At 62.4% G+C, this 230,686-nt stretch carries 195 protein-coding genes, 3 tRNA genes, 1 pseudogene and 1 riboswitch (1 of these 200 running past the window's edge); of the genes and pseudogenes, 139 read left to right on the top strand and 60 right to left on the bottom strand.

From position 1 onward, the window contains the following. On the bottom strand, positions 1 to 194 hold the beginning of the coding sequence (locus tag GMST_RS02190; protein ID WP_183352962.1) for a hypothetical protein. 448 nt of this gene lie to the left of the window's left edge; only the first 194 of its 642 coding nucleotides appear in the window; the start codon lies at positions 192 to 194; its stop codon lies off the left edge, out of view. A gap of 177 nt (positions 195 to 371) precedes the next feature. Next, on the bottom strand, positions 372 to 1,712 hold the full coding sequence (locus GMST_RS02185) for an integron integrase (protein ID WP_183352961.1): 1,341 nt from the start codon (positions 1,710 to 1,712) through the stop codon (positions 372 to 374). Positions 1,713 to 1,796: 84 nt separating this feature from the next. Here GMST_RS02185 and GMST_RS02180 point away from each other — a divergent pair, with 84 nt between their 5' ends. From GMST_RS02180 to GMST_RS02165, 4 genes are all read left to right on the top strand, one after another. After that, complete coding sequence (locus GMST_RS02180) at positions 1,797 to 2,171, top strand: hypothetical protein (RefSeq protein ID WP_183352960.1); 375 nt, start codon at positions 1,797 to 1,799, stop codon at positions 2,169 to 2,171. A gap of 993 nt (positions 2,172 to 3,164) precedes the next feature. Further along, positions 3,165 to 3,602: a DUF4826 family protein gene (locus tag GMST_RS02175; RefSeq protein ID WP_183352959.1), complete on the top strand. Its 438-nt coding sequence runs from the start codon at positions 3,165 to 3,167 to the stop codon at positions 3,600 to 3,602. A gap of 96 nt (positions 3,603 to 3,698) precedes the next feature. After that, positions 3,699 to 4,301, top strand: a complete 603-nt coding sequence (locus GMST_RS02170; protein ID WP_183352958.1) for a DUF4304 domain-containing protein — start codon at positions 3,699 to 3,701, stop codon at positions 4,299 to 4,301. A gap of 317 nt (positions 4,302 to 4,618) precedes the next feature. After that, a complete protein-coding gene (locus GMST_RS02165) occupies positions 4,619 to 5,311 on the top strand; it encodes a VIT1/CCC1 transporter family protein (protein ID WP_183352957.1) in 693 nt (230 codons plus the stop codon). 608 nt (positions 5,312 to 5,919) lie between these two features. Here the strand turns inward: GMST_RS02165 and GMST_RS02160 are convergent. Continuing rightward, entirely contained in the window at positions 5,920 to 6,126 is a 207-nt protein-coding gene (locus GMST_RS02160) for a response regulator (protein WP_183352956.1), read from the bottom strand. 343 nt (positions 6,127 to 6,469) lie between these two features. Here GMST_RS02160 and GMST_RS02155 point away from each other — a divergent pair, with 343 nt between their 5' ends. Next, positions 6,470 to 7,858 (top strand): phospholipase D-like domain-containing protein, encoded by a 1,389-nt coding sequence (locus GMST_RS02155; RefSeq protein ID WP_183352955.1) that lies wholly within the window; start codon positions 6,470 to 6,472, stop codon positions 7,856 to 7,858. A gap of 71 nt (positions 7,859 to 7,929) precedes the next feature. Here GMST_RS02155 and GMST_RS02150 read toward each other — a convergent pair. Next, positions 7,930 to 8,027: transfer RNA gene (locus GMST_RS02150), tRNA-Sec, on the bottom strand. Positions 8,028 to 8,424: 397 nt separating this feature from the next. On the opposite strand from GMST_RS02150, the gene GMST_RS02145 reads away from it, so the two are divergent. The 6 genes from GMST_RS02145 (at position 8,425) to galU (ending at position 11,293) form a co-directional block, all read left to right on the top strand. Further along, positions 8,425 to 8,754, top strand: a complete 330-nt coding sequence (locus tag GMST_RS02145; RefSeq protein WP_183352954.1) for a YggT family protein — start codon at positions 8,425 to 8,427, stop codon at positions 8,752 to 8,754. Continuing rightward, on the top strand, positions 8,751 to 9,200 hold the full coding sequence (locus tag GMST_RS02140; protein ID WP_183352953.1) for a DivIVA domain-containing protein: 450 nt from the start codon (positions 8,751 to 8,753) through the stop codon (positions 9,198 to 9,200). The genes GMST_RS02145 and GMST_RS02140 overlap by 4 nt, the downstream gene beginning before the upstream one ends. Further along, complete coding sequence (locus tag GMST_RS02135; protein WP_183352952.1) at positions 9,193 to 9,504, top strand: DUF167 domain-containing protein; 312 nt, start codon at positions 9,193 to 9,195, stop codon at positions 9,502 to 9,504. Before GMST_RS02140 ends, GMST_RS02135 begins: the two co-directional genes overlap by 8 nt. After that, positions 9,504 to 9,965, top strand: a complete 462-nt coding sequence (locus GMST_RS02130; RefSeq protein ID WP_183352951.1) for a CBS domain-containing protein — start codon at positions 9,504 to 9,506, stop codon at positions 9,963 to 9,965. Before GMST_RS02135 ends, GMST_RS02130 begins: the two co-directional genes overlap by 1 nt. Positions 9,966 to 10,047: 82 nt before the next feature. Beyond that, positions 10,048 to 10,296, top strand: a complete 249-nt coding sequence (locus GMST_RS02125; protein ID WP_183352950.1) for an FmdB family zinc ribbon protein — start codon at positions 10,048 to 10,050, stop codon at positions 10,294 to 10,296. 130 nt (positions 10,297 to 10,426) lie between these two features. After that, positions 10,427 to 11,293, top strand: coding sequence for a UTP--glucose-1-phosphate uridylyltransferase GalU (gene galU, locus GMST_RS02120; protein WP_183352949.1), 867 nt, complete (start codon positions 10,427 to 10,429; stop codon positions 11,291 to 11,293). A gap of 122 nt (positions 11,294 to 11,415) precedes the next feature. On the opposite strand, the gene GMST_RS02115 is transcribed toward galU, so the two are convergent. Then, positions 11,416 to 12,321 carry an energy transducer TonB family protein gene (locus GMST_RS02115; RefSeq protein WP_183352948.1) on the bottom strand — a complete coding sequence of 302 codons (906 nt, stop codon included), beginning with the start codon at positions 12,319 to 12,321 and terminating at the stop codon, positions 11,416 to 11,418. 274 nt (positions 12,322 to 12,595) lie between these two features. Here GMST_RS02115 and GMST_RS02110 point away from each other — a divergent pair, with 274 nt between their 5' ends. The 11 genes from GMST_RS02110 to GMST_RS02060 all read left to right on the top strand — a co-directional run bounded on the left by GMST_RS02110 (position 12,596) and on the right by GMST_RS02060 (position 27,650). Beyond that, positions 12,596 to 13,408, top strand: coding sequence for an electron transfer flavoprotein subunit beta/FixA family protein (locus GMST_RS02110; RefSeq protein WP_183352947.1), 813 nt, complete (start codon positions 12,596 to 12,598; stop codon positions 13,406 to 13,408). Positions 13,409 to 13,587: 179 nt separating this feature from the next. Next, the gene (locus GMST_RS02105) at positions 13,588 to 14,931 is read left to right on the top strand and encodes an electron transfer flavoprotein subunit alpha (protein ID WP_183352946.1); all 1,344 of its coding nucleotides are present in this window, start codon (positions 13,588 to 13,590) and stop codon (positions 14,929 to 14,931) included. A 168-nt stretch (positions 14,932 to 15,099) separates the two neighbouring features. Further along, positions 15,100 to 17,088 carry a (Fe-S)-binding protein gene (locus GMST_RS02100; protein ID WP_183352945.1) on the top strand — a complete coding sequence of 663 codons (1,989 nt, stop codon included), beginning with the start codon at positions 15,100 to 15,102 and terminating at the stop codon, positions 17,086 to 17,088. A 180-nt stretch (positions 17,089 to 17,268) separates the two neighbouring features. Further along, entirely contained in the window at positions 17,269 to 18,378 is a 1,110-nt protein-coding gene (locus tag GMST_RS02095; protein ID WP_246399164.1) for a CapA family protein, read from the top strand. An 11-nt stretch (positions 18,379 to 18,389) separates the two neighbouring features. After that, complete coding sequence (locus GMST_RS02090) at positions 18,390 to 19,076, top strand: type 1 glutamine amidotransferase (protein ID WP_183352944.1); 687 nt, start codon at positions 18,390 to 18,392, stop codon at positions 19,074 to 19,076. 110 nt (positions 19,077 to 19,186) lie between these two features. Continuing rightward, the gene (locus GMST_RS02085) at positions 19,187 to 21,664 is read left to right on the top strand and encodes a response regulator (protein WP_183352943.1); all 2,478 of its coding nucleotides are present in this window, start codon (positions 19,187 to 19,189) and stop codon (positions 21,662 to 21,664) included. Continuing rightward, a complete protein-coding gene (locus GMST_RS02080) occupies positions 21,658 to 23,790 on the top strand; it encodes a putative bifunctional diguanylate cyclase/phosphodiesterase (RefSeq protein ID WP_183352942.1) in 2,133 nt (710 codons plus the stop codon). Before GMST_RS02085 ends, GMST_RS02080 begins: the two co-directional genes overlap by 7 nt. Positions 23,791 to 24,046: 256 nt before the next feature. Then, positions 24,047 to 24,385, top strand: coding sequence for a P-II family nitrogen regulator (locus GMST_RS02075; RefSeq protein ID WP_183352941.1), 339 nt, complete (start codon positions 24,047 to 24,049; stop codon positions 24,383 to 24,385). Positions 24,386 to 24,505: 120 nt separating this feature from the next. After that, complete coding sequence (locus GMST_RS02070; protein WP_183352940.1) at positions 24,506 to 26,011, top strand: ammonium transporter; 1,506 nt, start codon at positions 24,506 to 24,508, stop codon at positions 26,009 to 26,011. 347 nt (positions 26,012 to 26,358) lie between these two features. Further along, positions 26,359 to 26,829 carry a ferritin family protein gene (locus tag GMST_RS02065; protein ID WP_183352939.1) on the top strand — a complete coding sequence of 157 codons (471 nt, stop codon included), beginning with the start codon at positions 26,359 to 26,361 and terminating at the stop codon, positions 26,827 to 26,829. A gap of 11 nt (positions 26,830 to 26,840) precedes the next feature. After that, positions 26,841 to 27,650 (top strand): inositol monophosphatase family protein, encoded by an 810-nt coding sequence (locus tag GMST_RS02060; protein WP_183352938.1) that lies wholly within the window; start codon positions 26,841 to 26,843, stop codon positions 27,648 to 27,650. Between the two features lie 205 nt (positions 27,651 to 27,855). Here the strand turns inward: GMST_RS02060 and ald are convergent, their stop codons facing one another. Together ald and GMST_RS02050 are read right to left on the bottom strand one after the other, a co-directional pair. Next, entirely contained in the window at positions 27,856 to 28,980 is a 1,125-nt protein-coding gene (gene ald / locus GMST_RS02055) for an alanine dehydrogenase (RefSeq protein WP_183352937.1), read from the bottom strand. A 314-nt stretch (positions 28,981 to 29,294) separates the two neighbouring features. Next, positions 29,295 to 30,878, bottom strand: a complete 1,584-nt coding sequence (locus tag GMST_RS02050) for a sigma-54 interaction domain-containing protein (RefSeq protein WP_183352936.1) — start codon at positions 30,876 to 30,878, stop codon at positions 29,295 to 29,297. A 322-nt stretch (positions 30,879 to 31,200) separates the two neighbouring features. On the opposite strand from GMST_RS02050, the gene GMST_RS02045 reads away from it, so the two are divergent. The 4 genes from GMST_RS02045 to GMST_RS02030 all read left to right on the top strand — a co-directional run bounded on the left by GMST_RS02045 (position 31,201) and on the right by GMST_RS02030 (position 34,746). After that, positions 31,201 to 32,652, top strand: a complete 1,452-nt coding sequence (locus GMST_RS02045) for a PAS domain-containing sensor histidine kinase (RefSeq protein WP_183352935.1) — start codon at positions 31,201 to 31,203, stop codon at positions 32,650 to 32,652. Continuing rightward, on the top strand, positions 32,653 to 33,291 hold the full coding sequence (locus GMST_RS02040) for a response regulator (protein WP_183352934.1): 639 nt from the start codon (positions 32,653 to 32,655) through the stop codon (positions 33,289 to 33,291). 170 nt (positions 33,292 to 33,461) lie between these two features. Further along, positions 33,462 to 34,100 (top strand): response regulator, encoded by a 639-nt coding sequence (locus tag GMST_RS02035; protein WP_183352933.1) that lies wholly within the window; start codon positions 33,462 to 33,464, stop codon positions 34,098 to 34,100. Between the two features lie 190 nt (positions 34,101 to 34,290). Beyond that, positions 34,291 to 34,746 carry a universal stress protein gene (locus GMST_RS02030; RefSeq protein WP_183352932.1) on the top strand — a complete coding sequence of 152 codons (456 nt, stop codon included), beginning with the start codon at positions 34,291 to 34,293 and terminating at the stop codon, positions 34,744 to 34,746. On the opposite strand, the gene GMST_RS02025 is transcribed toward GMST_RS02030, so the two are convergent. The 12 genes from GMST_RS02025 to GMST_RS01970 form a co-directional block, all read right to left on the bottom strand. Continuing rightward, entirely contained in the window at positions 34,736 to 35,533 is a 798-nt protein-coding gene (locus tag GMST_RS02025) for a sugar phosphate isomerase/epimerase family protein (RefSeq protein ID WP_183352931.1), read from the bottom strand. The genes GMST_RS02030 and GMST_RS02025 overlap by 11 nt on opposite strands. Before the next feature lie 11 nt (positions 35,534 to 35,544). Continuing rightward, the gene (locus GMST_RS02020; RefSeq protein WP_183352930.1) at positions 35,545 to 36,810 is read right to left on the bottom strand and encodes a putative nucleotidyltransferase substrate binding domain-containing protein; all 1,266 of its coding nucleotides are present in this window, start codon (positions 36,808 to 36,810) and stop codon (positions 35,545 to 35,547) included. 216 nt (positions 36,811 to 37,026) lie between these two features. Further along, positions 37,027 to 38,547 carry a VC_2705 family sodium/solute symporter gene (locus GMST_RS02015; protein WP_183352929.1) on the bottom strand — a complete coding sequence of 507 codons (1,521 nt, stop codon included), beginning with the start codon at positions 38,545 to 38,547 and terminating at the stop codon, positions 37,027 to 37,029. Beyond that, positions 38,540 to 38,863 (bottom strand): DUF4212 domain-containing protein, encoded by a 324-nt coding sequence (locus GMST_RS02010; RefSeq protein WP_183352928.1) that lies wholly within the window; start codon positions 38,861 to 38,863, stop codon positions 38,540 to 38,542. Before GMST_RS02010 ends, GMST_RS02015 begins: the two co-directional genes overlap by 8 nt. 108 nt (positions 38,864 to 38,971) lie before the next feature. Next, positions 38,972 to 40,189 carry a putative nucleotidyltransferase substrate binding domain-containing protein gene (locus tag GMST_RS02005; protein WP_183352927.1) on the bottom strand — a complete coding sequence of 406 codons (1,218 nt, stop codon included), beginning with the start codon at positions 40,187 to 40,189 and terminating at the stop codon, positions 38,972 to 38,974. Positions 40,190 to 40,254: 65 nt separating this feature from the next. Then, positions 40,255 to 42,243 carry a solute symporter family protein gene (locus GMST_RS02000; protein ID WP_183353259.1) on the bottom strand — a complete coding sequence of 663 codons (1,989 nt, stop codon included), beginning with the start codon at positions 42,241 to 42,243 and terminating at the stop codon, positions 40,255 to 40,257. Positions 42,244 to 42,268: 25 nt separating this feature from the next. Then, positions 42,269 to 42,580, bottom strand: coding sequence for a DUF485 domain-containing protein (locus tag GMST_RS01995; RefSeq protein WP_183352926.1), 312 nt, complete (start codon positions 42,578 to 42,580; stop codon positions 42,269 to 42,271). Positions 42,581 to 43,534: 954 nt separating this feature from the next. After that, positions 43,535 to 44,584 carry a hypothetical protein gene (locus tag GMST_RS01990; RefSeq protein ID WP_183352925.1) on the bottom strand — a complete coding sequence of 350 codons (1,050 nt, stop codon included), beginning with the start codon at positions 44,582 to 44,584 and terminating at the stop codon, positions 43,535 to 43,537. A 78-nt stretch (positions 44,585 to 44,662) separates the two neighbouring features. Continuing rightward, complete coding sequence (locus tag GMST_RS01985; RefSeq protein ID WP_183352924.1) at positions 44,663 to 44,914, bottom strand: hypothetical protein; 252 nt, start codon at positions 44,912 to 44,914, stop codon at positions 44,663 to 44,665. A gap of 94 nt (positions 44,915 to 45,008) precedes the next feature. Next, positions 45,009 to 45,206: a hypothetical protein gene (locus GMST_RS01980; protein WP_183352923.1), complete on the bottom strand. Its 198-nt coding sequence runs from the start codon at positions 45,204 to 45,206 to the stop codon at positions 45,009 to 45,011. A gap of 435 nt (positions 45,207 to 45,641) precedes the next feature. Beyond that, positions 45,642 to 47,036 (bottom strand): sigma-54-dependent transcriptional regulator, encoded by a 1,395-nt coding sequence (locus GMST_RS01975; protein WP_183352922.1) that lies wholly within the window; start codon positions 47,034 to 47,036, stop codon positions 45,642 to 45,644. Positions 47,037 to 47,112: 76 nt separating this feature from the next. Continuing rightward, on the bottom strand, positions 47,113 to 49,077 hold the full coding sequence (locus tag GMST_RS01970) for a cache domain-containing protein (protein WP_183352921.1): 1,965 nt from the start codon (positions 49,075 to 49,077) through the stop codon (positions 47,113 to 47,115). 365 nt (positions 49,078 to 49,442) lie between these two features. On the opposite strand from GMST_RS01970, the gene GMST_RS01965 reads away from it, so the two are divergent. Beyond that, positions 49,443 to 50,327, top strand: a complete 885-nt coding sequence (locus tag GMST_RS01965; RefSeq protein ID WP_183352920.1) for a DUF2156 domain-containing protein — start codon at positions 49,443 to 49,445, stop codon at positions 50,325 to 50,327. Positions 50,328 to 50,458: 131 nt separating this feature from the next. Here the strand turns inward: GMST_RS01965 and mnmH are convergent, their stop codons facing one another. Beyond that, positions 50,459 to 51,496 (bottom strand): tRNA 2-selenouridine(34) synthase MnmH, encoded by a 1,038-nt coding sequence (gene mnmH / locus GMST_RS01960; protein ID WP_246399163.1) that lies wholly within the window; start codon positions 51,494 to 51,496, stop codon positions 50,459 to 50,461. Between the two features lie 209 nt (positions 51,497 to 51,705). Here mnmH and secA point away from each other — a divergent pair, with 209 nt between their 5' ends. The 44 genes and pseudogenes from secA to GMST_RS01745 all read left to right on the top strand — a co-directional run bounded on the left by secA (position 51,706) and on the right by GMST_RS01745 (position 105,536). Further along, positions 51,706 to 54,597, top strand: a complete 2,892-nt coding sequence (gene secA, locus GMST_RS01955) for a preprotein translocase subunit SecA (RefSeq protein ID WP_183352918.1) — start codon at positions 51,706 to 51,708, stop codon at positions 54,595 to 54,597. A gap of 96 nt (positions 54,598 to 54,693) precedes the next feature. Continuing rightward, entirely contained in the window at positions 54,694 to 55,875 is a 1,182-nt protein-coding gene (argJ, locus tag GMST_RS01950) for a bifunctional glutamate N-acetyltransferase/amino-acid acetyltransferase ArgJ (RefSeq protein WP_183352917.1), read from the top strand. 158 nt (positions 55,876 to 56,033) lie between these two features. After that, positions 56,034 to 56,342 (top strand): DUF2914 domain-containing protein, encoded by a 309-nt coding sequence (locus tag GMST_RS01945; RefSeq protein WP_371873100.1) that lies wholly within the window; start codon positions 56,034 to 56,036, stop codon positions 56,340 to 56,342. A 123-nt stretch (positions 56,343 to 56,465) separates the two neighbouring features. Further along, positions 56,466 to 57,611: a serine hydrolase domain-containing protein gene (locus GMST_RS01940; protein WP_183352915.1), complete on the top strand. Its 1,146-nt coding sequence runs from the start codon at positions 56,466 to 56,468 to the stop codon at positions 57,609 to 57,611. A gap of 109 nt (positions 57,612 to 57,720) precedes the next feature. Then, positions 57,721 to 59,019: a response regulator transcription factor gene (locus GMST_RS01935; RefSeq protein WP_183352914.1), complete on the top strand. Its 1,299-nt coding sequence runs from the start codon at positions 57,721 to 57,723 to the stop codon at positions 59,017 to 59,019. Between the two features lie 307 nt (positions 59,020 to 59,326). Then, positions 59,327 to 61,993 (top strand): valine--tRNA ligase, encoded by a 2,667-nt coding sequence (locus tag GMST_RS01930; protein WP_183352913.1) that lies wholly within the window; start codon positions 59,327 to 59,329, stop codon positions 61,991 to 61,993. A gap of 262 nt (positions 61,994 to 62,255) precedes the next feature. Further along, complete coding sequence (locus GMST_RS01925) at positions 62,256 to 63,029, top strand: prepilin peptidase (RefSeq protein ID WP_246399162.1); 774 nt, start codon at positions 62,256 to 62,258, stop codon at positions 63,027 to 63,029. Then, positions 63,026 to 64,540 (top strand): sensor histidine kinase, encoded by a 1,515-nt coding sequence (locus GMST_RS01920; RefSeq protein ID WP_183352911.1) that lies wholly within the window; start codon positions 63,026 to 63,028, stop codon positions 64,538 to 64,540. The genes GMST_RS01925 and GMST_RS01920 overlap by 4 nt, the downstream gene beginning before the upstream one ends. Positions 64,541 to 64,542: 2 nt before the next feature. Continuing rightward, positions 64,543 to 65,925 (top strand): sigma-54-dependent transcriptional regulator, encoded by a 1,383-nt coding sequence (locus GMST_RS01915; protein WP_183352910.1) that lies wholly within the window; start codon positions 64,543 to 64,545, stop codon positions 65,923 to 65,925. A gap of 395 nt (positions 65,926 to 66,320) precedes the next feature. Continuing rightward, positions 66,321 to 71,801, top strand: coding sequence for a pilus assembly protein (locus GMST_RS01910; RefSeq protein WP_183352909.1), 5,481 nt, complete (start codon positions 66,321 to 66,323; stop codon positions 71,799 to 71,801). Between the two features lies 1 nt (position 71,802). Beyond that, on the top strand, positions 71,803 to 72,306 hold the full coding sequence (locus tag GMST_RS01905; protein ID WP_183352908.1) for a pilus assembly FimT family protein: 504 nt from the start codon (positions 71,803 to 71,805) through the stop codon (positions 72,304 to 72,306). Further along, positions 72,278 to 72,679: a type IV pilus modification PilV family protein gene (locus GMST_RS01900; protein WP_183352907.1), complete on the top strand. Its 402-nt coding sequence runs from the start codon at positions 72,278 to 72,280 to the stop codon at positions 72,677 to 72,679. The genes GMST_RS01905 and GMST_RS01900 overlap by 29 nt, the downstream gene beginning before the upstream one ends. A 61-nt stretch (positions 72,680 to 72,740) precedes the next feature. Then, complete coding sequence (locus GMST_RS01895; protein ID WP_183352906.1) at positions 72,741 to 73,937, top strand: PilW family protein; 1,197 nt, start codon at positions 72,741 to 72,743, stop codon at positions 73,935 to 73,937. A gap of 18 nt (positions 73,938 to 73,955) precedes the next feature. Then, complete coding sequence (locus GMST_RS01890) at positions 73,956 to 74,585, top strand: pilus assembly protein PilX (RefSeq protein ID WP_183352905.1); 630 nt, start codon at positions 73,956 to 73,958, stop codon at positions 74,583 to 74,585. 572 nt (positions 74,586 to 75,157) lie between these two features. After that, entirely contained in the window at positions 75,158 to 75,982 is an 825-nt protein-coding gene (locus GMST_RS01885; protein ID WP_183352904.1) for a DsbC family protein, read from the top strand. A gap of 45 nt (positions 75,983 to 76,027) precedes the next feature. Further along, positions 76,028 to 80,950 carry a hypothetical protein gene (locus GMST_RS01880; RefSeq protein WP_183352903.1) on the top strand — a complete coding sequence of 1,641 codons (4,923 nt, stop codon included), beginning with the start codon at positions 76,028 to 76,030 and terminating at the stop codon, positions 80,948 to 80,950. A 1-nt stretch (position 80,951) separates the two neighbouring features. Beyond that, positions 80,952 to 81,473 carry a pilus assembly FimT family protein gene (locus GMST_RS01875; protein WP_183352902.1) on the top strand — a complete coding sequence of 174 codons (522 nt, stop codon included), beginning with the start codon at positions 80,952 to 80,954 and terminating at the stop codon, positions 81,471 to 81,473. Then, positions 81,448 to 81,861 carry a type IV pilus modification PilV family protein gene (locus GMST_RS01870; protein WP_183352901.1) on the top strand — a complete coding sequence of 138 codons (414 nt, stop codon included), beginning with the start codon at positions 81,448 to 81,450 and terminating at the stop codon, positions 81,859 to 81,861. Before GMST_RS01875 ends, GMST_RS01870 begins: the two co-directional genes overlap by 26 nt. A 10-nt stretch (positions 81,862 to 81,871) precedes the next feature. Then, on the top strand, positions 81,872 to 83,053 hold the full coding sequence (locus GMST_RS01865; RefSeq protein WP_183352900.1) for a PilW family protein: 1,182 nt from the start codon (positions 81,872 to 81,874) through the stop codon (positions 83,051 to 83,053). 16 nt (positions 83,054 to 83,069) lie between these two features. Continuing rightward, the gene (locus GMST_RS01860; RefSeq protein ID WP_183352899.1) at positions 83,070 to 83,678 is read left to right on the top strand and encodes a hypothetical protein; all 609 of its coding nucleotides are present in this window, start codon (positions 83,070 to 83,072) and stop codon (positions 83,676 to 83,678) included. Positions 83,679 to 83,774: 96 nt separating this feature from the next. Next, positions 83,775 to 84,344 carry a hypothetical protein gene (locus GMST_RS01855; protein WP_183352898.1) on the top strand — a complete coding sequence of 190 codons (570 nt, stop codon included), beginning with the start codon at positions 83,775 to 83,777 and terminating at the stop codon, positions 84,342 to 84,344. A 233-nt stretch (positions 84,345 to 84,577) separates the two neighbouring features. After that, the gene (locus tag GMST_RS01850; RefSeq protein WP_183352897.1) at positions 84,578 to 85,048 is read left to right on the top strand and encodes a pilus assembly FimT family protein; all 471 of its coding nucleotides are present in this window, start codon (positions 84,578 to 84,580) and stop codon (positions 85,046 to 85,048) included. Then, positions 85,014 to 85,412: a type IV pilus modification PilV family protein gene (locus GMST_RS01845; RefSeq protein ID WP_183352896.1), complete on the top strand. Its 399-nt coding sequence runs from the start codon at positions 85,014 to 85,016 to the stop codon at positions 85,410 to 85,412. The genes GMST_RS01850 and GMST_RS01845 overlap by 35 nt, the downstream gene beginning before the upstream one ends. Positions 85,413 to 85,423: 11 nt before the next feature. Beyond that, positions 85,424 to 86,596: a type II secretion system protein gene (locus GMST_RS01840; RefSeq protein WP_183352895.1), complete on the top strand. Its 1,173-nt coding sequence runs from the start codon at positions 85,424 to 85,426 to the stop codon at positions 86,594 to 86,596. Positions 86,597 to 86,606: 10 nt separating this feature from the next. Next, complete coding sequence (locus GMST_RS01835) at positions 86,607 to 87,221, top strand: pilus assembly protein PilX (protein WP_183352894.1); 615 nt, start codon at positions 86,607 to 86,609, stop codon at positions 87,219 to 87,221. Between the two features lie 322 nt (positions 87,222 to 87,543). Next, the gene (locus GMST_RS01830) at positions 87,544 to 87,750 is read left to right on the top strand and encodes a helix-turn-helix transcriptional regulator (protein ID WP_183352893.1); all 207 of its coding nucleotides are present in this window, start codon (positions 87,544 to 87,546) and stop codon (positions 87,748 to 87,750) included. A gap of 16 nt (positions 87,751 to 87,766) precedes the next feature. Further along, positions 87,767 to 88,816, top strand: coding sequence for a type IV pilus biogenesis protein PilM (gene pilM, locus GMST_RS01825; RefSeq protein WP_183352892.1), 1,050 nt, complete (start codon positions 87,767 to 87,769; stop codon positions 88,814 to 88,816). Continuing rightward, complete coding sequence (locus GMST_RS01820; protein ID WP_183352891.1) at positions 88,813 to 89,355, top strand: PilN domain-containing protein; 543 nt, start codon at positions 88,813 to 88,815, stop codon at positions 89,353 to 89,355. Before pilM ends, GMST_RS01820 begins: the two co-directional genes overlap by 4 nt. Before the next feature lie 69 nt (positions 89,356 to 89,424). Then, positions 89,425 to 90,024: a type IV pilus inner membrane component PilO gene (locus tag GMST_RS01815; RefSeq protein WP_183352890.1), complete on the top strand. Its 600-nt coding sequence runs from the start codon at positions 89,425 to 89,427 to the stop codon at positions 90,022 to 90,024. Continuing rightward, positions 90,005 to 90,565, top strand: coding sequence for a pilus assembly protein PilP (locus GMST_RS01810; RefSeq protein ID WP_183352889.1), 561 nt, complete (start codon positions 90,005 to 90,007; stop codon positions 90,563 to 90,565). Before GMST_RS01815 ends, GMST_RS01810 begins: the two co-directional genes overlap by 20 nt. Positions 90,566 to 90,577: 12 nt before the next feature. Continuing rightward, the gene (locus tag GMST_RS01805; protein WP_183352888.1) at positions 90,578 to 93,484 is read left to right on the top strand and encodes a type IV pilus secretin PilQ; all 2,907 of its coding nucleotides are present in this window, start codon (positions 90,578 to 90,580) and stop codon (positions 93,482 to 93,484) included. A gap of 66 nt (positions 93,485 to 93,550) precedes the next feature. Next, positions 93,551 to 94,282, top strand: coding sequence for a hypothetical protein (locus GMST_RS01800; protein ID WP_183352887.1), 732 nt, complete (start codon positions 93,551 to 93,553; stop codon positions 94,280 to 94,282). Between the two features lie 146 nt (positions 94,283 to 94,428). Then, entirely contained in the window at positions 94,429 to 95,610 is a 1,182-nt protein-coding gene (gene aroC, locus GMST_RS01795; RefSeq protein ID WP_183352886.1) for a chorismate synthase, read from the top strand. Between the two features lie 107 nt (positions 95,611 to 95,717). Continuing rightward, positions 95,718 to 96,173: pseudogene (locus GMST_RS22045) on the top strand (shikimate kinase); the annotation flags it as partial. 30 nt (positions 96,174 to 96,203) lie between these two features. Continuing rightward, positions 96,204 to 97,286: a 3-dehydroquinate synthase gene (gene aroB, locus GMST_RS01790; protein WP_371873099.1), complete on the top strand. Its 1,083-nt coding sequence runs from the start codon at positions 96,204 to 96,206 to the stop codon at positions 97,284 to 97,286. A gap of 1 nt (position 97,287) precedes the next feature. Further along, complete coding sequence (locus GMST_RS01785) at positions 97,288 to 98,544, top strand: tetratricopeptide repeat protein (protein ID WP_183352884.1); 1,257 nt, start codon at positions 97,288 to 97,290, stop codon at positions 98,542 to 98,544. Further along, positions 98,534 to 98,896, top strand: a complete 363-nt coding sequence (locus tag GMST_RS01780; protein ID WP_183352883.1) for a roadblock/LC7 domain-containing protein — start codon at positions 98,534 to 98,536, stop codon at positions 98,894 to 98,896. Before GMST_RS01785 ends, GMST_RS01780 begins: the two co-directional genes overlap by 11 nt. After that, a complete protein-coding gene (gene aroQ / locus GMST_RS01775; protein WP_183352882.1) occupies positions 98,893 to 99,351 on the top strand; it encodes a type II 3-dehydroquinate dehydratase in 459 nt (152 codons plus the stop codon). The genes GMST_RS01780 and aroQ overlap by 4 nt, the downstream gene beginning before the upstream one ends. A 21-nt stretch (positions 99,352 to 99,372) precedes the next feature. Beyond that, on the top strand, positions 99,373 to 100,440 hold the full coding sequence (locus GMST_RS01770; RefSeq protein WP_183352881.1) for an aminopeptidase P family protein: 1,068 nt from the start codon (positions 99,373 to 99,375) through the stop codon (positions 100,438 to 100,440). Positions 100,441 to 100,464: 24 nt separating this feature from the next. Then, positions 100,465 to 100,935 (top strand): acetyl-CoA carboxylase biotin carboxyl carrier protein, encoded by a 471-nt coding sequence (gene accB / locus GMST_RS01765; RefSeq protein ID WP_183352880.1) that lies wholly within the window; start codon positions 100,465 to 100,467, stop codon positions 100,933 to 100,935. 216 nt (positions 100,936 to 101,151) lie between these two features. Beyond that, positions 101,152 to 102,492 (top strand): acetyl-CoA carboxylase biotin carboxylase subunit, encoded by a 1,341-nt coding sequence (accC, locus tag GMST_RS01760; RefSeq protein ID WP_183352879.1) that lies wholly within the window; start codon positions 101,152 to 101,154, stop codon positions 102,490 to 102,492. 3 nt (positions 102,493 to 102,495) lie between these two features. Next, positions 102,496 to 102,882 (top strand): glycine cleavage system protein GcvH, encoded by a 387-nt coding sequence (gene gcvH, locus GMST_RS01755; protein ID WP_183352878.1) that lies wholly within the window; start codon positions 102,496 to 102,498, stop codon positions 102,880 to 102,882. A gap of 233 nt (positions 102,883 to 103,115) precedes the next feature. Then, positions 103,116 to 103,949, top strand: a complete 834-nt coding sequence (locus GMST_RS01750; RefSeq protein WP_183352877.1) for a menaquinone biosynthetic enzyme MqnA/MqnD family protein — start codon at positions 103,116 to 103,118, stop codon at positions 103,947 to 103,949. A 15-nt stretch (positions 103,950 to 103,964) separates the two neighbouring features. Continuing rightward, complete coding sequence (locus tag GMST_RS01745) at positions 103,965 to 105,536, top strand: sensor domain-containing diguanylate cyclase (RefSeq protein WP_183352876.1); 1,572 nt, start codon at positions 103,965 to 103,967, stop codon at positions 105,534 to 105,536. A gap of 41 nt (positions 105,537 to 105,577) precedes the next feature. Here GMST_RS01745 and GMST_RS01740 read toward each other — a convergent pair whose 3' ends face one another. Together GMST_RS01740 and GMST_RS01735 are read right to left on the bottom strand one after the other, a co-directional pair. Further along, on the bottom strand, positions 105,578 to 106,030 hold the full coding sequence (locus tag GMST_RS01740; protein WP_183352875.1) for an NUDIX domain-containing protein: 453 nt from the start codon (positions 106,028 to 106,030) through the stop codon (positions 105,578 to 105,580). Between the two features lie 310 nt (positions 106,031 to 106,340). Continuing rightward, positions 106,341 to 106,634, bottom strand: coding sequence for a PxxKW family cysteine-rich protein (locus GMST_RS01735; RefSeq protein WP_183352874.1), 294 nt, complete (start codon positions 106,632 to 106,634; stop codon positions 106,341 to 106,343). Between the two features lie 240 nt (positions 106,635 to 106,874). Between GMST_RS01735 and GMST_RS01730 the strand changes: the two genes are divergently transcribed. The 6 genes from GMST_RS01730 to GMST_RS01705 all read left to right on the top strand — a co-directional run bounded on the left by GMST_RS01730 (position 106,875) and on the right by GMST_RS01705 (position 112,840). Beyond that, entirely contained in the window at positions 106,875 to 108,293 is a 1,419-nt protein-coding gene (locus tag GMST_RS01730) for a phosphoglucomutase/phosphomannomutase family protein (protein ID WP_183352873.1), read from the top strand. Positions 108,294 to 108,622: 329 nt separating this feature from the next. Next, positions 108,623 to 109,489 carry a Fe-S cluster assembly protein NifU gene (gene nifU, locus GMST_RS01725; RefSeq protein ID WP_183352872.1) on the top strand — a complete coding sequence of 289 codons (867 nt, stop codon included), beginning with the start codon at positions 108,623 to 108,625 and terminating at the stop codon, positions 109,487 to 109,489. Then, a complete protein-coding gene (nifS, locus tag GMST_RS01720; protein WP_183352871.1) occupies positions 109,486 to 110,658 on the top strand; it encodes a cysteine desulfurase NifS in 1,173 nt (390 codons plus the stop codon). The genes nifU and nifS overlap by 4 nt, the downstream gene beginning before the upstream one ends. Positions 110,659 to 110,924: 266 nt before the next feature. Then, positions 110,925 to 111,371: a hypothetical protein gene (locus GMST_RS01715; protein ID WP_183352870.1), complete on the top strand. Its 447-nt coding sequence runs from the start codon at positions 110,925 to 110,927 to the stop codon at positions 111,369 to 111,371. A 10-nt stretch (positions 111,372 to 111,381) separates the two neighbouring features. Beyond that, positions 111,382 to 112,056: an ABC transporter ATP-binding protein gene (locus tag GMST_RS01710; protein ID WP_183352869.1), complete on the top strand. Its 675-nt coding sequence runs from the start codon at positions 111,382 to 111,384 to the stop codon at positions 112,054 to 112,056. Further along, on the top strand, positions 112,049 to 112,840 hold the full coding sequence (locus tag GMST_RS01705; RefSeq protein ID WP_183352868.1) for an ABC transporter permease: 792 nt from the start codon (positions 112,049 to 112,051) through the stop codon (positions 112,838 to 112,840). The genes GMST_RS01710 and GMST_RS01705 overlap by 8 nt, the downstream gene beginning before the upstream one ends. Positions 112,841 to 112,854: 14 nt before the next feature. Here the strand turns inward: GMST_RS01705 and GMST_RS22520 are convergent, their stop codons facing one another. From GMST_RS22520 to GMST_RS01690, 3 genes are all read right to left on the bottom strand, one after another. Next, positions 112,855 to 113,145 (bottom strand): type II toxin-antitoxin system RelE/ParE family toxin, encoded by a 291-nt coding sequence (locus GMST_RS22520; RefSeq protein ID WP_183352867.1) that lies wholly within the window; start codon positions 113,143 to 113,145, stop codon positions 112,855 to 112,857. Beyond that, positions 113,142 to 113,366 carry an addiction module protein gene (locus GMST_RS01695; protein ID WP_183352866.1) on the bottom strand — a complete coding sequence of 75 codons (225 nt, stop codon included), beginning with the start codon at positions 113,364 to 113,366 and terminating at the stop codon, positions 113,142 to 113,144. The genes GMST_RS22520 and GMST_RS01695 overlap by 4 nt, the downstream gene beginning before the upstream one ends. A 61-nt stretch (positions 113,367 to 113,427) precedes the next feature. Continuing rightward, positions 113,428 to 117,885: a DEAD/DEAH box helicase gene (locus tag GMST_RS01690; protein ID WP_183352865.1), complete on the bottom strand. Its 4,458-nt coding sequence runs from the start codon at positions 117,883 to 117,885 to the stop codon at positions 113,428 to 113,430. Positions 117,886 to 118,257: 372 nt separating this feature from the next. Between GMST_RS01690 and GMST_RS01685 the strand changes: the two genes are divergently transcribed. Beyond that, the gene (locus GMST_RS01685; protein ID WP_183352864.1) at positions 118,258 to 120,015 is read left to right on the top strand and encodes a sensor histidine kinase; all 1,758 of its coding nucleotides are present in this window, start codon (positions 118,258 to 118,260) and stop codon (positions 120,013 to 120,015) included. Here GMST_RS01685 and GMST_RS01680 read toward each other — a convergent pair. The 15 genes from GMST_RS01680 to GMST_RS01615 all read right to left on the bottom strand — a co-directional run bounded on the left by GMST_RS01680 (position 120,000) and on the right by GMST_RS01615 (position 138,915). Beyond that, positions 120,000 to 121,361, bottom strand: coding sequence for an HD-GYP domain-containing protein (locus GMST_RS01680; RefSeq protein WP_183352863.1), 1,362 nt, complete (start codon positions 121,359 to 121,361; stop codon positions 120,000 to 120,002). The genes GMST_RS01685 and GMST_RS01680 overlap by 16 nt on opposite strands. Next, positions 121,358 to 122,965, bottom strand: coding sequence for a HEAT repeat domain-containing protein (locus GMST_RS01675; protein WP_183352862.1), 1,608 nt, complete (start codon positions 122,963 to 122,965; stop codon positions 121,358 to 121,360). Before GMST_RS01675 ends, GMST_RS01680 begins: the two co-directional genes overlap by 4 nt. 308 nt (positions 122,966 to 123,273) lie before the next feature. Next, positions 123,274 to 124,425, bottom strand: a complete 1,152-nt coding sequence (locus GMST_RS01670; protein ID WP_183352861.1) for an SDR family oxidoreductase — start codon at positions 124,423 to 124,425, stop codon at positions 123,274 to 123,276. Then, entirely contained in the window at positions 124,425 to 125,774 is a 1,350-nt protein-coding gene (locus tag GMST_RS01665) for an FAD-binding oxidoreductase (RefSeq protein ID WP_246399160.1), read from the bottom strand. Before GMST_RS01665 ends, GMST_RS01670 begins: the two co-directional genes overlap by 1 nt. Then, the gene (locus tag GMST_RS22130; RefSeq protein ID WP_246399159.1) at positions 125,675 to 126,337 is read right to left on the bottom strand and encodes a hypothetical protein; all 663 of its coding nucleotides are present in this window, start codon (positions 126,335 to 126,337) and stop codon (positions 125,675 to 125,677) included. The genes GMST_RS01665 and GMST_RS22130 overlap by 100 nt, the downstream gene beginning before the upstream one ends. A gap of 49 nt (positions 126,338 to 126,386) precedes the next feature. Then, on the bottom strand, positions 126,387 to 127,193 hold the full coding sequence (gene ubiG / locus GMST_RS01660) for a bifunctional 2-polyprenyl-6-hydroxyphenol methylase/3-demethylubiquinol 3-O-methyltransferase UbiG (protein WP_183352859.1): 807 nt from the start codon (positions 127,191 to 127,193) through the stop codon (positions 126,387 to 126,389). A 222-nt stretch (positions 127,194 to 127,415) separates the two neighbouring features. Further along, a complete protein-coding gene (nhaA, locus tag GMST_RS01655; RefSeq protein WP_246399158.1) occupies positions 127,416 to 128,612 on the bottom strand; it encodes a Na+/H+ antiporter NhaA in 1,197 nt (398 codons plus the stop codon). 44 nt (positions 128,613 to 128,656) lie between these two features. Further along, the gene (nhaD, locus tag GMST_RS01650; RefSeq protein WP_183352858.1) at positions 128,657 to 129,940 is read right to left on the bottom strand and encodes a sodium:proton antiporter NhaD; all 1,284 of its coding nucleotides are present in this window, start codon (positions 129,938 to 129,940) and stop codon (positions 128,657 to 128,659) included. A 482-nt stretch (positions 129,941 to 130,422) separates the two neighbouring features. Further along, positions 130,423 to 130,752 carry a hypothetical protein gene (locus GMST_RS01645; RefSeq protein WP_183352857.1) on the bottom strand — a complete coding sequence of 110 codons (330 nt, stop codon included), beginning with the start codon at positions 130,750 to 130,752 and terminating at the stop codon, positions 130,423 to 130,425. A gap of 13 nt (positions 130,753 to 130,765) precedes the next feature. Beyond that, on the bottom strand, positions 130,766 to 132,154 hold the full coding sequence (locus GMST_RS01640; RefSeq protein ID WP_183352856.1) for a TRAP transporter large permease: 1,389 nt from the start codon (positions 132,152 to 132,154) through the stop codon (positions 130,766 to 130,768). Beyond that, positions 132,151 to 132,813 (bottom strand): TRAP transporter small permease, encoded by a 663-nt coding sequence (locus GMST_RS01635; protein WP_183352855.1) that lies wholly within the window; start codon positions 132,811 to 132,813, stop codon positions 132,151 to 132,153. Before GMST_RS01635 ends, GMST_RS01640 begins: the two co-directional genes overlap by 4 nt. 75 nt (positions 132,814 to 132,888) lie before the next feature. Continuing rightward, on the bottom strand, positions 132,889 to 133,896 hold the full coding sequence (locus GMST_RS01630; RefSeq protein WP_183352854.1) for a TRAP transporter substrate-binding protein: 1,008 nt from the start codon (positions 133,894 to 133,896) through the stop codon (positions 132,889 to 132,891). A 577-nt stretch (positions 133,897 to 134,473) separates the two neighbouring features. Further along, on the bottom strand, positions 134,474 to 135,853 hold the full coding sequence (locus tag GMST_RS01625; RefSeq protein ID WP_183352853.1) for a sigma-54-dependent transcriptional regulator: 1,380 nt from the start codon (positions 135,851 to 135,853) through the stop codon (positions 134,474 to 134,476). 98 nt (positions 135,854 to 135,951) lie between these two features. Then, positions 135,952 to 136,224, bottom strand: coding sequence for a hypothetical protein (locus GMST_RS01620; protein WP_183352852.1), 273 nt, complete (start codon positions 136,222 to 136,224; stop codon positions 135,952 to 135,954). Between the two features lie 153 nt (positions 136,225 to 136,377). Continuing rightward, positions 136,378 to 138,915, bottom strand: coding sequence for a PAS domain-containing sensor histidine kinase (locus GMST_RS01615; protein WP_183352851.1), 2,538 nt, complete (start codon positions 138,913 to 138,915; stop codon positions 136,378 to 136,380). Between the two features lie 360 nt (positions 138,916 to 139,275). On the opposite strand from GMST_RS01615, the gene GMST_RS01610 reads away from it, so the two are divergent. The 5 genes from GMST_RS01610 (at position 139,276) to lgt (ending at position 143,955) form a co-directional block, all read left to right on the top strand. Continuing rightward, positions 139,276 to 141,117: a UbiD family decarboxylase gene (locus tag GMST_RS01610; RefSeq protein ID WP_183352850.1), complete on the top strand. Its 1,842-nt coding sequence runs from the start codon at positions 139,276 to 139,278 to the stop codon at positions 141,115 to 141,117. 11 nt (positions 141,118 to 141,128) lie between these two features. After that, entirely contained in the window at positions 141,129 to 141,890 is a 762-nt protein-coding gene (locus tag GMST_RS01605; protein ID WP_183352849.1) for a TlyA family RNA methyltransferase, read from the top strand. A gap of 242 nt (positions 141,891 to 142,132) precedes the next feature. Beyond that, on the top strand, positions 142,133 to 142,477 hold the full coding sequence (locus tag GMST_RS01600; protein ID WP_183352848.1) for a histidine triad nucleotide-binding protein: 345 nt from the start codon (positions 142,133 to 142,135) through the stop codon (positions 142,475 to 142,477). A 40-nt stretch (positions 142,478 to 142,517) separates the two neighbouring features. Next, complete coding sequence (locus tag GMST_RS01595) at positions 142,518 to 143,027, top strand: DUF4124 domain-containing protein (protein ID WP_183352847.1); 510 nt, start codon at positions 142,518 to 142,520, stop codon at positions 143,025 to 143,027. A 154-nt stretch (positions 143,028 to 143,181) separates the two neighbouring features. Beyond that, positions 143,182 to 143,955, top strand: coding sequence for a prolipoprotein diacylglyceryl transferase (gene lgt / locus GMST_RS01590; RefSeq protein WP_183352846.1), 774 nt, complete (start codon positions 143,182 to 143,184; stop codon positions 143,953 to 143,955). Between the two features lie 9 nt (positions 143,956 to 143,964). Here lgt and GMST_RS01585 read toward each other — a convergent pair whose 3' ends face one another. From GMST_RS01585 to GMST_RS01565, 5 genes are all read right to left on the bottom strand, one after another. Beyond that, entirely contained in the window at positions 143,965 to 144,390 is a 426-nt protein-coding gene (locus tag GMST_RS01585) for an ATP-binding protein (RefSeq protein WP_183352845.1), read from the bottom strand. Positions 144,391 to 144,404: 14 nt separating this feature from the next. Continuing rightward, positions 144,405 to 144,743, bottom strand: coding sequence for an STAS domain-containing protein (locus GMST_RS01580; RefSeq protein ID WP_183352844.1), 339 nt, complete (start codon positions 144,741 to 144,743; stop codon positions 144,405 to 144,407). Between the two features lie 84 nt (positions 144,744 to 144,827). Further along, the gene (locus GMST_RS01575) at positions 144,828 to 148,064 is read right to left on the bottom strand and encodes a sodium:solute symporter family transporter (RefSeq protein ID WP_183352843.1); all 3,237 of its coding nucleotides are present in this window, start codon (positions 148,062 to 148,064) and stop codon (positions 144,828 to 144,830) included. Further along, positions 148,064 to 148,309, bottom strand: coding sequence for a hypothetical protein (locus tag GMST_RS01570; protein WP_183352842.1), 246 nt, complete (start codon positions 148,307 to 148,309; stop codon positions 148,064 to 148,066). The genes GMST_RS01575 and GMST_RS01570 overlap by 1 nt, the downstream gene beginning before the upstream one ends. Then, on the bottom strand, positions 148,306 to 149,739 hold the full coding sequence (locus tag GMST_RS01565; RefSeq protein WP_246399157.1) for a bifunctional aminoglycoside phosphotransferase/ATP-binding protein: 1,434 nt from the start codon (positions 149,737 to 149,739) through the stop codon (positions 148,306 to 148,308). The genes GMST_RS01570 and GMST_RS01565 overlap by 4 nt, the downstream gene beginning before the upstream one ends. A 336-nt stretch (positions 149,740 to 150,075) precedes the next feature. On the opposite strand from GMST_RS01565, the gene GMST_RS01560 reads away from it, so the two are divergent. The 14 genes from GMST_RS01560 (at position 150,076) to GMST_RS01495 (ending at position 164,596) form a co-directional block, all read left to right on the top strand. Further along, positions 150,076 to 151,776 (top strand): tetratricopeptide repeat protein, encoded by a 1,701-nt coding sequence (locus tag GMST_RS01560; RefSeq protein WP_183352840.1) that lies wholly within the window; start codon positions 150,076 to 150,078, stop codon positions 151,774 to 151,776. Then, entirely contained in the window at positions 151,773 to 153,392 is a 1,620-nt protein-coding gene (locus tag GMST_RS01555; protein WP_183352839.1) for a peptide-binding protein, read from the top strand. Before GMST_RS01560 ends, GMST_RS01555 begins: the two co-directional genes overlap by 4 nt. Positions 153,393 to 153,614: 222 nt before the next feature. Beyond that, the gene (locus tag GMST_RS01550; protein ID WP_183352838.1) at positions 153,615 to 154,595 is read left to right on the top strand and encodes an ABC transporter permease; all 981 of its coding nucleotides are present in this window, start codon (positions 153,615 to 153,617) and stop codon (positions 154,593 to 154,595) included. 1 nt (position 154,596) lies between these two features. Beyond that, on the top strand, positions 154,597 to 155,451 hold the full coding sequence (opp4C, locus tag GMST_RS01545; RefSeq protein ID WP_183352837.1) for an oligopeptide ABC transporter permease: 855 nt from the start codon (positions 154,597 to 154,599) through the stop codon (positions 155,449 to 155,451). A 166-nt stretch (positions 155,452 to 155,617) separates the two neighbouring features. Next, on the top strand, positions 155,618 to 156,133 hold the full coding sequence (locus GMST_RS01540) for a hypothetical protein (protein ID WP_183352836.1): 516 nt from the start codon (positions 155,618 to 155,620) through the stop codon (positions 156,131 to 156,133). Between the two features lie 66 nt (positions 156,134 to 156,199). After that, positions 156,200 to 157,570, top strand: a complete 1,371-nt coding sequence (gene tilS, locus GMST_RS01535; protein ID WP_183352835.1) for a tRNA lysidine(34) synthetase TilS — start codon at positions 156,200 to 156,202, stop codon at positions 157,568 to 157,570. Positions 157,571 to 157,741: 171 nt separating this feature from the next. Further along, positions 157,742 to 159,574, top strand: a complete 1,833-nt coding sequence (gene ftsH / locus GMST_RS01530) for an ATP-dependent zinc metalloprotease FtsH (protein WP_183352834.1) — start codon at positions 157,742 to 157,744, stop codon at positions 159,572 to 159,574. A gap of 1 nt (position 159,575) precedes the next feature. Beyond that, on the top strand, positions 159,576 to 160,412 hold the full coding sequence (folP, locus tag GMST_RS01525; protein ID WP_183352833.1) for a dihydropteroate synthase: 837 nt from the start codon (positions 159,576 to 159,578) through the stop codon (positions 160,410 to 160,412). Positions 160,413 to 160,443: 31 nt separating this feature from the next. Further along, complete coding sequence (cdaA, locus tag GMST_RS01520; RefSeq protein WP_183352832.1) at positions 160,444 to 161,202, top strand: diadenylate cyclase CdaA; 759 nt, start codon at positions 160,444 to 160,446, stop codon at positions 161,200 to 161,202. Next, entirely contained in the window at positions 161,199 to 161,588 is a 390-nt protein-coding gene (locus tag GMST_RS01515) for a YbbR-like domain-containing protein (RefSeq protein ID WP_183352831.1), read from the top strand. The genes cdaA and GMST_RS01515 overlap by 4 nt, the downstream gene beginning before the upstream one ends. Before the next feature lie 291 nt (positions 161,589 to 161,879). Next, positions 161,880 to 163,244 (top strand): phosphoglucosamine mutase, encoded by a 1,365-nt coding sequence (glmM, locus tag GMST_RS01510; RefSeq protein WP_183352830.1) that lies wholly within the window; start codon positions 161,880 to 161,882, stop codon positions 163,242 to 163,244. Further along, positions 163,237 to 163,956, top strand: a complete 720-nt coding sequence (locus GMST_RS01505; protein WP_183352829.1) for a pyridoxine 5'-phosphate synthase — start codon at positions 163,237 to 163,239, stop codon at positions 163,954 to 163,956. The genes glmM and GMST_RS01505 overlap by 8 nt, the downstream gene beginning before the upstream one ends. A gap of 48 nt (positions 163,957 to 164,004) precedes the next feature. Next, complete coding sequence (locus GMST_RS01500; RefSeq protein WP_183352828.1) at positions 164,005 to 164,286, top strand: peptidylprolyl isomerase; 282 nt, start codon at positions 164,005 to 164,007, stop codon at positions 164,284 to 164,286. Between the two features lie 16 nt (positions 164,287 to 164,302). Further along, positions 164,303 to 164,596 carry a hypothetical protein gene (locus GMST_RS01495; RefSeq protein ID WP_183352827.1) on the top strand — a complete coding sequence of 98 codons (294 nt, stop codon included), beginning with the start codon at positions 164,303 to 164,305 and terminating at the stop codon, positions 164,594 to 164,596. An 88-nt stretch (positions 164,597 to 164,684) separates the two neighbouring features. Here GMST_RS01495 and GMST_RS01490 read toward each other — a convergent pair whose 3' ends face one another. The 5 genes from GMST_RS01490 to GMST_RS01470 all read right to left on the bottom strand — a co-directional run bounded on the left by GMST_RS01490 (position 164,685) and on the right by GMST_RS01470 (position 170,478). Continuing rightward, the gene (locus tag GMST_RS01490) at positions 164,685 to 166,232 is read right to left on the bottom strand and encodes a DHA2 family efflux MFS transporter permease subunit (RefSeq protein WP_183352826.1); all 1,548 of its coding nucleotides are present in this window, start codon (positions 166,230 to 166,232) and stop codon (positions 164,685 to 164,687) included. Positions 166,233 to 166,320: 88 nt separating this feature from the next. After that, on the bottom strand, positions 166,321 to 167,406 hold the full coding sequence (locus GMST_RS01485; protein ID WP_183352825.1) for an HlyD family secretion protein: 1,086 nt from the start codon (positions 167,404 to 167,406) through the stop codon (positions 166,321 to 166,323). Positions 167,407 to 167,454: 48 nt separating this feature from the next. Beyond that, entirely contained in the window at positions 167,455 to 168,717 is a 1,263-nt protein-coding gene (locus tag GMST_RS01480) for a TolC family protein (protein WP_183352824.1), read from the bottom strand. Positions 168,718 to 168,731: 14 nt separating this feature from the next. Then, positions 168,732 to 169,172 carry a MarR family winged helix-turn-helix transcriptional regulator gene (locus GMST_RS01475; protein ID WP_183352823.1) on the bottom strand — a complete coding sequence of 147 codons (441 nt, stop codon included), beginning with the start codon at positions 169,170 to 169,172 and terminating at the stop codon, positions 168,732 to 168,734. Positions 169,173 to 169,506: 334 nt separating this feature from the next. Then, on the bottom strand, positions 169,507 to 170,478 hold the full coding sequence (locus GMST_RS01470) for a sulfurtransferase (protein WP_246399156.1): 972 nt from the start codon (positions 170,476 to 170,478) through the stop codon (positions 169,507 to 169,509). Between the two features lie 383 nt (positions 170,479 to 170,861). On the opposite strand from GMST_RS01470, the gene GMST_RS01465 reads away from it, so the two are divergent. After that, on the top strand, positions 170,862 to 171,857 hold the full coding sequence (locus GMST_RS01465; RefSeq protein WP_183352822.1) for a sugar nucleotidyltransferase: 996 nt from the start codon (positions 170,862 to 170,864) through the stop codon (positions 171,855 to 171,857). A gap of 138 nt (positions 171,858 to 171,995) precedes the next feature. Here GMST_RS01465 and GMST_RS01460 read toward each other — a convergent pair whose 3' ends face one another. Continuing rightward, positions 171,996 to 174,062: a lytic transglycosylase domain-containing protein gene (locus GMST_RS01460; protein ID WP_183352821.1), complete on the bottom strand. Its 2,067-nt coding sequence runs from the start codon at positions 174,060 to 174,062 to the stop codon at positions 171,996 to 171,998. 248 nt (positions 174,063 to 174,310) lie between these two features. Here GMST_RS01460 and rnr point away from each other — a divergent pair, with 248 nt between their 5' ends. The 28 genes from rnr (at position 174,311) to GMST_RS01320 (ending at position 206,907) form a co-directional block, all read left to right on the top strand. Then, the gene (gene rnr, locus GMST_RS01455; protein WP_183352820.1) at positions 174,311 to 176,515 is read left to right on the top strand and encodes a ribonuclease R; all 2,205 of its coding nucleotides are present in this window, start codon (positions 174,311 to 174,313) and stop codon (positions 176,513 to 176,515) included. Positions 176,516 to 176,594: 79 nt separating this feature from the next. Further along, positions 176,595 to 177,452, top strand: coding sequence for a twin-arginine translocase subunit TatC (tatC, locus tag GMST_RS01450; protein ID WP_183352819.1), 858 nt, complete (start codon positions 176,595 to 176,597; stop codon positions 177,450 to 177,452). A 270-nt stretch (positions 177,453 to 177,722) separates the two neighbouring features. Next, positions 177,723 to 178,676: a bifunctional riboflavin kinase/FAD synthetase gene (locus tag GMST_RS01445; RefSeq protein ID WP_183352818.1), complete on the top strand. Its 954-nt coding sequence runs from the start codon at positions 177,723 to 177,725 to the stop codon at positions 178,674 to 178,676. Between the two features lie 69 nt (positions 178,677 to 178,745). Next, positions 178,746 to 179,771 (top strand): lysylphosphatidylglycerol synthase transmembrane domain-containing protein, encoded by a 1,026-nt coding sequence (locus GMST_RS01440; RefSeq protein WP_183352817.1) that lies wholly within the window; start codon positions 178,746 to 178,748, stop codon positions 179,769 to 179,771. After that, positions 179,768 to 181,624 (top strand): glycosyltransferase family 117 protein, encoded by a 1,857-nt coding sequence (locus tag GMST_RS01435; RefSeq protein WP_183352816.1) that lies wholly within the window; start codon positions 179,768 to 179,770, stop codon positions 181,622 to 181,624. The genes GMST_RS01440 and GMST_RS01435 overlap by 4 nt, the downstream gene beginning before the upstream one ends. Further along, positions 181,624 to 182,496, top strand: a complete 873-nt coding sequence (gene aroE / locus GMST_RS01430) for a shikimate dehydrogenase (protein ID WP_183352815.1) — start codon at positions 181,624 to 181,626, stop codon at positions 182,494 to 182,496. Before GMST_RS01435 ends, aroE begins: the two co-directional genes overlap by 1 nt. A gap of 60 nt (positions 182,497 to 182,556) precedes the next feature. Beyond that, positions 182,557 to 184,266 (top strand): type IV-A pilus assembly ATPase PilB, encoded by a 1,710-nt coding sequence (pilB, locus tag GMST_RS01425; RefSeq protein WP_183352814.1) that lies wholly within the window; start codon positions 182,557 to 182,559, stop codon positions 184,264 to 184,266. Between the two features lie 15 nt (positions 184,267 to 184,281). Then, positions 184,282 to 185,385, top strand: coding sequence for a type IV pilus twitching motility protein PilT (locus tag GMST_RS01420; protein WP_183352813.1), 1,104 nt, complete (start codon positions 184,282 to 184,284; stop codon positions 185,383 to 185,385). A gap of 37 nt (positions 185,386 to 185,422) precedes the next feature. Further along, entirely contained in the window at positions 185,423 to 186,643 is a 1,221-nt protein-coding gene (locus GMST_RS01415; protein WP_183352812.1) for a type II secretion system F family protein, read from the top strand. A 3-nt stretch (positions 186,644 to 186,646) separates the two neighbouring features. Then, positions 186,647 to 188,263 carry a two-component system sensor histidine kinase NtrB gene (locus GMST_RS01410; RefSeq protein WP_183352811.1) on the top strand — a complete coding sequence of 539 codons (1,617 nt, stop codon included), beginning with the start codon at positions 186,647 to 186,649 and terminating at the stop codon, positions 188,261 to 188,263. 50 nt (positions 188,264 to 188,313) lie between these two features. After that, positions 188,314 to 189,687 (top strand): sigma-54-dependent transcriptional regulator, encoded by a 1,374-nt coding sequence (locus GMST_RS01405; RefSeq protein ID WP_183352810.1) that lies wholly within the window; start codon positions 188,314 to 188,316, stop codon positions 189,685 to 189,687. 224 nt (positions 189,688 to 189,911) lie between these two features. Further along, a complete protein-coding gene (locus GMST_RS22370) occupies positions 189,912 to 190,142 on the top strand; it encodes a type IV pilin protein (RefSeq protein WP_183352809.1) in 231 nt (76 codons plus the stop codon). 28 nt (positions 190,143 to 190,170) lie between these two features. Next, the gene (locus GMST_RS01395) at positions 190,171 to 190,515 is read left to right on the top strand and encodes a hypothetical protein (protein ID WP_183352808.1); all 345 of its coding nucleotides are present in this window, start codon (positions 190,171 to 190,173) and stop codon (positions 190,513 to 190,515) included. A 213-nt stretch (positions 190,516 to 190,728) separates the two neighbouring features. Next, positions 190,729 to 191,406 (top strand): ABC transporter permease, encoded by a 678-nt coding sequence (locus GMST_RS01390; protein ID WP_246399155.1) that lies wholly within the window; start codon positions 190,729 to 190,731, stop codon positions 191,404 to 191,406. After that, positions 191,403 to 192,242 carry a hypothetical protein gene (locus tag GMST_RS01385; protein ID WP_246399154.1) on the top strand — a complete coding sequence of 280 codons (840 nt, stop codon included), beginning with the start codon at positions 191,403 to 191,405 and terminating at the stop codon, positions 192,240 to 192,242. The genes GMST_RS01390 and GMST_RS01385 overlap by 4 nt, the downstream gene beginning before the upstream one ends. 21 nt (positions 192,243 to 192,263) lie before the next feature. Then, positions 192,264 to 193,175 carry an ABC transporter ATP-binding protein gene (locus GMST_RS01380; protein ID WP_183352806.1) on the top strand — a complete coding sequence of 304 codons (912 nt, stop codon included), beginning with the start codon at positions 192,264 to 192,266 and terminating at the stop codon, positions 193,173 to 193,175. Continuing rightward, positions 193,176 to 194,915, top strand: coding sequence for a glycosyltransferase family 39 protein (locus GMST_RS01375; protein WP_183352805.1), 1,740 nt, complete (start codon positions 193,176 to 193,178; stop codon positions 194,913 to 194,915). It abuts the gene before it with no gap. Further along, the gene (locus GMST_RS01370) at positions 194,912 to 195,751 is read left to right on the top strand and encodes a decaprenyl-phosphate phosphoribosyltransferase (protein WP_183352804.1); all 840 of its coding nucleotides are present in this window, start codon (positions 194,912 to 194,914) and stop codon (positions 195,749 to 195,751) included. The genes GMST_RS01375 and GMST_RS01370 overlap by 4 nt, the downstream gene beginning before the upstream one ends. A 103-nt stretch (positions 195,752 to 195,854) precedes the next feature. Further along, positions 195,855 to 196,691 carry a glycosyltransferase family 2 protein gene (locus GMST_RS01365; RefSeq protein WP_246399153.1) on the top strand — a complete coding sequence of 279 codons (837 nt, stop codon included), beginning with the start codon at positions 195,855 to 195,857 and terminating at the stop codon, positions 196,689 to 196,691. Between the two features lies 1 nt (position 196,692). Beyond that, complete coding sequence (locus tag GMST_RS01360) at positions 196,693 to 197,520, top strand: ABC transporter permease (RefSeq protein WP_183352802.1); 828 nt, start codon at positions 196,693 to 196,695, stop codon at positions 197,518 to 197,520. 2 nt (positions 197,521 to 197,522) lie between these two features. Beyond that, positions 197,523 to 198,833 (top strand): ABC transporter ATP-binding protein, encoded by a 1,311-nt coding sequence (locus GMST_RS01355; protein WP_183353255.1) that lies wholly within the window; start codon positions 197,523 to 197,525, stop codon positions 198,831 to 198,833. Further along, entirely contained in the window at positions 198,830 to 199,843 is a 1,014-nt protein-coding gene (locus GMST_RS01350) for a glycosyltransferase (RefSeq protein WP_183352801.1), read from the top strand. The genes GMST_RS01355 and GMST_RS01350 overlap by 4 nt, the downstream gene beginning before the upstream one ends. 41 nt (positions 199,844 to 199,884) lie before the next feature. Next, on the top strand, positions 199,885 to 200,808 hold the full coding sequence (locus GMST_RS01345; RefSeq protein ID WP_198424526.1) for a glycosyltransferase family 2 protein: 924 nt from the start codon (positions 199,885 to 199,887) through the stop codon (positions 200,806 to 200,808). Continuing rightward, on the top strand, positions 200,805 to 202,226 hold the full coding sequence (locus GMST_RS01340; RefSeq protein ID WP_183352799.1) for a glycosyltransferase: 1,422 nt from the start codon (positions 200,805 to 200,807) through the stop codon (positions 202,224 to 202,226). Before GMST_RS01345 ends, GMST_RS01340 begins: the two co-directional genes overlap by 4 nt. Next, positions 202,210 to 203,667, top strand: coding sequence for a glycosyltransferase family 2 protein (locus tag GMST_RS01335; protein WP_183352798.1), 1,458 nt, complete (start codon positions 202,210 to 202,212; stop codon positions 203,665 to 203,667). The genes GMST_RS01340 and GMST_RS01335 overlap by 17 nt, the downstream gene beginning before the upstream one ends. A 66-nt stretch (positions 203,668 to 203,733) precedes the next feature. Beyond that, positions 203,734 to 205,083 carry a protoporphyrinogen/coproporphyrinogen oxidase gene (locus GMST_RS01330; RefSeq protein WP_183352797.1) on the top strand — a complete coding sequence of 450 codons (1,350 nt, stop codon included), beginning with the start codon at positions 203,734 to 203,736 and terminating at the stop codon, positions 205,081 to 205,083. 3 nt (positions 205,084 to 205,086) lie between these two features. Further along, positions 205,087 to 205,776, top strand: a complete 690-nt coding sequence (locus GMST_RS01325) for a class I SAM-dependent methyltransferase (RefSeq protein WP_183352796.1) — start codon at positions 205,087 to 205,089, stop codon at positions 205,774 to 205,776. Positions 205,777 to 205,836: 60 nt separating this feature from the next. Then, complete coding sequence (locus GMST_RS01320) at positions 205,837 to 206,907, top strand: glycosyltransferase family 9 protein (protein WP_183352795.1); 1,071 nt, start codon at positions 205,837 to 205,839, stop codon at positions 206,905 to 206,907. A 585-nt stretch (positions 206,908 to 207,492) separates the two neighbouring features. Here the strand turns inward: GMST_RS01320 and GMST_RS01315 are convergent. The 5 genes from GMST_RS01315 to GMST_RS01295 all read right to left on the bottom strand — a co-directional run bounded on the left by GMST_RS01315 (position 207,493) and on the right by GMST_RS01295 (position 213,468). Next, positions 207,493 to 208,857 (bottom strand): DUF4403 family protein, encoded by a 1,365-nt coding sequence (locus GMST_RS01315; RefSeq protein ID WP_183352794.1) that lies wholly within the window; start codon positions 208,855 to 208,857, stop codon positions 207,493 to 207,495. Between the two features lie 96 nt (positions 208,858 to 208,953). Continuing rightward, positions 208,954 to 209,394 carry a hypothetical protein gene (locus GMST_RS01310; protein ID WP_183352793.1) on the bottom strand — a complete coding sequence of 147 codons (441 nt, stop codon included), beginning with the start codon at positions 209,392 to 209,394 and terminating at the stop codon, positions 208,954 to 208,956. A gap of 154 nt (positions 209,395 to 209,548) precedes the next feature. Further along, complete coding sequence (locus tag GMST_RS01305; protein WP_183352792.1) at positions 209,549 to 210,397, bottom strand: zinc-ribbon domain-containing protein; 849 nt, start codon at positions 210,395 to 210,397, stop codon at positions 209,549 to 209,551. 263 nt (positions 210,398 to 210,660) lie between these two features. Further along, entirely contained in the window at positions 210,661 to 212,220 is a 1,560-nt protein-coding gene (locus tag GMST_RS01300) for a T6SS phospholipase effector Tle1-like catalytic domain-containing protein (protein WP_183352791.1), read from the bottom strand. Positions 212,221 to 212,259: 39 nt separating this feature from the next. Then, the gene (locus GMST_RS01295; protein WP_183352790.1) at positions 212,260 to 213,468 is read right to left on the bottom strand and encodes a T6SS phospholipase effector Tle1-like catalytic domain-containing protein; all 1,209 of its coding nucleotides are present in this window, start codon (positions 213,466 to 213,468) and stop codon (positions 212,260 to 212,262) included. Positions 213,469 to 213,828: 360 nt separating this feature from the next. Here GMST_RS01295 and GMST_RS01290 point away from each other — a divergent pair. The 13 genes from GMST_RS01290 (at position 213,829) to GMST_RS01230 (ending at position 226,862) form a co-directional block, all read left to right on the top strand. Next, positions 213,829 to 213,903: transfer RNA gene (locus GMST_RS01290), tRNA-Val, on the top strand. Between the two features lie 80 nt (positions 213,904 to 213,983). Then, a complete protein-coding gene (gene thrS, locus GMST_RS01285; protein WP_183352789.1) occupies positions 213,984 to 215,894 on the top strand; it encodes a threonine--tRNA ligase in 1,911 nt (636 codons plus the stop codon). 24 nt (positions 215,895 to 215,918) lie between these two features. Beyond that, positions 215,919 to 216,437, top strand: coding sequence for a translation initiation factor IF-3 (infC, locus tag GMST_RS01280; RefSeq protein ID WP_183353254.1), 519 nt, complete (start codon positions 215,919 to 215,921; stop codon positions 216,435 to 216,437). 27 nt (positions 216,438 to 216,464) lie between these two features. Beyond that, on the top strand, positions 216,465 to 216,662 hold the full coding sequence (rpmI, locus tag GMST_RS01275) for a 50S ribosomal protein L35 (RefSeq protein ID WP_183352788.1): 198 nt from the start codon (positions 216,465 to 216,467) through the stop codon (positions 216,660 to 216,662). A 211-nt stretch (positions 216,663 to 216,873) separates the two neighbouring features. Then, the gene (gene rplT / locus GMST_RS01270) at positions 216,874 to 217,227 is read left to right on the top strand and encodes a 50S ribosomal protein L20 (protein WP_183352787.1); all 354 of its coding nucleotides are present in this window, start codon (positions 216,874 to 216,876) and stop codon (positions 217,225 to 217,227) included. Between the two features lie 216 nt (positions 217,228 to 217,443). Continuing rightward, the gene (gene pheS / locus GMST_RS01265) at positions 217,444 to 218,460 is read left to right on the top strand and encodes a phenylalanine--tRNA ligase subunit alpha (RefSeq protein WP_183352786.1); all 1,017 of its coding nucleotides are present in this window, start codon (positions 217,444 to 217,446) and stop codon (positions 218,458 to 218,460) included. 192 nt (positions 218,461 to 218,652) lie between these two features. Further along, the gene (gene pheT, locus GMST_RS01260) at positions 218,653 to 221,070 is read left to right on the top strand and encodes a phenylalanine--tRNA ligase subunit beta (RefSeq protein WP_183352785.1); all 2,418 of its coding nucleotides are present in this window, start codon (positions 218,653 to 218,655) and stop codon (positions 221,068 to 221,070) included. Between the two features lie 96 nt (positions 221,071 to 221,166). Next, the gene (locus GMST_RS01255) at positions 221,167 to 221,448 is read left to right on the top strand and encodes an integration host factor subunit alpha (protein ID WP_183352784.1); all 282 of its coding nucleotides are present in this window, start codon (positions 221,167 to 221,169) and stop codon (positions 221,446 to 221,448) included. Then, a complete protein-coding gene (locus tag GMST_RS01250; RefSeq protein WP_183352783.1) occupies positions 221,448 to 221,789 on the top strand; it encodes a MerR family transcriptional regulator in 342 nt (113 codons plus the stop codon). The genes GMST_RS01255 and GMST_RS01250 overlap by 1 nt, the downstream gene beginning before the upstream one ends. A 10-nt stretch (positions 221,790 to 221,799) precedes the next feature. Beyond that, positions 221,800 to 221,876, top strand: a tRNA-Pro gene (locus GMST_RS01245). Positions 221,877 to 222,371: 495 nt separating this feature from the next. Next, positions 222,372 to 223,520, top strand: coding sequence for an iron-containing alcohol dehydrogenase (locus GMST_RS01240; RefSeq protein WP_183352782.1), 1,149 nt, complete (start codon positions 222,372 to 222,374; stop codon positions 223,518 to 223,520). A 125-nt stretch (positions 223,521 to 223,645) separates the two neighbouring features. After that, positions 223,646 to 225,313 (top strand): GAF domain-containing sensor histidine kinase, encoded by a 1,668-nt coding sequence (locus GMST_RS01235; protein ID WP_183352781.1) that lies wholly within the window; start codon positions 223,646 to 223,648, stop codon positions 225,311 to 225,313. A 16-nt stretch (positions 225,314 to 225,329) separates the two neighbouring features. Continuing rightward, entirely contained in the window at positions 225,330 to 226,862 is a 1,533-nt protein-coding gene (locus GMST_RS01230; RefSeq protein WP_183352780.1) for a sigma-54-dependent transcriptional regulator, read from the top strand. 82 nt (positions 226,863 to 226,944) lie between these two features. Here the strand turns inward: GMST_RS01230 and GMST_RS01225 are convergent, their stop codons facing one another. The 4 genes from GMST_RS01225 to GMST_RS01210 all read right to left on the bottom strand — a co-directional run bounded on the left by GMST_RS01225 (position 226,945) and on the right by GMST_RS01210 (position 230,402). Further along, positions 226,945 to 227,169 (bottom strand): hypothetical protein, encoded by a 225-nt coding sequence (locus tag GMST_RS01225; RefSeq protein WP_183352779.1) that lies wholly within the window; start codon positions 227,167 to 227,169, stop codon positions 226,945 to 226,947. Between the two features lie 362 nt (positions 227,170 to 227,531). Further along, a complete protein-coding gene (locus GMST_RS01220) occupies positions 227,532 to 228,380 on the bottom strand; it encodes a HesA/MoeB/ThiF family protein (RefSeq protein WP_183352778.1) in 849 nt (282 codons plus the stop codon). A gap of 1 nt (position 228,381) precedes the next feature. Further along, positions 228,382 to 228,606, bottom strand: a complete 225-nt coding sequence (locus GMST_RS01215; RefSeq protein WP_183352777.1) for a MoaD/ThiS family protein — start codon at positions 228,604 to 228,606, stop codon at positions 228,382 to 228,384. A 65-nt stretch (positions 228,607 to 228,671) separates the two neighbouring features. Continuing rightward, positions 228,672 to 230,402, bottom strand: coding sequence for an aldehyde ferredoxin oxidoreductase family protein (locus GMST_RS01210; RefSeq protein WP_183352776.1), 1,731 nt, complete (start codon positions 230,400 to 230,402; stop codon positions 228,672 to 228,674). Between the two features lie 39 nt (positions 230,403 to 230,441). Then, positions 230,442 to 230,558: riboswitch (molybdenum cofactor riboswitch) on the bottom strand. Positions 230,559 to 230,686 lie beyond the last annotated feature (128 nt).

Genomic DNA, 230,686 nt, shown 5'->3' with positions numbered 1-230,686 from the left:
CGGTCGAAATGGTAGGCGGCCTCGAAGGTGGACCGATAGTAGTCGATTTGCGTCTTGAAGATCTCGTTATCGTCCACCGTAGAGGGCCAGTTTCTCTGGAAGGATGCCGATTCCTTGATGATCTTGTAAGCGATGTCGAGCTTGGCCAGGCGGTCTGTGTCCTTGCCATAAAAGGGTACGGTAGGTACTGACATGGGTCCTCCTTTTTTTGAGTTGGTCGTTTGTGAGCGCTAGTTAATAAAACAAGGATTGAAGAAGAGTAAAGGGGATGACGGGAATTGCAAGTGGCCGTTAGAAAAATTTTAAAAAAAACCGGCGCAGCGAACAGTCGTGGAAGGGAGGCGCTAGCGGTGAGCGGGGCAGGGGAGTTTTCACAGATCCAGCGGACTCATCGGCTCCTTTTTGCTCAGGCTCGGCACGCAGTGCGTGTAGATCATGGTCGTCTCCAGCCTCACGTGTCCGAGAAACTGCTGGATGGTCCTGATGTCGAGGTTCGCCAGCAGGAGGTGGGTGGCAAACGAGTGGCGAAAGGCATGTGCAGAGACACGCTTGGGTATTTTTGCCTTGCGTGCCGCTGCACCGATTGCTTGTTCGAGGTGCGTCTCATGCAGGTGATAGCGGCGCCTTTCGCCGGTTTCCGGGATCACGGTAAGGGAGCGTTGCGGGAAGAACCACTGTTGGCAAAAGTCCTTTGCGGCCTTGGGGAACTTCTTTTCTACGTGTTCCTCCAGAAAAGAACCGTCGTACCCCGCGGCGAGATCCTTTTCGTGCAGTTGCGCGAGAAACGACATCTGGGCTTGCAGCTCCCCCAGGATCGACTTCGGCAGGGGAACCGGGCGGTCTTTCCTTCCCTTGCCGTGGACCGTGAGAAGACCGGTATCGAAGTTGAAATCCCCGACGCGCAGGCAGAGCGCCTCAAACTTCCGGAGCCCGCAGCCGAACAAGAGTTCGACGACCAGTCGAAACGGGTGGGACAGATGCAGGAGGATCCTGTCGATCTCATCCCGGGACAGCACCGTTGGGAGATACGACGTCATTTTGGCCCGAGGCACCTCACGAAGTTCGCCGAACTCCTTTTTTAGTGCATGCCGGTAGAAAAAGAGCTGCGCATTGAAAGCCTGGTTCTGGGTAGTGGCCGCCACCTGGCACTTGACCGCGAGAAAGGAGAGATAGGCCTTGACGTCCTCCGTACAAAGGTCTTGTGGTGCCTTGTTTTTAAGGAACTTCTGGAAGTTTCGCGTCCAGTTTGCGTAGGTTTTGAGCGTCCTGCGGGAGTAGTGGCGCAGCTTTATCTCGTCGGCCAAGGTGGCGAGCACGGCATCCCACTCCGGCGAAGCCGAGGTGACGGCATAGCCCGCTTCACAGTATCGGGAGGTAGGATACGCAGTCTTCGGTGTTTCTGAGGGCGTTGTCGGTGCAGTTGGCCCCATGAGAATTCCTACCGTATTTCTTCCCGATGTGATCATATCCTGGTAGAGAGACACCGCGTAAACTGCTTGCTGTCGCTGGGAGTCCGTCTGATGTTTCTCCTTCAATTTCAGCAGAAAGAGGCGTGTCTGCTCCGAAAACGAGCCACTGACCTGGTACTTGTGACAGAAATCGAGAAAGAACCGCAACCACTGCTCCAATTGGGAGGTGATGTGGGGAGCAATGCCACGCTCGGCGAGATGGTGTCGGTACCTTTCCAAGACATTCTGAGGAACGTGTTCCATGAGCGTACCCTTCGTGGTTTTTAATTTACAGGTTGTAAATATTAACATATAGTCGGCACGCCAAGCTGGCGCCTAGGGGGGCATATGACGACTCGCCTAAAACTGAAGCCGGGCCAGAAGGGAACCAGGAAGTTGCAGGCGCTGTACGGTGAGGATCTCGTGTGTGTGCGCTACCGGTATGATGCAGAGACCGGTCTGCGCATAAAGACGGCAGAGATAATCGTTGAGCGCAAGCCGTGGACACCGCCAGCGTTGCATTTCACGGCACAGCAGATAGTCCCGGTGCGGATTGGTTTAGAGGATAAGGCCTTTCAAGCGATGGCCAAGGCGGCCAGTGGGAAATGGGATGCCAAGGCGAAAGTGTGGCGCATCCCGTACGGCAAGATCAAGGGGAGCGACCTTGAAAAGCATATAGTATTAGATGCCTTCCGCGCGGAGAAGCCGAACAAAAGCATATAATACTAGATGCCTCAAAAGCATCTAATACTATAAACAAGCATCTAATATTAGATGCCGGCATATAACATTAGATGCTTGTTGCTTCTGCATAATTACATGTTGGCGTGGGGCAATACTTGGGACCCCAAAATCTTTGAACCGCGGAGACGCAGAGGCCGCAGAGAAAACCATACAATGGGCAGTAATAAGCACAGCAAACCAGACAAAAATTCTACATTTATCGGAATCTCTTGCCTAATAGGTGGGATCATTATGATCTTCCAGGGTTACAGTGCATATCGTTCTGGCGCAATAATCCCTCGGGCTGGAAAGCATGGCCCTATGTCCGGCCCTGAATTCATGATTGCCGGAGGAATGTTTTCACTTTTAGGCTTAGGCCTTCTGGCCAACGAGTTCGTGAAAGCACGAAGAGTCATGACCTGGCAGGACTTCAAAGAGACCACCTGGATATTCGCAATTGTGTCAATTATAAAAATGGTTCTTATAACATCCGCTATAATTTCCATTCCTTTTTTAATACTGTATTTTTTCTCGTGATTCAACTGATTCAGAAAGCCGCCGGCTGAACTTTCACAATGAAATGCAATAGCGCGATAATTACCGGCTGCATCACCGAAGGAGTTTCCTGAGTATGATCGGATGCTGGTGACAGTCGATGGAAGTTTCCTGAGCAGGAGTAAGCTGGTGACCGCAACGATTTCCAGCCGGGATAGTTCGGAGAGGCTGTGGAAAATCATTATAACCATGACGACCCAATTTGGCTAAAGGCGTCTGCTGATTAAGCTTGCTAAGCAGATGGAAGTACGTGAGGGTCTGTGAGAGTCTGGTAAGCGGATGGAAGTTGGATCATAGGCTGAGACCAGCCAAAACCAGTCGGGAAAAAAGGCCGCCAACCACAGCCAGGAGCGGACGCCGCGGCTTATGAGAGTTAAAAAGAGCCGAGAATAGCAAGGCGCTCTGCCGCTCAGGCAGGCGTTGGCGAGAAGGAAAATCATGACTGAGGATTTCAAAAAACCAGAGGTCGAGGAACGGTGGTGTGCTGAGCAGCGTGTTCAAGTCGAGGAGTACCTGAAAGAGCAAAATGTTGACCACGGAGAGATTGGGGAGTGGCCAGCATGGCATGTTCCGCCATACGTTGCGATCTGGGCAATAGAGAGCAAGAAAAGCCCAGGCTGGATTGGGTGGTGGGCCATTTCCGGAGACTTGCCGACAGACTATATTTCAGCGGCGACGGTTAAGCATCCAAGAGAAGCAATGCGAATGTTTGCCGAAGTATGGGGAGAGGTCTCAGGACTCATGCTGCGAGGCGAATCACATCCGACGATCAAGCTCGGAATAAAAGAGGATTGGTCAGTGCTTGGCGACCTTCTCAAAAGACGTACTGAACTTTTGAGACAGTTTGTAGAGGATGACACGGTGTGGGGAGAGTAGCCTAAGCCGAAAGATGTTGGAAAAGCAGTGGATAAGAGCCGACGAACGCCAAGCGCTCAGCCGCTCACCTAGCCGTTGGCGAGAAAAGAGAAAATGGTGAAAAAGTCTCCAGCATCTCAAGCTATTGACAGTATTATCCAAGAAAGTGTTTCACCACTTCTCAAAGTGGAAGGCTTTCATAAGACAGCCCGCTCATTTTGCCGACCGCAAGACGATTTCATACAAGTGATCAATTTCCAGTCAAGTGTGTGGAACACGCCGAGCAGCGGTCAATTCACCGTGAATTTAAACATTGTATTCCCCTTCTATCATCAGATGCTTACCAATACGCCTTATCCTAAAAACCCAGGGAGTGCTGCACCGATATTTTCTCGCCGCATTGGGCTCCTTATGAACGAAAGGAAAGATCACTGGTGGGTTGTGACGACGGACTCAGATTTGTCGCTGATCGGTCGAGAGGTAGCAGAAACCATGAGTACTATCGGGGTTCCTTTTCTAAATGAAGCATCGAGTATGGACTTTCTCCTAACTAACTTAAAAATGAAAAATCCCCCTGAAGGTCTTGCAAAAGCGATCCTGCTCTGCTACTTCGACCGGAAAAAGGAAGCAGAGGCAATTTTTCGCGAATTAGAAACAAAGTGTACTATGACAGGTTTTAAAAGTACTATAAGCAAAATCAAGAGCAACCTTGGATTGTGATGGAAGGACCATGAGTGACCAACAGCTCGCGTGTCAGCTGCTTTAATCCCGAAATTGTAATCGTTTGCTCAAAGGCTCGCCGAACCAGGCAGGCTAAGCCTAGTATATGTAAATGAAAGCGTGTGAGAGCCGATCATGTTGATGGACGTGGATGGAAGGACGAGATAGCCAAAAAAAGATGCAAACCAATGGCGACCATCTCACCGACTCCTGATTGGCTAACTGCTCATAGAAATCTTATGTTCTTATACGCGTCCCTCTCTGTCTCCATGCGGATTTAAACGACGGCGCCAATAACAAAACCACAGGTGGGGAGAATGCCTAAACATCTGGAGCAGCACTATGCAACCAGAATCGGTTGGCTGCGGGCGGCGGTGCTGGGCGCAAACGATGGAATCCTTTCGACTGCAAGCCTCGTTGTGGGGGTCGCAGCCGCTAACACGGTGCGGGGCAATGTGCTGTTAGCGGGGGTAGCGGGCTTGGTGGCAGGTGCCATGTCCATGGCGGCGGGAGAGTATGTGTCCGTCAGTTCGCAATCCGACACCGAGAAGGCCGACCTTGACCGTGAGCGGCGTGAACTTAAGACGGACATTGTGTCTGAGTGCCAGGAGTTGGCGGCAATATATGTCGCGAGAGGACTTGAGCCCTCACTCGCCAGGAAGGTCGCTGAGCAGCTTATGGCACACGATGCGCTGGAGGCACATGCGCGCGAGGAACTGGGCATTTCAGAAATAGTCATCGCCCGCCCCCTTCAGGCGGCACTGACCTCTGCAGTGACTTTTTCAGTGGGTGCAGCCTTGCCGCTACTCATCGCCTGGTTCAGTCCAACTGCTTTTTTCATTCCCGTGGTGGCAGGTGGCTCACTTTTGTGCCTGGGGACTCTGGGCGCACTTGCCGCCCGAGCCGGGGGGGCAAGCATTGTTGTCGGGGCAGTTCGTGTCGCTCTGTGGGGAGCCCTGGCGATGGCGGCCACAGCGGCAATAGGCGCCCTCTTCGGTACGGCAGTCTGACTGGCAGCTAAGCCCTCCGTCCGGGACGAGGCCGCCGTCGGCGAAAAGGGGACGACGTTGTGGAGTTCGTTGAGTTTGAGGGGTTGAGGGGACGGGGTTGAGGGGACGCAGGTAACATACGTAACATATTAATGTTCAGACGAGATTTGTTGGCCAAAAGGCTCGCCTAAAACAAGTTCGCTAAGTGCACAGATGCACGTGAGAGCGCGTGAGGTTAGATTCAGCTTACGGAAGATTGCCAGAGGGTGAGATCAGCCAAAGCTAGTAGAGGAAAACCGGCGCCAACCAAGACCAGGAGCGGACTCGGAGCGGCAGATAGTAGCTGACGGAAAGCCGATATAAGCTGAGACGCTCCGCCGCTCAGGCAGGCGTTGGCGAAAGAGCCTGGGAGGGAGGTTGTGTACGTCTTTCCATTACTCAAGGAGGCCATGTTCCTGCAGTTGCTCGAATAGGTGCCCCGGTTCGCAGGGCTTGATGATGTAGCCGTCGGCAGCCTCGTCAAGCAACGTCTTTCCAGACTCCCAGACTGAGGTGCCGGCAGTCACCACGAATATCTTGGCCGCCGCCACTCCCGGTCGGCATGCGCTATCTTCCAACGAGCGGATTTTTCAGATCAATCCGTGACCGCTTAACCCCGGCATTTCGAGGTCGCAGCAGATGAACTCGAAAAATTCGCCTTTGTGCCAACTCGATTCGATAATCTCCCATGCCTCTTTGCCGCTGGTTGCCGTTTTGCACTCGAAATGATTGCTCAGCATATGCGCAAGCAGTTCGCCGCAGAGGATTTCATCGTCAACTATCAGACATTTCTTCATGTCGGATCCTTTTCGCACTTGGTTCGTCCCTGGTAACCACCTGAACCGGGATCGCCTGCTCCGTTGACCATATCGGAAATTCGAACCAAAGCTGAAGCGGAACCTTTAACACGTCATGGGGAGAAGTCCGGCGCCAGGCTCGCATGATTGCACGTTGCAGGGCTCATCGTTGCCGAGCAGCACTGCAGTTCGTGTTTTTGTAGTGGGGGCGCCGGCAGCGCCCCAGGTCCACTTGACGAACGAGCGGTACGGGGATATGTAAAAATATAAACGATGGCAAAAGTAGCCCGCGAATCGGCATCTGACAACGCGCTGCGTTGCTGAAACAGTTCAACGTACTGCTATGACAGTCAAACGTACCCTCTGGAGAGTGCTCCTCTTCTGCGCCGTGTTCGGCCTCGGCGTCGGGTGCGCCACCCTGCCCAAAGTCTCCCGCATCATGGACGATGCGCCTGCCCCGCACCCCCCCCGAATCGACTCCTCCCATGGCCCGCTACCGGCCCACGAACGCAAGGCGATCCTGGAACGGCTGAAATGCTCGGTCCCCCCGACGGACCTGGTCGAGCGCTTCAACGCGGTCGTCGAGTCGGTCTCCGACAACCGGATGACCAAGGGCAACAAGGTCACCCTGCTGGCCGACGGGCAGGCGACCTACGCCGCCATGTTCAAAGCCATGGACGGCGCCAAAGACCACATCAACCTGGAGAGCTTCACCATCGAAGACGACGAGATGGGGCGCCGGTTCGCCGCACTGTTGTCCAAAAAGCAGGCCGAGGGGGTCGCGGTTCATCTCGTCTACGACAGCGTGGGGAGCCTGCGCACCCCGGCAGCCTTCTTCAAGCGCCTGCGCGACGACGGGGTGCAGGTGGTCGGTTTCAACCCGATCGTCCCGGACACCGAACGCGACATCTGGAGCCTGACACACCGGGACCATCGAAAGGTCCTGATCGTCGACGGCAGGCTTGCCATAATCGGCGGTGTTAACATCAGCAAGGTCTATTCGAGCGGTCACAGCACGAGGCAGAAGCGTTCCAAAAAACCGATCCACTGGCGGGACACCGACATCCAGATCGAGGGGCCTTCGGTGGCCGAACTGCAGAAGCTCTTCCTCGACACCTGGCGCAGGCAAAAGGGGCCGCCGCTTACCAAGGGTAATTTCTTCCCGACGCTGAAGGAACAGGGGAACTCCCTGGTCCGGGTAGTGGGGAGCACCCCCGGCGAGTCGAACCGGCTACCCTTCGTGGTCTACGTCGCCGCCATCTCCTACGCCGAGCATTCCGTCCACCTGACCAACTCCTATTTCATCCCCGACGACCAGATCGAAGAGGCGCTCATCGAGGCCGCGCGGCGCGGGGTCGACGTGAAGCTGGTGCTTCCGGGGGTGACCGATTCAAAGATCGCGCTGTACGCGCAACGGCACCACTATGCGAAGCTCCTGAAGGGGGGCGTCAAGGTGTACGAGCACGCCAGCTCCCTTTTGCACGCGAAAACAGCGGTAATCGACGGGGTGTGGTCGACGGTCGGCTCGACGAACCTCGACTACCTGAGCCTTTTGGCCAACGACGAGGTGAACGCGGTCATCCTCGGCAAGGAGTTCGCCGCGCAGATGGAGCGGATGTTCGCCAAGGATCTCGCCGAGTCCCGGCCGATCCTGCTCGAGGAGTGGGAAAAAAGACCGCTGTTCCCAAGGTTTCAGGAGTGGTTCGTCGACCTGTTCCTGCGCTGGCTGTAGCGGATACCAAAAACAAAAAGCCCGCTGGTGAGCGGGCTCGGGGGCGTGCCGAGTAAAAGTTGGTAGGTTGATGGCGGAAACGCATGGGAATCGAACCCACCTGGGAAGTTTCTCACCCCCCACACCGGTTTTGAAGACCGGGCCGCCCACCAGCGACGGTTGCGTTTCCATTTCGAGGTAACCTGCTACCTGTCAAAAAGCTCAAGCATCCAGCCCGACTCTTTTAAATCATCGCCGGTGCTAAGTCAACTGCTATCTCCCGGACCCTCGGTCCAGCAATTCCCCATCGCTAAAGATCGATGTGCCATCCGGCAGCGTTCACAAACAGTTCCTGCCGGGCCCGCGTCGCAGGAAATGAGCGGCTCTGCCGGTGGTGCGGCCTCAGTACGCGGATTTTCTTGCTAATATTCTCTTATAAAGCCAAGAAGAGGTTGTCAGCTGCAACGGTTCTGTAGTACCCTCTGCAAGTTACCGAGGCTCTATTTCACGAGGGACCTCGGCTTGACAAACTATGCGAATTTCTGTATAGCTTGGCATGCCATTCTGTGATTGATAAGGGAGGGTTAATGATTCTGCTAGCCAATGTCCTCTTGGCCCTGGCAAAGATAGTCGAAGTGGCAAGCGGGATTTTGACGATCTATAAGTACATCCTCCTGGCAAATGTCATCATATCCTGGGTCAACGCCGATCCCTACAATCCCATCGTCAGTTTCATCTACCGGACCACAGAACCCGTGCTGCGCCGGGTGCGCCGTTACATGCCGGACACCGGCATGATCGACCTCTCTCCGGTCGTGGTCTTCATCCTTATCTACCTGGTGCAGATCGTGGTGTTCGACACCGCGTACACCTACCTGATGATGTTCAGCAGCCAACTTAAGGGACAGGCACTATGAAGATAACCCCGGTGGACATCCAGCAACAGCAGTTCAAGGGGAAGATGTTCGGCGGCCTGGACGCCGAGGAGGTCGACGGCTACCTGCAGGCGGTGGCCGGCGAACTGGAAGAGCTGATCCGCGAGAACAACGACCTGAAGGAGCGCCTGAACCGCCACGCGAACCAGGTGGCCGAGATGGAGGCGCGCGAGGTGCAGCTGCGCGAGACCATGCTCGCCGCGCAACGGGTCACCGAGGAGATGAAGGCCAACGCCCAGAAGGAGGCGCAGCTGCTCATCTCGGAGGCGGAACTGAAGGGGGAGCGGGTCGTCGCTGAGGCGGAGAGGAGGCTCGTGGAACTGACCAACCAGATCCAGGAGTTGCGCCGCGAGAAGGTGCAGTTCGAGTCCGGTTTCAAGGCGCTGCTCGATACCTACTATAAGCTGCTCGCCTTAAAAGATGAGTGACGCCGTGCGGCTCACTGCGACGCCGGACGGGGTATGCTTCGGCGTCCACGTCCAGCCCAGGGCCTCGCGCGCCGAGATCTGCGGCCCGAAGGACGGCGAATTACGGCTCAGGCTCACCTCGCCGCCGGTCGAGGACGCGGCCAACAAGCAGTGCGTGGAACTGATAGCAAAGACGCTGGGGATCGCCAAGTCCCGCGTTTCGATCCGCTCGGGAGGCAAGTCCCGGCACAAGGTGGTCCAGGTCGCGGGAGTCAGCCCGGACGCGCTCGCCATACTTTTCAGGGAAGAGGAGACGACCCTTTGATGAAAGCCAAAGACATAATGGTAACCGATGTCCCCACCATCTCGGTTAGGACCAGCGTCGCCGAGGCGGTCCGCACCATGAAGCGCAACTTCGGGGACGAAAGCTTCCTCAATGCCGCTCCGGGCCTCATCGTCCTCAACGAGCGCGGCGGCCTGGCCGGCATCCTCACCCCCTTGAGCATCATCACGGCCCTCATGGACGGGGCCCCCACCGGCGGCTCCGACGCCCCCTACTTCGAGTCGCTCTGCGCGAAGATCAAGGATCTGCCGGTCTCCGACATCATGGAGCACCAGCCGATCTCGGTGACCCAGGATGCCCGGGTGAGCGACGTCGCCTCCCTGTTCCTCACCCACCGTTTCCAGAGGGTTCCGGTGGTGGACGGCAAGAAGGTGGTGGGGATCATCTACCGCTCCCGCCTTCTTTTCGCGATGACCCGCAGCCTGGAGCTCCCGACCCCTTGACAAACAGGGTAGGGGATTTCTATATTAAGCGCAGCAAGGTTTTTCTTTACACCGCAGTACGCGACAGGAGGTAGTACACGTCATGCCACTTTACGAATACCAGTGCAAAAGCTGCAACAACACGTTCGAGATGCGCCAGAAATTCTCCGATCCTCCGGCCTCCTCCTGCCCTTCCTGCGGCGGCGAGGTCGAAAAACTCATATCCCAGACCGGGTTCGCCCTGAAAGGTCAGGGGTGGTACAGTGACGGCTACGGCGGCGGGAGCAAGTCCGCGGCAGCCCCTTCCTGCCCCTCCGGCGGCAGCTGCGCCGGCTGCCCTTCGGCGAGCTAGACCGCGAGCTCGCTACCCAAAAAGAACCCCCGGCTTCGGGGGTTTTTTTTTGCCCGCAGCGCACCCCCCTTTACAAACCCCGCCTGGTACTTATTATTCATTACATTAAAAGAATATAACGGAGGGCGCCATGCGGGTGAAAAAGGCCGTTTTTCCGGTAGCTGGGCTGGGGACCAGGTTCCTGCCGGCCACCAAGTCGACCCCCAAGGAGATGCTGCCGCTCATCGACAAGCCGCTGGTGCAGTACGTCGTCGAGGAAGCGGTTGCCTCGGGCATCGAGCAGATCCTCTTCGTAACCGGACGCGGCAAGCGGGCCATCGAGGACCACTTCGACCACGCCTTCGAATTGGAATCCCTGCTCGAGGGCAAGGGGAAGGCAGCCGAGCTCTGCCTGGTGCGCGAGATCGCCGAGATGGCGAAGATCTTCTTCGTGCGCCAGAAGCAGGCCCTGGGGCTCGGGCACGCCATCCTGTGCGCCAAGGAGTTCGTGGGGTCCGAACCGTTCGCGGTGCTTTTGGGCGACGACATCATCGACGCCCCGACCCCCTGTCTCGCGCAGCTCCTCGACGTCTACGAAAGCTACCGCGCCCCGGTGCTCGCCCTGGAGAAGGTTCCCATGGTGAGCATCTCCTCCTACGGCTGCGTGCGCGCGAACCAGCTCTCCGAGCGGATCTACGAGGTACTCGACCTGGTGGAAAAGCCCGCCATCATCGACGCCCCCTCGGATCTGGCCATCATCGGCCGCTACATCCTGACCCCGGGGATCTTCCCGATCCTCGAGGACCAGGCGCCGGGCAAGGGGGGGGAGATCCAGCTCACCGACGCGCTCTTGAGGCTCAGCAAGCAGGAGTCGATCTTCGGCCGCCAGTTCGAGGGTATCCGCCACGACTGCGGGGACAAACTCGGCTTCTTGAAGGCTACGGTGGATATGGCCTTGAAGCGCGACGAGTTCAACGGGTCGTTCGAGGAGTTTTTGAGGTTGAGGCTTTGCAGGTGAGGGGAGGGGGCTGGCAGTTGCTTGAGCCGGTCCCCGGCAGTTTCCGGCGTGGGGCAGGGCGAGGTCGATTAAGGGGACGGGCACCAAGGGGGCCGGTCCCCTTTCTCTTGGCGGAGCGCCGCTTACTGGTTGGAGAGTTCCCAGCTTGCCGAGATCCCGCCCCCTTCACGGATCACGAACGAGCAGATCAGGTTCAGGGTCTCGTGGTCCCACTTCCTGGGGAGCGGCCCCACGTAGCTCGCCGAATTGGCGGCCTTGGTGGCGAGCTCGTCGAGCTTCGCGTTTCCGCTGGTGTAGAGTATCCGGGTACTCTCCACCATGCCGTCCCGGCCGATGCGGATGGTGAGCACGGTCATCCCCACCCCCTTTCTCTCGTAGCGGTCGATGGAGTTGAGCCGGTCGCGCAGCGCGATGGCGAAGCGGCGGGTGAAGGTGCCGATGTTCGGATCGTCGGTGTCCATGAGCCGGGTGTCGCCCTGCTCGGCGTCCTCGTACTTCTTCCGGAAATTCTCCTCGATCCGCTGTATCCCCCGGGTCGAGGGGTACAGCCGGGCCAGCTCCTCGGACCTGCCGCGCTGCGGCTTGAAGAGACCTTCGCCGCGGCTGGGTTCGCGTCCCGCACTCTCGCGGCGCGGCGCCTCCTCCCTGCCGGTCGGGCGGGCCGGGATGCCGAGGTCCGCCTTGGGCTGCGCCGGAATTCCCCTGCTGGGGAGGGCCTTTTTGCTCTCGCTCGGCGCGGGCGCCTGCTGGGCGGTCCGGGGCAGGCTCGGGACGGGGGCTATGCGGGGGCGCTCCGCGGGACGCGGCTCCCGCCGGGCCGGCGGTACGGCTTTCGGGGGCGCGGGCTGCGCTGCGGGGGGAGGCGGCAGGGGGAGATCAGGGATGTCCTTCAGGTCCACGATGGTCGCTTCTTCGGGGTGCGGCGGCTCCTTGGGGAGCTTCGACACCGCCCAGAAGACCGCCACATGCAGCAGGACGGAGAGCAGGACGAGGTAGAGTAAGGATTTTTCTATATTTCTGTCGGACATCTATCTCCGCCCGGGAGGAAAGGACTGTATCGGTGGTATAAAGGCTGGCAAAAAGCGGCGCTTGGGCGCTTAGAGAGCGGGCACGAACCGAAATGGTAAAAGATCGATCCCCAAAAAGCAAGAGTGAACTGGTTGATATTGCTTCACGGTTGCCTCGCAGTCTAAATGATGATACAAATTCAAGCATTGCCTGGATCGCCATTATTTGACTTAGATCAATTCATTTTAACTGCGCTGCTGTAGCTTCAGAGGCACCAAAACGTTCGAGGTTACTATGCTGGTTGTCGTTTGTGTCAAACAGGTTCCCGATACCACCCAGGTCCAGATCGACCCGGTTACCAACACCCTGATCCGCGAGGGGGTCCCGTTCATCGTGAACCCCTATGATACCCACGCCATCGAGGAAGGGCTCAAGTTCAAGGACCGTTTCGGCTTCCGGGTCGCCGCCATCTCCATGGGCCCCCCAAACGCCGAGGCCACCCTGCGCAAGGCACTCTCCTTGGGTGTGGACCGCGCCATCCTGTTGTCGGACCGGGTCTTCGGCGGTGCGGACACCCTTGCCACCAGCAAGGTGCTCTCCGCAGCCATCGAGCGGCTGGCCCAGGAAGAGGAGGTCGGCGTGGTGATCTGCGGCAAGCAGACCATCGACGGCGATACCGCGCAGGTGGGTCCGGGGATCGCCACCCGCCTGGGGTACGCCCAGCTCACCCTGGTGGACCGGGTCGAGGCGCTGGATCCGTCCCGGCGCAGCATCCAGGTCCGCCGGAAACTGGAAGGGCGGCACGAGGAGGTGGAGGCCCCGCTTCCGGCGCTGCTCACCGTGGTCCGCGAGCTGAACCGGCCGCGCTACCCGACCGTGGCCCAGCGGCTGGAGGCGGTGGACGCCCAGGTCGAGCTTTGGGACAACAAGGTCTTGAACCTCGACGCGAACCAGATCGGCCTCAAGGGCTCCCCGACCTGGGTGAGCCGGATCTTCTCCCCGGAGCGCGCCAAGGGGGAGATGCTGGGCGACGGCGCCCGGGATCCCGAGGGGGCCGCGCAGCTTCTGATCGACAAGATGCTGGAAAAGGACCTTTTGGCCCTGTGACCAGACTGATACGCACCCGGCCGCTTTCGGTTGACGCCCCGCCCATTTTGGGCGAAGCGCAGAAGGCTGGGCGGATGAGGCGGTGAGGGAAGGGGGAGAGCCCGTTCCCCGAGAGTTGCCGCCGCCCACCTGAACTACCTTTAAAGCCGGTTCCGACGGACCATTCAAGGGATTAGATAATGACTGATGCTGTGAAACCCCCGAAAAAACCGCGCGGCGTTGCCTCCCTTTTGGAGGGGCGCTGCATCGCCTGCGGCGCGCGCTGCCAGAGCGCCTGCCCGGTCGACGCCATCGAGATGGACGATGCGGGCGCACCGATCATCAACACCTCCAAGTGCATCGGCTGCGTGAAATGCGTCAAGGTCTGCCCGGTCCAGGCACTGGAGATGTCCTTCACCCCGGAGGAGCTCCGCATCCTGCAGGAACTCGCGGCCGCGTCGGCCGCGGCCGGCGCCCCACCGGTCGAGGAGGACGCCGAAGAGGCGGAACTCGCCCGCAAGCTCTCGTCCTACCGCGGGGTCTGGGTCTTCATCGAGCAGACCGAAGGGGTGGCCGCCAAGGTCTCCTGGGAGCTGCTCGGCAAAGGGATGGAGCTGGCCCAGGCGCGCAACTGCGAGCTCGCCGCCGTGGTGATGGGCGAAGGGGTCGAGGATCTCTGCCGCCAGGCGATCGGCTACGGCGCCCAGCGGGTCTTCCTGATGGACGCTCCGGTCTTGCGCCACTACCGGACCGACGCCTACCAGCGCGGGGTCTGCGCCCTGGTTCAGAAGTACCGCCCCGAGGTGATCCTCATGGGGGCGACGGGGCTGGGGCGCGACCTGGCCGGCGTGGTCGCCACCGAGCTCGCCACCGGTCTCACCGCCGACTGCACCGGGCTCTCCATCGACGACAAGGGGAACCTGATGCAGACCCGCCCAGCCTTCGGCGGCAACATCATGGCCACCATCATCTGCGACAAGTTCCGGCCCCAGATGGCCACCGTGCGCCCCCACGTGATGCCGATGCCCGCCTTCGACCCGGCGCTTGCCGGCGAGATCGTGCGCGAAAAGGTGCCGGTGAGCGAGGAGGAGATGAAGGTCAAGGTGCTGAAGATCCTCATGGACGGCGGCGCGGGCTCCAAGATCGACATCTCCGGCGCGGACTTCATCATCTCCGGCGGGAGGGGGATGATGAACAAGGATAACTTCGCCATGCTCCAGGATCTGGCCGACGTGCTGGGTGGGGTGGTGGGGGCCTCGCGCAGCGCGGTCGACGCCGGATGGATGCCCCAGGACCGCCAGGTGGGACAGACCGGCAAGACGGTACGCCCCAAGGTGTACATCGCCTGCGGCATCTCCGGGGCGATCCAGCACCTGGTCGGCATGCAGGACTCCGACGTGGTGATCGCCATCAACCGCGACCCCGAGGCACCGATCTTCCAGGTGGCGAGCTACGGGATCGTGGGGGACCTGTTCCAGGTGGTCCCGGCCCTCACCCGCAAGCTTAAGGCGCTCAAACAGGCGCGCTCGGGAAAGCCGGCCTAACCCGAATCCGCGTCATACCGATACCCAAGGCAGATCCCCCCAGTCCCCCCTTCGCAAAGGGGGGGACTGGGGGGTGCCAGCAGGTGGTGGAACGCAAACCTTATGCACGCTTCCCGTATTTACACATAACGCGGCTCAAGGCCGCATAGACGCATACGAGGTTTTTTCATGATGCCGCATCCTCCACTATTTGCCGTGCTGCTGGCCGCTTCGCTGGTCTTTTTCTGCTTCAGCGTCTACCGCCGGTTCTCGCTGGTCCTCCTGGGGCAACCGGAAGAGCGCCTGGACCAGCCGGGGCAGCGCCTGAAGGACATGCTCCTCTACGCCTTCGCCCAGGCGCGCGTCCTTAGAAAGCCCTTCGGCCTGAACCACTTCGTGATCTTCTGGTCCTTCCTGGTCCTGGCGCTCGCCAACGGCGAGTTCCTGGTGGCCGGGGTCTTCCCGGGACTGAACCTCGGTCTGCTCCCGGAGGGGGTGCACCACGCGCTGCTCATCCTCTTCGATCTGGTCTCGCTCGCTACCCTGGTCGCCATCGCCTTCTCCTTCGGGCGCCGCCTGCTCATCCAGCCTCCCTACCTGGACAGCCGCTACGTGAAGGGGAGAAGCCCGGAGGCGTTTTTGATCCTCAGCTTCATCGCGCTGTTGATGATCGCCTACTTCGGGATGCACGGCGCGCTGATCGCCCAGGGGGCGGAGACCGCGACCGCCGCCATGCCGGTATCGACCCTGATCGCCTCCTGGCTCGCCCCCCTGGGGGGAGGGCTCGACAGCGTGGTGCTCGTCTCCTGGTGGCTGCACGCCCTGGTGCTTTTGGCCTTCATCTGCTTTCTGCCGCACTCAAAGCACATGCACATCTTGACCGCCATCCCCAACTGCTACTTCGGAAGCCTTCAGTGGCCCAACACCCAGCCGCGCGAGCGTTTCGAGAAGGGGGGGACCTTCGGGGTGGGGAGCGTGGAGGATTTCACCTGGAAGGACCTCTTCGACTCGTACAGTTGCACCGAGTGCGGTCGCTGCCAGGCCGCCTGCCCGGCCACCAACACCGGCAAGCCCCTGAACCCGCGCCAGATCGTGCACGCCATCAAGACGAACCTCCTGGAAAACGGCCCGGCGCTGAAGCAAGGGCGCCCGGGGACCCTGCCGCTCATCGGCGACGAAGGGGAGGGGACCAACACCGAGGATTCCATCTGGTCCTGCACCACCTGCGGCGCCTGCATGCAGGCCTGCCCGGTACTGATCGAGCAGATGCCCAAGATCGTCAAGATGCGCCGGCACCTGGTGGAGACCAAGGCGCACTTCCCCGAGGAGCTCTTGAACCTGTTCGAGAACATGGAACAGCGCTCCAACCCCTGGGGGATCGCCCCGGGCGAGCGCGCCAAGTGGGTCTCCACCCTCGACGTGAAGCCCTTTGCCGCAGGTGAGACCGAGTACCTCTTCTACGTCGGGTGCGCCGGTTCCTTCGACTCGCGCACCAAGCAGGTCACCGTGGCGCTCGCCACCGTCCTCGACGCGGCCGGGGTCTCCTGGGGGATCCTGGGTAAGGACGAGAAGTGCTGCGGCGACAGCCTGCGCCGGCTGGGGAACGAGTTCCTGTTCGACAAGATGGCCCGGGAGAACGTGGAGCTCTTCCGCGAGCGCGGCGTCAAGAAGGTGATCACCCTCTGCCCGCACTGCCTCACCACGCTGAAAAACGACTACCGCCAGTTCGGGCTGGAGCTCGAGGTGCGCCACTACAGCGAGCTCATCTCGGAGCTGGTGCAGACCGGGCGCCTCAAGCTCACCGGAGGGGCCGCCGGCCTCGGGACGGTCACCTACCACGATCCCTGCTACCTGGGGCGCCACAACGGCGTCTACGACGCGCCGCGAACCCTCATCGAGAAGGCGACCGGGAAGCCGGTCAAGGAGATGGAGCGCAACCGGGAAAATTCCTTCTGCTGCGGCGCGGGAGGCGGGCGGATGTGGATGGAGGAGCTGATCGGCGAGCGCATCAACCACGCCCGGGTGGACGAGGCGCTCACCCAGACCCCGGACACGGTCTGCGTCGCCTGCCCCTACTGCCTGACCATGTTCGAAGACGGGCTGAAGGACCGGGGCGCCGAGAAGGTGCAGGTCCGGGACATCGCGGAAGTGATTGCCGAAAGCCTGCGAAGCGTGTAAGGTAACTCCCGCCCGGCCGGCCCAAAAGCCGGCCGGGCGGGCGCCGCTTCCCCCTTGGCAGGATCGGGGAGCTTCGCTTCCTGGCGCAACGGGGCAGCAGGAGGCGAATTCCGGTACCTGGCACTACTATTATTTATTGCAGCTGCCGTGTCGCGGCAGGCTCTGCCCCGAGAGAAACCCTTGCACACCCGCTCATCCCAATCCGACGCCCCGCGCACCTTCTTCGGCCCTCACGCCACCCTGCGCCACCTGCGCCGCCTCTCCTTTCTCGCCGTTCAGCTTTTCGTACTTTTCGCCTCAAGCGCCGGCGCCGATGCCGCGGCCCTCACCGTGGCCGCCGTGGGCGACGTCATGATGGGGAGCGATTTCCCCGCTCCCCGCCTCCCCAAGGACCAGGGGCGCAGTCTCCTTGCCCCGGCCGCACCCCTTTTCCAGGCGGCAGACCTGGCGCTCGCCAACCTGGAAGGGCCGCTCTTCTTAGGCGGCGACCCCACCAAGGAGCCGCTCAAGGGGCGCCGCTACCTGTTTCGCACCCCCCCCTCCTACGCGCAGAACCTGAAGCGCGCCGGGATCAGCTTTGTCTCCCTGGCCAACAACCACGCGCTGGATTTCGGGCGTGACGGCCTCCGCTCCACGAAGCAGGCGCTGGGCGAGGCCGGTGTCGCCTACGCCGGGAAGTCGGGGCCGGTGGCCGAGTTCGAGGTACGCGGGCTCAAGGTAGCGGTGCTCGCGCTTGGTTTCGGCGCGCCGCCGCGCTCCATCGTCTACCCGGAGCGGGCGCTCGCCGAGGTCGCCGAAATCGCCCGGCGCTGCGACATCCTGATCCTCTCGGTGCACGCCGGAGCCGAGGGGCGCGGGGCCCTGCACGTGGCGCCCGGGCCGGAGCTCTTCCTGGACGAGCCGCGCGGCGACCTCGTGCGCTTCGCCCATGCCGCCATCGACCGCGGCGCCGCGCTGGTCATCGGTCACGGTCCGCACGTGCCGCGGGCCCTGGAGCTCTACAAGGGGCGCCTGATCGCCTACAGCCTGGGGAACTTCGCCACCTACGGCGGGGTGAGCGTGGTGGGGGAGAGCGGCTACGCGCCGCTCCTCACGGTCGAGCTGGCCCGGGACGGTTCCTTCGAGAAGGGGAGGGTGACCTCCTTCCTGCAGGGTTTCCAGCGCGGGCCGGTGCGCGACCTCAAACAGCGCGCCTTGCGCCTGATGCGCCGGCTGAGCGCGGAGGACTTTCCCGGCTCCCCCTTAAGCTTCGGCCCCGACGGCGAGTTCCGCGCCGCGCGGCAACCATAGGAGTAACCGACATGTTTGTCCTGCTACAAAACGACCCGAACTGCCCCCCGGGGACCTGCCCGGAGATCATCGCGGCCGCGGGCTTTGCCGCGCAGACCGTCGCCGCCTATGCGGAGCTCCCCTTTCCCGACCTGGCCCAGGTGACCGGCATCATCGTCCTTGGGGGCGACATGGGGGTCTACGAGACCGAGCGCTTTCCCTACCTCGAGAGGGTGCGCGCCTTTCTGCGCCTGGCTCTGGAGCGCGAGGTCCCGCTTTTGGGGATCTGCCTGGGGGGGCAGCTTTTGGCCCAGGTGGCCGGCGGCTGCGTCGCCTCCCCGTCGCCGCACGGGGAAATGGGGATCCGGAGCGTGGAGCTGAACGACAGCGGCGCGGCCGACCCGCTCTTCACCGGCGTCCCGAGGAGCTTTCTCACCTTTCAGCTGCACAACGACAGCTTCACCCCTCCGGGTGACGCGCTCCTCCTTGCGAGCTCGGCGGCCTGCCCCGCCCAGGCCTTCCGCCTCGGCCCTAGCGCCTACGGGGTCCAGTTCCACCCCGAGGTGAACCCCGTGATCGTCACCTGCTGGGGGAATCTCCCGGACCCTCCCGAGGATCTGCTCACCGGGTTCCTCGCCCAAAAGGCGGCCTTCGACGCCGCTTCCCGCGCCATTCTCGGCAACTTCGTCCGCCTCGCCGCCGGCTTGCGCCGCCCTTGAATTCCAATTCAATTATTGTAAAGTTCTAACGATTCGCGCCGGACCTACCTGCCGCCCCCTCCCGGGGCGGCGCCACGACACCGTCGGCTTACGCGGGGGAAGGGGGGGCTGTGACTGATCGTTGGTTCTCGAAGCAGACCATCAAAGGGAAGCTCTCGACCCTTTTGCTCGCCACCAATAGTTTCATCTGCCTCGTGCTGCTCGCCGGCTCCCTCGCCTTCCGGTCCCGGGGAGGCTCCTCCCCCTATCTCTTCAGCGCTTGTTTTCTCGCCCTCTCCGCAGTTGCGGTGCTCTGCTCCGTCAGGCTCCTCGCGCGCCGCATCACCCTCCTGATATCCCACCCGATCCGTCACCTTACCGAGAAAATGGAGATCGTCTCCAAGCGCCAGGACTACCAGGTCCGCGTCCAGAGCTGGCATGACGACGAGCTGGGACTTCTGTTCGACTGCTTCAACGGGATGCTCGCCGAGATCGCGGTACGCGACGAGCGGCTCGCCCTGCACTCCGAGGAGCTCCAGCTCGAGGTGGCCGAACGGACCGGGGAGCTCTCCAGCGTGAACCGCCGGCTCGAGGATAGCCTGGAGCGCGCCAGCCGGGCCATGGAAGCGGCCCAGGCGGCCAACCAGGCGAAGAGCGACTTCCTGGCCCAGATGAGCCACGAGATCCGCACCCCGATGTACGGCATGCTGGGGATGACCGAGCTTCTGCAGAACACCGACCTCAGCAAGGAACAGACCCGGTTCGTCGACACGGTGCGCCGCTCCGGCGAGGCCCTGCTCACCATCATCAACAACATCCTGGATTTCTCCAAGATCGAGGCAGGGCGCCTGGAGCTGGAATCGATCCCCTTCGACATGCGCGAGCTGGTGGCCGAGACGGCGGGGCTCTTTGCCGAGGATGCCGCGAAAAAGGGTCTCGAGCTGCGCTGCCTGGTGGGCGAGGGCGTCGAGGGGACCTTCGAGGGGGACCCGGGCCGCCTGCGCCAGGTCATGATCAACCTCTTGGGAAACGCACTCAAGTTCACCCCCAAGGGGAGCGTGACCCTCGAAGTCTCGCGGCAGGAGGCGGCCCTGATCCGTTTCCGGGTCACGGATACCGGGATCGGTATCCAGCCGGAGCAGCAGGGACGCATCTTCGAGCAGTTCGCCCAGGCCGACGAATCGATCACCCGCCGCTACGGCGGGACCGGCCTCGGCCTGGTCATCGCCCGGCAGCTCACCGAGCTCATGGGAGGTGAACTCACCCTGCAGAGCGCGCCGGGCTGCGGTTCCGCCTTCAGCTTCACTGTGCGCCTGACCGAACCAGAGGACGAACCGCTCGACTGGTCGGCGTCCGGTAGCCAAAGCGCGCTGCGCGGCAAGCGGGCCTTGATCGCCTCTGCGGACGACACGACCAGCGGGGCGCTCCTCGCACAGCTGGCCGGCTGGGGGATCGACGCCGAGCGGGTGGAGGATCCCTCCCGTGCCCTGTGCCGGGTGGTGGCGGCCCCCTTTGACCTGGTGATCATCGACGAGGTGCCGGGGGGGGCGGACGGGCTGGAACTGGCCGCCTCGGTGCGAGCGCTGCCGGCAGGGCGCTCCCTGCGCCTGGTCCTCTTGGCCGACGACCGCAAGCCACGCCGCGAGCTCTTGGAGCGCGAAACCGGGGTGGCGGCCGCGCTCTCCCGCCCCTTGCCGCTCAAGGGGCTCTACGCCACGCTGGCCAGGGCCCTGGGGATGGAACCGGAAGCCGAAGCGGGCGCCGCCGAGGGGGCCCCGAAGCGGGCGCCCCAGGTGCTCCTGGTCGAGGACAACCAGGTGAACCAGGAGGTGGGGCGCGGCATGCTGGAGAGCCTTGGGTGCAGCGTGGATCTGGCCCAGGACGGGCTGGCGGCCCTGGACTGCGTGCGCCGAACCCGCTACGACCTGGTGTTCATGGACTGCCAGATGCCCGAGCTCGACGGCCTGGAGGCAACCCGGCGCATCAGGGAGTGGGAGGCTGCGGGTGGGAAACCAGGCGGCGCGGCCGTGGTCGGTGAGGCAGGGGAGCTCTGCGCCGGCAGCGCTGCGCGGAGCCGCGCCGGAAGGCGCCTGCCGGTCGTCATGCTGACCGCCTTCGCCATGAAGGGGGACCGCGAAAACTGCCTCGCCTCCGGGGCCGACGATTACCTCTCGAAGCCGTTCAGCCGGGACGAGCTCTCCCGGGTCATGCGCCGGCACCTGAAGAGCTCGGCCGCGGTGCCGGACGACGGGCCGATCAGCCGGGACCACAACAGCGGCGCCATCGAGATGATCAAGATGCTCCCCGGCGAGCGCGGCAAGGAGGTGCTGCGCAAGGTGGTGGACTTCTACCTCTCCAGCACCCCCACGCTGCTGCAGACCTTGCGCGAGGCGGAATCGGGCAAGGACCCCGAGAAGCTCAAGGCGGCGGCGCACAGCTTCAAGTCGAGCAGCGCGAACCTCGGGGCCCTGCGCCTTGCCGACGTCTGCCTGGAACTTGAGACGCTGGGGCGCGCCGGCTCTACCGAGGGGGCGCTCCCCTTGCTTTTGCAGGTAGAAGAGGAGTACCGGATGGTACGCGAGGCCCTGCAGGGAGGCGCACTATGCTGACCAGGAAGATCAAACGGGCGACCCCGTTGGTGATGGTGGTGGACGACGACCACGCGGTGCGGCTCTTGGCCAGGGAGACCCTGGAGCACTCGGGATACGCGGTGCGCGACGCCGGCAGCGGCGAGGAGGCGCTCAAGACCTTCGAGGAGAGCCGTCCCGACATCATCCTGCTCGACGTGGTGATGCCGGGGATCGACGGTTTCTCGGTCTGCAGCGCGATTCGGCGCACCCTGACCGGTCGCGACACCCCGGTGCTCATGATGACCGGCCTGGACGACCTCGAGTCCATCAACTGCGCCTACGAGGCCGGCGCCACCGATTTCATCACCAAGCCGATCAACTGGCACATCCTGCGCTACCGGGTCAACTACATGCTGAGGGCCAGTACGGCGCTGGAACAGCTCCGGGAGAGCCGCGAGGGGCTCGCGCACGCCCAGAGCCTCGCGCACATAGGCTCCTGGGAGTGGGACCTGAACACCGGGGAGATCCACTGCTCCGAGGAGGTCTACAACATCTGCTGTACGGAGCGGGCGCGGCTTGTGAACCCGATCCTCGACCCGGTGCACCAGCTGGACCGCAGCTTCGTGCAGAGCTCCCTGCAGGACGCCATAGCGAGGCGCGCCCCTTTGAGCTTCGACTACCGGATCCTCTTGGACGACGCCGTGGAGCGCACCCTGCACGCCGAGCTGGTCACGGTGCTCGACCACGAGGGGAACCCGGTATCGCTCACCGGCACGATCCAGGACATCACCGAGCGAAAGCACGCCGAGGAGCAGATCAGGCTTTTGGCCTACTACGACGCACTCACCGGGCTCCCCAACCGGCGCTTTTTCCTGCAGCAGCTCGAGCAGGCGCTGGTCTTCGCGAACCGCAACGACCGGCTCTTGGCGGTGCTCTTCCTCGACCTGGACCGCTTCAAGCTGGTGAACGACACCCTCGGGCACGGGGTGGGGGACCGCCTGTTGCAGGACGTGGCGGACCGCCTGCTGCGCTGCGTCAGGCGCAGCGACTGCCTGGCCCGCGGCGAGGACGAGGGACCCCCGTCACTGGTCTCGCGCCTTGGGGGGGACGAGTTCACCATCATGCTCTCCGACATCGACCACTTCCAGGACGTCGCCAAGGTGGCCCGGCGCATCCTCGAGGCGATCTCGCTCCCCTACTCGCTGGAAGGGCAGGAGGTCTTCCTCTCCACCTCGATCGGCATCAGCCTCTACCCCTTCGACGCCTGCACGGCGAGCGACCTGATCAGAAATGCCGACGGGGCCATGTACCAGGCCAAGGAACAGGGGCGAAACGGCTACCAGATCTACGACGAGTCGATGAACGCCAAGGCCCTGGAGCGGATCATCCTGGAGAGCCAGCTGCACAAGGCCTTGAAGGACGAGGAGTTCACGGTGTACTACCAGCCCCAGGTCTGCGCGCGGACCGGGGAGGTGGTCGGGGTGGAAGCCCTGGTGCGCTGGAACAGCCGCGAGCTGGGGATCGTGGAGCCGGGGCGCTTCCTGGCGCTGGCCGAGGAGATCGGCCTCGTGATCCAGATCGACCAGTGGATGATGCTCGCGGCCTGCCGGCAGCACAGGGCCTGGCTCGACTCGGGGCTCCCCCCCGTCACCCTGGCGCTCAACATCTCGGGGCAGCACTTCTTGAAGAACGACCTCTTGGACACGGTCACCTCGGTACTGGAGCAGACCGGACTCGACCCGGGGCTTTTGGAGCTGGAACTCACCGAAGGGGTACTCATGGCCCACACCGAGAAGACCGTGAAGACCCTGACCGCCCTGAAAGAGATGGGGGTGCGCCTGGCCATCGACGATTTCGGCACCGGCTTCTCCTCGCTCTCCTATTTGAAGCGCTTCCCCCTTGACGTCCTGAAGATCGACCGGACCTTCATAAACGACATCACCACCGACCCCGACGACGCCGCCATTACCCTGGCCACCATAGAGATGGCGCACACCCTGAAGCTGCAGGTGATCGCCGAGGGGGTCGAGACTACGGCCCAACTCGAGTTCCTGGTGAGCCACGGCTGCGACACCTACCAGGGGTACCTGTTCAGCCGGCCGCTCCCCCCGGAGGCCATCCCCCCCATGTTGACCAGCTTGAGCTCCTGCTCCGCAGGCGCCTGACAGCCGCAGGGGGACCCGCTCCCCTGCCGGCTGCACCGGTCTTTTTTCCCCTCACCTGAAAAAACCTCAGCCTAAAAAATCCGCTATCCCCTGCCTTTCGAGGCAACTCCCTGCCTTTAAAATGTGCACGAAACCTCGCACGGTGGGGAGGGTGTCGCCTAAGTTATGACAATGCCGCGGTTTTTTATTCTGGCACGCCACATGCTAATTACCTGACTGCAGCGGGGCAACAACATCAAAGGGGAGGGGGCAAGCAATGAAGCTTATTCAAGCGATCATCAAACCGTTTAAGCTGGACGAAGTGAAAGATGCCTTGAACGAGATCGGCATCGAGGGGATCACGGTCAGTGAAGTGAAGGGCTTCGGCCGCCAGAAAGGGCACACCGAGCTCTACCGCGGTGCCGAGTACGTTGTGGATTTCATCCCCAAGGTGAAGATCGAGATCGCGGTGGCCGACGAGCTGGTCGCCAAGGTTGTGGGCGCCGTGGAGCAGACCGCCAAGACCGGCAGGATCGGCGACGGCAAGATCTTCGTGATGGCCCTCGACGAGGCGATCAGGATCAGGACCGGGGAAAAGGGCGACGAGGCCATTTAATTCAATCACCGTTTTTTCGAACCAGAAAAAATCCCTATAGGAGAGAAGACAATGATACGAAGAGGTATCCGCAATGTGGCTGCCCGGATGGCAGGAGGCACCGCTTCTGTAAGCGGTAACATGGTCCGTTCCCTTTCCAAGTTCGCGCTCTTGGCCTGCCTGGTGGCGGCTCCGCTGCTGGCCCAGGCCGAAGAGAAGGCGGCTCCCGCAGCGGCAGCACCCGCTGCCGCTGCCGCTCCGGCCCAGGCCCCGGCCGCCCCTGCAGTGGCCCCGGCAGCCGGCGCACCGGCCGCTGCTCCGGCTGCTGCGGTTGCCGCCCCGGCTCCGGGGGCTCCGGCCGCCGCTCCCAAGAACGTCGACCCGGTCCTCAATACCGGCGACACCGCCTGGATGCTGGTCTCCGCCGCACTGGTTCTCTTCATGACCCCCGGCCTCGCCCTGTTCTACGGCGGCATGGTCCGCTCGAAAAACGTGCTCTCCACCATGATGCACTCCATGGTCGCCATGGGGATCGTCGGGGTGCAGTGGGTGATCATCGGCTACTCGCTGGCCTTTGCTCCGGACCTGGGGCACGGGCTGCTGGGTAACCTGAGTAAGGCGATGCTCAACGGGCTCATCACCTTCAAGGACGGCAACCCGGTCTACGCGCTGTTCCAGAACGTGCCGACCGAGCCGGGCGCCATCCCCGAGTTCGTCTTCTCCATGTACCAGTGCATGTTCGCCATGATCACCGTGGCGCTGGTGTCGGGCGCCCTTGCCGAGCGCATCAAGTTCTCCGCCTACTGCGTCTTCGTGCTGCTCTGGACCACCCTGGTCTACGACCCGATCGCGCACTGGGTCTGGATGAGCGACGGCTGGCTCTTCAAGCTCGGGGCCCTCGACTTCGCCGGCGGCACCGTCGTACACCTCTCTTCCGGTATTTCGGCACTGGTCATCCTCTTCTTCCTCGGCAAGCGCCACGGCTTCCCGCAGGAACGCATGGCTCCGCACAGCCTCCCCTTGACCCTGATCGGCGTGGGCATCCTCTGGTTCGGCTGGTTCGGCTTCAACGCAGGTTCCGCCATCGTCGGCCCGAACTGCTCCGACGCCGCAGGCGGCCTGGCCGGCCTCGCCTTCACCACCACCATGGTGGCCCCGGCGGTGGCAGGTCTCACCTGGATGATCGCCGAGTGGATCCACGCCGGCAAACCCTCCGCACTCGGCTTCGGCTCCGGCGTAGTGGCCGGCCTGGTCGTCATCACCCCCGCCGCCGGCTTCGTGCAGCCGGGTGCTGCCATCCTGATGGGGATCGCCGGCGGCCTGGTCTGCTATGGCGGCGTGATGCTGAAGGCCAAGCTTAAGTACGACGACTCCCTGGATGCCTTCGGCGTGCACGGTATCGGCGGCACCACCGGCGCCATCCTGACCGGCGTCTTCGCCACCGTCGGCGCCACCGGCCTCACCTCCGGCAACGGCAAACAGTTCGTCATTCAGCTGATCGCAGTCGGCGCCGCGGCAGCCTACGCGGTGGTGGTCACCTTCATCATCGGCTTCGCGATCAAGATGACCATCGGCTTCCGTGTCGAGAAGGAAGACGAGATCATGGGCCTCGACCAGACCCAGCACTCCGAGACCGCGTACAACTAAAACAGTCGCCATCACGAGGCTGTTACCAACGGGAGGGGCCTTCGGGATCCCTCCCGTTTTTTCGTCCGGCCGGTCTTAACCGTTCCGGGTGCCTCTGCCGCGGCAGATGTTTCGGACCTGCTGAGCCAGCCAAAAGGTGAGTCTTCTCCCGGGACGCCACACTCACAATGCCTGCCCGATCTGGCAGAACACCCTTCTTATTGCTACCTCCCCGATGGATAGTCTGAGGCCGGTCCTGCACCATTGTCTCAGCTGTCGCCCTGATCCAGTTTTTTCGGCCTCTTTTTGAATTTGACAGATTTTCTGGTACTGTTTTCCAGCCGCAAATCTTCGCATCGGGAGGGCGTATGGAATTACGTGACGTGGTGCTCCGAAAGACTGGCGGGGGGAGAGGTTACTACGAGGGGTGCCAGACCGCGGTCGGTCTCCCCGGGGTTGCAGGGATCTTCGCCCTCCTCTCCGAGGACGAGCAGCGGCATGCCGAAGCCCTCAAAGCTCAGCAGGACGGGGTCGTGGTCGACCTGGACCAGTCCCGCACCCTCGACGGGGCGCGCTTCATCCTGCGCAGCCTCGCGGTGCAGCTCTCCGGGCTGGAGCAGCTGGATGACGAACTGGTTTGCGTAAGCCGCGCAATGGATTTCGAAGCCGCCAGCGTGCGGCTTTACGGCCAACTGGCGCGCGAGGCAACGCAGCTCTGGGAGAAGGAACTCTACCTGAGGATAGCCGCGGACGACGAGATGCACTTCACCCTGCTCGAGCAGATGCGCGAGCTCCTGGAGACGCTACCGGAGGACGCGCAGGATCTACAGAAAAACTGATGGAGTATCAGATGCCGACCGAGCAGGAACTTGAGCAATTTCTTAAGACAGCAAAGGCCGCGGCCCAAGAGGCGGGCAGGCTGCAGAAAAGTCGCCTCTGGAGCGATTTCGCCGTGGACTTCAAGGGGGAGATCGACCTGGTGACCGAGGTGGATCGCGCCTGCGAGGAGCTGATCGTCTCGCAGCTGGCGGCCGCGTTCCCGGGACACAGTTTTCTTGCCGAGGAGGAGGGGTTCCAGCGGGGCGATTCCCCCTACAAGTGGATCATCGACCCCCTGGACGGCACCACCAACTTCGCGCACGGGTTCCCTTGGTTCTGCGTCTCGATAGCCTTGGAGTTCCAGGGGGCTGTAGTGCTCGGGGTGATCTACCACTGCATGATGGACGAACTGTTCACGGCGGTGAAAGGGGGAGGGGCGTTTTTGAACGGCCGACCGATACGGGTTTCCAGCCGTTCCCCCCTCAGGCGTGCCTTGGTGGCGACCGGATTTCCCTACGATGTCGCCCGGGACAACGAGAACAACTTCGGGAACTTCGTCGAGCTGCAGCTGGCGGCGCGCGGGGTGCGTCGTGCCGGTGCCGCGGCGCTCGATCTGGCCTATGTCGCGGCCGGAAGGCTCGACGGCTATTGGGAGGTGAAGTTGAAGCCCTGGGATGTGGCGGCCGGCACGCTGTTGGTCACCGAGGCCGGTGGGCGGGTCACCAACCAGGGGGGAGAGGGATACACCGTGTACGATCACCGGATCCTGGCCAGTAACGGTGCGATCCACGACGAGATGCTCGAGGCCCTGACGCGGGCGCGCGCTGCCCGGCCTGACTGAAGAAAGGACGCAAGGGTTGCCGCGCGGAATGACCCCTGTCCCCCACCATGGTGCAGGGGTTTTTCTGTGCCCTCATAAGGCGCTGGGAGTTCGAGGTCAGACCTGCACTTGGAGAGGAGATGCGGTGAAAAGGTGAGCGGCGAACAGGTGCGCCCCCTCGCGGGGAGAGGGCGCACCTGTTGCCGTTTGAGTGGCGTTAGCGGAATTAAGGGATGGAGATGAGCAGCTGGTCGACCGGGGTGTACTCGAGGCCGAAGGCCTCCGCGACCCCCTGGTAGGTCACCTTGCCGCAGGCCACGTTGACGCCGGCCCGGATCCCGGGGGTTTTGCGCACCACCTCGCGCCAGTCTTCGGCAGCGATGGCGGCCGCGTAGGGGAGGGTGGCGTTGGTGAGCGCCACGGTCGAGGTGAGGGGCACCGCACCGGGCATGTTGGCGACGCAGTAGTGCAGGATGCCTTCCACTTCGTAGGTCGGGGCGGTGTGGGTGGTCGGACGCGAGGTCTCGAAGCACCCCCCCTGGTCGATGGCGACGTCCACCAGCACGGCGCCCTTCTTCATAGTCTTCAGCATCTCGCGTGTCACCAGTTTGGGGGCCTTCGCGCCGTGCACCAGGACCGCGCCGATCACCACGTCGGCCTGCTGCACCAGGTCACGGATGGTGGCCGGCGACGACATCATCGGGAAGCAGTTCTTGGGCATCACCTCGGAGAGGTGGCGCAGGCGGTTCAGGTTGGTGTCCAGGAGGTAGACCTTGGCGCCCAGGCCGCAGGCCATCTGCGCCGCATGGGTGCCCACCACGCCGCCGCCGATGACCAGGACGTTGGCGGGCGGCACACCCGGGACGCCCCCCAAGAGGATACCGCGCCCGCCCTGGGCCCGCTCGGAGTACTTGGCAGCCTGCTGCGCTGCCATCCGGCCGGCCACTTCGCTCATCGGGGTGAGCAGCGGCAGCGTGTTGTCGGCGTCCACGATGGTCTCGTAGGCGATGGCGATGGCGCCGGTCTTCAGCATGGCGCGGGTGAGCTCTTCGCCGGCCGCGAAGTGAAAATAGGTAAAGACGATCTGGCCGGGACGGATCAGCTCGTACTCGCTGGGCTGGGGCTCTTTTACGTGCATCACCATCTCGGAACGCGCGTAGACCTCGGCTGCGCCCGCCACGATCTCGGCGCCGGCTGCCTGGTAGGCCTCGTTGCTGAACCCGCTCCCCACGCCGGCAAGCGACTCGACAAGTACCTGGTGACCTTTGGCGGTCATCACCTCGACACCGGCCGGCGTCATGGAAACCCTGTTTTCTTCGGTTTTAATCTCCTTCAAAATCCCGACGATCACGATCGCTTCTCCTTCTTCACTGGAATTGCCCCGTGGGGGGCTGTCATCTCTGGGAACTCCTATTTACAAGACGGATGCCAAACAGGCACGTTTGGTCCGGCTCGGCAGGGCGCCGCAGGTGAAGCGGTGCAAACGACCAAAATATAACGGATTTTTCAGAGGATGCAGGAGCTTTCCCCGCGGGCGGCAGGGCACAGGGGAGCTGCGAAAGAGCCGTGTATGGCACGAAAACGTGCCAGTGCGGAAGCTTAAGTACAGGGATACGTGTAAATACGATATGTTATCAAGTGGCAAGAAAGCGAACCAGTGGCACGTTAGCGTGCCACTGCCAGGCCGAGTTTTTTGATCTTGTTCAGCAGGGTCGTGTGGGAGACCCCGAGGGAGCGGGCGGCTTCGCGGATGCTGCCGGAGAGCTGGAGCCTCTGGGCGATGATCTGGCGCTCGAACTGGTCGACCTGCTGGCCGAGGGTGTCGCAGAGCTGGTCCGCATCGCCGCGGGGCGCCTCGCCGGCCAAGGGAGGGGAGGCGCCGGCTGCAAAAAACACCTGTTCCGGCTCGATCACCGCACCGGGGCAGAGGATGGAGGCGCGCTCGATGACGTTGCGCAGTTCCCGGATGTTTCCCGGCCAGCGGTGTCCGGCGAGCTTGGCGAGGGCGGCCGGAGCCAGGCGCTGAGCGGTCTTCCCCAGGGTGGAGTTCAGGTGGAACAGGAAGTGCTCGGCCAGGGGGCCTATGTCCTCGATCCTCTCCCGCAGCGCCGGGATCTGGATCTGGAACACGTTGATCCGGTAGTAGAGGTCTTCGCGGAACAGACCCTGGTCCATCATCCGTTCCAGGTTCTTGTTGGTGGCCGTGATGATGCGCACGTTGACCGGCATCTCCCGGGTCCCGCCGATGCGGCGCACCCGGCGCTCCTGGAGCACCCGGAGCATTTTCGCCTGCAGGGTGAGCGGGATCTCGGCTATCTCGTCGAGAAACAGGGTGCCGTCCTGGGCGATCTCGAAGAGTCCGGGCTTCCCCTCGCGACGGGCCCCGGTGAAGGCCCCGCCGGCGTAGCCAAAGAGTTCGCTCTCCAGGAGCGTCTCGGGGAGTGCGGCGCAGTTCACCGGGACGAAGGGGCCGGGCCGGCCGCTTTCGGCGTGGATCGCGCTGGCAAAGAGCTCCTTGCCGGTGCCGCTCTCGCCGCGCAGGGAGACTACCGGATCGGTGCGGGCCAGTTTTTGGGCGATGGAGATGACGTCGCGCAACGCGGGGCTCGAGCCGATGATCTCGCGGAAGGTCACCTGGAGGGGCTGGGATACCGCATGCGCCATCTCCTTGATCTCGCGCAGCTCCTTGAGGATCTCCACGGCGCCCACCACCTGGCCCAGCGAGTCGCGGATCGGCTTTCCGGTCGCCAGAAACTGGAAACGCCCCCGCTCGGTGATCAGGTCGCGGTTCACCTGCCGGTAGCCCGGGCCGGTCAGGCAGTCGAGGATGCGGGAGCCGCTCAGCTCAAGTTCGCGCAGGCTCAGGCCGATCAGCGCCTTCTCGGGTGTCCCGAGGATCTCCCGGGCTACCTGGTTCACCATGGTGATCTCCCCTGCCTCGTCGACCGCGAGGATCCCGTCGCTTATGTTGTCGAGGACGATCTGCACCCGCTTCTCGCGTTTCTCGAGCGGCAGGGTGTGGATCCGGGAGACCTCGGTGAGGCTCGGGATGGTGCGCAGCCCGGCCAGGAGCTCCGCGATGTCGAGCGGCGGGGTGATCTGGGCCTCGAGGTAGACGATGGCCCGGTCGCCCACCACCTCGACCTCCATGGAGAGGATGTTGGCCCGTCGGTCCGACATGGCCGTGGCGATGTTGGCGACGATGCCGACCCGGTCGGTTCCGGAGATCTGAAGTTTGACGCTGTTCATGGGACGTCCTGGGCGGAGATGGCCGCGGCGGCAGTATAGCCGATTCTCCCGGACAAATCATGGCCTTTCTTGCGCAGGTGGCTTGTGCGGGGCTCCTGGTCCCGGTGCGGTTCCAATGTACTCCTCGGGGAATACCCGGAAAGACCTTCGGACGACTGAAGTACCAATGGTTCTAATAGGATGACTGCTTTTGTAAGAAAGGTGCAGGTTGTATACCAGTGAAGTTTGTGCTACTTTGAAGGAACACATGAGAACGTGGGGGAGTCCTGAGAGCCGGTTTTCGGGCCTCCTTCCGCTCTTTGGCAGTCAGTCGAGGTACCGCATGAAGTGTTCACAGGACGAGGACCGTTACCGTCACGTCGTCGAGGACCTCACCGAGGTCATAAGCCGCTTCAGCGCCGACGGCATCTACGTCTTCGTAAACGAGGTCTACTGTCGGTTCTTCGGGAAAACGAGCGAGGAACTGCTGGGCAGCAAGTGGCAACCGGTGGCCTACGCCGAAGACATCCCGATGGTCGAGGCCAAACTGGCCACCCTGGCTCCGGATAATCCCGTGGTGGTGGTGGAAAACCGCGTCTACTCGGGAACCGGTGCCGTACACTGGTTCCAGTTCGTAAACCGGGGCTACTTCGACGGGCAGGGGCGTCTGGTCGAGGTGCAGGCGGTGGGGCGTGACATCTCGGCCCTGAAACAGGCCGAGGCAGCGCTGCGCAGCAGCGAGGAACGGCTCAACATCGCCCTGAACGCCTCCCATATGGGGGTGTGGGAATGGGACCTGCAGAACCATACCGTTTACTGGTCCCCCCAGTGCCTGGCCATGCACGGTGCTGCCAACTTCGACGGCACCGTGAACAGCCTGATCAAGATGCTGCACCCGGACGATCTGCCCCGGGTCTTGCAGGCGGTCGAACGCTCCATAGCTGGCCACAGCGACTACCTTGCCGAGTTCCGGGTGGTGCGGCCCGACGGTGAGGTGCGCTGGATGAGCGACAACGGCCGCCCCAGCTACGACGCCAGCGGCAAGCCGCTCCGGCTGATCGGCACCGTACGCGACATCACCGATCAGAAGAAGACCCAGGATGACCTGAGCCGGCTGCACGAGAAGATGAGCGACCTGAACGCGCACCTGGAGACGGCGCGCGAGCAGGAACGTCTGGCGATCTCCCGCGAGATCCACGACGAGGTGGGGCAGAGCCTCACGGCGCTCAAACTGGACCTTTCCTGGATCCAGAACCGGGTCATGCAGCAGCACCCCGAGCTCAAGGAGCGCCTGGCCGAGATGCGCAAGGGGCTCGACTACCTGATTGCCAAGGCGCAGCACATCACCGCGGAATTGCGCCCGCCGCTTTTGGACAACCTGGGCCTGGTCGCGGCGATCGAGTGGCAGGTACGCCAGTTCCGCAAGCGTAGCGGCATCGAGTGCCGCTATTCGTCGTCCGAGGGAGCCGCCCCCCTGGACGGAAAGATCGCGACGGCCGTGATGCGCATCTTCCAGGAGGCCATGACCAACATCCTGCGCCACGCGCATGCTACCTTGGTTGAGGTCTCGCTGTACTTCGGCGAGGGGTACCTCGAACTCGAGATCGCGGACAACGGTGCGGGGATCTCGCCGGAAGAGGTCGGCTCGACCACGGCCTACGGCGTGATGGGGATGCAGGAGCGCGCGAGGCTGTGCCAGGGGGAGCTGGAAATCACCGGCCGCCCCGGCAGAGGTACCACGGTAACCCTCACGATCCCGATTGACCCGGTGCTCCGGGTCGAAGATGGAGGCTAGGTGAAACAGATTCTCATCGTCGAAGACCACGCCATCGTCCGCCTCGGGATCATCCGACTTTTGCAGGACCTCTTGCCGATGCCCGTCGCCATCGAGGAGGCCGCCACGGGGGCCGAGGCGCTGGACCGGATTGCCTCCCACCCCTTTGACATGGTGCTGCTGGACCTATCGCTCCCCGGCCGCAACGGACTGGACCTCCTGAAACAGCTGCGGCGGTTGCACCCAAAGCTCCCCGTTCTGGTTCTCAGCATGTACCCCGAGGAGCACTACGCCGTGCGCGCTCTGCGCGGCGGCGCCGCCGGCTACCTTAACAAGGGGAGTGCCGCCGAGGAGTTGCAGGCTGCCGCCGAGAAGGTCCTTGGTGGTGGCCGTTACATCACCCCGAGCCAGGCGGACCTGTTGGCCGAAGCGCTCGTGGAGGAGCCCCAGGATGCCCCCTTGCACCGGCAACTCTCCGACCGGGAGTGTCAGTTCGTTTCCCTGCTGGCGGCGGGGAGGTCCACCAACGAGATTGCCAACGAACTCTCGCTCAGCGTCAAGACGATCAGCACGGTGCGCAGCCGGGTCCTGGAAAAGCTGCACCTGCGCAGTAACGCGGAGTTGATCGGCTACTGGGTCACGCAGCACCCCGAGGAGTAGGCTTTTTTCTTACGGTGGGCTTCGCAGATTTCACCCCTAAAAACCGCTTAGCTCTGATTCACTTTTGCTGCCAGGGGTGGTATTCATGGGAGGGTCATGAAAAGGCCGACCGCGACCACGCTTCCATCTTAGGTCGGCCGAACTCGAGCCTTTAAGAGAGGATAGAACTTATGCATACCATTTTGATAGTCGACGACCATGCCATCTTGCGCAAAGGGGTGATCCGCAGCCTCGAGGATACCCACCTGGGCATCAGCTGCGACGAGGCGTCCAACGGGGAAGAGGCGCTTAAGAAGGTGGCGTCGCGCAAGTATGACATGGTGCTACTGGATATCTCGCTTCCCGGGCGCAGCGGTCTCGACGTCCTGAAGCAGTTGAACCGCGAGCAGCCTGCGCTGCCGGTGGTGATGCTCAGCATGTACCCCGAAGAAGACTACGCGATCCGGGCCCTGAGCCTGGGTGCCTGCGGCTACCTCACCAAGGAGAGTGCCAGCGAGGAGATCGAGGCTGCCGTGCAGAAGGTGCTCGCCGGCGGGCGCTACATAAGCCCCTCGCTCGCAGAGACCGTGGCGGTGCACCTCGGCTCCGGCCTCGACAAGGGGGCGCTCCCCCACGATGCGCTCTCCAGCCGCGAGGCGCAGTTCCTGCGCATGATCGGCTCCGGCAAGACCCCGTCCCAGATCGCCGACGAACTCTCGCTGAGCATCAAGACCGTGAGCACCTACCGCTCCCGGGTACTCACCAAGTTGAAGCTCTCCAACAACGCGGAGCTGATCAAGTACGCCATCAAGCACGGGCTGGCCGACTAGGCCATGCCGCACCGGCGCTGTGCTGCCGCTTACGGCAGCACAGCCTTCCCGCTTCCCCCGTTTGCCCCCCACCTATCACCACCCCCGTCTCGCAATTACCTGTTTGAAAAATAAAGGGACATGTTTTATAGTGAAGCCGTTTTTCGCTCACCCCACCCAAGGTGTTCCACCTAGCCAAGAGGACACGTCGATGCTCAACCTGCGCAAGAAAATCCTGGTGGCTGTAGACGGTTCCCCGCTTTCGGACAAGGCCGCGGAGGAGGCGGTCCGTTTTGCCGCGGGGATCCCGAGTCAGTTCAAGAGCAAGGTCTACGGACTCCTGGTGCTCCCCAACGCGCCGCGCAGCACCTTTACCGACTTCGTCCCGAACCGCCCGATCACCGAGCAGGTGCAGTGGGCCGAGTTGAAGGAGCGGATCTTCTTCGTGATCGAGAAGATCGCCGGCGAGATGGGGGTCCCTTTGGAGACCGCGGTGGTCTACGGCGACCCTGCGCAGGAACTCCTGCACTATGCCGAGCGCGAGGAGATCGACGTGATCGTGATCGGCAGCACCGGCAAGGGATTCTTGAAACGAAAGCTTTTGGGGAGCGTGTCGCACAAGGTGGTGCGCGACGCGAAGTGTTCGGTCTACGTGGTCAGGGGGTAGCGGGGCGCTCGGTCTCCGCCCTCAGGTAGGCGAGGATCTCCTTCAGGCTCTCGATGATGATCTGTTCTCCCTTGGGGAACTCGTGGGGGGAGAGTTCGAGGGTCACTGTGTCGTTGTAGTCGGTGTTCCTCAGGTGGTTCAAAAAGCGGGTGAGGGGGAGGATGCCGTGCCCGGGCAGCAGATGCTGCCGGCCGTGCCCGTAGTCCGAGAAATGGATGTTGCGGATCCGCCCGGAGTTGTAGAACAGGTAGAAGTCGTTGATGAAGTTCGCCCGACCCGACCCCATGTGCGTGCAGTCGAAGGTGAGATAGACGTTGTGGGCCTCGAGGAAGTCGATCATCTTGCGGGTGTCCGAGAGGATGTAGCCGTTGATCCGGTACTTGCCGGTCCAGGGCATGTTCTCCAGGGTAAGCGTCACCCGGTCTCCCCCGATCTCTTGTTGAAAATCCCCGATCCGGTGCAGCCAGCGCCAGTAGCCCAGCTCGAACCCGAGCCATGAAGGGGGATGGAAGTTCACCAGGGGGATGCCGCACTCCCCGGCGAGCTCCACCGAGCGCTTCAGCGAATCGCTCGGGCTCCCCCAGCCGTCCAGCGGCATGAAGGGGGCGTGCATGGAGAGGATGGGATGCGTCTTCGCCAGGCGCTCGATCAGGCGCCGGCAGTTCACCTTCTGGAATTCCTGGTTGACCACCAGCTCCACGCCGTCGAAGCCCACCTCCGCCGCGATCTCGAAGACCTTTTCCAGCGGAAAGATGAACAGCGTCCCGGCCGAGATGGAGATACGCATGGCGGTTTCCCCTACACCGGCCCGATGAGGAACTGGTAGCCCAGTTTCTGCAGCCCGAGCACGGCGTCCAGGGCGCTGCGAAAGCGCGCCTCGGTCTCCTCGCTGAACTCCTCGGGGTTCAAAAACAGCCCGTTGCGCGCGCCGCGGATCTCCAGGAGTACCTTGAGCTGCATGATGCACTGGTAACCGTTAAGCAGCCGACCCGCCAGATCAACATCCAGGATCCCCCGCTCCAGAAGAAAGGTGAGACGCGCTACGCTCCCGGTCTGCGTCGACCCTGCCGCCAGGGCGAGGATGCGCAGTGAGCCCTGCAAGGGGTCCAGGGCGTAGCGCTTGAGGTCGAGCAGGGCGCGCCGCTCCCCGCTGCGCTCCAGGCGCCAGCGGCCGAAACGTCCCACTGCGAGCGGCTGGGCTATGCCGCGGCGGGCGACCTGCAGGAAGGAGTCGCTGCCGCGCTCGGCCAGAAGCGCAGCACCCGCGACTTCCAGGGCCCGAGCCGCCACCTGCTCGCTCCCCCACAGGTAACCCAGGTCGGCAAGGCCGATCAGCCAGTCACGTTCGGCCCACGGCGGCGCTGCACCCTTTTCGGGGGCTGCAAACGGCGGGAGGGCGGCGAGGAACTCCTCGGGGGGCGTTGCGGGATGTGCGGCGGAGGGGGCGAACTGGGCCTGCCATTCCTTGAGGGAGCCGTGCCAGAGGGGGCGCTCCGGGTCGACCAGGCCGAGCTCCTGGAAAAGCCCTTCGAGTGGGCGCCGGAACTCTTCCGGGCGCGGGGAGCCGTCGTGCAAGAGGTAGTAGCGGTTGCGGGAGAAGAGGGTGCTCTCGCCCCGGCCCCGGTCGCCGGAGACCAGGAGGGTGCAGGGGGAAGCCCCGCCCCGCCCGAGGGCACTCAGGCGCTCTTGAGTGAGTTGGACGGCACGGAACACCAGGCGGTCGTGCAGGGTGTTGCACAGGCCGCACAGTGCGAGCACGGAGCGGCGTCTCTTGAAATGGCTGGAGATCGTGTCGCGGAAACGGCCGGCAGTGAGGAGCAGGTCGGCAGCCGTGGCAGCTGCGGCGAGGTCCCGGTCCAGGGCCGCGGTTTCGGCGTCGAGCCGCCTGTCGAAGCCGAGCTCCTGGTCCAGGGCCGCGATGAAACGCTCCAGAACCGACTCGGCCGACTGCGCCGGGTTTTGCTCCCCGTGCCGGCCCAACGCGTCCTTCAGCCCGGCCAACAACTCCGCGCTGGCCCGCCAGGAGAGGACGTCGCTTCCTTTGGTTCCCAGCAGCATCGGCATAAGCACCACTCCAGGTAGAGGTTAAGGTTGAGGGAAGACCGTGAACCCGCCGGCGTCCTCGATGACAGCCGGAACCTCCTGCCCTTTCCTCTGCAAGCTCCATTCATCTCACAGTTCTGTTGACCCTTGACCTGCTCCTCGCCTCGCAGCTACCCGCGCTCTTCCGGCGCTGTCGCGCGCCGTTTCTCGACCTCAACCCCGACCTCGACCTGGTTTTCAGCCCAGGTGCCCGTGCACCTCGCTCGCCAGGAAGCGCCGCATCTGCTCCGGCGGGGGTGGCGTGGCGAGGCTTACCGCGATCATCACCAGGATCACCAGAGGGGCGCCGCACAGGGCCGAGGAGGTGAGCGGGAAGAGTGCGGCCACCGTGGGGGAGAGCGAGCCGAAGAGCGGCTGGGCGAAGGTGCAGACCACGCCGACCAGCATGCCGGCCACGGCGCCGTCGTCGTTGGCGCGGCCCCACCAGATCCCCAGGAGCAGCAAGGGGAAGATGGTGTTGCCGGCCAGGGCAAAGGCGACTGCGGTGATCTCCGCGATGAGCCCCGGCGGGTTGAGCGCCAAAAGGAGCACGATCCCGCCAAGGGCCAGGGTGGCGCCCTTGGCCACCTTCATGCGGGAGAGTTCGCTCGCCTGGGGGTGGAAGACCCGGTAGTAGAGATCGAAGGAGACCGAGGCGGCCCCGGTCATCAGGAGCCCTGCCACGGTGAAGAAGGCCGCGGAGAGCGCGCCGGCCGCCAGGATACCCGCAAGCCATCCCGGCACACCGGAGAGGACCGCGGTCTTCAAGACGATGATGTCTGCCATGCTGCGGGCCGCCGCCGGCGGGAGCACGTGCCCCATGCGCGCCTCGATCAGCTTGCCGAAGACCGCATAGGCCGGCGCCGACCAGTAGACGAGCGCGATGAAGAAGAGCCCCCAGACCACGCTCCAGCGCGCGTCGCGCAGGTTGGGAACCGTGTAGAAGCGCGACAGCACGTGGGGAAGGCCCGCGGTCCCCACCATGAGGGTGAAACAGAGGGCGCACCACTCGTAGACGCTCCCCGAGTTAAAGGGGGCGGCGAAGTCGATTCTATACTGGCGGGCCAGATCGCCCACCGCCTCGCCGTAGCTGAACTGGGGGAGGAGCCAGAAGTACCCGAGCCGGTGGGCGAGCCACATGAGCGGCACGATGAAAGAGGTGATGATCACGAAGTAGAGAAGCTGCTGGTTGCGCGGCACACCGAGCGCGCCGGAGAGCACCAGGTAGGAGATCACCGCGAGCCCGCCGTAGATCACCCCGTGCCGGTAGTCGATCCCGAAGAGGAACGAGAAGATCATCCCGATCCCCTTGAACTGGGCCACGCAGTAGATCACCGAGATGGCGATGCAGATGACGGCGGTGAGAAAGCGCGCCGCCGGCGATCCGTAGCGCTCACCCACGAAATCCGGGGCGGTGAACTTGCCAAAGCGCCGGATCTGGCTGGCCAAAAGCACCAGCAAAAGCACGTACCCCCCCGTCCACCCCGCCACGTAGGCGAGCGCCTGGTAGCCGTTTAGGTAGATGAGGCCGGCGAGCCCCATGAGGCTTGCCGCGCTCATCCAGTTGCTGGCGATGGCGGCTCCCCCCCCGATGCGTCCCGTGTAGCGCCCCCCGAAGCCGTACTCCATGCTCTCGCGCGCCTTCTGCTTGAGCCCCACCAGGATGAAGGAGACCAGGACCAGGATGACGATGCCGATGGTCCACTGGGAGTCATTCATAGGTGCGATCCCTCTTGCGGCTGTGGTAGGCGGTGATCCGGTCGATGTACACGTTGAACACCAGGCAGAGGATGATGAACCAAAGCGGGAGAAACTGACCGGTGAACCAGAAGTGCAGCGGGAGCCCGAACAGGGTGAGCCCGGTCAGGAGGTCGCCGATCCCCCTGCCGCGGCTGAACGCCAAAAGGATCTGGAACCCGAAGGTGACGACCGCCCAACCGATGAGGACGATGAGGATGATGAGAACCTCATCCTTCATGTGTCCCTCTTTGGGGCGGAACAGGTTGACGTGGTAGCGCGGGTCCTGGCGGCTCATGATCTCCCTCCTGTCGGTGTCCTGCCTACGTGTGCGGGGCAGCATAGCACAGGCGCCGGCGCGGGTGAAGGCGAAAAAGGAGCGGCTCCCCGCAGAAGGGAGCTCTCGCTACATGATCGAGAAGTTGGTGTGGATGATCTTCTGCAGCTCTTCGATGAGCAAAAGGGCCTGGCGCACCCGCTCGCGTTCGTCCTTGTCCAGGGTGTACGGGTTCAGGTGGTAGGCGTCGCTTTGGATCCCCTTGATGACCTTCACCTGCAAAAGGATGCGGTGCTTGGTGAGGATCCGATAGGCCTCGATGAGCCCCTGCGCGGTCGCCTGGGAGAGGCTCCTCTCGCGCTGCAGGTGCTCGATGCGCCGCACCGTGGAGGTGGCCGGGATCCCCTGGTTGATGGCCAGGATGCGCACGTTCATGACCAAGGGGGCCCAGGCCAAGAGCTTCAGGTTGAACTCGCCCTTGTGCTCGCCGCTCCCCTCGGTCCAGATCCGTTTCAGGAAACCGAGGGCGAGGCGCATCTCGGTGGCGGCCTTGGCCATCCCCCAGAGCGCGATGAAGTAGTCCTGCCCCAGGGAGCGGATCCGATTCACCAGCTCGTCGGCCAGCGCCAGGTCTCCGGCCACGTAGCGCGCGTCGGAGATGACGATCAGGTCCATGAGGTTCTTCCCCATGTCCTCGCACTCGTAGCGCACGATGGAGAGCAGGCGGCGCTGCCACTGGGAGAGCGACCCCCGCCAGTTGTCGTTGGAGGGCATGATGCCGCCGGTGCACTTCTTGAAGCCGATCTCGGCCAACCGCTCCACGAGGATCAGGGCGTAGTCCCGAAACCAGGCGTCGGCTTCGTCGTCGCCGCCGTCGCCGTAGACGATCAGGTAATCCTGGTCGGTGATGAGGGTCTGCTCCTCGCGGCCGTCGCTCCCCATGCTGATCAGCGCGAAGGGGAGGGGGGCGCACGTCGGCATCTCGCGGAGCACCAGCTCCTGGGCCCGGCGGGCCAAGAGGTCGCGGTAGTGGGTGCAGTTTTCGTGCAGGGCGGGGACCGAGAAGAAGCGCAGGAAACGCTCCATCTCCAGGTGGTTCAGTTCCTCGTGCAGGGCGAGGAGTTCGGTGTAGCTCCCGGTGCCCGGTATGGCTCCCAGGAGATCGGCTTCCCTACTCGAGAAGCTGCGCAGTTGGGCGAGTTCCTGTTGGGCGGTTGCGCGGATTCCTTCGAGGAGCGGGGTCATCTCGGACAGGTCCAATAGCGGCAAAAAGGCGTGCACCCGGTCCATGAGACCCTGGATCAGGTCGCTTTCGGCAAGCGGTGGGGGAGGAGAGTGCGGGGGCATGACTGCTCCGATAAAAAAAGGGGAAGGTTTCCCTTCCCCATGATAGCAGATCGAACGAGCTTTTATTAGTGTTCTACCGCCTTGGCCATACCAAGGCCGGTGTTCTGACGGACGTATACCTCGTCGAACATCTCCTCGGAGCGGCGGCTCGGGAAGGCGAGCGCGCCCAGGAGGGCGGCCATGAAGCCGAGCGGGATCGAGACGATGCCCGGGTTCTTCAGGGTGAACAGCGGCTTGTCCAGGCCGACGATGGAGGTGCCGTCCTGCTTCTCGTCCTTGCGGGCCTTCTCAAGCGCCTTCAGGTCCTTCTCCGGGAGGGTGGCGCCCGGAGCCAGGGAGGCCATCTTCTTCTCCATGGCGACTACGACCTTGTGGGCCTTGGCGGCCTCCACCTTCGGATAGGTCATGTTCGGGGAGACCATCACGAGGGCGATCGATGCGACGGTGCCGACCACCAGGCCGGAGATGACGCCGGCGGTGTTGAACTTACGCCAGAAGAGCGACAGTACCACGACCGGGAGGTTCCCGGAGGCGGCCACAGCGAAGGCGAGCGCCACCAGGTGGGCAACGTTCTGCTTCTCGGCTGCGATGCCGATCACGATGCCGCAGGCGCCGACTACGAAGGAGGTGATGCGGGCGGCGCGAACCTGCTCGTGCTGGTCGGCGTGGCCGTCCTTGATCACGTTCACGTAGATGTCGTGCGCGATGGCTGCGGAAGCTGCCAGAACCAGGCCGGATACCACGGCGAGGATGGTTGCGAAGGCGACGGCGCACAGGAAGGCCAGGAACAGGTCGCCCAGGACCGGTGCGATTTCGGCGCCCATCTGCTGTGCCAGCATGAGGGTTGCCATGTTGCCGCCCGGGTCGACGGCGGTGATCCCCTGCGGGGTCAGGTTGATGGCGGCGCCGAAGCCCAAGAGGGTGGTCAGCACGTAGAAGCCGCCGATGATGAACATGGCGATGATGACGGACTTGCGGGCAGCCTGTGCGGTCGGCACGGTGAAAAAGCGCATCAGGATGTGCGGCATGCCGGCGGTGCCGAGCACGAGGGCCATACCCAGGGAGATCTGGTCCAGCGGGTTCTTAAGGTAGAGGCCCGGCTCCAGGAAGCGCTGCCCTGCGTCCATGCCAGCCAGGATGACGCCGTCTTTGAGGACCAGCTTGGAGACGTGGTCCTGGATGTCCGGATTGGCGACGATCTGGTCGAAGAAGCCGATCGGGTTGAAGCCTGCCTTCATCATGACCAGGAAGGAGAGCAGGAAGGCACCCGACATGAGCAGGCCCGCCTTGATGATCTGAACCCAGGTGGTGGCGACCATGCCGCCGAAGACGACGTAGCCTACCATGAGGATGCCGACGCCGATGATGGAAGTCTTGTAGGGGATGCCGACCAAGAGGGCCATCAGTTTACCGGCACCAACCATCTGGGCGGTGAGGTAGAAGGTGGAGACCGACACGGTGGAGATGGCGGCGAAGGCGCGCACCGGCTTGGGCGAGGTCCTGAAGGAGAGGATGTCGCCCAGGGTGTACTTGCCGGCGTTGCGGCAGGGTTCCGCCACGATGAGGAGCACCGTGATGTAGGCCACCAGCCAGCCGACCGAGTACATGAACCCGTCGTAGCCGTAGAGCGAGATCAGGCCGGATATGCCCAGGAAGGACGCGGCCGACATGTAGTCGCCGGCGATGGCCCAACCGTTCTGGGTGCCGGTGATGCCGCCGCCCGCGGCGTAGAAGTCGGAGGCAGACTTGGTCTGCTTGGCGGCCCAGACCACGACGGCCATGGTGATCCCGATGATGATCGCGAACATCGAGATGGTGATGGTACGGTCAGCCTTGAGCTCCTTTTTCTTGGGAGCGGCCGGAGCCGCGGCCGCGGGGCCGGCGGGCTGGGCAGTCTCTACCTTCATGACGGGGGCTGCGGGGGTGGTCGAGGCGGCCGGTGCGCTCGCGGCCGGTGTGCCACCCGGAGCGCCTGCAGGCGCCTTGCTCTCTTCGGCAAAGGCGACGGCGGCGACGGAGAGTGCCAGCGAAGCGGCGATGATGATCTTCTTCATGGTCATGTCCTATCCCTCCTTTACGTTAGAGATGTAATTCGTCGATCAGTTCCCTGGTCAGGCGGTCGAAGTCCTTGTTGGCTACGTGTGCATAGTAAAGAGCCAAACCCCAGGAGACAAAAAACTGGGACAGGGCGAACAGGTAGCCGAAGTTGACGGCACCGATGATCTTCACTTTGAAGATCCCGGGCGTGTAGGCCGCTCCGATCGGGAGGAGGAAGTAGTAGACGCACGAGAAGATCCACCACCCGAAGAGGAAGGCGGTTTTCTTGTGGTGCAGTTCCACAAATTTGGGGTTCTTGGCGATTGCCGACCAATCGTACTTTTTCTCTGCCATGGTTTGTCACTCCTTTCTTGGTAAAGATGCCCGGTTGTCTGAGCGGCGTCCCGCCCACGTGGTTCAGTTCTCGATAGATCCCCCTTTCGTCATTTTGTTTTTTGGTAAACGGTTCTGATTTGCTGCGTCTGAAAAAATGTCAAGCTGTTTTGACAAACGTTACGATTGCCGAAAGGTAGTCAAAACAGTATGTTTCGATGAAGGTGTTGTTCTATCGGAGGCGTTTCGAACCCGGGTTTGACCCGTTTCTGAGGCTTCCGATGTTTTTCTTGTACCACAAGATTTCGTAAACCACAACAAAAAATAAACACCGTTTTAAACAAACGCAAACAATTTAGTTCCAAAAGGCCTCAATCTGGTTCGCCATAATAGCGCGAAAATACGGATAATATTCGGCTTTTCTCCGAAATAATTTTTTCGGCCCGGGATGCGCGGAGGTTCCTGGCCGGAATGTGTTACAGCGTTGTAAAGTCACGAAAATGTATACAAAACAGTGTCGCATAATTGAGTGTCCGGTGCTTTCATAAAAACCGAGGCTCATTATTGCTAATGATAACCGGTTCCGGTTAAATGTAAATTATCCCCAAAAATAATAGCCGCTTGGATGGGAACCAGAACCTGCGATGGCGCTTTTGTGCGGCTCTAGTGGGGGGGGCAGGTGCCCTGTCGGGGAGAATTCTCCCGAGGAGACTGCAGCGACTGCCGGTGGGTGGGAGTGTTAGATGTGAGGCAACTTCTGACCTATTCGGGCGCCTTGTAGGACGTGATGAGGCGGGAATCTTTGCGACAGCGTTTTAGTCCGGGAATGTGAGGTGGTCTCGTTGCAGTACGAAATTTGTAGAACTTTGGTTTATGATTGCGTAGTAATGGGGTGCGGGGTGAGGCTTTTGGGGGCTGCGTTGCTGGTGTGCAGAGGGTGCGGCGAACGGAAATAAAACAGCGCCGGGGACTGAATCAGCCCCTGCTCCCAGCCAGAGGGCGTACCGGGCCATTTCTCCTGATAGCCGCGGCAAATTCCATCCAGAAGATGAGGTAGATGGAAAGCATGAGCGACAGGCCTATGTTGGCGTTCTCCGGGCCGTGAGTCGCAGCCAGAATGGGGGACGCGAAGCCGGCGCCCAGGGTTCCGGTGGCCCGCTCCAGGAGGTAGAAGATGGGGAGGGTACAAAAGGTTCCGGTGAGCGCAATCGCGATACCCCGGGCGCGTTTTATCCAGTATTTGGGAGAGAAGCCGAACATGCGCATGAAGATCACGACCGCCATGAGCCACAGTGCGTAATCCAAGGCGGCATCGGGCAGCGCCAACCGGCTCTGCACCAGGCAGACCTCGAGGAGCGTCGCGCCGAGCAAAAGCAGGAACATCCAGTTGAATTTCTCGTTCGCCTGGGTCTGCCAGTTGCGGCTGTCGGGGGCGCGCGACTCGCGGGCGCTGTGGTTGGTGGTGCCCAAGGCGGAGAAAAGGATGGCGAACCAGATTCCTGCACTGTGGAAGAGGAGCGAGGCCTGGGTACCGGCGACGTTGGCGATACGCGACATGGGGTCGCGGGCAAAGTCGGCGGCTACCCGCATCAGGAACAGGTTGACGATGATAGAGCAGATGATGATCACGGTAGTGGTGAAGATCCGCCGCGGCAGGAGATAGGGGTCGACCCGGTCCGGGAACCCGAGGATGCAGGCAAACCAGATCAAGTACATGATGAGCGGGATTCCCAGGGAGATGCCGTAGACCGTGTTGCCGGCGAAGTCGCCGTTTTGCGCGTAGATCAGGTACTTGGCGGGAGCGGCGGGGTTGCTGTTCGCGGCCTTTACTACGTCCTTGGGGACCTTGGCGACGCAGGGGAGCAGTCCCATGGCGTACCAGCCGTGGTCTCCCTGGGTGGTGTCGACCACCCAATACTGGTCTCCCATCATCTCGTCGATCCCCTGGAAGATCCGCAACGAGAAAACGGCGCAGATGGTTACCACAACCAGCAAGAGCATCACGTTCGATAGTTTCATCGGCATGGATCGTTCTTCTCCTGGTGCGGGCCTTCGGGCGCCGTCTCTGGAATCGGTATGTTCCCCGTTGAGGGACTTAGAGGGTTACTCCCTGTGGGTGGTCCAGAACATGGATACCGCGTTGGCCGCGAAGAGGCCGTAGAGCCACATGGTGTTCCAGGCGGGGCCGGACCAGTGGCTGCCGCGGCCGCCGGCGGCGATGCCGGAGGCCACCACGATCCCGACTAACGCCGTGCAGGCCACCATGGCAACCGCACGCAGGATGGCACTGTTGCGCCAGGTGTGCCTCTCCAGTTCTTCGATGCGGGCCAGCAGTTCCAGTTCTTTTTCGCTCATCGCCGTTCTCCCCGGGCACAGGACAAAAACGTCAAGAGGTGGGAAGCCGGGCTGGTGCGGCCGTCGCCGCAACCAGCCGCCCCGTGCGGTACCGTCATACCGCGCAGAGCCCGGATTCCATCGCTGCAATCGGGAATCGGTCGGAGAGTTCCCGGTACTTCAGGCATTCCTGGTGGCGGCAGCTGCAGAAACTGATAATCTGCTTCACGTCGTGGGGGGAGATGTAGCCGCATCCCACGTCGCAGTAATCATCGTTAATGCCGTAAAAAGGGCAGACGGTATCTTTGGGCATAAGACCTCGACCCCTTTGTATCCACTGCGGAAATACCTGACCAAAAAAGGTGACGGGCCTACATCAGCAACGACCGTACCAAACGATGAGAACGTTGGGGGTGGCACGGAAAAGCGCCCTGATTCTGTACGGTTGGTTGGTTGAGAGCGCTCAGAAAGCATAGGTCCTGCTTCATGCGAATTTGCAAATTCGCAAAAGTTGACCGGAAGAGTTTCCTAAGAATGCCTTGCAGTATGCTGGCGTGGCGGCAGGGCTGGGATCATAGAAACTATTTTTGTTACAGTAGGTTATCGTGGGCGTCGGGTTGATTCAGGCGAGATTTGCAGATGTGCAAATGGCGCAATGACGATTTTTGCAGCATTGCAAAAGGAGGGCAGTCTGGGGCGGGCAAAAAAAGAGCCCGGAACGCGGGCTCTTTGGCGGGAGTGCGGCTGGTCAACCGGCGGCGTTATACTCGTCCTTCCTGATGCTGTATTTCTTGATCTTTCGGTAGATGGTCGCCATGTTGGTGCCGGCTTCTTTGGCGGCAGCTTCGACGTTGCCGTTGTTCTTGCGCAAAAGCGCCCGCAGGTACTCGGTCTCAAAGCGGGATAGCGCCTTGTTGTAATCTCCCTCGTCGCCGGTGTGGAGTTCCGTCTCGCTCTCAGGCGTTGCTACCTCGATGAACTGGGAGAGCACCGGCAGCGTGATGTAGCTGCTGCCTTCCATGGCCATCGACGCCTCGATGACGTTGCGCAGCTGCCGTATGTTGCCCGGCCAGCCGTAGTTGATGGCCGCCTCGTGGGCCTGCTGGTCGAGCCCCCGGACCTGGATGCCGAACTTCTGATTCTGCAGGTTGATGAAGTGCGCAGCGAGAAGCGGGATGTCGTCGCGGCGTTCCCTCAAGGGAGGGAGCTGGATGTTCACCACGTTGAGCCGGTAGTAGAGGTCCTCGCGGAACTCCCCCGCCTTGACAGCCAGCTTCAGGTCGGCGTTGGTTGCCGAGAGCACCCGGACGTCGACCTTGGTGGGGGTTGGGTCGCCGAGGCGGTTGAAGGTCTGTTCCTGAAGGAAACGCAGCAGGGTCTTCTGCACCGTCATGGGAAGGTTCCCCACCTCGTCGAGAAAGAGCGTTCCGCCGTCCGCGGTCTCCAGAAGGCCACGCCGGTTCTCGGCCGCGCCGGTGAAGGCCCCCTTGCGGTAGCCGAAGAGTTCGCTCTCCAGAAGCGAAGCGGGGAGGGCGCCGCAGTTGATCGCCACGAACTTCTTGTCCTTGCGGGGGGAGTTGTAGTGGATCGCCTGGGCGATCAGTTCCTTCCCGGTTCCCGATTCCCCGGTGACCAGGACCGAGGTGTCGCGCACCGTGATCTTTTCCACCTTCTCCAAAACTTCCTTGAGCCCCTTCGAGGCGCCGATGATGTTCTCGAAGTGGAACCGCCCCACCAGTTCCTCGCGCAGTTCGCGGTTTTCCTCGATCAGTTTGGTGTGCTGCAGGGCGTTCTTGACCCGGTAGAGGAGTTCCTCGGGCTCGAACGGCTTGGTGAGCATGTCGTAGGCCCCTTTCCTCAAGGCCTGGATCGACATCTCCACCGTCGCGTAGGCGGTGACCATGATGACCGGGATGCCGGGGTCCTTCTGCTTCACGCGCTGCAGCAGTTCCAGCCCGTCCATCCCCGGCATCTTGATGTCGGTCACCACCAGGTCCCACTGCCCCGCCTGAAACGACTCGGCCGCCTCGAAGGAGCGGGTGTGCGCGGTCACCGCGTAACCGTTGTCGGAGAGTACCGCCTCCATCATGCGGCACAGCCCCTCCTCGTTGTCGACTACCATGATTCTTTTTTGAGCGGTCACGTCGGCTTACCTCGTAAGGTCGAAAGTCGTTCTGTAGGTGTTGAGTTCGGGGGCGTACCGGCTGTGACGCCAGGAATCAGTAGGCGTCGCGGTTGATGGGAAGGCGCACCTCGACGGTGGTACCCTCGCCGACCACACTGCGGATCTCGATCTTGCCGTGGTGCTGCTCGATGATCTGCCGGGTGATGGCGAGCCCCAGGCCGGTCCCTTTCACCTTGGTGGTGAAAAACGGCTCGAAGATCTTCTCCATGTGCTCGGCCGGGATGCCGCCGCCGTTGTCGCTGAACCTGAGGCTTACGCTGCCGTCCACGCCGAGGCTTGAAGAGACCACCAACTTGCCCCCTTTCTGCATGGCGGCGCCGGCATTGAGGATCAGGTTGATCGCCACCTGGCGCAACTGGTCGCCGTCCACCATGATGACCGGGAGCGAGGGATCGAACTCCTTGTGCACCGAGACGTGGTGCATGTCGGTGTGGTTCGCCGCGAAATCGACGATCTGGTCCAGGAGTTGGTTGATGTTGGTCTCCTCGAGCACCGGTTGAGGCGTGCGGGCGTAACTCAGAAGATCCTGGACGATCTTCTTGCACCGTTTGCTCTCGCGCTTTATCTCGTGGATGTACTTGTAGTTCGGGTCGTCCGGCCCGATCTTCCCCTCGATGTACCCGGCGTAGCCCAGGATGACGCCCAAGGGATTGTTGATCTCGTGCGCGACTCCCGAGGAGAGGACCCCGAGCGACGCCATCTTTCCCTGCTGCGCCAGGTTCGCCTCGAGTTCCTTGTTGTGCTTGATGATGGCGGTCATCCGGTTGAAGGCGGTGGCCAGCTCCCCCAACTCGTCGTTGGTGGTTACCTCGATCCGCTCGTCCAGGCGCCCCTGTTTCACCTTGCGGATCACGGTCATCATGTCGGCGATCGGGTCGGTGAAGACCCGCGCGGCCAGAAACACCATGATCATGGCCAGGATGGAGACGAAGATGGTGAGCACCACCATGCTCTCCATGATGCGCCCCTTGATGGCGTTGGCCTCCTCGTAGAACTCGTCCTCGTAGGAACCGACGGCGACGATCCAGTTCCAGGGCTGGAAGTACTCGTAGCGCACGATCTTCATGCGCGGCGCCGGGTCGCCGGTATTTTTCCAGGGGTAGCGGATCCAGCCGCTCCTGGTCTTGCACATCTCCTCGATGAAGTGGTTGCCGTTGGTGTCGGTCGCCTTGAGGAAGTTCTTCCCTTCCCCGGTGGGGTGGATCATGAAGTTGCCGGCGGTGTCCAGGCAGAAGATGTACCCGGTCTTCCCCACCTTCTTGCTCTTGATCTTCTCCTTTAGGGCGGCGAAAGAGCGCCGTTCGAAATCGACGTCGTCGTAGGTCTCCTCCAGGTAGCCGCCGGCCGCGATGATCCAGTCCCATTCGGGGAAGTAGCGGTAGGCAACGACCTTCTTGCGCAGGACCTTGTCTCCCAGCGCCGCGTTTTTCCAGGGGTAGACGATGTAGAGCACCTCGCCCGGCTTGGAGCGCACCGCCTTCTCGCACATCTCCCGGATGAAGTAGCGGCCGCTTTCGTCGCGGCTGTCGAAGACGTTTCTCCCCTCCATGGCGACGTGCACCATGAGGTCGCCCTTGCTGTTCATGGCGTAGATGTAGCCGGTTTTCCCGACGTTCACCTTGACCAGGGCGTTGTGGGCTTCCCGGCGCGCGGTGGCGAGGTCGATGCGTCCCTGGCGCACCTGGCGCTGCTGCGACTCGAGCACCTGGTAGGAGAGGTCGGTAAGGGTCGCGAGCTCCTGGTTGAAGCTCTTCTCTTTGTCCTGCTTGTAGACCTGGAACTGCTGGTAGTGGGAGTTCAAAAGGTCCAGCGTGAAGTCGGCCATGTGCCCCAGGTCGTCCTTACTGGTCTGGGTGATCCCGAGGTAGGCCTGTTTGGTGGAGATGTAGCCGATGACCCCGCCCACGATGAAGATAGGGATGGTCACCAAGGGGAGCACCAGCACCATCATCTTCCAGCGCAGTTTCAGGTTGTTCACGTAGCTGAAGAGGCTTTGCATCGGGATCCTTTACAGGCGTCGGTTCATGCTGCGCTTGAGGTTCGGGAAACGGCTGCCGGAGGGCTGGAGGGGAATCGGCATGGCGGGAAAGGGGGCTCATGAGATTCCACGCATAGCGTAAACGGGATATTAGCTCAGGGCACGGGTAAAACGCCAGAGCTTTTTCGCAAATCTGCAAAAAAAGCGCAGGGGGGTGGCGCGCGGGGCTGGTATGCCTTAAATTTCTTTTCTCTGTTGCCGCAAAAGCTGGTACTGTCAGACGGGCGGACCCGGAAGGTGTCGGGACCATTGGCGCTTCTGTCGCTGGCCCCGTCTGCCGTCCCTCGTTATTCCTGCACGAGAACCTGCTGCCGAGGTGAAGCATCATGGAAATACCCCGCTATCCCGAGTCCAGAGCGCTGCTTTTGGAGGACAAGGCCGAGCTTGACCCCCTTTTGTGGGAACTGCAGCCGCGCGTCTCCGAGCTCACCTTCGCGAACCTGTACCTCTTCCGGTTGGTGCACGACTACCGGCTCACCCGGGTGGGGAACTCGGTGGTGGCCCTCGGGTGCGGCTGGGACGGGACTCCCTACTTTCTCCCCCCGTTTTCCGGCGACCGCGCTGCGGCAGCCCGCACCCTGATCAACGCGGGCCGTACCCTCTACGGTGCGGACCAGGGCTTTTTGGAGTGCCACTTCCCCACCTGGGACGGGCTCGAGGTGATCGAGGACCGCGACAACTTCGACTACCTGCACCTGCGCCAGGAGATGGCCGAGCTTACCGGCAAGAACTACCACAAGAAGAAAAATCGGGTGAACTACTTCGCGGTGCGCCACCGCTATTCGGTCGAGGCTTACGAGGAAAAGTACCTGGAGGGGGCGTTAAAGGTCCTCGACGAGTGGCAGCGGATCAGGACCTCGATGGGGCCGAGCACGCTCGAGCGCGAGGTGGAGGGGGCGGCGGAAGCGCTCAGGCTCTACCGGGAGCTGGGGCTTGCGGGAATCGTGGTTTTGGTGGAAGGGGAGGTGAAGGGGTTTGCCCTGGGGGAGCTTTTGAACCGTAACACGGCGGTTTGCCACTTCGAGAAGGCGGACCTTTTCATGGAGGGGTTGTACCAGTTGGTGGACCGGGAGTTCTGCCGGCTGCTTTTTCTGGGGTGCGAGTTCGTGAACCGGGAGCAGGACCTGGGCGAGCTCTCCTTGCGGCAGGCGAAGCTTAGCTACCACCCGGTGGAGCTGGTGCAGAAGTTCCGGGTCAGGCGTAAAGGATAAAAGACGTTCTGCCACGAAGGCACGGAGGTCACGGAGAAAGGCCATAAACCACATGAAGAGGACCAGCCGAGACGGCCCTTCGCCACTGGCAACGTCTTAAGGTTCTCTCCGTCTGCTCCGTGTCTCCGTGGCTAACCGTTTGTCTGGGCGGTGAGCCTTGCCGACTCCCGCACCAGTTCGTCCGCCGCTGAGTCGAACTCCTCCAGGACCAGCTCGAAGTCCCCCTCCCAGTCGCGGTTTTTGTAGTAGACCTTGTCGTAGTAATCGAGCACGAGCCCCCTCATGAAGGGCCTGAGGTCCCAGCGCTCCAGGTGCCCCGCCAACTCCTCGCACTTCACCCCACCAAGCTTCTTGCGGATCCGCTGCAGGGCCGCCGCCATCTCCTCCCGGTACTCGAGCTTGCCGTACTCCTCGATGAGCCGGTCCACCCGCGTTTCCAAATCGGCCGAGCACCAGACCCGGACCCCCGCGGCCATCTTCTGGTAGAGGTCGCCGGGGAGCGACACGCGCCCGATCCGCTCGCTCTCTCCCTCGAGGAAGAGCGGGCGGCCGCCGGGGACCCTACGGAAGACGTCCCACAAGAGGGTCTCGAAGCGCTTCTGGGTCAGGTTCTGGGTGAGCCCCAACTGTCCGAAGGCGGAGCCGCGATGGCAGGCAAGCCCCTCCAGGTCGATCACCGACTCCCCTTTTTCCTGAAGCTTCTGCAAGAGGGTGGTCTTGCCGATCCCGGTCATGCCGTGCAGGACCACGAGCGGCGCCGGAGGAAGGAAGGGGGTGAAGTATGCGGCGACCTGGTTGCGGAAGCTCTTATAGCCGCCGACGAGCTGCACGGCCTTGTGCCCGGTCAGGTCGAGTATCGAGGTCACGGTCTTGCTGCGCAGGCCGCCGCGCCAGCAGTAGACCAGCACCGGCCTCCCCTGGGCTGCCTGGGCTATGGTCGCCACCATCTCCGGAAAGCGGTGGGCGGTAAGCTCCAGGCCGCGCTTGCGGGCGGCGGGAGGGCCGTCGTGCTTGTGCAGGATGCCGATCTCGACCCGCTCCTCGTTGGTCAAAAGGGGGACGTTGATGGCTCCGGGGAGGTGGTCCTCGGCGAACTCGAGCGGGGTGCGGACGTCGACGGGCAGGTGGCTGTCGAGCAGTTCTGGGCTAAAAGGGGTAGTGGCTGGCACGGTCTTCTCCTCAAGCCGGCCATTATAGGGAGAGCCTCCCATTAATGCAAGAAACCGTTATGCGTTTCATGTATAATGAGGAAGCTCGAGCGCGGGGCGCCGCCGTAAGCAGGGACGGCTGGGCGCCTTTTCTATTGAGCGATTTTCACTTGTGTGGTAGGTTACCCTGTTTTTACATCCCTTTTATAAATTCTAAGGAGATTTTATAGATGTTTGGCGCGCTTATTAAGAAATTCGTCGGGAGTAAGAACGAGCGGGAACTGAAGCGGCTTTGGCCCATCGTAGAGCGTATCAACCAGATGGAGCCGGAGCTGGTCAAGCTCACCGACGCGGAACTGCGGGACAAGACCGCGCAGTTCAAGGAGCGCTACAACCGCGGCGAGAGCCTCGACTCGATGCTCCCCGAGGCGTTTGCCGTCTGCCGCGAGGCCGGCAAGCGCGTGCTCGGTATGCGCCACTTCGACGTACAGCTCATAGGCGGCATGGTACTGCACTCCGGCAAGATCGCCGAGATGAAGACCGGCGAGGGTAAGACCCTGGTGGCAACGCTCCCCTCCTACCTGAACGGCATCTCCGGCAAGGGTGTGCACGTCGTCACCGTGAACGACTACCTGGCCAAGCGCGACTCCGAGTGGATGGGGCGCATCCATAAGTTCCTGGGGCTCTCCGTCGGGGTGATCGTGCACGGCCTGGACGACGAGGAACGCCGCGATGCCTACGCCGCGGACATCACCTACGGCACCAACAACGAGTTCGGCTTCGATTACCTGCGCGACAACATGAAGTTCGACCTGGACGACTACGTGCAGCGCCCGCACAACTTCGCCGTAGTGGACGAGGTGGACTCGATCCTCATCGACGAGGCGCGTACCCCGCTCATCATCTCCGGTCCCACCGAGGACTCCACGGACAAGTACTACATCATCGACAGGATCATCCCGCTGCTCAAAAAGGGCGAGGTGATCGAGGTCGAGGCGAACACCCTCTCCGGCAAAAGGAAGACCTACACCGGCGACTTCACCGTGGACGAGAAGGCGAAAAGCGCCACCTTGACCGAGGAAGGGGTCCTGAAGGTCGAGAAGCTCCTCAAGGTGGAGAACCTCTACGACCCGCGCAACATGGAGTTCCTGCACCACACCCAGCAGGCCCTGCGTGCCCACGCCCTGTTCAAGCGCGACGTGGACTACGTGGTGCGCGACAACGAGGTCCTCATCGTCGACGAATTCACCGGCCGCCTCATGCCGGGGCGCCGCTGGTCCGACGGCCTGCACCAGGCCATCGAGGCGAAAGAAGGGGCGAAGATCGAGAACGAGAACCAGACGCTCGCCACCATCACCTTCCAGAACTACTTCAGGATGTACGCGAAGCTCTCCGGCATGACCGGTACCGCCGACACCGAGGCGGTGGAGTTCCACAAGATCTACAACCTGGACGTGGTGGTGATCCCGACCAACCGGCCGCTTTTGCGCCCGGACTTCCCGGACGTCATCTACAAGACCGAGCGCGAGAAGTTCAACGCCGTCATAAACGAGATCAAGGAGCTGCACGAGAAGGGGCAGCCGATCCTGGTCGGCACCATCTCCATCGAGAAGTCCGAGGTGCTCTCGGACCTTTTGAAGCAGCACCAGATCGCGCACTTCGTCCTGAACGCGAAGCAGCATGAGCGCGAGGCGGAGATCGTCGCCCAGGCGGGCCGCAAGGGGATGGTCACCATCGCCACCAACATGGCCGGCCGCGGTACCGACATCCTTTTGGGGGGCAACCCGGACGGTCTGGCCCGCCAGGAGTTCGGCGGCACCCCGGACGCCCGCGCCGAGCTTTTCATCGAGGCCTTCCAGAAGATGGCCGACAGCGACCGTCCCCAGCCCGAGCAGGTGCAGGCCCTGGAAAAAGAGTTCCCGGGGGTGACCGCGGTGGTCGGCGAATACCTGAACAGCACCGAGGAGCCGGACTTCGAGGAGCTGCAGGAGGTGGCGCGCGCCGAGTTCCAAAAGCAGTTCGACCAGATCGTGGCGAAGTACAAGCCGGTCTGCGAGGCCGAGCACAAGGAAGTGGTCGCGCTGGGCGGCCTGCACATCCTGGGCACCGAGCGCCACGAGTCGCGCCGCATCGACAACCAGCTGCGCGGCCGTTCCGGCCGCCAGGGGGACCCGGGCTCCTCGCGGTTCTACCTCTCGCTTGAGGACGACCTCTTGCGCATCTTCGGCTCCGAGCGCGTCTCCATGATCATGGACAAGCTGGGGATCGAGGAGGGCGAGGCGATCACCCACGGGCTCATCACCCGCGCCATCGAAAACGCCCAGAAGAAGGTCGAGGCGCACAACTTCGAGATCCGCAAGCACCTCATCGAGTACGACGACGTCATGAACAAGCAGCGCGAGGTGATCTACACCCAGCGCAAGGAGATCCTGGCCGGCAACGCCATAAGGGACAGCTTCATCGGGATGGTGGACGACACGGTGACCGACGTGGTGGGCGCCTACGCGATCGACAAGGTCCCGGCGCGCGAGTGGGACTGGCCGGGGATCGAGGATGTCGTCGGCAAGACCTTCGGCTACCACCTCGACCTGACCGCCGACACCCTGTCCCGGCTCAACCCGGTGAACTTCGAGGAGTTCCTGCGCGCGAGCGCCCGTCAGCGCTTCACAGCGAAGCTCGATGAGTTCGGCGAGGAGCTCATGGATCACCTGATCAAGGTGATCATGCTGCAGGTCATCGACGCCCAGTGGAAGGATCACCTGCTCTCCATCGACCACCTGAAAGAGGGGATCGGCCTGCGCGGCTACGGGCAGAAGGACCCGAAGCAGGAGTACAAGCGCGAGGCCTACCAGCTCTTCATGGACATGATGACCCGCATCAGGGCCGAGGTGGTGGAGAAGATCTTCTGGGTGCAGGTGGCCCACGAGGACGAGATGGAGGAGATCGAGATCGAGCAGCAGCGCCAGACGCAGCGCATGGTCTTCAACCTGGGCGACAACTCCGACGAGGAAGCGCAGGCGCAGTCCCCGCAGCAGCCCGCCAAGAGCCGCCGCAACGTCGGCAGGAACGACCCCTGCCCCTGCGGCAGCGGCCAGAAGTACAAGAAGTGCTGCGGTAAGTAAGTGCCGCTGGCCGGCTAGTTTTTTTGCCGGACCCGATCGGACTGATCCGACCGATCCGTCTGATCGGTCGGATGAGCATGTGCAGGAGGTTTTTACATGACACTTAAAGGTTTCCGCTTTGCCGCTGTCGAAGCGGCCATTAAAAAGCCCGGGCGCCGCGACCTGGCGCTCGTTTTTTCCGACACACCCGCCCAGGTTGCGGCCGTTTTCACCACCAACAAGGTGCAGGCGGCACCCGTTATCCTCTCCCGCGAGCGGGCCAAAAACGGCATCGCCCGCGCGGTGCTGGTCAATAGCGGCAACGCCAACGCCTGCACCGGCGAGCAGGGGATGCGCGACGCCCTTTCCTGCGGCCGGCGCACCGCCGAGGCGCTGGGGCTCCCCGACGAGGAACTCCTGATCGCCTCCACCGGCGTCATCGGCCAGCCGCTCCCCATGGAGCGCTTCAAGGCCGGGATCCAGCCGCTGGTGGACGCCCTGGACCACGGCTGCCTCGAAGACGTGGCCGCCGCCATCATGACCACCGACACCTTCGCGAAGCTTGAGCGCCGCACCGGCCAGGCCGGCGGGGTGAGCTACCAGATCGAGGGGGTCGCCAAGGGGGCCGGGATGATCCAGCCCAACATGGCGACCATGCTCTCCTTCCTGGTGACCGATGCCGCCGTCGAGCCGACGTTCTTGCGCAAGGCCTTCGGCGAGGCGATCGAGGCTTCCTTCAACTCGATCACCGTGGACGGCGACATGTCGACCAACGACACCGCGCTCATCATCGCCAACGGCGCCGCCGGAAACCTGCTGATCAAGGAGGGGACCCCCGAAGCGGCCGAGTTCCTCTCCCTTTTGAAAGAGGTCACGCTCTCGCTCGCCAGGCTGATCGTCAAAGACGGCGAGGGTGCCACCAAGTTCGTCACCGTCAAGGTGCGCGGCGCGCACAGCCTTGCCGAGGCCAAGAAAACCGCCCTCTCCATCGCCAACTCGCTTTTGGTGAAAACCGCCTTCTTCGGGCAGGACGCCAACTGGGGGAGGATCATCGCGGCGGTGGGGTACGCGGGGGTGCAGGTGGACCAGGACCGGGTCGAGATCCGCTTCGACGACGTGGTCATGGCCAAAAACGGCGTCTTCGCCGGTGGGAGCGCCGAGGCCGACGGGACCGAGGTGCTGAAGCGCCCCGAGTTCACCGTGACCGTGGACCTGCACCTGGGCTCCGCGGAGGCCGCCGTCTATACGAGCGACCTCTCCTACGACTATGTCCGGATCAACGCCGACTACCGGACCTGATCGGCTGTAGCTTTGATGTGATCGGGCCTTGCCCCGTAACTTGATTGCTGGAGGGATAGATGATTCATTCCAGGTTTCTTGGCGCGCTGAGTGCGGCACTCCTGCTCATCGTCATCAGCCAGGCACCCGCGCTGGCGAGCGATCTGAAGATCACCGAGATGGCGGTCACCACGAAGATCGTGAAGGGAAACCCGATCGATTCGGTGCGCCGGATCTCCTCGTCCTCGGTCAAGGCGCTCTACTGCTTTACCCGGATCAGCGCCCCGGCCGGTACCGACACCACCATCAAGCACGTCTGGTACATAAACGACGAGCAGGTGGCCGAAGACACCATGCCGGTCAAAGGGTCGCACTGGCGCACCTACAGCCGCAAGGGGATGGAGAAGGGCCAGTCCGGCGAGTGGCGCTGCGAAGCGCTGGACGCCGACGGCACCGTCCTCAAGTCGGTGAGCTTCAGGGTGAACTGATCCCCGCACACGCTTTCCTCCCGCTTCAACGTCAACCACCACCGGGACCGGCGCCGCGCGCGCAGCCACTACCGCGCGGCGCCCCAACTCCCGCCGCAGCACGGATCCTCCCCCAGGCACGACATGCTTTATTTCAGAAGTCTCCTCTTTTTTCTCGCGATCTCCCTGGCAAGTAGCTGTTTTGCGGCCGACACGGCCCGGATCGACGCCCTGGTCGCCGACGCCATGGCGCGCAACCTGGTGGCCGGAGCCGTGGTCCTGATCGGCAGCCACGACCGGGTGCTCTTCGAACGCGCCTACGGCCGGGTGGGCGCTGCCCCGGAGGCGCGCGCCATGACCGTCGACACGGTCTTCGACGTCGCCTCGCTCACCAAAGTGGTCGCCACCACCCCGGCGGTGCTGAAGCTCGCCGAGGAGGGACGCATCTCGCTGCTCGACCCGCTCACCAAGTGGTTCCCCGAGTTCGTGGGGCACGGCAAGGACGAGATCCGGGTGCTGAACCTGCTCACCCACACCTCGGGTCTCGACGATATTCCGCTGGTCTCCGGCAGCGCCCTGAAAAGCGCCATCGAGGGGGCCGCCGCCCAGAAGCTGAAAGGGGAGGTGGGGAGCCGCTTCAAGTACGCCGACCTCAACTTCATCCTGCTCGCCGAACTGACCCGCCGCGCCACCGGGGCCGGCCTCGACCTCTACAGTCACGCCTCGTTCTACCAGCCGCTGGGGATGGTCAACACCGGCTTCAACCCGAAAAACCGGGAGCGCTGCTCCTCTACGGTCTGCGAGGACCGGGTGCTGACCGGCGAGGTGCAGGATTACCTGGCGCGCCAGTTGGGAGGTGTGGCCGGGCACGCCGGACTCTTCTCGACGGCTCACGACCTGGCGCGCTTTTGCCGGATGATGCTCGGGGGGGGAAGCCTTGAGGGGAGGCGGGTCCTGGCGCAGCGCACCGTGGACCAGATGACGGCCCCCTACTTCTCGCGCGGCGGCGAGGTGGTGCGCGGCCTTGGCTGGGACATCGCCTCGCCGTACTCCTCGCCGCGGGGGGAGAAGTTCTCCCGGGTCTCCTTCGGTCACACCGGGTACTCGGGATCCTCGATCTGGATCGACCCGGTCTCCGACACCTTCGTGGTGCTTCTGTCGGCGCGGCTCGACTACAAGAAGGTCCACGACTTCAGCAGGTTGCGCGGCGAGCTTTCCACCTTGGCCGCCGAACTTTTCGGGCTCCCCGCGGAACTGCGCGAGATGGCCGCTTCCATGATGGCGGATTAATCGGAAAGGGTAAAAACCTTGACAGGTTAGCCGCGGGTATGTTAGCTTTTTGCGACCATTTTTGTCTCTAAACAGGCTAGAAAACGAAGATCAAGCGGAGGAGGGATAGATGGGCAAGAGACTGCTCCTGGCAGATGACAGCATCACCATACAAAAGGTCGTGGCGATCATCTTTGCCAATGAGGAGTTGTTCGAGCTGACCGTCGTGGACAACGGCGTCGCGGCCCTGGATAAGGCACGCGAGATGCGCCCGGACATCATGCTGGTCGACGCCCTGATGCCCGGCAAGTCCGGCTACGAGGTCTGTGCCGAGATCCGGCGCGACCCTGCGCTGGCCGGCACTCCCATCCTGTTGCTGATCGGCGCGTTCGAGCCGTTCGACGAGGCGAAGGCGCGCGAGTGCGGTGCCGACTCCTCCATCACCAAGCCGTTTGAATCGCAGCAGCTCATCGACCGGGTGAAGGAACTCCTGGAACTGGGCAAGAACCGGCCGAGTGCCCCGGTCGCCGCACCCGCCGCCGCTCCCGCTACCGCTGCGGTAGACGCTGCCGCCGCTGAGGAACTCTGGGGTGATCTCTCTTCGCTGGATGTCTCGGCGCCCGTTGCCCCGGCTCCTGCGGCTGCACCTGTTTTCGAGGCCCAAGCCTTCTTCGCAGCGCCCGCTGCCGCAGCCGAACCTATGGCCCCCGCTGCGCCGCAGGCTCCTGCCGCGGCCGCTCCCGCCGAGCCGCAGGCACCCGTCCTGGAAGCTGTTCTGGAAGCGACCCCGGACGACGACCTGTGGGGGGCTTTCGACCTCGAAGAGGTTGCCACCCCGGCCGCAGCCGCCGTGGAGCCCGTCGAGGTCGGCATTGTCGAGCCGCAGTTCGAAGCGGAGCTCTTCAATTTCGAGGATGACGAAGACATCCTCGAAACCGGTCCTGCCCTCGACCTGGACAGCATCGCGACTCCGGTCGAGCAAGCCTCGCCCGAGCAGCTCTTCAGCTTCGGCGACCTCAACGAGCAGGTTCCGAGCGCGGTCCAGCCCGATCCCTTCAACTTCCCGGTAGAAGAGCCGTTCTCCTTCGAGCCGGAAGAGAGCGCTCCGGCCGAGACCGTTTCCGCACCGATCAAGCCGGCGCCCCAGGCGGCTCCCGTCGAGCCCCAGGCCGAGTTCCAGGCTGCGGCAGCCTTCGAGCCCGAACCGGCAGCGGCGCTCCAAGCGGCATCTGCTGCTCCGGCCGCAGCTGCAGCGCCTGCTGCCCCGGCAGCGGGTGCGGTGGCCCTGAGCGAAGCCGACCTGGTGGCGGCGCTTTCCAAGGTCTCCCGCGAGGTCATCGAGCGCATCGTCTGGGAAGTGGTGCCGGATCTGGCCGAGACGATCATCAAGGAAGAGATCAGAAAGCTCAAGGCCGGTCTCAAGGGGTAATCCCGCCGGTCCCGCGGCACCCGTCTCAAAAGGGGATTTTCCGATCCCCTTTTTTTATGGTGTTTTCGGGAGCCGCCTGGAATGAGAGGTCTGCGCCTGCGGGCGCACCGGGCGAATGATGATTCGCCCCTACACTTCATAAGGCGACTGCTGATAGGTTTTCGCTGTACCCGTCGAAGCGCACATTCTCACTAAACCGATCGACCTGAACCCCGCGAATGATGATTCGCCCGCATCAACCGGCAGCCCCGGTGCGGTAGCGGCACGGCAACAGGTCGATCCGGTTATTCAAAAAGAGGTAAGGCAGATGGCAAACAAAGAGCTGGAAAAAGTCTACGAGCCGAAGAGCGTGGAAGACCGTTGGTACGGGGTGTGGGAGCGCGAGGGGTATTTTCATGCCACGGTCCCCAACGAGAAGCCCTCGTACAGTATCGTCATCCCGCCTCCCAATATCACCGGCGTCTTGCACATGGGGCACGCGCTCAACAACACCCTGCAGGACATCCTGGTGCGCTGGAAGCGGATGAGCGGCTACAACGTGCTCTGGATGCCGGGGACCGACCACGCCGGCATCGCCACCCAGAACGTGGTGGAGCGCCAACTGGCGGCCGAAGGGAAGGACCGCTTCGAACTGGGGCGCGAGGCCTTCATCGAGCGGGTCTGGCAGTGGAAGGGTGAGTCGGGAGGCCAGATCATCGGCCAGCTGAAGCGCCTGGGCGCCTCCTGCGACTGGGAGCGCGAGCGCTTCACCATGGACGCCGGCCTCTCCAAGGCGGTGCGCGAGGTGTTCGTGCGCCTCTACGACGAGAAGCTCATCTACCGCGACAACCGGCTCATCAACTGGTGCCCGCGCTGCCACACCGCGCTCTCGGACATCGAGGTGGAGCACGAGGACAAGGCGGGTAACCTCTGGCACCTGCGCTACCCGGTCGTGGGAACCGACGAGTACGTCATCGTGGCTACCACCCGCCCGGAGACCATGCTGGGCGACACCGCCGTGGCGGTGAACCCGGCCGACGAGCGCTACAGCCACCTGGTGGGCAAGAAGGTGCTGCTCCCCCTGGTGAACCGCGAGATCCCGGTCATCGCCGACGACTACGTGGACATGGAGTTCGGCACCGGTGTGGTGAAGATCACCCCGGCGCATGACTTCAACGACTTCGAGATGGGCGTGCGCCACAACTTGGACCGCATCAACGTCTTCGACGAATCCGGCGTGGTGAACGCCGCCGGCAAGCAGTACGAGGGGATGGACCGCTTCGCCGCCCGCAAGCAGGTGGTGGCCGACCTCGAGGCCCAGGGGCTTCTGGAAAAGATCCAGGATCACGCCCTGTCGGTGGGTGGCTGCTACCGCTGCAAGACCGTAGTCGAGCCGTACATGTCGCTTCAGTGGTACGTGAAGGTGGGGCCCCTGGCCGAGCGCGCCCTGGCGGCCGTGAAAGACGGCAAGACCAAGATCGTCCCGGCCCAGTGGGAGAACACCTACTACGACTGGATGGAGAACATCCGCGACTGGTGCATCTCGCGCCAGATCTGGTGGGGGCACCGGATCCCGGCCTGGTACTGCGACCACTGCGGTCACATCACCGTCGCCAAGGAAGACCCGACGACCTGCGCCAGCTGCGGCTCCGACGAGATCCGCCAGGAGACCGACGTGCTGGACACCTGGTTCTCCTCCGCCCTGTGGCCCTTCTCGACCCTGGGGTGGCCGGAGAAGACCCCGGAGCTGGCCTCTTTCTACCCGACCTCCTGCCTCATCACCGGCTTCGACATCCTCTTCTTCTGGGTGGCCCGCATGATGATGATGGGGCTGCACTTCATGGACGAGGTCCCCTTCACCGACGTCTACATCCACGCCCTGGTGCGCGACGCCCAGGGGCAGAAGATGTCCAAGTCCAAGGGGAACGTTATCGATCCTTTGACCGTGATCGACGCCTACGGCACCGACGCCTTCCGCTTCACCTTGGCAGCCTTCGCGGCCCAGGGGCGCGACGTGAAGCTCGCCGAGGAGCGGATCGCCGGCTACCGCAACTTCGCCAACAAGATCTGGAACGCCTCGCGCTTCGCCATGATGAACCTGGAAGGGTTCGATCCGGCGGGCATCGAGCTCTCGCAGCTCAAGCTTTCCAACGCGGACCGCTGGATCCTGTACCGCCTGAACGAGGTGGCGCGCATGGTGGACGAGGGGCTCACCTCCTATAAGTTCAACGAGGCGGCGAGCGACCTGTACCGCTTCACCTGGAGCGAGTTCTGCGACTGGTACATCGAGCTTGCCAAGGACGACCTCTACAAGGGTGACGCCGACCGTCAGGCGAGCGCGAAGTACGTGCTCTGGCTGGTGCTCGAGAACCTCTTGCGCCTGTTGCATCCGTTCATGCCGTTCATCACCGAGGAGATCTGGCAGGCGCTGCCTGCGCTTCAGGGCCGGGCCGCTTCCATCATGGTCGCCGACTTCCCGACCCCGCATGCTGCCTGGGCCGAGTTTGCCGGTGCCGCGGCCGAGATGGAGCTGGTGATGGACGTCATCAAGGGGATCCGCAACATCCGCGGCGAGATGGAAGTGGCGCCGAGCAAGCAGATCGCCGCCATCCTCGACTGCGGCTCCGCCGAGAGCCTCGCGCTCTTGAAACGCAACGAGGTGTACGTGATGAGCCTCGCGCGTCTCTCCGACCTGGCGATAGGGCAGGGGATCGAGCGCCCGGCCGAGGCCTCGCTGCAGGTGGCCGGCGACGTCGAGATCATCGTGCCGCTCAAGGGGCTCGTGAACGTCGAGGAAGAGGAGAAGCGCCTCAACAAGGAGATCGCCAAGATCGACAAGGACATCGAGTTCCTCACCAAGAAGCTGGAGAACCCGAGCTTCATCGAGCGCGCCCCTGCCGACGTGGTGGAGAAGGAGCGCGAGAAGATTGCCGACTTCGTCAACAAGAAGCGGCTTTTGGAAGAGAACCTGGTGAAGATCCAGCGCCTGAAGTAGCGCTAAGGCAGCAGATGGCAGGATGAGCGAGGCCGCCGTTTCCCAAGAGGAGACGGCGGCCTTTGTTTTTCCGAAGTCACCCTTGAGAAGGTTCTTCCTGGGGACCGGGAGAGTCTACACTGCAGGAGGCGCAGCCGTTCCCGCTCCTACCCGCTTCTGTCATTATTCCTATGAAATGATTGGTGCTTTCTGTATAATGCCTGTCAGCCCGCGCACTCCGGTGCGATTTGCCGGGTATTCACGCGCGCTTGCGAGGTTTTCGTTGATTGCTCCCATTACTGTTCTTGGCATCATCGCCTTTGTCTTTGGCGCGGTGGTCGGCTCCTTTCTCAACGTCTGCATCTATCGCCTCCCCGAGGGCGAGTCGGTTGTGTTTCCCCCCTCGCACTGCCAAAACTGCGACTACAAGATCCGCTGGTACGACAACATCCCGATCCTGAGCTACCTTCTCTTGCGCGGCGCCTGCCGTCAGTGCGGAACCAAGATCTCGCCGCAGTACCCGCTGGTCGAGTTCTTAAACGGTGCGCTCACCCTCGCCCTGTTCCTCAAGTTCGGGCTGGGCCTTGGGTTTGCGGTCCTTTTCGTGCTCTGCTCGGCGCTGGTGGTGATCACCTTCATCGACCTCGAGCACCAGATCATCCCTGACGTGATCTCGCTCCCCGGCATCGCCGTCGGTTTTCTCAGCTCGTTTATCACCGGTTTCGGCTGGCTCAACTCCCTGATCGGCATCCTGGCCGGCGGCGGCTCGCTGCTTTTGGTGGCGTACGCCTACCAGGCGGTCGCCAAGAAAGACGGGATGGGCGGCGGAGACATCAAGCTCATGGCGATGCTCGGCGCCTTCCTGGGGTGGAAGGCGGTGCTCTTCATCATCTTCGCGGGTTCACTGCTCGGTTCCCTGATCGGCGTGACGCTCATGCTGGTGCAGAAGAAGGATTCCACCCTGGCGATTCCCTTCGGCCCCTTCCTGGCCAGCGGGGCGCTGCTCTTCATCTTCTTCGGCAGGGAGATCATCGGGTGGTACTTGAGGATCAATTGACCCTTCGTTTCAGCCTCACCTTTTACATCCTCTCCGCCTTGAGCTGCCTTTTGGTGCTCACCTGGCTTCTGCTTTCCCTTATCTGGTTCAAGACCTCGGAGAACGACCTCATCGCCCTGAAGCGCGACGCGGGCAAGCTGCAGCTGGGCGCCATCGTGGAACTCCTGCCGCGGCCGCTTGGGCTGCCGGGCCCGGCAACGCCGGCCGGGAAGTACCTGGCCCTGCTCGACAGCGACAAGAGCTTCGGCGGGCTCACCGTCATCGATAACACGGCCCGCCCGGTCCTGAAAATATCGGACCCGGGCGAGCCGGATGCTCCGCTCATCACCGCCCTGCACACGGCGCACGAGAGCTCCCAGATCTCGCCGGACGGCCAGTTCCTCCGCTTCAACACCCCCATTACCGAAAACGGCACGGTGATCGGCGCCGCGCGCCTGACGGTGTCGCTGGCTGCCGAACAGGAGCGGCTGAAAACCTCGCGCCGGCTCATGCTCTGCTACTTCGTGCTCGACTTCTTGCTCCTGCTCCTTTTGGGCTCCTACCTTTTGTCCCGCGCGGTGGTGACGCCGATCAGGCGCCTGGTGAGCATGACGCGGCGCATCGAGGCCGGCGACCTGAGCGGTCTCGTGCACGTCCCGGGGAGCAGCGAGATCTCCGAGCTCTGCCACGCCTACAACACCATGGTGCTGGCCCTGGGGCGCAAGCGCGAGGAGGTCGAGGAGAAGGTCGCCTCCCTGAACCAGGCCAACCAGGAGATCCTGGAGGCGCGCAACGAAACCATCCGTTCCGAAAAGATGGCCTCGGTCGGGCTTCTGGCCGCCGGCATGGCCCACGAGATCGGCACCCCGCTTGCGGCCATCATGGGGTACACCGGCATCCTTTCGGACGAGCTGGCCGAAGATCCCGAAAAGGCCGATTACCTGCGCCGCATCGCCGAGGAGTCGCGCCGCATCGACCGGATCGTGCGTGGCCTGCTGGACTACGCCCGCCCCAAGGGGGTGCTGCACGAAGAGGTGGCCCTCAAGGAGCTCATCGAGAAGACCGTCGAGCTCTTGCAGGCGCATGGTGCCCTGAAGTTTCTCCGGGTCCGGGTCGAGGTCGATCCGGCAGTCCCCCGGTTCGCTGCCGATCCGCACCAGTTGCAGCAGGTGCTCATCAACCTCATCATGAACGCCCGCGACGCCATGCCCAAGGGGGGCGACCTCTGGCTCAAGGGGCGCCTGGAAGGGGACGAGGTGCTCGTCGAGGTGATCGACAACGGCGAGGGGATGCCGCCCGAACAGCTCTCGCGGGTCTTCGATCCCTTCTTCACCACCAAGGAGCCGGGGAAGGGGACCGGGCTGGGGCTCGCCATCGTGGCGCGCATCGCGGAATCGTGCGGCGGCAGGATCACCGTGCAGAGTGCCCTCGGGAAGGGGAGCCGCTTCGTGTACCGGATTCCGGTGCGCGGGCCGTCGGCGGTCCCGGTGCCGGGCGCGCAACGGAACAAAAGTACGCAGGAAGGTGCCTGAAGATGACCCTGGACAAGAGCGAGAAGACCAAGATCCTGGTGGTGGACGACGAGGAAAACCTGCGCCACATGCTGCAGGTCATGCTCAAGAAGCTGGGCTACCTGGTGGAAACGGCGGCCGAGGGTGGCGAGGCGCTGGAAAAGGCGCGCCGCGGCGGGCATACCTTCATCCTGTGCGACATCAGGATGCCCAACATGGACGGCAAGGCGTTTTTGAAGGAGTGTGCCAGCCAGGGGATCGGCTCGACCATCATCATGATGTCCGCCTACGGATCGGTCGAGGACGCCATCGACTGCATGAAGCTTGGCGCCTACGACTACATCTCGAAGCCGTTCAACGCCGACGAGATCGCCCTGGTGCTGAAAAAGGCCGAGGAGCGCGAGCGGCTCAAGGAGGAGAACCGCCGCTTGCGCCGCGAGATGCAGGAGTCGGGATCCTTGGGGAACATCGTCAGCCGCAGCGACCGGATGGCCGAGGTGTTCCGGTTGATCCGCAAGCTCGCCGAGGTGAAGACCACCGTCCTCATCCAGGGGGAGTCGGGAACGGGCAAGGAGCTGATCGCCCGCGCCCTGCACTTCAATGGTCCCCGCAAGGATGCTCCCTTTGTCGCGGTGAACTGCGGCGCGATTCCCGAGCAGCTGCTGGAGAGCGAGCTCTTCGGCCACGTGAAGGGTGCCTTCACCGACGCCTCCAGCGACAAGCGCGGGCTCTTCGAGGAGGCCGACGGCGGCACCCTGTTCCTCGACGAGATCGCCGAGATGCCGGCCGCCTTGCAGGTCAAGCTCTTGCGGGTGTTGCAGGACGAGGAGATCCGCAGGGTAGGGGCGGCCACCTCGAAGAAGGTCGACGTCCGGGTGATCTCGGCCACCGCGAAGGACCTCGGGGCGCTGGCCGCGGCGGGGAACTTCCGCGAGGACCTCTACTTCAGGCTGAACGTCTTCTCGCTCACCGTCCCCCCCCTGCGGGAGCGCCTGGAGGACGTGCCGCTGCTGGTCGAACACTTTCTGGAAAAACACGGCGAGCGGATGGGGAAGCCGGGGGTGGTCACCTCCGCCGAGCTGCTGAGGGCCCTGGTCCAGTACCCCTGGCCGGGAAACGTCCGCGAACTGGAGAACTGCATCGAGCGCGGGCTCGTGTTGTGCGACGAGACCCTCGATCTCTCCAGTCTCCCCGACACGGTGCGCCGCAGCATCGGGCTCGAGCGGAGGAGGCAGCTGCCGGAGCCCGAGTCGCTCTCCATCAAGGCGGGGGCCGAGCAGCTGGAACGCGAGCTGATCAGGCGCGCCCTGGCCCAGACCGGCGGCAATCGCACCCATGCCGCCAAACTGCTGGAGATCAGCCACCGTGCGCTCCTCTACAAATTGAAGGACTATAGCATCGAGTAAGCTTTGAATCAGGGAAATGCTTACTCTATTCGCACCGATTGCTGAACTAGATGTAAAAAGTAGTGCATCCTTCCAATTATCCTCTCGTTTTTATCCCTTCTAAAAGACAAAGGCATGGATTTTACGTATTCCTTTGTGATATCTTGTCCCGCGAAATGACGGATCAATTTATTTGCGTCCAGTAATTGTGTGTTCTAAAAACTGCGCAAGCGTTTGTAAGTGTTCTAGGGATTCTGCTCGCTATTTGTAATGTATTGTACTAGTACCATCCGGCTCGATTTTACTGAGAATGTGTCAGTGAAATACTACAGCTCGTTGCGTTTCCTCCACCTGGTTCTGTCAACGGTCGAGCCGGGCGGGATGCGCGTTGGTACCTTGTGAAGGGGGATACTTTCTTGAACAGGCACACGGTCAGAAACAGGCGTTACGGTTTCCTGCTCGCCCTGGTCCTCTTGGGCCTGCCCCATAGCGCTTCCGCCGATCCGGGGAACGATTACTGCGTAACGCCGGCATTCATCACGGCGAGCATCAAGCCCAACCTGCTCTTGCTGCTCGACAACTCGGCCAGTATGTACGACCTCTCGTTCGTGGACAAGGGGCTCAAACACTGCGCCATAGAGACCACCAAGACCTGCCAGTACGATTCCGATTGCGCCACGACAGGTGACAGGTGCTCGGTCTTCGACCGCCAGCCTTACTACTGCTACGACGAGACCTACAGTAACGCCAACACCTACACCGGCTATTTCGACCCCACTACCTATTACTACTACCGTTCCGGCGCCACCAACTTCTCGGAAGGGGATTTCGCGGTGCTGGCCAATTTCGCCAACGGCTGCCCGGGGGCAAGCGGCGAAACGGTGAAGTCGATCCCCAACACCATGTGCGTGCAGTACGTCGCCTCCACCGGCACGCTCACCCGCTTCGCCGCCAAGGGGAACTACCTCAACTGGCTCACCGCATCGAAGCTCGACATCGAGAAGAAGATCCTGACCGGCGGCAAGTGGGACGGGGCGGGGATCATCGCCGAGTCGCGCGGCTGCGTAGGGCAGGGGTACGTGAAAAGCGCCCTGGCCGGCGACTTCGTGAACTTCGCCGGTACCGCCGACAACGACAACAACATCCCCCTGGGGGTCACCTTCACCATAAGCGGCCCGGGCAACACGCTGAACCCCTCGGCCCCCTCGACCGGCGGCACCAGCTACATCAACCTCTTTGCCGGCAACGCCTACCGCTACTCCGACTGCCAGAACGCGGTGAACGCGCTGGCAACCGGGGGGAACGCCGACATCAAGCAGACCGTCGCCTCCTGCCTTACCTCCGCTTCGCCGACCGGCGGATTCTGCCAGCAGCTCACCACCCAGAGCTGCACCACCTCGACCGACTGCGTCTACAACAGTGCCAAGAGCCAGACCGGCTTCGTCTGCACCCTGAACACGGGCCTCTCCTGCACCGGGACGAGCGACAACAGCACCTGCAAACCGGCGGCCCAGAACGTCTGCTCGCTGAAAAACAGCCTCTCCTGCACCGGGGCTACCGACACCGCCAGCTGCAAGATAGACACCGTCGCCAAGATGGGCACCTGCGGCACCTGGTCGCCGAACCTCCCCCAGGGGCTGGTCAACAAGGTCCCGACCTCGTGCAGCGCGCCCTGCAGCTACACCTACAAGGGGACCACCTACTCCGCTTCCTGTATCGGCTACACCGCGGCGAGCTCCACGGACTACGGCCCCTGCACCAACATCGCCCCCAACTACGGAAGCTGCGTGGCCAACTACACCGGCCCCTGCGTGCTCCCCGCCTCAGCCGCGGTGGTGAAGACCAAGGTCTCCTTCCAGCAGTCGATGCAGGCCTGCTGGCAGCTGAGAAACGGGAAGGCCATCGGCACCGACGACATCAACACGGTGAACCAGCAGTGCTCCGACGTCTACGGCAGCTTCAAGACCTGCTCCAACAACCACCTGCAGACCTGCAGCATCGACGCCGACTGCGGGACGGGGAACACCTGCCAGGGTGGCCCCCAGGCGATCGCCCCGGGAAACCCGGCCCTTTTGTGCGGCGCCACCTACGAGGGGCAGTACTACACCCAGAACTCCTCCGGTGCCTGGGTGCTCAGTTCGAGCGCGACCACCGCGGACATGATCGCGACGCACACCCAGTTCTGCAACGACATGGCCACCCCCAACGTCACCGACCCGACCGACGCGCCGTCGGACACCACGGTGGCGGATAACCTCCCCGCCATCATAAGCGGCGTGGGTGTCGAGGCCCAGGTGGGTCCCCCCATCGGCAAGATGCGGGTGAAGCTCGCCACCGCGACCCCCCCCGCCGGCCTCGTGCAGCAATTCGGCAACCAGATCCGGCTCGGGGCCATGAGCTTCAACCAGTTCGGCTCGGCGACCGAGAAGAGTCTCTCGGGACTGGCGAGCGCCCTCGCCACCAAGGTCTGCAGCGGCACGAGCCAGGTCTGCACCAGCAACACCGACTGCGCCAACAAAAGCTGCGTAGACGCCGGCACCGGCAACCTGGACGGCGGCAAGGTGATCTACCCCATCGGCCGCGGCATCTGCTCCACCATGACCGGCGCCGCCTGCCTGGTCGACAGCGACTGCTCGAGCGGGAGCTGCCTCAGCAACTACTGCGGCACCAAGGGGACCACCGTCTGCACCACGGTGAACAACTGCAGCGGCTCGAACCAGGCCTGCATCCCCGACGATGTCGGGGCTCACGGCGCCGGCACGCTGACCCGTGCCATCGACGACGTCGTGGCCAACACCTGGACCCCGCTCGCCGAGGCGTACTACAACGCCATCGGCTACTACGCCCAGATCCCCAGCGGCAGCGACGCAGGGAAGAGCCGCACCGCCTTGAGGCTCAACGCGTTCTCCACCACGAGCACCGTGTTCGACGGCACGAGCGCGCCCCCCATCGACTTCAACGAGAGCCTGAACCCCTCGGAGTACCGCTGCCAGCAAAACTACACGCTCTTGATCAGCGACGGCTCCTCCACCGCGGACCGCAACACGACGGTGAGCGGGCTGGCAAGCCTGTACGCGAGCCAGGCCGGCATCAGCCAGGTAGCCTGCACCGGCGCCTCCAGCGGCTCGAGCGCCGACTACGGCGGCAACAACAACGTGGCGATCATGTCCTGGATCGCCAAGAACCGCAACATCGCCACCTTCAGCCTGAGCGGCAGCGCCTCGACCGCGGCTCCCGCCAACGCCCGTGACTCCTTTACGAGCTACGTGGTGTTCAACGGCGAGGCAAACGGCGCCTCGGGGGACTGCAACTCGCTCACCCTGCTCACCAAGACGGCAGCCAACGGCGGGACCACCCTCAAGCTCGCCAGCAAGCCCGAGGACCTCAAGGCAGCACTCACCTCGGTGTTCACCGACGTGGCCGCCAAGGCAGCCTCCGGTACCGCCGCCTCGATCCTCAGCAACTCCGAGGGGAGCGGCGCCAACATCATGCAGGCGGTCTTCTATCCCAAGAAGATCTTCGACAACCAGACCGCGGCCAACTGGATCGGGGAGATGCAGAACCTCTGGTACTACATCGATCCCTACATCAACAACTCGACCATCCGCGAGGACAGCGACGGGGACCTGAAGCTCAACCTGGTGAACGACAACGTGGTCCGTTTCACCTTCGACACCGCCTCGAACCGGACCATGGTGCAGCTTTTCAAGGACAGCGACGGAAACGGTACCGGCGACGTCACCGTGGGAGGTCTCGTCGACCCGGACCAGGTGAAGAGCATCTGGCGCGCCGGGAAGCTCCTATGGAGCCGCGACCTGAGCGCCAGCCCCCGCACCATCTACACCCCCGCGCTCTCCGGCGGCACCGCCGTCTCCGGCACCGGGCTCATGAAGTTCTCCTGGAGCAGCCCGGACAACTCGGGTGTCCTGCAGCCCTACCTGCAGGCGGCAGACAACTCCGACGCGCAGAAGATCATGAAGTACGTGCACGGCTTCGACTTCCCCGGCGACAGCACCATGCGCAGCCGGACCGTGCAGATAGGCTCCATACCGGCCGCCACCGTGAGCACCGATGCGGCCTCGGCCTATGTGACGAACCCCCGGGACAAGGGGATCGGGGTCTGGAAGCTGGGCGACATCATCACCTCGACCCCGCGCGTTCAGTCCACCGTGCGCATCGGCACCTACAACCTGACCGCCCCCGGCGGCTACAACGACCAGTCCTACCGGTACTTCGTGGAGTCCAACCAGTACCAAAACCGCGGCATGGTCTACGTGGGGGCCAACGACGGGATGCTGCACGCCTTCAACCTGGGGGTCCTCTCCGTGAAGCCGTCCGGGTTCACCAAGGCGACCCTTTCCGGGACCAACCTGGGACGCGAGGAGTGGGCCTTCATCCCGAAGCAGTTCCTGCCGTACCTCAAGTACTCACAGGATCCCGCCTACCAGCACCTCTACGCCGTGGACGGCCGCACCCTCCTGGTGGACGCCTCCATCGGCGACATCACGGGGTGCACCAAGGACGACTACTGGACCTGCGACAAGCCGACGAACCTTAAGGTCACCACCGCGGCCGGCAACCTCGACCCGAACCTGAACACCTGGCGCACCATCGTGATCGGCGGCATGGGGCTCGGCGGCGCCTCCTCGGCGAGCTCCTCCACCAACAAGGTGACCACTCCCACGACGGACCCGGCCGACACCAGCAAGGCCCTTGGCTATTCCTCCTACTTCGCGCTCGACATAACCGATCCCGCGAACCCGCAGCTTTTATGGGAATTCAGCAACCCCGACCTGGGCTTTGCCACCAGCGGCCCGGCCATCGTTCGCCTGGGGGGACCCCAGAAAAACGGCAGGTGGTTCGCCATCTTCGGTTCCGGCCCCACCGGTCCCATCGACACGGTGTCGCACCAGTTCCTGGGGCGCTCCAACCAGAACCTCAAGTACTTCGTGGTCGACCTGCGCACCGGCGCGCTCATCAAGACCATCGACACCGGGCTCCAGAACGCCTTCTCCGGCTCGCTCATCGGCGGGGCGATCGACACCGACCGCTGGGACACCACGACCACCGGGAACTACCAAGACGACGCGGTGTACACGGGCTACGTCAAGAAGGCTTCCTCGGGGAACTCCTGGACCGACGGCGGGGTAGGGCGGATCCTGATCGACCCGGTGAGCGACCCCACCGACGCCAACGTGGCGAACGCCTGGCACTGGAGCAAGATCCTGGACGGGATCGGGCCGGTCACCGTGGCGGTCGCCAAGCTGCAGGACAAGAAGAACCGCAACCTCTGGCTCTACGCCGGCACCGGTCGCTACTACTTCCGCGATTCGATCGCCCTGGACGACTACAGCGGCTCGCGGATGATCTTCGGGTTGAAGGAGCCCTGCTACAACAAGGGGAACATCGGCAACTACATAAACCACCAGGCGAACTGCACCGACCAGTTGAGCGGCAGCCTGGTGAACCAGACCAGCTCCATCTCGTCGCTCTCCTCGGGCGACCCGGGCTGGCGCATCGACCTGGACGCCAACACCACGAGTGCCGGGGCCGAGCGCCTGGTGACCGACACCGTGGCACTGATAAACGGCACCGTGTACTTCACCACCTTCGAGCCCACCATGGACGCCTGCGGCTACGGCGGTAATTCGTTTCTCTGGGGGGTGAAGTACGACACGGGCGATGCGCCCCCCTCGAGGGCGCTCACCGGGAAGGCGCTCATCCAGCTCTCCACCGGCGAGTTCAAGGAAGTCGACCTCGCCACTGCCTTCACCGACAAGCTCTACCGCAGGATGGCCCAGCCCCTGACCGGAAAGCCGCCCTCTGACGCGCCGCCGATCATCAGCAGCTCGAGCAACAAGCCGGTGAAGAAGATCCTGCACATCCAGGAGCACTGACATGCGTCGCAACGGCTTCACCATCGTCGAGCTGGTCGTGGTGGTTGCCATCATCGGCATCTTGCTGTCGATCGCCACGGCCAACTGGAACAGCATGCAGAAAAAAAGCTGGGTCGAGACCCAGGCCAGGCAGACCTTCAGCGACCTGATGTCGGTCAGGGCCGAGGCGCTTTTCACCAAGAGGGCGCGCAGCGTGGTTTTCTCCGGGTCGAGCTTTGCGGTCTACTCGTCGAGCGAGACCGGCGCCGGAGTCCAGCCGATCAGCACCAAGAAGCCGTTTAAGTACCCGTTCAAATGGGGGAGTGCGGGGACCTCGCTCACCGTGACCTTCGATGCCTCCGGTCTCTACACCGGCACGGCGGACCTGCCGCTGTGCATCGACCCGGATGGCAGCCTCGGCACTACCAGCGGCGCCGTCGACAGCATCGTGGTATCGACCGCGCGCATCAAACTAGGAAAAAGGGGGGGAACCAGTTGTGAGGTGTCCGCCATTACTCAAAGATAACGCCGGCTTCACCTTGACCGAGATGATGGTGGCCTTGGTCGTGATGATCGTTGCCATGGTCGGGCTGCTCCAGGCGATCGGCATCGCCTTAGAGCACAACCTGCGCAACCAGGAGCGCGAGGAGGCGGTGTACCTCGGCGAGAAGTACATGAACGAGCTGAGGGGGAAATCGTTCGATTCCTACTCGGCGAGCTACTCTTCGTTTGCCGCGGGCAGCGCCGTACGCGGCGGGGGACTGCGCTACACCGTGGAGCGTTCCACCGCGCCCCTCGGCGCGGACACCAGGCTCCTCATGGTGACGGTGAAATGGACCTTCAAGCAGGTCGAGTATCAAAACCGGGTCACCGCGACGGTGTCCCAGTCCCCCTCCTGATCCCTTTCCCCCTTGAGGCTGGGAATCAGTGGCAGCGCAAGACTTTGACAAGGAAAACGTAATGTATCTGCGCGACAGCCGGGGTTTCACCCTGGTCGAGGTGCTGGTGGCGATGGGGATCTTTTTGACCATCATGCTGATCACCGCCAACTCGTTCAATTCGATAGCCAAGCACGCGGCCCAGCAGTCCAAGTCCGCCGAGACGCTCCAGGAGAGCATCGTCGGGCTCGAGGTGCTGCGCTCGGACCTGAAGCAGGCGGGCTTCGGCCTCCCCTGGACGGTGACCGGCATCTCCGGCTCCGCCTACAAGGAGGCCCAGATCGCCACGACCGATTATCCCGCCGCCGGATTCTGGCCCGCCACCACGCCTCCAGGTTCGGCGGCCAACTGGGTCACCTCCTTTAACGACGCACCCTCCAGTGCGCCGCGGGCGGTGCAAAGCGCGGATACCGCCTTCAACGTGGGGAGCGACGGGCACGGCTCGAAGTATCTGGTGATCAAGTCCATGCTGGTCAGCAACAACCCCGCCGCGAAGAAGTGGACCAACGTCGCCTACGCCAACGGAGGCCGGTCGGTTCGGCAGTGGGGGGACGCAAGCCGCGACCTTGCCGCCACCGACCGGGTCATCGTCGTGAAAAACTCGCTCACCACGACGCCCCCTGCGCAGCAGCTCATGGTGAGCGGAGCCGGTGCCTTTTCCACCACCTTCTCCAATTTCTCGACGCTCACCCAGAACCACATCGACGGCGATACCTACGAGGTGTACGGGGTCGACGGCGTCGATCTCAGCGCCCCCTTCAACCGGGCCGACTACTACGTGATGACCCCGGCCTCCGGCATGCCCGCGGAGTGCTCGCCGCGCACCGGGGTGCTCTACAAGGCGATTTTGAGCCACACCAGCGGCAGCTTCACGCAGATCCCGCTGCTCGACTGCGTGGCCGATCTCCAGGTGGTCTTCGGCGTGGATACCTCGCTGTCCGCGACCGGCATCGTGAACGACCACGCCACCGACATGAGCGGCAAGTCGGCCGAGGACATCCGCAACCAGGTCCGCGAGATCAGGGTCTACCTGCTCTCCCACGAGGGGAAGAAGGACCGCGGCTACACCTATCCCTCGCGCTACGTCACGGTAGGGGAGAGCTTCGGCGGTGTCTTGAGGGGCAGAGTATTCGACCTGCAAAGCCAGATCGGCGGCGATTGGCAGAACTACCGGTGGAAAGTGCACACCATCGTGGTGCGCCCGAAGAACCTCTTCTAACTGGCAAGGGACGTTGTTATGAAACAGCTGCAAAATGAGAACGGGGTCGCCTTGGTGGTCTCGATGATGTTCGCCCTGATCTGCCTGGCGATGATCCTGACCCTTTTGTACTTCGTTTTGGCCACCACCAAGAACTCCGGGGCCCAGACCAGGTATCGCAGTTCCCTCGAGGCCTCCTACGGCGCCACCGACCTCCTGACCAAGACCGTGATCCCCCGGCTCTTCTCCAACTACTCCTCAGGGTACCTGTCGCTGGCTACCGATTTCGGGGGAAGCGGCAGTTTGGACATGGTCCTGGGCAACAAGGATGTGCTCAAGGAGAAGATGTTCAAGAACACTGCGGATTGGAGCGGGCTGGCCATGAAGACCACCAACCCGAAGCAGTCGCCGGACATCACCTTCACCCTTCCCGGCCAAAACGGCTCGCAGGGGTACAAGGTCTACACCAAGATCGTCGACACCACCACCGGCGTGGGACTGCTCGACGCCAGCGGCATCGACTACCTAGACAGCGGCATCGGCGTGGCAGGCGCCGGTTCCGCCACCCAGACCATGCGCACCCCCAACATCTACACCCTCGAAGTGCAAGGGGAAAAGGCCACCAACCCCAAAGAGAAGGCGAACCTCTCGGTGGTCTACGCCTACTGAGTCCAGCCCCTTTCCGCCTCACCCCACCGCGAAGCCCGTCTCAGGACGGGCTTTTTTTTGTTCACCCTACGATTTTTCTGCCGCGACCATTTTCCAGATAAAGACGCTCCACAACTCGTACATCGCGATCAAGAGCCTGTGAATCGCGATCAAGAGCTTCTGCATTGCGATCAAGAGCTTCTACATTGCGATCAAGAGCTTCTACATTGCGATCAAGAGCTTCTGCATCGCGGTCACGACGTTCCCGGAACCTCCCATCCTCTCTTAAGCAAGCCCCTGACGCACCAGATGTCTGAAATGATTGCCTGGTCCGGCGTTTCCGGATGTCTACCTTAACCTTTTTGCATAGACAGTTGGGGTTTGCGCTATGCAAATATTGCGTAGGTCCGGCGGCAGCACGACCTGGCATTTCAAAAACCTGCTATTTTCTGGTGGCTTGCCCGAGTGTAATGCGGGGGGATAAGTTGGTGCACTCTTTGCTGACAGGTAGGAGCCTCTCCCCGCCCAGGTTTAGCACCAGGCCTCAGCGGAGGGAGTTGCAGAAGCCCCGCTGGCCGAGGAGACCGTTCGCGATGACCCATCTGTTGGTGAAACGTTCCTGGACAGGGAACATCCTCTGTCTCGTTCTCTTGCAGGTCCTCCTGCTGATTGTTGCCGGAACTGCCTCTGGTTTTCCCAAGGCACAGGGGGAAGGGGAGTGCTCTGCCTGCCACAAGCTGACCGAAAAGGAAGCGGAGTCGCTGCTTAAAAAGCTGGGGGGGACGGTAAAGGCGGTCCGGCAGGCCCCGGTGCCCGGGCTCTTTGAACTCTTGGTGGAGAAAGACGGCAAACAGGGGACCATCTACATCGACTACGCCAAGAAGCGCTTGATGCAGGGGATCGTGGTCGATCTGGAGACGCTGCGCACCCAGACCGCGTTCGAGGACCAGTCGCACCGGATGGCCCAGGCCGCCTCGGTCGATCCCGCCTCGTTGCCGCTGCAAAACGCCCTGGTTATCGGCAATCCAAAAGGAAATAAGCACCTGTACGTCTTCATCGATCCCGAGTGCCCCTACTGCGCGAAGATGTACCAGGAGTTGGTGAAGCTCGAAAAGATGGCGCCCGATCTGGCCATCCACCTGATCATCTACCCGTTGCCGGCACACCCGGGAGCCTACGACAAGGCGCGCTCCATCGTGGACTCCAAAAACCGGACCATGCTGGAAAAGGCCCTTGCGGGGCAGGAGATCTACATCCCCGGGAGGCCGACCGGCGTCAAGGAGGTCGACGAGGTTATCATTTACGCCCGGCGGCACGATATCGTCGCTACCCCGGCAACGGTACTTCCCAATGGCGCTGTGGTAACCGGTTATCGGGATGCGGCAGAGCTTAAGAATCTGATTGAAAAGGCGCCGTAACGGCGGGGTTGGCGAGTGAGCAATGAACTTGGAAAAGGTGACGGTATGAAAAAAATTATCCCTGCTTTGGTACTTGTCTGGGCGCTGTCGATGGTATCCGGTGGGCAGCAATGTCTGGCCGCGAACAACATCGGCTCGTCAAACTCCGGGGCGAGCAATGCCAACTACGCCTGCCAGCCTCCGTACCTGACCCAGAACGCCAAGCCGAACATCCACTTCGTCCTCGACTACACCGGGTCGATGAACTACTACCCGTACATACAGACCTCCTCGACCTATAATTCGAGCACCAGCTACTACGGGTACTTCAAGCAGGACATGTACTACCAGTACGACACCTCCACGACAACCGGGATGAGTCCCACCAACGGCTTCTGGACCGAAAACACCAGTTGCACCAATACCGACCACATCGGGCAATCCGGTTGCGTTTCGGGACGTCTGCTCAACTACCTCACCTCGAACAAGGTGGATATCCTGCGCAAGGTATTGACCGGGGGGCGCGTGGCTTCAGGGAGCACCGACGTCCTGGAACATGAAGCCGGCGACTCCTTCAACACCGGCCGCATCGCCGCCGAGTCGACCACGCAGTGCCTGTTCGATGCCGGCCCCTCCTCGCTGACCGGGCAGGAGCAGATCAGCAGTACCAGCTACACCATCGCCACGACGTCCACCGTCACGGATTCGAACCTCAAAGTCGACGTTAATGCCAGTGACGAGTCGTTCACCCGATATTCCGGCGACTTTACCACGAAGTATGCAATTGGCGACACCGTTCAGATCACGAGGCCGAGCTCCAGCGCGATCAGCACCAACAACGATGGTACTTTCACCATTACGGCGCTGACAGCCACCAAGATGACGGTGAACGGCAACCTTGGCACTACCGAGACCGGCAAATACGCCATCTTCACCAAGATCACCTACACTCCTGCAGCAGCCGGTTGCCAGGTTCTGGCGAAGACCATCAGTAAAACCATGACGATCAATGCGTCGACTAAGACCTTCACCCGGACCGACGGCGGCAGTTTCGTTTCCGACGGGTGGGTCGCCGGCATGACCCTCGTGGCGTCCGGGTTTCGCTCCATCAGCAACAACGGTACCTTCACCGTCGCCTCGGTAACCGCCTCGACCTTGACGGTAAACGAGAACACTCTGTTCACCGATTCCAACAACAATACCGGGTCGTTCCTCCAGTACACGATCTACGCCTATACGAGGGTGAAGACCTCCACTCCCGCGGACATCACCGGAACCATCCAATACATCTACACGGGACCGACTTCGACTGCCAACAAGGCGGATATGGAGATATCGTTTTTCAGTACAGACTACGGGGTAACCTATGCACCGAATGCCGGGGGGACCACGTACGATACCACCAAGAATCAGGCACAGTCCAACTACATAAACGCCATCAACAGGCTCCCGGCGACCGGCGGTACCAACACCAGGCAGGCGATGACCGCTGCGGAAAAGTTCTTCCAAAGCGACAACAGCAGCACCGGAATCAGGAGCGTGGCCAGCATGCCCAGCGGCTGGCCGAGCTCGGGGACTTCCACCAAGGGGAACGCCTCCTACGATCCTTTCTACGATTCGGGCAACGTCGCGACCCCGTGCCGCAAGTCGTTCGTGATTCTCGCCACCGACGGTGACTGGAACTCTCCGGATACCACCTACGCATCCGACCCCGCCTATGTCGCCTACGATATGCATGTCCGCAACAGCACCTACGACCTGCGTCCCGAGACCGGGACCACGAGTGCCGCGGGGTACGATACCAACATGGCCGGCCAGCAGAACGTGACCACCTACGGGATCTACCTGCTCGACGACTCGACCACCGGCAAGAACGCCCTGAAGACCCTGTCCATCTTCGGTGGGTTCAACGACATCGATAAAAACAACCTGCCGTACCCGTTCACGACTTCCCCCCCGAGCAGCTCGACCGGCAGGTACAAAACCGTCACCAATACCACAGGGTGGTCGACCAGCCTTAACGTGAGCTACAACCCCCTGACCGAATGCAACGACCCGACGCGCTGGGACAGCACTTCGACCGTCACCTGCAAGGAGTGGGACACCTCCCCGGTTCCGCACACGAACCTTCCCTACAACTACTTCGAGGCATCCGACGGCGACCAGGTGGCCTCCAGTATCCTCAACGCGGTCAACGACATCCTCGAGCGGATCTCGTCCGGTACGGCGGCATCCATCCTCGGTAACAACGACAACGCCGGCTCGCAGCTGCTGCAGGCGATGTTCTACCCGATCAAGACCTTCGAAAGCTACACCAAGGCGACCTGGCTCGGCGAGCTGCAGTCTTACTGGTACTTCGTCGACCCGACCCTGAAGCACGTGACCATCAGGGAAGACACGGTCAACGACATGAAGTTGAACCTCACCCAGGACAGGATCGTCGAGTTCAACTTCGACGGCACCTACACCAAAGTCCGGCTCTACAACGACGCCAACGGCGACGGTACCAAGGACTCGACCACCTTCCAGTCCGAGGTCGATCCCGACGACGTGAAGACCTTGTGGCAGGCGGGGACCAAGCTGTTCTGCACGAGCGAGGCGGACCGGGTCATTTTCACCAACGACCCGACGGCTTCCAGTGCGACCAAGATCTCTTTCAACGACACCGCCTCCTCCGGCAGCACGACGTCGAAGCTTAAGTCCTACCTCGATGTCACGAGCAACGCCGGGGCCTACGACGTCATCAAGTACACCAGGGGGAGTGACGTCGACACCGCCTACCGCAACCGGACGGTGCGCTATACGACCAGTACCTGCAACGGCACCTCGGGGACCTTCACCCAACCCTGGAAGCTTGGGGACATCGTCAACTCGACCCCCAAGATCCTCACCGAGGTGCGCCTGAACAGTTACAACCTCTCGCCTGCCTCGGGTTACTCGGACACGACCTACACCAGGTTCATCAGCTCGAGCGACTACAACGCCCGCGGGCTGGCCTTCGTGGGTGCCAACGACGGGATGCTGCACGCCTTCAAGACCGGTTCGAACTTCAACGGCACCTCCACGAATGTGGTGGCCGAACTGAAAAACGCCAACGGCACTGCGGTCAGCGATCTCGGCAAGGAGTTGTGGGCCTTCGTCCCGAAGAACGTCCTCCCGTACCTCCAGTACCTGTCGCTCTCCAACTACAGCCACATGTACTTCCTCGACTCGACGCCGATCATCGCCGACGTGAGCATCAACGTGACCGGCGACGCCGCCATAAACTGCAACAGCTCGACCTACTCGACCTGTGCTCTCAAGACATCCCTGAGCGGCAACAGCCTGTCTTACGATACGAGCGGCAGCGGCGGCACCAGCTGGCGCACGGTCATGATCGGGAGCATGGGCCTGGGCGGTGCCACCCGCGTAAACCCGGTCACCACCGCCAGCACCAGCATCACCGTCAATGCCAGCGGCAAGACCTTTACCCGCAGCTCGGGCAGCTTCCTCACCGACGGCTGGACCGTCGGCAAGGTCTTTACCACCTCCGGCTTCACCAATGCAGGCAACACCGGCCCCTTCGCCATCACCTCGGTAACCGCGACGGTGATTACCTGCGCGGGGGCTGGGCTGGTCAGCGAAACCTCGGCAAGCGGCCAGCTGTACGAAAGCCAAGCTGTGAGGGTGCCCGTCACCGCCTCCAATGGCCCATCGACCCTCGGCTACTCGTCGGTCTTCGCCCTGGACATCACCTCGCCGTCGGGGAGCACGATCGGAACCGATTCTTCCAGCTACCCGCAGCTTTTGTGGGAGTTTACCGACCCGCGCCTGGGCTTTACCACGGTGACTCCCGCCATCATGAGGGTCAAGGATCCCGGTGAGACCCCCAGCAACCCGACACGTCGCAACGGCAAGTGGTTCGCGATCCTCGCCTCCGGCCCGACCGGTGCCATCTCCGGCGGCAACTTCTACGGCAACTCGGATCTCCCCTTGACCATCTTCGTCCTCGATCTGAAGACGGGAAACATCGTGAGGACCTTCAACAACCTGGCGTCGGGGCACACCTTGAACGCCGCTTCGTCGACGATCCATACGCAAGTTGCCGCTATGCCGAGCTTTGCCTTCGGCGGCTCGCTCTCGGCATCGGGACTCGACGCCGACAAGAAGTCTCTGAGCCTGACCGGCAACTACAGCGACGATGCGCTCTACATCGGCTTTACCAAGGCCGATTTCACCCAGTCACCCGCGCAGTGGAACAAGGGGGGGGTGCTGCGTCTATTGACCTACAACGATCCGGATCCCTCTCACTGGAGCATCTCCCCGGTGATCGACGACATCGGCCCGGTCACCTCGGCGGTGACCCGGCTTCAGGACATCACGGCACACAACCTGTGGCTGTACTTCGGCACCGGAAGGTACTACAGCAAGGGGGACGACCAGACCAACATCCAGTCTCTCTTCGGCATCAAGGAGCCCTGCTATGCCGCCTCGGACACCTTCAGCGGCAGCACCTCGACCCCCTGCACCACGAAGATCGCCGCCACCAGCACCTCCAGCGGTGTTTCCGGCAGTACCTTGGTGGACCAGACTACCAACCCGGTGACGTCGCTTCCCAGCGGTAAGGACGGTTGGTTCATCAACCTGGGCACACCGTCGGGGAGCTACGCCAAGCGGGTCGTAACGGACCCCATCGCGAGCTACAACGGCATGGTTACCTTTTCGACCTTTGCTCCCTCTACCGACGTTTGCAGTTACGGCGGGTCCACCTCGGTGTGGGAGGTGCAGTACAACACCGGCGCGGCTCCCCCCGTGAGCCTTTTGGGGCAACTCCTGATTCAGCTCTCCACGGGAGCCTTCCAGCAGGTGGATTTGAACAAGGACTTCACCTTGAGTAACGGTCGTGAAACCGCCGCCTTTAAGGGAACGCCGCCTAAGGACAAACCGTCGATGACCTCCAATGCCAACCATTTCCCGTCCAAACGGATCATCCATATCCGGGAGCGCTGACATGAACCCGCGCGGCTTCACGATTGTTGAGTTAGTCGTTACCCTTTTCATTGCCGGGATTCTGGCCGCCATAGCAATTCCTCGGTTCAGCCAGACCAACAGCAAGGAGAAGATCAAGAGCCAGACCAGGCAGCTTCACGCGGACCTGGTGAACATCCGGCTGGGCGCCTTACAGCAGAAGAAACGGAGCATCGTGTTTTTCGGGCCGCAGCAGTCCACGTTCAAAACCTACACCTCGCCCTACGAGAGCACCGCCGCGGGGACCCTGGTGCGGGTGACCAACTACCCCTTTGTCCTGAAGAGAAAAACGGGGACCACACTTACAACGCTCAGCAGCGGCACCTCTGACTGCGTCGAGTTCCAGACCAGCGGACTGACCGACAGTACCACCTGTACCAACAGCAACATGACCCTGGTAGTAACTCCGGTTACCTATGGGGGTGGGAATAACTGTGTTGTCGTCGGTGCCGCCAGAATCAACATCGGGAGAATGGACAATGTTTCTACGTGCAGCATCTGGTGACGAAGGCGGGTTCACCCTGATCGAGTTTGTGGTCGCGACCCTGATTCTTTCCGTTGGGGTCCTCGGCCTTTTGAAGATGGTCGCCCTTTCGGTTTCCATGAATGTCACCAACAAGATGCGGACCAGCGCCGTACAAATTGCCGATCAAGTGCTTGTCAAGGAGCGGGCGACCAAGGGTTTCTCCCAGTACACCTCGACGAATCCGTCCTCGCCTGCACTTGTCATTCCTGCCTTCAGGGGGGCGGGATTTTCCAACTACTCGGTCACGGAAAGTGTCAGCAGGTACGGTACTGGCGGGAAACAGGTCCGGGTGATTGTCACCTGGCACTACAAGAACAAGTCGTACCAGCACAACCTGTCGACGGTCGTGGCTGATGACGGCAAGTAAGGTGAAAAAGATGGTGAAGGTATTCCCTAAATCGGGTCAGAAGGGTTTCACCCTGGCAGAAGTCATGGTCGCTATGGCGTTGTTCATGGTGGTGATCGCTTTGGTCGGGAAATCGTTCAACAGCGCTCTGCATACCTCGACGGTGATCGCCAAAAGCGAGGAGAGCAACATCGATGGCGTCCTTGGGCTGGAGATGTTGCGGCACGACATCGTGCAGGCGGGATACGGGCTATACACGCTGGCGGACACCGCGCCCAGTTTCAGCGAGGCGGCCGCGGGGACTCTGGCAGCAGACTATAACGACACGGCTGGGAAAGCTGTGCCCAGGGGGGTGGTCGGGGATAACGACCTCGACAAAGGTGATAACTCCATCATCCTCTCGGGGACCGATTATCTCGCCATCAAGGGAACTTCTCTTGGTACCGAGTCAGCTGCGCAGAAGTGGTCCTATATGAACTACACCACCCCGGCAAAAATCTGGACCAAGGGTGAAGATAAGCTCTCCGACGGTGTCGACAAGGTCATCACCCTCAGACAGGTCTACAGTACGGGCAATCTCGACAGGAAGTTGGTCTTTGATACCTCAACCCCCACAAGTTGGGCTCTTACCTATAGAGATGACGGCAAATATGCCAGCACCTACCACCCTACGGCAAATGGACAGGTCTACTACTATTACGGGCTTGGCAGTAGTACTCCGAGGGCTCCTTTCAACAGGGTCGACTACCTGGTTAAGCGGGTCCCCCAGGAGATGAGCAAAAGCTGTGCGCCGGGGGCAGGGACTCTTTACAAGACGGTTTTGAACCAGTCGGACGGCAGCATGACGCAGATTCCGCTCCTTGACTGTGTCGCTGACATGCAAGTGGTGCTTGGCTGGAACGCCACGGGCGCCTCCGGCAGCAACGTCGTCGACACCTGGAGCAACGCCAACGGCACCACGACGTCCCCCGGCAATCCCTTGTCCCCTTCAGATCCCGCCTTTGTACGCAGCAGTCTGAAAGTCGTGAAGGTATTCATCCTGGCCCAGGACGGTGTCTACGACAGGTCTTTCAACAACCCTTCGACACCGCTTTTGATCGGTGATGATACGTCTTTGGGAAGTCTGTCCCGGTATATTGATCTCTCCGGTCCGAACTACCAGCACTACCGCTGGAAACTGTACCGTTTCACTGCCAGACCGACGAGTTTGTGATCTCATGAGGCTTAACATGCGAAACCTGAATGACAAAGGGATGGCCCTAGTGACCTCGCTCATGATGACGTTGATCATCCTGGTCATCATCATTGGGCTTTGGACAGTAATGGACCAGTCCATAAAGGCAAACACTGCACGCTCGTCGTATCGCAACGTGACTGAGGCGACGTACGGTGGGGTGGATCTCATCACCAAAAATCTCGTACCGCGCCTGTTCGACAACGTTTCAACCGCAACGATCGCATCAGAGTACCGCGATTTAAACATGTCACTGGCGGCAAGCGCATGTCTTAGGCAAAAACTCACGCTCTCGCCAGATAAATGGACCGCTTGTCCTTCTAGCTCCAAGGATTTCGCGCCAAAGAACTCCCCTGACATCAAGTTCAACCTGATAGATGAGAAGAAAAAACCTTCTTACACTGTCTACTCGAAGATCGTCGACACCGTTCCTGGGGTTCCTTTCGCCAGCGGCACGAACGGTAACCAGCTGATCGGCAGCGCCGTTGCCGAGTCGAGCGCGGGAACAACCCTGACTCTCGAGCACTACGTCTATACGATTGAAGTTGAAGGGCAGGGTGCAACCGGGGCGGATAAAAAACTGTCGGTCGTTTACGAGTACTGAGCCGGCAGGTTCTTCAAAGATACAGCCTCAGGGTAAAACAGTAGCGTTTCCCGTGGCACAACCACTAGAAACCCAGAACAAGGAGGTGCTGACAGGATGGGCACTGAAGGACAGGATAACGAACTTACCGACGTCGTACTTTGTTACCAGGCGCTGGGGATTCCGCTCGATGCGTCGCCCGCGCAGATCGAGCAGGTTTTCAAGGTCCTGACGGACAGGCACCGCAAGCTGCTCTCCGAACCGGACCCCGCGACCAGGAACGAGGCTCAGCGGAGCCTGGACCAGATCGCCGAGATGTACGACAAGATCCGCGGCTCGGTCACCTACCGGACAGCCGAGAAGGACTTCGAGAAAAAGGGTGCGATCGCCCAGGAGGCCAAGCGCCCCCAGCACCAGGCCGTGGCCGAAAAGAAGAAGATGGTCAACTGCCCCCGCTGTAACGGCCTCATCAAGCCGGGACTGCAGGTCTGCCCGATCTGCCGGACGCGCATCTACACCCCGGCCGAGAAGCTGCTGCAGGCCCTGTTCTCCAGGAAGATGCTCTTGCTTTACGCGATCCTGCTCATCCTCGCGGGCGCTGCGTTTTACTTCCTCTCTTTCCGCAGTGCCCCCGCCAAGGCTCCCGCGTCGGAGCTCGACTCGCTGCAGAACCTGCAAGCAAAGTAGGCCCCCGCACCTGCGCAGAAACCCGCCGACGCCCGGCCCACCAGGACCGGGCGTCTTTTTTTGCGCGCACCTCAATAACCCACCAGGCCCCCTCGCGCCTCCCGCCGCTCCGGTTTCCTCAGAAGGGACCACCCCGCCTTTTCATTTGTGCGGGCGATGGTAACATTGGGAAGCTGTAATTTTGCCATTCTGCCGACCGGGAACGGCACCGGGCCCGGCGCGGAGGCTTCCAGATGAGGCAGCGCGGCTTCTCGCTCATAGAAACGGTCCTGGTGGTCACCATCCTCGCAATACTGACCGGCGTTGCCGTTCCGGTGTTCACCCGCCTGCTGACGCACTACCGCATCGAGTCCCAGACGCACGGCCTGTTGGCCGACCTGCAGCAGACCCGGGCCAATGCCATGTACCAGAGGCGGGTGACCCGGGTGAAGCTCTACCCTGCGCGTTACGAGGTCTACTCTTCGTCAGCCGACAGCGGCGCACCGCTGCGCAGCTCCCTTTTGCGCTACCCGCTGTCGGTGGAAGAGGGGGCCACCATCGACTTCAACGAGCGCGGCATTGCCCTTACCGAATGCTCCATCTGCGTGGACTCCGCCGAGCCGACCGGTGCCCTGGACAGCGTGGTTGTATCGAAGACCAGGTTGAGCATCGGCCAGAGGGACTCAGGCCATGACTGTAACGCCAAGTACATCACCAAGCGCTGAATCCGGTTTCACCCTGGTCGAGCTGATGATCGCGATGCTCATCATGACCGTCGGGCTCTTGGGACTTTTGCAGACGGTTACCCTGGCCTACGGGCACTCCCTCAGAAACCGCTACCGGGAGCAGGCCCAGCAGGTAGGCGAGGAGCAGATGCACCAGTTGCGCAGGATGGTGCTCGATTCCAGCCTGCACTTCCCCAACGCCACCACCGCGGTCCGCCCTGTGGGCGGCGGGCTGAAGCCGTTCCGGGTCACCAGGGACAGCCGCTCCCAGGGCGGTACCTGGCTCCTTACCGTAGGGGTGACCTGGTGGTTCAAGAACGTCAGCACTACCCAGAGGATCTATACCTTGAAGAAAAAGCCGTGACGGTGAGGCCGATGACTGCAAATCGTGGCTACACCCTGGTCGAACTGGTGCTGGTCATCTTGATCTTCTCGATCGTGATGCTGCTCATCTCGTCCTCCTTCAACCGGATACTGGCGAGTTCCTCGGTGTTGGCCAAGGCCGCGGAAACCGACATCGGCGGCCTGATCGGTCTCGAGGTACTCCGCTCGGACCTGGAACTGGCGGGTTTCGGGCTCCCCTGGCAGCTCCCCGCCAATTTCACCTACAGCGAGGCCGGCTGCCCCGGCGACTGCAACGAGTACCATGACGCCGACTCGCCCGACAAGGTGCCGCGCCCGGTTGTCGTCGGGGACAACAAGGGGTTCAACGGCTCGGACTACCTGGTCTTGAAGGGAACCGCGCTGGGGATGAGTACCACCTCGCGCAGGTGGGCCTACCTCAACTACTCCTCGACCGGGACCGTCATAAAGCAAAGCGGAGCGGGTAGCGAACTCCTCTTGGGGAGCGGGGAGCGCGCCCTGGTCATCAAGCAAAGCGGCACAAGCGACGGGAAGGTGAGCCGGAAGCTGGTCACCGTCGCAGGCGGCAGCAGTTTTACCCTCGTTTTCAGCACGCCTCTCGCCGAGTCCTTCCTGCCGAGCGCCGCCACCGACAACTTCCTGGTCTACGGCGTCGCCCCCCCTGACAAGGATCCCCTGGAGTTTCCCTTCAACCGCGCCGACTACTACCTGAACCGGACCGACGACATCCCCTCGTACTGTGCGGGTGTCGACAGGAACCGGGGGACCGGGGTGCTCTACAAGAAGGTGATCAGCCACAACAGCACGACGCACTTCGCCTACCCGCTGCTCGACTGCGTCGCCGACCTGCAGGTGGTCTTCTTCCTGGACACCGGCGGCACCGGTGCGGGGGACTACCACACCGGCTCGGAGCTCTTCGTCAAGGGGGTCTACAGCGCCGGCGACCTGCGCGACCAGATCAAGGAGATCCGCATCTACATCCTGGCCCAGCAGGGGCGCAAGGACCTCAGCTACCTCTACCCGGTGGTCGACCCGGAGCGCGCCATCGTGGTGGGGGATCGCGGGCTCGCCCCTGAGCTGAGCGGCGTCTGGAGCGCCGCACGTCTGTCCAGCCAGATCAGCCCGGACTGGCGGCACTACCACTGGAAGCTCTTCAGCATCGTGGTACAGCCCGGGAACCTGTAGGGGAGGGGGCATGGTCCTCAAAGGTGAAAATGGTGCCGCACTGGTAACCGCGCTCATGTTGACGGCCCTCTCGCTGGTCATCGCGCTCGCCCTCTTGTACATCGTGAGCGCCGGCACCAAGCTTACCGCGAGCCAGAAGCGTTACCGCACGGCGCTCGCCGCGGCGCACGGCGGCGTGGAACTGGTGACCCTGGAACTGGTGCCGCGGCTTTTGCAGCAAAACCCCGACTCGGCAAGCACCCTGCAAAACGAGTTCTCGCTGATCAGCCTGAGGCTGCCGGGCTACAACTGCCTGCAGCAGAAACTGGTCTCCCCTACCAGCGCCTGGAGCTCCTGCTCCTCTGCGCAGTTGAACCCCGACCCCGCACTCTCCCCGGATTTCTCCTTCGTCCTTGGTGGCGTCGGCCAGTCCGACGGCTACCGGGTCACCGTGAAGATCCTCGATACCGTGCCCGGCAACACCGACACCGGCGGCAACGACCTGCTCGACGCGGGGAGCCCGGTGACCGGGATGGAGGAGGGGATCCACCCGCAGCACGTGCCGGCCCTTTTCAATATATCGGTAAAAGGGGTCGGTGGCGCCCCCCGGGAAAAGGCCGGTCTTTCGCTGCTCTACGCCTACTGACCCTCCCGGCATCTTTCCCCTTGAGTCCCTCAGCACGCTTCCGATACACAGCAGAGGTTATCGTGCCCCGCCCGGTGCGCTTGCCGCGAAGGACTGAGCCGGGGAGCCGGCAGCACTGGCGAAGCGAAGCCTGAGGGGTGCTAGCGCCAAGAAACGCCGCGGGGAGGGGGCTGGCACGGTCGGCAGGGTGAGTTCTCTTGATCGAAAAAGAAGACAATTACCCACAATAAAGTATAATTACATATAATTTGGATTAATTTCTTGACTTATCTCCTATTTGGTGCAAAAGTATCGCAAAATCCGTAGGGTCTAGGTGAACCGCATGCCCGTTACGATCACGAATAGCGTCAAAAAGTTGCGCGAAGAGCGTCTGATGAGCAAGGCCGAGTTGGCCCGTATGGCCGGCGTCTCTCCCATCACGATCGACCGCATCGAGCGCGGCGAGGACTGCAGAATGGAGACCAAGCGCAAGATCCTGCTTGCCCTGGGGTTCTCCCTCGCCGAGAAGACCAAGGTGTTTCAGGACTAGGGGATAGGACCGCGTGATGCTTTTCGCCAAGAACAAGGACATTGTGGGAGTGGACATCGGCTCGAGCGCCGTGAAGCTGGTCCAGTTGCGTGAGCTCAAGGGGGGCTGGCAGCTGCAAAACGTCGGCGTGCTCCCGCTCCCTCCCGAGGCCATCGTCGACAACACCCTGATGGACAGCTCCTCGATCGTCGAGACCGTGAAGAAGCTCCTTTTAAGCCTCGACGTGAAGGTGAAGGATGCCGCCTGCTCCATCTCCGGCAACGCCGTCATCATCAGAAAGATCTCGCTGCCGGTGATGCCCGCCGAAGAGCTCGAGGACCAGATCCACTGGGAGGCCGAGCAGTACATCCCCTTCGACATCAACGACGTGAACGTCGACTTCGAGATCCTCTCGCCAGACGAGCAGGACCTCTCCAAGATGAACGTCCTGTTGGTTGCCAGCAAGAAGGACATCATCAACGACTACCTGACCGTGTTTGCCGAGGCCGGGCTCAAGCTCGTGGTGGTCGACGTGGACGCCTTCGCCGTGCAGAGCGCCTACGAGAGCAACTACGGGGTGGAGAACGAGGTGGTGGCTCTGGTCAACCTGGGGGCCAGCATCATGAACCTGAACGTGGTGCGCGACGGGGTCTCTCTTTTCACCCGCGACGTGCAGTTGGGCGGGAGCCTCTACACCGAGGAGATCCAGAAGCAGTTCGGCATCGACACCCAGCAGGCCGAGGTCAAAAAGCTCATCGCCTCGCGCTTGGAGGACCCGCGCCTTGCCGAGGTCCTGCAGCGCGTCAACGACACGGTGGCGACCGAGATGCGCCGCTCGCTCGACTTCTACAACTCGACCGCCGGCGAGGACCGCATCAGCAAGGTGTACCTCTCAGGCGGCGGCGCGAAGACCGCCCAGCTCGTCGAGACCGTGCAGCAAAGACTCGGCATGCCCGTGGAACTTTTGAACCCGTTTTTGCGGGTCGCGGTGAACGAGAAGGAGTTCGACGCGGCCTTCCTCGACGAGATCGCCCCGGTGATGGCCGTTGCCGTGGGGCTTGCCACAAGGAGGGTCGGGGATAAATGATTCGCATAAACCTCCTGCCCGTCAGGGCGTCCAAGAAAAAAGAAACCATCCGCCAGCAGGTCTCGATCCTGGCCCTCTCGGTCGGCGGGGTGTTGCTGGTCGGCCTCCTGCTCTACTTCATGCTGATGGCGAAGATCTCTGCCACCACGACCCAGATCGAAACCTCCGAAAACGAGCTGCGCAGCCTGAAGACCAAGATCGGCACCATCGACAACATCAAGAAACTGCAGGCCGAGGTGAAGAAGAAGCTCGACGTGTTAGGCCAGCTGCGCCGGGAGAAGACCGGACCGGCGAGCCGCTTGGCAGCCCTGTCCGATTCGGTCCCCGAAAAGCTGTGGCTTACCAGGTACACCGAAAGCGGCGGCAACGTGAGCATCTCCGGGTTCGCCCTGAGCGAGGAGCTCATCGCGGTATTCATGAAGAACCTGCAGGCGACCGGGGCCTTCACCAACGTTGAACTGCAGGTCTCGGAACAGGCCACCGTGAACGGCGAACTGGCCAAGCGGTTCGACATCGTCTTCCAGCTGAAAAAGCCGTAGCGCCGGGGCCGTCCCCAACCGTTACACCGCGTCACACACCAACCGTCTTCTTGTTGCTGAGGCTTTGCCATGGATCCACAGATAGAAAAGGTTCTCAAACTCCCGCTCAAGCAGAGGGTGGCCCTCCTGGTGCTGGTGCTGTTGCTCGAAGGAGCCGGGCTCTTCTACGGTCTGTACAAGCCCAAGATGGACGCCTACCGCGAGCTCCAGAACAAGCTTGAGGATCTGCAGCGCCAGATCCAGGACAACCGGCGCATCGCCAACAACCTGCCGCGCTACAAGGCCGAGTACGAGCAGCTCAAGAAGGATCTCGAGGCTGCCCTCACCGAGCTTCCGAACCAGAAGGAGATCCCCTCGCTGCTCACCAGCATCTCCAGCGCGGGGAAAGGGGCCGGGCTCGAGTTCCTGCTCTTCAGGCCCAAGCCGGAGGTCCCCAAGGACTTCTACGCCGAGGTCCCGGTGGACATCGCCGTTTCGGGGACCTTCTTCAACGTGGCCGAGTTCTTCGTCGCGGTGAGCAAGCTGCCGCGCATCGTCAACATCAACAACGTAAGCTTCTCCGATATCAAGGCCGCCAACGGCCGCACCACGGTAAAGGTCAACTGCCTGGCCACCACCTTCCGATTCCTCGACAAAAAAGAGATCAAGGATGAAAAGAAACCCAAGTAACAGGCTGCTCATCGTCGCAGCGCTGGCCTCCCTTATCTGGGCCGGGTGTTCCAAAACCGAGGACAAGCCGCAGCAGCCTGCGCCCCCGAAGCCGGCAACGCCCGCCAAGCCCACGCCGGCTCAGGCTCCGGCTGCACCGGTGCAAAAGGCCGTCTCCAGCGCCACCAGGAGCAACCAGCTCGACTTCGCGCGGCGCACCGACCCCTTCAAACCCTACGCCCCGGTGCTGGCGACGCCGCAGCCCAAGGCGGGCGAGGCGCCGGTCGTGCGTCCCCGCGAGGACGTGCTGCCGATCCAGAGCTTCGAGACGAGCAAGTTCAAAGTGTCCGGCATCATCGCCGGGCTCAAGGAGAACCGGGCCCTCATCATCGACCCCACGGGCAAGGGGTACGTGGTGCAGACCGGGATGCAGCTTGGTTCCGGCAACGGCCGCATCACCAGGATTACGGCAAACAGTGTCGAGGTGGTGGAGACCTTCAAGGGCGACCGGGGCAAGATCCACAAGAGAACCATCGTACTTACGCTGGCCAAGAAAAGGTAAGGAGCGTTTCTGATGAGAGTGTTTCCGAGCAGAGTCATATGTGTTTCCATGGCACTCAGCATGTTGGTCATGTCATCTGCCGGCTGTGTCAAACGGATGTCGGCGGCCAACGAGCCAAGCACGGCAAGCACCGGCTTCGCCACCCTGCGCTCGGTGACGGTTTCACCTGACGCTTCCCGGATCGAGCTGGCCAGCGACAAGCCCTTTACCTACACCTCCTACAAGGCAGGGGAGCCAGCCAAGGTGGTCGTGGACATCTCCCAGACCGATCCCGGCCAGGTCGCCTCGTCGTTCGACGTGAACCGCGGCAACGTGCGGCGCATCGACGTTTTGCGCCAGCCGGTGGGTGGCGGGGTCCTGACCCGGGTGGAGGTCTCCCTTGTCAAGGACGCGGACTTCATGGTCGCCACCGACCCCGCGGACAAGACCAAGCTGATCGTCTCGATGGTGGCCCCCGAGGCCAAGGCCGCGCCTGCCGAGGTGAAACCGGCGCCGGCTCTGGAGGCTAAGGAGCCGCCGCTTGCCGAGGCGCGCATCGAAGAGAAGAGCCTTCCTGCCGAAGCACCGGCCGCCGCTGCCGCCGAAACCGCCCCGGCAGCTGATCCGGCCAAGCCTGCCGCCGCCGACCCGGCGAGTTCCCCCGCGGCACCGGAAAAACCCGCCGACCATCCTGCCGCCGTGGCCTCCGCCGCTGGCGTCGCCGCCGGCTCCCTGGTGAGCGAGACGGCCCCGCAGGGTGCCGCCCAGCAGGGCGGCCGGCGCCTGACCGCGGTCAACACCGGCGCCGATGGGGTCGAGCTTGCGGTCGCTGGTGGCGTCCTTACCTTCAACTCCTTCAAACTCGCCAAGCCGGACCGGATCGTGGTCGACCTCTTCGGGGTGAAGAACGCCCTGGGGCAGAAGGTGGTGCCGGTGGGCGCGCTGGGAATCGCCAACGTCCGCATCGGGAGCACCCCCGACAAGCTGCGCATCGTCCTGGATGCCACCGAGGAGAAAACGCCGGCCTTTGACGTGGTGAAGACCGACGCGGGGCTCAAGGTTCGCCTGGGTGCTGCCGCAGGCAAGCCTGCTCCGGCCCTGAAGGCCGCCCCGGCAGCTCCGGTTGCCGCCGCTGCAGCAGAGGCCGCGCCGGTAGTTCCGGTAGCCAAACCGGTTGCCGCTCCCGCGGCTGCTCCCGAGCAGGCGGCGCCTGCGGTAAAACCCGCTCCCAAGTCCCACAAGGCCGCAGCGGTGGCCGCTGCCGCCCACGGCAAGGGGACCCTGGAGTCGCTCGATTTCAACGTGGTCGACGGCGTTTCCCGCATCACCATGAAACTCTCCGGCGGCTGCGAGGCCGGCAAGCCGGTGCGCGGCGCACAGGGGCTCTCCCTGAGCATCGCCAACTGCCAGGTCCCCAAGAAACTGCAGCGCGCTCTGGACACCGCCCAGTTCGGCTCCCCGGTCCTTTCGGTGACCCCGTACCAGGTGAAGGTGAAGGGGAGCAACGTGGCGAAGCTCCTGGTGCGGCTGCGCGGCAACCCGCCCTTCACCGTGCGCCAGGAAGGGGACATGCTGTTCTGGGACGTCACCAACCCGGGACCGCTCCCTGCCGCCAAGCTTCCGGCCGCTCCGGTGCGTGCTCGCGAGGCGCAGCCGGCCGAGCCGCAGGTGGCCGATGAGCTGTTGCCGGCTCCGCGTCAGGACGACATGGTGACCGAGATCCCCACGGTGCAGCACGCCACCAAGAAGGTGTACAAGGGGCGCCGGGTCACCCTCGAGTTCTCCGATGCCGATATCCGCAAGATCTTCCAGCTGATCGCCGAGGTCAGCAACCTGAACTTCCTGATCGCCGACGACGTTACCGGCACCATCAGTATCAAGCTGGTGAATGTCCCCTGGGACCAGGCGCTCGATGTGATCCTGGACGCCAAAGGGCTCGGGATGCAGCGCGAAGGGAACATCGTCCAGATCAAGCCCAAGGCGAAGATCCAGACTCAGGCCGACGAGGAACTGGCCGCCAAGAAGGCCGCCGAACGCGGCATGGAGCTGCGCACCATGGTGTTCGAGGTGAACTACGCCTCGACCTCCGACGTCGCTACCCAGTTCGCCGCGCTGAAGAGCGACCGGGGTACCATCACCAAAGACGACCGTACCAGCCGGGTGATCGTAAAAGACATTCAGACTGCGCTCGACGAGATGCGCGCCCTGCTGAGGAACCTCGACACCCCCGAGAAACAGGTGATGATCGAGGCCCGCATCGTCGAGGCGACCAGCACCTTCACCCGCGATCTGGGCGTTCAGTGGGGGCTCAGCTACAAAGACGGCTCGGCTTCCACCCTCGGGATCAACTCCCTCGATACCACCTTCGGCGGTGTGGTTTCCACCGCCGGCCCCGGGACCACCGGCTCCGGCGGGATCGGCATGGGGGTGTCGTTCGGCAAGCTGACCAGCAACATCCAGATCGACATGCGCCTGGCTGCCGCCGCTACCATCGGGCAGGTGAAGATCATCTCCACCCCGAAGGTCGTGACCCTCAACAACAAGGCCGCGAAGATCTCCCAGGGGCAGTCGATCCCCTACCAGACCACTTCCGCTGAAGGGACCAAGACCGAGTTCGTGGAGGCGGCGCTCACCCTCGAGGTGACCCCGCACATCACCGCCGACGGTTCCGTCAGCATGAAGATCAAGGCGAGCAACAACTCTCCGGGTACCGGCTCGCCGCCGCCGATCAACAAGAAAGAGGCCACTACCGAACTCGTGGTCGCCAACGGCGAGACCACCGTCATCGGCGGCATCTACGTGGACAGCGACACCGAGTCCGATACCGGTGTGCCGTTCCTGGCCGACATCCCGCTTTTGGGCTGGCTGTTCAAATCGAATTCCAAGACGAAGACCAAGACCGAACTGCTCATATTCATTACACCCAAGCTGATTCAGTGACGGAGTTGAACGAACAACAGTCTTAATTGCTATTTCCGGGGTACCCCGGGCCCTACTGGAGAACTTATGAAATTGAAAAACCTTTTAGCTCCGATCCTGTTGATTGCCTCCCTTTTCCTGAGCTCCTGCGGCGGCAACGGTCTCAACGGCAGCCTGGCGCTGACTACCGAACTTCAGGGCTCGATGATCAACGCTACTGCGACCTATACCAACCCGAATACAACGAACCTCATCGGGGTGAACATCAGCTTCTCTGTGTTGGTCGGCAATACCTTATATGACCTCGGAGCCCACCCCACCAACAACAGCGGCCAGATCACGCTTGCCATCCCGCTGGCGGGCCTGGTTCTTAACGGCACTCAGAGCGTTACGGTTATGGTAAAAACCGGTGACCTCCAGAATTTCAGTTCGCTGGACGTGACCGGCAGGACGATTTCCCTTACGCCGCCCTCCGCGCCCAGCACTGCTCTGACGACTCTGGTTAACACCGCACTGACCGTGAATCTGCCGAGTGCGACTGCATTTGCGATCGTGAAAGATCCTATCGGCAACGATGTGAATGGTCATATCTTGACGATTACCGCACACTCCGACAACCCCCTTGATGCCGTAACCCTGAACGCCAACAGCACTGCTACCGATTCCGACGGTAAAGCTTCGTTCCCTGGGGCGACTATCGTTTTTGCGGCTCCTACCGTTGCCGGTAGCTACAACCGTGTCATCACCTGGACCGTGACCGACACCACGACCAATCTTTCCAAAACGGGTGTCACTGCCATCACCTTCACCGCCCTTTGATGCAGGCCCTATAGCTTGCTGTTAACGAAGCCTTACGCTCGACAAATGCCAGGTACCCCCTGGCATTTGTTTGGTTTAGACGCGAAAATCGTGTACTCTGTGACCTTCCCTTAAAACGGCACGCTTTAGACAAGGTAGGAACGACTATGTTGAGATATTTAACGGCCGGCGAGTCGCACGGGCCGCAGTTGACGGCCATCGTGGAAGGGCTTCCCGCGGGGCTTAAACTGAGCGAGAGCGAGATCAACCAGCACCTGGCGCGCAGGCAGGGGGGGTACGGCCGCGGCGGACGGATGCTGATCGAGACGGACAAGGCACGGCTTCTTTCCGGGGTACGCTGGGGGGAGACGCTCGGCTCGCCGGTCACGCTCGTGGTGGAAAACTCGGACTGGGTGAACTGGGAAAAACGGATGTCCCCCCTGGAGGAGCACCGCGACCCCAGTATCGCCGTGACCCGCGCCCGGCCGGGACACGCGGACCTGCCCGGTGCGCTCAAGTACCAGCACCACGACGTGCGCAACATCCTGGAGCGCTCCAGCGCCCGCGAGACCGCGGTCCGTGTGGCGGTCGGGGCGGTCGCCAAGAGCTACCTGAACCGCTTCGGCATCGCGGTCACCGGATGCGTCGTTGAACTCTGCGGCATCACCGCCACGCGTCCCGAGGTGAGTCTTAAGGAGCTGCAACACCTGATCGCCGTTTCGCCTTTGTACACCTACGACACCGAGGCCGAGACCCGCATGATCGAGTTGATCGATCAGGCCAAGGCCAAGGGGGACAGCCTGGGCGGCGTCGTGGAGGTGCGGGTAACCGGGGCGCCGGTGGGCCTTGGGAGCCATGTGCAGTGGGACCGCCGGCTCGACGCCCGGCTTTCCGCTGCGCTGATGAGCATCCAGGCCTTCAAGGGGGTCGAGGTAGGGATCGGGTTCGAGGCGGCCCGGAAACCCGGCTCCCAGGTGCACGACGAGCTCTTCTTCGATCCGCAGCGGGTTTTGCGCGGCGAGCAGACCGGCTTCTACCGCACCACCAACAACGCCGGCGGCCTCGAAGGGGGCATCACCAACGGCGAGGAGATCGTGGTGCGCGGCGCCATGAAGCCGATCCCGACCCTGTACACCCCGCTGCAGTCGGTGGATATCGTTACCAAGGAGCCCTTCGAGGCCACCGTGGAGCGCTCCGACGTCTGCGCGGTGCCGGCTGCCTCGGTTGTCGCCGAGGCCGTGGTTGCCATCGAGGTGGCCAACGCCTTCATGGAAAAGTTCGGCGGCGACTCCATTGCCGAGACCGCCCGCAATTACGCGGGCTACATCGAGTACCTGCGCGAGTTTTAGCGCACCAGCGTCCTTTTCAGGTGATCGGTCTGAACCGGCCGATCGGCCTGATCGGACCAATCACGGGGAAACCAGGACCTTTGAAAAACATCTTCCTCACCGGCTTCATGGGTTGCGGCAAAACGAGCGTGGGGCGCGTGCTCGCCAAGCGCCTGGGCTTTCGCTATCTCGACCTCGACGAGGCTATTGTCAAGGAAGCGGGCGTCAGCATCAAGGAGATCTTCGCCAACCAGGGCGAACCTGCCTTCCGCGCGCTGGAGTCGCAGGTACTGGCCCGGGTCGCCGGCGGAGTGGGGCAGGTGGTTTCTACCGGCGGCGGTGCCGTCCTTGCGCCTGCCAACCGCGCCCTGATGCGCACCGTCGGCACCATCGTGAACCTGACGGCCTCGGTCGAGACGATCGCCGCGCGCGTTTCAGGTGACAGCGAGCGGCCGCTTCTGCAAGACGACCCTTCCCTGGACCGGATCCGCACCATGCTGGAGAACAGGGAAGCCTGCTACGCCGACGCCAACCTGCGCATCGAAACCGATGCGAAGAGCATCGACGCGGTAGCCGAGGAGATCATCCGCACTGTTGTAGGGGGTGAAGTGAACGTGGATACCGTAAGGGTCGCCCTGGGCGAGCGCAGTTACGACATCACGCTGGGCGCCGGAAACCTGGATACGCTGGGCCGGATCTGCCGCGACCTGGAACTCTCGGGTACCGCGGCCGTGGTAAGCAACACCACCGTGGCTCCCCTCTACTACGACCGGGTACGCCTCTCGCTGGAGGAGGCCGGCTACCGCACGGTGCTCGTCTCGCTTCCCGACGGGGAAAACTACAAGAACAGCACCACCTTGAACCTCATCTACGACGGCCTGGTCGACGCCGCCCTGGACCGCGGCTCCTTCATCGTCGCCCTGGGTGGCGGGGTGATCGGGGATATGGCCGGGTTCGCGGCGGCCAGCTACCTGCGCGGCATCCCGTTCGTCCAGGTGCCGACCACGCTCCTCTCCCAAGTCGACTCGAGCGTCGGCGGCAAGACCGGCATCAATCACCCCAAAGGAAAAAACCTGATCGGCGCCTTCTACCAGCCGCGCGCCGTGCTCATCGACGTCGCCACGCTGGACTCCCTGCCGCAGCGCGAGTTCCTCTGCGGGCTGGGCGAGATCGTCAAGTACGGAGCGGTGCTCGACCCCGACTTCTTCAGCTTCCTCGAGGAGAACGTCGAGCGGCTTTTGGCCCGCGACAAGGAGGCCCTGATCCACGCGGTCGGCCGCTCCTGCGCCATCAAGGCCCGGGTCGTGGAGTCCGACGAGAGGGAAGGGGGGGTGCGCGCGGTGCTCAACTACGGGCATACCCTGGGGCACGCCGTCGAAACTCTCACCGGCTATGCGAGCTACCTGCACGGCGAGGCGGTCGCCATCGGCATGGTCCAGGCCGCCAAGATCTCCCAATCGCTCGGCACCTGCACCCAGGAGGACTGCGACCGCATCGACGCGCTCCTGGCCCGCTTCGGGCTCCCCCGGGAACTCCCGAAGTTTCCGGCCGCCGCCTATGCCGAGGCCCTCTCCCACGATAAGAAGGTCCGCGACAAGGGACTGCTTTTCATCTGCAACCAGGGGATCGGTGCCTACCATATGGAGAGAGTGAAAGACCTGAACGCGCTTCTCAAGATCTGTGGCATAGGAGAGTGACATGGTAGAAGAGGCAATTTCTTTTTGGAGCGAGATCCAGCGTTTCGAGAACATGCTGGAGGCTGACCCGCGCTCGCTCAGCTTTGCGCCGCTCTCCGAGCTCTACCGCAAGCTGGGCCTGCTTGACGACGCTATCCTGGTTGCCAGAAAAGGTTGCAACCTTCACCCCGATTACCCCGGCGGTTTCTTCGCCCTGGGCGCCGCATTTTTCGACAAGGGGATCAAGGACGAGGCGCGCGCCGCTCTGGAGCGGGTCGCGGAGCTCAACCCCGAGCACGTCCGGGCCCTGAAACTCCTGGGGCAGATCTACGCTGAGAACGGCGAACTGGTCCTCGCCCAAAAGGTCCTGAACCAGGTCCTGGCCCAACATCCGGAAGATTCGGAGAGTGCGCTCCTCCTGCAGTCCTTCGAGAGCATGCCGGAGCTCGTCCATCCCGCTGCGGCCGTCCGCCTTGAGGAGCCGGAGGAGGAGATTCTGGAGGATGTGGAGATCCTCGAGGACCTCGAACTGCTGGAAGATGAACCGGAGGAGCTGCAACCCGTTGAAGCGGCGCTGCGCGACCCGCTCACCACGCCGACCCTCGCCGAGCTCTACGTCTCGCAGGGCTTTCTGGACAAGGCGATCGCCATCTACCAGGAACTCTCCGCCGCCGCGCCCGGCAACCAGGGGTACCGGCTGCGCTGGGCCGAGCTTAAGACTGCCTGGGAGAACCAGCTGGCCGGCAGCGCAAGCGGTGCCGACGTCCCGCTTGCCTTCCCTGCCTTGGACGACGAGCTGGAACTGGACGAGGATGCGCCGGCCTGGGAACCGGTCGCCGCTTCCAAGCCCGGCCTCGACGCCCTCTTTGCCGCGGCGCAACCGGCCGTTCAACCGGCGGGACCCGCTGCCGCGGCACCCTTTGAGGCCCCGGCCTCCCCGGCGGCAACTTCGGCGTCTCTCTTCGAAAGCGCCGCGCTCGAAGTCGAACCCGCGCCTCCCCAGGCTGCGTTCCCGGACGAGGGCGAAGCTGCCGAAACAGCGGAGCCCGGCGATTTCAGTGCACACGACGCCTTTCCCGCCTTTGACGATCTCGGCTTCTCCGAGCCGCCGGCTCCCCTTAGCGCGCCCACCGCGCCGGCCGCTTTTCCGCCCGAGGCCGCGGCTCCGCAGGCTGCCGGCGCACCGGTTGCGGCAACGGGGGGAGGGGAGGCAACTGACCTGGTGAGCGAACTTTCCCTCTGGCTGGACAACATAAGGAGAAGAAAAGATGGGGTTTAAAAAGATCCTGCAGGCGCTGGTCGAGGATAACATCGGCGCTATGGGCGGAGTCATCATGGGCTACGACGGCATCGCCATCGAGGAGCTCAGCGCCGCAAGCACCGAGCTTGACGTACCGACCATGGCCGTGGAATACGCCTCGGTGCTCAAGGAGATCAAGCGGACTGTGGGGGTCTTGAAGACCGGCGAGCTGCAGGAGGTCTCCATCATAGCCGACAACTGCATCGTCCTGGTGCGCGGAGTGAGCGACGAGTTCTTCATCGCCTTGGTGCTCGCCGCGGACGGCAACTTCGGCAAGGCCCGCTACCTCCTCAAGCGCGAGGCGCCCGGGCTCAGGGAGTCTCTGCAATGAGCGCCCAAAGTGCCGCGAATAGACGCATCCTGGTCCTGCACGGCCCCAACCTGAACCTCCTCGGTATCCGGGAGCCCGGCGTGTACGGCAGCACCACCCTGGACGGCATCAACACCGCCCTGGCGGCCCTGGCCCGCGAGCTCGGGGTCGAGCTCAAGACCGTGCAGTCCAACTCGGAAGGGGCCCTGGTGGACGCCATCCAGCAGGCGCTGGGGGAGTGTCAGGGGATCCTGATCAACCCGGCGGCCTACACGCACACCAGCGTCGCCATAAGGGACGCCGTGGCTGCCACAGCGCTCCCCACCGTCGAAGTGCACCTCTCCAACATCCATGCCCGCGAGGCGTTTCGCGCCCACAGTTACCTGGCACCCGTTGCGGTCGGCCAGATCTGCGGATTCGGCCCGGAAAGCTACTTTTTGGGGCTCCGCGCGCTGGTAAGTGTGCTGGAGAAATAGATTGTCATCGAGGCGGCTTTTATGCTAAACAACAGAGTCTTGAAGGCCCGGGGGGCCTTGCAGCGGGTCGGCGCGGACCTTTTGCTGATCACCAACCTCAGCAATATCAGGTACCTCTCCGGCTTTACCGGAAGCGAAGGGACGCTCGTTCTGTCGCCGACTGCCGGGTGGTTCCTCACCGACTCGCGCTACACCTCCCAGGCCGGCGCCCAGGTGCAGGGTGCCCGGGTCATCGAGTTCGCCAACCGGCTCGATTCGCTGGTCGCGGTCGTGAAGGAGTCCGGTGCCGCCAGCATCGCCTTCGAGTCCGGCCACATGAGCGTGCAGGCCTTCCGCGACCTGGAAGCACGCCTCCCCGGCCTGCGCTTCGTGCCGGCGGACAGCGAGCTTGCGCTTTTGCGTGCCGTCAAGGACGCCGAGGAGCTTAAAACCCTGGAGCGCGTGGCGGAGATCGCCTCCCAGTCGCTTTTGCAGATCCTCCCCCTGGTCAAACCCGGGGCGGTGGAGAGCGAACTCGCCTGGGCCCTCGAGGTCGCCATGCGCGAGCGGGGCGCCGAGGGGAAATCCTTCGACTTCATCGTCGCCTCCGGCGAGCGCGGGGCGCTCCCTCACGGCCGGGCCTCCGAGAAGCGGCTGGCCGCCGGGGAGTTGGTGACCTTCGACTACGGCGCGCTCTTCGAGGGGTACTGCTCGGACGAAACCGTGACGGTGAGCCTGGGGGAGCCCGACAGCCGCCAGCGCGAGGTGTACGAGACGGTGCGGGTCGCGCAGCAGCTGGCCATCGAGGCGGTGCGCCCCGGGGTGATCTTCAGGGAGGTGGACGCCAAGGCGCGCGACTACATCGCCTCCAAGGGGTTCGGCCAGTACTTCGGCCACGGCCTGGGGCACGGGATCGGTATCGACATCCACGAGCCCCCCACCGCGTCGCCGCGCAGCACCCAGGTCATCGAAGAAGGGATGGTATTCACCGTGGAGCCCGGGATCTACATCCCCGGATTCGGCGGGGTGAGGATTGAGGACAGCGTGGTCGTCGAGTCTGACGGCTGCCGCAGGATTACGCAGGTACCCAAGCAGTTGACGGTTGTTTAACACTGGAATGAAAAGGAGAGCAACGTGGATATAAAAGACCTGAAGACCCTGATCAAGATGGTAACCGAAACCGACATCACCGAGTTCGAACTGGAAAACGCCGAGGACAAGATCGTCATCAAGCGTGGCTGCCAGGTTGCAGCTCCCCAGTTCCAGATGCCGCAGGCGGTTCCCTTCGCGTATGCTCCCCAGGCTGCCGCTCCGGCCGCCGCAGCCCCCGCAGCAGCTGCCGCACCCGCCGCTGCCGCAGAGGAAGGCGACGCGATAACCTCCCCGATCGTGGGTACCTTCTACCGCGCGCCGTCTCCGGAAGCCGCTCCCTACGTCGAAGTAGGCCAGGTCGTCGAGAAGGGGCAGATCCTCTGCATCGTCGAGGCCATGAAGCTCATGAACGAGATCGAAGCCGAGTACCGCTGCAAGATCGTGCGCATCTGCAAGGAGAATGCACAGCCGGTCGAGTACGGCGACCAGCTCTTCATCGTGGAAAAACTCTAGTCGGTTCGGGAGGGGAGCGGACACGGGTCCATCCCCTCCTGCTGCACCTGGCCCTTGACGGCAGCCCGCCTGGCGCGTGTGCCAAAATGGGGAGGGCGAGGAGCACCTCGCCGCTACCACAAGGAACAGGGAGACGATTAAGCCGGCAGCCGCGCCTGGAGGATCTCCGATTCCCGCGCCTGCGGTTTCCCCGTCGCCTCCCCGGGAGATCACTACATGTTTCATAAAGTACTTATCGCCAACCGTGGCGAGATTGCCCTGAGGATCATCAGGACCTGCAAGGAGATGGGGATCAAGACCGTCGCCGTCTACTCCTCCGCCGACAAGGATTCGCTGCACGTGAAGCTTGCCGACGAGAGCGTCTGCATCGGGCCGGCCCCCAGCCTCTCCAGCTACCTCAACATCAACGCCATCATCTCCGCCGCCGAGCTGACCGACGCCGAGGCGATCCACCCAGGCTACGGCTTCCTCTCGGAGAACCCGGTCTTCGCCGACGTCTGCGAGAAGTGCGGCATCACCTTCATCGGACCTTCCGCCGAGAGCATGCGCATCATGGGCGACAAGATCACGGCTCGCCAGGCGGTGATCAAGGTCGGCGTGCCCATCCTCCCCGGTACCAAGGAAGGGGTGCACGACGTGAACGAGGCGATCCGCGTCGCCAAGGAGATCGGCTTCCCGGTCATCATCAAGGCAACCGCAGGCGGCGGCGGGCGCGGCATGAAGATCGTGCACTCGCCGGCAGCGCTCCCCAACGCCTTTGCCACCGCGCGCGCCGAGGCACAGAGCGGCTTCGGCAACCCCGAGGTCTACATCGAGCGCTACTGCGAGAACCCGCGCCACGTCGAGATCCAGATCCTGGCCGACAAGCACGGCAACGTGGTGCACCTGGGCGAGCGCGACTGCTCCATCCAGCGCCGCCACCAGAAGGTGATCGAGGAGGCTCCCTCCACGGTGACCACCCCCGAGCTGCGCGAGAAGATGGGGGCCGCTGCGGTTGCCGCAGCCAAGGCCGTCGACTACAACTCGGTCGGCACCATGGAGTTCCTGGTCGACAAGAACAACAACTTCTACTTCATGGAGATGAACACCCGCGTCCAGGTCGAGCACCCGGTCACCGAGATGGTCACCGGCGTCGACGTGGTGAAGGAGCAGATCCGCTCGGCTTTCGGGCTGAAGCTGCGCTACACCCAGGACGACATCAAGATCAAGGGGCACTCCATCGAGTGCCGCATCAACGCCGAAGACTCGGTGAAGTTCACCCCGTCCCCGGGGAAGATCACCGACCACCACACCCCGGGCGGCCTCGGCGTGCGCGTCGACTCCTTCGTCTACACGAACTACACCGTGGTGCCGCACTACGACTCCCTGATCGCGAAGCTCATCGTGCACGCCGATACCAGGGAGGAGGCGATCAAGCGGATGGCACGCGCGCTCGACGAGTACATCGTCGACGGCATCAAGACCACCATCCCGTTCCACAAACGCATCATGGCCAACAAGGATTTCATAGAAGGCAACATCGACACCGGCTTTATCGAGAGACTGGTATTGGAGTAAGGTATGGACTTTCCCGAGGAACTGAAGTACAGCAAGGAACACATGTGGGTCAGGCTGGAGGGTGACCGGGCCGTCATCGGCATCACCGATTACGCGCAGGCGGAACTGGGCAACGTAAGCTCCGTGGAGCTCCCCGAGCCGGGCGACGAGTTGGAGCAGGACGATTCCTTCGGCTCGATAGAGGCGCGCAAGACGGTCGCCGAGCTGTACGCCCCGCTCTCCGGCACCGTGCTCGAGGTGAACTCCGAACTGGGCAACGCCCCCGAGTTCATCAACGACGACCCCTACGACGCCGGCTGGCTGGTCGTCCTCGAGGTTCCGGACCCCGAGGAGATGAACCTGCTCATGGCCGCGGACGTCTACGAGGACTACGTGACAAACGGCGAGTAAATCGGGAAAATCCAATGCAGTGCTGAAAAAGACGGGAGACCACCTCCCGTCTTTTTCTTTTTGCCGCCTCTCCCGGCCCTGCAGGGCTGCCAGTATCGTCTGGATGAGCCTGGGAGTTCTTACAGCGTGGGCGGTCGGCTGTGCCAATGCGGCCAGTTTCATCTTGATATTGGCTTTCCCTTGGTATAGTCTGGCCCTCGCCTTCTCCTAACGTTTTCTATTGGATGTACAACATGACACTCAACATCGGGCACATCCGTTACGCCAACTGCACCCCCATTTTCACCGCACTCGCCGCCCATTTCGACTGTTCCGGCTACCGGTTCGTCCCCGGGGTTCCCGCGCACCTGAACGCACTCCTAAGGTCCGGGGGGATCGACCTGAGCCCTTCCTCCTCCATCGAATACGCCTCCGCCCACGAGCAGTACTGCCTTTTTCCCGAGCTCTCCATAAGCGCCATCGGCCCGGTGAAGAGCGTGCTGCTCTTTTCCCGCGTCCCCATCGAGCGGCTGGACGGGGCCACGGTGGGGCTCAGTGCCGAGTCCGATACCTCGGTCAACCTCCTGAAGGTGCTCCTGGCCCGCAAGTACGGCCTTACCACCAGCTACGAGCGCACCCAGTCGCCGCTCACCATGGCGTTGCAGCAGTACCCGGCCGTGCTTTTGATCGGCGACGCCGCCCTGAAAGGGGCCCAGCTGGTCGGGGACTGGCGGGTTTACGACCTGGGAGAGCTCTGGCACGAATTCACCGGCCTCCCCTTCGTCTTTGCCCTCTGGATCGTCCGCCGCGACACCGTGCGGGAGAAGCGGGCCGAGCTGGTCGCCTTGGGGCGGGACCTGGTGGCGGCGAAGAAGCTCGCCTACGCCTCCTATGCCGAGATCGCCGCCGGGTGCTCCGAGAACGCCTGGCTGAGCGCTGCGGAGCTGGTCGATTACTGGCAGACCATCTCCTACGAACTGACGCCGGCCCACCTGGAAGGGGCGCGCAGCTTCTTCCGTCATGCCTTCGAACTGGGATTGATCCCCTCGCAGCCCGAGCTGGTTTTCCTCGAGGAACTGGCCGGCTGACCCACGGGTAGCACTATGCCGAGCAAGGACCCGCAGCGCTCCGCCAGTACCGACGGCTTCTCGCGACGCTTCCAGGCGCCCGGGGGCGACCGGGTCGCGCTCGCGCTGGCGGCGCCGGTCGCGCTCTTGGTCCGGGCCCGCTGGGTGATCCTCCTTTTGCTCGGCGTCTACGCCCTCTACGCCGGCACCTTCTACTCCTTCGGCCGTTTCGGCTTCTATCTGACCCTCAACCAGGGTGCCTTCCTGCTCCTGAGCCTCGGTTTTGTCGCCCTCTACAACCTCTCCTACCAGGACCCCTCCCGTCCGCTCTCCCGCTACCGCTACGCGAACCATCTCCAGGTGCTGCTCGACACCTGGCTGGTTACCGTCCTCATCCACTTCAGCGGCGGCGTCGCAAGCCTCGTCTGGCCGCTCTACCTCTTCGTCGCCATCGAGGCGGTCTACCTGCTCAAGACGCGCCGCGAGGTCTGGGTCGCCTGGTGCGGGAGCGCGCTCCTCTACGGCGGACTGCTGGTATGCGAGCACGCCGGGGTGATCCGCAGCATCCGGATGCCCTTCGTCGACCCGCGGGTGACCGACGACGTCATTTACCTGGTGCTGAGCTGGTGCTGGGTGGCGCTTTTGAATGCCGCGGTCTCCGCTATCGGCTTCCACCTGATGGCGGTCTCCCGCGGCGAGACCCACCAGCTGAAGGAGAGCGAGGAGCGGCTCTTCGCCTTTTTGGAGCACGCCGAGGACCTGATCCAGATGAGCGCACCGGACGGACGGCTCATCTACGCGAACCAGGCCTGGCTGCGGCTCTTCGGTTACCAGAGAGGGGATCTCGCCGGTCTCGACGGCGTCGACCTGGTGGATTCCGAGCACCTGCCGCACTACCGGGGGCAATTCAGGCGGGTCCTGGAGAGCGGAGAGGGGAGCTCGCTCGAGACGGTCTACCGCTCGCGTGAGGGGGGCTCGATCAACCTCGAGGGGTACCTAAGCTGCAGCTTCCGCTCCGGCGAACCCGCCGCGGTCTGGGCCGTCTACCGCGACGTGACCCAGCGCAAGCTCGCCGACCAGCAGCTCTACCGGATGGCGCACTACGACGTCCTGACCCAGCTCCCCAACCGGCTCTTGTTCATGGACCGGCTGCAGCAGATGCGGGCCATGTCGATCAGGATGGAGCAGCGCATGGCGGTACTCTACCTGGATCTCGACCGTTTCAAGCCGATCAACGACACCCTGGGGCATGGGGTGGGGGACAAGCTCTTGCAGGAAGTCGGGCAGCGCCTGGCGCGCAGCGTGCGCGGCATGGACACCGTGGCGCGCCTTGGGGGGGATGAGTTCGTGATCGCGCTGGGGAACCTGCGCCAGATCGCCGGTGCCGAGATCGTGGCCGGCAAGGTTTTAAAGGCGCTCACCGAGCCCTACCTCATCGAGGGGCATGAACTGCGGGTGGGGACCAGCATCGGGATCAGCATCTACCCCGACGACGGGAGCGAATTGGAGGACCTGATCAAGAAGGCGGACCTGGCGCTCTATGCCGCCAAGGAGCAGGGGAGAGGGTGCTACCGAAGGTACGCGGACCCGGGGAGTTCCGGGAGCTAGTGTGGCGGGGCGGGAAGCGGGATGCTTCCGCCCCGCAGCCGCTAGATGGTGCCGGCAGCTTTGCGGGCGCGGTAATCGGCGAGGATCTGGGCGTGGTCGAAGCAGAGCGGCTCGGGGAGCGCTTCCGGGGGGAAGACCCCGAGACCGGCGGCGTCGTCCCCGGCCTGCGGTGTCCCCTGAGCCCTGGCGACGTAGACGGTGGAGATGTTGTGTCCCCGGGTGTCGCGCTTGGGGTCCGAGTAGCACCCCAAAAGCCTCAGGTCGCTGATGTCCAGGGCGGTCTCTTCCTTGGCCTCCCGGGTGGCCGCGGCCTCGAGCATTTCGCCGTAGTCGACGTAGCCGCCGGGGATCGCCCAGCCGTAGGGCTCGTTGCGGCGTTCGATGAGCACGATACCCTCGGGGAGTTCCATGATGATGTCGACGGTGGGGTGCGGGTTGCGGTACTCCTTGACGCGAGCGCCACAGGCGGGGCAGGTAAGGTGGTCATGGGCCATAGCTTCTTCCTCCGGGACCTATTGTAACAGGGATTCACGTGGAGCAAACCTGAACCGAACAGGGATGAATGGGAAAAACAGGATAGACCTTAAAATAACAGGGATAAAGGGGATAAAGGGGATAACTTCTAAACCGTAAAAGCCTTAGAACCTTAAGGTCTTAAGTCTTAAGGATCTATCCCCGTTTATCCTATTTATCCCTGTTGGTTAGAGGTTTTAAACCTTATCCGGTTTATCCCGTTCATCCCTGTTTGGGCACAAAAAAGGGAGGACGTTGTGTCCTCCCTTCGAGAGCGTAGCCGGTTGAAGATTACTTCTTCTTCTTGGCACCAGCCGCTTTCTTGGATGCCTTGAGCGGGTTGATCTTGGCATCGTCGGTCTTGATCTCGACCTTGACGTGGGTTGCGAAGTTGCAGATCCCGTTGGCCCACTTCTTCTCCGGGGCCGGGTAGGCGCTGCACACCTGACCGATGCTGCCGGTCACGACGCGGTCACACCCTTCGCAATTCTCGACGATGGTCTGGCAAGAGCCTTCGGTAAAGACGCAACCCTGTTTGCCCCAGAACGTGCACTCGGCACCAGGAATAACTGTTTGACACTGCATGGGAAAACCTCCTGAATTACTTTGAAATCGTTGACGAAAGTTACTCTACCAATTTCGAAAGAAAAATGTCAACCCAAAATGTTTCTACTTTTTTTGCAGTTACTTGACTCTCCAAAGGCGATGCAGTAACCTTTATCAATTCTCATTTTAGGGCCGATTTCGTAGGGTCTGAATCACACTCGGTTTCACCCCTGCGAGCCGTTTCCAAAAAGGGCCATTCATTAGATCAGGAGGGTTTTTATGCAGCGCATCACCTTTGGCACTTCGGGCTGGCGCGGTATTTTGTGCGAGGATTTTATCTTTGAAAACGTGAAAGTCGTGACCCAGGCCATCGCCGACAACGTCAAGGCGTCGGGGGAAGCCGGCAAGGGGATCATCGTCGGCTATGACTCCCGTTTCATGGGTGAGGGCTTCGCCCGTGAGGCTGCCCGCGTCTTGGCCGGTGCCGGCATCAAGGTGTTCCTCTGCACGCGCGACACGCCGACGCCGGTCATCGCCTTCGAGATCCTGCGCCGCAAGACCGCAGGAGCTATCAACTTCACCGCCAGCCACAACCCTCCCGAGTACAACGGCATCAAGTTTTCTCCCTCCTCGGGAGGACCCGCACTCCCCGAGACCACCAAGGACATCGAGCGGCGCGCCAACGAGATGATGGGCGAGATCTGCTACAAGGAGTGCAGCCTCGAGAAGGCCGCAGCGGACGGGCTCCTCGAAGAGATCGACCCGATGCACCCCTACCTCGAGGACTTGGCGAAAAAGGTAGATTTCCGCACCATCGCGAAGCTTGGGACCCTCGCCGTCAACCCCCTCTACGGCACCGGCCGCGGCTACCTGGCCGAGCCGCTCCAGGCGCACGGCGTCAAGGTGGTCCAGATCAACGCCCACCGCGATCCCTACTTCGGCGGCTTTCCCCCCGAGCCCTCCGAGAAGTACATCCAGGACTTCATCTCCCTGGTGAAAAACGATCCCGCCATCCCCTTGGGGATCTCGACCGACGGCGATGCGGACCGTTTCGGCGTGGTGGACGGCGACGGGAGCTTCATCGAGCCGAACTATATCATTGCGCTGCTCCTCGACTACCTGATCCGGGTCAAGAAGCTCACCGGCGGGGTGGGGCGCAGTGTCGCCACCTCGCACCTGGTCGACGCCGTCGCCAAGCTGCACGGGGTTCCGGTCTACGAGACGCCGGTCGGCTTTAAATATATAGGCGAGCTGATCACCCAGGACAAGATCATCATCGGCGGCGAGGAGAGCGCCGGCCTCACCATCAAGGGGCACGTCCCCGAGAAAGACGGCATCCTGGCCTGCCTGCTGGCGGCCGAGATGGTGGCCCACGAAGGAAAGCCGGTGAAGGTTCTCCTCGAGGAGCTCTACCGGAAGGTCGGCCGCTATCTTACCAAAAGGGTCAACATCACGCTCTCCCCCGAGCTCGAGGACGCCTTCCCGGAGCGGATCAAGGCGACCCCCACGAGTTTTGCCGGTGTGCCGGTGAAGGAGCTCATTACGGTGGACGGCAACAAGTTCCTCCTCGAGGACGGCAGCTGGCTTCTGTTCCGCAAGTCCGGCACCGAGCCGGTGGTGCGGCTTTACTGCGAGGCCGCCAGCGAGGAGCGCCTGCAGGCGCTGGCCGAGGCAGGGAAGGCATTCATCGTCGGCTAGGGATAGCGCTCAACCTGACGGAAAACCTGGAGCGGCTTCGAACCGGATGCGGTCGAAGCCGCTCTTTCCTTTTCCCCGACCGCCCGCCGCGCTGGCTCTCCGGGCCCCTTCCCGCGACTATCTTTTAATTCGGTCCTTTTTTGTCTTGTTGAAGGGCCGGCATGCGGGTATACTGAAACCCGCATTTTCCGCGGAAGGGGAAGTGCCTGGTTTCATACCAAGGATCGGTCAAGATACCCCAGTGATTCGCTGGAGTTCAGGGCGCGTTTAGGGGTTCTCTTTATTTGATCTTTACGCTATGATTACCGGAACAAATTAGAGGAGGGTCTATGTGGGACTATACTGATAAGGTTAAAGAACATTTCCTCAACCCGAGGAATGTGGGCGAAATAGTGGATGCTGACGCGGTCGGCGAGGTAGGGAGCCTGGCCTGCGGCGACGCTCTGAAGCTCTTTTTGAAGCTGGACGAGAACAAGGAGCGCATCGTCGACGCCAAGTTCCAGACCTTCGGGTGCGGCAGCGCCATCGCCTCTTCTTCGGCCCTCACCGAAATGGTGAAAGGCAAGACCCTCGACGAGGCACTGGAGGTCACCAACCAGCAGATCGCCGATTTCCTCGGAGGACTCCCCGAAGAGAAGATGCACTGCTCGGTGATGGGGCAGGAGGCGCTCGAACTCGCCATCGCCAAGTACCGCGGCGTCGAGGCCCCGGTGCACGGCCACGACCATGACCACGAGCACGTCGAAGGCGGCGGCCAGCTGGTCTGCAAGTGCTTCGGCCTCACCGACGTATTCCTGAAGAAGGTGATCCAGTCCAACAAGCTGACCACCGCAGAGCAGGTGACCCACTTCACCAAGGCCGGCGGCGCCTGCGGCGGTTGCATCCCGAAGATCAAGGAACTCATCGCCGAGGTGCTGGGTGAGGAGAAGAAGGTGGCCCAGGAAAAACCGGCCAAGCTCACCAACCTCAGGAAGATGCAGCTCATCCAGGAAGTCCTGGAGAACGAGGTGCGCCCCCAGCTGTGGGCCGACGGCGGCGATCTCGAACTGATCGACATTGACGGCGCCACCGTGCAGGTCGCCTTCCGCAAGGCCTGCGCCGGCTGCGCCTCTTCCGGCTACACCGCGAAGTTCGTCGAGCAGAAACTGCGCGAGCTGGTTTCCAATGATATCGTGGTCCAGGAGGTTCAGGGATGAAGGAGATCTATCTCGATAACAACGCCACCACCAAGGTGGACGAGCGGGTCTTCGAGGAGATGCGCCCGTATTTCTGCGAGCTGTACGGCAACCCGAGCTCCATGCACTTCTTCGGCGGCCAGGTGCAGAAGAAGGTCGACGAGGCACGCAGCCGGGTGGCGGCACTTTTGGGAGCCCTCCCCGACGAGATCGTCTTCACCGCCTGCGGCACCGAGAGCGACAACGCCGCGATCCGCTCCGCGCTCGAGGTGTTCCCCGAGAAGCGCCACATCATCACCAGCCGCGTCGAGCATCCGGCGGTCCTGACCCAGTGCCGCAACCTCTCCAAGCGCGGCTACCGGATCACCGAGTTGAACGTGGACAGCGAGGGGCGCCTCGATCTCGAGGAGCTTAAGGCCGCCATCGACAACGACACCGCGCTGGTCACCCTCATGTACGCCAACAACGAGACCGGTGTCATCTTCCCGATCGAGGAAGCTGCCAAGATCGCCAAGGAGAAGGGTGCGCTCTTCCACACCGACGCCGTGCAGGCGGTGGGGAAGATCCCGCTCAACATGGCGGAATCGGCCATCGACATGCTCTCCCTCTCCGGGCACAAGCTGCACGCCCCGAAGGGGATCGGCGTCCTCTACGTGCGCCGCGGTACCCCGTTCAGGCCGTTTTTGGTAGGCGGTCACCAGGAGCGCGGCCGCCGCGCCGGCACAGAGAACACCGCCTCCCTCATCGCATTGGGAAAAGCCTGCGAGCTTGCCCACGTGCACATGGAAGAGGAACGCGTCCGGGTGCGTGAGATGCGTGACCGCCTGGAGCGCGAGCTGACCGCCCTCATCCCCAACACGAGGATCAACGGCGGCGGCGCCGACCGTCTCCCCAACACCCTCTCCATCGCCATGGAGTTCGTCGAGGGCGAAGGGATCCTTTTGCTCCTTTCCGAGAAGGGAATCTGCGCCTCCTCCGGCAGCGCCTGCACCTCCGGCTCGCTGGAACCGTCCCACGTGCTGCGCGCCATGGGCGTCCCCTTCACCTGCGCCCACGGCTCGATCCGGTTCTCGCTCTCCCGGTTCACCACCGACGCGGAGATCGACACCGTGATCCGCGAACTGCCGCCCATCATCAAGCGGCTGCGCGACATGTCTCCCTTCGGACGGGAGTTCCTGGGCAAGCAGTAACCTGGCGACAACCAAGCAGAACGCGAGGGGTGGGCTCTAAAGGCTCACCCCTTTTTGCGTTCTGGTCTCCTGGAAGGCCCGGGCCGTCATTCTCAGTGGGCGCTTGTTGCTACTCCCCCTTTGTTTGTTCCTCTCTTTAATTTCCCAGAATACTGTCTCAGGCCGACCGTTGGCTGCATTGACTTGCATCCTGTGGTATAACTTCACAGTCATTGCTTGTTGCGGCTTACGCACAAGCTGACAGATTCTTAAAGAGGCTGGCTCAGATGTCGATAACTACTTTCTGCACTACGGATCTCACTGTAAAAAGACTGGAAGGTACTGTTATCTGCGAGGACGTTCTCCAGGAACTCGGACTTTTCTACCAGGGTGTTCCAACTAAAGACGTGATATGGATCGTACCGCAAGGCGCTCTCTTGCAGCTAAACGGTGGCGACCTCAGGCGTATTGCGGACTTCGTGAAGGGCATCGTTCAAGGGCGCGAAGAAGGGAAAACCGCGATTGTCGCCGAGTCCACCCTGGAATTCGGCTTCGGCAGGATTTTGAACAATCTCGGCGAAGCGAAGGGAATTCCGGTCAGCACCAAGACCTTTCGGAGCATTCCGGAGGCGCTTGAGTGGCTGGGGCGCGCTGCGTTGCCGGTGGAGCTGAATAATGAGCAGGGGACGCTTGCTGGCGAGGTCGGCGCAAGCCCGATCTCTGCGGCGCGATAAGGAGAGAATGATGCCCGTCGTGTTGAGGACGGAGAGGCTGACCCGCCTGATCGGCGAGCGCAAGCTGGTCGACGAGGTGAGCGTCGAGGTGCGCGCCGGCGAGGTGCTGGCGGTGGTGGGCCCGAGCGGCTCGGGGAAGAGCTCGTTTCTGCGCCTCTTGAACCGCCTGGACGAGCCGAGCTCGGGCACCGTATTCCTGCAGGGGACCGATTACCGCCAGATCCCCCCCAGCGAGCTGCGCCGCCGGGTGGGTATGGTCACCCAGCGCGCCGTCCTCTTTCCGGGGAGCGTCTACGAGAACCTCGGTTTCGGGCCAAGACAGCGCGGCGAGCAACTCGCTCCGGAGGTTGCCCGGAAACTCCTGGATCGGGTAGGCCTTCCCGGCTACCTGGAGCACGACGTGGCGCATCTCTCGGGCGGCGAGGCGCAGCGGGTCTCGATAGCCCGGGCGCTGGCCAATGAGCCGACGGTGCTGTTGCTGGACGAGCCGACCTCGGCTCTCGACGAGGCGAGCAAGTCCGGTGTCGAGAGCCTGCTCAAGGATATCATCGCCGAGCGCGAGCTTACCTGCGTCATGGTCACCCACGACGTGGCGCAGGCGGAGCGGATGGCGAGCTCGGTGCTGGTCCTGGAGCAGGGACGGGTGCAGCGCAACGGGACGGTCCAGGAGGTGCTCCATGCTTAATCGCTTCTTCACCGATCAGCTCTACCTGGGACTCGCCCAGTCGGCCGCAGCCGGGCTGGTCGCCTTCGCGGTGGTGCTTTTGGCGCGCTCGCGCAAGGTGCACCTGGAGAGCGAGGCGGCCGTGGCCCTGGTGCGCGGGCTGGTGCAGATCGTCGCGGTCGGTTCCGTGCTGGTCGCGCTCTTGCGCGGGCCCCAGTGGACCAGCGTCTTCCTTTTGATGGCCATGGTGCTCGCCGCCGCGGCCATCTCCGCCAAGCGCGCCAAGGGGATCCCCGGGAGCTACCGGATCGCCGCTTGGTCCATCAGCTGCGGCGCAGGCTCCGTCATCGCCGTGATGACCTGCCTGGGTGTCATCGACACCGCCATCACCGCCCTGATCCCGGTCGGGAGCATGCTGATCGCCAACGCCATGAACACCACCGGGCTTGCCTTGAACCGGTTCCGCTCGGATGTGTTGGCCCACGTGGGTGAGATCGAGACGGCGCTCGCCCTGGGGGCCAAGCCCAACGAGAGCATCGCACCCTACGTGCAGAGTTCTTTCGAGAGCAGCCTCATTCCGGCCATCGACTCGCTGCGCTCGCTGGGGATCGTCTGGATCCCCGGGATGATGGCGGGGATGCTGGTCTCCGGTTCCCGCCCGATCTACGCCGCGATCTACCAGTTCGTGGTGATGGCGATGATCTTTGCCTCCTCCGGTCTCACCTCGCTTTTGTGCACCATGTTGGTGCGCAGCCACGCCTTCACCGACGCAGAGCAGCTGCTGCTCAGGGGAGAGAGCCATTAACGAGTGAGCTGGGATTAAGTGCGGTGTTTCCAGTAGCCGGGACGCCGCTTCTGGTGAGCTACTGCAACGATAAGAACCGACTCCTGATTTAATGTGTAGATAATAGAGAAGGGAAAATTGTGCAGTGGGGTACTGCGCAGGTGCCGGCCGACTGCTCTGCCGGACAGTGGGTGGGACCTCGCGATTTCTACAGCTCGGTGGACCTCTGCTACAAAAACGAAACCGACCCCGGGCGCTTTCTGCTCGTAGTAGCTGGCTGCCTCACGAAATTCCTCGGCCGCCTCCGGCAGAAACTTTGCCCTCATTTTATCCCTTCGAGTACTCGGGCAAAGACCTCTTCAGCCGGGATCGCCTGAACGGCACCTTTCTGGTAAGCATCCAAGCGCCGTTCTGCTTCATCCAGCCACAGCTTCTCCGCATCTGATTCCGTCGACTCTTCCAGGCTAAGAAGAAGACGTGCCGCAAGCCTTGCCCGTTCTTCGCAACCCAAACCGAGAGCCTTTTCTTCAAGTTCTTTTACGGTCATCTCATTGCCTCCTGCATTGCCTCCTGGCTAACCTGACTGTACACCGAAACGCCCTCTATTCCTAGTACTGCCTCCATAACTCAAGCCCCTGGTAGGCGGCCTGAAAGCCGAAGGCCTTGAGGACGCCGGCGTAGGGTGAGGTGGCGGCCGGCACGCCGTTCACCGTATCGACCACGACGCGCTTCACCGGGTTGAACTCGCGCGTCAAGAGCGCCCGGAACAGCACCAGGTACTCGGCGAGGCGCGGATGATCCGGTCCCACCAGGAACTCGAGCTCCTTGCCGTAGCGCCGCGACACCAGCACGAGCTGGGTCCCCTGGTAGACCAGGTGCGTGGAAGGAAGCCGGGAGGGCAGCCGGTCCGGGAGGGCCTCGAGGCCGCTGCCGCAAAGCGAGGCGGGGTCGGCGGCATTGAACCAGTACACGGCGTCCTGCGCCAGCCCCTCGTTCAGCATCCTAAAGGCGTCGTGCGAGATGAACTGGAGCCCCGGAATCCCTTCGAAGAAGTGTCCCGCGAGCACCTCCCCCGAAAGCTCCATGATGCGCAGCGTCCTGAACAGGGCGCGCCACTGCAGGGGGGCCGACTCGCGCTGCAAGAGCTCCTTGAAGAGGAGGCCGTAGCGGTTCAAAAGCACCCGGACCCGCTCCTTGTTCAACTCCTCCCGCTCCAGCGGATCGAGGGGCGGTTTCTCCTGAGGCACCAGGAACCAGTTCCCGGTCCCCTCCTGCTCCTTGTGCCAGCGCCGGGCGAGGGTGGGGCGCAAGCCGCTGCGCTCCCGGGAGGGGGGCGCGCTGAACTTGGTCAGGATCCCCTTGCGCACGCTAGCAAAACCGTCGTTGGTCACCTCTCCCTGCCAGGCACTCTTCCAGAGCTCGGCCGTCGCCTGCGCCGAGGAGATCCCACTTGCCAGGCAGATGGAGCTGAGACTGTAGCGGCCGTTGGGGTCCGGGAACAGGCGCTGCAGGGTCTCCCGGTCCTCCATATTCCCGTCCGGTTCCTGGCGGTAGAGGACGAGCTCCTCGGGGAATACGAAGGAGAGCCGCTGCTCCCCGCACCCAAGCCACATCAGGTCGCTGTTCTGCATCAGGCTGTCCAGCCAGGAGCCGAAATAGGGCTCCAGGCGCGCCGGCAGCACCTCCTGCTCCCACAGGCTCGCCGCAAGCGGCAGTCCGAGCAACTGGTCGAGCCGCTCTCGCAATTCCTCGAGACTTTTGCCGGGTCGCGCCACTCCCTGGAACTGCGCCAGAAAGAGGGGGAGGGCGCCCGGCTCGAGTGCCTGGAAGGCGGGGCGGCGCGAGCGGCGCAACATGCGCAAAAGGGCCTCGAGGTTCGCCACGTCGCAGACCTCGAGCGCACTCGACTCCTCGCCGAACCGGTCCACCAGGACCAGCCCGCTCTCTTCCAGCTCGTGCAGCGCCTGGGAAAGTTCGAGCTCCGGCAGCGCCAGCGTCTCTTCCAGCCAACCGACCGGTACCGGTCCGTAGTAGCTCAGAAATGCCGCCACGAGCCGGGTCGCTGCCAGCTCCTCCCTCTCCTGGGCACGCTCCCCCCTGTGCTCGTCCGGCCAGCCGCCAAGCTTCGCCAGGGAGCGCTCCAGGGCGTTGCGCGCTGCAGGCCCCTCCGCCAGGGGGAGGAGTTCCAGTTGGTCCCGGTGCCGTCTCAGGCTGCGAGCCAGTTCCGGGAGCCGTTCCACCGGGGCGATCAGCGGCAACGCCGCTTTGTGGAGTACCAGGCGCACCAGACGGCCGGCGAGTTCCGCCTGCAGGGAAGCCTCCTCAAGCCCGTGCTCCCGCTGAAGCGCCTCGAGGAGCTCCCGCCACTCCGGCTCGGGGATGAGCTGACGCTCCTTCACCCAGTCCACCAGCTCCTGGGAGGTCTCCGGGGTGTACCCCGGCGCGGTGCGCTGCTGCTTGGTCAGGAACTCGCGGATAAGTGGCGCGGAGAGGCGCGGGCGCAGCTGCGCCTGGCCGGCGAGCTCCTTGAAGAGGTCGCCCCCCAGGCCGGAATCCCTGGGGGGCGTGCTGTCGTCCTGGTAGACGTAGCTGTTGATCTGGTTCCAGACGAGGCCGCGGGCCAGCGGGGAAGGGGCGTTGGTGGCGCAACGGGTGATGCGGATCTCGCCGTCTTTAAGCTCCCGCAAAAGCTGCTTCAGGTGCTCCAGGTCGAAGTCGTCCTGAAGGGCCGAGCGCCAGGTCTCCAGGATGACCGGGAAGTCGCCGTAGCGCTGCACCGCCGCCAAAAGCTTTTTGGAGCGCTGCCGAGTGAGCCACAGCGGCATGCGGCGCTTGACGTTGGCCTTGGGGAGCAACAAGGCCCGCCCGGCGTTCTCGCGGAAGCGGGCACCGAAGTAGTTGCTCCCCTCCAGCGAGGCGCGCAGGAGCGTCTCCAACTGATCGGGGGCCACAAGGTCCAGAAGGAGGCGCGGGTCGGTCTCCGCCGGCACCAGCAGCGCGATGCTGTCGTTCGAGTAGAAGGCCTGCAGGGGGTGGGAAAAGCTCTTCTCCCAGGCCGCCTGCAGCGCCAGGGTGAAGGGGCGGTTCAGCGCGTTGCCCCAGAGGGTATGCAGGATGACCTGGCGCTCGCCGGCGTGGGTATTCGGATCGTGGTACTCCTCCACCAGCAGGTGGTGCCGGTGCGGCAGCTCGGCCCGGGTCGCCTCGCGCTGGCGCAGCAGGAACTCGACCAGGGCATGCGCCGCTTCGGGCTCCATGAAGTAGCTCCCGGAGAGTTCGCGCTCCAGCTCCTCGGGCGCCAGGCTCGCGCAGTGTTCCAGGAAGAGGGCGAGCTTCTCCGAGTAGTAGAAGTCACGGTCCAGCTCCTCCGCGCGCCAGAACGGGATGATCTGGTGGCTCCTCGCTGCCGGGACCACCTGCACCGCGGAGTGGCCGATCTCAGTGATCTGCCAGACCTGGGCACCCAGGGCGAAGCTCTCCCCGAGGCGGCGCTCCCAGACGAACTCCTCGTCGAGCTCGCCTATCTTCGCGCCGCTCTCTTTCAGGCGCAAGTCGAAGTAGCCGCGCTCCGGGATGGTTCCCCCCTGCAGGAAGATGAGCAGCGACAGGGAAGCCCGGGTGGCGATGGTGTTGTCCAGGCGGTCTACGCTCGCGCGCGGGCGCAGCTCCGGGATGTGCGAGTCGGCGTAGCGCCCCTCCAGCATGCCGATCACCAGGTCGAACTGCGACCGGGAAAGGTTGCGGTACGGGTAGCTCGTTTTAAGGAATGCATAGAGCTCGTCCAGGTCCCAGGGCTCGGTGAGCGCCATGGAGAGGACTATTTGCGCCAGGAGGTCGAGCGGCGCCTCAACGGGGTGCAGTTCCTCGATCTCACCGTCGGCGATGGCGCGGGCCATCACGGCGGCCGAGACGAAATCGAGGCCGACGGTGGGGAACAGGAGGCCGCGGCTCACCTCGCCGACCCCGTGCCCGGACCGGCCGATGCGCTGGATGGCGGAGGATATCGAGCGCGGAGTCTGGATCAGCACCACGGTGTCGAGCTCCCCGATGTCGATCCCCAGTTCCAGCGAGTTGGTCGCCACGATCGCCTTAAGCTCGCCGCGCTTCAGGCGCTCCTCCACGGCAAGGCGAATCTCGCGGGAGAGCGAGCCGTGGTGGGCGTAGGCGAGCTCGGCCCCGGCATTCTCGTTGATGAGCCGGGTGACCCGCTCGGTGGTGCGCCGGCTGTTGGCGAAGAGCAGGGTGGAGCGCTGCCCGGCGATGATCTCGGCGAAGCGTGCGGCGAGGCGGGGCCAGAGCTCGCGGTCCCCTTCGCTCGGCCCCTCCGGGGCGCTCACGGTGAGCTCGAAGCGCTTGGTCCGCTCGCCGCGCACCAACGCGACCGGCCGCCTGCGGTAGCTGCCGCCGCGCTCCTCGAATCCGCCCACGAACTCTGCCACCGTCTCCAGCGGACGCACCGTGGCCGACAGGGCGATGCGCTGGAACTCGCCGCTTAAAAGGGTGAGCCGCTCCACCGCGGTGATCAGGTGGGTGCCGCGCTTGGTGCCGGCTACCGCGTGAATCTCGTCCAGGATCACGGTCTCGACCCCGGTCAGCAGCTGGCGGCTGCCGCGCGAGGCGAGCATGATATTGAGGCTCTCGGGGGTGGTGATCAGGATCTCGGGGGGGGAGCGCAGCATGCGGCGCCGCTCGCCGGCGGGTGTGTCGCCGCTTCTGGTCACCACCTGGAGCGACGGGAAGGGGATTTCGTGGAGGGCGAAGCGTGCGCGCAACTCTTCCAGGGGCAACAGCAGGTTGCGCCTGACGTCGTTGTTGAGGGCCTTCAAAGGGGAGACGTAGATGACCCGGGTGGCCCCCCTGGGCCAGCTGCCGCTCACCAGCTGGTTGATGGACCACAAGAAGGCGGCGAGGGTCTTGCCGCTGCCGGTGGGGGCGGTGACCAGCACGTGCCGGCGCTGCACCACCTCGTGCCAGGTGCGCAGCTGCACCTCGGTCGGTTCACCCAGCGTTTCGGCGAACCACCCCCTGATAAGCGGATGGAAACTGTCCTGAATCCGTGACTCCATGAGAGGCCCCAGATGGCAGCGATTGAGGAGCGGGGGGCGATCGGTCGAGGCTGGAAGCGGCCCAGCCGGACCGCCCGTGGCGGCAGATCCAACTCACGGCAATCCTTGCCTTTTTCCGATGCATGTAAGAAGCCGCTTACGTGTAGCTAGGTTATTCCTGTAGTTTATGCGGTTTTTCCCTGCTCTGGCAAAATAAATCTTTGTAAATGTAATTTCATGTGGTACATCAAAAAAGGCTGAAAAAGGTCGCCTTTTCTCTGTCGCGGCACTCACTGAAATAGCCGGTTTTGCTAAGACAGTACGATAGGCATGTGCGAGGCAAATGCTGTCATGAGTGAAACTCCAGACCTCCAGTCAGTGAAACAGCCGGGCATGGAACAGAGTCTTTTCCGGCTGCTGTGCCTTTGCGCCGGGTTGCTGAGCCTGTTCTTCCTCGCACCGGTTGATTTTACCATCGATCTGCCCCGCCACATCGTCCTTCTCGATGCCGTCTTCGGCCTGTGCGCCCTTGCCCTGTACTGGCAAGCCCGCCGCGGGCGCTACCTGCTGAAGAGCCTGCTTTTTTGCTACCTCGTCGACTTGAGCCTGTGCTGGTTCGGCGTGAACGGGTCGCAAGGGAGCATCCCCTTTTTTTACTTCACCGGCTTCGTCTACGCGCTCATCTTCTTCCGGGGCCGCGAGCGCTGGGGCTGCCTCGCCTTCGCCCTCGCCGATATCGCCCTCCTGCTCGGTCTCGAGTACCTCCATCCCGAACTGGTCCTCGGCTATCCCGGCACCACTCCCCGGCTCATCGACGCCCTGGTCGCCATCGGGCTGAACGGCGCATCCTGCACCATCATGCTCTGGTCCCTGCTCTCGAGCTACGACCGCGAGCACCGCGACCTGAAGACCGCCAACGCCGACCTGCGGCGCAGCATCGCCGAACGCGTGGAGGCGGAGCAATCGCTGCGCCAGAACCGCGAGCTGCTGCACGCCATCATCGACGGCACCTCGGATTCGATCTACGCGAAAGATGCGCAGGGGCGCTACATCCTGGTCAATTCTGCAGCGGCGCAGCTGACCGGCAAATCGGTGGAGGAGATCCTGGGGCGGGACGACGGGTTCCTCTTCCCCGCGGAGGAGGCACGGCAGCTGCGCGAGCTGGACCGGGAGATCATGCGGACCGGTGCGGTCTGCCAGCCCGAGCACCAGCTGACCAGCGGCAGCGGGCAGAGCGTGGTGGTGCACGCCACCAAGGGGCCGCTGCGCGACGGGGACGGCCAGGTGGTCGGGGTGTTCGGCATCTCGCGGGATGTGACCGACAGCCGCCGGGTCGAGGAGGAGATCCGCCTCTTGAACGCCGAGCTGGACCTCAGGGTGACCGAGCGCACCCTGCGGCTGGAGGCGGCCATCAAGGAGCAGGAATCCTTCTGCTATTCGGTCTCCCACGACCTGCGCGCGCCGCTGCGCCACATCAACAGCTACAGCGCCATCCTCATGGAGGAGTGTGCCGAGCAGCTTCCCGCCCAGGGGCTCGACTACCTGGAGCGGATCCGCAGTTCCAGCCGCAGCATGGGACAGCTCATCGACGACCTGCTCGAACTCTCCAAGATCGGGCGCTCGCAGATGCTGCCGAGCAGCGTGGATCTAAGCGAGATGTCCTGGAAGATCTGCCGGCGCCTGCAAAACGTGGAGCCCGAACGGCAGGTCGAATTCCAGGTGGCCTCGAACCTGGTGGTGCACGGCGACCGGGTGCTCCTGCACCGGGCGCTGGTGAACCTCTTGGACAACGCCTGGAAGTACACGAAGACCAGGGGGGCGGCGAGGATCGAGGTGGGGAGGGAAGGGGAAGGGGACCAGGCGGTATTCTTCGTGCGCGACAACGGGGTGGGGTTCGACATGGCCTACCGCGACAAGCTCTTCGGCGCCTTCCAGCGGCTGCACGGCCCCGAGTACGAGGGGACCGGCATCGGGCTTGCCACCGTGAAGCGGATCGTCAAGCGCCACGGCGGGAGGGTCTGGGCCGAGGGGGCGCTTGACGAGGGGGCCACCATCTACTTCACCCTGCCGGGAGCCTCGAGCCGCATGACCCCGGGGGCGCTGGTCGGTCTCCCCGGCTCGCCCAGGATCGAGCTTCAGGCCAGCAGGTAGCTCGCCACGTTGATGTTCTTCAAAAGGGCGTCCACCGGCGAGACGATGTTCGCGTAGCGCCCCCCTTCCTGTTCGGCCAGGCTCACCGCCCGGGGCGACTCCAGAAGGTTCCCCTGCGGGTCCATGATCACCTTCACCGCCGGCACCCGGCTCTCCATCGGGTGCGGCTTCACCACCAGCGCGATCTCGTTGTTGTCCAGCCTCACCAGGGTCCCCACCGGGTACTCTCCCATCATCTTCTCGAACTCTTCCACGAGCCGCGCGTTCAGCGTGGTGCCGGCCAGCCCCCGCATGATGTCCATCGCCTCCTTGGGGAGGGTGGGGATCTGGTAGGTCCTTAAGGTGGTGATGGCGTCGTAGCAGTCGGCCACCGCCACCACCTCGGTGAACTCGCTGAACTCACGGTCGCAGGCCCACTCCGGGTAGCCGGTGCGGTTGAACCTGATGTGGTGGCCGAGCACGGCGTCGGCGACCCGCGGGCTTATGTCCTTCATCTTGCCGACGATCTCGGCCCCTGCCTCGGCGTGCCGCTTCATCTTCTCGAACTCCTCGGCGGAGAGCTTTCCCGGGTTGTTGAGGATCGCCTTGTCCACCGTGGTCTTGCCGATGTCGTGCAAAAGCCCCGCCGTGTTCAGGTCGCGCAGCGACTCCTGTTCCAATCCCAGGAAGGATCCGAGGGTGAGCGCCAGGATCCCCACGTTCACGCTGTGGCTGAAGGTGTAGTTGTCGTAGTCCTTGATCATGGAGAGGCCAAGGAGGGTGGTGGGATCGCGCATGGTGACCGAGACCATGTTGTCCACCACCTGGTTGATCCACTGGCCGCTCGGGATGCGCCCGTGCTCGACCTCGCGCATGGTCTCCTTGACGGCCTGCAGGGCCTGGTGGTAGGTGCGCGCGGGGAGGCCGGGATCGTCCTCGTTGGACGCCTCCTCCTGTTCGATGCCGACCCGGATGCTGCGGATCCCCTTTTTTTCCAGTTCTTCGGGGAGCTGTTCGACCCCCACCTCGCGGCGTCCCAGAAGGGTGGCGAAGGCGAAGAGCTCCTCGCGGGTCACCCCGCATAACACGGTGAGCGCCTCGATCTTCTTCTTGGTGAGCCGGTCGGCCAGGTCGGCCACGGCGGGGGGCGGGGTAACCAGCAGGCGGTTGTTGAGGAAAAAGGTCCCTTCCACCTGCCCCAGGTGGAGTTGGCCGTGCTCCTCGAGCAGGTCGCCCAAAAGCGCGGTCAGTTCCTGGAGCGGCTGGCCGACCGCGGGGTGCGCCAGGGGGTAGAGCATGACGGTGCGAACCGAGGAGGCGATGAGCATGGCGACGCGCTGCGCCGTCTGGGGGGATATCTCACTCATGGTGTTTCCGTGTTCCTTTTGGCCATGGCGTCGAGGACGGCCGAGGCGACCCGTCCCAGGTGCCCCCCTTGCGCCGCCGTCCGGGCCAGGGACTGTCGCGCCTGTTCTCCGCCCAGGCTGCCGAGCGCCTCCAGGGCGACCAGCTTCAACTCGTTCCAGCGCCCGGGGAAGAGGATGAACCTGCGGCGCACCAGGTGGTCCAAGGGCTCCAGGACGCGTCGGTCGCCGATCCGCCCGAGCGCCAAAAGCGCCTCTTTCTTAAGCGGAGTGAGCCTGCCGCGCAGGTCCCTTCTCACCACCAGCTGCCACAGCGGCTCGACTGCCCGGGAGTTTTTGGTGTTTCCCAGCCAAAGCGCCGCGTGCTGGGCCAGGGCCGGGTTCGGGTCGTTGAGGAACTCCACGAGCTGCGCGCTCGCCTCCATGCCGCCGATCAGCGCCAGGGCCCGGATCGCCTCGAGGCGCACCCGGCTGTCGTTGTGCAGCGCCGCGGTCTGGGCCAGCGGCTTCACCGCGTCGCGGCTTGCCAGTTCGCCGAGAATAGAGGCGGCGGTCAAGGCGACCTGCCAGCGGCCGTCCTTCAAAAGCGCGATCATGGCCGGCTCCGACGGCGGGCCGATACGCTGCAGCGCCGTGCTGAGGGTGCGGCGCGAGGCCTTGAGCCCCGCAGCGATCAGGCGCCGCACCAGGGGATCGACCGCTTCGGCCCCGGCGCCCTTGAGGATCAGGAAGACGAGCTCCTTCTGGGTGAACTCGCCGTCCTCCAGGTGGTCGAGGAGGTGCTCGGTCACCTCCCCGGCGCTCAGCTGCCTGAGGAGGACGAGCGCCTCCTCGCGGCCGGCCGGCGAGCGGGTGGGATCCGAGTTCTGTTCCAGGAGCGCCACCAGTACCCCGAACAGCGCGTCGAAGTCGCGCTCCTGACGCAGGGGCTGCACCTTGACCAGGAGCAGGCGCCCAAGTTGGCGGTACTTCTCGTCGTCGGTTTCCTGCGCCATCAGCTCGAGGATCTCGCTCACCGAGAGCTGGCTTTCCTGGTCCGGGGCGTCCAGGCACTCTGCGGCGCTCCCCGGACCAGGGGCGGGAGAGTCGGGATCGCACGCTTCCTGCTCCTGTTCGCCGCGCACCTTGGTGAACACCGCGCTTATGTTGATCTCGTTGAGTGCGATGGTCGTGATCCCCTGCTGCTGCAGGAGCCGGGTGAGCCCTCCCGAGGCCACCAGCCTGGGGGGATCGAGAGAGAGCAGGGAGAGGAAGCGGAGGTAATCGGCAAGGGTTACGGCGGGGAGGACCTGCAGGCGCTGGATCTCGCGGGCGAAGAGCTCCTGCGCCAGCGCCTTGGTCATCGGGGTGGTCTCGACGGGGGTACGCCCGTCGGCGCAGGTGAAACCGTTGCGGGAGACCAGGACCGTGAGGGAGCCGTCCTTGGCAGCGCCGGAAACTACCTGGTGCGCGCCGGCCAGGATCCGGTTCCGCAGCGGGTGCCCCTCGGGGTAGAAGGTGTAGGCCTTCAGCGCCTTGTAGGTGGCAGCCAGCGCGGTGCGGTAGGCTGCTGCCGTGGCACCGGTCACCTTCTGCGGGATGGTTGTCTGTGGACTCTTCTCTGGCATATCCTCTTCCCGTAATCGGGTCGGATGTTATCCTAAATGGCGCTGAAATTCAATTATTAGCGATGTTGTTTGAGTCATGGCCCCGTTTGGATGGTACTAGGATGTGGAGATGCTAATGATTTGCCGGCTCCCGTGACAGTGCCCGGGTGGCGCCGCACCAAAGTTGTTTTGTGTTTATACAGGAAGAGTTTGTCTTGTTCAATAATTTCTTAATAAGAGAATGGCAATTGTGGCTGGCGGGAGGTGGGAGTGTAACGATTGCAGGTCCGGCATTCGCGAGCCCAGCCGCCGGGGGGGCGGAGGCGTGGCTACCTGGTGTGCGCCCAGTTAACCTCGACCGCGTAGCGCATGCAGCGCTCGAAGATGGGGTAGCTTAAGGGGGGCGGCGCGATGCCGGGGGCTACCGCGGTAAGGTTCGTGCTGTCGAAGCTGCGGGTGTCGCTGAGGTACGGGCGGTAGGGCTCGATGAGCTTGCCGAAGAGTGCCTCGGCCGGGTTGGGGCGCAGGGAGGCCGGCGGCTCCCCGTAGCGGATCTCGATCCCGGCGATCCCCAGAAAGGCCTCGCAGAAAAGGGCCAACTCCTCCATGGTGCTTGGGGTGCGGCTGGTAAGGTGGTAGATGGCGGCAGGGCGGGGGGCGGCGATGATCCGGGTTGCCGCGGCGACGAAGAAGTCGATGGGGATCAGGTTTAGGTGCCCTTTGCGGGGGAGGAAGATGCGCAGGGGGAGCTTCAGGGTGCCGTCGGGGCCAAGGGCGATGCCGCTGGCCCGCGACTTGGCGCCCCCCTGGCTCGCGAGGTCGTTCAGGTAGATCCCCCGGATCAGCTCGAGGGCCTTTACGTGGTGGTAGAGGGCCGTGAAGCTGTTGGACCGGCCGGTCCGGCAGTCGCCGTAGACGATGGAGGGGCGCAGGATGCTGTAGGGGAGTCCCAGCTCCCGGCAGCGCTGCGCCACCTGAAGCTCGGCGCGCGCCTTGGTTTCCTCGTAGATGTTGGCGAAACTCCCATGCGCCACCGGCTCCTCGCGGCACAGGCTGCAGTCGGCGGGGGCGACGTAGGCGGTACTTACGTAGTGGAAAAAAGGGGCTGCGCTGTCCCGGGCAAAGTCGAGCACTGCGGCAAGGCTCTCCACATTGGTGGCGAGCGATGCGGCGCGGTTGGCGGGGGCGAACCGGGTATCCGAGGCGAGGTGCACGATGGTCGCGGGGTGGCTGCAGAGTTCCCGGTAGGCCGCCTGGCCAAGCCCCAGGCGCGGCTTGAGGAGCTCCGCCTCCACGCAGTGCACCCGGTCGCCTTCCGAATCGAGGCCGAACCAGGCGAGCTGCCGGGCGATGCGCTCCTTGAGGCCCGACTCTCCCGAACCCCGCCCCAGGGCCACCACGGTGTGGCCGTCGCGCAGCAGCTCCGCCATCAGGTGGCTTCCCAGAAATCCCGTGGCGCCTGTCAGAACGAATCTTGTCATCACCCTCGCGGCACCTCGGTGTAGAGCAGGTTCTCCATCCGGCAAAACCCCTGGTAGAGCACGTAGCGCATCCAGCGCAGGGTACCCGTCCTGGCGCCGACCTCGTCGATGACGGCGGCCACCTCGGCTATCGCCTCGCGCACCCTGGCGATCTCCCCGGCATCGCACTGGTCCACGTAGTAGTCGTACTCGAAGATGCAGCGTTTGCCGGCGTCGATGGGGGTCACGAAGCCCACCTCGTGCTTGATGCCGCGCGGTTTTGCGATGGCCTGGAACCGTGCGCCGAGTTCCTCGATGAGGCCCGCCTCGAGCGGCAGGTACAAAAGGATCGGGAAGAAGTGCTTTTCCCTGCCGATGCGCGAGCTGGTGATCCGGAACATGTTGAGCCAGACCAGGTCGGTGAGCTCGGGGCGTGCGTAGAGCTTTTCGTGGAACTCCCTCAGCTCGGGATCCACTTTTTGGGCCAGCCGCTCCGGTGAAGGGGCGAGCGCGGTCTCGGCCAGTTCGGCGAACCCCTCCGCCTTCAGGTAGCCAAAGGGCTCGTCCTGGGAGAGTTGGGGGAGCAGGTCGAGCCAGGGGGCGCTCGCCAGGTCGGGGAGCCCGAGGCTGAGGGCCCGGAACAGGCGCTGGTCGATGAGCGGATGTCCCATCTGCTTCAGACTCCCCATCGCGTAGCTGTCCCCCAGCACGAGGACCAGGCAGGCCATCCCCAGGGAGTCTGCGAGGACGCTCTTCACCTCGCCGGCAAGCTCCTGGGTGGGAGACATGAAGGAGGCGACGTACTCGATCCCCAACACCCCTACGGCAAAGCCGATGCGCCGCTGGGCCAGCTCTCGGGCGAGTTCGAGTCCCTCGGCCAAGGTGCTGCAGGGGATGAGAGCGCCTTCCTCGTCGTCGGTCATGGGGTGGAGCTTCAGGTCGGCGGAGACGCAGATTCCCGGCGTCGACTGTGGAGCCGGGGCAAAGGCGAACAGGTTCGGCCCTTCTTTCTGGTTCATCGAGAAGGCACTGCCGTCCGGTGCCACGAAGCGCGCGTCCAGAACCCCCTCAGCGGAGGTGCCGTAGCTCGTGGCGAACAGGGAGAGGATCCCCGAGCACATGAAGCTGGCCACAACCAGCGCAGCCGGCTCGGCGACGTGGACACGGTAGCCGCGGGCAAACGCCGCGCGCTGCAGCTCGAAGGCCGAGACTCCCGGACCGATCCGCACCGACCAGTTCTTCTCGTCGAAGCTCAACTCCCGCATGCGGTTCAGGTCGATGATGGCTCCCTCGTCGAGCTCGAAGCCGAGGATGTTGCTGCCGTTGCCGCGCGCGGTCCAGCTGATCTCTGCCTCCTGGAAAAGCCGCAAGAGGGCGGCGACCTCCGCGGCGGATCCCGGCAGAACCACGTAGGCTGGGAGCCTTGGGACCGCACCACGTAGGCTGGGAGCCTTGGGACCGCTATCGGGCTAGGGTCGTGCGAGTAGGTGACGGCGATAGCGGGGTCGTTGGTCGCCCACGGCTCGCCCACGATCTCGCGGATCCGGCCCAGGAGCGCGTCCCTGGTTTCCGGCTCCACCTCGCCGCCGGCAGAGAGGTAGGCGGCGAGGTGCTCCTTCAGGGCCCGCATCACCCGGGTCGGGCGCATGCCGGTCACGAAGTAGCACTGGTAGTCGCACCTGCCGCACAAGTCGCAGCTCTCCGCCACTGCCAGGGCCCCGGCAGTCACCGGCGCGCGCCCGTCCCTGAGTGCGGCGTAGAGGTCCATGCGCCCCTGGGGGTAGAAGGCCACGAAGCCGCGCTCAGGTCCCGAGGCGCAGACGCCGGTACCGAGGAAGTCGACCTTGCACATGGCGTAGTGCCGGCAGTTGCGCGCGGTGTTGAGAACCTCGTCTGACGGGCATCCGGTTTCCATAGATGCGTGTGCTTCCATAAGCCCTCCGTGCCCTGACCTACTCATTCACTTCATTCTGGCCACCCGCTTAAGCCTTTACCGCATACCCCAGATACATGAGCCCGGTCGTACCGCACTCCACGAGGCTCAGGCGCCTGCCGAACTCGGAGAAATCGAGCTCGCCGCGGGCCCGCTGCCTGAGGCAGCGCAGCACGGTGAGCGGGGAGGCGTTCGGCCTCAAGCCGCGGTGCTCGCGCCAGGTAAGCCCGGAGGCCGCCAGGAGCGACTTCATCTCCGCAGGCTTGATGAACATCTCCCAGACGTGCAGGCCTTCCGGCAGAAAGGCCCAGCGCGGCCAGCGTTGCGCCAGGTTGATCGCCACGAGCCTGGATGCCCAGCTTCTGTTGATGGTGTCGTAGAAGAAGATCCCGCCCGGCCTCAGCACCCGCGAGATCTCTTGAACGACTCGGGGAAGGTCGCGCACGTGCTCCAGGACATCGCAGCAAAAGACCGCGTCGAAGCGCGCGTCGGGGTAGGGGAGGGCCTCGCCGCTTCCCTGCCGATAGCTGATGGCGAGGCCGCTTTGGGCTGCGTGCTCGGCGGCGATGCGCAGCGAGCGCTCGGCCGGGTCGACACCGGAGGTGCTAAAGCCGAGCCGGGCGATCTCCTCGGTGAGGATTCCTCCGCCGCAGCCTACCTCGAGCGCCGACCTTCCTGGCGGACTCCAGCGCAGTTCCTGCTCCAGTACCCGCTTCACGAAGCCAAGGCGCGCCGGATTGAGCGACCCCTTGATCAGGTAGAGCGCCGAGTCCGGCTCCCACCAACGCTCCTGCTCCGAGTCGTAGATGCCGTTGTCGATCCGGTCGTAGACGTCCTGGGCTATGCGCTGCCGCATCTCTCCTCCGCCTCTTATAAGTGCACGCCCTTAAAAGCGACTAAAGAAAATTAAAGGCAACCTCTCGAATGTCAAGAGTTCGCGAGGTGATGTCTGGCGTAATTTCTTGTAGGGCGCAGGCGAACTCGGGCCGGTGCCGTCTGGAGGGATGGCTTCACGCGCGCGGGATGCCGACACATCCGCTGGGGAGCTCCGGAGTCCCTGCGGCGTGCGCCGGGCGAGTTAGGCCGAGGGGGTGGGGCGTGGGGTTGTACGGTGCAGAATGAGGTAGCCGGCGGTTCCGGCCAAAAGCGATGCGACCAGGATGCTCAGTTTCGAGACCTGTACGGTGGTGGGATCGCTGTAGGCGAGGAGGGTTATGAAAATGGACATGGTGAAACCGATGCCGCCCAGAAACCCGACGCCGATGAGCTGCTTCCAGTTAACCTGGCTGGGAAGCTGCGAGAGCCCGAGCGAAACCGCGAGCAGGCTGAAGAGGACGATCCCCGCCGGCTTGCCCAGTACGAGGCCGGAGAGGATCCCCAGGGCGTTTGGTGACAGAAGCTGTGCAAAGGCCTCCAGGTTCACCACGATCCCCGTGTTGGCCATGGCGAAGATCGGCATGATGAGGTAGGCGACAGGCTTGTGCAGGGCGTGCTGCAGCCGGTAGGAGGGGAAGTTGTCGCTGCCGCCGCCAAAGGGGATGGCAAAGGCGAGCAGAACTCCGACGATGGTGGGATGCACTCCGGACTTCAACATGAAGTACCACATGAGGGCGCCGGGGACCAGGTAGGCTGGGAGCCAGAGCACCTTCAGGCGGTTCAGGACCACGAGGACGGCGAAGACTGCCAGGGCCAGGGAGAGATAGAAGAAAGAGAACTCGCTGACGTAGAAGATGGCGATCAGGAGGATGGCACCCAGGTCGTCGATGATGGCGAGGGCGGTGAGGAAAATCTTGAGCGAGAGCGGTACCCTGTTGCCGAAAAGCCCCAGGATCCCGAGCGCGAAGGCGATGTCGGTGGCGGTGGGGATCCCCGCGCCTGCCTGGGTGGGGGTTCCGGCGTTGAAGACATAGTGCAGGAGTGCCGGCACGGCCATCCCGCCCAAGGCGGCAAAGATCGGCAGCGACGCCTGCTTCAGGCTGGAGAGCTCGCCCACGTACACCTCGCGCTCGATCTCCAGCCCGATCAGCAGGAAGAACACGGTCATCAGGCCGTCGTCGATCAGGTGCACGAGCGACTGCCGGACCTCGATCCCTGCGATGTCAAACCCGACCTTCGTGTGCCAGAACTCCTGGTAGCCGTGCCCTGCCGGAGAGTTCGCCAAGGCTACCGAAACAGCGGTGCAGATGATCAGCAACAGACCGGAGGCCTGCTCGCTCGCCAGAAAGTCGAGGAAGAGCTGCTTGAACTTTTGGACCAGCATCACGATTTTGGTCATATATCTCCGCCTGCAGTAGGCGCCCGAACGCCCGGCTTCCTTTCTTAAGGTGAAACGCCCCGCTGTGCCAGGTAGACCCCGATCCCCCCGAAGTACCCCAGCAGGGCAAGCAGGGAAAACTTCCTGACGTACCAGAAGAACTCGATCTTCTCGAGCCCCATCGCCGCCACCCCGGCAGCCGAGCCGATCACCAGGATCGAGCCGCCGGTTCCCGCGCAGTAGGCCAGGAATTCCCAGAGGAAGCTGTCGGTCGGGTACTGTGCCAGGCTGTACATCCCCATGGAGGCCGCCACCAGCGGGACGTTGTCCACGATCGAGCTCGCGAGGCCGATGAGCGTGACGATGACGTCCTGTCTCCCGAAGCTGTGGTCCAGCCAGGCGGCGAGCGCCGACAAAAGGTGGGTGTGCTCCAGGGTCGCTACGGCGAGCAGGATGCCGATGAAGAAGACGATGGAGCTCATGTCGATCTTCATCAGGGCGTGCGCCAGGGTGAGGTGCTGCTTGTCCGACTCCTCCTTCTTGCGGTGCGCCAGGTCCCCCACCAACCACAAAACCCCCAGTCCGAACAGAATTCCCATGAAGGGGGGGAGATGGGTGACCGTCTTGAAGACCGGCACGCAGACCAGGATGCCGATTCCCGTGCAGAACATGAGGTTGCGCTCGAAGAGGGTCGTCTGGAGGAGTCCGTTCTCCTCGGCCCGTACCGGCGCCACCACGGCGCGTCCCCGAAGCAGCGTGCTTACCGCGAAAAGCGGCAGGATCAGGTTCACCAGCGAGGGGAGGAACAGGCTCTTGATGATCGAGAGGGTGGTGATCTGCCCGCCGATCCAGAGCATGGTGGTGGTGACGTCGCCGATCGGGGTCCAGGCCCCTCCCGCATTGGCCGCGATGACGATCATCCCGGCGAAGAACAGGCGATCGTCCTGACGGTCCAGCAACTTCTTCATCAGCGAGATCATGACGATGGTGGTGGTGAGGTTGTCAAGGACGGCGCTCAGGAAGAAGGTGACGAAGCCGACCAGCCACATCAGGGTGGAGAGCTGGTTGGTCCTGATCCGGGCGGTGATGATCTCGAAACCGTTGTGAGCATCCACCACCTCGACGATGGTCATCGCCCCGATGAGGAAGAAGACGATCTGCGCCGTCGCCGAAACCGACTCTCCGAGCTGTTCCGCCACCAGGTGCTGGTCCGGGGTCAGCATCGAGTACACGGTCCAGAGCAGGCCCGCGCCCAAAAGGGCCGAGGAGGATTTGTTCACCTTGATGGGATGCTCGAGGGCGATGGCCGCATAGGCGACGATGAAAATGACCACCAGCAATGTCGACATGAAACAGACTCCGGTACGGCCTCAAGCGGCGCGGAAGTGAAGTTCGGGTTGGGACCGGGTGGCCCAAGTCTCGCTACTATACTCATTGAGGCCGGGTAATGCCAGTCAAACCGGAACGTTTAGTAGAGGCAACGCCAAAAAGAAGTTTCATCGTTGAATTCCGGGACAGCGCAATCTTTGCCTGCTGAAAGCGCTCGTACGCTCCCCCCTTTGGAAAAGGGGGGCGGGGGGGATTCGGTGTTAGGGCTTTCGGCAGCAGATGATAGGCCCCCAGCGCTAGCTCAGGTCCAGGTTTCAATGGTTTGCAGGGAAAGACGAATCCCCCCTGTCCCCCCTTTTGCAAAGTGGGGAACGTGAGGCCAGCCGCGGCGCTTCGTGAAAGGAGACTCCTGAGCCTCCCCGGTACCACGGAAAAAACCGAAAAAAGGGGCACCCAAGCATAGCGCCGAGGTGCCCCTTTTTCTGCAATCTCTCAACTGTTTTCAGCTTGCCGCGGCCACCAGTCGGCTCCTTCTCCGGTACATAAGCGCCGCGCCCGTTGCCAGAAACGGCCCGGCCAGGAGCAGGACGCTTCCCAGCAGGGTCGTGGCGCGCTCCCACATCCCCTGCTCGGCGACCCGGGCGGGGATCATACCGAGGGCGACCATGAGCCGCATGGTGACCATGACCGCGAGCGGGATCCCGGCACAGAGCGCCCAGAACTTCAGCTTGGCAGCGAGGTCCAGCCTAAGCCGCCAAATCAGCATGACGTGACAAAGGGCGTTGCACAGCACGATGAGGTAGATGGACAGGTTGTTTGCCGCATTGGACATGGCGTTTCCTCGCTTACATCATCCCCATCATCTTGGGAAGCCAGATGGACAGTGACGGCCAATAGGTGACGATGATCAGGAAGACCACCATCGTCATGAGCCAGGGCATGACCGCCATTGTCAACTCTGTGATACTGAGCCTTGAGATGCCGCTCGCCACGTAGAGGTTGAGGCCCACCGGCGGGTGGCACAGGCCCACCTCCATGTTGGCGTCGATCAGGATGCCGAAGTGCACCGGGTCGATCCCGAGTTTCATCGCCGCGGGGAACAGGATCGGCGCAAAGATCAGGATGATGGAAGACGGCTCCATGACGTTACCGGCCAACAGCAGCACGAGGTTGACGAAGATCAGGAAGGTGACCACGCCCAGGTCCTTGCCGAGGATCCAGTCCGCCATCGCCTGCGGTATGTTCTCATGCGACATCAGGAACGAGAAGAGCACCGCGTTGGTGATGATGTAGAGGAGCATCGCGGAGAGGTTGGCGGACTTTAATAGTACACGCGGTACGTCCTTCATCCCCATGTCCTTGTAGATGAAGACCGAGATGAAGAAGGCGTACACCGCGGACATGGCGGCCGCCTCGGTGGCGGTAAAGATGCCGGAGTAGATGCCGCCGATGATGATCACCACCAGCATGAGCCCCCAGACGCTCTTTTGGAATGCGACCAGCCGCTGCCCCCAGCTGGCCTTGGGAAGGCGCGGGTAGCCGCGCTTCTTGGCGACGTACCAGGTAACCACGCAGAGCATGGCGGTCAAAAGCATCCCCGGGAACAGGCCGGCCACGAAGAGCGCGCCGATCGAGGTGTTGGTCGAGATGGCGTAGATGACCTTGGGGATTGAGGGGAGCATCAGTATCCCCAGTGATCCGGCACAGACGATGACCCCCGCGCCGAAGCGCATCGGATAGCCGTGCTGCACCATCGCCGGCAGGATGATGGAGCCGATGGCGACCACCGTGGCGACCGAGGAGCCGCAGACCAGCGCGAACATGGCGCAGGCGACGATCCCCGCGAGTGCGAGGCCGCCGTTGAGGTGCCCGATCATGCTGGTGGCGAATTCGATCATCCTGCGCGCCACGCCGCCGTGGGTCAGGAAGTTACCGGCCAGGATGAAGAACGGGATCGCCATGATCTCGAACTTCTCGATGCCGGTAAAGAGCTTCAGTGCCACCGCCTCGATGGGGACGTTGGTCAACAGGTAGAGGAAGGTCAAAACGGTGAGACCCAGCGCGATGGAGACCGGAACGCCGGTCAGCATCAGCGCCAGGAGCAGGGCGAAGACGATACCGACGTTGCCGTAGATGAATCCGACCCCCAAAAGGACGACCGAGATGCCGATCAGCCAGCCGGCAGCCTTCGGCTTGCTCATAAGAGGTAAAGCTGCAATGTTCTCCATGCTCATTTTGCGGTACCTCCAGCAGCGACATCGGAATTCGCAGGGTAGAGTTCGCTCTTCTCGATGGACTCCTCCTCGAGACCTTCGACATGCGCTTCGTCATGATGGTTGTGCGGCAGCTGCCCGGTCTTCAGGAAGCGCCAGCCGACCTGGATGAAACGGAAGCACATGAGGTACGAGCCCAGGGGAACCGCCGAGTAGATGAACCAGGTGGGCCACTCGAGGTCCGGGGTGATCGGGCCCTCGGGGACATCGCCCGTTGGGATGCCCAGCTTGTTGAACAGGGCGTAGTGCAGTCCGTTCTCCCAGACGAAGGTGGCACCCAGGGTGCCGATGATGCCGGTAAAGATGGTGCCGCAGATGATGGAGACCATGACCCCCTTGGTGCGCCAGTCGACGGGCAGACGGTTCACCAGGACGTCGACACCCACGTGGATGCCGGAGCGCACGCCGTAGGCGGCCCCGAACTTCGCCATCCAGACAAACATGTAAATGCAGAGCTCCTGGGCCCAGCTGAACCGGATGTTGATCAGCCAGTCCTGGAGGCCCGGGATGGGAAACCCCGCGGCATAACGATGAATAATCGAAAGAAAGATGACGAGCGTTGCTGCGCCCATGAGGAAGGTGATGATCCATTCCTCTAGGTGGTCAAGGTATTTCATCATGACGTGTCTCCTGGAACGATCGCTATTACCTGGGGCCGCTGCCTTTACGGCAGCGGCCTTTTTCGCACTGTTTCTTTACTTCGAGGTGTAACCGGTAGCCTGGTAGACCTCTTTGACGATGTCGGCGCCGATACGGCTTACGTTCTCCTTGTGTGCCTTGTCCATCGCCTTTTTCCACTCGGCCTTCTCCTGGGCAGAAAGGGTGATGATCTGGGAGCGGCCGGATTTCCTTACCCCTTCCAGGGCTTCGTCGTTATCCTTTTTGGCCACGTCGTTGGCGAACTTGGTGGCGTCTTTCATGGCGCTCTCAAGTGCGGCACGGATGTCCTTCGGGAGGCTTTCCCAGAATTTCTTGTTCACGATGACGGCGTAGCCCAGGTAGCCATGGTCGGAGACCGTTACGTACTTCTGCACCTCGTGCATCTTCTGGGTATAGAGGTTGGAGGGCGGGTTTTCGGTGCCGTTCACGACGCCGGTCTGCAGAGCCTGGTACACCTCGGAGAATGCCATGACCTGCGGGATGGCGCCCATGGAGCGCATCTGGGAATCGAGCACCTTGGAGGACTGGATGCGCATCTTCTGGCCCCTGAAGTCGGCGACCTTCTTGAGCGGCTTGTTGGCGCTCATCACCTTGAAGCCGTTATCCCAGTAGGCAAGGCCCAGGATCCCCTTGGGCTCGAGCTTCTTCAGGAGTTTCTGGCCGACCGGGCCCTGGGTTACCTTGTGCAGTTCCTGGTAGTTGTTGAAGATGTAGGGGAGGTCGAACACCTCGAACTCCCTCACGCCCAAGGGGGCGAACTTGGCAAGTGAGGGTGCCAGCATCTGCACGGCGCCCAGCTGCAGGGCCTCCATCTCTTCCTTGTCCTTGTAGAGCTGGCTGTTCGGGTAGACCTCGACCTTCACGCGCCCCTTGGTGCGCTCCTCGGCCAGCTTCTTGAAGTAGTCGGCTGCCTGACCTTTCGGGGTGTTCTGGGCGACCACGTGGCTGAACTTGATGACGATCGGTGCGGCGGCTGCGGTCATCGGCAGCGAGAGAGCTACCGCCCCTACGACCAGGCTTTTCAACAGTGCATTGAATTTCATGTCTTCCTCCTTGGTGTGATGGTGAAATGGCTCGTTGTTCTATTTTTTCGTGCTGCAGAGCGGCAGTGATTATTAGAAAACGAGCCGACCGGTTTACGTCCGACATGTATACGAGACACGGTTTTATTGCAATTGCAGTACCACCTACGTGTGTGTGTAAAATACTGAAATACCGATGTGAAAAATTTCAGAATGACGGTTGATGGTTTTGGTAAGGTTTACTTGGTGGCGGAATTCCGCCAGCGGTGTGGCGGATAGTTGCCAAATCAGGAGCCGCGGGCTCACCAATAAATGGCTGCTAACGGTTGGATGGGGGTGCTTCGGTGGGTGGAAAAAAATAGAACAAGGTGCTGATGAGCAGGAGGGTGATCGTCTTGAGCGCCAAGCAGGGGGAGCTACAGCGGATGTCAGGGGATATCAGATGATGCGTGATCTTTGGTCAGCAAAAGAGCTCTTACTGCTCCCCCCTTTTTCAAAGGGGGGGACGTGAAGTCACCTGCTGTGGAGATTGAACCGGAAGAACCTTTCCAAGGGGGGGACGTGCTTGCCTCTGGATGGCGCTTGCCGCTGATAAGGATTACAGCCCGTACTTCTCCATCTTGTAACGCAAGGTGCCGCGGGGGATCTTCAGGATCTGAGCAGTCTGCAAGACATTTCCGGCGGTCTGCTGCAAGGCCTCCTCGATCAGGGACTTCTCGATGGCGCCCATAGCCTCCTCGAGCCCGAGGTCGGGGGGGAGTGCCGCGAGCGTGATCGCGCCGAGACCAGCGCTGGCCTGCACCGGCTGCCCGCCCTTGATCTCCAGGGGGAGGTGCTCGGGCAGCAGGGTCGGGCCGCTTCTCATGATGCAGATGCGCTCGATGACGTTGCGCAGCTCCCGTATGTTGCCGGGCCAACTGTAGAGCTCCATCAGACGCTCGGCTTCAGGAGAAACGTCGCGGAACCCCCGGCCGAAGGAGCGGCTGAAACTGTCCAGGAAGTAGGAGGCGAGGGCGGCGATGTCTGCCGGACGCTCTCTGAGCGGCGGGATGTGGATGGGGAAAACGTTCAGCCGGTAGTAGAGGTCCTCCCGGAAACTCTTGTCGGCGATGCGTGCCTTAAGGTCGCGGTTGGTGGCCGCAATGACCCGGACGTCGATATCGACATCTTTTACGGCCCCCACCCGGCGGCAGGTTCTTTCCTGGAGCACGCGCAACAGCTTGGCCTGCATCGCCATGTCCATCTCGCCTATCTCGTCCAGGAAGATGGTTCCCTGGTGGGCCTCCTCGAAAAGACCTTTCTTGCGACTGCTGGCGCCGGTGAAGGCGCCTTTTTCGTGGCCGAACAGCTCGCTCTCCAGGAGTGCGGCGGGTATCGAGGCGCAGTTGATGGCGATGAAGGGGGCGTCCTTGCGGTCCGAATAATCGTGAATGGCGCGGGCTACCAGTTCCTTGCCGGTCCCCGATTCGCCGGTGATGAGAACGGTGGACGGGATGCGGGAGATCTCCCTGACCTGGGTTGCAATCTCGTGGAACGCCTCGCTGCGGCCGATGATGGGGGAGCGGCCGGGGAACATCCCGCCGGTCTGTTTCAGTTTGCGCACTTCGCGCTTCAGCGTCTGGGTCTTCAGCGCCAGCTTGACGATGAGACGCAGGGCGTCCGACTTGAACGGCTTCTTCATGTAGTGGAAGGCGCCGAGCTTGAGCGACTCCACGGCGCTCTCCACCGAGCCGTAGCCGGTGATGATGATCACCAGGAGTTCGGGGTCGAGTTCCTTGAGGGACTTCAGGATCTCTATCCCGTTCTCGCGTCCGAGGTTCAGGTCCAGAAGCGCCAAGTCGATCTCATCGCCAGAGACGATATCGCGAGCCTCCTGCCCCGAGGCAGCGGTCAAGACTTGGAACCCTTCGCTGGAGAGGATGCGCTCCACGTTCTCGCAGATGAAGGCTTCGTCGTCGATAATAAGTATCTTTTCCATATCTCTATTCCTTAAACGATGTCCGGTAACCTGACAATCTCGTGACTTGACGAAAAGGTTCACCGGGAGTTTTCGGTAGTAACTGTAGGGGCGAATAATCATTCGCCCCTACCAGGTCGGGAAGGCTTTCCGAGCTTCAGGTACGCAGACCTGAGCTTCAGGTACGCAGACCTGAGCTTCAGGTACGTCGACCTGAGCTTCAGGTACGTCGACCTGAGCTTCAGGTACGTCGACCTGAGCTTCAGGTACGTCGACCTGAGCTTCAGGTACGTCGACTTGAGCTTCAGGTACGTCGACTTGAGCTTCAGGTACGTCGACTTGAGCTTCAGGTACGTCGACCTGAGCTTCAGGTACGTCGACTTGAGCTTCAAGTAGGCTGACCTGAGCTTCAGGTACGTCGACCTGAGCTTCAGGTACGCAGACCTGAGCTTCAGGTACGCAGACCTGAGCTTCAGGTACGCAGACCTGAGCTTCAGGTACGTCGACCTGAGTTTGGGCGGTATGGATTGAGGGCTTACGGAGCCTCACGCGGTGTCGGCACCTGCACCAGTTGGAGTCTCCCGCCCCATCATCGGCAGCTCGATGCTGAAGAGGGTTCCGCTTCCCGAGTCGCTTTTCACGCTGATCCGCCCCCGGTGTTCCTCGACAATGCGCTGGGTGATCGAGAGACCCAAACCGGTGCCGGCGCCCTTCCTGGTGAAGAACGGTTCGAAGATGAGCGGCAGGTCCTCGGGGTCGATCCCCGGGCCGTCGTCACCTATCTCTATAAGGGCAAGGTCGCCGCGGGCGAAGGTGGCGATGGTGATCCTCCCGCCCTGCGGCAGGGCTTCCTGCGCGTTGCGGATGATGTTGATAAGCGCCTGCTTGATCTTCTCCGGATCGATCTTGAAGGGGGGAATGGGCTGATCCTCCACGCTGAGGAACACCTCGCCGCGCTCGCAGGGGCGCCGCATCAGGAAGGCGGTATCGTGCACCACCCGGTTCAGGTCGGCCTCGCGGAAATCGGCCCGCGCCGGCGAGGAGTAGTTCAAGAGCGAGTTGATGAGCCCCTCCACCCGGGAGATCTCCTCGAGCGCCTTGCTGATCATGAGCTGGTCCTGCGACCCCGCCGCAGCCTGGTCGTGCAGGTCGTCGAGCAACAGCGAAATACCCGTGAGCGGATTTCTCACCTCGTGGGCGATGCCGGCGGCCAGTTTGCCCAGGGAGGCCAAACGGTCCAGGCGCATCATCTCCTCGCGCAGCTTTTCCTTCTCGGTTTCGTTACGCAAGGTGACGGTCAGCCCCTTCTCGGCATCGGCGCCTATCGGGAAGCACCCCACGTCGAAGTTGGTCTGGCCGGCACCGCGCTCGAAGCGGAACGGTTCGCGCCCGAAGCCTTTGGCGCCCGAGAGGATCAGGTCGACGTGATCGGCGAGTCCGGTCCATCCGGCGAAAACCTCGCGGTAGTGATCCCCCTCCTGGGCCGAATCCCCTAAAAACAGGCGTCCGGTTCGGTTGATCGAGGTCATCCTCCCCTCGGGTGAGAAGGTGACGATGCCGCTCGAGATACTCTCCAGGACGCTCGTCTTGAAGTTGCGCTCGTCGAGGATCTCCAGCCGCGAGTTCCTGAGTTCATCCAGGGTGGAGAGGATGCTCTGCTTGCGGGATTCAAGCTCGTCGGCCATGAAGTTGAAGGTGCCGGCCAATTCGCCGATCTCGTCCGCCGAGGTGACCGGTACGCGCACGTGGCTGTCGCCTGCGGCAAGCTTGCGGGCCCCTTCGTTCAACTGTTTGAGCGGGATGCTGATGCCGCGGGACAAGAGCCAGGCCGAGAGCGCCGAGATCAGCGCCGTCGCCAGGATGATGATAGCCGAGGTGGAACGGTGGTTTCCCAGCTGCCGGTTGATGAGCCGGCTCCCTTTGCGCGCGGCCTCGTGGAACTGGTCCACCTGGAAGCCGATGGTGACCCCGCCGAAGATCCCGTACCTCTTGTAGTCACCCGTGTCGTAGGAAATGGGGGCGTAGGCCATGATCTTCTTGGCGCCCCCCACGTTGGTGATGTCGACGTAGCCGATCTGCTTCTGGCGGATGGCCGCCGCAACCCTGGGGTAGCTTGGGTGCACGAAGCCGGCGCGGTCCAGGTTGAAGGGGATCCGCCCGGTATCGATATCGGTCTTGCTCGAGTGTTCGCTGTAGGGCGGGACGGGCTTGCCGTTGCGGTCCAGTCCCCGGATGTCCCAGAACTTGGGATGGGTGATGATCCACCCCTCGTCGTCGAACAAAAAGGCGTAGTTGCCGCTGTTGTAGGAAGGGAACACGGTGGAGAAGTTTTTGCCCGGGTCGATGTGCTGGGTGAACTCCATCAGGTGGCGGTGGTCCAGGGAGAGCAGTACCATGCCGGCGAAGCGACCGGCACTGTCGTAGAGCGGTGCGCCGAAGCGGATCACCCCTTCATAGGTGGTGCCGTTGTAGGCCGCTTCGGGGGTGCTGGCACCGGCCAACTGCTCCTGGCGCGAGACGTGGAACCCGGTGAGGTGCGAGACGTAAATCTCGCCGGGCTTGAGCCGCTTTATGCGACTGAAGTAGTCTTCGGTCAGGTAGTCGGTGTGGGCCGGGGCGGCGACGTTGCGCAACTTTTCGGACGGGACAAACCGGTCGTCCTTGATCATCATCCGTTCTTGACCGGTGGCATCGATGAGGGTGATCGAGCGGTAGAGCGGCAAGAGGCCGCGCACCTCCTGGGGGGCGGCGCCGTTGCCGTTGCCGTTGCGCTGCCAGACCTCGGAGCGCCGGGTGCGGTAGAACTCGAGCAGGGTGGGGTGGTCCAGCTTGGTGCGCGACAGGAACACGAGGTCGCTTTCGCACTGATGCAGGAAGTCCGAGACGTTTTCAGCCACTTGGCGGGCGCGCATCTTCAGGGACTCGGAGGCCTGGAGGTCGTCGGATTCGGAGATCTCGGCGGTGAGCCTGGTGCTGATGGATTGCAGGTTGATAAGCAGGATGGTGGACGTGACGAGGAGCGGCGCCAGCGAGAGGAGCAGGGTGATGATCAGGATCTTTCTGAAGATCGTGTAACGCGGCAAAGAGGCTCCGGTACGGCAAAGGGTCCTGTCGTTCGGGGTATCTGCTTGATACTACTTATATCGAGCTGCGGTCAAGTTTTTAACAGGGATGAACGGGATGAAGGGGATAAAACCAACGGCTATCTAAACAAGGATGAAGGGAAACATGGCGGTCTGTTCGGCGTTAATCACGGACGGTTGAGGCCTGTGCAATTTTAGAATGTTTTGCCTTTATCCCATGCATCCCCTTTATCCCTGTTAAAGGTTTTGCTTTATCCCATGTATCCCGTTCATCCCTGTTAGGTTTTGGTTGACTTGCCTGCGGGGGTGCTTTAAAAATAACCCTGCAATTTTAGCCATCATTTTCCCCGGAGGGTACGGTTGGGATATCGAAATCTTGCCTCGTGCGTTGCTGATCTGGAGCGTAACGGCGCACTCATCCGGATAGATCAGGAGATCTCTGCGGACCTGGAGATCGGGTCGATCCAGAGGCGGGTCTACCAGGCCGGCGGCCCGGCGCTCCTCTTCACCAGGGTCAAAGGCTCGAACTTTCCCATGCTGGGAAACCTCTTCGGCACCCTCGAGCGCACCCGCTTCATCTTCCGCGACACCTTGAAGGCCATCGAGCGCCTGGTGCAGCTCAAGATCGATCCGCGCTACCTTCTCAAGGAACCCGCCGCGCTCGCCTCGGTGCTCCCGGCGGCCTGGCACCTCCTCCCCAAAAAGGTGAGTAACGGTCCCATCCTCGCCAACCGCACCACGATAAGTGCTCTTCCCCAGCTCAAATCCTGGCCGGACGACGGCGGTGCGTTCATCACCCTCCCGCAGGTCTACTCGGAGAGCGTCAACGCCCCCGGGGTGCGCCACTCGAACCTCGGGATGTACCGGGTGCAGCTCTCCGGCGGCCAGTACCGCCCCGACGCCGAGATCGGGGTGCATTACCAGATCCATCGCGGCATCGGCTTTCACCACGCCGAAGCCCTGGAGAAGCGGGCACCTTTCCGGGTGAACATCTTCGTCGGAGGCGCGCCGTCCATGACGGTTGCCGCCGTGATGCCGCTTCCCGAGGGGATGCCGGAACTCTCCTTCGCCGGACTGCTGGCCGGACACCGCATCGAGATGGTCGAGCGCGCGGGAGGGCTTCCCGTCCCCGCCGAGGCAGACTTCGTCATCACCGGAATCATCGACCCGGAGAAGACCCTCCCCGAGGGGCCCTTCGGCGACCACTTCGGCTACTACAGCCTGGCGCACCACTTCCCGGTACTCAAGGTGGAGAACGTCTACCATCGAAACGGCGCCATCTGGCCCTTCACCACGGTGGGGCGCCCGCCCCAGGAGGACACCTCCTTCGGCGCCTTCATTCACGAACTGACCGGCCCGCTCATTCCGACCGTGGTTCCGGGCGTGCGCGCGGTCCACGCGGTGGATGCGGCCGGTGTGCACCCGCTGCTCTTGGCGGTGGGGAGCGAGCGCTACGTCCCGTACAGCGAAAAGCGCGCCCCGCAGGAGATCCTCACCATAGCGAACGCGATCCTCGGGCAGGGGCAGCTCTCCCTGGCCAAGTACCTCATGATCGCCACCCACGAGGACGCACCTCAGCTCGACATCCATGACATCCCGGCCTTCCTCACCCACGTGCTGGAGCGCTTCGACCCGCGCTGCGACCTGCACTTCCAGACCGCCACCACCATGGACACCCTGGACTACTCCGGTTCGGGCCTTAACCGCGGCTCGAAACTGGTGCTCGCCGGGGTAGGGGAGAAACGGCGCGGGCTGGGGACCGAGCTTCCCGCCGACTTCAGGCTTCCCGAGGGGTGGAGCGCTCCCGGTATCTGCCTCCCGGGCGTGCTGGCTCTCAAGGGGCCGCCCTGCAGGCTCGCCAAGGGCGCGTCGGATCCTGAACTGGAGCAGCTCTGTGCCTTTTTGGAGAGCGTCCCCGGCCTGGAGGGGTTCCCGCTCATCGTGGCCTGCGACGACAGCCGCTTCGCCGCGGAGAGCCTCAACAACTTCCTCTGGGTCACCTTCACCCGTTCCGATCCCGCCGCTGACCTCTACGGAGTGGGCGCCTTGACTGTCAACAAGCACTGGGGCTGCCGGGGGCCGCTCGTCATCGACGCCCGGGTGAAACCGCACCACGCGCCGCCGCTTGTCGAGGACCCGGAAGTCGAGCGTCGCGTGGACCAGCTGGCTGCCCCGGGCGGGCCGCTGCACGGCCTGTACTAGAGAGGTAGACGGTGACTAAAGAGAGATTGGACAAACTCGTCTTCGAGCGGGGGCTCGCGCCGTCGCGCGAGAAGGCGAAGGCGCTCATCATGGCCGGGCAGGTGGTGGTGGACGACCATCTGGCCGACAAGGCGGGGCTCATGGTGCCGGTCGAGGCGGAGATCCGCCTCAAGGGGGAGCCGCTTCCCTTCGTGAGCCGCGGCGGCCTGAAGCTCGCCAAGGGGCTGGAGCACTTCACTATCGACGTTACCGGCCTCGCCGCCATCGACGTGGGGGCCTCCACCGGCGGCTTCACCGATTGCCTCCTGCAGCGCGGCGCGCGGCTGGTTATCGCAGTCGACGTCGGGTACGGGCAGCTCGCCTGGAAGCTGCGCGAGGACCCGCGGGTGGTGAACCTGGAGAAGACCAACATCCGCTACCTGGAGCCGGAAACGCTTCCCGAACTGCCGGAGCTTGCCGTTATCGACGCCTCGTTCATCTCGCTCGACAAGGTGTTGCCGCAGACCCTGCGCCTGATCGGTCCCTCGGCGAGCATCGTGGCGCTCATCAAGCCGCAGTTCGAGGTGGGGCGCGGCCAGGTGGGGAAGGGTGGCGTGGTGCGCGACGCCAAGAAGCACGAGGAAGTGGTAGAGGGAATCACCGAACTGGCCCTTGGCCTCGGGCTCGAGGTGCTGGGCGTCTGCGAGTCGCCGATCCTGGGACCCAAGGGGAACAAGGAGTTCCTGATCTACCTGAAGAAGAAGGAAGGCAACCTGAAGGCAATTGACAATTAACAATTGACGATTGAAAATGCGAAGCTGTGGTTCCATTGACACGTGGCACAGGGGGCAGCTCAGCAGGTGCCTGTCACCCTTTCCTTCGTCTCGATAAGGACGGCAAGACAGGCGCAGCAATGCCGCTGGACGTAGCTGACCGAACGCGCTTAGGCGCCTGAACTCGAAGTTGTCGGTTGCCTCAAAGTTTTTCATGCTCAATTGTCAATTTTCCACTGTCCATTGATTCCAAAGGAGGATCTATGTCCGACTGTCTGTTCTGCAAGATGGCCAGCGGGGCCATTCCGGTTAAGAAGGTATTCGAGGACGACGTGCTCTTTGCCATCGAGGACATCAACCCCCAGGCGCCGGTCCATATCCTGGTGATCCCCAAGGAACACCTGGTGAACTCGCTCGACCTCGGCCCGGCAAACGATGAACTCATCGGGCGGGTCTACCGGGCAGCTGCCCAGTTGGCGCGGGAGCGCGGCGTCGCCGAGGACGGCTTCCGCATCGTGAACAACAACAACGCCGGGGCGGGACAGTCCGTCTTCCACATCCACTTCCACCTGCTGGCCGGCCGCAACTTCGGGTGGCCTCCGGGTTAACCGTTCCAATCCGCGACCGTCTACGCCAAAGGAGAGGGAAATGAAGAAACTGCTCGTGCTGCTTTTCCTGCTATGTCCGTTTACTGCCGGTGCCGTCACCTATGAATGGACCGATAGCCGGGGAACCGTGAACTTCACCGAGGACTTGGGCAAGGTGCCCAAAAAGTACCGCAAGAAGATGAAGGTGCTGGGGGCCGACGAGGGCGGCCAACCGCAGATCACCGACACGGTTGAGTCGACAAAAGGCAAAGGGAAGGATGTGGCCGGGCAACTGCCGGCCGGCAAGGACAAGAAGGGAACCGGCGCCAAGGACGATGCCACCCTGCGCACCGAGTACCTGAGTGCCAAGGTGAACCTGCAGGCCATGGAAAACAACGTGGCCGACCTGAAGGGACGCATGGCGGACAGCTCGAAGATGTCGCGCAGCGAGTTTCTCTCCCTGCAAAACACCCTGAAGCAGGAGGAGTTCCGGCTGCAGGAACAGAAGAAACGGGTGGAACAGTTGCGGGAGAGTGCCGCCCGGGCCGGTGTGAACCTGGAGGCGAGGTAGCCAGCCCCGCAGTTTAAGCCCGACACCGTTCCTGCCACTTTTTGCCGGGGTGCCCCGTCGCAGACCTGCGGCGCGGGCGCCTTTTGGCACCGCAATTGACACCCCGACTGTTTGCTGCTAGCTTAACAGCCCCAATCCAACCTGGAGTGCGTGCATGACTTTCCCCCATATCGACCCGGTGTTTCTCAAGCTGGGACCGCTGGAATTCCGTTGGTACGGACTGATGTACATCTGCGGCTTCATCGCCGCCTACTTCATCATCTCGGCGGGGGTGAAGCGCAAGGGGCTGCCGCTTTCCAAAGACGACGTCGCAGACCTGATCTTCACGGCGGCCATGGGGGTGATCCTGGGCGGGCGCCTGGGCTACATCCTTTTCTACAACCTCTCGTACTACCTCGAGCATCCCCTGAAACTCTTCGCGGTATGGGAGGGGGGGATGTCCTTCCACGGCGGGCTCACCGGCGCCATCGTCGGCGGGTTCATCTACCTGCGCAAGCGCCAGATCCGCTTCTACCAGATCGCCGACATCAGCTTTCTGGCCGGTCCGGTGGGGCTTGGCCTGGGCCGCATCGGCAACTTCATCAACGGCGAACTCTACGGCCGGATCACCGACGTCCCCTGGGGGATGGTCTTCCCGAGCGGGGGCCCCTTGCCGCGGCACCCCTCGCAGCTCTACGAGGCGTTCCTGGAGGGGCCGGTCATGTTCCTGGTGCTCTGGATCATCTCGCACCGGGTGAAACAGGAAGGGGTGGTGTTCTGGTCCTTCATCGGGCTCTACGGGCTGTTCCGGTTCCTGGTGGAGTTCGTCCGGGAACCCGACGCGCAGCTGGGCTTTTTGGCGGGGGGGCTCTCCATGGGGCAACTTCTGAGTCTTCCCATGTTCCTCGTGGGGGTCGCGATGGTGATCCACCGCATGCGTAAGGGGTAGGGGCGGGATTTACACCAGCTTTTTCTTCATCTCCAGGATGTTCTCCTTGCAGTTCTTTCGGTAGGAAACCGAGTCCATCAGGGAGCGGATCAGGAAGATGCCGCGCCCGCGGTCCTCGAGCTCTTCGAAGTTGGGGGGCTGTATCGAGTTGATGTCGAACCCCTGGCCGTCGTCGTAGACCCGGATGGTCAGGTCGTCCAGCCGGATGGTGATCACGATGCGCACCAGCTTCTCGGGCTCCTTGGGGCCGGCGTGCTTGATGGCGTTCACCATCGCCTCGGTGAGCACCAGGTTCAGGTGGTAGGCTAGGGTCTCCCGGTCCCCGCTGTAGCGCTCAAGCTCGCGGGCGATGTCCTCCCCGATCCTGCCGATCAGGCTCAGGTACCGGGTCTTGTTGGGGACCTTGATGTCTACCTCGATCGCGTTACCTTCCATCTGGTGCCTCGCTGTTACTGGAAGTTCTCGACGGCTTCCGATGCGGAGGGGAATATCTCAAAAACCCGGTGCAGGCGGGTCAGCTCGAACATCGACTTGACCTGGGACTGCAGCGAGGACAGTTTCAGATTGCCCTGGTGCGAGATGGCATTTTTAAAGCCGGAAACCAATGCACCCAATCCGGAACTGTCAATGAAACGCACTTCTTTAAGATCCACCAGTACGTTCTTCTTACCTTCCTCAAACAGCTTCTGGACCGCAGCTTTCAGATCGACCGAGTTGTGCGCATCCAGACGCTCCTCCTTCACGTATAGAATGACAATGTCGTTCCTCGTCTCTTGTTCCAGGTTCATGGCCTTCTCCTTGTGTGAGGTCCGATCAGCTTAAAAACATTGTGCTATAAGCCGTGCTTTTTGGCAAGGATGCCACGCTTACGGCTAATGCACTTTCATGACTACCATGGAAACATCATCCTGTAAAGGACGCGGGGCTGAGAAGGCGGTAACCCGCGCCAGGACCTCCTCGATGATCCTCTCGGGCGGCTCCTGGTGCAGCTCGGCCAGCAGTTCGTAGAGCCGGGGAACGCCGAAGAACTCGCCGTCGCGGTTCTCGTTTTCGATGATGCCGTCGGTGTAGAGGAACAGCAGATCGCCAGGTTGAAGCTGTACCGTCTGTTCCTCGAAGCTGACCTGCTTCTCCACGCCGAGGATGAGACCGTCGGCGTCGAGTTCCTGCCACCCGTTTTCGCGCAAAAGCAGCGGTCGGGTGTGGCCTGCGTTGGAGAAGGTGAGGATCCGGCGCGTGGTGTCGTACTTGCCGCAGAACATGGTGATGAAGAGCTCGGCCCGGCTTAAGTCCTCGTAGAGCAGGCTGTTCAGGACCCCGAGGACCTCGCTTGGGGAGCGGATCGCCTGCATCTGGGCGCGCAACACGCTGCGGGTCTCCACCATGATGAGGGCGGCGCCGACGCTGTGCCCCGAGACGTCCGCCATGACGAGGTCGACGAGCTCGCTGCCGCGCGGGAAGAAGTCGTAGTAGTCCCCCCCCACGTGGCTTGCCGGCACGCAGCGGCAGGCGAGGCTCACCCCGGGGACGGCGGGGGGCTCGACCGGCAACAGCGAGAGCTGGATCTGCTTGGCGAGTTCGAGGTCACGGGTCACCCGGGCGTTTTCCAGGAGCGCCGCTTCTTTCTGCTCGCGTTCCCGCTCGCGCGCCTCGCGCTCGTTGACGATGCGCACCGCCTGGGCGAGCTGGCCGGCGAGGCTCTCCAAAAGCTCCACAAACTGCTCGGTGAAAAGTCCCACGATGGAGCGCGAGAAGACCGAGAGCACCCCCACCGGCGGCGCGCCTTCGCTGGCGAGCGGGATATGGGCGAAGGACCTGATCCCCTCGCGCTGGAAGACCTCCTTGGCAAAGGGTTTGGTGATGAAGGCGGTGTCGTTGAAGAACTCGGTGCGCCGCCCCAGGAACGCCTCCCCGACGTGGGTGTCGATCTCCAAGAGGCGCTCCTCGGCGGTGAGCTCCGCACCGCCTTCCCCCTTGAAGGAGCGCACCTCGAGGCGCCCGGCCTCGTTTAAAAGCCGCACCACGCAGAGATCGAGCTTGAACTCGCGCAGGACCAGGGTGAGCAGGTCCTCGATGATGATGTCGAGATCAAGCGACCGGTTCATGATCTCGGAGGCCCTCAGCCGCACGTAGAGCGCCTCGCGGCTCTGGTCGCGGGAGGTGCGCACCGTGGAGAAGATGTCGTAGACCGACTCCATGCGGCTCCCTATGTCCGAGAGAAAGCTCTCCACTACCGCGCCCGCCGCGGCACCACCCAGCGAAGCGGCGAGCGTCTTCTCCACGAAGCGCTTCAGGTTGGGGAGCTCGAACTCGGAGACCCCGCCGCGCCCGTCGATCTCCCGCTCGCCCAGGTACTCGGCGATCGCGGCGTGGGCCTGCTGCTCGCCGATGAACTTGGACATGAGGTTTACGAACTGCACGATGGTGACCGGCTTGGAGAGCCTTTTGGTCTCCCGGTGCGGCATGCCGTTCTCCGGCACGAAGACCTGGACGAACCGCCTCACCTGGTCGCGCTCCTTTTCGCTTTGCACGTAGAGGATCGAGCAGGCGAGGTAGGCCGAGACGTTTAAGAACATGCTCCAGAAAAGGGTATGGCTTAAGGGGTCGAGCCCGGTCATGCCGAAGAGCGCTTGGGGGCGCAACAGCTCGATCCCGAAGGGACCTGCGACCAGGAGGTTCGTGTCCCACCACCCGGCGTGCACCAGCGAGGGGATGAGCAGCGTGTAGCACCAGACGCAGAAGCCGAGGACCAGCCCGGCGATGGCGCCGGTCCGGTTGCCCCGCGGCCAGTAGAGGCCGCCGATGAGCGCCGGGGCGAACTGGGCCGCGGCGGAGAAGGAGATGAGCCCCATGTTGGCAAGGGTGTAGCTGTCCCCCACGATGGCCTGGTACAGGTATCCCAACAAGACCACCAGGAGGATCCCGGCCCGCTTCAGGGTGATGAGCAGCGCCGGGAACCAGTTCTGCGGCTTGAAGCGGGTCACCACCGGCATCAGCACGTGGTTGAAGAGCATGGTGGAGACCGCGACGCTCTCCACCATCACCATCCCCGCGGAGGCTGAAAAACCGCCCAGGAAGGCAACCAGGGCGAGCCACGGGTGCCCCTGCTGCATGGGGAGGGTGAGCACGAAGTAGTCGGCCCCGCGGGCGCCGCCGGTCAGGAGGATGCCGGCGATGGCGATGGGCATCACGAAGAGGTTCATCAGGAACATGTAGGCCGGAAAGCGCCAGGCCGCCTGGTTCAGGTGGCTCTCGTCGGCGTTTTCCAGCACCATCACCTGGAACTGGCGCGGCAAAAGCATCACCGCGCTCATGGCGAGGAGCAGCACGGTGCACATCGAGGCGTAGGAGTTGCCGCCGGGATTCCCCAGGGTGGTGAGCCGGACCAAGAGCGCCGGGTCGCGCTCGTAGAGCCTCTCGAAGAGGTCGCCCATGCCGTCGAAGACGCCGTAGCTGAGAAAGATACCCACGCTCAAAAAGGCGACCAGCTTCACGATAGATTCCAGGGCGATGGCCGCGACGAGCCCCTCGTGGCGCTCGGCCGAGACGAGGTGGCGGGCGCCGAAGAAGGTACTGAAGATCCCCAGGAGCAGGGCCGAGAAAAACCCGGGGTGCGGCGCGAAGGGGGAGATACTCTCCAGGAAGCTGAAGTGGAAGTCGTGGTAGCCGGTTATGATGGTGAACGAGGTGGAGACGGCCCTAAGCTGCAGGGCGATGTAGGGCATGATCCCCATCAGGGTGATCACCGTTATGATGGCGCCGAGCCACTGGCTGCGGCCGTAGCGGGAGCTTATGAAGTCGGCGATGGAGGTGATGTTGTTCTGCTTGGAGATGCGCACGATCTTCTTTAAGAGAAACCACCAGGAGAAGGCGGTGAGGGTGGGGCCCAGGTAGATGGGGAGGAAGTCGATGCCGGTGGTGGCGGCCTTGCCGACGCTGCCGTAGTAGGTCCAGGAGGTTGCGTAGACCGTGATGGAGAGGGCGTAGACGGTCGGGTTCGCGGTGAGCGAGCGCCCCTGTTTCTGGCGCTGGTCCGCGTAGTAGGCAACCAGGAAGAGAAGCGCTATGTAGAGGAGCGCGGTGCCCCAGACCAGATCGACGTTCAGCATCAGCTGCGTTCCTTGTCGCTTTTATGCCGCTCGGCGCGGCTGAACAGGTACACGATAACGATGGAGCAGATCCAGCCCAAAAGCAGGTACAGGTAGAGCAGGGGGATGCCGAAGGGGCGCAGCGTCTTGTTGAAGATACTGATGAAGGGGTAGTTCATCATGATGAACCCGAGGACGAAGCAGATCACCCAGCTGTCGGTGAGCTTCAGCTTTTTGAGCACCCCGTCTCTTAGGCGCGTCCTCATAGCAGGACCCCCAGCCCCTCGAGCACCTGGTCCACTTCCCGGTCAAGCGGCAGGCTGCCCTCGACCAGCAGCGCCTCGCCCGGCCCCGGCGCCTCGAACTCGGCCACCTGGCGCTCCAGGAGCTCGACCCGACCGTCGGAGACCGCGCCCGGATCGAGGCCGCGCTCCTGAAGGCGCCGCACCAGCACCTTGCGCTCGCAGCGGATCTCGACCAGGTGGAAGGGTACTCCGAGGCTTTCGGCCAGCGCCCGGAAGGCGTCCCGGTCCTCCCGGCGCCGGAAGGTGGCATCGACCACCACGCCGTGCCCCCGGACCAGCTCCTCACGCGAGCGCTCCCAAAGGGCGCGGTAGGTCGCCTCGCTGCTCTGGGGGGAATAGATACCCGCGCCGTACCCTTCGCTCCCCCGCTCGGTGGGGGCGCGGCCGGCGAGCTCCTTGCGCACCCGGTCCGAACTCAAAAGGGTAAGCCCCAGGTCGCGGGAGAGTTCGCCCGCCAGGGCGCTCTTGCCGCTCCCCATCACCCCGCAGGTGGCGATGAGCATCGGGGTCAGGCGCTCGCGCAGGCAATAGCCGCGGGCCAGGCGGAAGTAGCGGCTGGCCGAGGCGGCGAGCCGGGCGGCCTCCTCGTCGGAGAGCTCCTCCAAGAGCCTTAAGCTGGTCACCTTGCCGCGCACGAAGGCCCGGTAGACCCGGTAGAAGTCGAGCACCCCGGTGAGGTCCCGGTCGCCGGTGGTCTCCTGGTAGCGCGCCAGAAAGGGCTCGCAGAACTCCGGGTGCCCAAGGTTGTCGAGGTCCATGAGCAGGAAGGCTATGTCGGCCGCGGTGTCGCTGTAGCGGAAGCGCTCGTTGAACTCGATGCAGTCGAAGATGCAGACCCGGTCGGTGAGGCAGATGTTCCCCAGGTGCAGGTCGCCGTCGCACTCCCGGATGAACCCCTGGGCGACCCGGTCCTGCAAAAGCCCCCGGCGCCGGGTGAGAAAGTCGGCGACCCACCCCTCGATGAGGGAGAGGTCGCCGCGGCGTATGGTGCGCCCTACGAAGGGGGCGGTCTGCTGGAAGTTCTCGGCCCAGTTGGCCCGGATCGCCGGGATCCCCCCCAGCTCGTCGATCTGGGGGCCGCGCGCCGCGTTGAGGTGGAAGGCGCCGATCACCCGGGCGAGTTCGTCGAGCTGGTCGAGGGTGAGTTCGCCGCGCTCCACGATGCGCTGCAGCATGCGCTCCTCGGGGAGCCGTTTCATCTTCACGGCGTAGTCGATCAGGGTTCCCTCCCCCTCGAAGTGCGGCCCTTGCGGCCCCTGGCGCAGCTCCACGACCCCCAGGTAGATCTCCGGGCAGAGCCGGCGGTTCAGGCGCACCTCCTCTTCGCAGTAGAAGCGGCGCCGGTCCAAGGTGGTGAAGTTCAAAAATCCGAAGTCCACCGGTTTTTTCACCTTGTACACGAGCTCATCTGTAATGAAAATATACGAAACATGCGTCTCAATGAGTGAAACGGCCGTCGTCGGTGCCGGATATGCGGCAGGTTTAAGTAACGATTTTTTCAGCCTCTGGACCATGGCTCGCCTTAACATTCTGATTTTATTTGAGAATTGTACCACGGCCGGAAGGGGTCGCAACCCTCTAATTGGAGAGCAATTGGTGTTTGACGCTGCTACCTAATTATGCTAGTTTTTCATGTGATATCGCGCCATCTGCAGGATAATGTGTCCTGACCGGTGTCGCGTTTTTTTGGTTCGTGACCATTCCCACCCCGGAAACCAAGGTACCCCATGACCACGAAGTATCTCGCGCTGCTGTTGCTGTGCTCCCTGTTCTCCGCCTGCGCCACCGAACATGCCGCTGCCGTGCCGACCCCGGAGCCCCCCTACGAGGCGACCACCACCGAGGGGCGCACCCTCTACTTCTTCGCACTGGCCAGGCTGCGTGCCGGCGAGGGGGACCCCGAAGGGGCGCTCACCCTTTTAAAGAGTGCCATGGCCGCCGACCCGGCCTCGCCCTCCCTGCACACCGCGGCGGCCCAGATCTACCTGCAGCAGAACAAGCCCGAGGAGGCGCTTGCCGAGTGCGAGGCCGCCATCAAGCTCGACCCCACCCTGGTGCAGGCCCAGCTTCTGGCCGGCAATATCCTGGTGACCCTGCAGCGCGAGAAGGAAGCGATCCCTTACCTTAAGAAGGTGATGGAGCTCGAGCCGACCCGGGAAGAGGTCTACCTGCACGTCGCCATCTTCTACCTGAAGACGTTCGAGTACGAGCAGGCGGTCGACACCTTGAAGGCGCTCATCAAGGCGGCGCCGGATTCTCCGCTTGGGTACTACTACCTGGCCAAGACCTACGACCAGATGCGCCTGCCACACGAGGCGCTCTCCTACTACAAGAAGGCGGTCGAGCTCAAGCCTGACTTCGAGCAGGCCCTCATCGAGATGGGGATCTCGCAGGAGACCCAGGGGCAGGTGGCCGACGCCATCCAGACCTACAAGAACCTCCTCGAGGTGAACCCGTCCAACGTGAACGTGGTGTCGCACCTGGCGCAGCTCTACATCCAGCAACACCAGCTGGACGAGGCGCTGACCCTCTTGCAGCGCGACGGAGGCGACAGCCTGGAGACCCAGCGCAAGATAGGCCTCTTGTTCCTCGAGCTGGAGCGTTACGACGAGGCGGTAACCACCTTCAAGGGGATCCTGGCAGCCGAGCCCAATACCCACCAGGTCCGCTTCTACCTCGGCTCCGCCTACGAGGAGATGGAAGAGCCGGATTCCGCCATCGCCGAGTTCGCCCAGATCCCGGTCGGCTCCACCTACTACCTGGATGCGGTGGGGCACCTGGCCTACCTCTACAAGGAGAAGGGGGAAGTGGACCGGGGGCTTGGGCTTTTGAAGGACGAGGTGAAGCGGGATCCCAGCAAGATCGAGACCTACCTGGTGCTGGCCGGCCTCTACGAGTCCCTGGAGCGTTTCAAGGACGGCGTCGAGGTGCTGAAGTCGATGAACGAGACCATGCAGGCCGATCCGCGGGTCACCTTCCGCCTGGGTATCCTCTACGACAAGCTGGGCGACAAGGATCAGTCCGTCGCCATGATTAAGAAGACCGTGGCCGCCACCCCCAACGATCCTCAGGCGCTCAACTACCTGGGGTACACCTACGCGGAGATGGGGGTGAACCTCGAGGAGGCGCTCGGCTACCTGAAAAAGGCGGTGCAGCTCAAGCCCGACGACGGCTTCATCCTGGACAGCCTGGGCTGGACCTACTTCAAGCTCAAGCGCTACGAGGAGGCGATCTACCAGTTGGAGCGCGCGGCCGAGCTTTCCGACGAGGACGCCACGGTGCTCGGGCATCTGGCCGATGCCTACTGCGCGGACCACCTCTACAAGAAGGCGATCGCCATCTACAAGAAGCTCCAGAAGCTGGAGCCGGAACGTACCGATCTGGCCGAGAAGATCCGGCGCTGCCGTCAGGAGAGCAGCGATAAATGACCCTGCGTCGCCTGTTCACCCTGCTCCTGGTCGCCCTGCAGCTCTCCGCCTGCGGCCAGGGTGCTTCCGAACAGAAACCGCTCTCCCGCCCCAAAGGCGGAGCGCCGGCCTACGGCGACGCGCTCATCACCGGGAGTATCGGCGAGCCCAACACCCTCATTCCGCTTTTGGCCTCCGACACCTCATCCCACGAGGTGGCCGGCCTGGTGTACAACGGGCTGGTGCGCTACGACAAGAACCTCAAGCTCGAGGGTGACCTGGCCCGCTCCTGGGAGGTCTCCCGCGACGGGCTCACCATCACCTTCCACCTGCGTCCCGGGGTGAAGTGGCACGACGGCAAGGATTTCACCTCGAACGACGTGCTCTACACCTACCGGGTGACCGTCGATCCCAAGACCCCCACCGCCTATTCCGAAGACTTCAAGCAGGTCAAGAAGGCCGAGGCGCTGGACCGCTACACCTTCCGGGTCACCTACGAGAAACCCTTCGCCCCGGCGCTCGCCTCCTGGGGGATCGCGATCCTCCCCGCCCACCTTCTGGAGGGAAAGGACATCACCAAGAGCCCGCTTGCCAGAAGCCCGATCGGCACCGGCCCCTACATCTTCAAGGAGTGGGTCCCGGGGCAGAAGCTCTCCTTGGAGGCGAACCCGGCCTACTGGGAGGGGCGCCCCTACCTGGACCGCTTCGTCTACCGGATCATCCCTGACAACTCCACCATGTACATGGAACTCAAGGCTGGCGGCATCGACACCATGGGGCTCTCCCCGGTGCAGTACCAGCGCCAGACCAACACGCCCGAGTTCCTGGCGCGCTTCAACAAGTACCGCTACCCGGCCTCGGCCTACACCTATCTCGGCTACAACCTGCGCCTGCCGCTTTTCAAGGACCGCCGGGTGCGCCAGGCGATCAGCCACGCCATCAACAAGGAAGAGATCATCCAGGGGGTGCTGCTCGGCATGGGGCAGATCGCCCACGGCCCCTACAAGCCGGGGACCTGGGCCTACAAGCCGCAGGTGGCCGATCCGGAGTACGACCCGGCCAAGGCGCAACAGCTTCTCAAAGAGGCGGGCTTCGTCATGGGGTCCGACGGGATCTTGGTCAAGGACGGCAAGCCCTTCAGCTTCACCATCATGACCAACCAGGGGAACGACCAGCGCATGAAGTGCGCCCAGATCATCCAGCGCCGCCTGAAAAGGGTGGGGATCGACGTGAAGATCCGGGTGATGGAGTGGGCCTCGTTCCTCACCAACTTCATCGACAAGGGGAAGTTCGAGGCGGTGCTCCTGGGGTGGACCATCGGGCAGGACCCGGACCTCTACGACGTCTGGCACTCCTCGAAGACCGAGCCCAAGGAACTCAACTTCATCGGCTTCAAGAACGCCGAGGTGGACCGCCTGCTCATCGAGGGGCGGGGGACCTTCGACCAGGAGAAGCGCAAGCGTTGCTACTGGGGGATCCAGGACATCCTGGCCCAGGAGCAGCCCTACACCTTCCTCTACGTCCCCGACGCGCTCCCTGCGGTCGCCTCCCGCTTCCAGGGGATCGAGCCGGCGCCTGCGGGGATCATGCACAACCTGATCAAGTGGTACGTGCCCAAGGCGGAACAGAAGAATTAACTGCGGTTCTATGTTCTAGGTTCTACGTTGAAACCATACAAGCTGTGCTAAGTTCCAGGTTCTACGTTCTGCGTTGAAACCTGAACCTTGGAATGTGTTTGACAGGATGAATCGACCTAGACCTCTGTCAGCTTGACCCAACCTAACGTCGAGCATAGAACGTAGAACATAGAACAGGTTCTTGGTTTTAACATAGAACGTAGAACGGACTCTTAGGTTTTTATGGTCAACTATCTCATCAAACGCATCATCATGCTGTTTCCGCTGCTGCTCGGGATCACGCTGATCACCTTCACGGTGATTCATCTGGCCCCGGGCGAACCGGTGGAGATGCAGACCGCCATGAGTCCCAAGGTCTCGGCGGCCTCCCGGGCCCGCCTGCGCGAGTTCTACGGCCTGGACAAGCCGCTGCACGTGCAGTACCTGCGCTGGCTCGGGCACCTGGCGCACCTGGACTTCGGCCGCTCCTTTGCCCCCGACAACCGCCCGGTGACCGACAAGATCGTCGAGCGCATCCCGATAACCCTGAAGCTCAACGTCATCGCGCTCATCCTGGAGTTCGGCCTGGCCATCCCGATCGGCATCCTCGCCGCGGTGCACCGGGACTCGCTTCTGGATCGCGGCATCTCGGTCTTCGTCTTCGTCGGCTTTGCGGTGCCGACCTTCTGGCTGGCGCTTTTGTGCATGTACATCTTCGGCGTTAAGTACTCCCTGCTCCCCATTTCCGGGCTCCACTCGCTGGGGTATGAGCGGCTCTCGGCCTTCGGGCGCTTCTGGGACTTCACCAAGCACCTGATACTGCCGATCTCCATCGCAACCTTCGGCAGCCTGGCCGGCTTGTCGCGCTACATGCGCTCGACCATGCTCGAGGTGCTCTCGCAGGACTACATCACCACCGCACGGGCCAAGGGGTTGCGGGAGCGGGTGGTGATCTACAAGCACGCCCTGAAAAACGCGCTGTTGCCGGTGATCACCCTGCTCGGTTTCTCGCTCCCAGGCCTCATCGGCGGCTCGGTGATCTTCGAGACCATCTTCGCCATTCCCGGGATGGGGCAGCTCTTCTACCAGGGGGTGATGGCGCGCGACTACCCGCTGGTCATGGGTATCCTGGTCATTGGTGCCTGCCTCACCCTGGTCGGGAACCTCTTGGCCGACGTCTGCTACGCGGTCGCCGACCCGCGCATCCGGCACGGGAGGGGATAGCATGAGCGAACCCGGGCGCGGACCCTTTCAGGAGTGCTGGCGGCGCTTTACGGCGAACCGCTTTGCCGTCGCGGCGCTCTGCCTCATCGTGGCGCTCTTCGTGCTCTCGCTGGGCGCTTCGCTGCTGACCCCGTACGATCCCGATGCCATCGACGCCTGGCACGTCCTGCTACCCCCGTCGGCCGCACATTTCTTCGGGACCGACGAGTTGGGGCGCGACGTCTTCACCAGGGTGATCTACGGCGCGCGGGTGTCGCTCAAGGTCGGATTCGTCGCCGTGGGGATCGCGGTAGCGATCGGCACCGTGGTGGGACTCATCTCCGGGTACTACGGCGGCTGGGTCGACACGCTGCTCATGCGCCTGGTGGACATCATGCTCTGCTTCCCGACCTTCTTCCTGATCCTCGCCGTGATAGCCATGCTGGAGCCTTCCATCTGGTACATCATGGTGATTATCGGGCTCACCGGTTGGATGGGGGTGGCGCGACTGGTGCGTGCCGAGGTGCTCTCGCTGAAAAGCCGCGACTTCGTCTCGGCGGCGCGGGTGCTGGGTGCTTCGGATCGGCGCATCATCTTCCGGCACATCCTCCCCAACGCGCTCTCGCCGGTGCTGGTGTCGGCGACCCTTGGGGTGGCCGGTGCCATCCTCACCGAGTCGGCCCTCTCGTTTTTGGGGATCGGGGTGCAGCCCCCCACGCCGAGCTGGGGGAACATCCTCACCTCGGGGAAGGACTACATCGAGTTCGCCTGGTGGCTTTCGCTCTTCCCGGGGCTTGCCATCCTGGTGACCGTCCTTTCCTACAACCTGGTGGGGGAGGGGATCCGCGACGCGCTGGATCCGAGGAAACAGCGGTAACAGGTTTGCCACGGAGACACGGAGCACACGGAGATAAAACAAAAGGAACACCAAAAGGGACGGAAAACCAAAAGGGGACAGGCATCTGCGGAGCCAGTCCCCGGCAACATATAACGTAGAACCTAGAACATAGAACGTAGAACTTCGGTTTTTTTGCGAGGAGTGCATGGGAGAGCGTTGCCAGGAAGGTTTTGAGGTTTTGAAGGTGGACAAGCGGGAGTTCGTGCCGGCCACGCTTGATGACGAGGTGCGCGTGGACAGGCTCTGCAAGGACCTCCTGCACCGCTTCTACAACGAAAGCATGGAAGCCGGCCTCTCTCCGGAGGACGCGACCGTTCTGGCGAGCGGTGCGGACTACTTCGTGAGGGACTTCGTGGTTTCCATCAAGTCGCGCAGCCTCTTCGAGGAGACCCCCGGCATCGTGCGCCAGTTCGCCGGGAACTGGTACATCGTCAATACCATGGATCCGCTCATCGCGGAGATCGACAGGTTCCTGGCCGGGATCAAGGCCTTCTACCGGTTCCTGCACGGCCACCAGCTCATCTCGCTCAAGTTCCTGCAGGCGATCGAGGCGGAGTGCGCGGAGCGCGACTACTACGAAAGCCGTATCGAATCCTTCTGGGCCATCACCGGCGACGGCTACCTCGCCTGGGAGAAGGAGTGCTCGCTCAAGGATGCCTGAAACCGTAACCCGCCTGACTAGCCCCACCAAGAGCGCGCGGCCCTCGTCCGACAGGAGCCAGCCGGCTTGATTGACCTCCTAACCCACATCCAAGACCTGAAGCTGTTCGAGCCGGGTGCCCGCGTCGTAGTCGCCGTGTCCGGCGGGGCCGACTCGGTCGCGCTTTTGGACCTGCTGCGCCGGCTCGACGCGGGGAGCCTTAGGCTGGTAGTCGCCCACCTCAACCACTCCTTACGTGGGGAACACTCAGATGCCGACCAGGCGTTCGTGGCTGCGCTTGCCGCCGGCTACGGGCTCTCTTTCGTCGCCGAGCGCCGTGACGTCGCCGCGCTGGCCCGCGAACTGGGGACCTCTCTGGAGGATGCCGGGAGACGGGCCCGCTACGATTTCCTGGCCGGGGTTGCCCGCGAGCACCAGGCCTCGTGCATCGCGCTGGCCCACCACCGGGACGACCAGGCCGAGACGGTGCTCATGCGCCTGTTGCGCGGCGCGGGGGGGAGCGGGTTGCGCGGCATGGGGCTGAGCCGCGGCATGCTGAAGCGCCCCTTGCTCCGCGTTTCCCGCGCCGATATCGAGTGCTACCTGAAGGAGAAGGGGTTAAGCTGGCGCAACGATGCCAGTAATGACGATACCGAGTTCCTGCGCAACTCGATCCGGCACGAGCTGCTGCCGCTGCTTGGCCGGTACAACCCCAAGGTCTCGGAGCGCTTGGCGGCCACCGCCGAAATACTCGCCGCCGACGAGGAGCTGCTCGGCCAGGTGACCGACGCCGCCTACCGCAGGCTGCTCCTCCCCGGAACCGCCGAGCCGTCCTTTTCCGTTGCGGGCTTGGCCCGGGAACCCCGCGGACTCAGGCTGCGCCTCTACCGTCGCGCGCTTGCCGAACAGCGCGGCGACCTGCAGCGCATCGCGCTCACCCACCTGGAGGCGATCGACCGTCTGGCCGGCTCGGAGCGCCCCAACGCCCGCCTGAACCTTCCCGGCACCTGCCTGGTGCTGCGCAGCTACGATCGGCTGTCGTTCGCCGCCGCTGAGTCGGCGGATGGAGATTTCGATGTTGCCGTCGCCGGCCCGGGCGAGTACCGGCTCACCGGGGGGCGCACGCTCAGGGTCTCCCTCGTGGAGCGTCCCGAACGCCTCGACGCGGGCGCCCCCAGCGCGGCGTTTTTCGATCCCCAGGCGGCTCCTTTTCCCTGGACCGTGCGCTCGTTTCGCCCCGGCGACCGCTTCAGCCCGCTCGGGATGGCCGGCACTCAGAAGGTGAAGGACCTGTTCATCAACAACAAGATCCCGGCTCCGCAGCGGGGCCGTATACCGTTACTGGTGAGTGGGGACAGGATTATCTGGTTGGCCGGTGTGAGGATGGGGGAGCGGGCCCGCGTCACCGCTGCTTCTGGACTGGTTCTAAAGGCTGAAATTCTTGATATTACGCTCTAAAGCTCTTGTCAATGTGCCCCCTTTGTGGTAATCCTTTTCTTCATTTGAATAAACTGGGCAAAGTCCCAATCTAGCAGTGGAAACCGGTCTGATACGTCAACCCAGCTCCGGCTGACACAGTAAAACGTGTTAACTGTCGGAGCTTGCCGCATACACACATCGGGAGGAAACTTGAACCAATTCTATAAGAACCTGGCGCTCTGGCTCGTGATCAGTCTCATGATGATCTTGCTGTTCAATCTGTTCAACAAGCCGAAACCGTCCATGGAAAAGCTCGATTACAGTGATTTCATCGAAGCGGTTGAGACCGGCAAGGTCAAGAACGTAGCGCGCCCGATCGCCTCGGTTGTCATTCAAGGTAACGAAATCATCGGCAAGTTCCAGGACGGCAAGGAGTTCAGAAGCTACAAGCCGGCCGACGCGAACCTGACCGACAAGCTGATCGAGAAGCACATCTCCACCTCGGCCCGTCCCGAGGAGGAGCGCTTCTCCTGGTTCTCGCTTTTGGTCTCCTGGTTCCCCATCATCTTCCTGGTTGCGGTCTGGATCTTCTTCATGCGCCAGATGCAGGGTGGCGGCGGCAAGGCCATGGCCTTCGGCAAGAGCCGCGCCAAACTGCTCACCGAGGCCCAGGGGCGCGTCACCTTCGAGGACGTGGCCGGCATCGAGGAGGCCAAGGACGAGCTGGAAGAGATCATCAACTTCCTGAAGGACCCCAAGAAGTTCACCAAGCTGGGCGGCCGGATCCCCAAGGGGGTCCTGCTCATGGGCCCTCCGGGCACCGGCAAGACCCTTTTGGCACGCGCCATCGCAGGCGAGGCCGGGGTGCCGTTCTTCTCCATTTCCGGTTCCGACTTCGTCGAGATGTTCGTCGGCGTGGGCGCCTCCCGCGTGCGCGACCTGTTCGTACAGGGTAAGAAGAGTGCCCCCTGCATCATCTTCATCGACGAGATCGACGCCGTGGGCCGTCACCGCGGTGCCGGCTTGGGCGGCGGGCACGACGAGCGCGAGCAGACCCTGAACCAGCTGCTGGTCGAGATGGACGGCTTCGAGTCCAACGAAGGGGTCATCCTGATCGCCGCCACCAACCGTCCCGACGTCCTCGACCCCGCGCTCTTGCGTCCGGGCCGCTTCGACCGCCAGGTGGTGGTGCCGCGTCCCGACGTGAAAGGGCGCGAGATGATCCTCAAGGTGCATACCAAGAAGACCCCGCTCTCCCCGGACGTCGACCTCGGCGTCATCGCACGCGGTACGCCCGGCTTCTCGGGTGCCGACCTCTCCAACGTGGTGAACGAGGCAGCACTTCTGGCCGCCCGCAAGGAGAAGAGCTGCCTCGAGATGATCGACTTCGACGACGCCAAGGACAAGGTGCTCATGGGTGTCGAGCGCCGCTCCATGGTGATCTCGGACGAGGAGAAGAAGAACACCGCCTACCACGAGGCCGGCCACACCCTGATCGCCAAGCTGATCCCGGGGACCGACCCGGTGCACAAGGTCTCCATCATCCCGCGCGGCCGTGCGCTGGGCGTCACCATGCAGCTCCCCATCGAGGACAAGCACAGCTACTCGAAGGAGTCGCTCCTCGACCGCATCGCCGTCCTCATGGGCGGGCGTGCCGCCGAGGAGATCATCTTCAACTCGATGACCACCGGCGCCGGCAACGACATCGAAAGGGCTACCGACATCGCCCGCAAGATGGTCTGCGAGTGGGGGATGAGCGACAAACTGGGCCCGGTCTCCTTCGGCAAGAAGGACGAGCAGATCTTCCTCGGGCGCGACATGGCGCACCAGAAGAACTACTCCGAAGCGACCGCCGTCGAGATCGACAGCGAGATCAGGCTGATCGTCGAGTCGAACTACGCTCGCGTCAAGACGCTTTTGGCCGACAACCTCGAGAACCTGCACAAGATCTCGCACGCCCTCATCGAGAAGGAAAACCTCTCCGGCGAGGAGATCGACCAGATCATGGCCGGCAAGGACTCGGCGCCCGAGGCGACCGCCTAGCATGGGGAATAGCAGTAGCTGGGAACTTTCCCGGCGCACCTTGTCACTTGAGCGCCCCCTGGTGATGGGTATCCTGAACGTCACCCCGGATTCCTTCTCGGACGGCAACCGCTACTTCTCAACCGCTCGCGCCGTGGAGCGGGCCCTGGAGCTGGAAGGGGAGGGGGCCGACATCATCGACATCGGCGGCGAGAGCACCCGCCCCAATGCACCGCGGGTGAGTCTGGAGGAAGAACTGGCCCGGGTGGTCCCGGTCATCGAGGGGCTCGCCGGGAAGCTCAGGGTTCCCATCTCGATCGATACCTACAAGGCGGAGGTGGCGCGCGCCGCCTGCGCCGCCGGTGCCGAGATCGTAAACGACGTAAGCGGCCTCTGTTTCGATCCCGGGATGGCTCGGGTCGTGGCCGAGGCCCGGGCGGGGGTGGTGCTGATGCACACCCGGGGGACGCCGGACCGGATGCAAGACGACACCGGCTACCGCGACCTTCTGGGCGATGTGAAGTTCTACCTCAGGGAGTCGACGGAGCTGGCACGGCAGGCGGGGATACCACAAAGCCGCATCGTGGTGGACCCCGGCATCGGGTTCGCCAAGAGCGTCGAGGGGAACCTCGAGCTGATCCGCCGGCTTGCCGAATTGCAGGAACTCGGTTGCCCGATACTGGTGGGACCCTCGCGGAAGTCGTTCATCGGGGCGGTTATCGGGGACCGGGACAGAGACAGGAGCTTCGGAACGGCGGCGGCAGTCGCCGTCTCGATTTTAAACGGAGCAGCCATCGTGCGGGTGCACGACGTGGCGGCCATGAGGGATGTCGTACTCGTGACGCGGGCGCTCGCCTAACGCCTCGCTTAACCAGCCACCCCGGAAGCAGATGACCTTTCTCCTGCAAAACATAGGCGTGCTGCAGGACCTTTTGGACCTGTCCCTGACGGCCCTGATTCTGGTGCGCCTTTCCAGGCTCATGAAGACCGTGCTGGCCCTGCGCATCCTGGCGGTCCTCTCCACCCTGGTGGTCGGGCACCTCCTGGCGCGCCTTCTCTCCCTGCATACCGTTCGGCTTCTCTTCGATACCTTCCTGGTCTCCTCCGTGGTGGTGCTTGCGGTCATCTTCCAGACCGACATCCGGCGCGCCTTTGCCGCCCTGATCCGCAGCCGCGCGGTGAAGGACGTGGAGATGTCCGACCTGATCGACGAACTGGTCTTCGCGGTCTCGGGGCTCGCCCAGAAACGGATCGGCGCCCTCATCGTCATCGAGCGCAGCATTCAGGTGGACAGCTACCTGGCGGTGGGGACCGAGATCGACGCCAAGGTCACCAGCGAGCTGATTTCCTCCATCTTCCTGCCGTACTCCCCCATCCACGACGGTGCGGTGATCATCCAGCGCGGCAAGCTGACCCGGGCCGGCTGCTTTTTGCCGCTTACCCAGAACCTCGAGGTGAGCAAGAGCCTGGGGACGCGGCACCGCGCGGCGATGGGGCTGAGCGAACTGGTGGATGCGGTGGTCATCGTGGTCTCCGAGGAGACCGGCACCGTTTCGGTCTTCGTTGGGGGGAAGAAGACCACCAACCTGGACCCTCCGGCACTGGGCAAGTTGCTGAGGAGACTGGTGGATCAAAGGTGGCTTAAATGAGTGAGACCAGGCCCTTGGAAGAGATGTACGGGGTGAAGTTCCTCGCCGTGCTGCTGGCGCTGCTCATCTGGCTGACGGTTGCGGTGGAGCGTCCCGGCGAGGTGACCATTCCGGTTCCGGTGAACCTGGAGCACCTGCCGCGCGGGTTGAGCATGGTCTCGCCGCCGCCCGGCGTGGTGCAGGTTACCGTGTCCGGTCCCAGGGTCCTGTTGGTGCGCCCCTTTTTGCTCGGGGCACGCTGCACCCTGGACCTCTCCACGGCCGGTCCCGGAAGTGTGAGCCTCAGCACTGGGGATTTCCGGTTCGACGTGGATGGCGAGCTCAAGATCGTGCGCACGATCCCCCAGACCTTGCACCTGGACTTCGCCCTGGTGGGCTCGAAGTAGCGCGATCCTGCCGTTGAGGAGCGGTAGGCCGGTCGTGTCGCAGCTGCCCGACCGCGTTATCTCGGGTTCTTCTGCTGACGTGGAAACTGCACGCCGGGGCCAGGAACAGCCCGGTTGCCGCAGTCAGGCTGTTTAGCGGAGGTGGTGGTAAGGGCGCGCCGCTTCATTAGAGCGGGCAGCTTCTGCTCCCCCGCACCTCTCCCGTTTTACGACCCGTAGCGCGTAAGTGCAAAGGTCTGTCAACGGAGGGGAAGATGTGGTGTAATCATTCAATTTCGAGGTGGATATCACATGAAAAAACTGTTCGGTACGGACGGGGTACGAGGCGTTGCCAACGTGTACCCGATGACCGCGGAGATGGCGATGCAGATCGGCCGTGCCGCGGCCTACATCTTCAAAAACGGCAAGCGCCGGCACCGCGTGGTGATCGGCAAGGACACCCGGCTTTCCGGCTACATGCTGGAGAGCGCGCTGGTTGCGGGGATCTGCTCCATGGGGGTGGACGTCCTCTTGGTCGGGCCGCTGCCGACCCCGGGGATCGCCAACATCACCTCCTCGATGCGCGCCGACGCCGGGGTGGTCATCTCCGCATCGCACAACCCTTTCGAGGATAACGGGATCAAGTTCTTCTCGCGCGACGGCTTCAAGCTCCCCGACGAGATGGAGCTCATGATGGAGGAGCTGATCTTCTCCAAGAAGATCGACTCGCTGCGCCCGACCGCAAAAGAGGTCGGCAAGGCCTACCGCATCGACGATGCCGCCGGCCGATACGTGGTCTTCCTGAAAAGCACCTTCCCGAAGGATCTGGACCTCTCCGGCCTCAAGATCGTGCTCGACTGCGCCAACGGTGCCGCCTACAAGGTCGCACCGGCGGTATTCGAGGAACTCGGCGCCGAGGTGATCTGCATCGGCATCAAGCCCAACGGCACCAACATCAACGCCCAGTGCGGCTCCTTGCACCCCGAAGTGATGAGCGAGGCGGTGAAGCAGCACGGCGCGGACCTCGGGATTGCGCTGGACGGTGACGCCGACCGGGTCATCTTCGTCGACGAGTACGGCAACGTGGTGGACGGCGACCGGATCATGGCGATCTGCGGCACCGAGATGCTGAAGCAGGGGACCCTGAAGCACAACACCCTGGTGGCGACCGTTATGAGCAACATGGGGCTCGACATCGCGCTCAAGCGTGCCGGGGGCGAGGTCATCAAGACCGCCGTAGGTGACCGCTACGTGGTCGAGGAAATGCTCAAGGGTGGCTACAACCTAGGCGGCGAGCAGTCCGGCCACATGATCTTCCTGGATCACAACACGACCGGCGACGGCGTGCAGAGCGCCCTGCAGGTGCTGGCCATCATGCAGCGGCACCAGAAGCGGCTCTCCGAGTTGGCGCTGGTCATGGACCCGCTGCCGCAGGTGCTGGTGAACGTGCGCCTGGCCCAGAAGTCCGACATCATGCAGGTTCCCGAGATCGCCAACCTGATCAGGTCGGTCGAGGGGAAACTCAAGGGGGAGGGGAGGGTGCTGATCCGCTACTCCGGGACCGAGCCGCTTTTGCGCATCATGCTGGAAGGGAGCGACGCCGGGCAGATCAAGGATTGGGCAAACGAGATCGCGGCTGCGGTCTCCTGCGCACTGGGAGGTGAGGCTCGTGGCTAGACTGGGGGTAAATATCGATCATGTGGCGACGCTGCGCCAGGCCCGCGGCGGCATCGAGCCGGATCCGGTGACGGCTGCAGCCTTGGCCGAGATGGCCGGTGCCGACGGGATCACCATCCATCTGCGCGAGGACCGCCGCCATATCCAGGATCGCGACCTGAATATCTTGCGCGAGACCGTGAAGACCCGGCTGAACCTGGAGATGGCAGCTACCGAGGAGATGGTCTCCATCGCCCTTGCCGTGAAGCCGGAGTGCTGCACCCTGGTGCCCGAGAAACGCGCCGAGCTCACCACCGAGGGGGGGCTGGACGTCAGGATCCACCAGGAGGCGCTGAAGCCGTTCATCGAGCGCCTGCAGGCGGGCGGCATCATCGTGAGCCTCTTCATCGATCCCGATCCGGACCAGATCAAGGCCGCCAACAAGACCGGCGCCGACTACATCGAGATCCACACCGGAAGCTACGCCGATGCGCCGGACTGGAAGACCGAGCAGCAGGAGCTCATCAAGATCGAGAACGCGGTGAAACTCGCCAAGAAGCTCGACTTGGGCGTCAACGCAGGTCACGGCCTCAACTACACCAACGTGAAGAAGATCGCGGCCATCGGCGGGATCGAGGAGTTCAACATCGGTCACTCCATCATGTCCCGCGCCATCTTCGTCGGCATGGACCGCGCCGTGCGCGACATGTCCGAGTTGGTACGCTACGCGTGAAATAATTTTGCAGATTGCTTTACCATCCCACGTGAATAAGGAGTTCGTATGTCCAGAGCAGCAGCGCGTCACATCCTGGTATCCACCGAGGCCCAGTGCCTCGAACTGAAAAAACAGATCGAAGAGGGCGCCGACTTCGCCGAAATTGCACGCCAGTACTCCTCCTGCCCTTCCGGCCGTCAGGGCGGTGCACTGGGCGAGTTCGGCCCGGGTCAGATGGTTCGCGAGTTCGACGAAGTCGTCTTCAGCGGCGAGGTGGGTAAGGTGCTCGGCCCGGTGCGCACCCAGTTCGGCTACCACTTGGTCGAGGTCACCAGCCGCACCGCCTAGCCCAGGAGGAGGGAAGATGGACGCTCAAAACGCAAACGCGCAAAAGCCGAAGCAGTCGCTGCTTAGACGGCTGTTTTCCGCCGAAGGTGCCATCTTCTGCATCGGGATCGCCTGCATCGTCTATGGCGTGGCCGACGGGTTCAAGGTGATGCAGTTCTTCTTCGGGCTGTGTATCGTTGGGGGGAGTGTCGCGCTCCACTTCGTGAAGAGGAAGGACTGGGACGCCCACTGGGCCGAACACAACCGGCTGCACGATGCGCACCGGCAGCGCCTGGAAGCGGAGCAGCGGGACAAAAAGAAAGAGCAGTGAAACTAAAGGCGGGGAGGCAACTCCCCGCCTTTTTTTGTGTTTCGGTTCGCGGCCTAACGGAAGTCGTAACCTGGGCGGTAACTGATATTCAGTGGGCGGCGGGACGGACGTGGCGTACCGGTTTCTTGAGAAGCAGCAACAGCGGGATGATGACCAGGAAGGCGAGGCCGACGATGAAGAAGATCCGGTTATAGGAAAGCATCGCGGCGTGCTTGCGGACGGTGCCGTAGATGATGGCGTAGGCGCTCTTCTCGGCGGTTACCGGATCGACCCCGCGCAGCATGGTGGCCTGCTTCAACTGGTTGATACGGGATTGCACGATGAGGCTGTACGGTGTGATCTGGGCGGCCAGGTTGGTCTGGTAGAACTGGCTGTAACGAGCAAGCAGGGTGGCAGAGATAGCGATGCCGACGCTGCCGCCGATGTTGCGCAACAGGCTGAAGATGCCGGTGGCGTTCCCCATCTCCTCCTTGGCGATGGTGGAAAGGGTCACCGTGGTAAGCGGCACGAAGGTCATGGCAAGTCCCACCCCGAGCACGACGCGCGGCCAGACGAAGTCGGCGTAGGCGGCATCGAGCGAAAAGCGTTGCATGATGAACATCGAGCAGGCCCCTATCAAGAGCCCCAGCAGGACCACCTTCCTCCCATCGTAACGTTGGATAACCGCCCCCACAAATGGCATGCAGACCAGCGTGGCGACCCCCCCGGGGGCGAGTACCATCCCTGCCATGGTCGCGTTGTAGCCCATCAGTGTCTGCAGGAACAGCGGTATCAGCATGATGGAGCTGTACAGGCAAAAACCCACCGCGAACATGATCAGGTTCCCCGCCGAGAACGAGACGTTCTTGAACAGGCGCAGGTTCACGATCGGGTGCGGGTGGGTGAGCTCCACGTAGACCAGGCAGAGCAGGGCAATCGCGGATACGGCCGAACAGATGATGATGAAGGGGGAGTTGAACCAGTCGTCCTGCTGCCCCTTATCCAGCACGATCTGCAGCGCTCCCAACCCCACGACGAGCAGGGTAAGCCCCCAGTAATCGATGCTCGCCCTGGCGCGCTTGAGGTAGCTTGGGTCGTAGATGAAGAAAGAGGCCATGATGACGGCAACGATGCCGATCGGGATGTTGATGTAGAAGATCCAGCGCCAGGTCATGTTGTCGGTGATCCAGCCGCCGAGTGCCGGGCCGATGATCGGGCCGAACATGGCGCCGACCCCGAAAATGGCCATGGCCATCCCTTGCTGGTAGGGGGGGAAGGTCTCCATCATGATCGCCTGGCTCATCGGGATGAGGGCGCCGCCGGCCGCACCCTGGAGGACGCGGAAGAAGATGAGCAGACCGAGGCTGGGAGCGGCACCACAGAGAAACGAGGCGATGGTGAAGAGGGTGATGCAGGTGATGAGGAAGCGCTTCCTGCCGAACATCCGGGCGAGCCAGCCGGTCATCGGAAGCACCACGGCGTTGCTTACCAGGTACGAGGTGAGCACCCAGGTGATCTCGTCGGTGCCGGCATTGAGGCTGCCCTGCATGTGGGGCAGGGCGACGTTGGCCACCGAGGTGTCCACGATCTCCATGATCGCGGGCAGCATCACCGTGATGGTGATCAGCCACTTGTTGACGTTTTTCTCGGCAGACATAGGAACCTAAAGGCAATTGACAATGGATGATTGACAATTGACAACTAAAACCTGAAAGCGACTCAGCGACTCAGCGAATAAACCGACGTCAGTGTCCCTTGATGACATCCCCGAACTTCTTGCCGGTGAGGATGGTGGGGACGACGCTCATGCCGACGCGCAAGAGGTGAGAGGGATCGCTGTTCTTGTCGATGGCAATGCGTACCGGGATCCTTTGGATCACTTTTACGTAGTTGCCGGTGGCGTTCTCGGGAGGAAGCAGCGAGAAAGCAGCGCCGGTGCCGGCCATGATGCTCTCGACGTAACCGGTGAAGGTCCGGCCGGGATAGCTGTCCACGGTGAATTCGACTTTCTGCCCGGGGCGCACGTCGGTCAGTTGGCTCTCTTTGTAGTTGGCGGTGACCCAGGAATCCTCGAGGGTGACCAGGGCCATCAGGGCTTGGCCGGGCTGTACGTAGTTGCCGGGTTCCACCGATTTGCGGGTGACGTACCCGTCGCTGGGGGCGACGATACGGGTGTAGGAAAGGTTCAAGGATGCGGTGTCAAGCTCGCCTTTTTTCTGGGCGACGCGGGCATCCTTGGAGCCGCTGCCGGACATGCCGATCAGGGCCTGGGCGCGGCGCTCGCTTTCTTCGGCTTCTTTGAGCTGCAGTTCAGCCACCTTCTTGGCAGTCTGCAAGCGGTCCAACTGCTCCTTGGGGATCACTTCCTTGGCGAAGAGCGCCGCGCCGCGGGACAGGTCCAGCTTGGCCTGTTCCAGCTTGGCAGCCGCGAGCCCCACGTTGGCGCGGGCGCTTTCCACCTGGGCGTAATCGCCGGAGGTCTCGTTTTTGGCCATCTCGAGGGAGGCTGCGGCAGTGCGCAGCTTGGCCTGGTAGTCGGCGGCGTCGAGTTCCACCAACAGGTCGCCTTTGTGGACGAACTGGTTGTCCACCACGGTCACCTGCTTCACCAGCGCAGGAACCCGGCTGGAAATCGAGTGTACGTGCGATTCGATGAAGGCGTTATCCGTTTCGATGTGGGTCTTGCTGTGCGCCCACTGGGTGACCCCGAAGGTCCCGGCGCAGATGATTATGACAAGGAGGATGATTCCTCCGCGCTGTTTTTTGTTGAGACCTTTTCTGTCAGCAGGAGCCTGTTCGCTTTCCGCAGACAGTTCACTTCCTTCAGCCATTAACCCCCCCGATGTACTTCAGTTATCAATTGCCTTTACACGTTGCCTCTACAAGTTTCCCGCCGCGCGGCGTACCCGGGCCGCCGCTACCTGGAGATCGAAAACGCTCTGGTAGTAATCGGTGCGGGTCTGGGTGAGCAGGGTCTGGGCATCGACCACCTCGGTCGCCGTGCCGACCTTCTCCTGGTAGCGGTCCTTGGTGATACGCAGGTTTTCCATCCCCTGCTGGATAGCCTTTTCGGCAACCCCGATCCGGGCCGCTGCCACCTTGACGTCGTTTTGCGCCTGGGCCAACTCGAGTGCCACGCGCGCTTCCAGGTCCCTCAGGCGCTCCTGGTCCCGGGACCTCGCCTCGACCGCCTGTCTAAGCCGCGAGGTAGTGGCCAATCCGTCGAACAGGATCACCTTGAAGCCCACCACGGCGTACATGATGGACTGCTCGCGCACCTTGTCGTTTTGCACGTAATCGAGCCCCAGCCTGCCGAAGATCTCTGGGTAGTAGCTCGTCTTGGCCTCCTGGACCGCGTAATCCGCCGCGCCTACTGCGCTTCTCAGGGCGAGGACTTCGCCGCGCCTGGAGAGGTCCACCGTTGCGTCGGCGGCAGGGGCCAGCGTGGTCAGCGGCTCTTCCTGCAACTCGCCACGCTTTTGGGGGGGAAGCCCGGTCAGGTAGTTCAGCAGCAGCCAGCTGTTTTCCACGGCGTTTTGCGCGCTCAAGAGTTTCTGGCGGCTAGCGGCGACCCGAACCTCGGCCTGGAGCAGGTCGTTTCTGGTCACCACCCCCTGCTCGAAAAGTGCCTGGGCCGTTTTCTGGTGCGAGGCCATCTGCACCACCTCGTCCTCTGCGGCCTGCACCACCTTGCGCGCCTCGAGGATGCCGTAGTAGGCGCGCACCACCTGGAGAAAAAGGTCCTGCTCGGCGCCGGAGTAGCTGTACCGCGCAGCTTCGCGCTGCATCCTCGCGGCCGCGACCCGGGCCTCGGTCCTGCCGAAATCGTAGAGGGTGCTGTTAAGCGCCAGGTTCAAAAAGGCGAAGTCCGCCTCCTGCGTCTCCTGGACAATGGGGCCGAACTGGACCGCCTGGGCCGCCTGCTGTGCCTGGTAACCCGCCTGCAGGTCGATGCGCGGGCGCCAGGCGCTGCGTGCGATTTCCACCTGCTGCTGCGCGATCGCCGTGTCGTACGAGGTGGCACGCAGGGACTGGTTGTGGGTGGCTGCCCGATTCAGGCACTCCTTGAGGGTGAGCGGTTCAGCGCAGGCAGTTCCGGCAAGAAGCAGCAGCGCTGCGAGGGATAGCAGTGTGGTACGCATGGGATTCTCCGGGATCAGCTGCGCAGCTTCTCCAAAAGGGACTTCAGGGTCTCGATTTCCTGCGGGTCGAGTTTGGCGGTCAGCTTGGCAAGGGCGGAGTGGGCAAGCGGGGTGAGCTCTGACTGCAGAGCCTTCCCGCGGGGGGTAAGGCAGATCCGGTAGGCGCGGCGGTCGTCGGGGTGACTGCGGCGTGCCACCAGCCCTTCCTTTTCCAGCCGGTCGATCAGCCCGCCCATCGTGGTCCGGTCGATCTGGCTTCGAGCGGAGAGCTCCGACTGGCTCATGCCGTCCTCTTGCCAGAGAAACCCAAGAACCCCGAACTGCTGCGGCGTTAGGTCGTAGCCTTCGAAGGTCTCCTTGAATAGGAGGCTGGCACGCTGGTATGCCTTGGCAAGCAGAAACCCAACGCTTTTGCCGATTTCGAGCTGTTGATTGTCAGGCACATTTGCTTTCATGGGAACTCTGCTGGTAAGACGGGCCTAAGTTGTAAGCCTAACAGCTGGCTGGAATCCTTAATCTACTGCCGTATCGAAACTAATTAGGTCATTATGCATACTATCAGTATACTGTCAATCTTTGTTAACATGGCTCGGAAACAGTCCTACAATCAGCTCTCATCGCCTCGCTTGTAGTGTGATGCTCTGTGCAAATCTCCCCTATGACGGTCCTGCACCTTGGACAAGAGGAAGACGCTTGCAGCGGGAGTCGTCACCATACAGAAAACGACAAAAGGCCCACCTATATCGGTGGGCCTTTCCGGTTCGGGAGGCAAATGTTTGCTCGTGCTCGCTACTGGTTGCCGGCCAGCGTCGCCTCGCTGCAGCTGTTCACGATGGGAAGGGCGTGGTCTTTGGACCAGCCGATCCAGGAACTGTCGTAGTTGTGCAACTTGTCGAGGGACCAGCCCAGGAGGTAGTAGGTGAAGAGCGCCTGGGTTGAACGGACGCCGGACTGGCAGAAGAAGTACTGGTGCTTCTTCGGGTCAGCGCCGAGTTTTTTGAGCAGCGCCTGGGCCTCGGATGCCGAGATCCACTCTGCCTTGTTCTCCTTCTTCTTGAAGAGCTCCCAGTCGGCGTGCTTGCCCCAGGGGATGTGGCCTTTGCGGTAGGCTCCCTTTTTAAGCTCTTCGCCGCAGAACTCCTTCTTGTCCCGCTCATCCCAAAGTTGTCCCCTGGCGTGGTCGCTCAGGACGACGATCTCGGGGGTGTCGACACGCAGGGTAGGGTGGGCCACCTTGGCGACGAAGCTGCCGGTCCGCTTCGGCTCAGCCGCCAGCAGGTCGGTGTCGTAGCCGCTCTCTTTCCACCCCTTCACACCGCCGTCCAGCACCCGCACGTCGGTCTTGCCGTAGTAGAAAAAGGCCCACCACAGCCGGGTGGCGTCGTACTTGGTGTCGTAGACCACCACCTTGGAATCCCTGTCGATCCCCAGCCGCTGGGCGAGCTTGCTGAATCCCGCCGGATCGATCAGGTTGCCGGTGATGCCGTTTTGGGTTTCCGGCGGTGCTTCGTAATCGGGACGGTCCACCTTGAAGGAGCCCGGAACGTGACCCAGGCGGTACTCCAGTTCGTTCTCTGCAGCGATGATCACCAATTTGGTATCGTGAGAGTCGATGAGCGCCTTCAGTTCCTTCGGAGTGATCAGGGCACCGGCCCGGGCGTACCCTTTATAGCCGGGCTTCGCCGGGGCCGCCGAGGCCCAAACGGCTAACGATAAAACGAGTGAGATGATCAACAACGCCCTTAATGCCTGATGTTTCAAGGAATCCTCCCGGTGACTGAAAGAAAGATGATGTGGGCCTATTTTTAATCTCTTCAGTCGGGAATTTCAAGAAAAAAATATCAAACCGGTCAAGAAATATTTTAGGAAACTTGACTAAACAATGTGTGAATGGCGAGTGTGGTCGGAACAGTGGAGTTTTATGGTTCGCTAGGCGCTCCCGAAGCAGGAGGCAAAAACGCATTCTTCTCTATCTGGTTTCACCGAACCGGCATTCCCCAATTCGTTACTGGCATAGCCTGGGCAACTGTGCTACGATTCGGGAATTATGCGGTGCCGGAACAATAGCGCTTGCTCTGAAACCGCACTGTCTCGCATACAGCTCTATTGCCGATGTTATGCCCAGGCTCTCAAGGAGAACGTCAATGAAGATACTGCTTCCCGTCGCCGGGAAAGGCACCCGTCTCAGACCTCATACCCATACCAAGGCGAAGTCGCTGGTCCACGTTGCCGGAAAGACCGTTCTGGAGCACATCATCAGCCGACTGGTGCCGCTGGGCGCCAGCGAGTTCCTCTTCATCACCGACGAAAACGGCGGCCAGGTGAGGGAGTTCATGAGCAGCACCTTCCCGGAGCTCGCCTGCCGCTACCTGGTGCAGAAGGAGCGCCGCGGCCCCGCCCACGCGGTCTCCCTGGCGGCACCCCACGTGGGGCCCGGCGAGGACCTGCTCATCGTGTTCAACGACACCATCTTCGATGCCGACCTGACCCGCATTCCTGCCTTGAGCGCCGACTGCGACGGGCTCATCTACTCGAAAGAGGTCGAGGACTACCAGCGCTTCGGAGTCAACGTGGTGCGCGACGGGGTGATCGTCGACATGGTGGAGAAGCCGGAGACCCTGATCTCCAAGCTGGCGCAGGTGGGGCTCTACTATTTGAAGGACGGCCGGGATTTCATGCGTTACCTGGAGGAAACCATCCGCCTGGGCGAGACGGTGAAGGGGGAGTACTACCTGCCGGCGGTGTTCATGCGCATGATCCGGGACGGGCGCCGTTTCCGGGCGCCGGAGATCGATGCCTGGCTCGATTGCGGTACGCCGGAGACGCTTTTGAGCACCAACAGCTACCTCTTGGCGCGCGAGCACCACATCGACGGCGAGGTGGTGGATTCCGTGCTGATCCCGCCGGTGCACGTGGAGAAGGGGGCGGTGGTGCGCGGCTGCATCCTGGGGCCCAACGTCTCCATCGCGGCCGGCAGCTTGGTCGAGTCGAGCATCCTGAAGAACTCCATCGTGAACGGCAACTCCCATGTAAGCAACATCGTGCTGCACGACTCGATCCTGGGTGATTCGGTACACCTCATCGGCTCGACCCGTAAGATGAACATCGGGGATCATTCGCTTCTGGAGATGCAGGGGTAGAGAGGCAATTGACGATTGACAACGTGGGGCGCGTCTGGCGCTTCATCTTTTTTACTGCTTCTCTGTTTAGACGTAAAAAAAAAGGGGACGGGCTCCAATCGGTGCCTGTCCCCTTTTTTACGTTGTGTCACTCTCCCGCTAGTTCTTCTTCTCAACCGGAAGCCGGTACAGCCTCTGGTAGAGCTCCATGTTGCTCAACACCTTCTTCACGTACTCACGCGTCTCCTTGAAGGGGATGCTCTCGATGAACTCGTCCTGGGGGAGCCCGCCGAAGGCCTTCTGCCAGCGCTTCACGTTCCCCGGCCCCGCGTTGTAGGCCGCGGCGGTGAGGACGATGCTGCGGTCGTAGCTGTTCATCTGGTCTTTGAGGTAACGCGCCCCCAGTTTGATGTTCAACTCGGGACGGGTAAGCCGCACCGAATCCCCCTTGGACATCGCCTCGGCGGTTCCCGGCATGACCTGCATGAGCCCTACCGCGCCCACCGGCGAGAGCGCGCCGGGGTGGTAGTTGCTCTCGGCACGCATGATGGCCCAGATGAGGCTCTCGGGAAGCCCGGTCAGGGCCGCGTTTTTGACGACGTCCTCGCGGTAGGCGAGCGGGTAGGTGAGCGCCCAGGCGGTCAGGTTGCCGCGCTCGGGCGGCACCTTGCCGTTGTCCTTGGCCACCTGGTGGAAGGCGCCGTTGTAGTTCTCCATTTCCAGAAAGAGCCGGGCGATCCCCAGAGGATTCTTCTTCTTGCTGGCCCAAAGCTCCCGGGACGCCTCGTCGTAGAGCCCCAGGGCGATGAGCGCCTTCTCCCGTTCGAAGCCCCCCGGCATCGGGAGCTCCTCCACCACGTTCTTGGGCGGAGCCGGGAAGGAGCCGAGATCGCACCAGCGGTTGCAGATCAGGGCGTAGTAGCCGAAGGGGTACTCGGCGGCCAGGGTGTCGAAGGCCTGCTGGGCCCCCTTGGCGTCCTGCAGGCTGTTAAGGGTCTTGCCGAGCCAGTAGAGCGACCTCTCGCGGTACTCCGGGTTGGCGGCCGCCTTTTTCAGGTAGCCGGCAGCTGCCGGAAAGTCGCGCCCCAGGTAGCTGGTCCAGGCGGCATCCCAGTAACTGCCGCCGAACTTCTGCGGGTCCTGGTGGGTCGAGAGGAACTTCTGAAACAGCTGGACGGACTCGCCCCAGCGCTTCTGCTGGCGCTTCAGGTAGGCGGCCTCCAGGAGGGCGTCGTCCGCAAACGACCCGGGTGCCTGGGAGAGCCTTAAGAAGAGTTCGAGTGCCTGGTCGGTCTTGCCGTTACGGTCCTGCGCCTTGGCGAGCCAGAAGCTTGCTTCCGACGGGCTCCCCGCGCGCTGGGCGAGCTCCTTGAGCAGTTGCTCGGCCTCCTGCCCCTTCTTCGCTTTGACGAGGGCCTGTCCCGCCCTGAGGCGCACCTTGGTTACAAAGTCGGCACTCTCCCCGTTAAGCGGTATCTCCTGGTAGGCACGTCCGGCCTGGGCGTAGCGCCCCAGGTCGTAGAGTATCCCGGCGCGCTTGAAGAGCTCCGCGTGGCTGTAGGGGGGCACGGCGGCCCCCGCCTGGCTGATCCGTTGCAGCTCGGCACCGGCTCGCTCGGCAGTCGGCGAGGAGGGGTGGTTCAGCCAGAGGTTTCTCAGGATGACGGCGGCGCCCGCCGGGTCACCCAGCCGGTCGCGGCACAAGGCGGCGCCCAGTTGGGCGCTGAGGGCATCGGAACCGGAGGCGTAGCGCTCGATGAACACGGTGTAGCTGTCCAGGGCCTGCTTGTGGTAGTTGCCGGCGACCAGGGTGTCGGCATAGAGCAGGGTGGCCTGGCGGTTCAGCCGGCTGTCCGGGTAGTTCTTGAGCAGCCGGTAGAGCGGCTGCAGAGCCTGGTCGATCCGCCCCAGCTTGGCGAGCGCGTTCCCCTGGTGGTAGAGGGCGTAGTCGGCCAAAAGGGGATAGCTCTCGGCGGCCTGGGAGAGGTAGCCGGCGGCATCCTCCCACTTCTCCTGTTTGGCGCTCGCCATCCCGAGCAGGAAGGCGCGCGCACCGGTCGCGGAACTTTTCAAAGCGGCATCGCGGGCTCCGGCGAAATCCTTCACCTTCATCCTGGCGGCTGCCTGGCTGAGGGCGGGATCACCGGGGCTGGTGAGGCCGGCGGCATAGGCTGCGAAGCTGAGACTTATCAGGCAGGCGGCTCCTGCCAGGGTGCGGCGATACATCGTGGACTCCATGTGCGTAAATGCGGAAGCTAAATCGACATTATTAGCGGAGCGGCCCGCAAATAGCAAAGCTTTTTTGCCCTGAAAAACTGCGGGAAGGAAGGCCTCTTCAGGGGGGCTCCCGCCACAGCCGGGTTAAATCGTTGACATCGGTCAGGGGGTTCTGCATTATCCGGAATCAGAGGACATTTTCATTGGCCGGCTGCGTCCTCGTCTCCCACCAACCGTCCGGTCCGAAAGGGTATGTCATGCGCAAGGGAAAAGAGGCAGTACTTAAACTTCTGAGAAACGGCGAGCCGGTGCCGTATCGGCAACTCCTCAAGATGCTCGGGGTGGCGCGCGGCCAGGAGCGCAACAGGCTGGACGAGATGCTGGATACCCTGCTCGAGGCGGGTGAGATCGTAAAGCTGCCGGGTCGCATCTACGCCCTCCCCGGGGCGGCCGGTGCGCTGCGCGGCAAGCTCTCCATGCACCGCGACGGCTACGGCTTCGTGATGGCCGAGGACGGCAGCGGCGACCTCTACGTGCCGGCCCGCTACCTGCGCGATTATATGAACGGCGACCTCGTCGAGGCCCAGGTGGTCTCGGTGCGCCGCGACGGCAAGCGCGAGGGGCGGGTGACGTCCCTGGTCCAGCGCGGCGTCACCTCCATCGTCGGGCGCTTCGAGTCGGTCGGCAGGGGAGGGCGCGTCATCCCCGACGATGACCGGCTGGGGCACGACCTCTTCGTCCCCCCTAACGCCCTGGGCGGCGCGCGCGACGGCCAGGTGGTGCAGGCGCAGATCACCTCGTACCCCAGCCAGGTGCGCGGCCTGGAAGGGCGCATCACCGAGGTGCTCGGCGACGCCAACGACCCCGAGGTCGAGGTGCTCACGGTGATCAAGAAGTTCGACCTGCCGCACGTCTTCAGCCCGGCGGTGCTCGCCGAGGCGTGCAAGGAACCCCAGGAGGTTCCCCCCGAGGCGGCCGCAGGGCGCGTCGACCTGCGCGAGCGGGTCACCGTGACCATCGACGGCGAGACGGCGCGGGACTTCGACGACGCCGTGTCGGTGGCCCGCGAGGGGGAAAAGATCAGGCTCTGGGTCTCCATCGCCGACGTCTCCCACTACGTCCCCGAGGGCTCCGCCCTCGACCTGGAGGCCTACCTGCGGGGAACCTCCGTCTACTTTCCGGACCGCTGCATCCCGATGCTCCCCGAGGAGCTCTCCAACGGGATCTGCTCCCTGAACCCGCAGGTGGACCGGCTCACCATGACCGCCGAGATGCTCTTCGACGCCGCCGGCGAGATGGTCGAGTCCCGTTTCTACCCGAGTGTGATCAAGAGCCACGCACGCCTCACCTACACCATCGTGAAGCGGATCGTCGTCGACGCCGAAGCGGAAGCCATCGCCCAGCATCGGGAGCTGGTGCCGCACCTGAAGGTGATGGAAGAGCTCGCCTTGAGGCTCAACAAGAAACGGAGCCTGCGCGGCAGCATCGACTTCGACCTCCCCGAACCGCAGATCGTCCTCGACCTGCAGGGGGAGACCACCGCCATCGTCAAGGCCGAGCGCAACTTCGCGCACCGGATCATCGAGGAGTTCATGCTGGCGGCCAACGAGGCGGTGGCGAGCCACCTGGAGGGGATCCCGGTCCCCGCCCTGTACCGCGTGCACGAGAACCCGGATCCCGTGAAATTGAAGGATCTCGCCGAGTTCGTCTTCAGCTTCGGCTACCAGCTCAAGGTGGAGGAGGACAAGGTGAGCCCGCTTGAGCTGCAGAAGCTTTTGGCGGAGGTGGAAGGGAAACCCGAGGAGCGGCTCATCAACGAGGTGCTCTTGCGTTGCATGAAGCAGGCGCGCTACTCGGCGGAGAACCTGGGGCACTTCGGCCTGGCCGCCTCTTCCTACACCCATTTCACCTCGCCGATCAGGCGCTACCCGGACCTGGTGGTGCACCGCATCTTGAGGCGGGTGCTTGCGGGCAAGCTCTCCGGCAAGGAGCGCGGGGCGCTGGAGGCCCGGCTTCCGGAGACCGCCCTGCACACCAGCCGGCGCGAGCGGATCGCGATGGAGGCCGAGCGCGAGATGGTCGACCTGAAGAAGATGCAGTTCATGCGCGACAAGATCGGCGAGGAGTACGAAGGCTTCATCACCGGCGTCGCCCCCTTCGGCATCTTCGTGGAACTCGTGGAGCTCTTCGTGGAGGGGATGGTGCCGGTCGCCACGCTCCCCTCGGACTACTACGTCCACCTGGAGAAGAGCCACTCCCTGGTAGGAGAGCGTAGCCGGGTGAGCTACCGGATCGCCGACAAGGTGAAGGTCAAGGTGGCGGCCATCAACGAGGCGCGCCGCCAGGTGGAGTTCGCCCTGGTTGCCTCGCTTGAGTCGCGCCCGCTGCAGCGGCCGGCCGGCGGCGAGAGCTACCCGCGCATCCCGGTCAAGGGGAAGCGCCCCAAGCCGAGGCGTCGCTGAAACAGGTTGCACTCGCTTTGGCCGCTGTGGTATAGAATTTGTTTGAACTTTTAGGTACTCATGAGGAGAACTCCCCAATATGGCTGAGGAAAAAGTCCTGCCCTTTATGGAGCACCTGGTCGAGCTCCGTAAGCGGCTTATCGTTTGTGTGTTTGCCATCGTCATCGGCATGGGGGTGGCCTGGAACTTTTCCAACGACATCCTGAGCTTCGTGGAAAAACCGCTTACCGGCAAGACCTACCTAAACGACATCAAGAAGAAGGTGTACGACGAGGTGAAGCAGCGCTACCCGGCGGCCTACCAGCGCTACAAGCTGGGCGAGGAGCACGGCGTCGTCGAGAAGACCCGGCCGCTCAACTACTCGGCCCCGCTCGAGCCGTTCTTCGTGCAGTGCAAGATCTCCATGCTGGCCGGGATGATCATCGTTTTGCCGGTGATCTTCCACCAGTTCTGGCTCTTCGTGGCGCCGGGGCTCACGCGCAAGGAGCGGCGCTACGTGGTCCCCTTCGTCACGGTCGCCACGGCGAGCTTCTGCGTGGGGGCCATGTTCTTCCTGGTGGTGATCTGGCCGGTGATCATCAACTTCTCGCTCTCCTACGAGGAGCTCGGGTTGCAGAGCTGGTTCAACATCTCGGCCTACATCAACTTCTGTTTGAGGCTGATCCTGATCTTCGGGTTGATCTTCGAGCTCCCCGTTTTGGCCTTCATGCTCTCCCGCTTCGGGCTGGTGAACTACCGGATGCTGGCTGCCCGGCGCAAGTACGCCCTGCTCGCGAGCTCCATCATCGCCGCCTTCCATGCCGACCTGGTGACCATGTTCGTCATCATGATCCCGCTCTATCTCATGTACGAGATCAGCATCTGGGTGGCGCTGGTCTTCGGCAAGAAAAAGGTGCCGGCGGTGAGCGACGACGACGTGGAGCCGGCCGAGGCGTAGCAGACGTATCTAAAACCTTTCGTTGTCCCGCTAACACGGGAAAGCCGGAACTGGGTCCCCTCTCCCCTTGCGGGACAGGGTGAGGGGGAAGTGGCCACCTCAACGGAGCGGGCAGCTTCAACCCCCTCCCGTCAAGGAGGGGGGCAACGTTCTCAAGAGGTTTCTCCCTCACGTGCGGTTTTCCTGCGGACCGGGTTGTCCGGTCAACGATTTTCAGTGATTGCGCGTTCCTCCACGGAACGCGCGTTGGTCCTTAAAGGTTTGCAGCAGATGATTATTTACCAAAGCATCGCCGAGGTGAGGGGAAAGCTCCGGCACCCGGTGGCAACCATCGGCAACTTCGACGGTGTGCACCTGGGGCACCGCGAGATCTTCAAGCGGGTGCGCGAGCTGGCCAAAAAGGCGGGGGGCGTCTCGGTGGTGGTCACCTTCGCCCCGCACCCCTTGCAGGTCCTGGCCCCCGAACGGGGGGTCAAGCTGATCACGAGCCCCCGCGAGAAGGCCGCCCTCATCGAGGCCTCCGGGATCGATTACCTGCTGGAGATCCCCTTCGACGCGGCCTTTGCCGCCCTCTCGGCAGGGGAGTTCGTGGAACGGGTCCTGGTCGGAACGCTCGGGATCGAGCACCTGGTCATCGGCTACGACTACGCCTTCGGGAAGGGGAGGGAAGGGGACGTCACCTTGCTGCGCGAACTGGGGGGGCGCTTCGGCTACACGGTGGAACTCCTCCCCGCGGTTGCCAACGGCGACACCGTCTACAGCAGCACCAAGGTGCGCGAACTGGTGACGCGTGGCGACGTGAAGGGGGTGGTCGAGGTCCTCGGGCGGCACTACTTCATCTCGGGCACCGTGGTGCACGGCCAGCACCGGGGGCGGGGGCTTGGCTTCCCCACCGCGAACCTCGAGACCGACGACGATCTCCTCCCCGAGGTCGGGGTTTACGCGGTGAAGGTGCGCATCGGCACCGAACTCTACGACGGGGCCTGCAACATCGGCTCGAACCCGACCTTCCAAAACGAGCGCGTCACCCTCGAGGTGTTTCTCTTCAATTTCGACGGCGACCTCTACGGCAAGGAGGTCTCGGTGTTCTTCCTGGACCGGTTGCGCGGCGAGCGGCGCTTCCCGAGCCTGGACGAGCTGAAGGCCGCCATCGCCGCCGACGTGGCGCGCTGCCGGGAGATCCTGAAGGACGCCGCCATCGTCGAGTACCACGACGCCGAGTAGCAGAGCTGCAAAGACCACCTGCCCGATCCGTCCACCCGGCCGATCCGGCCAACCGTTAGGGGAGTGCGTTTGAAGAAAAAACCGGATTTTAAGCTCTGGCTCGGGATAGCAATCAGCGCCTTCTTCCTGTTCCTGTTGTTCAGGAAGATCGACTTCGCGAAGCTCGGCTCCGCCTTCCGCGAGATGGACTACCGCTTCATCCCGCCAGCCATCCTCTTGACCTTCGTGAGCTACTACTTGAGGGCGGTGCGCTGGAAGTACCTCCTGCTCCCCATCAAGAAGACCCGCCTGGGGAACCTCTTTCCCTCCACCCTGATCGGCTACATGGCCAACAACCTCCTCCCGGCCCGGCTGGGTGAGTTCGTGCGCGCCTACTCGCTCGGGCAGAAGGAGAAGATCGGCACCCCCGCGGTGTTCGCCTCGCTGGTGGTGGACCGGCTCTGCGACGGCTTCACCATCCTCCTGGTGCTCCTGATCACCTTTTTCACCATCAAGCTCCCCCCGGGGATGGAGCACATCCAAAAGGGGCTCGTCACCGGCGGCTATGTCACCTTCACGCTCTACGTCGTAGTGCTCGCCTTCCTGGCGCTTTTGAAAAGCCGCACCGACTGGACGGTCGGCCTGGTCACCCGGATCCTGGCCTCCTTTGCTCCGCGCCTGGCCGAGCAGGTGGCCACCCAGTTGCGCCACTTCATCTCTGGCATCCTGTTCCCCAATAGGCCCCGCGAGATCCTCGCCGTTGCGCTGAGTTCGCTCTTCATCTGGGCCGCCGCGATCTGGCCGGTGGACCTGGTGCTGCGCTCCTTCGGGGTCACGCTCCCCATAACCGCCAGCATGTTCATCATGGTGTTCCTGGTCTTCGCCGTCATGGTCCCGGCCTCGCCCGGGTTTGTCGGCACCTACCACTTCGCCTGCGTCACCGCGCTTTCGGCCTTCGAACTGCGCTCCGAGCAGGCCCTCAGCATCGCCCTGGTGGCCCACGGTCTCAGCTTCTTCCCGGTGATCGTGGCCGGCCTTTACTGCCTGTGGCGGGACAAGACGAGCCTCAAGAATATAAGCGCTGAAAACGACAGCCAGTCAGGAGCCCCCGCGTGAGCATCAGGACCACCCTTAAACGACTCGATGCCTTCGCCGTCCTCTCGTTTCTGATCCCCCTGTTTCTCTACCTGTTGACCCTGGCACCCTCGGTCACCTTCTTCGACTCGGGGGAGTTCATCACCGCCACGGCCTCCCTGGGTGCGGCACACTCGCCGGGCTACCCGCTCTTCATCAACTACGCGAAGCCCTTCACCTGGCTCCCGTTTGGCTCCGTCGCCTTCCGGGTGAACCTCGCCACGGCGATCTCGGCGGGGCTCGCCTGCTACGGGGTCTACCTCCTGGTCACCCGCCTTTTGAAGGACGAGGAGATCCCGGGGAACTTCTTCCGCACCGCGCGCGGCTTCACCGGCCTGTGCGCCGCGGTGACCTTCGCCGGCACCGCGCGCCTTTGGCTGCAGTCGAACCACGACAAGCCGTACCCGCTTTTGGCCTTCATCTGCGCCGTGGTCTTCTACCTCATGCTCCTGTGGCGCGAAAGCTACGACCGCGGCGAGGAGCGCCCGTCCTACGTCTACCTGGGCGCCTTCCTGTGCGGCCTGGGGACCGGCGCCCACCAGATCATGGTGCTGATGATCCCGGTGTACGGCTGGCTCATCGTCTCGAAGAACTGGCGCATCCTCTTCAGGGTGAAGGAGTTCCTCCTTGCCCTGGCCTTCGGCATCCTCGGTTTCTCGATCCACCTGCACCTCATCGTGCGCGCCCTGCAGAAGCCGCTTTTGAACTGGGGCGACTCCAAGAACCTCACCCAGTTCCTCTGGAACATGCTGCGCAAGGGGTACCCGACGGTGAAGCCGGACCGGGACCTTGGGCTTTTGTGGGCCCAACTGAACGCCTTCAACGTCCCCAACGAGTTCACCGTCATCGGGCTTGCCCTTTTGCTCCTCGGCCTCTTGACCTTTTTCAGCCGCCAGCGCGACGTGGTCATCTCCTACCTCATCGGGCTCGGCTCGTTCTTCCTGGTGATCGTCGGCTACTTCAACACGCCGCGCGACCTTATCTTCCTCACCGAGGAGTTCTTCACGCCGCTCTACCTGTTGAGCGCGGTCTTCATAGCGCTCGGTACCTTCTACCTGGTGCAGGAACTGGCGGCCCGGCTCCCCGCCGCCTGGGCCGAGCAGCGCCCCTTGTGCCGCGCGCTGCTCTCCCTGCTCATGGTGCTGCCGCTTACCGTCTGCCTCCTGCACTACCAGGAGAACGACCAGCACGAAAACTACGTCGCCTTCGACTACGCCTCAAACACCCTTAAGTCCCTCCCCGAAGGGGCCGTCCTCTACACCTGGGGCGATTCCGGCGCCTTCCCGCTCTGGTACGTCCAGGGGGTGGAGCGGATGCGCGAGGACCTGGACCTGCTGCACACCCCGCACCTGGTCTTCCAATGGTATTTGGACGCCTTCCCGAAGGTCTTCAACACCTCGCGGCTGCGCTCCATCCCCCCCGAGCAGATCGCCCCCGAGGACGCCGTGTTCGTCTCGGCTGCCGAGCAGATCGTCAAGCGCCCGGTGTACATCGATTTCTCCACCCGCTACTCGGTGCAGTTCTCCCAGTTCCAGCCGCACCAGCACGGCATCTGCTACCAGCTGTTGCCGGCCTCGCAGCCGCTTGCGCCGCCGGACCTCGACATCTGGCAGATCTACTCGCTGCGCGGCGTCCTCGGTAACGACCTCTTCTTCAGGGACCTCGACACGGGGAAGGCGATCCAGATCTACGCTGCCGCGCACATGGAGGCCGGCGAGACCCTGCTCAAGATGGGGTTTGCCCAGGGGCTTACCGAACTGGCGGCGGCGCAGCGCATCCAGCCGGACCTGGCGCCCGAGATCAACAAGCTGCGCCAAGGCTACGGGGTACGCTGATGGCTCCCATCACCGGCAAGACCAGGCTCACCGGGATCATCGGCTGGCCCATCGCCCACTCGCTCTCTCCGGTCATGCACAACGCGGCCTTCGCGGCACTCGGGCTCGACTGGAGCTTCGTCCCCTTCGCCGTCCCCCCCGAGCGGCTCGCCGAGGCGGTGACCGGGCTCTCCGCCCTGGGGGTTTCCGGGTTCAACGTGACCATCCCCCACAAGGTGGCCATCATGCCGCTCCTTGACCGGATCACACCTGAGGCCGAACTGATCGGTGCGGTCAACGTGGTGGACAACCGCGACGGGGTGATGACCGGGTACAACACCGACGGGATCGGGCTTTTGGCCGCGCTGAACGAGGGGTTCGGTTTCGAACCCGCCGGGAAGAGCGTCCTGGTCCTGGGTGCCGGCGGAGCGGCCCGCGCCGCGGCTGCCGCCTTGGGGAGCGCGGGAGCCTCACGCATCGCGCTCGCCAACCGCAGCCTGGAATCCGCCGCTGGGCTGGCTCGGGCCCTCGAACCGCGCCTTCCCGGGACCGCGTTCAGCGTGCACGGGCTCGCGGCACTCGCCGAGCGCTCCTTTCTCGAGGACTTCGACCTGATCGTCAACACCACGAGCGTCGGGATGGCAGACGACGCCTTCCCCGGGCTCTCGCTTGCCGGGCTCAAGCCCGGGCTTGCCGTGTACGATATGGTATATGCCCCCCCGGTCACCCCGCTCATGAAGGAGGCGGTTGCCTGTGGGGTCCCAAACGCCAACGGTCTGGGGATGCTGGTCGCGCAGGGAGAGGCGGCCTTCGCCATCTGGACCGGCCGCACCCCGCCCACGGGGTGCATGGCCCGGGCGCTGGCTGCGCTCCCAAGTCCAGGTAACCCTTGACAATACCGTCGTTACAAAATACCATTCACGGGGTGTTAACGCCGCCAATGAGGGTTTTTCATGCATATCAGTAGATTGGGAGAGCTGCTGGTCGGGAACAACCTGATCACCAAGGAGCAGTTGCAGCAGGCGCTTGCCGAGCAGAAATCGTCCGGCGGCCAGATGCGCCTGGGCTCCATTTTGATCCGGGAGAACCTGATCACCGAGGCCGACCTGACCTCGTTTCTCTCCAAGCAGTACGGCGTGCCGACCATCAACCTCGCGGACTACGACGTCGATCCCCAGGTCGTCAAGGTCATCCCCGCCGAGATCGCCCACAAGTACCAGATCGTCCCGGTGAACCGCGCCGGTTCGACGCTGATCATCGCGATGAGCGACCCCTCCAACATCTTCGCCATCGACGACATCAAGTTCATGACCGGCTACAACGTCGAGGTGGTGGTGGTGGCCGAGAGCGCCATCAAGACCGCCATCGACAAGCTCTACGACCAGAGCGCCTCCCTGGCCGACGTGATGAACGACCTCTCCGAGATGGAGGACTTCGAGGTGGTGGGGGAGGAGAACGACGTCGACGTCTCCTCGCTGGAGCGCGCGACCGAGGACGCCCCGGTCGTAAAGCTCGTGAACCTGATCCTCACCGACGCCATCAAGAGGAAGGCCTCGGACATCCACGTAGAGCCCTACGAGCGGAGCTTCAGGGTGCGCTACCGCATCGACGGGGTGCTCTACGAGGTGATGAAGCCCCCCCTGAAGCTGAAAAACGCCATCACCTCGCGCATCAAGATCATGAGCGAGCTGGACATCGCCGAGCGCCGGCTCCCCCAGGACGGCAGGATCAAGATCAAGCTGGGGGGGGGCAAGGACATGGACTTCCGCGTCTCGGTGCTCCCCACCCTGTTCGGCGAGAAGATCGTCATGCGTCTTCTCGACAAGTCGAACCTGCAGCTCGACATGACCAAGCTGGGCTACGAGCCCGAGGCCCTGGAGTCCTTCCAGCGCGAGATCCACAAGCCCTTCGGGATGGTGCTCGTTACCGGCCCGACCGGAAGCGGCAAGACCGTTTCGCTCTACTCGGCGCTCTCGGAGCTCAACAAGGTGACCGAGAACATCTCCACCGCCGAGGACCCGGTCGAGTTCAACTTCGCCGGCATCAACCAGGTGCAGATGCACGACGACATCGGGCTCAACTTCGCCGCGGCCCTCAGGGCCTTCCTGCGCCAGGACCCCGACATCATCATGATCGGCGAGATCCGCGACTTCGAGACCGCCGAGATCGGCGTGAAGGCCGCGCTCACCGGCCACCTGGTGCTCTCCACGCTGCACACCAACGACGCCCCCTCCACCATCAACCGCCTCCTCAACATGGGGATCGAGCCCTTTCTGGTGGCGAGCGCCGTCAACCTGATCACCGCCCAGCGTCTGGCACGCCGCGTCTGCCAGGAGTGCAAGGTGGTGGAGGAGATCCCGGTGCCGGCGCTCGTCGCCGCCGGGGTCCCCGAGGCCGAGGCACCTCACCTCGTCTGCTACCGCGGCGCCGGCTGCGCCAAGTGCAACAACACCGGCTACAAGGGGCGCGTCGGCTTCTACCAGGTCATGCCGATGCTGGAACCGATCCGCGAGCTGATCCTAAACGGCGCCAACACCGCCGAGATCAAGCGCGAGTCGATGCGGCTGGGGATCAAGACCATGCGCCAGTCGGGGCTTACCAAATTGGCCGAAGGGGTCACCTCGTTTGAGGAAGTGCTCAGGGTTACCGTCTCGGATGACTAACCGGGTGAGGATATCATGATCAATTTTCATCAGTTGCTGAAGGAACTCGTGGAACGGGGCGGCTCGGACCTGCACATCACCACCAACACCTCGCCCCAGATCCGCATCGACGGGAAGCTGACGCCGATGGACATCCCGCCCTTGACCCCCGTTGAGACCAAGCAGCTTTGCTACTCGATCCTCACCGACAGCCAAAAGCACAAGTTCGAGGAGGAGAACGAACTCGACCTCTCCTTCGGCGTCAAAGGGCTGTCGCGCTTCAGGGGGAACATCTTCGTGCAGCGCGGCGCCGTGGCGGGTGTCTTCCGCGTCATCCCCTACAAGATCCTCACCTTCGAGGAACTGGGGCTGCCGCCGGTCGTCAAGGAGCTCTGCGACAAGCCGCGTGGCCTGATCCTCGTCACCGGTCCCACCGGCTCCGGCAAGTCGACCACGCTCGCCTCGATGATCGACCGGATCAACACCGAGCGCCACGACCACATCGTCACCATCGAGGACCCGATCGAATACCTGCACCCGCACAAGGGGTGCATCGTGAACCAGCGCGAGGTCGGCGCCGACACGAAGAGCTTCAAGCACGCCCTCAAGTACGTCTTGAGGCAGGACCCGGACGTGGTCCTCGTGGGCGAGCTGCGCGACCTGGAGACCATCGAGGCGGCGCTTACCCTCGCCGAGACCGGCCACCTCTGTTTCGCGACCCTGCACACCAACTCGTGCGCCCAGACCATCAACAGGATCATCGACGTCTTCCCCCCCTACCAGCAGACCCAGGTGCGCGTGCAGCTCTCTTTCGTGCTCGAAGGGGTGCTCTCCCAGACCCTCATCCCCAGGGCGGGCGGGACCGGTCGTGCCCTGGCCCTCGAGGTCATGGTGCCTAACCCGGCGATCCGCAACCTGATCCGCGAAGACAAGGTGCACCAGATCTACTCGCAGATGCAGGTGGGCCAGGACAAGTTCGGCATGCAGACCCTGAACCAGAGCCTCATGTCGCTTTTGGCCAAGCGCATCATAAGCGTGGACGACGCCCTGGCGCGCTCCTCCGAGCCCGACGAATTGAAGCAGATGCTCTCTCCGGGGAGCGCCGTTTTGGGGCAGCCGCGCCCCCGCCCGTCGCGCTAGCCGCGGCAGCGTGTAGTCACTACCAAAGGAGAACTCTATGCCTAAGTTCAGTTGGGAGGCCAGGAGCAAGGCCGGCAGCACCCAGAAGGGTGTCATGGAAGCCGGCAGCGCCCTGCAGGTCGAGGCCCAGCTCAAGAAATACGGTTTCACCGGCATCACCGTGAAGGAGGAGGGGCGCGGGCTCAGCATGGAGCTCAAGCTCCCCGGCCGCAAGGGTGGCAGGGTCGATACCAAGGACCTGGTGGTCTTCACCAGGCAGTTCGCCACCATGATCGACTCCGGCCTGCCGCTCGTGCAGTGCCTGGACATCCTGGCGAGCCAGCAGGAGAACAAGACCTTCAAGGATTGCCTCACCAAGGTGAAGGAGAGCGTGGAGAGCGGCTCGACCTTCGCAGACGCCCTCGCCAAGCACCCCAAGGTCTTCGATCAGCTCTACGTGAACCTGGTGGCTGCCGGCGAGGTGGGCGGTATCCTCGACACCATCCTGTCGCGCCTGGCGGCCTACATCGAAAAGGCGATGAAGCTCGCCAAGCAGGTAAAGGGGGCCATGGTCTACCCCGCCACCATCATGGCCATCGCGGTCATCGTCGTCGGCGTCATCCTGGTCTTCGTCATCCCGACCTTCGCCAAGATGTTCGCGGACTTCGGCGGCGAGCTCCCGGCCCCGACCAAGATCGTCATCGCCCTCAGTAACTTCCTCACCAAGTACATCCTGGTGATCATCGCCGCCCTCTTCGGGATCAAGTACGCCATCGGCAAGTACTACGCGACCCCCAAGGGGCGCCGGGCCATCGACAACATGGGGCTCAAGGCGCCGGTGGTGGGCCCGCTGATCCGCAAGGTGGCCGTCGCCAAGTTCACCCGCACCCTGGGGACCATGATAAGCTCCGGCGTCCCGATCATGGACGGCCTCGAGATCGTTGCCAAGACCGCGGGGAACAAGATCGTCGAGGAGGCCATCTACAAGGTGCGCCAGTCGATCTCCGAGGGCAAGACCATCTCCGAGCCGCTTGCCGAAAGCGGGGTGTTTCCCCCCATGGTGGTGCAGATGATCTCGGTCGGCGAGGCCACCGGTGCCATGGACACCATGCTCAACAAGATCGCCGACTTCTACGACGACGAGGTCGACGACGCGGTAGGGGCCCTCACCTCGATGATGGAGCCTCTGCTCATGGTGTTCCTGGGGACCACGGTCGGCGGCCTGGTCATCGCCATGTACCTGCCGATCTTCAAGCTGGCCAGTACGGTCGGCGGGTAAGGTATGCCCGACCGTAAAAGGATCGGTTGGTTCATCCTGCTAAGGGTGGTGGTCGTCTCAGCTTTTCTCGCCTCCACCCTTTTCCTTGACCTGCACCTGGACAGCGCCGCGGAAGGCGCCCGCACGGTGGTGGTCCGGCTGGTCCTGGCGACCTACCTGTTCTCGCTTATCTCCTACGCAGTCCTCAAGCTGACCCGGCGCCAGGTCCGGACCCTGAGCTACGCGCAGATCGTCTGGGATCTGGTGCTGGTCACCACGCTCATCCTGGTTACCGGCGGTGTCAGCTCACCCTACGCTTTTCTCTACTTTCTCTCCATCGTCAGCGCGAGCGTGCTTCTGGCGCGCTCCGAAGCCTACTACACGGCGTCGTTGTGCGTCATCCTCTACGGGGCGATCCTCGACTTCCAGTACTACGGGCGCCTAAGCGCCCTGGGGCTGCCGCCGTCCGTCGCGCAATCAAGCGGCGCAGGCTACATCTTCTACCTGATCTTTCTCTACGCGACCTCGTTTTTCCTCACCGCGTTTCTGGCCGGCAGCCTCGCCGAGCGCGCCCGGCGCAGCGAGAGCGCCCTGCAGGAAAGGGAGATCGACTACGAGGAACTGGAGCGGCTCAACACCTCGATCGTCTCCACCATCCAAAGCGGCCTGGTAACCGTCACGCCGGCGCTGCGCATCAGGGTCTTCAACCGGTATGCCGAGGCACTGACCGGGATCTCGCAGGAACAGGCCTACGACCGGGAGTTGGGGGAGATTTTTCCCGGGCTCGCGGACCGGATGGTCGTCGATCAGGCCCCCCGACAGGGGGAGTTCGAACACCAGGGGCCGGAGGGGGAGCAGATGCTCCTCTCCTTCAAGTCGGTTCCGCTCACCGGCAAGGAGGGTGAGCCAAACGGTGCCGTCCTTGACCTGCACGACCTGACCCAGATGAAGCGGCTCGCCGGCGAGCTGAAGCGGGCCGACGAACTCGCCGCCGTCGGTGCCCTCTCCGCGCGCATGGCCCATGAGATCCGCAACCCTTTGGCCGCCATCAGCGGTTCGGTTCAGCTCGTCGCCCTGAGGGAATGGGCCGACGAGAAGGACAAGAGGCTCTTCTCCATCATCCTGAGGGAGACCGACCGGCTCGATGGGCTCTTGCGCGACTTTCTCCTCTACGCCAAGCCCGCCACGCCGGCGAAGGTTCCCCTGCAACTGCGCGGCCTGATCTCCGAGCTGAGCCCGCTTTTGGCCCGTGATCCTCGTCTCGAGCGTGTGAACATCGAGAACCGGGTGCCCGGCCACATCGTGGTCGTCTTCGACAAGGACCAGTGCAAGCAGGTCTTTTGGAACCTGATCGTTAACGGTGCCGAGGCCATGTCCGGAGAGGGGCGCATCGTGATCGACGCCTCGGTCCAGCGCGGCGGGGAGGCGGACCAGGTGCGCATCAGGGTGAAAGACAACGGCCAGGGGATGTCCGAGTCCGACGTTAACCGCGTCTTCGAGCCCTTCTTCACGACCAAGAAAGGTGGCACCGGCCTGGGGCTGGCGACCGTGTACCGGATCGTGGAAACCCACGGCGGCCGCATCGCGGTCTCCAGCGAAGCCGGCAAAGGAACTACCATGACGCTGTTCCTGCCGGGGTAGTTGCGGCACCCCTAACCCCTGATCCCTAGTTCCTGTTTTAAGAGGTACAGATGCCAGCCAGGATTTTGATTGTCGATGATGAATTGAGTATGCGCGAGTTTCTGGCGATTCTCCTGGAAGGTGAGGGGTACCAGGTGGACCAGGCGGAGTGCGCCGAGGACGCCCTCGACTCGATGGCCCAGGTGAAGTTCGACCTGGTGATCTCCGACGTCAGCATGCCCGGCCTGAACGGGATCCAGCTTTTGTCGCGCATCAAGTCGCAGACCCCCGAAACCGCCGTTTTGATGATCACCGCCTTCAGCACCGCGGAGCAGGCCGTCGAAGCGATGAAACTTGGGGCCTACGACTACATCGGCAAGCCGTTCAAAGTCGAGGAAGTAAAAGTCCTGGTGGCCAAGGCGCTTGCCCAAAAGACCCTGGTGCAGGAGAACCAGCGCCTCAAGGCCGAGGTGCAGGAACGCTTCAGCTTCAGCGGCCTGGTCGGCAAGAGCAAGCAGATGCGCGAGGTCTACGACCTCATCTCGAAGGTCGCCGACAGCATGGCCAATGTCCTCATCCTCGGCGAGAGCGGTACCGGCAAGGAGCTGGCCGCCAAGGCGATCCACTACAACAGTCCGCGCCGCGACCGCAGCTTCCTCGCCGTTAACTGCGGAGCCATTCCGGAAACCCTCATCGAGAGCGAACTCTTCGGCCACACCAAGGGATCCTTCACCGGTGCCATAGCAGACCGCCCCGGGCTTTTCGAGCAGGCCGAAGGGGGGACGCTCTTTCTGGACGAGATCGGCGAGGTGCCGCTGCAACTGCAGGCCAAACTGTTGCGGGTGCTGCAGGAGCGGGAATTCCGCAGGGTAGGGGGGAGCAGTTCCCTCAAAGCCGATGTGCGCATCGTCGCCGCTTCCAACCGCAACCTCGAAGAACAGGTGGGGGAGGGGACCTTCCGCGAGGACCTCTTCTACCGGTTGAACGTGGTCCAGGTGCGCATGCCCGCCCTGCGCGAGCGGGCCGAAGACATCCTGCCGCTCGTGGAGCATTTCTACAAGAAGTACGCGCTCTGGTCCGGCAGCGGCGACATGGTCACGCCGGACGCTGCGGCGGCCCTGTTGAACTACCCCTTCCCGGGCAACGTCCGCGAGCTCGAGAACCTCGTGGAGCGCTGCGTCGTACTCGGAAGCCGCGTCATCACCCTCGAATGCCTCCCGCCGAAGGTACGCAACTTCGTCCCGGTCTCAACCCCGCTCGATCCCGTCGACATCCCGCCCGAGGGGATGGACCTGCAGGGCTACCTGGACACCCTCGAGAGTCGGCTTTTGGTTCAGGCCCTGGAGAAGAGCGGTGGGGTGAAGAAGAAAGCCGCGGCGCTCTTGGGGATGACCTTTAGGTCCTTCCGGTACCGACTGGCGAAATTCGGCATGGACGACGAGTGAAGTGACAAATATTGTCACCTATTTTGCGGGGAGGTGTCCATTTTCGGCGCCTCGCTGGTGCCTTTTGAGACGGGATACCTGTAAGTCGTTGTAATATCGCCAAGTGATATGTGTCTCTTCTTTGGCGCACAAGTTGCTACAGTGGCGGTGGTTACGAATTCGGAGGAAGGGCCGCACGCGGCCTTACAACAATCGGTAACACCACACTGTAAAAGGAGAGACTCATGTTACGTAAACTCAGAAGCAAAAAAGGCTTCACCCTGATCGAGCTCTTGATCGTTGTCGCGATCATCGGCATCCTTGCAGCAATTGCTATTCCGCAGTTCTCCGCTTACCGTCAGAAGGCCTACAACAGCGCCGCCAACTCGGACCTGAAAAACATCAAGACCGGCATGGAAGCCTACCTGGCCGACAGCCCGAGCCAGTCTTACCCGAGCGGCCTGACCCTTCAATAATTGACACTACCCTAAGAGGAGAAATCTTATGAAAAAGATAGTACTTTTGACTGCAGTTATGATGATGGCTGCTGCCTCCGCATTCGCTGCAGGCGGCGCTGCTACCGGCACCATCGATTTCGCCAACGCAGGTCTTACCGTGGTAAGCAGTGGCGACGCCAAGAACATCGGCAAACTTTCCGCTAGCGTGGGCCTCGGTTATACCGGCGGAGCTACCGGCTACGGTATCGTCACCCAGCACCAGAAAGGCACCAAGGCCTTTGCAACCACCTTTGATTCCACCGCGATCTTCTCCAAAGACGTCACGACCGGTGCCGGGGCTTCCATCTCCGCATCTGATTCGAGCGCCTTCGGCGGCTGGACCGCAATGTAATACCGTAGCTTTGTAAAACCGGTTATGTTACAAAAAGGGGCGGGATGTGCAAGCATTTCGCCCCTTACTATTGGAGCGATTAAAACAATGGATGTCTTTAGGGCTACTGTCGTCATGACCTTTCGTTGGATTTTGCGGGACAGGGTGTTGCATGCCATTTTGGCTGTCGCCCTGCTCATGATTCTCCTGGTGCCTGCTCTGAGCACGTTTTCGATGCGCCAGGTCCAGGAATTGTCGATAACCCTCTCGCTCTCCGCCATATCCTTCGTCCTTCTCATGGTCACCGTGCTTCTAGGGGCGTCCTCGGTATGGCGTGACATCGAACGGCGCTACCTGGCCTCCGTGCTTACCCTCCCCATTTCGCGGACAGTTTTTCTGCTGGGAAGGTTCTGCGGCATCGCCTGTTTCATCGCACTCTGTGGCGTTGTGCTGGGTGCCGCAGCCGCAGTCATCATCTCTGTTTCTTCAGCACAGTATCCCTCCGATATCCCCATCCATTGGGATAAAATCGGTCTTGCGCTCCTGGCGGACATCGCAAAGTACATCATGCTTGCCTCGGTCGGTATCTTCTTCTCCACGGTAAGTACCTCGTTTTACTTCCCCTTCTTCGCCTCTATCGGCATTTACCTTGCGGGTAGCGGGTCCCAGGAAGTCTACGAGTACGTAAGCGGCCAGTTTGGCAAGGAGATGGGCTCGGTGTCGGTTGCCCTCTTCAAGGCGGTCTATTACCTGATCCCCAACTTTGCCGCCTTTGACCTTAAGGTGCCGGCAATTTATGGGGTCCCCGTACTTCCCGCGGGGCTCGGGCTCACCTTCAGCTACGCCGTCCTTTACTGCGCCATCCTCCTCTGCGTTTCCTCCTACACCTTCTCGCGGAGGCAGTTCCCGTGACCCGCGGCCTGATCCTTGGCGCCCTGCTGCTTCTCTACGCTCTGGTGGTGGTACCCTTCACTACCTACATGAGGCAGCGGCCGGTGGCCCTCAAGCTCGGCTATACCCCCGCCGGTGAGGCGCTGCGTCTGGTGGCATCCGACCAGCGCTACCTGTTGGCGCAACTGGCCGTCGACCGTGTGCTCTTCTATTTCGGCTCGCTCTTCACGAAGGATGGCCACCGCGTCTCGACTCCTCCGGAATACTTCAACATGTTCGCCACCATGCAGAGCGCACTGAAACTCGATCCCTACAACATGGACGCCTACTATTTCACCGAGGCTGCCTTTACCTGGGAATTGAAACGGATCCGTGAAGTGAACAACATGCTCGACTACGGCATGAAGTATCGGACGTGGGATGCCCAGCTTCCCTTCTATGCGGGTTTCAACGCTGCCTATTTCAGCAAGGATTACCGCACAGCTTCGCTGTACATGCAAAAAGCTGCGGAACTTTCCGGCAACCCGCTCTACACGACGCTTGCCTCCCGGTACTTCTACGAGGCCGGCCAGAGCGCCCTGGGTATTACCTTTCTGAGGGCCATGGAACAATCGGCAAAGGACGCCAAGGTCAAGAAGATCTACCAGGTGCGACGCAAGGCGCTGGAAGGGATTACCGTTATTTCCGACGCGCTGAACCGGTTCCGGGAAGCCCGGCATACCCTGCCTCCAGACCTGAAGACCTTGGTACGGGAAGGGTTCCTCTCGCGCATTCCCGAAGATCCCTATGGCGGCACCTTCTACCTTGATTCCAAGGGAAAGGTTGTCTCCTCAAGTAAACTCGCCGGAAAACAGTAACGACCACCAACAGGAATTGTTATGAATGCTATTGATATCCGCAACCTCTCAAAGACTTACCGAACCAGGAAATGGGGGCGTGTCGACGCCCTGCAAGATCTGACACTTTCAGTTGGTAAAGGTGAGGTCTTTGGTTTTTTAGGTCCAAACGGCGCCGGGAAAAGTACCACCATAAAGACCCTGATGGGGCTCATTTCTCCCTCCGCGGGGACTGCCCAAATGGCCGGAGTTCCGGTAGGTGACGCCCGTTGCCGCATGAAGGTCGGCTATCTCCCCGAGAATCCTGCCTTTTATGATTTCCTGACCGCACGTGAATACCTTCGCTTTGTTGCGGCGATGTTTGGCATGTCCCCTCAAGAAACGCAGGCGGCCACGGGCAAAGTGCTCGGTCTTTTGGAACTCGAGGGTGCTGCTGACCGGCCGATCCGCGGCTTCAGCAAAGGGATGGTCCAGCGTCTGGGACTCGCCCAGGCCATGCTGCACGACCCGGAGATCTACGTCCTCGACGAACCCATGAGCGGTCTCGACCCGCTTGGCCGCGCGCTGGTGAAAAACATCATCCGCGATCTCAAGCAGCAAGGGAAGACTGTGTTTTTCAGTACCCACATAACTGCCGATGTCGAGGTCGTCTGCGACCGGGTCGGGGTCATTGTCAAAGGGAAGCTGCAGACAGTGAACGCTGTACATGAATTACTCGCTGCGGGCGTCGTTGGCTACCAGGTTCAGGTAACAGGGCTTTCGGATTTCTCGGGCGAGGGTGTTGAGGTGACCGTCCGCGGGGGGGGGATACTGGAACTCCAGGTGCCGCGTGAACTGCTTTCTCTTACCCTGGAAAAGCTTGGCAGTCGCGGTGCCGAGATAACCCTGATCGAACCCAACCGCCAGGACCTGGAATCCTTTTTCCTCGAAGTCGTGGCGCAGGGGAAGAAGTAGATGCTCAAGACGAAGTACCAGATCCTGTTCCTGGCATTCATCGTTCTCGGTCTGTACTACCCAGCGCTTTTTTCACCGTCCTGCTCGACCGATGACTCATACATGATCAATAACCTCCTTAACATGGAGGACTTCAGTATCAGGGCGCTTTTCTTTCCTCACGGTGCCGGCCAGTACTACCGCCCCCTTTTGTACCTCTCCTTCGTCTTCGACAAATACCTTTGGGGCCTTGAAGAGAGCTTCATGCACTTGGAAAACGTGCTGTTGCATCTTGTCAACACGCTTTTGGTTTTTGCCGTCACCCGACAGCTGCTCAAACTGATGAGGCAGGAAGCCGACAACTGGCTTCCCCTGGCGGCCGCGCTCATCTTCGCGGTGCACCCCATCAACACCGAACCGGTCAACTGGATTTCCGGCCGTACGGATCTTATGGCCGGGACTTTCGTCCTGACATCGCTTTGGTTGCTCCTTGAGTCTCTTCGTTCCGCAAAGGTGCTACCTGCGTTTCTCTCTGGCTGTGCACTGCTTTTAGGGTGCCTCTGCAAAGAACCGGCACTCTTCTTCGCTCCGCCTGCCCTGTTCCTGGTCCTTTGCTACGACCGGATGGAGGGGCTACACCAGAGCATCAGGGCGCGGATCGTGCGAGGAGCCGCGCCGGTACTCTTCATCGTTCTTGGTGCCTCGGCTTATCTACTCATGCGGTCCTCTGCGCTTTCCTCAAAAGACAGTGGCATCGCCGCTGTCACGAAGCAAATCCAGGCTCCCCCCACGGATATTTTGAATCTGGCGCGCATTGTTGCAAAGCTTACGGGCTTCTACCTCAAGAAGGTGTTCCTCCCATTTCCGCTCAACTTCGGCATCGTTGAAGTAGCGAACCTTTACGTCGTCCCTGGGGTGTTATTCCTTCTCGTACTCTGTTGGCTCCTCTATCGACGTTCTGTCAGTGCGTTCCTTGTCTTTTCAGGTTTCTGTATCTGTGCGCCCTCTTTTATCCTTGCGGTAAGCGAAATGAGTTGGACTCCTATCGCTGAGCGCTACCTCTACATGCCCAGTGCCTGCTTTGCAATCTGGCTTGTGTTTCAAGGCTCCCGGCTATTGAAAGACCGACTGACCTGGGCACCCGTTATGGTGAGTGCTTTAGGCCTGTTACTAACCGGGTCGGCTTATGCAACCGTGAGTCGGGGCATCCTCTGGCAGGACAACGCTGCCCTCTTTGCGGACACCTTGAAGAAATCTCCAAACTTCGGTGTCGCTCGCAATGACCTGGGCGTGGCGTTGCTGAAACAAGGGAAAAAGGAGGAGGCTTACAAGATCTTCAAGTCGGGCGGAGTCGGTAATTTCCAGGCAGCTTCCCTTAACATCGCCAAAGTACTGATCGAGGAGAAAGATTTCGGCGCTGCGCACAAACTGCTCCGTGAGCGCTACAAGGAACACACGCGCTATCATGCGAAAGTCCTGGACATGCTGGTTCAGGTGCTGGAGGCCCAAAAAGCGAATGCTAAAACTCCGCACGAGTCCAGAGTACTTAACCGTGAACTCGCAGAGGTAATCTGCGAGCAGTACCAGGCCACCGGCAACCCCTTCTACCAGTACCGCCTGGGGCTTACCCACCTGAGCCTGGACAACCGCAGCAGTGCCTACCGCTGTTTCTCCAGCGCCAAGGCAGCCGCACCGGCAACCGCGCACTATCGCCCTGCCGCCATTCGCCTGGCCCAGCAGTTCAGGAAACAGGCGCCATGAGCTACCTGTCCCTGCTGCGTCCAAACCAGTGGCTTAAGAATCTTATGCTCCTTTTCCCCCCTTTTCTGGGCGGGCAGCTGTTGAACCCGGGCGTGCTTCGCGCTGGAATCGTTCCGATAGCCAGTTTCTGCCTGGCCAGCAGCAGTACCTACATCCTCAACGACATCATGGACCGGCAGCACGACGCTCTGCATCCACGCAAGAAGTATCGGCCGCTTGCCGCGGGGAAGGTCCCGCTCAGCGCTGCCTTCGTCTTGGCCGCCGTTCTCTGCGCAGCCGGCCTGTGGCTCGCCTCCCGGGTTTCGGGAACCTTCTTCCTGATCCTTGTGGCGTACCTGGCGATATCGGTCAGTTACTCGCTCAAGCTCAAACAGTTGCCGCTCGTGGATCTCTTTTGTATTGCCTCAGGTTTTCTGCTCAGGCTCGAGGCGGGTGGCGAGGCTTTCCGCATCGTGATCTCCGACTGGCTCTTTCTCTCGGTATTTCTTCTGGCGGTGTTTCTTGCCACCGGCAAGCGTCTGGGCGAGAAGCAAAGTCTGGGAGAGGAGGCAGGCGGCCACCGCAAATCGCTGCTCAGCTATCCCGACGGCTTTCTTCCGGGGGCGATGTACATGACCGGGGGCGCAGTCCTCGTCACCTACACCCAATATGTCATCGTACGACACACGATGATCTATACGGTTCCTCTTTGTTGCTTTGGTCTTATGCGCTTCATCATGCGGGTACAAAGCGGGCAGGGGGGGGATCCGACAGAGTCCTTACTGAAAGATGTGCCGCTTTTTATAGTGGGGCTTTTGTGGGCGGTTATGGTAGGATGGGGCCTCTATTCCGGCTGACTGTCTTGACTGTGAAATTTACTGAACTTGAGGTTTCATGCGCCACTCTTTGGCTCAACTATTTTACCGGTGCTTCCCTTTTGACCTGAAAGGGGATTGCGCTGTGTCTGAGCATCGCGAAGGCATCCGTCTCTCCTGCATCATCAATTTCTACGGCAGACTAGACCTGCTGTCCGGGATACTCTCTTCACTGGTAGAACAGGACCTCCCGCGCGACCTGTTTGAGGTGGTGCTTGTCGAAGACCGCAACGGAACCGAGGCCGGTCGTGCCATGGCCGAGGATTTCGCCAACCAGCTCCCCATCATCTACACCCCTTTGCCGGTAAATTTCGGCTCCATGGGACATTCCCGCAATTTCGGTCTGTCACAGTCCCGCGGTGAGTTCGTGCTCTTTCTGGATGACGATACCGTCCTGCTGCAGAAGGGCTTCCTCTCCACGGTCCTGCGCGAATTCGCCGCGCATCCCGAGGCAGATGCGCTCGTTCCGCATGGCAGCGCGAGCTTTGCGCTCATCGATGGACGCTACGATCACCACGACCCCTATTTCATGACCAGCCGCTGCACCGCCTACCGGCGCAAGGTTCTCGCCGAGCTGAGCGGTTTTGTGGACCAGTTCATCGGGCAAGAGGACGTGGAGTTCGTTATCCGCTTTCTTATGAGCGGCCACAGGAGCGTGAACTGCCCGAGCCTCGAGTACTTCCACCCGCCGCTGTTGGTTGGCAATTTCAGAAAGCCGATGGCAGTGGGGCAGTCCTTTTTCCGGCTGCACCGCCGCTACCCGCTGCTTCTCTGGTTGGCGGTCCTCGCTAACTGCTCGCGCCACGCCCCGCTGTATCTCTGTCCGGGAAGGAAAAACCGTGAGATGGGCCGCTTCGGCCTCGGCTTTTTGGCCGGTGTGATCGCTGCGCTTTTCAAGAAGAAGGGGTTCCAGTACGGCTGACATGGCGCAACTAAACGAGATCATTATAAAACCCGGCATGGGGGCTGCCCATTACTGGCGCGAGCTGTGGCGTTACCGTGAGCTTTTCCTGTTTCTTGCCTGGCGCGATATCCTGGTGCGATACAAACAGACGGTGATCGGCATCGCGTGGAGCGTGATTCGCCCTCTGCTGACCATGGTGGTCTTCACCGTCGTTTTCGGAAAGCTCGCCAAGCTTCCTGCCAATGGCGTTCCCTATCCGGTCCTGGTTTACGCAGCGTTGCTTCCCTGGCAGTTCTTTGCCAACGCCCTTTCTGAGAGCAGCAACTCCCTCATCGACAACAGCAATCTCTTGGCCAAGGTCTACTTTCCGCGGGTCATTTTGCCTGCCAGTGCGGTGACTGTGTGCCTGGTGGATTTCCTGATCTCATGCATCCTTCTCGCGGGGCTCATGCTCTGGTACCGAGTCGTTCCCGGCTGGGAAATCGTCCTGATCCCGGTTTTCCTGGGGCTGGCGCTTCTCGCCTCCTTGGGTGCCGGACTGTGGCTTGCGGCCCTCAATGTCAAGTACCGGGACTTCCGGTATGTGGTTCCCTTCGTCGTTCAGGTCGGCCTTTACGTGTCGCCGGTCGGATTCTCGACAGCCATCGTTCCCGAGCGCTGGCGTCTGCTCTATTTCCTCAATCCAATGGTGGGCGTTATCGACGGTTTCCGCTGGGCCCTGCTGGGGGATGCCTACCAGGTCCACTGGTCTGGGATGTGCGCCGGCGCAGTGATGGCCGTTATCCTGATGGTCTTCGGCCTTTGGTATTTCCGCCGCACGGAACGCGGTTTCGCGGATGTGGTGTGAAGATGGCTAGCGTGATCTCCGTAGAAAAGCTCAGCAAAAAATACCTCTTGCGGCACCAGGGGACCAAAGAGCCCTATCTTGCCCTGCGCGATATCCTTGCCGAGAAAATCAAAAATACCGGCAGCCGGCTGCTTGGTTCCGGCCCCCCGGCAGCCGCTACTCGGCTCGAGGAGTTTTGGGCACTGAACGACGTCTCGTTTGAGGTCGAACAGGGAGACCGCATTGGTATCATCGGATCCAACGGCGCCGGCAAATCAACCTTGCTGAAGATACTAAGCCGCATTACCGAGCCTTCCAAGGGGACCGTGCGCATCAGGGGGCGGGTAGCGAGCCTCCTTGAGGTGGGTACCGGCTTCCATCCGGAGCTCACCGGCCGAGAGAACATCTTTCTCAACGGTGCCGTACTCGGCATGGGGCACGCTGAAATCCGGGCGCGCTTCGACCAGATCGTAGATTTCGCAGAGATCGAGAAGTTCCTCGACACGCCGGTCAAACGCTACTCCTCGGGGATGTACATGCGGCTTGCCTTTGCTGTGGCGGCGCACCTGGAGCCGGAGATCCTCGTCGTTGACGAGGTGCTTGCGGTCGGCGACGCCCAGTTTCAGGCCAAATGCCTGGGGAAGATGGAGGAAGTGTCCAACCGGCAGGGGAGAACGGTCCTCTTTGTCAGTCACAACCTGGCTGCGGTGCGCAGCTTGTGCACCAAAGGACTTCTGCTGGAAAACGGGACGTTGAACTACTTTGGCAGTGCGGCGGAGGCCGTGGAACGTTACTTGGCTCCCCGCCAGCAGGGCGAGGGGAGGCCGGCACTGCGTCGCGTACCCCGTTCCGGTACCTCCAAGGTGGCGATCGTCGACGCCGCCCTCCTCAATCTCACCCGCAAAAGCCGTGAAGAGGCCGAGGTACTGGATGACCTGTTGTTGACCATTTGCTACGAGGTGCACCAACCGGTCAAGTATCTCGCATTCGAGTGGGCCATCAGGGACAGCCGCGGCGCAGCGGTGGCGTTTAGCTCGTCGGCTCCCATGGACCGTTACCTGTTCACGCCAGCACTTGGGGCCAACCGGGTGGAATGCCGCTTGAAACGGATCCCCCTTTCGATCGGACGCTACAGCATCGACCTCAGCGTCACCATTCCCAACATCGAATGCCTGGATGCCGTCGAGGGGGCTCTGGTTTTCTCCGTTACCCAGTGTGACCCTTACCAGACCGGTTCCCAGTATCGTCTGGAACGAGGGCCCGTCTTCGTCGAGACCGAATGGATTGCCGACAACAAGATTGCCGCAGGGGAACTCTCCGGAGCAGGGTCATGACGATGTCGAACTCCACATCCCGGAAGGTGCCGGTCACGCTGCTGGCTGTCGTCTACAACGAGCAGGCCCGGATCCGAGCGCTTTTGGAACAGGGGACTCGATGGGCCGACGAAGTGCTGATAGCCGACAAAGGGTCCGATGACGGTACCCTCGAGATCTGTCAGGAATATGGCAGCAGCGTGCGGGTCGTCCCACTGCCGTTCAGCCCCAAGGGGCATGAGAACATGGTGGAAATCTTCAGTTATCCGAAGCACGACTGGGTTTTCCTTGTGACAGCCTCCGAAATTCCGACCTTTAACCTTGTGCAAGAGGCGCTGCAGATTTTGGAGGAAACCCGGGGAGATCTCGACCTGATTTACGTGCCGCGCCGCATGTACTCTTTCGGCATTCACTCTGCCCGCTCGCCGTGGTCGGTATGTCACTACCCGTTCATGGTTAACAGGGCAAGGGCCAGAATCTGTAACACGATTCACGTGAATTTTTCACCAAGCAATCCGAAAAACACCAGGATGATCCCCTATCGGGAAGATTGTTGTGTCTATCACTTCACCCACCCAAATGCAAAACAGTACCTAACGGACATGATGCAATACTTTGAGGCGGAGGTCACGGGAAGTAGCGATCCCACGGCAAAGCTCAAGGAATGCCTGAGTCACGTAGCATCCTATCAGAAACGTTTACGCAAAGATGGAGACCCGTTGTTTGGCCATTACTGTGCCTGGCTCATCTATTGGTTGGGCACCGCGCTTTACCTCTGGGAGAGCCAGCGTGATTTCGATGTGCCTGAGTACTACTCGCAGCTACGCAAAGAAGTCCTGGAACGCGAGTGGCTGGCGGCGGAGCCGCAAAAGGGATTTCTGCGCCGTGACCCTTCTACCTCGGGTTTGTCTGGTAGGGGCATTTCGCAAGACCAAGCTGCAGTTGGGATTGGACCGCGGTCTGCCGCGCTGGAACTGTTCGTCTCTGCCGCTTCCAAGGGGATCAGTCTGTTTAAGAGGTTGTTACGGTGATGGCGGAGCACCTCAGATCTCAAGGGGGGCGAACTCCTGTAATGGTTAGCAATCTTGTCACTCCGGCAGCAGAGAGGGAAACCAAGCTGCCCAAGATCAGTATTGTCACCCCCTCGTTTAACCAAGCTGCGTACCTGGAACAGACCATCCTCTCTGTGCTCGACCAGGGGTACCCCAACCTCGAGTATCTGGTACTCGACGGCGGCAGTACCGATGGCAGCATCGAGATCATCAAGAAGTACCAGGAACATCTCTCTTTTTGGGTGAGCGAACCGGACCGCGGGCAGAGCGATGCACTCAACAAAGGGTTCGCCCGAACCACAGGGGACCTTTTGGGATGGCTTAATTCCGACGATTACCTGCTTCCCGGCGCGTTGCAGAAGGTTGCCGAACTGCGGGGTTTCTGCCGGGATGCCGACATTTTCGTCGGGGGCGGGCTCTTTGTCGATGCTCAAGGGCACGAGACCGGCCGGAAACTGCCCAAAGAAGACCTTTCCCTCGAATCGCTCTTCTCCTGGCTTGACGATTTCCACTTCATCCAGCCCTCCTGTTTCTTTACCCGGCAGGCCTGGAATAGCTGCGGGCCGCTTGATGAACAGATCCACATGGCGATGGACCTTGATCTCTGGCTCAAGTTCGGCCGCTCTTTCCGGTTCGCTCGAACCGAGGCAATGCTCTCCTGCGCCCGCCTGCACGGCTCGGCAAAGACCACCCAGTTTGCCAACCTGAGTCTCGTCGACTCCTGCCTGGTGCTGATGAAGCATGGTGGTGAGCTGCAGGCACGTAAGCACCTGGAACTCATGGCCGCCCGGCTCTCCTGGCACGAACACTACCTCGGGCTGGTAACGGGATCTCCTCCCTACAAGCTGATTCGTGGATTGGCCCGCAGGCTGCTTAGGACGGATGCGAAATGGCGCGAGGTGCTGCCATCTTGGTCCGACCACGGTCCGGGGGGGAAACCGTGACAGAGGCCCTGCGCATCCTGCACATCGGCTGGGGCTTCCGGCCGCTGAGGAACGGAGGGCTTATCGCCTACGCCGAAGATGTTATGGAAATCCAGCATCAACGCGGGCACGAGGTGGCCTATTTTTGTGCGGGGCGGGTTCACCCTGGCTGGAGGCGCCCGCGGCTGTCGCAATGGACCCGTGATGGAATTACGGTTTTCGAGATTGAAGACCCGCGGCTTCTGCACGCCGGAGACGAGGGGAACTTTCCTCCGGAGCGGGAACTCTCCGAAGCGGAGAGCGAAACGTATTTTCGCCAGGTTATCGATACCTTCCGTCCGGATCTGCTCCATGTTCATGAAATGGCGGGATTGCCGTTTTCCCTGCTGGGCATCGCCTCCCGGGTCTACCGCCTGCCGGTCGCGATGACCTTGCACAACTACTTCATGTTCTGCCCGACCTTGAACCTGTATCGTCCTGACGGCACCCTGTGTGACCTGGAAGACCCAAGCTCAAGCTGCCGCGATTGTTGCGGCTCCGGCCGGCACTTTCGCGAGCATCTAGTTCAGAGGACCTTCGACCTGGAGGCGAAAACAGTGGCTCGTGGTCTGCACCGGGTGCTGCGTCCCGTTGAAACCCTCGCACGGTCAGTTCTTGGTGGTGCACCTCCGGGAGCGGAGGTGTTCGCTGCGAGGCTGCAAGGCAATCTTGAGCACCTGCGCCGGATAGATCTTCTCATAGCGCAATCCAGTCGCACCGCCCAAATATATGAGCAGCGTACCGGGCGCACCGACATCCAGGTACTGCACTCGTCCTTGCCCCACATCAGTGCTCTCATACCCCGAGTACCGGTGCAGGCGCCTGCGCGAGTTCGTTTTGCCACCCTCAACGGTTGTCTAGCACCCTTCAAGGGGGCCGGCATCATTGCGGATGCGGTTGATCTTTTGGTGCAGAAGGGGCTAGGGGAGCGGTTTTGGCTGGACGTCTGGGGTGAGGTTCATGCAAGCGTCAGGTCCCGCTTGGCAGCTGCCGAACCGGTTGGGCTCAAAGGACGTTACCGGGAGCAGGACCTCGACGCAATACTCAACGAAGTCGATGTCGGCTTGATGCCTTCACTTTGCGAAGAGGTCTATGGCTACGCCGGTATCGAGTTCATGGCGAAGGGGATTCCGGTGATCGGCAACCCAAGAGGGGGCATCACCGATTATGTACTCGACGGCAGCACTGGGTGGCTCAATGTCTCCTGCAGTGCCGCTGGATTGGCCGAAATCATGGAACGGGTGATTCAGAACCCCTCCTGCTTATTGCCGCTTAACCAGGAGATACGTGCCCGACGCGACACCCTGATTGCCGACCGCTTTTCCCATGTTGATAGGCTCATCGCTCTTTATAAGCAGATAATCACTCGTAAAGGACAGCACCATGTCGACCCTGCCTGAACCGAAGGTAACCATCATCGTTGTAAACTGGAACAAGCGGGCAGACGTTATCAATCTCCTCGATTCGCTCCAGGGCATCGCCTACAAGAACTACAGTATCGTCGTGGTGGACAACGCCTCCACCGACGACTCGGTTCCCGCCATAAAAGCGCACCCCCTGTCGGTAACCCTTCTGGAAAACGCTGAGAACCTGGGCGGCACTGGCGGCTTCAATACCGGCATGCGCTACGCCCTGAACGTCTTACAGCAGGATTACCTCTGGCTCCTCGACAACGACGCAGAGGTAACTCCCTATACCCTGACCGAGTTGGTGCGAGCGATGGAGGCGGATGGCACCATTGGTGCTGCCGGTTCGTGCATTATGAGCCCCGAAGACAAATCGCTCATGGTCGAGGCTGGAGGGTTTGTTCACTGGCGCTCCGGCACGTGGGCACCCAACCTGCGCTACGCCCGTCTGAATGACCAGGATGACAGCAGGATCATCGATGTGGATTACGTCGCCGCATGCTCTGCTCTGGTCCGCGCCACGACAGCGCGGGAGGTCGGCGTCATGGACGATCGGTACTTTCTGCACTGGGACGATATCGAGTTTTGCCTGCGCATGAAGCGGCAGGGCCTCCGGGTGGTCGCCGTTGTCGCTTCGAAGGTCTATCACGGTGTGGAAAAAGGGTGCAACCCTGGAATCATCTATTACGACTTCAGAAACGGCCTCCTCACCGCCAGCAAGCACACCAGTGGAATCGGACGCCTTATTGCTTATTTGGGGGTATTGAACAACGCGTTCAGCTCAATGGTATACGTGAACCTGCTGGGGCATCGGGCCTGGTCCCGTCTGATCCGTTCGTCGGTTGAAGATTTCCTGCTCGGCAGGTTTGGCAAAGGCCGGCTGTCGGCAGGCCTGACAGTCGCTGAATCGCAGCCCGTTGCCGAACAGGAGCTTGCAACTCGGTTGTCGCGGGTTTTGGTCTACGCGAGCGGTACCTTCGACGAGGTGGTGCAGACGGTTACCAAGGTACGAGAGGTGGCACCGGGGGCTCATATTACTCTTGGGGTGAACCGGGAGCGTGCGCCTATCTTCGATTTCCTCAACGTGAGCCATCTCTGCTTTGACATCCTCAAGGATCCCCTTTCAAGCAAAATTCGTACTGCAATCAAGGTGCTTTGCGGGGGATACGGGGTGACGATTACTGCCGGTGAGGGGCTTTCTGCTCCCTACGCCTTTTTGTTGACAAAACATTACACCTACGCTCCGGTCAAAGAGCGGTTTTTCGCCTCTGATCAGAACCTTTGGGCAATCTGGAAAGTGGCGCTTTCCTTGGTGCTGGGACCTATCAGTGCAGTAGCAGCGTTGCCCAGTGTCTGGAACGCTGGCACGAGACATGCCGGAAGTGGAGGTTTGTCTGGAGCAGCAGAACCCGTTCGCGACTCCGCAGTCGGTTAACTTCACCCTCACAGGTCGACGCCCCGGATGGCGTCGTTCCGATATTGCTGAACAGTTAGGAGCCGTATGAAGATCATCATCCTTGGTGCCGGACCCTGCGGCCTTGGTGCCGCCTACCACCTGAACAAACTGGGTTTCGCGGACTGGCAGCTCTTCGAAAAGGAGAGCTACGTGGGCGGGCTCTCCGCCTCCTTCGTCGACGGCGCGGGCTTTACCTGGGACGTGGGCGGCCATGTGCTCTTCTCCCACTACGACTACTTCGACGGGGCGGTCGCCGACGCGCTGGGGGACGCTTACCATGAACACCAGCGGGAAAGCTGGGTACGCATCCTGGAAACCTGGGTCCCATACCCTTTCCAGAACAACGTGCGCTATCTGCCGGACCATGCTGTCAAGGAGTGCGTGGACGGGCTCAGGAGTCTCGCGGGGTCGCCGGAGCAGGCGCAGCACTTCCGGGACTGGATGGACGCCGTTTTCGGCGCGGGGATCGTGAAGCACTTCATGGAACCCTACAACAGCAAAGTCTGGGGAGTGCCTCTTTCCCTGATGAGCAAGCAGTGGATAGCGGAAAGGGTGAGTGTGGTGGACTTGGCACGCATCGAGCGCAACATCGCCGAGCAACGCGACGACCTGAGCTGGGGCCCCAATAACACCTTCAAGTTCCCGAAAGCCGGCGGCACCGGTGCCATCTACCGGGGCATCGCTCAAAGGTTTGAGAACCGCATTCACCTGGGTCACGAAATGCAAAGCGTTGATACCGAGGCGAAGGAGATTCGTTTCAAAAACGGCCGCGTGGAGAGCTACGACATCCTGATCAACACCACGCCGCTCGACCTGCTGGTCGAGGCCTGTGATGCACCGCAGGAACTGCGTCAAGCTGCCGGTGACCTCGTGCACAATGGAGGACTCATCGTGGGGCTGGGGGTAGAAGCGCCGCGTGACGACTCCAAATGCTGGATGTACTTCCCCGAGTCGAACTCTCCCTTCTACCGGGTGACCAACTTCCACAACTATGCGGCGACCAACGTACCCGAGGCAGATACCTCGCGCTACTGCGCGCTCATGTGCGAGACTACCTATTCGCCCCACAAACCCGAGGATAAGGCAGCTATCATTGCCCAGACCGAGCAGGGGCTGGTGAACAGCGGGATGCTTTCCGAAACTGAGCGGGAACACGTGGTGAGCCGCTACCTGATAGATATCCCGTATTCCTATCCGGTGCCGACAATCGGGCGCGACCGTGCCCTGGCCGCCATCCAGCCTTACCTGGAAAAACGGGGAATCTTCTCGCGTGGCCGGTTCGGCGCCTGGCGCTATGAGGTCGGCAACATGGACCACTCCTTCATGCAGGGGGTCGAGGTGATCGAGCGGATTTTGCACTCGGGAGACGAGCCGACCCTCAATGGGAGAGCCTGAAGCTTGACGAGCTTTGACGCCCGATACTATGAGTTCAACGGCCAGGATGCTGATCGGCCCGCGCTGTGGTTTTACACGCGGCTGGCTCGTGTAGTCTTCCGTCCCGGACCGGTGCTTGATTTCGGCTGCGGGACCGGGTACTTCCTGAAGAGATTGAGCCGGTACTTCCCCGCGGAGGGACTTGAGGTCTCAGAGCACGGCCTGGCCCGTTGCCGAGAGCTGGTACCGCAGGCACCTCTCTACCGCAGCCTGGAGGAACTCCCCTCCGGGCACTACCGTGGCATCACCGCCCTCCATGTTTTGGAGCACATTCCCGACGTACAACTCGAGGAGGTTCTCGGACAGTGGCGCAGGGCGCTTACCTCCGACGGGCAGGTCCTTTGCGTAATGCCGGAACTGGAGGGGCGCGGGCACCGGCTGAAAGGGGAGGGCTGGTGCGGTTTTGCCGATCCCAGCCACATTAACCTAAAGCGACGGGGGGAATGGCAGGAGTTTTTTTCGAGGAACGGGTTCGAACTCTTGCAGATAGGCACAGACGGGCTCTGGGATTTTCCCTACACCCCGAACCGCCCCCGCCGCCTGGACCTGATACTGCGTGGTGCGCCGACGGTGCTGCAGTTTCTGGCCGGGCGGATGCTGCTCGCACCAGGAAGCGGCGAATCCTTAATCGGGATTCTGCGGGTCAGGGGCTAGCGGCTATCCAGGAGCACATGAGAGGATTCCTGCCTGAGGTGGGAAAGCGGAAAGACGGGTATGCAGACGAAGCTTCTTAAACTACTGGACCAACTGCTGGGGGCTGGGGCTGCTGCCTGCCTGCCGGCAGCAGCTTCTCGCCCGCTCGAGGTGGTGCGCCGGATACTGGTCATCCGCCCGGGAGGGATCGGGGATGCGGTGTTGTTGGCACCTGCCCTTGTTGCACTAAAGAAGCGCTTCCCTGAGGCGGAACTGACCCTTTTGGCGGAGCGGCGTAATGGCGGGGCCTTTCGGCTCTGCCCACAGGTGGATCGCCTGCTGCTCTACGACCGTCCGGCCGATCTCCTCGAAGTGCTACGCGGCGGCTTCGATGTGATCATCGATACGGAACAGTGGCACCGGCTCTCGGCGGTGGTGGCCAGGCTTGCCCGGGCTCCGCTCTCCATCGGCTACGCCACCAATGACCGCAAACGCCTCTTCTCCCACGGCGTCCCTTACTCGCAGGACGACTACGAAGCCTTCAGCTTTTTCAATCTCTTGGCTCCCCTGGGGATCAGCGCACCCGAAAGCCTGTCAGTTCCCTTCCTTACTATCCCCGGTGAGGCCGCTTCCCGGGCCGAAGCGCTGCTCGGTGGCGGACACGACCCTCGGCTGGTCACAGTTTTCCCCGGCGCCAGCATTCCGGAACGGCGTTGGGGGGCTGCGCGCTTTGCCGAACTGGCTCAGAGGCTCACTTTGGCAGGATGCCGTATTGCGGTGGTTGGGGGGCCTGGTGATCGGGGGGAAGGGGAGACCATCGTCGCAGGTTGCGGCGGCCTCAATTTAGCCGGCCGGACCAGTCTCGTCGACAGCGCGGCTGTGATCGCGCAAAGCCGTCTGCTAATATCGGGAGACTCCGGGATTCTTCATATTGCGGTTGGCCTGGGTATTCCCACCGTGTCGCTCTTCGGTCCCGGCATCGAGGCGAAATGGGGACCCCGCGGCCTGGATCACCGCATCGTAAATCTTCACCTCGCCTGTTCTCCCTGTACCCGCTTCGGCACCACACCGCATTGCCCGGACGGCGCCCGCTGCCTCTCGGAAATCAGCGTCGCGGAGGTCATCGCGGCTGCACAGGAACTTTTGTCCTGAAACGGCATCAAACTCGATGTCCTATGGTCGACACCATAGGAACCCGTTTTGAAATCCTCGCACACTACTACCGCCGGCCATGCCGCAAATAGCGGGGACGCCCCGTAATTAGCGACCACCCCCTCGCTAATAAGGACCACCCCTCCGCTAATAACGACTACCCCTTCGTAATTAGCGACCACCCCTCCGCTAATAACGACTACCCCTTCGTAATTAGCGACCACCCCTCCGCTAATAAGGACCAGCCCTTCGTAATTAGCGACCACCCCTTCGCTAATAACGACCACCCCTTCGTTATTAGCGACTACCCCTCCGCTAATTACGACCACCCCCTCGCTAATAGCGACCACCCCTTCGCTAATAACGACCACCCCTTCGCTAATAACGACCACCCCCTCGCTATTAGCGACCACCCCTTCGCTAATAACGACCACCACCTCGCTAATAAAGACCACCACCTCGCTAATAAAGACGGCCACCCGCCGGTAGCGGCGACCTCGGGTTCCAGGGGGCAACGCTTCTGGGGTGGTCGGTACGGTTTAGCCTCTCCCTCCTCTTCCTTTTGTCTCCGCTATCCGCGACCGGTTAATGGAGTACCAGCGCCGATTCTCCCTCCGCTACGGCCTGCAGGGAAATCCTGTCCGGCCCCAGCAGGAACTCTCCCAGCTTCAAACTCTTGATCTCCCCTTTGAGACTCACCTCGTCCAGGAGTTTGCGCTGTGCAATCGCCTTGCCCGCCAACTCCCGCGACTCCTCCAGTTGCTTTGAGAGGTCGAGGTTCAGCCTCTCTTGGATGCGATCCCTGATGGTGCTGTGCAAAAGCCAGTCGGCAGACTGCAACAAAAGGCTCTTGGTCTGCAGGTCGAAATCGACCTCTTCGACGGACAGGACGTTCTTGCGGGAATCAAAACGCGGCTTACCGGTGAGATAGAAGGTGCCGTCCAAAGACCCCTCTGTCACGACCTTTATGACGAACTTGTCGCCGTTGCCGTACAACTCGAAGCTCTTCACCACGACCTTTTTCCCTTCGGAGTTGAACTCCTTGTTGAGCAGGAAGGGGGCGGCTGCGGTGCAGAGGTCTTTGTAGTAGAGGTCGGCATTGACCGCGATCCGGAAAGTCCTGTCGAGACTGTTAACAAGCTTAAGTGGCGGCAACGGGAGTAGCGGGGCGGCATGCTGCGGCTGCTGCCCCAGGATTACTTCGGCGTAGGTGACGATGCCGACGGCGAGGCTCACCCGGTTGTTCTGCGCCCTGAGCGGGAACAGGTTGACCTCGCGGGGCGAGAGTCTTAACCAGGCGTTCAGCTTCTGGTCCACAAGGATCGGTTTCTGGGCGGCCTCCCAGGCTTTGGCAAGTTTCGCCTTGAGGGAGAAACTGTCGTTCAGTTGCTTGTTCACCTGGCTGCTAAGCACCTGTTGCAGCGGTTGGGTGAGGCCCTCTATCACCGCACGCGGCTTGATGGAGAGCGGGCCGATGCCAATCTGCTCTGCGAACAAGTCGCTTAGTCCCTGGTAGCGGATATCGGCGCTTACCCTCCAGTCGGACCCGATGCTGGCCGCAGCCCGAAAGCGCAGTTTGACGGGAAGGGCGGGTGTCTCGAACCCGGCATAGCTTAGCGAAACCGTGACGGGCAGGGTAAGGAAGAGGGCATTGTCATGTGCCGCGACATCTATCGGACCGTTGCGGCGAAGATCCGCAGTGATCCCGACGCTCTTGGTGGATCCCTGGTAGAGCCGAACCGGCACTACCCTGCTAAGGGTCCTGCCGATCTCCTCGGCGGAGGCCTCGATGGGGACGCTGATGCTCGACACTTCTCTGGGGAGGGTGGCTCGTGAAGCGGCCGTTGCGGGTGGCTGCGCGGTCAACGAGGGTTTCATCGTGGAGCAGGCACTTGCGGACAGGGTGAGCAGTATCAATAACAGGAGTGCAGGGATTCGGGACGCTAGCATGGGTTCCTCGAGTTAGCTTGGGAGCAGGGGAGATGGATAACGCAAAAAAGGCCTTACCTCGCGGTAGGGCCTTTTTATTCTCTTTGGAGCGTTCGATTACTTGATGCGTTTGAAGGTTGCCGGGTCCCAGCCGAGCACTACCAGGGTCAGCTCGTCCTTGGTCACCGAGTAGACGTAGGCCATCGGGGTCTTCTCCCAGGGCATGTTGGGCATCGGTTTCACCAGCAAAAGTTTTTTCCCCTGGAATTCCTCGGATCTCGATTCGATGGCCTTGCGCTCCTCGGCACTCAGTTCGATCTTGATCGGGAAATGCCGGCCGGGCATGTTGGACATCACCAGGGTCTGATCCTTGAAGAACTGGATCCCTTCGGGAAGATACGGGCAGGGCTGACCGGCTTCGTTCACCGGCCGGTGGGTGATGCTCCAGGAACCGAGAAGGTTGGCGACCCCGCTCTCGGCTGCAAGGGCATGCTGCGCCAGCGAGATCGAAAGCAACAGGGCAACGGTCAAACACACGGTGACGACTCTTCTCAGCATGGAAACTCCTTTGGTGTGGTGGTCCCCTGATCCGGATAGCCGGGGTGGCTGCAGGGGCCTTGGCAATCTAGCGGAAGGTCTTTGCTTCTGCAAGGATTATTCGGGAATGCTGCGGAGCGGTAGCGTGGTCTGTCATCCGGAGGAACGCGACCCTTTAGCTGAACTCGCGGGTGATGCGGTCGCTTCTCAGGATGAGGAGCAGGGCGGCACAGGGGGCGGCCAGCAGCGCCAGCAGTAGGAGCGCGTTGAAGAGACCGATCGCGGAATAGGAGAATCCGGGCTTGCTCGAGGAGATGGTCACCCAGTCGTAGAAGGCAACCGACTGGTGGGTCGCTGCGACGGCAATGCCGATCCAGGCGGCTTCGGTCAGGCGTTGCAGGGAACCGTCCCGCAGCTTCCCGAACTGAAACGCTGCGGCGGAAAGGTAGAGGCTGAACAGAAGCACCAGCCAGGGGATGAGTCCCAGGTGGGCGAAGACGTAAAGTTTGGAGAACGGCTCGAGCACCGGCTCGGAGAGGATCGCCTGCCAGTCGCGGCTGTAGTACGTGACGATGCCGGCGACGGCGTAGATAAAGAGCGCTCCGCCGGCGGCGAGGCAGATCCAGGCCGTGATTTCTATGGGTTTCGCGGTGCGAGGCGTCTCGTCGGGCTGCTGCAGGTCACGCGGAGGCGCAACCACCAGGTCCGGGTTCCGGTACGAGCGCTGCAGCGCCTCCTGGTTGCGGCGGTCCTGTTCGCGCTCCTGCTGTTTGCGGGCCAGGGCCTGGTGCTGTTCGGCAGTCGTGCCGCACTTGGGGCAGACGGCAAACATCTCATCGGTGAAGGTGGAATACTGGCAGGCCGGGCAGGTGCTCATCAGTCGGGCACCGGCCGGGGGAGCGGCGGGCTTTTCAACGTGAAAGTCGTGTTTGCAGCGCGGACACGTCATCCGGCGGCCGCAGGGGGGGAGTTCCACCTCGTTGACCGTTCCGGTGAGATGACAGGAGGGACACTCTATTTTCATGGGATGCGCTCCGGACCTACCTCGGCTTCGCCTTTGGCTGACCCTGCTTATAGTGCTATTTAAACTAAAAGGCAACAGGGATTAAAGGGATACTGCTATTCGAACAGGGATGAATGGGATGAAGGGGATACTGCCAATCGAACAGGGATGGATGGGATGAAGGGGATACTGCGGATTCGTGACAAGACGAATCTCTCCGTTACCTGACTGTGGTACGGATAACCATCTGGGTACGGTTACTCTTTGCGCAGTGCCACCGCAAATCAGGGAACGGCCAGCATCTTGCGCAAGTGGCTCCTGCAACGATGCCAAAAGCCCGAGTAGTGCTTGCAAAGGGCGGTGTCCACGTGGTCCGCCCAGTGGTGGATAATCGAACTTCCCACCAGGAAAACGGCGATCACCGCTCCTGCCGACCCCAGCCAACAGCCGCAGGCACCGGTCCCGCGGGTGCACCAGGAGAGGATCAGCATGGTAATGAGTGCGACCAGCGAGAGGAGGGACAGGGCCAAAAAGGCGTAGTACGATCTCTTCCCCGACAGCACCGTGTCGCGCATGTCTTCGAGCATCGCCTGATTGCTTCCGGTGTAGTTGCCTGCGAGCAGCGCCGCGATGGGGCCAACCTTGGCCGGGTCTGGCCAGGATCCGATGCTGCCGGAATAATCCGTTTCGAAGTCAAAGGGGAGGTTCCCCGGGGAGTAGCTGTCGGTGCCGTTGGCGGCGAAAGTACCGTTGGCGATGCGCTCGAAGAGGCTCAGGTGCAGTTTGGGGCGCCTGATCCGGTGCTCGCGGCAGAGTTCCATGAGGTCGCGCGGCGACCAGCGGTAGTAGACGCCGAGGCCGGCGCGGGAATCGTAGAGCTTGTCGTGCACGTCCTGGTGCAGGCGGGTGAACTCGAGATCCTGGTTGATAAAGCGCAGCCCGGCCTGCCTGGCCTCGTGCATCATCCAGTCCAGCGTCACCAGCGACATCCCCTGCTTCGGATATCCCCCGCCGACGTTCGAGTGCACCCCGGCAAACCACACCTGCTTCACCCGCGGTTCCTCCCCGTCCTTCTCGTTCCACAGTTCGGGGTGGAAAGTGCGCCGCTCCTCGTCCAGTGCCAGTGCGTGGCGGGCACGGGCGACCTCGGGCCCCAGGGTGTTGTCGGCAAACCAGATCGGGTGGAACCGGGCGATGAGCTCGCGCAACCCGTCGAATGGCGTTCCGATCGCCCCTACGGTGTCCCATACGCCTATGAAGGCGATATCGACGGGCTCCGTTGGTGCCACCGCGTGGTTTGCGATCCGGCGCTGGACGCTTCGGGAACGGGCCTGGGAAGCCTCGGCGGGGCTCGGTATGCGGGAGCGCCGCTCCTTGGCACTGGAATATTTGAAGGCAACCCCGGTGAACTCCTCCCAGCAGTCGTGGATCTTCTGGTTCAGGACCCCGCGCGGCTGTACGGCGTAGTAACCGATGTTGAGCACGCCGCAGTGCTGGATGAAACCGGCCAGCGCCCGAACCGTGTAGGCGCCGCGACTGAAGCCGAAGAGGTAGATCCGGTCTCCCGGCTCGTAGACATTCGCCAGTTCGCGGTAGAGCTTTTTGACGTTGTGCGAGAAGCCCCAGCCGAAGGCGCCGCCGATCACCCGGGCGAAGGCGTTGGCGGTGCCGACCCCGTCGTCGTAAAAGGCCACCTGCGGGGTCAGGGGCGTCTGCCCCGCGGCGACAGGCGCCTTGTGCCCCTGGATGTCGACCGCTTCGTACAGCTTGAAGACGTTGGTGCCGCGGTTCTTGATGTCCTGGTTGCCGGTACCGTCCGAGCACAGCACGATGTTCTTCGTCATGGCTGATCCTCGCGTGGTTTGGTGGTAGCTGGTCGACTGTCAGTCCCTCAATACGCAGCGGGCGCAGATGCCCGTGTTTTCTGGTGTCGCAGGGTCGAGGCCGACCGTGCAGATGTCGGCTGGCAGGTTTTCCGGCCGATAGGGAGCTGCGGCTGCCGCCGGGTCGGCAAGCACCTCGGGAAGCCGGCCGCGCAGCGCCAGGGAATGATGCCCCACCAGGTCCTCGGGGAACACCCGGGCGGCGGTCTTGTAGAGGGTGCCGCGCCAGGGCTGGTGGGCCACCCCGCCCACGCTGGGGAAGTAGTCGGGGATCTCGTGGTCGACTGCGATCAAACCGAGCGCAAGAAGTTCTTCCAGCATCCACTCGAGGGTACCGTCGGAGAGGTTGCTCTCGCTGTTCAGGGTAGGGTAGCCACCCCCCACGTCGGCATGAGCCCCAGGAAAGAGCACCTGTTTTACCTGCTCGCGGGAATCCCAAAGCGTCGGGGTGAAATCGCAGCGCCGCTCGTCCAGGGAGAGGGCATGGAAGCCCCAGGCGACCTTGTCGCTCAATTTCCTGTCGCTGAAGCGGAAGGCGTCCATGCGGGCATCGCCGGCAAAGCAGGGGATCCCCAAGGCGCCGACGGTGTCCCAGACGGCAACGGCGCCGATCTCCGGCACGGGGACGAAATCCTCGGGAGCACGTGACGAGCGGCTGATGAAGGCGGGGAGATTGGCAGCAACCTCCGCAAGCCGCGCGCAGAAGTCGGCGCTGGTACAGGTGTCGCGGTAGCGGTACCAGGCCTGGGCCCCCTTGCGGTAGGCCTCTTCCTTGTCTGCGGCAAGGGCAGGGGCGAGAAGCCCCTGGCTCGCGATGAAGCCGGCCAGGGCACGCGCGGTATAGGCGCCGCGGCTGAAGCCGATGATGAAGATGCGGTCTCCGGGACGGTAGTTGCGCGAGATGAAGGTGTAGCCGCGCACGATGCGGGTGATGACGCCGGCTCCGAAGGCCCCACCAAGGATACGGGAGAGGGCGTTGGTGTCGTCCCCGACTCCGTGCAGGTACTTGGCGACCTGCCGGATCATGGAGCCTGCAGAGAGCACCTTTTCCTGTTCCCTGGAGCCCTCGGGCGTTTGAGCGGACAACTCCCCTTCGAGCATCCGAAAGAGCTTGTAGACGTTGGTTTGATCCGGCAACTGGTCGTGGTTATCGTCCTGGGTGGGGCTGTTCCAGGTTCCGTCCGCGCAGAAAACTATATTCTTCGACATGATCTTCTCCTTGCTGTGCAGGGCATGACATGAAAGGTGCCCAGGGTATCCGGGAAAGGTGGTACCAGGTGCAGCGAGTGGTAGCTCTGTGGGCGCAGGATCCGGATTCGGGCGGGAGCGGCGACTCCGCGTTTCCGAAGGGTGGTGGGCAAAGCGTGCCGTAGGAAATATATGACAGAAAAGGTGTTTGTAAAGCAACTCCGCAATTTCCTGAGTTTTTTAAGGCGGACCCGCCGTGTGGATCCAATCGTGATGCCGTTGCAAGCATCGTCCAATGAGAAAAAAAGATCGCTGTAAGAAAAAGTGTTGACTTTGGATTAGCGAATTGGTACAAAGTTCGAGTTCCACGAAGCAGCAAACAGGCGCGTAGCTCAGGGGTAGAGCACTAGCTCGACACGCTAGGGGTCGGCGGTTCGAAACCGCCCGCGCCTACCATCAAAGAAAACCTTCATAGCGAGGTTCGACGGAGGCATCGAGTTTCGATGCCTCTTTCTGTTTGTACAAAGGGGCTTGACATGGATCAGATTAAGGTATCGCTTCCCGACGGTTCTGAAAGATCCCTCCAGAAAGACGCCACGATTTACGATCTGGCGGCTTCCATAGGCGCAGGTCTCGCCAAGGCTGCCATCGCCGGCAAGGTGGACGGCAACCTGGTCGACCTGAACACCAAGCTTGCCGACGGCAACAAGGTGGAAATCATCACCGAGAAGAGCCCCGAGGCGCTGGAGATCGTCCGGCACTCGACCTCCCACCTGATGGCCCAGGCGGTGAAGGCGCTCTTCCCGCAGGCCAAGGTGACCATCGGTCCCGCCATCGAGACCGGCTTCTACTACGACTTCGACGTGGATCATCCCTTTACCCCGGAAGACCTCGAGAAGATCGAGGCGAAGATGGCCGAACTCGCCAAGGCGAACCTGAAGATCGAGCGTTCGGTCATGTCCAGCGCCGACGCCGTCGCCCTCTTCAAGAAGATGGGCGAGGACTACAAGGTCGAGCTCATCGAGGACCTGGGCGCCGAGACGGTCTCGCTCTACAGCCAGGGCGACTTCGCCGACCTCTGCCGCGGGCCCCATCTGCCCAGCAGCTCTTTCTGCAAGGCCTTCAAGCTGACCTCGATTGCGGGCGCCTACTGGCGCGGCGACGAGAAGCGCGCCATGCTGCAGCGCGTCTACGGCACCGCCTTCACCGACAAGAAAGAGCTCGAGGCGTACCTCGCGCGCATCGAAGAGGCCAAGAAGCGCGACCACAGGAAGCTCGGCCGCGAACTGGACCTCTTCTCCTTCAACGACGAAGTCGGCGCGGGCCTGGTCATCTGGCACCCGAAAGGGGCGATGCTCCGTACCGTCCTCGAGGACTTCGAGCGCAAGGAACACTTAAAGCGCGGCTACGACATCGTCCTGGGTCCGCAGATCCTGAAGACCGAGCTCTGGCAGCGTTCCGGCCACTACGAGAACTATCGCGAGAACATGTACTTCACCACGGTGGACGAGCAGGGCTACGGCGTGAAGCCGATGAACTGCCTGGCGCACATGATGATCTACAAGTCCTCCTTGAGAAGCTACCGCGACCTGCCGCTGCGCTACTTCGAGCTGGGCACCGTGCACCGCCACGAGCGCGCCGGCGTTCTGCACGGCCTTTTGCGCGTGCGCGGCTTTACCCAGGACGACGCCCACATCCTCTGCACGCCGGACCAGCTGGACGCAGAGATCAAGGGTGTCTTGGGCTTCGTCAAGGACGTCATGGGGATCTTCGGCTTCGAGTACGAGATGGAACTTTCCACCCGTCCCGAGAAGTCGATCGGCTCCGACGATGCCTGGGAGCTTGCCACCAGCGCGCTCCTCTCGGCGCTGAAAGACTCCGGCCGCCCCTTCGAAATCAACGAGGGGGACGGCGCCTTCTACGGTCCCAAGATAGACATCAAGCTGCGCGATGCCCTTGACAGAAGATGGCAATGTGCTACAATCCAGTGCGATTTTACCCTGCCCGAGCGTTTCGACCTCACGTATGTCGATGCGAACGGTGAAAAGAAGCGCCCAGTCATGGTGCACCGCGTCATCCTGGGAGCCATCGAGCGCTTCATCGGCGTCCTCATCGAGCACTTCGCAGGTAACTTCCCGACCTGGCTCGCACCGGTTCAGGCGATCGTTCTTACGGTCACCGATAACCAGATTCCGTACGCCGAAGCCGCTTTCAATACGCTTAGGGCCGCGGGCGTGCGCGTTCAGAAAGATTTCCGTAACGAAAAGTTGGGCTTCAAGATCCGCGAGGCCCAGTTGCAGAAGATACCGTACATGCTGGTTGTAGGGGACAAGGAGGTCGAAAGCGGCCTTCTGGCGCCGCGCTTCCGCGACGGCAAGAACCTCGACGGCATGACCCCGGAACAGTTCGTCTCGTTCATCGAATCAGAAACCAAGAGCTTCAGATAAAAGCTTGCTACAGGAGGTGGCGTCATAGCTAAACCTACAGTCAACATCAATCAGACCATCAGGGCCAGGGAAGTACGCGTGGTTGGTCCCGAAAGCGAGCAGTTGGGTATCCTGCCGCTGCGCGAGGCCCTGGCGCTGGCCGAGAGCCAGCAACTGGATTTGGTAGAGGTTTCGCCGACAGCCGTACCTCCGGTTTGCCGCATCATGGATTACGGCAAATTCAAATATCAGCAGGCCAAGAAACAGGCGGAAGCCAAGAAGAAGCAGATCCAGGTGGAGCTCAAGGAAGTCAAGCTCCGTCCCAAGACCGACACGCACGACCTGGAGTTCAAGATAAAGCACGTGCGCCGCTTCCTTGAGGAAGGGAACAAGGCGAAGATCACCGTCGTGTTCCGCGGCCGCGAGATCACCCACCAGGAACTCGGCATGGCCGCCCTGGAGAGGATCACATCCGAACTCGCCGACATCGCCGTAGTGGAAGTACGCCAGAAAATGGAAGGGCGCAGCATGTTTATGATCGTCGCCCCCAAGGTAAAAAAATAAACACCACCAAGAAAAGGAGTAGTAACAATGCCTAAAATGAAGACCCATAGGGGCGCCGCCAAGCGTTTTCGCAAGACCGGCACAGGCAAAATCAAGATGAATCACGCCTTCACCAGCCACATCCTCACCAGCAAGACGAGGAAGAACAAGCGTAACCTGCGTAAGGGCGCGATCGTTGCTGCTTCCGATCACAAGAACATCGCTGCACTGATCCCCTACAAGTAACCAGGGATTAGGGGCAAGTGACTAGGGACTAGAACAAACAGAACCTCGGAGAGCCTGCGGGCTCTCTTTTGTTGTCTGCGTTTCTTGTTCCGGAGACTGTACTACCAGGAACTTGCACCTTTTGGTGCGTGTTCCTTTGACGAAGTCCGAGAACCGTGAGGAAACGTCTCCCCTTGCGGATCCGGCAAATTAAAAACCAGAAGGAGTATGTATGCCAAGAGTAAAGCGCGGTTTTAAAGCGAGACAGAGAAGAAACAAGGTATTGAAGCTTGCCAAGGGCTACCGCGGCGCGAGGAGCAAATTGTTCCGCAGCGCGACCGAGGCTGTGGATCGCGCACTTAACTACGCGTTCCGCGACCGTCGCGTCAAGAAGCGGGACTTCCGCTCGCTGTGGATCACCAGGATCAACGCTGCGGCACGTCTCAACGGCCTGTCCTACAGCAAACTGATCCACGGCCTGAAAGTGGCCAAAGTGGAAATCGACCGGAAAGTGATGGCCGACCTGGCCGTCTCCGATCCGAAAGGTTTCGCAGCAATCGCGGCGGCTGCCAAAGCCAGCTTCTAATACATACCGCGGGCATCGAAAAAGAAATGAGATAGCGATATCTCATTTCTTTTTTTTATCCAATGGTGTATTTACACCGGGTTAGCTTTTCGCGCTTTTTCTCCCCCGCCCCTTGCGGGAGGGGGCAGGGGGGTGGGGGAAGCCGGCAGCTCGGAGGTGGTTCCGCCTCCCCCGAGATCCACCAGCAAACTAACTCCACGCATCAAGGGTCAAATCATGAAGGATAAACTCGAAGGACTTTTGAAGGATGCCTTGGCCGAGCTGGCAGCCGCCTCCACCGAGGCAGGGCTCCAGGAACTTAGGGTCAAGTACCTGGGTAAGAAGGGCGAGCTGACCGCCGTGATGAAGGGGCTTGGGGGGCTTACTCCCGAAGAGCGCCCGGTGATCGGCCAGGTGGTCAACACCGTGAAGGGACAGCTCGAGGAGGCCTTCGACAGCCGCGCCGCGCTGATTCGGGAGCAGGTGAAAAACGAGCGCTTGGCCAACGAGCGCATCGACGTGACGCTGCCGGGCCGCCGCACCGTGACCGGCTCGAAGCACCCGATCACCCTGGTGACCGAGGAGATCTGCTCCATCTTCTCCGCGCTTGGTTTCGGCGTGGCCGAGGGCCCCGAGATCGAGCACGACTTCTACAACTTCGAGGCGCTCAACTTCCCGAAGGACCACCCTGCGCGCGACATGCAGGACACCTTCTTCGTGGCCGAGAACGTGCTCTTGCGCACCCACACCTCGCCGGTCCAGGTGCGCACCATGCTGAAGCAGCCGCCGCCGGTGCGCATCATCGCGCCTGGCACCGTGTACCGCTGCGACTCCGACGCGACCCACTCGCCCATGTTCCATCAGGTCGAAGGGCTCATGGTCGACAAAGGGATCACCTTCGGCGACCTGAAAGGTATCCTGACCCTCTTTACCAGCCAGCTCTTCGGCTCCGACATCGGTGTGCGTCTGCGTCCCTCCTTCTTCCCGTTCACCGAGCCGAGTGCCGAGGTCGACATCGCCTGCGTCATCTGCCGCGGCAAGGGGTGCCGGGTCTGCAAGGAGACCGGCTGGCTCGAGATCCTCGGTGCCGGCATGGTGGACCCCGAGGTGTACCGCCACGTGGGCTACGACGCCGAGCAGTACACCGGCTTCGCCTTCGGCATGGGGATCGAAAGGATCGCCATGCTCAAGTACGGCATCGCCGACATGCGGCTTCTCTTCGAGAACGACCTGCGGTTTTTAAAGCAATTCTAAAACCTGCATAAGCCCAAAACCTAGCACGCGAAAAAGTCTAGAAACAGAGACAAAAGTGCCGGATAAACCTTGTTGTTGGTTTTACCCCAAGGCTTTTTTTGATCAGGTTTTTTTATCTTGGTTTCCGCGTAATCCGCGTGCCAGGTTTTGACTTAGATTCTCCAACGACTCAACAACTGAACGGGATTCGACATGATAGTTACCTACAACTGGATCAAGGAATTCGTCGATTGCGATCTGCCGGCTGCCGAGCTCTCCCACCTTTTGACCATGCTGGGCCTCGAGGTCGAGCGCATGGAAGAAGTGGGCGGCGGCATGGACGACGTGGTGGTCGCCCAGGTGGTGGAAAGAAACCAGCACCCCAACGCCGACAAGCTCTCGCTGTGCAAGGTGGATGACGGCAGTGGCGGAGAGCTCCTCTCCATCGTCTGCGGCGCCCAGAACTTCAAGGCCGGCGACAAGGTGGCCCTGGCGAAGATCGGCGCGACGCTCCCCGGCGACTTCAAGATCAAGCGCTCCAAGATCCGCGGCGAGGAGTCCTTCGGGATGCTCTGCTCCGAGCGTGAGCTGGCGCTTTCCGACGAGTCCTCCGGCATCATGATCCTCCCCCAGGATTTCAAACTGGGCGTGCCGCTCTTCAACGCGCTGGGGACCAAAGACGTCATCTTCGAGATCGGCCTCACCCCGAACCGCGCCGACTGCCTGAGCGTCGCGGGCGTAGCCCGCGAGATCGCCGCCAAGCTCGGCAAGAAAGTGCACTATCCGGGCCTCGAGGTGAAAGAAACCGGCGCCCCCATCGAGAGTATCGCGCAGGTCGCCATCGACGCGCCGGATCTCTGCCCGCGCTACACCGCGCGCCACATCACCGGCTGCACCCTGGCTCCGTCGCCGACCTGGCTCGCCAACCGTCTGCGCGACGCCGGCATCCGCTCCATCAACAACATCGTGGACGTCACCAACTACGTCCTCCTCGAGTACGGCCACCCGCTGCATGCCTTCGACTTCAAGCTCCTTTCCGGCGGCAAGATCGTGGTCGCCGCGGCAGGGGAGGGCGAGCAGTTCCACACCCTGGATGGGCAGGAGCGCACCCTGTCGGCGTCGGATCTCACCATCCGCGACGGCGAGAAGGCTGTCGCGCTCGCCGGTATCATGGGGGGCGGCAACTCCGAGATCAACGACGCGACCACCGAGGTGCTCCTGGAGAGCGCCTACTTCAATCCGTCCGCCATCCGCCGCACCTCCAAGCGCCTGGGAATCCACACCGAGTCCTCGCACCGCTTCGAGCGCGGCACCGACGTTGCCGGCTTGACCCGCGCCCTGGACCGCGCCGCCCAGCTCATCGCAGAGCTCTCCGGCGGGAGAATCGCCAAGGGCGTCATCGACGTCTACCCCGAGCCGATCGCCCCGCGTACGATTCCCGCGCGCCTTGCCCGCATCAACGCGGTCTCCGGGCTCTCGTTGACGGCCGCTGAGGTGAAGGACATGTTCGAGCGCCTCGAGTTCCAGGTCGCCGAGACGGAAGCCGGCGTCTTCAAGGTGCAGGTGCCGCTCTTCCGGGTGGACCTCGAGCGCGAGATCGACCTGGTCGAAGAGGTGGTGCGCTTAAACGGCTTCGAGAAGGTTGAGGCCACCCTGCCGCAGGCCTCGGTCCTTTCCGACCTTCCTTCGCCGCAGCTGCGCCTGGGTTCCCGCATCAAGGACCTCCTGGTCTCGCACGGGCTCTCCGAGGTGATCAACTACAGCTTCGTGGCACCCACCAGCTGCGAGAAGATCCTCCTTGCCGAGGACGACTTCCGCCGCAAAGGCGTGCCCCTCTTGAACCCGATCTCCGACGAGCTCTCGGTGATGCGCACCACGCTCCTGCCGGGCCTTCTGGAGACCGCCGTCAAGAACATCAACTTCCGTACCCTCGATCTGCGCATCTTCGAGATGCGCCGCATCTACATCCCCAGCGAAACCAACGACCTGGGGCTGCCGGACGAGCCGATGTGCCTCGCCGCGCTCTTCACCGGGCGCCGCGATCCGGAAGGGTGGAACCAGGCCAAAGGGAACCTCGACTTCTTCGACGTGAAGGGGATCGTCGAGAGCATCCTCGATGAGCTGAACATCGGGGGCGTCAACTACGTGGCCGACGAGCTCGATCCCTACTTCCATCCGGGCAAAGCCTGCCGGGTGAAAAGCGGCAACCGCGAACTGGGCTCCTTCGGCGAATTGCACCCAAGCGTCCAGGAGAACTACGGCATCGACCAGGTGCTCTACTACCTCGAGCTCAACTTCGGAAAGCTGATCGCCTGCCGCAAGGAGATGGGGTCGGCGCAGGTACCTTCGCGCTTCCCGTCCACCTTCCGCGACATCGCCATGCTGCTCCCCGAGACCACGCCCGCGGCCGAGATCCTGGCCAGCGTGAAGAGCGTCAAGGCCGACGAGCTGGAAGGGGTCGAGCTCTTCGACCTGTACACCGGTGGCAACATCCCCAAGGGGGAGAAGAGCATCGCCATAAGGGTCCGTTACGGCTCCAAAGAGCGCACCTTGACCGACGACGAGGTGACCAAGCTGCACCAGCGCGTGATCGCTACCCTGCAGAAAAAATTAAATGTTTCCTTTAGATAAAAAGGGGTTGCGAAAAAGGAAACGCTATGGTATTAGATTAAGCCGCCGTTGACATTGTGGAAAAACTATTGAAATGCTGAACCTGTTGAGGGGGTTATGACCAAAGCGGACATCGTTGAGAAGATTTATGAGAAGGTAGGTTTTTCCAAGAAAGAATCTGCCGAGCTCGTTGAAACTGTATTTGATCTGATCAAGACCACCCTGGAAGATGGGGACAAGATCAAGATCGCCGGCTTCGGTAACTTCGTAGTGAAAGAGAAGTCGGACCGTCGCGGCAGGAATCCCCAGACCGGGGAGGAAATCACCATCGTGGCGAGAAAGATCCTCACCTTCAAACCCAGCCAGGTTCTGAAGAGCGCGATCAACGCCGAGCAGTAATGGACACCGGGATCCCGGACAAGCACTACCTAAGGATCGGTGAAGTCTCGCAAGTGACGGGACTTCCGGCCTCGGTACTGCGTTACTGGGAGACGGAGTTCGATTTCTTGAGGCCGAAGAAGAGCTCGACCGGCCAGCGTCTTTACACCAAGAAAGACATAGAGCAAGTAATAGAGATCAAAAAGCTGCTGTACGCCGAGAAACTCACCATCGAGGGAGCGCGCAAGCGACTCGAGGTGAGGAAGAGGTACCACAAGCCCGATCAGCCCCCGGAAAGACTCGCCGCCCTGCTGCAGGAGGTGAAAGGGGAACTGAAGGAACTGCGGGACCTGCTACAGTAACAGGCATAATCGGTGCGTAGCGCAGCCTGGTAGCGCACTAGACTGGGGGTCTAGTGGTCGCTGGTTCGAATCCAGTCGCACCGACCATTAAACGAGGGGTTACGAGTTATTCGTAACCCCTCTTTTTTTGCCACCGCACAGCCACCCTGCAGCGTGCCGGGGTGGCTGTTTGTTTTTTCCCCTGCCGCAGACCCGTGCTGTGCCACCTACCAGCGATATCCCGCCAATGGAAGTGTCCTGAAATGGAACACCCGGCGCTCCAAAAGCTAACAGGCCGTTACACTATGGAACGCTGAAGAGCCGGTAGGATTGGTGTCCCTCGAGGCCGGCAGCACAGAGCGCACCGAAAAAAGTCGCACAGATACAGCTCCTTCCCCGTCGTCCTTTCTTATTAACCGCGCAGTTTCCTTTGCTCCTGGCTTCGCTCCGATTAGGTATACATCTTGCCAGGGGAGATGGTTCTGTATACATCATTTCTCGCATTTTCCCGTCTACTGTTTTATTATGCAACGGGCGCCGCTGTCCGATGCGCGCGCTGCTGCGCAAGAGACGCGGCACTAGTGCGCCTGCCAAGGAGAAGCCATGGAAATCAGTAAATTTGTCGCTCCCGAGATCATCTTCGGCCGGGGATCCCTAAGCCAGATCGGCGAGAGCGTGGTGCGGATCGGCGTCTCCAAGGTCTTCCTGGTCTCGGACCAGGACGTGATCTCCTCCGGGTGGGTGGATCGGGCGGTCGAATACCTGCAGGCGGCCGGCCTTGACAGCGTGATCTTCTCCTCGCTTACCACCAACCCGAAGGATTGCGAGGTCAGCGAGGGAACTGCGCGGTACCTGGAGTCCGGCTGCGACGGCATCGTGTCGGTCGGGGGGGGGAGTCCCACCGATGTCGCCAAGGCGATCGCCATCCTCTCTTCCAACGGTGGGCAGCTGCGCGACTACGAGGGGATCAACCGGATCATCATGCCGCTGCCGCCCATGGTCATCGTGCCCAGTACGGCCGGTGCCGGTTCCGAAGTAAGCCAGTTCACCATCATCGTCGACACCGAGCGCAAGCTCAAGATGTCCATCATCTCCCGCTCCCTGATTCCCGATATCGCCATCGTCGACCCCGAGCTCTTGAGGACCAAGGACGCCAAGCTCGCCGCGGCTACCGGCGTCGATGCGCTGACCCACGGCATCGAGTCCTACGTCTCGCTGGCGGCGACGCCGCTTACCGACATCCACGCCCTGAAGGCACTCCAGCTCATCTCGCTCAACCTGAGAAGGGCGGTTGCCGACCGCGCCGACATGGAGGCCAATGCCAGCATGGCCATGGCTAGCCTCACCGCCGGGCTGGCCTTTTCCAACGCCATCCTGGGGGCGGCCCACGCCATGACCCACCAGGTGGACGGCCTTTTGGACCAGCACCACGGCGAAACCAACGCCTCCATCCTGCCCCACGTCATGCGCTTCAACCTCACTGCCTGCCCCGAGCGCTTCCGTGACATCGCGATCGCCATGGGTGAAGACGTGACCGGGCTCGACCTGCTGTCGGCTGCGGAGCGCTCCATAGAGGCGGTGCAGCGCCTCATCGCCGATATCGGGCTGGCCAAGGGGTTGGCCCAGCTGGGGCTCGAGGAGAAGTACATCCCACTTTTGAGCCGCAACGCCACCAAGGACGCCTGCCTGGTCACCAACCCGCGCAGCGCCACCTGTGCCGACATCGAGCAGATCTTCCTCGCCGCTCTCTAGGGGAGAGGCAACCTGTACGAGCGTCTTCAGCCGTCACATCGGGCACGTGCTGCCGAAGACGCTCCCGCGAAAATCATGAAGGACAAGGTACCGAGAGGTGCAGGCGCCAAAGGGGGGCCACACAGGTGACGGACCGCGGCAAACTGCTCGAGCAACTGACCGGCGTCGACTCTTCCAAGCTCAACTACTACGTCGAGCTGAAAAAGAGAAACCAGGACGTTTTGACCCAAAACAGCCGCCTGGAGATCCTGCAGCAGCTCACCCGGGACATCAACATCGACATGTCCATCGGGGACATCATCGAGCGCGCCTTCAAGCAGCTTCCGAAGGCGCTTCCCTGCGATTTTTTGGGGCTGGCCAAGATGCAGAAGGGGGAGCTCAGGATCTTCGCCATGGCGCCGCGTGATTTCTTCAGCAATCCTGTTGTTGCCGAGGATTCCCGGCTGATGGACGCCTTGAACGGCCTGGGCGCCACCTGTTACCGCCCCGAGGACGCCCCGGTCTTTTTCGGCCAGGCCAACCCGGATAACCCGGAACAGCTGCGTTCGCTTGCCGTGGCGCCGCTTTTCGAGCGGGCCGAGGTGACCGGGCTCTTGCTCTTGGGCTCTACCCGCGAGTCGGCCTACGCCGCGGCGGAACTGAACTTCGTGCAGCACCTGGCCGACCAATTGGCCATCAGCCTGCAGAATGCCCGGCTCTACAAGCAGGTGTCGCGCGCCAAAAAGGAGTGGGAGGAGACCTTCCAGGCGGTAACCGACCCGATCTTCCTGATCGACACCGACTACAACGTCCTTTTGCACAACGACCGGCTGCCGCCCCAGATGAGCGAGGCCTGGAACCGGGCCATCTCCGACAAGTGCTTCGCCCGCCTGCGCGGCGGTGTGCGCCCCTGCGAGAACTGCCCGATCGAGGAGATCAAGAAAAACGGCAAGCCGGTGTTCCAGCGCTGGCAGACCGAGGGTGACACCTTCGTGGATCTCTCCTACTACCCGGTCTTAAACGACGAGAAGCAGCTCTCCGCCGTCACCATCATCCTGAAGGACGTCACCCAGAAGCTCAAGATGGAAGCCCAACTGGTACAGTCCGCCAAGATGGTGGCGCTCGGGGTGATGGCGGCCGGGGTCGCGCACGAACTGAACAGCCCGATGACCGTCATCATCGGCACGGCCCAGATGCTGGCGCGGGAGCTCCAAGAAGAGGGGCAGCCGGAGCGCAGCGAGGCGCTCGAGGACATCATCAACTGCGGCTTGCGCTGCAAGCGGATCATCCAGAACCTGCTCACCTTCTCCCGCCAGGACCAGGCGCCGCAGGCGGCCATCGATCTGAACGCCGAGACCGACCGGGTATTGGGCATGATCCAGTACCAGATCAACCGCAGCCAGATCCTGATCATCGAGCACCTCGACCCGGAACTGCCGCGGGTCTTCGCCAACGGGCCGCAGATCCAGCAGGTCCTGACCAACTTCCTGATCAACGCCCGGGACGCCCTGTCCGATGTCGCGCGCGCCGAGAAGGTGATCGAGGTCTCCACCGGCGTCCGGATGGAAGGGGGCAAGAGCTGGGTGGTCTTAAGCGTCCTGGACAACGGCACCGGCATCGCGCCCGAGGATATCTCCAAGATCTTCACCCCGTTTTACACCAGCAAGGAGTCGAGCAAGGGGACGGGGCTGGGGCTCTCGGTGAGCCTGGGGATCGCGGAATCCCACGGCGGGCGCATTGAAGTGGACAGCAAACTCGGGGTAGGGAGCCGGTTTTGCCTGGTCCTGCCGGTAGATAATGACAATGCAGCGTGAAAGGGGGGGAGCCAGCATGCCAGAGTTGCCCGTGCGGGTCCTGATCATCGACGACGAATCGGACGTATGCACCTTCTTCAAGCGGCTCCTGACCAGGGCCGGCTACGCGGTGGTGACCGCCTCGAACCATCCGGAAGCGCTCGCCGCGCTCGATGGGGGGCCGTTCAACGTGGCACTGGTCGACCTGAAGCTCCCCGACACCGACGGCCTCACCCTCTTGAAGGCGGTGAAGGCGCGCCAGCCCGCCTGCGAGGTGATCATCATGACCGGCTACAGCACGGTGAAGACCGCCGTCGCCGCCATGCAGATGGGAGCCTACGAGTACCTGGAAAAGCCCTTCGACGACATCGCCGAGATCGAGCGGCTGGTGGCACGGGCCGCCAGTTCCGGCGTCAGCCCGACGCGGGGCGAGGGAGGCAGCGAGGAGTGGGCTGAGGTGGCCCAAGGGGTCGGCTTCCGGGTGGGGAAAACCGAGGCGATGCGGCAGATGGTGGGGCTTGCCTACAAGGTCGCCGGCAAGAACATAAGCGTGCTGATCCAGGGGAAGACCGGTACCGGCAAAGAGGTATTGGCGCGCTTCATCCACGCCGCTTCCGAGCGCGCCGGGCAGCCCTTCATCCCGGTGAACTGCGGGGCGCTGCCGGAGAACCTCCTGGAGAGCGAGCTCTTCGGCCACGAACGGGGCGCTTTCACCGGCGCCAACCAGACCCGGCGCGGCATCTTCGAGCTGGCCAACCACGGCACCCTCTTGTTGGACGAGATCGGCGACGCCACGCCGCAGATCCAGGTCAAGCTCCTGCGGGTTCTGGAGACCGGCGAGTTCATGCGGGTAGGGGGCGAGCGCCCCATCAAGACCGACGTCAGGGTGATTGCCGCCACCAACGTGGACCTGGAACAGGCGATCAGGGACAAGAGCTTCCGCGAAGACCTCTACTACCGGCTCAACGTGGTCCGGCTGGAGATCCCGCCCTTGAGCGCCCGTTCCGGGGACATCCCGCTTTTGGCCGAGCACTTCGTGCAGCAGTTAAACCGCAGCATCAAGCTGAGCCCGGGTGCAGTAGAACTCTTGCAGCAGTACGCCTGGCCGGGGAACATCCGCGAGCTGGCCAACGTGATGCGGCGGGCGGTCGTCATCTGCAACGGCGGCAGCATCCTCCCCGAGCACCTGGGGGGAACCTTCATGTACGGGCCCAGTTTCACGCCGCGCGGCATGGGAGCCGCAGCCGGGCCGGATGGGTTACTTGAGGGTGATAAGGGGGTCGAGGTGCTGCTGAAAAGCTACGCGCAGGGACGCTGCCTCGAACAGATGGGGGACGTGGAGCTGGACCGGCTCCTGGCGAGCTTGCGCGAGGCGGAGGCGGGGCTTTTGGCGGTGATGGCACGAAAAGGGATCGCGCCACCGCTCTTCGACCTCAAGGACAGCGAGGCTCACACCATCCGCACCGCGCTCGCCCAGTGCGACGGCAACATCACCGAGGCCGCCAGGGCACTGGGGATTGCCCGCAACACCCTCTATCGCAAGATCAAGGAGTTCGAACTCTCCGAGTAGGGGAGGGCAGGGGGCTGGCCCCTTGGGTGCGGCTTGGGCGAGGTTCTCGAAGCCGGCGCGTGGGGCTGGTGTGTCTGACCTGTCAGGCTGGGGATGTGCCGGGTAGGTGGATCAACTCGCAGCAGCGGCATTTCCCGTAACGTGCCGGTAATAGCAGCAGGTTGATGGTGAGGCATTTCTTGCATTCCCAGAAGGTGTAGGCGTTGACGTTGTGTCCGGCCTGCGCGCTGAAAAACCACTGGTAGTAAGATTCCCAGTCGTATTCCGGTTTTCTCTGTTCCCTCTCCACGAGCTGTTCCAGTAGCATACCCCTCTCCTTTGCACGCAGCGCACAAGGTTCAAGCACGGCTGCAACTTCAACCTACCACAAGAGGTGCATCTGGCTCAAATGAGTATACCGAGGGCCGTGAACCTAAAACCGTTTTGCCACTGAGACACGGGGGGCACGGAGAAACCAGGAATCGGGGGTAAACCGAATCTGGAGTTTGGAAAAGTGGGGGCAGGGGGATTTGATTTTTCGTAGATCTACCAGTAAAGCCGGCTTTGCCACGAAGACACGGAGGGCACGGAGCAGCCCAAAGACTGAGGCTTAAGGTTCCCCCTCAGATTTTTGCTGTTCTGCGTGTACTCCGTGCCTCCGTGACAAAAATTTTTTATGCCTGCGCTGCCTCAAGCGGCGCGGACCAGCTTGACCGGCTGGTCGTAGGGGATCTCGTGCACCTCCATCTCCAAGAGGTCGATGGACAGCTTGCGGTTGCGTAAAAGCTCCCCCTTGCCCAAAAGGATCTTGCAGACCTCGGCGGCCTCGATGCTGGCAATTATCGCGGGGGTGAAGGCGGGGTTGCCCAACTGCTGCTCGATCCCCTTGCCGGCCACCCAGTGCCGGTAGATCCCCTGCACCGTTTCCTCGCCGGGAAACTGGGTGGCGACGTGGCCGTACCAGCCGCCGATCGCGCCGTGCACCATGGGGATGCCTACCGCGCCCGTCACTTCCGCCAATTCCAGGCGGTAGGAGATGCTGTCCAAGGCGTCGACCGCCACCTCGACCCCTGCCAGCAGTTCGCGTCCATTGGCCAGACCGAAGGCATCCTGTACCGCCGTCACCGTGACCGCCGGATTGATCTGCTCGACCCGCTGCCGGGCCGCTTCCACCTTGGCCAGGCCCAGGTTGTTCGGGGTGGCGAGGATCTGGCGGTTCAGGTTGTGTTCCTCGAAGACATCCGGGTCGACGGCCACCAGGTGACCCACCCCCAGGCGCGCCAGCTCTTCGATGACGTAGCCGCCCAGGCCGCCGCAGCCAATGACGGCCACCCGGCTGGAAAAAAGCCGCAACTGCTCGTGGACGTCGATCATCATCCGGTTGCGCTGGTAGCGCGCGGGGAAGAGGCCGTTTTTAAGGGCGAGCCGCTCCACCGCTGCGTGGCTCAGGCCGAAGTGCTTGACGGCAGCGCAGTGTGCCGTCCAGGGGAGCATCCCCTCGCGGGACCACTCCTCCAGAAAAGAGAGGGCTTCGTTCATATCAGCCTCCGCCCACCAGGGGGAAGAGCGACAGCACGTCCCCCGGCTGTAGTTCCTGGTCCAACATCCCGTGCCGGCCGTTGATCATGATGATCCCTATCTCGTCGTCGGTGAGGCTCAGGTCCGCCACCACCTGGCGGCACTGCGTCCCCTCGGGCAGTTCGCGCTCCTCGACCTTGAACCTGCCGTTTCTGAAGGTGGCGAACAGTTTGACGGTTACTCGCATGGCTACACCTGCTTTAAAGAAGTAGCCCCCTCCCGGGTCGGGAGGGGGCGGGGCGGCGACGCTTTTTAGAAATCCCAGAACGCATCGATCTCGGCGTCGGTGAAGTCCCAGACCGCATTGTGAGGGGCCACCGGCTCGTTTTTGAAGAAGTCCGGCAGGCGGTCGTGCACGTTCGTGAAACCGGCCTCGGTGTTGAACTTGCGCTCGAGCTTCAGGATGTGCTTGCCGAGGTTGGTGACGTCGTCGCCGGTAAGGGCGATGCCGAAGCGGGCGTTGATCATGTCGATCAGGGCCGGCAGGCACTCCGGGATGTCGAGGGCCGGGAAGGCGACGAAGATGCACATACCGGTCGAGTCGACCGCTGCGGTGGCGATCTGCAGGTTACGGGACAGCTCCACCTGGCCTTCTTTCTTGAGCGGGTCGACGTAACCGCCCACGTTCAGGATGTTCGTGGCGATGGTGTAGCCCGAGGTGTGGTCGGCGCCCATGGTGCTGGTCGCGTAGGTGATGCCGATCCCCTTCACGGAGCGCGGGTCGTAGGCCGGGATCCCCTGGTTCTTCACCACTGGGACCCGGGTCACACCATAGGTGCGTCCCACCGAGGCGGCACCGCCCCCGAGGATCCTGCCCAGCGCGGTTCCCTTGCCGATCTCCTCCCGCAACATGCGCAGCATCTCCTTAGAGTCTCCCCAGTTCAGGATACCCGCCTCCATGGCGACGCCGAACATGACCGCAGTCTCGATGGAGTCGATGCCGATGTCGTCCATCAGGTTGTCGGCGCGGGCGATGTCGTCCAGGTTGTCGATGCAGCAGTCGGCGCCCAGCCCCCAGATGGTCTCGTACTCGAAGCCAGAGGTGATGTACTTGCCGTCCTTGTCGTTGTAGACCTGGGAGCACTGGATGATGCAGCCGGCGTGGCAGCCGTGCTTCACCTTGCCGCTGCGGGAGGCGATCACCTCGTTCATGGTTTCGCCGGAGATCTTGTCGTGCGCCTCGAACTGTCCCATGCTGAAGTTCTTGGTGGGGAGGCCGCCGGCTTCGTTCAGGATGTTGACCAGGACGTTGGTGCCGTAGGTCGGCAGGCCTTCGCCGGAAACCGGGTGCTCCAAGAGGGCCTTCGAGAAGGCGCGCGCCGCGGTCTTGAACTTCTCCGGATCGGCGATCTTAACGCCCGGTGCGCCCTCGCCGTCGATGGAGATGAACTTGATCTGCTTGCTGCCCATGACCGCGCCCAGACCGCCACGCCCGTGGCTACGGATCTTGGAATCGGGATCCTTTACCGAGATGTTGGCGGCGGTCATCTTCAATTCGCCCGCCGGGCCGATGGTGAGGACGCCGGTCTTCTTGCCCAGGCGCGCCTCCACGGCGTCGATGACCGCGAAGTTGCCCAGCCCCAACAGTTCCTTTTCCTCGTTGATGGTGACCCCGTTCACGCCGACGCTCAGGTTGTACCAGGTGCCGTCTTTGGGGGCGCCCTCGATGATCATGGCCTTGACGCCGAGTTTTGCCAGCATCTGGGCCGCGGTGCCGCCAGCGTTACTTTCCTTGATGCCGCCGGTAAGCGGGCTCTTGGCGCCGGCGGAGAGGCGGCCGGAGTTGGCCGCGGGGGTGCCGGTCAAAAGCCCCGGTGCGAAGCAGAGGATGTTCTGTGCCGAGAGCGGATGGCAGGTGGGGGGGACTTCGGCCGCCACGATAGTCGAGGTGAGGCCGCGGCCGCCCAGCCCCGCCCAGTCTGCCGGTACCGCTTCAATCTTGGTGCTGAGGTCCGTCATGTTAACGCGAAATATCTTGTCCATGCTTGATCGAGCTCCCTGGTAAATGTGTAATAGCCGCGCGTCGTCCGCGCGGGCACTCCTTTCCATGAGGGAGGCTCCGCCGTTTCCAGCGAAACCCGTTGGCCTGGCGCCCTGAGGTGTCCCTTTTAGGCAGCATGGCTCGGAGATTTCCGTGTGTGTCAGATATGGGTGCCGCACACCGTACCCGGCGCACCTCACCGCGTGCTGCGGGTGCCGCCATTCAAAGCTCGTCGGTCACCGAGGTGTTGCCACGAAGTACCGCAGCCTCCCCCGCGTCCCCCCCC

Source organism: Geomonas silvestris, assembly GCF_014193515.1.
Taxonomy (GTDB): domain Bacteria; phylum Desulfobacterota; class Desulfuromonadia; order Geobacterales; family Geobacteraceae; genus Geomonas; species Geomonas silvestris.
The sequence above is the reverse complement of the archived record's forward strand: the minus strand, read 5'-3'. Positions and strand labels throughout refer to the sequence as shown.

Bases quoted from the DNA above. Each gene is read 5' to 3' on its own strand.
- gcvH (WP_183352878.1), top strand. From the start codon at position 102,496: ATGGACTTTCCCGAGGAACTGAAGTACAGCAAGGAACACATGTGGGTC.
- rpmI (WP_183352788.1), top strand. From the start codon at position 216,465: ATGCCTAAAATGAAGACCCATAGGGGCGCCGCCAAGCGTTTTCGCAAG.
- GMST_RS01405 (WP_183352810.1), top strand. From the start codon at position 188,314: ATGCCAGCCAGGATTTTGATTGTCGATGATGAATTGAGTATGCGCGAG.
- GMST_RS01210 (WP_183352776.1), bottom strand. From the start codon at position 230,402: ATGGACAAGATATTTCGCGTTAACATGACGGACCTCAGCACCAAGATT.
- rplT (WP_183352787.1), top strand. From the start codon at position 216,874: ATGCCAAGAGTAAAGCGCGGTTTTAAAGCGAGACAGAGAAGAAACAAG.
- GMST_RS02185 (WP_183352961.1), bottom strand. From the start codon at position 1,712: ATGGAACACGTTCCTCAGAATGTCTTGGAAAGGTACCGACACCATCTC.
- GMST_RS01460 (WP_183352821.1), bottom strand. From the start codon at position 174,062: ATGTATCGCCGCACCCTGGCAGGAGCCGCCTGCCTGATAAGTCTCAGC.
- GMST_RS01375 (WP_183352805.1), top strand. From the start codon at position 193,176: ATGCTCAAGACGAAGTACCAGATCCTGTTCCTGGCATTCATCGTTCTC.
- GMST_RS01240 (WP_183352782.1), top strand. From the start codon at position 222,372: ATGGAAATCAGTAAATTTGTCGCTCCCGAGATCATCTTCGGCCGGGGA.
- GMST_RS01965 (WP_183352920.1), top strand. From the start codon at position 49,443: ATGGAAATACCCCGCTATCCCGAGTCCAGAGCGCTGCTTTTGGAGGAC.
- GMST_RS01805 (WP_183352888.1), top strand. From the start codon at position 90,578: ATGAGAGTGTTTCCGAGCAGAGTCATATGTGTTTCCATGGCACTCAGC.
- GMST_RS02030 (WP_183352932.1), top strand. From the start codon at position 34,291: ATGCTCAACCTGCGCAAGAAAATCCTGGTGGCTGTAGACGGTTCCCCG.
- GMST_RS01845 (WP_183352896.1), top strand. From the start codon at position 85,014: ATGACTGTAACGCCAAGTACATCACCAAGCGCTGAATCCGGTTTCACC.
- GMST_RS01815 (WP_183352890.1), top strand. From the start codon at position 89,425: ATGGATCCACAGATAGAAAAGGTTCTCAAACTCCCGCTCAAGCAGAGG.
- GMST_RS01850 (WP_183352897.1), top strand. From the start codon at position 84,578: ATGAGGCAGCGCGGCTTCTCGCTCATAGAAACGGTCCTGGTGGTCACC.
- GMST_RS01485 (WP_183352825.1), bottom strand. From the start codon at position 167,406: ATGGCTGAAGGAAGTGAACTGTCTGCGGAAAGCGAACAGGCTCCTGCT.
- GMST_RS01980 (WP_183352923.1), bottom strand. From the start codon at position 45,206: ATGCCCAAAGATACCGTCTGCCCTTTTTACGGCATTAACGATGATTAC.
- GMST_RS01310 (WP_183352793.1), bottom strand. From the start codon at position 209,394: ATGCTGAGAAGAGTCGTCACCGTGTGTTTGACCGTTGCCCTGTTGCTT.
- GMST_RS01555 (WP_183352839.1), top strand. From the start codon at position 151,773: ATGACCCTGCGTCGCCTGTTCACCCTGCTCCTGGTCGCCCTGCAGCTC.
- GMST_RS02050 (WP_183352936.1), bottom strand. From the start codon at position 30,878: ATGAACAGCGTCAAACTTCAGATCTCCGGAACCGACCGGGTCGGCATC.
- GMST_RS01940 (WP_183352915.1), top strand. From the start codon at position 56,466: ATGCTTTATTTCAGAAGTCTCCTCTTTTTTCTCGCGATCTCCCTGGCA.
- GMST_RS01225 (WP_183352779.1), bottom strand. From the start codon at position 227,169: ATGCTACTGGAACAGCTCGTGGAGAGGGAACAGAGAAAACCGGAATAC.
- GMST_RS01475 (WP_183352823.1), bottom strand. From the start codon at position 169,172: ATGAAAGCAAATGTGCCTGACAATCAACAGCTCGAAATCGGCAAAAGC.
- pheT (WP_183352785.1), top strand. From the start codon at position 218,653: ATGATAGTTACCTACAACTGGATCAAGGAATTCGTCGATTGCGATCTG.
- GMST_RS01855 (WP_183352898.1), top strand. From the start codon at position 83,775: ATGGGCACTGAAGGACAGGATAACGAACTTACCGACGTCGTACTTTGT.
- aroQ (WP_183352882.1), top strand. From the start codon at position 98,893: ATGAGCGCCCAAAGTGCCGCGAATAGACGCATCCTGGTCCTGCACGGC.
- folP (WP_183352833.1), top strand. From the start codon at position 159,576: ATGGGGAATAGCAGTAGCTGGGAACTTTCCCGGCGCACCTTGTCACTT.
- GMST_RS02160 (WP_183352956.1), bottom strand. From the start codon at position 6,126: ATGAAGAAATGTCTGATAGTTGACGATGAAATCCTCTGCGGCGAACTG.
- GMST_RS01630 (WP_183352854.1), bottom strand. From the start codon at position 133,896: ATGAAATTCAATGCACTGTTGAAAAGCCTGGTCGTAGGGGCGGTAGCT.
- aroE (WP_183352815.1), top strand. From the start codon at position 181,624: ATGGCTCCCATCACCGGCAAGACCAGGCTCACCGGGATCATCGGCTGG.
- GMST_RS01550 (WP_183352838.1), top strand. From the start codon at position 153,615: ATGGTCAACTATCTCATCAAACGCATCATCATGCTGTTTCCGCTGCTG.
- GMST_RS01945 (WP_371873100.1), top strand. From the start codon at position 56,034: ATGGCGGTCACCACGAAGATCGTGAAGGGAAACCCGATCGATTCGGTG.
- GMST_RS01985 (WP_183352924.1), bottom strand. From the start codon at position 44,914: ATGAGCGAAAAAGAACTGGAACTGCTGGCCCGCATCGAAGAACTGGAG.
- galU (WP_183352949.1), top strand. From the start codon at position 10,427: ATGCGGGTGAAAAAGGCCGTTTTTCCGGTAGCTGGGCTGGGGACCAGG.
- GMST_RS01360 (WP_183352802.1), top strand. From the start codon at position 196,693: ATGGCGCAACTAAACGAGATCATTATAAAACCCGGCATGGGGGCTGCC.
- pilB (WP_183352814.1), top strand. From the start codon at position 182,557: ATGCATATCAGTAGATTGGGAGAGCTGCTGGTCGGGAACAACCTGATC.
- GMST_RS02065 (WP_183352939.1), top strand. From the start codon at position 26,359: ATGGAATTACGTGACGTGGTGCTCCGAAAGACTGGCGGGGGGAGAGGT.
- GMST_RS01670 (WP_183352861.1), bottom strand. From the start codon at position 124,425: ATGACAAGATTCGTTCTGACAGGCGCCACGGGATTTCTGGGAAGCCAC.
- GMST_RS01840 (WP_183352895.1), top strand. From the start codon at position 85,424: ATGACTGCAAATCGTGGCTACACCCTGGTCGAACTGGTGCTGGTCATC.
- GMST_RS01780 (WP_183352883.1), top strand. From the start codon at position 98,534: ATGGGGTTTAAAAAGATCCTGCAGGCGCTGGTCGAGGATAACATCGGC.
- GMST_RS01495 (WP_183352827.1), top strand. From the start codon at position 164,303: ATGGACGCTCAAAACGCAAACGCGCAAAAGCCGAAGCAGTCGCTGCTT.
- GMST_RS01390 (WP_246399155.1), top strand. From the start codon at position 190,729: ATGCGCCAGGTCCAGGAATTGTCGATAACCCTCTCGCTCTCCGCCATA.
- GMST_RS02015 (WP_183352929.1), bottom strand. From the start codon at position 38,547: ATGAATGACTCCCAGTGGACCATCGGCATCGTCATCCTGGTCCTGGTC.
- GMST_RS01835 (WP_183352894.1), top strand. From the start codon at position 86,607: ATGGTCCTCAAAGGTGAAAATGGTGCCGCACTGGTAACCGCGCTCATG.
- argJ (WP_183352917.1), top strand. From the start codon at position 54,694: ATGACACTTAAAGGTTTCCGCTTTGCCGCTGTCGAAGCGGCCATTAAA.
- glmM (WP_183352830.1), top strand. From the start codon at position 161,880: ATGAAAAAACTGTTCGGTACGGACGGGGTACGAGGCGTTGCCAACGTG.
- GMST_RS01330 (WP_183352797.1), top strand. From the start codon at position 203,734: ATGAAGATCATCATCCTTGGTGCCGGACCCTGCGGCCTTGGTGCCGCC.
- GMST_RS01990 (WP_183352925.1), bottom strand. From the start codon at position 44,584: ATGCCGATGAAACTATCGAACGTGATGCTCTTGCTGGTTGTGGTAACC.
- GMST_RS02070 (WP_183352940.1), top strand. From the start codon at position 24,506: ATGGTCCGTTCCCTTTCCAAGTTCGCGCTCTTGGCCTGCCTGGTGGCG.
- GMST_RS02155 (WP_183352955.1), top strand. From the start codon at position 6,470: ATGACAGTCAAACGTACCCTCTGGAGAGTGCTCCTCTTCTGCGCCGTG.
- GMST_RS01680 (WP_183352863.1), bottom strand. From the start codon at position 121,361: ATGAGTGAGATATCCCCCCAGACGGCGCAGCGCGTCGCCATGCTCATC.
- GMST_RS01740 (WP_183352875.1), bottom strand. From the start codon at position 106,030: ATGGCCCATGACCACCTTACCTGCCCCGCCTGTGGCGCTCGCGTCAAG.
- GMST_RS01395 (WP_183352808.1), top strand. From the start codon at position 190,171: ATGAAAAAGATAGTACTTTTGACTGCAGTTATGATGATGGCTGCTGCC.
- GMST_RS02060 (WP_183352938.1), top strand. From the start codon at position 26,841: ATGCCGACCGAGCAGGAACTTGAGCAATTTCTTAAGACAGCAAAGGCC.
- GMST_RS01695 (WP_183352866.1), bottom strand. From the start codon at position 113,366: ATGACCGTAAAAGAACTTGAAGAAAAGGCTCTCGGTTTGGGTTGCGAA.
- GMST_RS01885 (WP_183352904.1), top strand. From the start codon at position 75,158: ATGACCCATCTGTTGGTGAAACGTTCCTGGACAGGGAACATCCTCTGT.
- GMST_RS01500 (WP_183352828.1), top strand. From the start codon at position 164,005: ATGTCCAGAGCAGCAGCGCGTCACATCCTGGTATCCACCGAGGCCCAG.
- GMST_RS01295 (WP_183352790.1), bottom strand. From the start codon at position 213,468: ATGTCGAAGAATATAGTTTTCTGCGCGGACGGAACCTGGAACAGCCCC.
- GMST_RS01560 (WP_183352840.1), top strand. From the start codon at position 150,076: ATGACCACGAAGTATCTCGCGCTGCTGTTGCTGTGCTCCCTGTTCTCC.
- GMST_RS01640 (WP_183352856.1), bottom strand. From the start codon at position 132,154: ATGAGCATGGAGAACATTGCAGCTTTACCTCTTATGAGCAAGCCGAAG.
- GMST_RS01370 (WP_183352804.1), top strand. From the start codon at position 194,912: ATGAGCTACCTGTCCCTGCTGCGTCCAAACCAGTGGCTTAAGAATCTT.
- GMST_RS01745 (WP_183352876.1), top strand. From the start codon at position 103,965: ATGCCGAGCAAGGACCCGCAGCGCTCCGCCAGTACCGACGGCTTCTCG.
- GMST_RS01580 (WP_183352844.1), bottom strand. From the start codon at position 144,743: ATGAACCTGGAACAAGAGACGAGGAACGACATTGTCATTCTATACGTG.
- GMST_RS01230 (WP_183352780.1), top strand. From the start codon at position 225,330: ATGCCAGAGTTGCCCGTGCGGGTCCTGATCATCGACGACGAATCGGAC.
- GMST_RS01625 (WP_183352853.1), bottom strand. From the start codon at position 135,853: ATGGAAAAGATACTTATTATCGACGACGAAGCCTTCATCTGCGAGAAC.
- GMST_RS02045 (WP_183352935.1), top strand. From the start codon at position 31,201: ATGAAGTGTTCACAGGACGAGGACCGTTACCGTCACGTCGTCGAGGAC.
- GMST_RS01575 (WP_183352843.1), bottom strand. From the start codon at position 148,064: ATGCTGAACGTCGATCTGGTCTGGGGCACCGCGCTCCTCTACATAGCG.
- GMST_RS01870 (WP_183352901.1), top strand. From the start codon at position 81,448: ATGTTTCTACGTGCAGCATCTGGTGACGAAGGCGGGTTCACCCTGATC.
- GMST_RS01595 (WP_183352847.1), top strand. From the start codon at position 142,518: ATGAAGAAACTGCTCGTGCTGCTTTTCCTGCTATGTCCGTTTACTGCC.
- GMST_RS01710 (WP_183352869.1), top strand. From the start codon at position 111,382: ATGCCCGTCGTGTTGAGGACGGAGAGGCTGACCCGCCTGATCGGCGAG.
- GMST_RS02025 (WP_183352931.1), bottom strand. From the start codon at position 35,533: ATGCGTATCTCCATCTCGGCCGGGACGCTGTTCATCTTTCCGCTGGAA.
- GMST_RS02100 (WP_183352945.1), top strand. From the start codon at position 15,100: ATGATGCCGCATCCTCCACTATTTGCCGTGCTGCTGGCCGCTTCGCTG.
- GMST_RS01890 (WP_183352905.1), top strand. From the start codon at position 73,956: ATGAAACAGCTGCAAAATGAGAACGGGGTCGCCTTGGTGGTCTCGATG.
- GMST_RS01705 (WP_183352868.1), top strand. From the start codon at position 112,049: ATGCTTAATCGCTTCTTCACCGATCAGCTCTACCTGGGACTCGCCCAG.
- GMST_RS01220 (WP_183352778.1), bottom strand. From the start codon at position 228,380: ATGAACGAAGCCCTCTCTTTTCTGGAGGAGTGGTCCCGCGAGGGGATG.
- GMST_RS01995 (WP_183352926.1), bottom strand. From the start codon at position 42,580: ATGGCAGAGAAAAAGTACGATTGGTCGGCAATCGCCAAGAACCCCAAA.
- GMST_RS02000 (WP_183353259.1), bottom strand. From the start codon at position 42,243: ATGAAGAAGATCATCATCGCCGCTTCGCTGGCACTCTCCGTCGCCGCC.
- GMST_RS01315 (WP_183352794.1), bottom strand. From the start codon at position 208,857: ATGCTAGCGTCCCGAATCCCTGCACTCCTGTTATTGATACTGCTCACC.
- GMST_RS01715 (WP_183352870.1), top strand. From the start codon at position 110,925: ATGTCGATAACTACTTTCTGCACTACGGATCTCACTGTAAAAAGACTG.
- GMST_RS22370 (WP_183352809.1), top strand. From the start codon at position 189,912: ATGTTACGTAAACTCAGAAGCAAAAAAGGCTTCACCCTGATCGAGCTC.
- GMST_RS02090 (WP_183352944.1), top strand. From the start codon at position 18,390: ATGTTTGTCCTGCTACAAAACGACCCGAACTGCCCCCCGGGGACCTGC.
- GMST_RS02130 (WP_183352951.1), top strand. From the start codon at position 9,504: ATGAAAGCCAAAGACATAATGGTAACCGATGTCCCCACCATCTCGGTT.
- aroC (WP_183352886.1), top strand. From the start codon at position 94,429: ATGTTGAGATATTTAACGGCCGGCGAGTCGCACGGGCCGCAGTTGACG.
- accC (WP_183352879.1), top strand. From the start codon at position 101,152: ATGTTTCATAAAGTACTTATCGCCAACCGTGGCGAGATTGCCCTGAGG.
- tatC (WP_183352819.1), top strand. From the start codon at position 176,595: ATGGCTGAGGAAAAAGTCCTGCCCTTTATGGAGCACCTGGTCGAGCTC.
- GMST_RS01420 (WP_183352813.1), top strand. From the start codon at position 184,282: ATGATCAATTTTCATCAGTTGCTGAAGGAACTCGTGGAACGGGGCGGC.
- GMST_RS01490 (WP_183352826.1), bottom strand. From the start codon at position 166,232: ATGTCTGCCGAGAAAAACGTCAACAAGTGGCTGATCACCATCACGGTG.
- cdaA (WP_183352832.1), top strand. From the start codon at position 160,444: ATGACCTTTCTCCTGCAAAACATAGGCGTGCTGCAGGACCTTTTGGAC.
- GMST_RS01215 (WP_183352777.1), bottom strand. From the start codon at position 228,606: ATGCGAGTAACCGTCAAACTGTTCGCCACCTTCAGAAACGGCAGGTTC.
- GMST_RS01880 (WP_183352903.1), top strand. From the start codon at position 76,028: ATGAAAAAAATTATCCCTGCTTTGGTACTTGTCTGGGCGCTGTCGATG.
- GMST_RS01320 (WP_183352795.1), top strand. From the start codon at position 205,837: ATGCAGACGAAGCTTCTTAAACTACTGGACCAACTGCTGGGGGCTGGG.
- GMST_RS02145 (WP_183352954.1), top strand. From the start codon at position 8,425: ATGATTCTGCTAGCCAATGTCCTCTTGGCCCTGGCAAAGATAGTCGAA.
- GMST_RS01895 (WP_183352906.1), top strand. From the start codon at position 72,741: ATGTATCTGCGCGACAGCCGGGGTTTCACCCTGGTCGAGGTGCTGGTG.
- GMST_RS01255 (WP_183352784.1), top strand. From the start codon at position 221,167: ATGACCAAAGCGGACATCGTTGAGAAGATTTATGAGAAGGTAGGTTTT.
- GMST_RS01515 (WP_183352831.1), top strand. From the start codon at position 161,199: ATGAGTGAGACCAGGCCCTTGGAAGAGATGTACGGGGTGAAGTTCCTC.
- GMST_RS01645 (WP_183352857.1), bottom strand. From the start codon at position 130,752: ATGTCCAATGCGGCAAACAACCTGTCCATCTACCTCATCGTGCTGTGC.
- GMST_RS02115 (WP_183352948.1), bottom strand. From the start codon at position 12,321: ATGTCCGACAGAAATATAGAAAAATCCTTACTCTACCTCGTCCTGCTC.
- GMST_RS22130 (WP_246399159.1), bottom strand. From the start codon at position 126,337: ATGGAAGCACACGCATCTATGGAAACCGGATGCCCGTCAGACGAGGTT.
- GMST_RS01355 (WP_183353255.1), top strand. From the start codon at position 197,523: ATGGCTAGCGTGATCTCCGTAGAAAAGCTCAGCAAAAAATACCTCTTG.
- nhaA (WP_246399158.1), bottom strand. From the start codon at position 128,612: ATGACCAAAATCGTGATGCTGGTCCAAAAGTTCAAGCAGCTCTTCCTC.
- nifS (WP_183352871.1), top strand. From the start codon at position 109,486: ATGAAGGAGATCTATCTCGATAACAACGCCACCACCAAGGTGGACGAG.
- GMST_RS02080 (WP_183352942.1), top strand. From the start codon at position 21,658: ATGCTGACCAGGAAGATCAAACGGGCGACCCCGTTGGTGATGGTGGTG.
- GMST_RS02105 (WP_183352946.1), top strand. From the start codon at position 13,588: ATGACTGATGCTGTGAAACCCCCGAAAAAACCGCGCGGCGTTGCCTCC.
- opp4C (WP_183352837.1), top strand. From the start codon at position 154,597: ATGAGCGAACCCGGGCGCGGACCCTTTCAGGAGTGCTGGCGGCGCTTT.
- GMST_RS02165 (WP_183352957.1), top strand. From the start codon at position 4,619: ATGCCTAAACATCTGGAGCAGCACTATGCAACCAGAATCGGTTGGCTG.
- GMST_RS02180 (WP_183352960.1), top strand. From the start codon at position 1,797: ATGACGACTCGCCTAAAACTGAAGCCGGGCCAGAAGGGAACCAGGAAG.
- GMST_RS01800 (WP_183352887.1), top strand. From the start codon at position 93,551: ATGAAATTGAAAAACCTTTTAGCTCCGATCCTGTTGATTGCCTCCCTT.
- GMST_RS02020 (WP_183352930.1), bottom strand. From the start codon at position 36,810: ATGCCGATGCTGCTGGGAACCAAAGGAAGCGACGTCCTCTCCTGGCGG.
- GMST_RS01540 (WP_183352836.1), top strand. From the start codon at position 155,618: ATGGGAGAGCGTTGCCAGGAAGGTTTTGAGGTTTTGAAGGTGGACAAG.
- ubiG (WP_183352859.1), bottom strand. From the start codon at position 127,193: ATGCGGCAGCGCATAGCCCAGGACGTCTACGACCGGATCGACAACGGC.
- secA (WP_183352918.1), top strand. From the start codon at position 51,706: ATGTTTGGCGCGCTTATTAAGAAATTCGTCGGGAGTAAGAACGAGCGG.
- GMST_RS02110 (WP_183352947.1), top strand. From the start codon at position 12,596: ATGCTGGTTGTCGTTTGTGTCAAACAGGTTCCCGATACCACCCAGGTC.
- nifU (WP_183352872.1), top strand. From the start codon at position 108,623: ATGTGGGACTATACTGATAAGGTTAAAGAACATTTCCTCAACCCGAGG.
- GMST_RS01415 (WP_183352812.1), top strand. From the start codon at position 185,423: ATGCCTAAGTTCAGTTGGGAGGCCAGGAGCAAGGCCGGCAGCACCCAG.
- GMST_RS01735 (WP_183352874.1), bottom strand. From the start codon at position 106,634: ATGCAGTGTCAAACAGTTATTCCTGGTGCCGAGTGCACGTTCTGGGGC.
- GMST_RS01785 (WP_183352884.1), top strand. From the start codon at position 97,288: ATGGTAGAAGAGGCAATTTCTTTTTGGAGCGAGATCCAGCGTTTCGAG.
- GMST_RS01465 (WP_183352822.1), top strand. From the start codon at position 170,862: ATGAAGATACTGCTTCCCGTCGCCGGGAAAGGCACCCGTCTCAGACCT.
- GMST_RS01730 (WP_183352873.1), top strand. From the start codon at position 106,875: ATGCAGCGCATCACCTTTGGCACTTCGGGCTGGCGCGGTATTTTGTGC.
- GMST_RS02075 (WP_183352941.1), top strand. From the start codon at position 24,047: ATGAAGCTTATTCAAGCGATCATCAAACCGTTTAAGCTGGACGAAGTG.
- GMST_RS01970 (WP_183352921.1), bottom strand. From the start codon at position 49,077: ATGCAAAGCCTCTTCAGCTACGTGAACAACCTGAAACTGCGCTGGAAG.
- GMST_RS02010 (WP_183352928.1), bottom strand. From the start codon at position 38,863: ATGAGCCGCCAGGACCCGCGCTACCACGTCAACCTGTTCCGCCCCAAA.
- GMST_RS02125 (WP_183352950.1), top strand. From the start codon at position 10,048: ATGCCACTTTACGAATACCAGTGCAAAAGCTGCAACAACACGTTCGAG.
- lgt (WP_183352846.1), top strand. From the start codon at position 143,182: ATGACTTTCCCCCATATCGACCCGGTGTTTCTCAAGCTGGGACCGCTG.
- GMST_RS02140 (WP_183352953.1), top strand. From the start codon at position 8,751: ATGAAGATAACCCCGGTGGACATCCAGCAACAGCAGTTCAAGGGGAAG.
- GMST_RS01685 (WP_183352864.1), top strand. From the start codon at position 118,258: ATGGAACAGAGTCTTTTCCGGCTGCTGTGCCTTTGCGCCGGGTTGCTG.
- GMST_RS01570 (WP_183352842.1), bottom strand. From the start codon at position 148,309: ATGAGGACGCGCCTAAGAGACGGGGTGCTCAAAAAGCTGAAGCTCACC.
- GMST_RS22520 (WP_183352867.1), bottom strand. From the start codon at position 113,145: ATGAGGGCAAAGTTTCTGCCGGAGGCGGCCGAGGAATTTCGTGAGGCA.
- GMST_RS01585 (WP_183352845.1), bottom strand. From the start codon at position 144,390: ATGGAAGGTAACGCGATCGAGGTAGACATCAAGGTCCCCAACAAGACC.
- GMST_RS01860 (WP_183352899.1), top strand. From the start codon at position 83,070: ATGCGAAACCTGAATGACAAAGGGATGGCCCTAGTGACCTCGCTCATG.
- GMST_RS01600 (WP_183352848.1), top strand. From the start codon at position 142,133: ATGTCCGACTGTCTGTTCTGCAAGATGGCCAGCGGGGCCATTCCGGTT.
- GMST_RS02005 (WP_183352927.1), bottom strand. From the start codon at position 40,189: ATGCCCCCGCACTCTCCTCCCCCACCGCTTGCCGAAAGCGACCTGATC.
- GMST_RS01305 (WP_183352792.1), bottom strand. From the start codon at position 210,397: ATGAAAATAGAGTGTCCCTCCTGTCATCTCACCGGAACGGTCAACGAG.
- GMST_RS01935 (WP_183352914.1), top strand. From the start codon at position 57,721: ATGGGCAAGAGACTGCTCCTGGCAGATGACAGCATCACCATACAAAAG.
- GMST_RS02135 (WP_183352952.1), top strand. From the start codon at position 9,193: ATGAGTGACGCCGTGCGGCTCACTGCGACGCCGGACGGGGTATGCTTC.
- nhaD (WP_183352858.1), bottom strand. From the start codon at position 129,940: ATGTCGACATTGCTGGTGGTCATTTTCATCGTCGCCTATGCGGCCATC.
- GMST_RS01345 (WP_198424526.1), top strand. From the start codon at position 199,885: ATGGTTAGCAATCTTGTCACTCCGGCAGCAGAGAGGGAAACCAAGCTG.
- GMST_RS01380 (WP_183352806.1), top strand. From the start codon at position 192,264: ATGAATGCTATTGATATCCGCAACCTCTCAAAGACTTACCGAACCAGG.
- GMST_RS01335 (WP_183352798.1), top strand. From the start codon at position 202,210: ATGTCGACCCTGCCTGAACCGAAGGTAACCATCATCGTTGTAAACTGG.
- GMST_RS01250 (WP_183352783.1), top strand. From the start codon at position 221,448: ATGGACACCGGGATCCCGGACAAGCACTACCTAAGGATCGGTGAAGTC.
- GMST_RS01930 (WP_183352913.1), top strand. From the start codon at position 59,327: ATGGCAAACAAAGAGCTGGAAAAAGTCTACGAGCCGAAGAGCGTGGAA.
- GMST_RS01770 (WP_183352881.1), top strand. From the start codon at position 99,373: ATGCTAAACAACAGAGTCTTGAAGGCCCGGGGGGCCTTGCAGCGGGTC.
- GMST_RS01875 (WP_183352902.1), top strand. From the start codon at position 80,952: ATGAACCCGCGCGGCTTCACGATTGTTGAGTTAGTCGTTACCCTTTTC.
- GMST_RS01905 (WP_183352908.1), top strand. From the start codon at position 71,803: ATGCGTCGCAACGGCTTCACCATCGTCGAGCTGGTCGTGGTGGTTGCC.
- rnr (WP_183352820.1), top strand. From the start codon at position 174,311: ATGCGCAAGGGAAAAGAGGCAGTACTTAAACTTCTGAGAAACGGCGAG.
- GMST_RS01690 (WP_183352865.1), bottom strand. From the start codon at position 117,885: ATGGAGTCACGGATTCAGGACAGTTTCCATCCGCTTATCAGGGGGTGG.
- GMST_RS01675 (WP_183352862.1), bottom strand. From the start codon at position 122,965: ATGCCAGAGAAGAGTCCACAGACAACCATCCCGCAGAAGGTGACCGGT.
- pheS (WP_183352786.1), top strand. From the start codon at position 217,444: ATGAAGGATAAACTCGAAGGACTTTTGAAGGATGCCTTGGCCGAGCTG.
- GMST_RS01410 (WP_183352811.1), top strand. From the start codon at position 186,647: ATGCCCGACCGTAAAAGGATCGGTTGGTTCATCCTGCTAAGGGTGGTG.
- GMST_RS01480 (WP_183352824.1), bottom strand. From the start codon at position 168,717: ATGCGTACCACACTGCTATCCCTCGCAGCGCTGCTGCTTCTTGCCGGA.
- GMST_RS02175 (WP_183352959.1), top strand. From the start codon at position 3,165: ATGACTGAGGATTTCAAAAAACCAGAGGTCGAGGAACGGTGGTGTGCT.
- GMST_RS01865 (WP_183352900.1), top strand. From the start codon at position 81,872: ATGGTGAAGGTATTCCCTAAATCGGGTCAGAAGGGTTTCACCCTGGCA.
- GMST_RS01445 (WP_183352818.1), top strand. From the start codon at position 177,723: ATGATTATTTACCAAAGCATCGCCGAGGTGAGGGGAAAGCTCCGGCAC.
- pilM (WP_183352892.1), top strand. From the start codon at position 87,767: ATGCTTTTCGCCAAGAACAAGGACATTGTGGGAGTGGACATCGGCTCG.
- GMST_RS01830 (WP_183352893.1), top strand. From the start codon at position 87,544: ATGCCCGTTACGATCACGAATAGCGTCAAAAAGTTGCGCGAAGAGCGT.
- GMST_RS01820 (WP_183352891.1), top strand. From the start codon at position 88,813: ATGATTCGCATAAACCTCCTGCCCGTCAGGGCGTCCAAGAAAAAAGAA.
- GMST_RS01915 (WP_183352910.1), top strand. From the start codon at position 64,543: ATGACCCTGGACAAGAGCGAGAAGACCAAGATCCTGGTGGTGGACGAC.
- GMST_RS02035 (WP_183352933.1), top strand. From the start codon at position 33,462: ATGCATACCATTTTGATAGTCGACGACCATGCCATCTTGCGCAAAGGG.
- GMST_RS01300 (WP_183352791.1), bottom strand. From the start codon at position 212,220: ATGACGAAGAACATCGTGCTGTGCTCGGACGGTACCGGCAACCAGGAC.
- GMST_RS01635 (WP_183352855.1), bottom strand. From the start codon at position 132,813: ATGATGAAATACCTTGACCACCTAGAGGAATGGATCATCACCTTCCTC.
- GMST_RS01810 (WP_183352889.1), top strand. From the start codon at position 90,005: ATGAAAAGAAACCCAAGTAACAGGCTGCTCATCGTCGCAGCGCTGGCC.
- GMST_RS01750 (WP_183352877.1), top strand. From the start codon at position 103,116: ATGACACTCAACATCGGGCACATCCGTTACGCCAACTGCACCCCCATT.
- GMST_RS01350 (WP_183352801.1), top strand. From the start codon at position 198,830: ATGACGATGTCGAACTCCACATCCCGGAAGGTGCCGGTCACGCTGCTG.
- thrS (WP_183352789.1), top strand. From the start codon at position 213,984: ATGGATCAGATTAAGGTATCGCTTCCCGACGGTTCTGAAAGATCCCTC.